We start from the raw sequence: 227,741 nt of genomic DNA, 5'->3' as shown, positions 1-227,741 counted from the left end.
CTGGGCCTGGTCGGTACGCTGACGACCTCTTACAACTCGCCCTATAACGTCGCGCGGCGCCTGGCCTCACTCGACCTGATCAGCAAAGGCCGCGCCGGCTGGAACGTGGTCACCAGCGGCGACGCCGGTACCGCCGGCAACTACAGCCGCGACGAACATTATGACTACGACACCCGCTATGGCCGGGCGGCCGAACACGTCCAGGTCGTGCAGGGCCTGTGGAACTCCTATGAGGAAGATGCCTTCGTGCGTGACCGCGCCACCGGCCGGTTTCTTGACCCCGCCAAACTCCACAGCCTGAATCACAAGGGCGAGCACTTTTCCGTGGTCGGGCCGCTGAATATCCAGCGCTCACCCCAGGGCCAACCGGTGATCTTCCAGGCTGGCGATTCGGAACAAGGCCGCGACCTCGGTGCGGCCACGGCCGATGTGATCTTTACCCATGCGGCCAGCATCGAGCAGGGCCAGGCTTTTTATCGGGATATCAAGGGCAGGGCGCTGCAACATGGCCGTGACCCGGAGCAATTGCTGGTGATGCCCGGCGCCGAGATTTATGTAGGCGATACCGATGAACAGGCGCGTGAAATCGAGCGGCACTACCATCAGGCCGACCACAGTTTCGAGCTGGCGCTGAAGGAGTTCGGACGCAATTTCGGCTGGCATGATTTCAGCCAGTACGACCTTGATGCGCCGTTCCCGCAGGAGAGCCTGGAGGCGGCACGCAGCAGCTTTTTTACCGCGGCCAAACGCATTGCCGATCAGGCACGGGAGAAAGGTTTTACATTGCGCCAGGCGGTGGAGTTTGGGCGGCAACTGCGCCCGGGAGCGTTTGTCGGATCGGCGGATACCGTCGCTCGGAAAATGGCTGACTGGCTTGAAGCCCGCGCGGTGGATGGTTTCAATATCTACATCGGCCATCCGGAGCAGTTCAAGCGCTTCACGCACGAGGTCATCCCGTTGTTGCAGGAGCGCGGCGTGTATCGCACGGCTTATGAAGGTACGACCTTGCGGGAAAGCCTGGGATTGAAGATTCCACGGTTTGCGCGCAACGGCGGCGGTTGACTCAAAACAACTGTCCAGATGAATAAATTGGTGGGCCGGGGATTTTTTTAGACATACTGAGGGTTCAAGCCACTCATTTGTCCCGAGACTTTCCTGATGCCATCCCATCCTGCGCAAGGGCCTTTCAATCAGGACGACCGGTATCGACTGCTCGTCGACGCAGTGGTCGACTATGCCATCTATATGCTTGATACGAACGGCTTGATTCGCAGTTGGAACTCCGGGGCGAGAAAGATCAAGCAGTACGAACAGAGTGAAGTGCTGGGCAGGCATTTTTCGCTGTTCTACACCCCGGAAGACCTGGCCTCGGACTTGCCGGGCCGGGCACTCAAGAGCGCCGAGCAGTCAGGGCGCTTCGAGGGCGAAGGTTGGCGCATCCGCAAGGATGGGACTCGTCTCTGGGCACTGGTGATCATCGACCCGATACGCGCCGACGACGGCACGTTGATTGGCTTCGCCAAGGTCACACGGGACCTGACCGAGCGTAAGGCTGCGGAACAGGCGCTGCGCCAGAGCGAGCAGCAATTCAGCCTGCTGGTGCAAGGCGTCACCGACTACGCGCTGTATATGCTGGACCCCAACGGCGTGATCACCACCTGGAACGCCGGCGCCCAGCGCATCAAGGGTTATCAGCCGGCAGAAGTCATCGGCAGGCATTACTCCATGTTCTTCCAGCGTGAGGACGTAGACCACAATGTCCCGCAGCGCGCCCTTGAAACGGTGGTCAGGGAAGGTCGTTACGAAGGGCAGGGCTGGCGCCTGCGCAAGGACGGCACGGGATTCCTCGCCCATGTGGTTATCGACCCGATCAAGAATGAACTGGGTGAGCTGGTGGGGTTTGCGAAGATCACCCGGGACGTTACCGAAAGCGTGCAGGCTCAACAGGAGATCAAGGAAACCCGAGAGGCGTTATTCCAATCCCAGAAAATGGAGTCCCTGGGCCAGCTCACCGGCGGCATCGCCCATGATTTCAACAACCTCCTGATGGTGATTCTGGGGAGTCTTGAACTCGCCAAGAAGCGTGTCCCGCAGGACTCGAGAACCTGCGCCTTACTGAATAATGCAATCGCGGGCGCCCAGCGGGGCGCAACGCTGACTCAGCGCATGCTGGCCTTTGCCCGTCGCCAGGAGCTTGACCCTCAGCCTGTGGATGTGGGCGATCTGATCCGCAACATGTCAGACCTGCTGTCCCGCATGTTGGGCGCAGGCATCAACGTCGACACACAGTTCCCATTGATCCTGCGGCCGGTATTGGTCGACATGAGCCAACTGGAAATGGCTGTGATGAACCTGGTGATCAACGCTCGGGACGCAATGGAAGGTCGGGGCAGGATCCTGATTTCAGCGCGGGAGGATGCGTTTCCCGACGGGGCGAATGACTCGCAAAGACTGATTTGCATCTCTGTCATCGACACCGGCCCCGGGATGAGTGACGCGACCTTGCAACGGGCCATGGAGCCGTTCTTCACCACCAAGGGAGCGGGAAAAGGCACCGGGCTTGGGCTTTCGATGGTGCATGGCCTGGCGGCACAGTCACAGGGCCACTTTGTGCTGAAGAGCCGGGTAGGAGAGGGCACAACCGCAGAGCTCTGGTTACCGGTGGCGGTGACCGACACCACACAGTCTGCGGCGCTGGCATCAACTGCAGATACACCCGATGCAGCCCATCAGCAAAGCCTCGAGATTCTGCTGGTAGATGACGACCCGCTGGTGCTGATCAGCACCGGGGCGATGCTTGAAGACCTGGGCCATCATGTTGTGTCGGCAGGAGACGGGCATGCCGCGTTGGCGTTCCTGGCGCAAGGCGCGTGCTTTGACCTGGTCGTGACAGACATGGCAATGCCGGACATGACCGGGATCGAGCTTGCCGGCAACATCGAGTCGTTGTATCCCAACCTTCCCATCATTCTTTCCTCAGGCTTTGCGGAAATCTCCCTGGACCTCAAGACCACATTGACGCGCTTACCCAAGCCATTCGATCAATCTGCACTGGCCAGGGTGATCGCCGAAACCATGCGCAGCCGGACCGACAAGCCGTGTTGAGTCAGGCGGCTGGCCGTCCGTTGTTTGTTTCCATGGATGGCCCCAAGGGTACTGGCAAAACCACATTGCTGGAGGCCGTAACAAAAGCGCTTAGGGCTGACAACAGAATGGTGATCCGGCTTTGTGAGAGAAAAAGCGATCCCTTCAGAAGTGAAACAATGACCCTCGTTAACAGACTCGCCAGGCATCCCGGCCTGGATCTGGAGTGGGAGGTTTGTGAACGCTTCGCTGATAGCCGCGCGTGGATTTCCCGGCACGTGCTGGCTAGACAGCCTCCAGGCAGCATCGTCCTGATCGACCGCTGGTACCCGTCTGATGCCGCGTTTCGCCGGGAAGTCCCGCTGGCAGAAATCCTGCAGTTGAACATTGATCGAAACGTGCAAGTGCCGGACCTGCATATCGGGGTCGTCACTGACCCTGATATCTCATGGGCACGGGCCGCGGCACGCCGGCGTGGGCTGAGCAGTACCGTGATCCACACGCTGGCAGAACATGTCGCCTGTACCCGGGCGTTCGAGCGAGCGGTTGCGGATCACGGCTGGGTGTTATGCCGGAATGAAGGAACCATTGAGGGCGCGACACGGCAGGTGGTTGCCGAAATTTATAACGTCCTTGAGTCCTTCCAGTGTGATTGACCCGAGCCCTGTTCAGGCACTTGCCCCGTTGAACATGCTGACCAGGCTATAGGGTGCATCGTCACCAAACAGCAACTCATGCAGTTCATTCCCTTCGGCAGCCATTTGCGCGCTGCGCGGGAACATGGCCTGTTCGTATTCGCCCAGGGCGGCTTCGACGTCATCAGGGTATGAGGCGATGGCCTTGCCGAGTTCGGCACCATCGTACATGGCCAGGTTGGCACCTTCGCCATTCGGGGGCCGCAAGGTGTGCGGCATCACCGATCAGCGTTACGCCCGGCACCCGCTCCCAGCGGTGCTCAACCGGCAGCATAAAGAGCGGGCGCCATACCAGTTCGGTGTCGCTGTCGGTGATCAATGCCGTGAGGGCAGGGGACCAGCCTGCGAATTCCTGCGCGATCCGTGCCGCCGCCGTTGGCGTGTCGGTGAAATCGATGGCGGCAAACCAGCTTTGGGATTCGGTGAGCACTACGTAGGTGTGCAGCGTGGCGCCCGTCTCACGGTGCGCCTGGATCCCTTTTCCCGGTTGAAGTGCGAACATCGCACCGCCACCTACCGCCCTGGAGGTGGCCGGGTGCCGGGCGTCGCTGTCATACAGGTAGGTTTCGATCAACGAGCGGCCCATGTACTCGGGGGCAGCGTCGCTGAGCAGCGGCCGGACCTTTGACCAGGCTCCGTCCGCGCCAACCAGCAGGTGGGTGGCAACGCAAGTGCCGTCGGCGAAGGTCACTTCGTGGCGACCCTCGCCGAGGGCGCGCACGCTCTTGACCTTGTGGCCCCAACGCACAGTACCGGCGGGCAGTGAATCGAGGAGCATCTTGCGCAGTTCGCCACGCATGACCTCGGGACGGCCGCCTGTGCCGTCGTCGGGTTGATCCAACAGAGTGGCACCCTGCCAATCAAGCACCCGAGTCGCCTCGCGACCTTTCAGGATAAGCGCGCGGAACTCGTCCGTCAGGCCCGCTGCCTGCAAGGCCAGTTGGCCGTTGTAGTCGTGGATATCGAGCATCCCGCCTTGGGCACGTGCGGTTGCCGACGGCTCTGCTTCATAGACGGTGGCGGCAATACCGTGGACGTACAGCACGCGAGCCAGGATGAGACCGCCCAGGCCAGCACCGATGATTGTGACGGGGGTGTGCATAGGGTACCTGTTGAATGTGAGAAATCTTCCGGACTGTTTTTACGCTATTTTGTGGAAAAAATGGCCTGGTTCAAGGGGTTTACTTTCCGCAGGCGATTGAATATAAAGTTTGCTTCGGCGCACAACCGTTGTTGCGCCCCATGATGTTGACAGGAGGAAGCTATGTCACCGTTAAACGTGATGAAGTTCTAAACGATCAAACCGTCACCCCCTCGCTTGAAAACCTCGAAACACGCTGGTCTCAGCGTTGGCAGCTCGAAGGCACGTATGCCTTTGACCACAGCGCCCAACGCGACGCTGTATTCTCCATCGACACGCCGCCACCGACAGCCTCAGGTTCGTTGCACGTTGGCCATGTCTTCAGCTACACCCACACCGATATCATCGCCCGGTTCCAGCGGATGCGCGGCAAGGCTGTGTTCTACCCCATGGGTTGGGACGACAATGGCTTGCCGACGGAACGCAGGGTCGAAAATTTCTACGGCGTACGTTGCGACGCGTTGGCCGCTTACCAGCCTGGCTTCAAACCCTCCGAGTCAATTCCATTAAAACGGGCTGACTTTGCCGTCATCAGTCGGCGCAACTTTATCGAGTTGTGCCATGAGCTGACGGCCATCGATGAGCAAGCGTTCCGTGCACTGTTCGTGCAACTGGGCTTGTCCGTTGATTGGAGTCTTTCATACGCCACCATTGATGAACGCTCCCAACGAGCCAGTCAGCGCGCGTTACTGCGTAACTACCAGCGTGGCGAACTTTATAGCCAGGAGGCTCCGTGTCTCTGGGATGTGACGTTCCAGACGGCCGTAGCCCAGGCAGAGCTTGAGGAGCGCGAGGTTGCGGGTGCGTATCACGAACTCGGCTTCGACGCGTCTGATGGTGCCGAACTGAAGATTGCTACGACTCGACCTGAGTTGCTGATGGCATGCGTGGCGCTGGTGGCTCACCCGGACGACGCTCGTTATCAGGCGAGGTTCGGGCAGACCGTGCGTGCGCCGATTTTTGACCTGGACGTTCCGCTGCTGGCCCACCCTTTGGGTGACCCCGGCAAGGGTACCGGGTTGGCGATGGTCTGCACCTTTGGCGATCTAACCGATGTGATTTGGTGGCGGGAGTTGCAGCTGCCCACACGGTCAGTCCTGGGAAAGGACGGGCGCCTGTTACTTGAGACGCCCTCCTGGTTGACGACTCCGCGCAGCCAACAGGCCTACGCAGGCCTGGCCGGCCGTACCCTGTCCCAGGTTCGTACGCAGCTCGTTTCGATGTTGCGTGACTGCGGCGCCATGCGAGATGAACCACGACCGATTAACCACGCGGTAAAGTTCTTCGAGAAAGGCGACCGGCCTTTGGAAATTCTCGCGACGCGGCAATGGTACTTGCGCAATGGCGGACGCGACGCGAACCTGAGGGACGTGTTGCTCGACGCTGGCCAGGCGTTGGACTGGCATCCGCCGCACATGCTCAGGCGTTACGAGCATTGGGTAGGGGGGTTGAATGGAGACTGGCTAATCAGTCGCCAACGTACGTTCGGCGTGCCGATTCCGTTCTGGTATCGCCTGGACGCACAAGGCGAAGCCGAGCATGGCGCTCCGATTATCGCCAGTGAGGCAAGCCTGCCTGTTGATCCGGGCCTGGATACACCGCCTGGGTATCGACCCGAGCAGCGTGGTCAACCCAACGGGTTTATCGGTGAACAAGACATCATGGACACCTGGGCCACCAGTTCCCTGACGCCTCAGATTGCCGGCGGCTGGGGAGAGGACGATGGGTTGTTTGCCAAAATATACCCGATGGACCTCAGGCCCCAAGGTCACGACATAATCCGAACCTGGCTGTTCTCGACACTGGTACGCAGCCATTTTGAACACGGTTGCGCGCCATGGCGCAACGTCGCGCTTTCCGGGTGGATCCTTGATCCTGATCGCAAGAAAATGTCCAAGTCCAAGGGGAATGTGGTCACCCCTCAAGCCTTGCTCGACCAGTATGGAAGTGACGGCGTGCGCTATTGGGCTGCCTCGGCGCGGCTCGGCAGTGACACAGCCTTTGAAGAGCAGCAGATGAAAATCGGCCGCCGCCTGGCCGTCAAGCTGTTCAATCTTTCGAGGTTGGTTCAAGGCTTTGCGAAGGATGACACCGGGGATATCGACCAACCGCTGGATCAAGCCATGCTTGAACGTTTGGGTGGCGTAGTCCAGGACGCTACCGTCGCGCTGGAGGCCTATGACTACAGCGGGGCGTTGTCGCGTATCGAAGGATTCTTCTGGTGGTTTTGCGATGACTACGTCGAATTGGTCAAGCGTCGTGCCTATCGACCCGACGGCTACTCGGCGCGTAATGCATTGGCACATGCGCTGAGCGTGCAGCAGCGACTGTTTGCGCCATTTCTGCCCTTTGTGTGTGAGGAGGTCTGGCAATCCTGGAAGTGCGGCTCAGTGCACAAGGCGCCCTGGCCGCAAGGGGGCGCTTGCCCTGACGCGGCTGTTGAACAGTTATTGATGAGCCTGAGCAGCGTGCTGTCTGCGATTCGCAAAGCAAAGTCTGACGCCAGCCAATCCATGAAGGCTCCGGTAGCACGTGTTGAGCTGGTCGACAGCGCCGCGCAGCTTGAACTGATAAAAGGCGTCAGCCAAGACCTGATAGAGGCGGGGCAGGTCGAGGCCTTGGTGTTTATAGAGGGCGCGGAGCGGCAGGTCGATGTCTGGCTGACGTAACGTGGAGTGGTGCCGACCGCCTCAGTGACACCCACTGGGGCGGGCCGGACCATGCAAGCCTGTTATGCCACCCCACCTTTCAGAATTGTGCGCCGGCCATAAGCACATACTTGACGTGTACGTACTCCTCGATCCCGTAGTAACTGCCTTCGCGACCGTAACCGGACTGCTTGATACCGCCAAAGGGAATCGACACGGTACCCACGGATCCCGAGTTCAGAATCACCATGCCCGCCTCCAACTGGCGGGAAAGGCGCAATGAGCGCCCCAATGCGCTGGTGTAGGCATAGGCGACCAGGCCGAACTCAGTCTGGTTGGCGCGAGCAATCACTTCCTCCTCATCCTTGAATGAATAAATGGCGAAGACCGGGCCGAAGATCTCGCTGGTGGCCAGCGGCGAATCATCCTGCAAGCCGGTCAGCACAGTCGGCTCATAAAACAGACCGCCCTTGGCGTGAGGCTTGCCGCCCATCAGGACTTTTGCTCCGGCGGCCTTGGCTTGCTCCACCAGCGATACAACTTTGTCAAAACCCGTCTGATTGACCAACGGCCCCACCACAAAGTCTTCACGCATGCCCTGGTCAACATCGATCCTGGCTACGCTTTCCTTCAGGCGCTTCACGAAGTCTTCAAAAATAGTGTTCTGCACGAAGATGCGGTTAGGCGAGATACACACCTGCCCGGAATTGCGCAGCTTTGCACCCACCAGGCCTTTGATGGCTTCCTCGATATTTGCGTCCTGGAACACGATGAAGGGTGCATTGCCACCCAGCTCCAGGGTCATTTTTTTTACCGTCGCCGCACATTGTGAAGCCAGGAGTTTGCCTACACCGGTCGAACCGGTGAACGAGATTTTGCGAATGCGCGGATCGCCAGTCAGGATCAGGCCGATCTCCTTGGGATCACCGACGATGACCTCGAATACACCTTCAGGAATTCCCGCCTTGCGGGCATGTTCCAGCAACTTGAAGGCAGTAAGCGGCGTGTCTTCTGCGGGCTTGATCACCATGGTGCAACCTGCGGCCAGCGCGGTCGCCACTTTGCGGGTAATCATCATGAAGGGGAAGTTCCAGGGGGTGATCGCGGCGACCGGCCCGATAGCTTCCTTGGTGACAACCACATTGGCATTTTTATCGTGGGTAGGAATAGTGTCCCCGTAGACGCGCTTGGCTTCTTCGGCGTACCACTCGATGAACCCCAACCCGTAGTCGATTTCGCCTCGGGCTTCAGAAAGGCACTTGCCGTTCTCCCGACACATCAGTTCGGCGAAGGCTTCCTTATCATCCTTAACGCTGTCGTGCCAGCGCCGCAGAATATCGCTGCGCTCCCTGGCCAGTTTCGATGACCATTCCGGGAACGCTGCACAGGTACGATCTACAGCAGCCTTTACTTGTGCTGCGTTGCTTTTGGCCACGCGGCCGACTTCGCTGCCATCGGCCGGGTTGTAGACGACTAACATGGGCTTATCTCCAATAGTTGAGTATTCATCAGCGCAGAAGCTGAGCGCCCAAGGTAAGGCGCGGCAGACATGGCGCGAATACCGGTTCATCTCCTTTGCTTGCCTAATCCAATAACTGCCGGGCGATGTCACGAGGGGTGTGCCTGGACGAAGCAAGCACAGAGAGGAATGAGCAAGACCCTGATGCTTTCAGGCGTTTTCATCGGGCGATGCCTTGCCTAACGTGGCAGGCTCAACCAGGAGCGCGCCATGAAATCAACCCAACAAGCGCTGAACGCATTTGACGCCATCGTATTGTCTGTCTGCTGCGGACTGTCGGTTGCCACCGCGTACTACAACCAGGCAATGCTGCCCTTGATCGGTGCCAGCTTTACGGTGTCGCCTGCGCACACCGGCCAGGTCGCGACCGCCACACAACTTGGCTACGCGCTGGGCCTGTTGCTGTTTGTACCGCTGGGCGACCGCGTGCAACGCCGCAACCTGATCATGGCTTTGCTGGCAGGCAACATCGTCAGTTTGCTTTGGTGTGCCAGCACCGGAAGTTACAGCACGCTGTTAGTGAGCAGCGTTGCGATCGGGGTATCGGCCATCAGTGCACAAATCATTATCCCGGGCACGATGACGTGGGTGGATGCGCAGCATCGGGGCAGGGTGCTTGGCCTTATGGTCAGCGGATTGTCGGCTGGCGGGTTGCTTGCACGTACGGTCAGTGGTGCGTTGGGGCACTGGTTGGGTTGGCGAGGAATGTTCACTGCAGCGGCAGGCATGGATGTGTTGGTGCTGCTGGCGATTGCCTCGCGTATGCCGCGCAGCGAGGTTGTCATTAGCTTGCCCTACGGCGCGCTCCTGGGTTCGTTGGGAGGGCTGCTCCGGCGCTATCCGTCACTGTGGCGTTCTGCGCTGTGCGGTGGCTTGTTGTTTGGCGCACTCAATGTGTTCTGGGGTTCGATGGCAGGCTTGCTGGCGCGGCCACCGTATGGATTCAGCACCCTGCAGTCAGGATTGATAGGGCTGTCGGCCGTGGTTGGCATTGTCAGTGCTTCGACCCTGGGGCGCTGGACGCGACAGCATAGCTTGCGCCTGTCCTGCCTTGGGGCCACGCTGGTGCTGGCGGCGTTCTTGGCATTGGTGTTTGCCGCAGACGCCAAATTGATACCGCTGGTGGTACTCGCTGCCACCTGTATCGACCTGGGCAATCGTGCCAACCAGTTGGCCCATCAAACCCAGGTACTGGCCTTGCAACCGGATGCCGTCAGCCGCCTGAATACGGTATTTATGATGATTTACTTTATTGGCGGTGCCTTGGGTTCATCGTTGGGCGCTGCTGCCGCGGGGCGCTATGGCTGGCCAGGGATGGCGGCGGCCGGGGCCTTGCTGTCCATTGCGGCAGGTGTCGGCAGCGCCGCTTTTTCCAGAACTCGCCAGGGCAGCAAAGCCATTCCTCGCCAAGCAAATAGGAATAGGCAAGCCTCATAGATGATCCGGCATAGGTCGCCAGCGGTGGCTTGGCTACCATTAGCACTCAGTAACCGAGAGGAATTTCCATGAGCACTCGCAAAACCCTGTTCATCACCGGCATCAGCAGCGGCTTTGGCAAGGCCCTCGCGACCGAGGCACTGGCTGCAGGCCACCGTGTCATTGGTACCGTTCGAAACGAAGCCGCGCTGCAAACGTTCGAGGCATTATCAGCGGAGCGTGCTCATGGCGTGATCCTGGATGTCACCGACTTTGAGCGGATCGACAGCGTCGTTGCCGAGATCGAGACCCGCTACGGCCCGGTGGATGTCCTGGTGAACAACGCAGGTTACGGCCATGAGGGCATTTTCGAAGAGTCGCCGCTGGAAGAAATGCGTCGTCAGTTCGACGTCAACGTGTTCGGCGCCGTTGCCGTGACCAAGGCGTTCGTGCCGTACTTCCGCCAGCGCCGCAGCGGGCACATCATCAACATCACGTCCATGGGCGGCACCATCACGATGCCGGGTATCGCCTACTACTGCGCCAGCAAGTTCGCGCTGGAAGGCATCTCCGACACCCTGAGCAAAGAACTCAAGCCATTCAACATTTTTGTCACCGCCGTGGCGCCAGGCTCATTTCGCACCGATTGGGCCGGCCGCTCGATGCAGCGTACGCCCCGCAGCATCGCCGACTACGATGCCAGCTTTGATCCGGTACGCCAGGCGCGCGAAGCGAAAAGCGGCCACCAACTGGGGGACCCGCAAAAAGCTGCGCAAGCCATGCTGCAGTTGATCGCCAGCGACAACCCACCGGCCCACCTGCTGCTCGGCAGCGATGCCATAGGCTTTGTGCGCGAAAAGCTGACGCAATCCCTGCGAGACATCGACCAATGGGAAGCACTGACACGCTCTACGGATGGTCACGCTTCGTGAAACCGCAAGAGGGGCCTATGAATCATTTTGCAGCGCGAACCCGGCGCATGGTCCAACTGATGGAGCAGTTGGCCCCCGTGGAGGGCTACAACCTGAGCGCACTGGAAGACATACGCTTCCTGCGCTCCAATCGCCCGCTGACCCGCACGCCAGTGCTCTACGAGCCTGGCATCGTCATCCTGTGCCAGGGGCGCAAGCTCGGCTATCTGGGCGACGAGGTCTACCTTTACGACGCCCAGCACTACCTGGTGGTGTCTGTGCCAGTGCCTTTCACCATGGAAACTGACGCCAGCGAAGAGGAACCGATGCTGGCGGTATACATGCGCCTGGATTTCAAACTCGCTGGCGAACTGATCCTGGAAATTGACGAAAAATCCGGTCCGACTCACGAACGTCCCAAAGGCATGTATTCCTCGCCGATGGACGAGATGTTGCGCGAGTCCACACTGCGCTTTCTCGAAGCGATGAGCCATCCGGTCGATGGCCCGATCCTCGGCCCCTCGCTGGTGCGCGAGATTTACTACCGGATCATCGCAGGTGAACAAGGAGGGTCCATGCGGGCGGCCCTTGGCAAGCAAGGCCATTTCGCAAAGGTGACCCGCGCCATTCGCAAGATACACAGCTGTTACCAGGAGCGGCTGGACGTCGAGTGCCTGGCCCAGGAGGCAAGTATGAGCGTACCCAGCTTTCATCTGCACTTTCGAACAGTCACCGACTCCTCACCCATGCAGTACCTGAAATCGACGCGTCTGCACCAGGCAAGGTTGTTGATGCTCCGCGACGACATGTCGGCCTCATCTGCGGCTTTTAACGTGGGCTATGAAAGCGCATCGCAGTTCAGCCGAGAGTTCAAGCGCTACTTCGGCCGCACACCCCATGCTGAAGTCGAATGGATGAAAGCAACCTATTCGCTGCCAGCGCCGGTGCAGCCTTCTGTCTATGTGTCTTCGCACTGACCTGACAGCCAGGGCGCTGCCCCGTATCTGATTTTTCTGCATATGCCAATTTGACAGGCTGCTGTTATTTTTTATTCTTTCCTAACCTATGCTCCCCTCATGCAAAGTCCGCCTCCAGCGATGGCTTTCCATTGCTCATCAACCGCCAGGCTGAATGGCCTTTATTCGCATGGAGCATGCAATGGGTGTGAATCAGAACCCACATTTCGGTCTGATTGGGCAGATGTTCAAAAGTGACTACAGTTGGCTTTGCACGCGGGTAAGCCGGGCGATGGGTTGCGCCCATGGGGCTCAGGACATTGCATCGGAGACCTTCCTGCGGGTACTGGCATTGCCCGACCCTTCGCAAATCCGCGAGCCGCGGGCGTTGCTGACCACCATCGCGCGGCGCCTGATGTATGAGGGCTGGCGTCGCCAGGACCTGGAACGTGCCTACCTGGAAGCATTGGCCCAGGCGCCGATGATGGTGCACCCGTCGCCCGAGGAGCGTTTGCTGTTGATCGAGACGCTGCTGGAAGTCGACCGCTTGCTCGACGGTTTGTCGGCCAAGGCCAAGGCGGCGTTTTTGTATCACCAGCTGGACGGTTTGACCTATGCGCAGATCGCCGAGCGCCTGCAGGTCTCGGTCAGCCGGGTTCAGCAGTACATGGCCGATGCGTTCAAGCGCTGCTACCTGGCGATGACACAGCCATGAGCCACAGCGCGCCGGATGAGGCGATCATCGACGAGGCAGCACAGTGGATGGCGTTGCTGCAATCCGGGCACGCCAGTGCTCAGGAGCACCAGGCGTTCCGTCGCTGGAGTGAGGGCGACCCACGGCGTGCCGAAATCTTCAACATGATGGGCGGCGTTCCGGCCGTGCTGAACAATGACGAACTGCGCCGCATGCCCCGCGACAGCCTGTTGCACACCCTCAACGCACCGTCGGGCCGCCGGCGCTTCTTGCGCAATACCCTGGCGCTGGTTGGCGTTGTGTCGTTTGGAAGTCTGATCACGCGGCTGTCCGACAGCTGGTTGCCGTTGGGCGCCTTGCGCACCGGTACGGGCGAGCGCCTGAACCTCACGCTGGAGGATGGCAGTGCATTGATCCTGGATGCGCGCAGCAAGGTGCTGACGCATTTCGATGCTCGGCAACGGCTGTTGCAGTTGCTCGACGGCAAGCTGCTGGTCGACGTTTTCAAGGACAGTCTCAGACCGTTTATCGTCGAGACCGAACACGGCCGCATGCGCGCGTTGGGTACGCGGTTTCTGGTACAGCAGGGCGAGGATCGAACCCAAATCACGATGCTGCATTCCCAAGTGGAAATCACCACGCGCGACGGCGCTGTGCAGGTGATCAGTGCCGGCCAGAAAGCCACGTTCAATGCCCACGGCATCCTCGACCTGGAAACCGCCAGCGGCGGCGAGGCCTCGTGGACCCAAGGCTTGCTGGAAGTGCGTGACCGCTCATTGGGTGAAGTGGTGCAAGCCCTGCGTGACTACCGGCGCGGCATCATCCGCGTCAGCCCAGAGGCGGCGAGCCTGAGGCTGAGCGGGATTTTCCCGCTGGACGACAGCCAGGGCGCCCTGCAATTGCTGGCCAAATCCTTGCCGGTGCAGATCGATTATCACAGCCCTTATTGGGTCAGTATCGAGCGTCGATAAAAATAATTTTCCCAGCCCTATAAAACCCCCGCCACTGTTGCACAACCCAATACAGGCCAGGGTGTATCTGCCTGGCAGTGTTGTTTCGGGCCGTTATAAACCCATGCTTTTTTAGCCTAACGGCTGCCTATAAAAAACCCCGATCTGTTGTTCAACCCATCAACGGCATATCAATGATGGGAACCTCAACCATGCAACTCAAACCTCTCAGTCGCGCATCTCTGGCGGCACTGTCTCTGACGATTGGCCTGACTTTGGCGGGACATGGCACGGCGGTGCTGGCACAGCCGCTGTCTGCGATATCGACCGCCCAGACTTTTGATTTTGATATCGCCAGCGGCCCCCTCGACCAAGCGCTGTTGACCCTGTCACGCAGCAGCGGGCAGATCATTTCCTTCCAGCAAGACCTTGTGCAAGGCCTGACCAGCGCGCCGGTGCGGGGCACCTTCACCACCGAGCAAGCGCTGCGACAGGCACTGCGCGGTGCAGCCCTCGACGCCGTGCCCAGTGGCGACGGCGGTTGGACCCTGCGCCGGGCGGCCAAGCCACCTGCAGCGGCGGTCAAGGCTGCGCCCACGGCGGCGAAAGTCCCGGGCGATGTAGCGTTGGAAAAGGTCGTGGTCACGGGGTCACGCATTGCCCGTGCCCAGGTTGAAGGGCCGTCGCCGGTCACGGTCATCACCGCTGACGAAGTCACCCGCAGGGGCTACAAAAACGTCTACGACGCCATCGCTTCGCAAACCCAGAACACCGGCATGACCCAGGGCGAAGACTACGGCAACACCTTCCAGCCGGCCGCCAGTGCCCTCAACCTGCGAGGGCTGGGGCCGAACCACACGCTGGTGCTGATCAACGGCAGGCGCGTGGCCGACTACCCCACGGCGTACGACGGCGCGGTCAACTTCACCAACCTTGCGAACATCCCGGCGGTGATGATCGAGCGTATCGAGATCCTCAGCAGCGGCGCCTCGGCGGTGTATGGCTCCGACGCGATTGCCGGGGTGGTGAACATCATCCTCAAAGACAAGATCAGCGGCGTGGACGTCAATCTGCGTGGTGGCGCCGCCGAGCGTGGCGGCGGCGACAACCAGCGCCTGCAGATCAGCGGCGGCGAGACCTGGGGCGATTTTGACGGGGTATTCGGCCTGGAGCTGACCCAGCGCCAACCGATCTGGGCCAACCAGCGCGGCTTTATGAGCGACGGCCCGGCCAAGGATGTGGGCTACCGCCGTAACCTCGACAGCGGCGCCTACCTCGGCCCCGGCTGCGGTGCCTACGGCGGTATCTACAACGGCAAGCTCGGTGGCAGCAGCACCCGCTGCACCACCAACCAGTACTACAACGACTACTGGACCTTGCAGGCGCAAAAGGAAAACTATGACGGCTACACGCGCGGCACCTGGCACTTCAGCGACACCGGCAAAGTGTTCGCCGACTTGATGTTTGGCTTTGATCACACGCAGAACAACACGCGCGGCCCAAGCTTCACCTCGCCGGACTTTATCAACCGCAACACCGGTAACCTGGAGCGCTGGTCACGCAACTTTTCCAGCGAGGAAATCGGTGGCAAGACCAGCAACAACAGCAAATGGCGCGAAGTGTCCTGGACCGGCACCCTGGGCCTGGAAGACAAGTTCACCAACAGTGATTGGGGTTATCAGATTGCGGCGAACCGCTCCGAGTACACCAGCGACCGCACCACCCGCTACACGCCTTTGAGCGGCATCCGCGATTACTACCTCGGGCCGCAACTGGGCACGCAGGACGGGCACCCGGTCTTCGCGCCAGACCCTTCGCGGCTGGACCAGCCGCTGACTCCGGAGCAGTGGGATCAGTTTCGCGGCAACCTGGTGCAGAAGAGTAAATCGGTTTCCCAAACCTTCAGCGCCAACATCAACGGCGACCTGTTCGAGCTGCCCGCCGGGCCGGTGGGCTTTGCCGGTGTGACCGAAGTGGGGCGGCAATCCTACAGCGTCGATGTCGACGACCAACTCAATGACGGCACGTTTTACAACACCACGCCGGCCTCCAATTCAGGCGGTTCGCGTGACCGCTACGCCGCGGGTGGCGAGCTGAGCATTCCCGTCACCGACACCTTGCTCGCCTCGGCGGCCGGGCGCTGGGACCAATACAAATTCAGTGGCCGCACCGAGCAACAAAAAACCTACAACCTGGGGCTGGAATGGCGCCCGGTGACCAGCCTGCTGTTTCGTGGTAGCTACGGCACCAGCTTTCGCGCACCCGACCTCAACTACCTCTACCAGGCCGCGACCAATGGCTACACGCCTGACCAGATCGACTATTACGGTTGCAGCAAGGGCGTAGAAGGGGCGTGTGACCGAGGCCGCGTGGATTACACCCAGACCGGTAATTCGGACCTCGCCTCCGAGCGTGGCAAGTCCTGGACGTATGGCTTTGTCTGGTCGCCTTCGCATCAGTTTGATTTCTCCGCCGATTTCTGGCGCGTCGAAATCAAGGACCTGTTGACCACCGTCGACATCAACCGCTTGCTGCAACAGGAAAACCAGTGCCGCAACGGCCAGCTTGATGCGACCACTTGCGCCGACGTCCTGGCACGCATCCAGCGCAATGCCAGCACGGCGGCAGTGGACCCGAACGTGCTGCAACGGGTGCAGGTCAATGCGATCAACGCCGCCAGCGAGCGGGTCAGCGGCCTGGACCTCAAGAGTAATATTCGCTGGGGCGCAGGCCCGTACGGCGCGTTCAGTTCGGCGATTGGCTACAGCCTGGTGCTGTCCCACTACCTCAAGGAATCGGACGATGCGCAAACCCAGAACCTGCGCTCCAGCACCGATAACCACGACTGGCGCAGCAAGGTCAACGCGAGCCTGACCTGGGACTACCAGCACCTCACCACCACGCTGACCGGCATTCGCTACGGCAGCGTGACCAATGGCGCCGGCGATGGGCGCCTGTCGCCCTGGACCACCTTCAACGCCAGCGCCCGTTACCAGGTGAACGAGCAGGCGAGTGTCGGCCTGACCGTCAACAACCTGCTCAATCAGGTCAAGCACGATGACTCCGCCGGCTGGCCGTATTACCCCAGCGGCAACTACGACCCCTATGGCCGCCAGGTCTGGCTGGACGTGAGTTACCACTTCGGTAAGTAGCGCATAAGCACATGCGCTAACGGTCTAACCGGTGCTCTATAAAAACCCTGGCGTCGACGCACAACCCTGCATAAGTGAGCCTTCAGTGTTTTTGGAAAAGGAGTTGAGTTTGTGAGCCTGTTTCGCTTCATGGTGTGGGCACTGCTGGCGGGGCTTTGGGCGCCGTCACTGCTCGCTCAACCGACGCACGCTTTGACGGTATACGGCGAAGCGCCCAAGTACCCGGCCAACTTCAAACACCTGGATTACGTCAACCCGAACGCGCCCAAGGGCGGCAGTTTTCGTCGTTCGTCCATGGAAGGCGGGGCGTTTGATCACCTGATCCCGTATGTCGACAAAGGCACCGGCATCACCCAGATCCAGGGTTGGCTCTACAGCCCGTTGGCGTACCGTTCGCAGGATGAGCCGTACACCGTGTACGGGTTGGTCGCGCAAGGCATGGAGCTGGCAGATGACCATTCATGGTTGCGTTTCTACCTCAATCCCAAGGCGCGGTTTGCCGATGGCACGCCCATCACCGCGCAGGACGTGGCCTACACCTTCAAGCTGTTCACCACCGAAGGCAGCCTGGCGTATCGCCAAAGCTTTGCCGATGTGGACCAGGTGCTGGTGGAATCGCCGACCCAAGTGCGGTTCACCTTCAAAAGCGCCGACAATCGCACCTTGCCCCTGGACCTCGCTTCACTGCCGGTGCTGCCGGAACATTGGTGGCAGGGGCGCAATTTCGCCAACGGCGGCGGCTTTGAACCGCCGGTGGGCAGCGGCCCGTACCGTATCAGCAGCGTGGACAACGGCCGCAGTGTCACCTTCGAACGGGTCAAGGACTGGTGGGGGCGAGACCTGCCGGTGACGCAGGGGCAGTACAACTTCGACACCCTGCGGCTTGAGTTTTTTGCCGACGGCGACGTGTCGCGCCAGATCCTGCAAGCCCAGGGTTACGACTTCAATCGCGAATTTTCCGCCACCAGTTATTCGGTGGGCTACGACGGCGAGGCTTTGCGCGACGGTCGTCTGCAACGTGAACAACTGGCACCGAATGCCGTGCAGGGCACCCAGGGTTTTGTGTTCAACCTGCAAAAACCGCAGTTCCAGGACCGCCGCGTGCGCGAGGCGCTGAGCCTGTTGTGGGATTTCGACTGGAGCAACCGGCAGATGATGCACAGCCTGTACCTGCGTCAGCGCAGCTTCTTTTCCCGCAGCGCATTGGCGGCCACCCAGCTGCCGGATGCCCAGGAGCTGGCCATTCTGGAACCCTGGCGCGGGCAAGTGCCGGAGGAGGTGTTCACCCAGGTCTACCAGCCGCCGCGCACCGATGGCAGCGGGCGCATTCGGCCGCAACAGGCGCAAGCGCTGAAGTTACTGGCCGAGGCGGGCTGGACGCCGCGCGGCGACCAGTTGGTTAACGCCGAGGGCACGCCGTTGCAGTTCACCTTCCTGAATGCCCAGAAAGGCTTCGAGCGTTTGCTGCTGCCCTACAAACGCAACCTGGCGCAGATCGGCATCGGCTTCACGATCCGCATGATCGACTCGGCCCAATACGCCAACCGAGTGCGCGCACGGGACTACGACATGATCGTCAACGGCTACCCGGTCAGCCCATCGCCGGGCCGCGAGCTGACCAACTACTTCGGTTCCGAGAGTGCCGATGACCCTGGCTCCAACAATTACATGGCACTGCGCAACCCGGCGGTGGACGCCTTGATCGATGGCCTTGTCCGCGCCAACGACCGCCCGACCATGGTGCGCTACGCCCATGCCCTCGACCGCGTGTTGCAGTGGGGCTTCTACTGGATTCCCAACTATTACCCGCCGGGCTCGTCCTCGCTGTGGTGGAACCGTTTTGGTCGGCCCCGCACAGCGCCGCTCAATGACGTGGGCATCGACACCTGGTGGGAAGTGAGCCCGACACCGCTGACCACCGCACAGATGCGTCAACTGACTGAGGCTTCCCAACATGCTGGCCTATAGCGCGCGCCGTTTATTGCTGATCGTACCAACGCTGGTGTGCATCCTGTTGGTCAACTTTTTTATCGTGCAAGCCGCCCCGGGTGGCCCGGTTGAGCAAGCCATCGCGCGCTTGCAAGGCATCGGCAGCCAGGCGTCGGTGGCCGGCACACGGGTGGAAACCGGCAGCACTGAATCGCGCACAACTCGTGGCCTGGACCCGGCGCTGGTGGCCGATATCGAGCGCCAATACGGCTTCGACAAGCCCCTTGGCGCACGCCTTTGGTTGATGCTCAGCAGCTACGCGCGGCTGGATTTTGGCGATAGCTTCTTCCGCGGCGCCAAGGTCACCGACCTGATCCTGCAAAAACTGCCGGTGACTTTGTCCCTGGGCTTCTGGGCCACGCTGATCAGTTACCTGGTGTCGATCCCGCTGGGCATCCGCAAGGCCGTGCGCCATGGCAGCCGCTTCGATGTGTGGAGCAGTGCGGCGGTCATTATCGGCCACGCCATGCCGGCGTTTCTGTTCGCCTTGCTGCTGATCGTGGTATTCGGCGGCGGTAGCCTGTTGAACTGGTTTCCGGTGCGCGGCCTGGTCTCGGAGAACTTTGCCAGCCTGTCATGGGCGGGCAAGGTCGTGGACTACTTCTGGCACCTTGTCTTGCCGGTATCGGCGCTGGTGATTGGCGGCTTTGCCACACTGACCATCCTCACCAAAAACAGCTTCCTCGACGAGATCAGCCGCCAGTACGTAGTGACCGCGCGGGCCAAGGGTTTCAGCGAAAAACAGGTGCTGTACAAACACGTGTTTCGCAACGCCATGCTGCTGATCGTGGTTGGCCTGCCCCAGGCGCTCACCGCGATGTTGTTCGGCGGCTCGTTGCTGATTGAAGTGATTTTCTCCCTCGACGGCCTCGGTCGCCTGAGCTACGAAGCGGCAGTGGCACGGGACTATCCCGTGGTCTTCGGCACGCTGTTTATCTTTACCCTGGTCGGGTTGGTCATCAAGTTGCTGGGCGACCTGTGCTACCGCCTGCTGGACCCCCGGCTGGATTTTTCCGCGAGGTCGCACTGATGCCGGTTTTTACTCCGATCACCCGTCGCCGCTGGCTGCACTTCAAGCGCAATCGCCGCGGCTGGTGGTCGCTGTGGATGTTCCTGGCGCTGTTCGCCGTATGCCTGGGTGCCGAACTGCTGGCCAACGACAAGCCACTGGTGATGGCGTACCAGGGTTCACTGTATTTCCCGGCCTTCGAGCGCTACACCGAGCAGGATTTCGGCGGCACGTTGCCGTTTCAGCCGGATTACCGTGACCCTTACGTGCATGAACTGATTGAAGGGCAGGGCGGCTGGATGCTGTTTGCGCCCATTCCGTTCAGCTACGACACGGTCAACTACGACCTCACGACCCCTTCGCCGGCGCCGCCCAGCGCGAGCAACTGGCTGGGCACCGATGATCAAGCCCGGGATGTATTGGCGCGGGTGATTTTCGGCACCCGGGTATCGCTGTTATTTGCCTTGGCACTGACCGTGGTAAGCACTTTGATCGGGGTCGCCGCCGGCGCGCTGCAAGGCTATTACGCCGGTTGGGTCGACCTGTTGGGGCAGCGCCTGATCGAGATCTGGTCGGGGCTACCGGTCCTGTACTTGCTGATCATCTTGTCCGGGTTTGTCGAACCGGGTTTCTGGTGGCTGCTGGGGATCATGGCGCTGTTTTCCTGGCTGACCCTGGTGGATGTGGTGCGCGCCGAGTTCCTGCGCGGGCGCAACCTGGAGTACGTGAAGGCCGCGCGAGCCCTGGGTGTGGGCGATGTTCAGGTGATGTTGCGGCACATTCTGCCCAACGCGCTGACTGCCACCTTGACCTACTTGCCGTTCATTTTGACCGGGGCCATTTCGACCCTCACCGCCCTGGATTTTCTTGGTTTTGGCATGCCCACGGGCAGTGCGTCCCTGGGTGAATTGATCGGCCAGGGGAAAAACAACCTGCAAGCCCCGTGGCTGGCGCTGACCGCGTTTTTTGCGTTGGCGTTGATCCTGTCCCTGTTGGTGTTTATCGGCGAAGCCTGCCGCGACGCCTTCGACCCCCGATCCTGATAAGCGAGCTGTGCCGTGACTGACGCGTTGATTGAAATTCGTAACCTGAAAGTGGCGTTCGACGGGCACAAAGCGGTGCGTGGCATCGACCTGGATATTCACCCGGGCGAGTGCCTGGCGCTGGTGGGCGAGTCGGGCTCCGGCAAATCGGTGACCGCCCACTCGATCCTGCAATTGCTGCCGCCCCACACCACGCGTACCCAGGGCAGTATTCGCTACCAGGGCGAAGAGCTGCTCGGCGCGCGGCCGGAGCGTTTAAGGCAGATTCGCGGCGATCGCATCGCGATGATCTTTCAGGAGCCGATGACCTCGCTCAACCCGCTGTACAGCGTCGAACGGCAGCTGTCCGAAACCCTGCTGCTGCACAAAGGCCTGGGCGGTGCGGCGGCGCGTGAGCGCGTGTTGGAGTTGCTCGAACTGGTGGGCATCCAGCAGCCGCGCCAGCGCCTTGCGGCGTACCCGCATCAGCTCTCCGGGGGGCAGCGCCAGCGGGTGATGATCGCCATGGCCCTGGCTTGCGAACCGCTGCTGTTGATCGCCGACGAGCCCACCACGGCCCTGGACGTGACCGTGCAGCGACGCATTCTTGCGCTGCTAAAAGACCTGCAGCAACGCCTGGGCATGGCGCTGCTGTTGATCAGCCACGACCTCAACGTGGTGCGCAGCATCGCCCAGCGCGTGGCGGTGATGCGCGCCGGCCAGATCGTCGAACAGGCCGACTGCCAGGCACTGTTTGCCGCGCCGCAGCACGCCTACAGCCGGCAGTTGCTCGAAGCCGAGCCAGAGGGCAGGGCGGTGGTGCGTGAGACGGCGGACAACCTGCTGGAAGTGGACAACCTCAAGGTCTGGTTCCCGCAAGGCGGCCTGCTGCGGCGCAAACCTCCGATCAAGGCGGTGGACGGCATCGACCTGCGCCTGCAACGTGGCAAAACCTTGGGCATTGTTGGCGAATCCGGCTCGGGCAAATCCACCCTAGGCCAGGCGATCCTGCGGTTGATCGACGCCCAAGGCAGCATTCGCTTCCAGGGCCAGGCCCTCGACGCACTCAAAGGCAAGGCCCTGCGTCCGTGGCGGCGCAAACTACAGGTGGTGTTTCAAGACCCGTTCGGCAGCCTCAGTCCGCGCATGAGCGTGCAGCAAATCATCGAAGAAGGCCTGCGCGTACACACGGACCTCAATGCTTGCGCGCGCGAAGCTCAAGTGATTGCCGTGTTGCGCGACGTCGGACTCGACCCCGATACGCGCCATCGCTTCCCCCACGAATTCTCCGGCGGCCAGCGCCAACGCATCGCGATCGCCCGCGCACTGGTGATCAAGCCGGATTTGATATTGCTCGACGAACCCACCTCAGCCCTCGACCGCACCGTGCAAAAGCAGGTGGTGAGCTTGCTGCGCAGGTTGCAGGAGGAGCATGGGCTGACGTACTTGTTCATTAGCCACGACCTGGCGGTGGTGAGGGCGTTGGCTCACGACTTGATCGTGGTGAAGGATGGCGTGGTGGTGGAGGCGGGGAGTACCGAGCAGTTGTTCGACGCACCGGAGCATGCCTATACGCGGGATTTGCTGGTAGCGTCGTCGTTGAGGAATCGCGAGTAGTACAGCCTAGTGGGCGCTGATCTCACGCTTTACCGTCTGCTGTGCTTCTGCCAACAACCAGTCCCGGAACGTCGTCAGTTTGGGCAGGCTGGCGCACTCTGGCCGATAAATGACGTAGTAGGCCAGCTCCGATGGAACACTGATCTCTGGGAACAGCCTCACCAGGCGTCCGCTTGCCAGATCGTCGTGCGCCATGACGCTGCGGGCTAGCGCAACACCATGCCCCTCAACCGCAGCTTGCAACACGGCGGCAGAATTGTTGATTTGCATGCCTCGCAGGGAGAGGGTGTCCTTCGATCCGGCTTTCTGCATCCAGGTTTCCCAGCTCGGAAAGCCGGTATGGCTATCCATCGAAAGGTCGTGAATCAACGTCTCCTGTGCCAGGTCACTGGTTTTTTGCAAACGCGAATGCTCGCGCAACAGTTGTGGCGAGCACACCGGATACACCTCTTCGTCCATCAGCTTCTCGGCGGTCAGCCCCGGCCAACGCCCCGTGCCATAACGCACGCCGATATCGATCCGCTGGGCGACGAAATCCACCGGTTTAAGGTTGGTATCCAGACGCACGTCTGTTTCGGGGCACACCGCCTGAAAGCGGTCGATGCGAGGCAACAGCCATTTGGCGGCAAAAGCCGGGCTGACGGCCACGGTCAGTACGCCGCTGATCGAGCCTTCGCTAAGTCGTTCCATCCCCAACGCCAGCCTGTCGAAACCTGCCCGGATGTCTGGCAATGCACGCTCAGCCGCCTCAGTAGGTACAAGCCGTGCCCGACCGCTGCTACCGCGCACAAACAGCGGGCTACCCAGCCAGTCTTCCAGCGTACGGACCAACTGACCGACAGCGGCGGGTGTGACATTGAGTTCGACCGCCGCCGAAGAAAAGCTCTGATGGCGGGCGCTGGCCTCGAAAGCACGCAGGGCGTTGAGATGGACGGGCGATTTCATATCGATAAAGTTTTTCTTTCTGGGGCTGACACTTTATCTCGTTTGTCTGCGGGCCGGAAGAGGAGAAAAATCGCCTCCATGCCGACTGTTGATCTGTTTGATGGGTGAGCGCATAGGCATGCGAGTGCCATTGGAAACAATAGTTTTTCTTCCATTCAAGTCCTGCCTGGCGGCGGGCGCACAGAGAGATTTTCAAGATGAGCAATCAATTCAAGGGCAAGAAGCTGTTGGTCGTCGGTGGCACCAGTGGCATGGGCCTGCAGACGGCGCGCACCGTACTGGCCGAGGGCGGCAGCGTGGTTATCGTGGGCAACCGCCCGGAGAAAACCGAAGCAGCCCGCCAGGAATTGGCTGAACTGGGCCAGGTATGGGCGCTGACCGCCGACCTGTCCGACGACGCCGCCGTCGCTTCGCTGATCAAAACCCTGGACGAACAGCATTCGGATATCGACCTGCTGGTCAACGCCGCTGGCGTGTTCTTCCCCAAGCCATTCCTGGAGCATTCGGAAGCCGATTACGCCCAGTACATGTCGATCAACAAAGCGACCTTCTTCATCACGCAAAACGTTGCCGCCAACCTGGTCGCCAAGAACCGCCCGGGCGCGATCGTGAACATTGGTTCGATGTGGGGCAAGCAGGCGATCGCGGCCACACCGTCGTCGGCCTACTCGATGGCCAAGGCGGGCCTGCACTCGCTGACCCAGCACCTGGCGATGGAACTGGGCAGCAAGAACATCCGTGTCAACGCGGTGTCGCCTGCCGTGGTGCAGACCCCTATCTACGAAGGCTTCATTCCAAAAGCCGAAGTGCACAGTGCGCTGCAAGGCTTCAACAGCTTCCACCCGATTGGCCGTGTGGGCACGCCTCAGGATGTCGCCGAAGTGGTCGCTTTCCTGCTGTCGGACAAGGCGGGCTGGGTTACTGGCGCCGTCTGGGACGTCGATGGCGGTGTCATGGCTGGCCGTAACTGACCTGCGCCGCTGACGCACTGAGTTCTTTGCCAGGCGTGCCCCCACACCTGGCTTCAATCTGTTTTTGGAGAAAGACCATGATGCAAGACTGGAATGGCTACCGCGACGCCCTGATGGAGCGCGTGGGCGACTACGCCAAACAAAACCCCGACGTAATGCGCGGCCTGATGATGATCGACAATTCGGCGGTCAAGACGGGGCATCTGGAACCGAAGATCCACGAGCTGATCGCATTGGCGGTGGCTGTGACCACGCGCTGCGACGGGTGTATTTCCGTTCACACCAAGAAGGCGGTGGAGCACGGTGCCACGCTTGAAGAAATCACCGAAGCCCTCGGTGTGGCGATTGCCCTGAACGCGGGTGCTGCGCTGACGTACTCGGCACGCGTCGTCGAGGCCTATCAACAGCTGCCCAGTCAGTAAGCCCTATCAATAGGCACCGACCACCCACGGACGGGTTGGCCGGTGTCTTTGTCCCCGCTTGGATAACCCTCATGCTGATCAATGCCGATTTCACTCGCCGCGCCATCGTGGCGTCCCAGCAGTGTCAATGGGTGGCTTCGCCCCAGGATGGCGTCGAGCGCGTGATGCTGGATCGCGTGGGCGCGGAACAAGCCCGTGCCACCAGCCTTGTGCGGTATGCCCCTGACTCCCGTTTCCCTCGCCACCCCCATCCCGGGGGAGAGGAGATTCTCGTGTTGTCGGGGACCTTCTCCGACGGAAGTGGGGACTACCCGGCGGGTTGGTATTTGCGCAATCCCCCCGGGTCCAGCCATCAACCCTCCAGCGCCGGGGGCGCCGTCATTTTCGTCAAGCTTCAGCAGATGCAGGGACGCGAGCAGCGCCATGTGCGCATTGATACCCGTGACCCTGCCGCGTGGCGTCGGGAGGGCCGGCGCGAGGTTTGCACGCTGTTCCGTGATGAAACGGAGCAGGTCTGTCTGCAACGTCTGGCACCGCATGACGCGATTTTCGAGACGCTGCCTGATGGCGCTGAACTGCTGGTGCTGGCGGGCAACGTGACGCTGGATGGAAAGGCATACGAGTGCGGCAGTTGGGTGCGCCTGCCTGCTGGTGAGTCTGCGAACCTCTACGCTGGCGACCAAGGCGCCACCCTGTACCTCAAAACGGGCCACCTGGCCGATGTGGCGGCAGAGGAATGAGCATGTACACGGTACGCATTGCTATCGTTGGCGCCGGTTTGAGCGGCCTGTACGCCGCCTACCTGCTGGAACGCCAGGGCATCACCGATTATGTGTTGCTGGAGGGGAGGGAAGTCCTCGGCGGTCGTATTGCGTCCATCGACGCCACCGGCCAGGCCGTTACCCACATTGCAGCGAACATCGACGGCATCGACCGCTTCGACCTGGGCCCTACCTGGTTCTGGCCTGGCTACCAATACGAGCTTGGCCGGCTGGTGGAGGCCTTGGGCCTGGAGCGGTTTGAGCAGTTCGAGGAGGGCGACATGATGGTGGAGCGCTCACCCGAGGAGCCTGCTGTGCGCATGCGTGGCTACGTGAACTCGCCCGCGTCCATGCGCCTGGCCGGTGGCATGGGGCGCTTGACCGAAGCCCTGCGAGATAAGCTCGCCCCGGCAAACATCATCACCGGCCACACGGTGCGCCGACTTCGCAAACACCACGGTTGTATCGAGCTTGAGAGCGAAAACGCCGCAGGCCATGTCAGTGCCTGGCAGGCCGAGCATGTCTTGCTGGCGCTGCCGCCTCGACTGGTCGAAAGCACCATCGCATTCGAACCGGCCTTGCCTGCATCGCTGGCCCTGCAGTGGCGTGAAACGGCGACGTGGATGGCACCTCAAGCCAAGTACGTCGCCATCTATGACACACCGTTCTGGCGGGAGCAGGGGTTGTCCGGTGAAGGCCGCAGTGCACGTGGGCCACTGGGTGAAATCCATGACGCCTCCATGCCGGGTGGCAGCGCAGCGCTGTTTGGCTTCCTGGGCGTGCCGGCGCGTGTACGCAGCACGGTCTCCGACGAGGTATTGCGCACGCACTGCCGTGCGCAACTGGTCCGGATGTTTGGCCCTCTGGCGGCGACGCCCAAGGCCGAAGCCATCAAGGACTGGGCGCAAGACCCGCTTACGGCCACTGCAGTCGATGTAAATGCCGCGGCCCAGCATGCCCGGGCGCCCTCGGCCAAGGCAACTTCGGGACCCTGGCAGGGATGCCTGACAGGCATCGCCAGCGAGTGGTCGCCGCAGTTTTCCGGCTATTTGGCCGGGGCCGTCGAGGCCGCCGGCCTGGGCGTGAAGGCGTTGACTGAACATGCCAGTGCGGCTGCGTTGAATCCATCGAAGCGTTGACCTGAGATCGCAAGGCAAGACGGCACTCGTTGTTGTTTCGGCCTGACACCTTTCCGTTTTTTATCTTTTCAGGAGCCGAGGGCTATGAACGCTACATACCGTGCCATGCAAGTCACCCGACCGGGTTTTCTGGAGCTGGTTAACCGTCCAACAACTGCCCCTGGTAGTGGGCAGGTGCTGATTGCCGTGGAGGCCTGCGGCATCTGTGGTGCCGATATTGGCGACATCGAAGGGGCAGACCCTGCACTGCAGCCGCCGCGTGTGCCGGGTCATGAAGTGGTCGGCCGCATCGCCGCGCTGGGCGAGCACGTTCCATCGCTCTGGAAAGTCGGCCAGCATGTGGGCGTGGGCCGCCTGGGCGGGCCTTGCGGCGAATGTGTACCGTGCCGCCAGGGGCACTTTCAGCTGTGCCAACACCAGCCCTTTGTCGGCGCTACTTGCGACGGTGGTTATGCCGAAATGATGCTGGCGCGAGCCTCCGGGTTGGTATCGATTCCTGACGAACTCCTTGCCGAGGAAGCCGCGCCGTTGCTTTGCGCCGGCATCGCCACGTTCAATGCGTTGAAGAAGTGCGGCGCGCAAGCGGGCGATACGGTTGCCATCTTTGGTATTGGCGGCCTGGGGCATATGGCCCTGCAGTATGCGCGCCGGATGGGGTTTCGCGTGGTTGCCATCGGGCGCGGCACTGATATCGCCGACGACGCATGGAACCTGGGAGCCCATGCCTACATCGACACCCATGAAGAAGACGCGGCGACGAAGCTCAAGGAAATGGGCGGCGCTCAGGCCATCGTGAGTACTATCAGCGCCCCTGCTACCGTATCGGCGCTCATGGCCGGGCTCGCACCACAAGGCCGTCTTGTTCTGCTTGGAGCGGGCAAAGATCCGTTGCCGGTGTCGACCGGCCACCTGGTCGTGGGTGAGCGCAGCCTGCTGGGTTCGATCACCGGCTCGCCCTACGAAAACGAAAGGACCCTGGATTTCAGCGTGCTGGCTGGCGTACGCCCGAGGATCGAAGTGATGCCCTTCGAACAGGCCAATGAAGCCTACCAACGGATGAAGTCCGGCGACGTCAAATTCCGCATGGTATTGAGCATCGCAGGTGAGCACGCCGCTGCGCGCATCGACCCGTGATGACGACCTTGCGATGGGTACTCGACACCCATTAAGAACCATGACCTCAACACTGCCCCAACAGACTGCCGATGCCGACGGCTGAAGAGCTTGGAGGAGGGCGTCCGCTCGGAATTGGCCATGCACCTCTGCAGGCATTAGCAATGCCTCGGCCAATCTGGGACTGCAATTCGACGGGGCGCTGATCCTGCTCAAGCAAATCCCGGGCGCTATACGTGATTTAACATAATATACATTATGCGCAATCATATGATCCGTTATCAGGGTCAGTGCCAGCCAGATTTCAACCAGTGCACCACGCTCCTCATCGACCAAACCCAGCCTTTCTCGATTTGGTCGATGAGCCTGGATCACACCTGAGCGAAACCGCCATCCACGAACATCTCGCTGCCCGTCATGAAGCTGCTCTCATCCGATGCCAGGAACAATGCCGCATTCGCCACTTCATCTGGCTGCCCCATACGACCCAGCGGTACACGCGTAACCATCGAATCGACAATCGCATCCTTCTGGCCGGTACCTGATAGCGCTCTGTCCAAACCCGGTGTCGTTGTCGGCCCAGGTGATAGCACGTTCACGCGAATACCTGTGCCTTGCAGATCCAGCGCCCAGCTTCTTGCGAAGTTTCGCAGTGCGCCTTTCGACGCGCTGTATACGCTGAACGCTGCGGTGCCCATCGAGGCCGTCGTCGAACCTGTCAGCACAATCGAGCCACCGGCGCTCATCAATGGCAACGCGTTCTGTACGGTGAACAACGTGCCTTTCACGTTCACGCCAAAGGTGCGATCAAACGATTCCTCCGTGATCGCACCGATGGGCTCCAGATCCCCAAGGCCCGCATTGGCGAACAACACATCAACACGACCTTTGTCAGCCTTGATCTGCGCGAATACCCGCTCAAGATCACGAAGGTTTGAAATGTCGCCCTGGATCGCGATCGCGTCATGCCCGATCAGGACCAAGGCTTTGTCCAGTTCATCCTGGCGGCGTCCCACGATAACGACCTGTGCACCTTCGGCCGCAAAGCGTATGGCGCTGGCCAAGCCGATCCCGCTGTTGCCACCGGTGACGATGGCGATTTTCCCGTTGAGCCTGTTCATGAGTGTTTCCCTCAAATGTTGAGGCCCAAGCGTAGATCTGCGCTATTGTTTTGAATAGTATGCACCTTTTGGTAAGTACCCAGCCTGAGGGCAAAAACATGTCAAACAGCACCTTTAACTGCGGGCTCGACGCCGCCCTGGCGGTGATTGGCGGGAAATGGAAACCGTTGGTCCTGTATCACCTGGCCCATGAAGTTCACCGTTATGGCGAACTGCGGCGCGCCGTTGGCGGCGTGACGGACAAGGTGCTGATCCAGCAATTGAAGGAGCTGGAACGCGATGAGATCATCGCGCGCATCGACTACAAGGAGATACCGCCAAAGGTCGAATACTCCCTGACTCCCTTCGGACGCTCGCTGGCCCAGGTATTGGGGCCGCTTTGCCAATGGGGCACCGACCATATGCTGGCGGTTGAACGCATTAGTGAGCGCCGAACGACCGCCCTCGCCCAGCCTTAAATTCGCGAAATATCCAACTCGACTAAATGGATATTTAGTTGAGTTAAATCAATATCTTACGTCTATCTCCCGTATCCATTGCCTATTCACGACACCCTGCCGTTGGTGACTATGTAGCGAGTCTGTAAACACCGGCTTGTATGCGCCGAGGGCGATCACTAAGCTGGCCCCTCTTTTTTACCGCCGCCCGGAACCACCATGTCTCGAAGTATCGCCCACCTCGCCCTGCTGCTGGGGTTGATCACCGCCGTCGGCCCGTTTGCCATCGACAGCTACCTGCCGGCGTTGCCGACACTCGGCGCCAGCCTGCATGCCTCGCCTGCCGCGGTGCAGATGAGCCTGACGGTGTTCTTCATGATCATCGGTGTGTGCCAGCTGTTCTACGGCCCGATCAGCGATGTGTTCGGGCGCAAGCCGCCGATCTATGCCGGCCTGGCGATTTTCATCGTGGCCAGCATTGGTTGCGCCCTCGCCCCCTCCATCGAGGTGCTGATCGGCTTCCGGGCGTTGCAGGCCTTTGGCGCCTGCGCCGGGATGGTGATTCCGCGGGCGATTGTGCGTGACTTGTACACCGGCCATGAAGCCGCGCGCCTGATGGCGTTGCTGATGCTGGTGGTGAGCATTTCACCGATTCTCGCACCGCTGGCCGGCAGCGTGATCATTGCCGTGTGGAGCTGGCGCGAAGTGTTTTGGGTACTGGGTGTGGCCGCAGTGCTGTGCCTGATCATGACCGCCGTGCAATTGCCGGAAACCCACCCCGCCGAACGCCGCCTGGGCAAGACCCTGGGCAATGCGTTCGGCAGCTACGGCGCGTTGCTGCGTGATCCGGTGTTTACCGGGTTGTCGGTAGTGGGCGGCTTTGGCCTTGCGACGTTCTTCGTGTTCATCGGCAGCGCGCCATTCGTTTACATCGAGTACTACGGGCTCACGCCAACGCAATTCAGCCTGTGCTTTGCCCTCAACGCGGCGTCGTTTTTTGCCCTGAGCCAGTTGACCGCGCGCTTGAGTGCACGCTTCGGCCTCGCGCCGTTGATTCGCTGGTCGGTGGCGGGCGTGGCAACGGTCATGGCCTTGCTGGCGCTCACCACGCTGTGGGTCAATAGCCTGCCGTTGATGATGGCGCTGCTGTTTATCGGCTTCGGTTTTCTCGGGCTGCTGTTGCCGGCGGCCGGGGTATTGTCCCTGGAAGACCATGGCGCAGTGGCCGGTTCTGCATCAGCGTTGCTGGGCGCGATCCAGATGATCACCGCCGCCGTGTGCATGGCGGTGGTGGGTGTGTTTGCCGACCACACCCCGGCACCGATGTTGATCGGCATCGCCCTGAGCGCAGTGGCGGCGATGCTGACTGCGTGGTGGACCCTCAACCGATTGCCACCGCACCTGGCCCGCGCGGGGTCATAGCGACGCCGGGTAGGTCGTCGCCAGCCTTCGACCGAATGGCTCACGCCTGTTCCTGGGGTTGCCACACCCGGCAGTCGGGCCCCTGCTCTACCCCGCTGTCCGGGACTTTCGCACTTTTGCGTACGATCAACCGCCCCCTTACGACTTCCTGAATGGCAGGCGTATCGGGGTTTTCCAATTGCGCGCAGATGATCCCAACCGCACGACTCACCATATCGCTCACCGGTTGAACGTAGGTGGTCAACGAAAACACTGGCCAGGCGGCCAGGCCGATGTCATCGAACCCGACAATCGAGATCTCTTTGCCCGGTGTGAGCCCGAACTCCTCGCGTGCGACATTGATGGCGCCCAGGGCCATGATGTCATTCGCACAAAAAATCCCGTCAGGCGGACTGGCACTCGACAGCAGCCGGCGTACGGCCTCCATCGCGCCTTCAAAGGTGTAGTCACCCACGGCGCGTTGCGGTACCGGATGCCCCAGACGTTGCAGTGCGTCGACAAAGGCGATTTCCCGGTCACGACTGGTCGAGGAGCTTTCCTTGCCGGCGATATAAGCCAGCTCGCGATGCCCGCCAGCCACCAGGAACTGCGCAATTTCCATGCTGCCCTGGGCGTTGTCGCTGGTCACGCTGGAGATACTGGTGCTGTCATTTCGACGGTTGACCAGCACCACTGGCAACCCGGTTTGCTTGCACTCCTCGGCAAACCGCGAAGACAGGCTCGCCGACACCAGCACCAGCGCCTCCACGCGGTAGCCCAGTATCTCTTCCAGCACCGGGTCAGAGTCTTCGTGGTTGGCCGTGGAGAACAACAGTACTCGATAGCCAAGCTCTTCGAACGCCGCCGACAAGGCTTCCAGCACTGCAGAATAAAACGGGTTTTCCATACTTGGCGCGACCACGCCAATCAGGTTGGAGCGCCGCTTGATCAACGAACGCGCCCACTGGTTCGGACGGTAGCCCAATGCTGCCGCCGCCGCCTCCACCTTTTGCCGGGTTTTCGGCGAAACACTGGCGCCTTTGGTGAACGTTCGCGAGACCGCAGACTGCGAGACACCGGCCAACCGGGCCACATCATGGGCAGTGATCGGGTGTCTGGAAGGGTCGTTGGAGTCTGCCATTGAGTCTGCATCCACATTTCAAATGCCGATCATACCTGCCATTTAAAGCAAGGTGTGTCGCCCGTCCCATGCTCGCCCGTCTCGCGCAAATTTCTCGGTCTTTTTTCGCCCTCCCCCTTTTCATCTCGTCCGGGAATGGCTTAGCATCGGCTCAATTGCATACGTATGCAATATCTAAAACAACAACGCTAGGAATTCATCCCATGGCAATTTGGCTCAAAAAAGGCGCAGAAGCGTCCGTCATCAAATCAGCAGCGCGTGAGGTGCGTGACACCGTCGAAAAGACCCTGGCAGACATCGAAGAACGGGGTGATGACGCGATTCGTGAGCTGTCGATCCGCTTCGACAATCTGGACCGGGATGACTACCGGCTCTCCAGCGCCGAGATCGATGCCTGCATGGCGCAGTTGACCAAGCGCGACATCACCGACATCGAATTCGCCCAGACCCAGGTGCGCAATTTCGCCCAGCACCAGCGCAACAGCATGCGTGACCTGGAAGTCGAAACCCTGCCGGGCGTAGTGCTCGGCCACAAACACATTCCGGTTAACGCGGCGGGCTGCTATGTACCCGGTGGCAAGTATCCGTTGTTGGCCTCCGCGCACATGTCGGTGATCACCGCCAAGGTCGCCGGGGTTCCACGCATCATCACTTGCGCCCCGCCGTTCCATGGCAAGCCGGCACCGGCGATTGTCGCCGCACAGCACATGGCGGGTGCCGACGAGATCTACTGCCTGGGCGGCATCCAGGCTATCGGCGCCATGGCCCTGGGCACCCAGTCGATTGCTGCGGTGGACATGCTGGTGGGGCCGGGCAACGCGTTTGTGGCGGAAGCCAAGCGTCAATTGTTCGGCCGCGTCGGTATCGACCTGTTCGCCGGTCCGACCGAGACCCTGGTAATCGCCGATGAAACCGTGGACGGTGAAATCTGCGCCACGGACCTGCTCGGTCAAGCCGAACACGGCCCGGATTCCCCGGCGATCCTGCTCACCACGTCGGAAAAACTCGCCCGCGAGACGATGGCTGAAATCGAGCGTTTGCTGACGATCCTGCCGACCGCCGGGATTGCGCGCCAGGCCTGGGAAAGCTTCGGCGAAGTGATCGTCGCTGAAGACGAACAGGAGATGCTCGCCATTGCCAATGACCTGGCGTTCGAACACGTACAAGTCATGACCCGTGACCCGGACTTCTTCCTGGACAACATGCGCAACTACGGCGCCCTCTTCCTCGGCCCTCGCACCAACGTCTCCTACGGCGACAAGGTGATTGGTACCAACCACACCCTGCCCACCAAAAAAGCCGCGCGTTACACCGGTGGGCTATGGGTCGGCAAGTTCATCAAGACCTGCACCTACCAGAAAGTGATGACCGACGAAGCCTCCTCCCTCATCGGCGAATACTGCTCACGCCTGTGTGCCCTCGAAGGGTTCTCCGGGCATGGCGAACAGGCCAACATCCGCGTGCGTCGCTACGGCCACAAGCACGTCCCTTACGCCGGTATCGCAGAATAAAAACAGCTTGGCTACAACGGGTCGCGCCACGTGCTCGGCCCGACAACAACAAAAATCATAGCCATCGCGCAGCCCAACACTGGCCCTCTGCGCCAAAGGCCCAGCCTCGAAGGACATCCCATGAGTGTCATCATCGCCTTGCTGGCGTTGTTCGCGTTAATGCTCGCTGCATATCGGGGATACAGCGTCATTATCTTCGCGCCTCTCGCCGCACTCGCTGCCGTTCTACTGACTGACCCCGGCGCCGTTGCGCCGGCGTTCACTGATATTTTCATGGACAAGATGGTCGGCTTTATCAAACTGTACTTTCCGGTGTTTTTGCTCGGCGCCGTGTTTGGCAAGTTGATTGAGTTGTCCGGCTTTTCCCGCTCCATTGTCAAAGCCGTGATCCAGGTGCTCGGCAGCAGCCAGGCCATGCTGGTGATTGTGCTGGTCTGTGCGCTGCTCACTTACGGCGGTGTTTCGCTGTTCGTGGTGGTGTTTGCGGTGTATCCGTTTGCCGCGGAAATGTTCCGCCAAAGCAACATTCCCAAGCGCCTGATGCCCGCAACGATCGCCCTGGGTGCCTTCACCTTCACCATGGATGCGTTGCCTGGTTCGCCGCAGATCCAGAACATCATTCCCACCACGTTTTTCGGTACCACGTCCTGGGCGGCGCCCTGGCTGGGAGTCCTGGGTTCGTTGTTCGTACTGATCGGCGGCATGCTGTACCTGGAGCGCCAGCGACGCAAAGCCCGGCGCGCGGGCGAGGGTTATGGCACCGACCTGCGCAATGAGCCCGAAACGCCCCAGGACATCGCCCTGCCCCACCCGTTAGTGGCGTTGCTGCCGTTGCTGTTGGTAGGCGTAATGAACCTGGCCTTCACCCACTGGATTCCACAGTGGTACGGCAGCATTTATGAAATTGACCTGCCCGGACTGAAGGCACCGATCCAGACCCAGGTATCGAAGATGATCGCCATCTGGTCGGTCCAGGCGGCCTTGCTGGTAGGCATCGTCACGGTCTTTGCATTCGCCTGGCGCACCCTCGTCAGCAAACTCGCCGAAGGCAGCCGCACCGCCGTTGGCGGGGCCATGCTCGCTACGCTCAATACCGCCTCGGAATATGGGTTTGGCGCAGTGATTGCGGCGTTGCCTGGCTTCGTTGCAGTGGTTGAAGCGCTCAAGGTGATCCCCAATCCGCTGATCAACCAGGCCATCACCATTAACTTGCTGGCGGGTATTACCGGGTCGTCATCGGGTGGCATGAGCATTGCCCTGGCGGCGATGTCGGACACCTTCATCGCCTCCGCCAACGCCGCGCATATCCCGCTGGAAGTCATGCACCGTGTGGCCGCCATGGCTGCAGGGGGCATGGACACCCTGCCCCACAACGGCGCGGTCATCACCTTGCTGGCGGTCACCGGCCTGACTCACCGCCAGGCCTATAAAGACATTTTCGGCATGACGATCTTCAAGGTACTGGCGGCGTTTTTCGTGATTGGCGTGTACTACCTCACCGGGCTTGTCTGATCCGGACCGTGTGACGGGAAGTTATACCGCCGCGTTGTTTTAGTCCGACGGAGCCCCGGCCTGGGGCTCCATCTGTGCCAAATAAGCCCACGGGTAAATCCCCCGCTGGTGCCCATCGCTGAAAATCAACTGCACGCCATACCCCTGGGGATGGACCTCCAGCACCCGGACACGGTCCGACACCAGCGGCGGCGTGCCTCTCAACCGAAAGGCCCGGCACTGCGAGCACGGGCATTCACGGCGCAGGCGAGCGTGGTCGATCCATTGCACGCCGTCGCGCCATTCCAGCCTCAAGCGCCCATCATCATCGCGGCCAATGCCGTTCGGTGCACTGTTCATTGCAGTTGTGCCAGGGCAATGCGCACCGCCTTGCGTACTTCCGGGTCGCCATCGTCGGCCGCGTCACGCAGCGGGCCAAGGGCCTGTCGGTCGCCCAACTCGCCCAGCGCCAGGGCGGCTTCCTTGCGCAGGTTGCTGATGCTGTGGCCCAACGTCAGGAGCAGCGCCGGCAACGCCGGTGCATACCGCAGGCGCCCAAGGCTGCGGGTGGCGCGCAGGCGGACTTGCCAGTAGTCATCGGCCAGCGCCGTGATCAAGGCGTCTCCCGCGCGGGTGCTACCGACTTTGCCCAAGGTGGTCGCGGCCTCTTCCCGTACTTGCCAGGTGGCGTCCTGCAACGCTTCATACAGCGCCGGCAGTACCCGCTCATCACTGGCCAGGCCGAGGGCGCCGGTGGCGGCACGCCGGACCTCGGTGTCCGGATCGCTGCTGGCCAACCTCGCCAGGGCCTCCAATGCCGGCAGGTGCTTGAGCCAGCCGAGTACACCGACCGCTTCGCGGCGCACCCCCGCATCGGTATCGTTCAGCGCCAGCATTGCCGACGGCGCCGCCGCTTCAAGGCGCAACTCGCGCAGGGCACGGAAGATTGCCGTGCGCACGCTGACGTCGGCGTGGGTGGCCCATGGCAATAACAGCCGGCCCGCCTGCGTCGTCTTGAGTACGCTCAAGCTCTGGGCGGCGGCATCACGTACCGACGCTTCAGTGTCGGTCAGCGCCTGGCACAGCGCCTCGACCACTGCGTCTTCTTCCCACGCCTCCAGCAGGCTGGCAGCCTGGGCGCGCACGTCGGTGGCCGGGTCGTGGCGCAGGCTGTCCACCAACCACACCAGGCCGTCGGGGTCTTCCAGGTCAGCCAGGTCAATCAGGGCGATCCGGCGCATGCCGGCATCCGGCGCTTGCAGCCGGGGGCGCAGGGCTTGGATGTCGGGGTTTTCGGTTTCATAGGTCATATGGCAAATCGCGGTCTTGGGTGATCGTTGGGTAGCCCGAGCGGGTTCAGCCGTGGTAACTGGCGACCATCTTCGTGGTGCAGCAGTTCCAGGCAATGGCGCTTGAGGTGGGTAAATTCCGGCGAGGTCATCAGTTCGGTGCTGCGCGGCCTTGGAAAAGTCAGCTGGAAATCCTCGATGATGCGCCCGGGGCGCGGGCTCATCACCAGGATGCGGTCGGCCAGGAACAGCGCTTCGTCGATGTCATGGGTGACAAACACCACGGTGGTGCGGATGCGCGTCCAGATGTCCAGCAGCAAGGCCTGCATCTTCATGCGGGTCAGGGCATCCAGCGCGCCGAACGGCTCATCCATCAACAGCAGGCCGGGACGATTGATCAACACCCGGGCAATTTCCACCCGCTGCTGCATGCCACCCGACAGCTGGTTGGGCCAGCGCTCGGCAAAACCTTCCAGGCCCACCAGGTGAAGGATCTCATCGGCGGCGGCCAGGCGCTCGGCCTTGCCTACGCCGCGCATCTTCAGGCCGAAGGCAACGTTTTCGCGCACCGAACGCCAGGGGAACAGCGTGTGTTGCTGAAACACCATGCCCCGTTGCTGGGACGGCCCGGCAACCGACTGGCCATCCATTTCCAGCGTGCCCTGGCTTGGCGTGAGATGCCCGGCCAGTGCGCCGAGCAAGGTCGACTTGCCACACCCGGACGGGCCGAGGATGCACACGAACTGCCCCGGCTCGATCCTGCAATCCAGGGCTTTCACCGCCTCGAATGCCTGCTGCTGTTCGCCCAATACAATGGACAAGCCGCGTATGTCGACACGGCCTTCAAGATGACTCATCAGGCTTTACCTCGTGGTCGATGCCAGGGAGTGAACAGTGCGCCGAGACGCTTGACCAAAAGGCTGCTGCCCATGCCCAGCACGCCGATCAACAGCATGCCAACGACAATGTCGGCATAGTTCTGGATGGTGTAGGACTCCCAGGTGTAATAGCCGATACCGTACTGGCCGGAGATCATTTCCGCTGTCACCAGGCAGAACCACGAAGTGCCCATGCCAATCGCCAGGCCGGTGATGATGCTCGGCGCGGCGCCCGGCAAAATCACCTCCAGCAGGATCGCCCGGCGCCCTGCCCCCAGGCTGCGCGCCGAGGCGATCAGCCGAGGATCGACGCCTTCCACGCCATGCACCGTATTGAGCAGCACCGGAAACAGCGCGCCGGTGAAGGTGATGAAGATCATCGACAGCTCCGACGACGGGAACATCAGGATCGCCAGCGGGATCCAGGCCACCGCCGGGATCGGCCGGATCACCTCCAGCGGCGGCAACAGCAGGTCTTCCGCCCACGTCCAGCGGCCAATCGCGATGCCCAGGCCGATCCCCACCAGCGCGGCCGCCAGGTAGCCTTCGAACACCCGGGTGGGGGGGGGGGGGGGGGGGGGGGGGGGGGGGGGGGGGGGGGGGGGGGGGGGGGGGGGGGGGGGGGGGGGGGGGGGGGGGGGGGGGGGGGGGGGGGGGGGGGGGGGGGGGGGGGGGGGGGGGGGGGGGGGGGGGGGGGGGGGGGGGGGGGGTGGGGGGGGGGGGGGGGGGGGGGGGGGGGGGGGGGGGGGGGGGGGGGGGGGGGGGGGGGGGGGGGGGGGGGGTGGGGGGGGGGGGGTGGGGGGGGGGGGGGGGGTGGGGGGGGGGGGGGTGGGGGGGGGGGGGGGGGGGGGGGGGGGGGGGGGGGGGGGGGGGGGGGGGGGGGGGGGGGGGGGGGGGGGGGGGGGGGGTGGGGGGGGGGGGGGGGGGGGGGGGGGGGGGGGGGGGGGGGGGGGGGGGGGGGGGGGGGGGGGGGGGGGGGGGGGGGGGGGGGGGGGGGGGGGGGGGGGGGGGGGGGGGGGGGGGGGGGGGGGGGGGGGGGGGGGGGGGGGGGAGGGGGGGGGGGGGGGGGGGGGGGGGGGGGGGGGGGGGGGGGGGGGGGGGGGGGGGGGGGGGGGGTGGGGGGGGGGGGGGGGGGGGGGGGGGGGGGGGGGGGGGGGGGGGGGGGGGGGGGGGTGGGGGGGGGGGGGGGGGGGGGGGGGGGGGGGGGGGGGGGGGGGGTGGGGGGGGGGGGGGGGGGGGTGGGGGGGGGGGGGGGGGGGGGGGGGGGGGGGGGGGGGGGGGGGGGGGGGGGGGGGGGGAGGGGGGGGGGGGGGGGGGGGGGGAGGGGGGTGGGGGGGGGGGGGGGGTGGGGGGGGGGGGGGGGGGGGGGGGGGGGGGGGGGGGGGGGGGGGTGTGGGGGGGGGGGGGGGGGGGGGGGGGGGGGGGGGGGGGGGGGGGGGGGGGGGGGGGGGGGGGGAGGGGGGGGGGGGGGGGGGGGGGGGGGGGGGAGGGTGGGGGGGGGGGGGGAGGGGGGGGGGGGGGGGGGGGGGGGGGGGGGGGGGGGGGGAGGGGGGGGGGGGGAGGGGGGTGTGGGGGGGGGGGGGGGGGGGGGGGGGGGGGGGGGGGGGGGGGGGGGGGGGTCAGGCTTGCGCTCAAGTGCCGCACAAGCTTGCCCGAGTCCGCCAGCCCCAGGGCAGCCTGCACCACGGAGCCCGGCGTGGGCACATTGGCAAACGTCACCAGCCACAGGTTCCAGTGCTGGCTGGCCGCCAACTGCCAGAACAGCAGGCACAACAGCAAGGAAGCGGCCTTGGGCAGCCAGCGCCATGGGGTGCTTGTCATGAACACGCTCCCTCAGCGACCGGCAACGGCCTGCGCGCCGGCGTCGGTGAAATTGAACACCTTGCCGCCCTGGGCCTGGGCAAATTGCTGCGCCTGGCCCTTGAGCAGGAATGCACTGAGTTGGCCGTGCTGGTTGGTGGCAAACCAGGCCTGGCTCGCCAGCAGCTTGATGCCGCTGTCTTCGGCCTGGGCATACACGGCGCGCACCGCCTTGCCTTGTTTGTTCAGGCTGTCCAGCGCGGTGAACGCCGCCTCGGCCGACGCGTAATCGCGCACCTTGGGCTCACCCTTGACCCAGATTTGCGCGACGTGTTTCCAGTCGGTGATCGGCGCGCCGCTCAGGGCGTCGTTGGCCTTCAGCGGCGCCTGGGCGTAGTTGCCCAATTGCGCCGCATAGTCCAGGCCCGAGGCCTTGAACGCGGCACGGATGTACTGGTCATCGATAAAGGTATTGAGGTCCAGGCCACGGTCGGCCTTTTTCAGCAGCTTGAGGGTGTCGATCGCGGTGCCCACGGCCTGGCGGTATTCGGGTTTCCAGCTCAAGTCACGGGTCTGCACGCCCAGCGGGCCATGGAACAGGTAGTTGACCTCGGCTTCGACGCCGGTGACTTTTTCGATCAGCTCGCTGTACTTCTCCGGCTCTGCGGCCAGCAACTGATTGGCCTCGATACTCGCGCGCAGGTAGGCGACGACCACTTCCGGGTACTGTTTGGCATAACTTTCGTCCACCAGCGCGCCGTGGAACGTCGGGGTGTTGGATTGCGAGCCGTCGTAGATCTTGCGGGCGAAACCACGGTTGGGGAACAGTTCGCCGAACGGCACAAAGTCGGCATGGGCGTCGATCTTGTTGGCCTGCAACGCCGAGCCTGCCACTTCGGGCGCCTGGGCAATGATGTTGACGTCCTTGAGCGGGTCCCAGCCCTGGGCCGCAACAGCACGCAGCAACATGCCATGGGCCGTGGAGGCGAACGGCACGGAAATCGTCTTGCCTTTGAGGTCGGCCAGGGACTGGGCGCTGGAAGCGACCGGCACCACAATGCCGTTGCCACTGCCCTTGATGTTGCCCGACAACACGCTGATAAACAGGCTGTGCTTGCCCGCCGCCTCGAACGCTACGCCGTTGAAGGCACCGGGGAAGTCGGCCATTGCGCCAAAGTCCAGTTTGCCGGCGACCATTTCATTGGTCAGCGGCGCGCCACTGGTGAAGTTTTTCCACTGCACGTCGTAGGTAGCGTCCTTGTACTTGCCGTCGTGCGGCAGGTATTTGTCCAGCAGCCCCAGCTCGCGGATCAGCAAGCCGCCCGCGGCACAGTTGATGGTGGTGTCCTGGGTGCCGATGGCCACCCGGATCGTTTGTGCCTGGGCCGACAGGCTCAAGGAAGCCAGCACCAGGCCGGCCAGGGTTGCGCGCAATAACATTGGGTAGTTCCCCTCGAATCATGGTTGAAGGAATCGTCTCCGCCACGGTCTGGCGCGGTGGGAAACGAGGGGGTGTGGCTAGGGCTGCGTCCGGGGTTGGCGGATGGCGTTTGCGGCAGGTCTCAGCGCAACAGGTACGGAATCTCGACCTTGACTGCGCCGGTGGGGCAATCTTTTTCACAGGGCATGCAGTACCAGCATTCATCGAACGCCATGTACGCCTTCTGCGTTGCCGGGTTGATCGCCAACAGGTCCATCGGGCACACGTCGACGCAGACCGTGCAGCCTTTTTCGGCGATGCACTTGTCCTCGTCCACCGTTACCGGGGCGTTGGAGCGGAAGAATATTTCCTGGGGCTGATAGGCCATTTCACGGTGTCCTGTGGTGAGCGAGCTTGGGGGCACATTCAGGCGGCATCAGCCCCTACGCGCAGGCGGTCGTAAGCCTGCATCTCTTCGGCATCCAGCGGGATCACATAGGGCTCGACGGGTTTCTTGAAGCTGACCATCTGCCCGTCGTCGCCCTTTTTCAGGTGGCAATGGCAGAACCAGTCGGCGTCGTTGCGTTGCGGGTGATCGACCCGGTAGTGGTACAGGCCCCAGCGGCTTTCGGCGCGGTACAGCGAGGCGCGGGCAGCCATTTCGGCGCAGTCACGGATCACGCTGGTTTCCATGGCGCGCATCAATTCATGGGGGTTGTGCGCCTTCATCTGGTCCAGGTCGCGCTCGATATCGGCGAAGCGTTGCAAGCCGATTTCCATCTTGCGGGTGACCTTGGGCGGCTGCAGGTAATCGTTGACGAAGCGCCGCAGCTTGTACTCGACCTGGGCCGGCGGCAGACCGGTTTCGCGGTCCAGTGGCGCATAGACCCGAGCCTGCTCGGCGGCCACTTGCCGGGCATCCACCGCGCTGAATTCGCGCCCGGCCACAAAGCTTGCCGCGTTGGTGCCCGCAAACCAGCCATAGGTGAACGCGCCGAGCATGTAGTTATGTGGCACCGCCGCCATGTCGCCCGCTGAATACAGGCCCTTGACCGAGGTTTCCGCGCGCTCGTTGACCCACACGCCCGACGCCGAATGCCCGCTGCAAAAGCCGATCTCGGAGATATGCATCTCGACCATCTGGCTGCGGTAGTCGGTGCCCCGGTTGGCGTGGAACTGGCCACGGCTGGGGCGCTCGTTGCTGTGCAGGATCTGCTCGATGTTCTGGATGGTTTCCTCCGCCAGGTGATCGAGCTTGAGGAACACCGGGCCGTTGCCGCTTTCCAGTTCCTGGTGGAACTCCCACATCATCTGCCCGCTCCAGTAGTCGCACTCGATGAAGCGTTCACCCTTGTTGTTGGCGGTGTAGCCGCCCAAGGGGCCGGTGACATAGGCGCACGCCGGGCCGTTGTAATCCTTGATCAGCGGGTTGATCTGGAAGCACTCCAGGTTCGCCAGTTCGGCTCCGGCGTGGTAGGCCATGGCGTAGCCGTCGCCGGCATTGGTCGGGTTTTCATAGGTGCCCATCAGGTAGCCCGAGGACGGCAAGCCCAGGCGGCCGGCCGCGCCGCAGCAGAGGATCACCGCCTTGGCCTTGATCACCTGGAAGTCCGCAGTGCGGCAGTCAAAACCCATCACGCCATTCACCGCGCCTTCGCTGTCGGTCAGCAAGCGGGTGCACACCAGGCGGTTGGTGATACTGACCCGGGCGCGCTTGAGCTGGCGATACAGCACCTTCTTGATGTCGTGCCCTTCAGGCATCGGCAACACGTAGGCGCCCATGTGATGGACTTTTTTCACCGCGTAATCGCCGGTTTCGTCCTTCTCGAACTTCACGCCCCAGCGGTCCAACTGCTCGATGGTTTCAAAACTGTGGGTCGCGTAGGCGTACACCGCCGCCTGATTGACGATGCCGTCGTTGGCAATCGTGATTTCCTTGGTGTACTGCTCCGGCGTGGAGTGGCCGGGAATGATCGCGTTGTTGAGGCCGTCCATGCCCATGCTGATGGCACCGCTGCGCTTGACGTTGGCCTTGTCGATCAGCAATACGCGCAGATCGCGGTTGGCCTCCTTGGCCTTGATCGCCGCCATGGGGCCGGCTGTACCGCCGCCGATCACCACGATGTCGTATTCCAGTTCCAGGGTTTGGCGGCTCACGGGCGGCTACCTCGCTGACGGTCGATGCGCAGGCGATACTGAAACGCGTCGCCACGGTAATACAGGTGTTCGAAGTCCACGGGCTGACCGTCTGCGGTGTGGGTCAGGCGTTCGATGCGCATGATCGGCGAGCCGGCCTCGACGTTCAGCGCCTGGGTCAGCTCGCTGTCGGCGAGTACCGCGTCTATTGCCACGTCGGCGTGACCCAGTTGCAAGCCGCAGTCGTTCTCCAGGATCAGGAAGATGTCGCGGGTCACCAGGTCGGCGTTTTCCAGGCGTTCGCCCAGGGCCTGGCTGAGGTAGGTGATTTCCAGCGACACCGGTTCGCGGTTGATCAGCCGTACCCGCTTGATCTGCGCGACAGTGCTGCCCTCCTCCACGCCCAGGCGCTCGGCCACCAGCTTGTCGGCGGGCACGAAGCGGTAGCTGCGCAGGCGGTTGATCACTTCATAGCCGCGCTCGGTCATGGACTCGCCCAACCCCTGCAGGGTGCTGACGTTCTGATAAGCCTTGGGTTTGGAAACAAAGGTGCCTTTGCCGTGGATCTTGTAGATCAGGCCTTCCTTTTGCAGATCACCCAGGGCCTGGCGCACGGTGATGCGGCTGACTTTGAAGCGCGTGCCCAGTTCGCTCTCGGAAGGCATCTGGGTGTTCGGTGCGTACTCACCATCAAGGATGCGGCTGCGCAGCAGGTCCCGCAGTTGGGCATGCAGCGGAACGCTGGACAGAGGGGATAAGGCGACGGTTGATTCGTTCATCAGGACCACTTGTCATAACGAGTTATGACGTGATCATAAGGAGTCTTATGAAAAGCCTGGAAATACCGTTTTGGAATAAGGTTATGGACAGGCGAAAACCCGCTGCACCTGCGAGGCGCAGCGGATCCGTCGGTTTTATAGCGCAGTGTCTGACGCTGATGAACAATCAGAAGTTATAGCTGACCCGGGTATAGAGGATGCGGCCAAACGGGTCGGCGTATTTCGGGTCGTACCCGCTCTGGAACGCATAGGTCTGGTTGCTGAACGGCGGCGCGCGGTCAAACAGGTTTTTCGCGCCCAGCGTGACGGCCAGGGACTTGCTCCAGTTGTAGGTACCCGCCAGGTCCCAGACGTTGTAGGAGCCTACGGAGTCGTGGGTGTCGGGGTCCGAGTCGTGATAGCCACTGGTGTAGCGGTTGGTCAGGCTGACGCCCAGCGGTCCGCGGGCCCAGGTGCCGGTCAGGCTATGGCGCCAGCGTGCAACGGCGCCCGCGGTGGAGAACTCGCCGCCACGAAAATCACCGAGTTTGTCGATGTAGTCGCCCTTGAGCTCCTGCTGGTATTTGTATTCGTTGACGTAGGTGCCTTGCAGGCCGATGCCGAAGTCACCGATGGCGGTGCTCGGGAAGCGGTAGTCGAAACTCACATCCACGCCGTTGGTCTTGGTCTTACCCAGGTTGGCAAGGCCGGTAACGATGTGATCGATGGAGCCATCCGCCTTGCGAATCAGGCGGTCGCCGTAGGCATCCGGGTCATCGAATACCGACGACTCAGGAAATTCGGCAATCTGGTTGGCGATGGTGATCCACCAGAAATCCAGGCCGGCACTGAGGCGCTCGATCGGTTGGAACACGAAACCAAAGGTCACGTTACGTGCGGTTTCCGGGCTCAAGCTGCCGTTGCCCCCGCTTTGCCGGCGGAACTGCTGGGCGCAGTCGCGGTTGCCGATCCCGCCATTGGCCGGGGTGCCGCCCGGGCACAGGCGCGGGTCGTTGTAGTTGGCCACGGTGTAGCTGGTGTAGGTCGGGTTGTACAACTCGTACAGCGACGGCGCACGGAAGCCTTCACTGTAGGCACCGCGCACCACCAGTTCCTTGAACGGCTGGAAGCGGAACGAGTATTTCGGGTTGGTGGTGCTGCCAAAGTCGCTGTATTTGTCATGACGCACGGCGGCAGACAGTTCCAGGCTTTCGAGCACCGGCACGTTGACCTCGGCGTACTCGGCCGACACGCTGCGATTGCCGCGCACCGCGCCATTGGGGTCTACGCCCAGACTCTGCACGGTCTCGGCAAACTGGGCGAAATCCTGGTGGAAATCCTCCTTGCGATATTCACCGCCCAGCGCCAGGCCCGTCGGCCCCGCACCGAACCAGTCGCCGATTTCACGGCTTACGCGCCCGTCGATACTCTTCACTCGGCCCACGGCAGTGGCGTAATCGCCATCCACGCGGCTGGAGGCGAGCAACGCCCTGCCCGCTTCACTCTGGGGCCCGAACGGGTTGATCACACCGTTGGCAATCCCCTGGCTGATGGTCTGGTCGTTTACATAGCCGTCAAGAATGGTTTGCACCACTTTGTTCTGGTTGTAGGACGCGCCGACGTTGTAGTCCCAGTTCGCTACATTACCTTCGAAACTCAGCAGCAGCCGCTGGCTCGTGTTGTCATCTTCGTGCTTGCGCGCGCCGGCATCGGTTTCACGCCAGTTCACGTCTACCGGTTGTGTCGGGTCCAGGGCGAAACCCGTGGGGCCCGGGGTGATACCGTTGCCCGGATAGAAAGGCGTACCCGGATTGACCTGGGCGCCCATCAGGGTGCCTGGGCCAATCTGCGTACGGTTTTCGTTGCGCGCCCAGAAGTATTCGAGGCTGACGGTATGGTCATCGGCCAGCTTGCCGGTGGCTTTGGCAAAGGCCGAGGTTTTTTCGGTTTCCGGCACCAGGTCCAGGTAACTCCACAGGCTTTGGCGGCAGATGCCATTGCGTGACAGCAGCCCGGGGGAATTGCAACCGGAGCCGGCCAGCGGGTTGGTCGCGTTGCTGCCCTGGCTCCAGTTGGCCGGCGCGGCGGTGCCGGAGGTGAAATCCAGGCCGCGACCGGGCTGGTAGTTGTAGGTGAAGTCACGGTCCTTGGCCGCCAGGCGCGTCTGCTTGTCGTAGCTGACCACGCCGAACACGTTGAAGCGGTCCTCTTCAAGGTCGCCGAAACCGTAGCTGCCACTGAAGTTATGGCTGTCGCCGCCGCCGGAGCGTGTGGGCGAATCGTAGTTGGTGGAAAGTTGCCCACCGGTGAGGCTGGTCTTGGTAATGAAGTTGATCACCCCGCCAATCGCATCGGTGCCGTACAGCGCCGAGGCGCCATCGCGCAGGACTTCCACGCGGTCGATGGCGGCGAACGGGATGGTGTTCAAGTCCACCCCGGAACCGTTGGTGGTGTTGACGGCGTTGTTGCTCAGGCGCCGGCCATTGAGCAGCACCAGGGTTTTGTTCGCGCCAATCCCGCGCAAGTCGGCATACGCCGCACCGCCGCTGCTGGAACCCACCGAACGCCCGGAGCCAACGGCAGACTGGTTGGCCGAAATGCGGTTGATCAACTCCTCGGTGGTGCTCACACCCTGCTCGCGCAATTGCTCGACCCGCAGGATGGTCACCGGCACTGCCGTTTCCGCGTCCACCCGGCGAATCGCCGAGCCGGTCACCGTGACTTTTTCCAGGCGGTAATCAGTACTTTTGCCCTCGGCCGGTGCGACGCTGGTGGACGTCACGGGTGCTGGATGCACCGTCAGCCCCTGTTCGCTGTCGCTCACTTGCAGGCCGCTGCCCTGCAACGCCTTGTCCACCGCTTGCAGGCTACCCAAATCGCCGCGGATGGCGGCACTGCGCTTGCCCTGCACCCACTGTTGATTGAACGAAATCATCACCCCGGTCTGCCGGGAGATATCCAGCAGCACCGTATCAAGCGGGCCGCCAGCGATATCGAAGGTGAACACCTGGCCGGCCGCTTCCTGGGCCATCACCGATGTCGTGCACACGCCCATCGCCAGCGCCGCCGCCAGCGTCAGCCTTGGTAGTTGTTGTTTGAATAAAAACATCGAGGAACTCCCTGTTGTATGTGTCTACAGGGATGAGCAACGGCAGACGGATATTTATAGGGCTGCGTTTAGGCGAAGATGCTATGAGTTTATAACCGGTTATAAGAGGCTTGCTGCATCGATTTGGCTGATGTCTTCTATTGGCCCGCAAGCGTTCATCCCCGCGCCACGCGCTTTGTAGAATGAACCCCACAGTCAAGCCACCACCTTCGTGGTGTCGGAGGTTCTCATGCGTTATCTGCTTATCGCCGTGCTGGGCCTGTTCAGCACACTTGCCTTCGCCCAGGGCGAAACCCCGGCACCCACTGTGAGTGCCAACGCCCCCGCCAGCGAGGCGTACGACTATTCCCAGGACCTGGACATCGCCAAGGTGGTGCGCGTCAGTACCGAATCCTCCACCGAGTGCGGGCCGGTCAAGGGTCACATGGTCTACATCGACAGCCACGGGGTGCGTCATGAACTGGACTACATGCGCCTGGGCGATGCCTGCCAGCACGGTTGAGCGCAAACCATTCGTCGGGCTCGGCCGGCATCGATTACAACTATCCGGCAGCTGAAAATCACTAATCCATAGAACCCGTTGTGATCTATGGAGATTGAGATGACTGACTACCCACGCCCACCTTTCGCCAGCCAGGCCCAATCCGTTCCCGGTTCGCAGAAGAAGATGGACCCCTATCCCGACTGCGGCGAGAAGAGCTACACCGGCTCCGGCCGCCTGGCCAACAAGATCGCCCTGATCACCGGCGCCGACAGCGGTATCGGCCGCGCCGTGGCGATTGCCTTTGCCCGCGAAGGTGCCGATGTGGCTATCGCCTACCTGGACGAACACGAGGACGCGAAGGAAACCGCACGCTGGGTGGAAGAAGCCGGCCGCCAATGCCTGTTGCTGCCCGGCGACCTCGCGCAAAAAGCCAACTGCCAGGCGATTGTCGACCAGACCGTCGAGCAGTTCGGGCGGATCGACGTGCTGGTCAATAACGCCGCATTCCAGATGACTCACGAGACCCTCGAAGAAATACCCGACGAGGAATGGGTCAAGACCTTCGATATCAACATCACCGCGATGTTTCGCATCTGCAAGGCGGCGCTGCCGCATATGAAGGCCGGCGGGTCGATCATCAATACCAGCTCGGTGAATTCCGATATGCCCAAGCCAACGTTGCTGGCATACGCCGCCACCAAGGGCGCGATTGCGAACTTTACCGGTGGCCTGGCGCAACTGCTGGGCAGCAAGGGCATCCGCGTGAACAGCGTGGCGCCGGGGCCGATCTGGACGCCGTTGATTGTCTCGACGATGCCGGACGAAGACGTGAACAGCTTCGGCAGCGAGACACCGCTGGGCCGCCCCGGCCAGCCGGCTGAAGTGGCGCCGATCTATGTGTTGCTGGCGTCGGATGAGGCGAGTTACATCTCGGGCTCGCGGTATGCGGTGACGGGCGGCAAGCCGATTCTCTAGGGTCGAATGCAAATCCAGTGTGGGAGCGGGCTTGCTCGCGAAGGCGGAGTGTCAGGCAATGCATCTGTGACTGATCCAACGTCTTCGCGAGCAAGCCCGCTCCCACATTTGGGACTCGGTCAGCCCGGAGATCGTGTCGGGTCAGCCTTGCGCGGATAGGTTCTTTCCTCCTGAATCCGCCCATCCATGCTGTGAATCCTCAGCGACGCCGTCTTGTCGCTGAGAAACTCTTTCGCCAACTCAACGATCGCCTCCTTGGTCTCTGCCGTTTTCGACGGCCGTGCCGAGCCCTGCTTGGTCAACGCCCAACCGGTGCCGGTCTTGTTGATGTTGTAGGTATCCATGGTCTGCTCCTTCGACTGAATAAACACGGCACGCGGCAAAACCCGCGCCCTACTATTGCGAGCGCGGCTGCCGGGCAGAGTTCAAGGCAGTTGGCGGGCCAGGTTACGGGCGGCCCTACAGGTCAAACCGATCCACGGCCCTGCGCCGCTCATTGTCGTCGCGCACATCGTAGGTGGCGGTGGTCTGGATATTGGTGTGGTGCGCCAGCTTCTGGGCGATCGACAGGTCGTACTCTTCAATGACCCGCGTGATAAACGAACGGCGGAAATCATGGGGCATGATTTTCACGCCGACCTGTTCCCCACGCTGGCGGGCGATGTAGTAAATCGCGTGTTTGGTGATGCGCTCGCGGGTGATATGGCTGCCCCGGCGAATCCGGTTGAACAGGAAACCATCGTCCTGCTCACCCGGTTTCAACTGGCTGCGGCGAAACGCCAGCCACGCCTCCAGCTTGGCAAAGGCCCAGGCCGGTGCGTACTTGATCAATTGCTTGTTGCCCTTGCCGGTAACCTGCAGGCTGCGCTCGTCAAAGTTGACCTGGCCCAGCTCGATGTTCACCGATTCCGACTTGCGCATGCCCGAGCCATACAGGATCCCGATCACCGCCGCATCCCGCAGGCCCTGCGGGCGCGGATCGGCGGCGCAGACTTCCATCAACTCACGAATCAGCGTACGCCGCAGGTTGCGCCCCTGGCTCAGGCGGGTGCCGGCCATGGCCTTGACCGAACGCATCTTCAGCAGGTGGTCCTGGCTGATCAGGCTCATGCGCCAGGCTTCGTTCATCACCCCGCGCACGGCGTTGACGTACAGCGATGAGGTGTTCGGCGCATACCCGTCTTCCCGCAGCACCGCCACCAGGGCCATGACGTGTTCGGGCTGCAGCAGGTGCCAGTCGATGTCTTCGAGGTTGATGTCTTCAAAGCCCAGGCGGTCGGCAGCGTCCTGCAGCACGTAGCGCATGGTCAGCTGGCTGGAGGGCGCCAGGCGGGTGAGATAGAGGGTCAGCGGGTTGCGGGTAGACTCAGTCAAGGTAGATCAGCCTTTGGATTAAATATGTCGACTAACCATCTGTTTAATCGACATATTTAGTGAATTGGCGAGCGCCGAGTCTAGCGCAGGTCAATCCCCGGGGCTATTCCTGATCGTCTTCCGCCGGGGCTGGCGTCTGCTGCTGGCTCCAGTCGGTGTCCTGCTTCTGCATCAAGGCAAACCAGTGCTGGCGCATGAACTCCAGGTACGGTTTGGGCGCCTTGGCAAAATCTTCTTCGTCGCCGTAACAGCCAGGAAGCGGCAGCTCGGTACCCTGCTCCTTGTACTGGCTGACCAGCGCCTGTTGGGCGGCGATGCTGCAATCCTTGGGCAACGGCATGCCCTGCAGGGCGCCGGCGTCTTCATCCCACCAGCTGGCGCCATAGCGGTCGATGCCGCGCAGGCGGTACTTCTGCGACTTGCCGATGTGCATGATCAGCTTGAAATCATTGGGACTGACGTCACTGGTGCAGGTGCGGCTATACCCCACGGTGACCTGGCTGATGCCATCGCCCAGCAGGTCGGTGACCCGGGTGGCGTCGCTGTTGAAGTGCGCGCCGGCATCGAACTCGCAATGCTGCACGTCGTCGTAGAGCATCCACAGGCGCTTGGGCCGGTCACCGTCGAGCAGGTACTGGGCGGCGTAGACAAAGGCCGACTGCGCACCGTCGTCGTCGCGTTCGCTGACTTGCTCTGCGAGTACCAACAGGTTCTTGCCCTGTTTGTCGCTCCAGACGAAGGCGCCGACCTGTTTACCCCGCACTTCTACGCCATCGGGCACCTGGTCGATGGACGTCAGTGCCACGCCGTCATCGGCCCGCACACTCGTGGCCCAGGCCACCGTCATCAACAACACCATCAACATTGGCCGTAAACGCTGCACGCTATTCATCCGACTGCCCTGGCAAGAGATGGCTTACTTTACCGGCACTTGCGCGGCATTGCAGAGAAGATTCTTCAGGAACCAGCCCGCGCGCGGAAAAAGCCTACCGGCCCTTCTCCCCTCATCGGCACGGCGTTGTCCGTACTTCTGCTGTTTACCTGAACCCTAGCTGTCTACCTGCCAAAAAAACGACTTTTTCATCTGCGTTTCATATTCGTTGAACATTTTTGCGCTTAATCTTGGCGGAACGACTTGAGAACGAACCGTACTTTGCAGGTTAACTCGTTGATTCCGCTTTACCTTTGAGCATTTTGGTCTTTACTCACGAAAGCCATGGAAGACCCACTGTGACCTGTCAGGACTGTCGAATGAATGCCACAAATCAACGCTATTTTTGATCGGATGCCCGGCATCCGAGGCTGACGATAACTGCTGTCTTTACGCTCCAAGTTGCTCTAACCCCCGAGGTAATGAATCTTTGAAACCCTATCCAATTCATTGCGTGTCGATCGTTATCCCGGTCTACAACGAACAAGAAAGCCTGCCTGAACTGCTGCGCCGCACCATGGCCGCCTGCAAACAACTGGCTTACGAATACGAAATCATCCTGGTGGACGACGGCAGCCGCGACAACTCCGCGCAATTGCTGGAAGACGCCGCCGCCCTCGAAGGCAGCAACGTGGTGGCGGTGATCCTCAACCGCAACTACGGCCAGCACGCCGCAATCATGGCCGGCTTCGAGCATTGCCGGGGCGACGTGGTGATCACCCTGGACGCCGACCTGCAAAACCCGCCGGAAGAAATCCCGCGTTTGGTCGAACAGGCCGCCCTGGGCTACGACGTGGTTGCCACCGTGCGCAACAACCGCCAGGACTCGGCCTTTCGCCGCTGGCCGTCGCGCCTGATCAACCTCGCCGTGCAACGCTCCACCGGCGTGGCCATGAGCGACTACGGCTGCATGCTGCGTGCTTATCGCCGCACCATCGTCGACGCCATGCTGGCCTGCCGCGAGCGCAGCACCTTTATCCCGATCCTGGCCAACAGTTTTGCGCGCCACACCACGGAAATCCTGGTGCATCACGCCGAGCGTGAACACGGCGAATCCAAATACAGCCCGATGCGCCTGATCAGCCTGATGTTCGACCTGCTGACCTGCATGACCACCACGCCATTGCGCCTGTTGAGCATCGTCGGTTTCAGCCTGGCGGCCCTGGGTATGCTCTTCGCCTTTGCACTGATCGTGCTGCGTATCGCTTTCGGTTCCGGTTGGGCCGGCGACGGCATGTTCGTGCTGTTCGCCGTATTGTTTGTGTTCACCGGTGGCCAGTTCATCGGCATGGGCCTTCTGGGTGAATACCTGGGCCGCATGTACAGCGATGTGCGGGCCCGCCCACGGTTCTTTATCGAAAAAGTGCTGCGCAACCAACCGGCAGCACCGGCCGAGACCTTTACGGTCGACGGCCTGACGTCCTCCCACACCTCTACTTCTCCTTCCGATCAGGTTTCGTCATGAATTCAAACGCTGTTGTCTTCGCTTACCACGATATTGGCTGTGCTGGCATTGAAGCCCTGCTCAATGCGGGTTACGAAATTGCTGCCGTGTTCACCCATGCCGATGATCCCAAGGAAAACAATTTCTACGGTTCCGTCGCCCAGCTGTGCGCCCGCAATGGCATCCCGGTGCACGCCCCGGAAGACGCCAACCACCCGCTGTGGATCGAGCGCATCGCCAAGCTGAACCCGGACTACATCTTCTCGTTCTACTACCGCAACCTGCTGAGCGAAGCCCTGCTGGCCACCGCCAAGAAAGGCGCGTTCAACCTGCACGGCTCCCTGCTGCCTAAATACCGTGGCCGCGCACCGGCCAACTGGGTGCTGGTGAACGGCGAAACCGAAACCGGCGTGACCCTGCACCGCATGGTCAAGCGTGCCGATGCCGGCGCGATCCTGGCCCAGCAGAAAGTCGTGATCGAGCGCACCGACACCGGCCTGACCCTGCACGCCAAACTGCGTGACGCCGCCACCAACCTGCTGCGCGATGCCCTGCCGCAACTGGCTCAAGGCAAGCTGACCGAAACCGCCCAGGACGAAAGCAAGGCCACCTACTTCGGTCGTCGCACCGCCGCAGACGGCAAACTGGATTGGAAAAAACCGGCTGAAGAGCTGTTCAACCTGGTTCGTGCCGTTACCCAACCATACCCGGGTGCCTTCTGCGCCGTGGGCGAGCACAAGCTGATCGTCTGGAACGCCGAAGTCGTCAAGGGCAACGAAGGCCTGGCGCCAGGCCGCGTGATCAGCGTCAACCCGCTGCGCATCGCCTGCGGTGAAGACTCCCTGGTGGTCAAGTCCGGCCAGCGCAACGAGAACGGCCTGTACCTGGCCGGCCCATCCCTGGCTGATGAACTGGGCCTGGTGGACGGTTCCGTACTGCGCGGCGCCGAGTCCGGCCGCAAGCCCCGTCGTACCCGCGTGCTGATCCTGGGCGTGAACGGTTTCATCGGTAACCACCTGTCCGAGCGCCTGCTGCGTGACGACCGCTACGAAATCTACGGCCTGGACATCGGCTCCGACGCCATCGAGCGCCTGCGCAGCCACCCGAATTTCCACTATGTGGAAGGCGACATCAGCATCCACTCCGAGTGGATCGAGTACCACATCAAGAAGTGCGACGTGGTCCTGCCGCTGGTGGCCATCGCCACCCCGATCGAATACACCCGCAACCCGCTGCGCGTATTTGAACTGGACTTCGAAGAGAACCTGAAACTGGTTCGCTACTGCGTGAAGTACAACAAGCGCGTGATCTTCCCGTCGACCTCCGAAGTGTATGGCATGTGCCAGGACCAGTACTTCGACGAAGACACCTCCAACCTGGTGGTGGGCCCGGTCAACAAGCAGCGCTGGATCTACTCGGTCTCCAAGCAACTGCTGGACCGCGTGATCTGGGCCTACGGCGACAAGGGCCTGAAGTTCACCCTGTTCCGTCCATTCAACTGGATGGGCCCGCGCCTCGACCGCCTGGATTCGGCCCGTATCGGCAGCTCCCGCGCCATCACCCAGTTGATCCTGAACCTGGTGGAAGGCACGCCGATCCGTCTGTTCGACGGTGGCGAGCAGAAGCGTTGCTTCACTGACATCGCCGACGGTATCGAAGCCCTGGCGCGCATCATTGATAACGACAACGACAACTGCAACGGCCAGATCATCAACATCGGCAACCCGGACAACGAAGCCAGCATCCGTCAGTTGGGCGAAGAACTGCTGCGTCAGTTCGAAGCTCACCCGCTGCGCAGCAACTTCCCTCCGTTTGCCGGTTTCCGCGACGTGGAAAGCAAGGCGTTCTACGGCACCGGTTACCAGGACGTGGCGCACCGCAAGCCAAGCATCGACAACGCCAAGCGCCTGCTGAACTGGGAGCCTACCGTGGAGATGAGCGAAACCATCGGCAACACCCTGGATTTCTTCCTGCGTGAAGCCATGCTCGAAATCGCGGACAAGCGTTGATGCAAGCGGGTCTACGCATCGACGTCGACACCTACCGAGGCACCCGCGAAGGGGTGCCAAGGTTGTTGGAGTCGCTTGATGAAGCCGGGGTCAAGGCGACCTTCTTCTTCAGCGTCGGGCCGGACAACATGGGGCGCCACTTGTGGCGCCTGATCCGCCCGCAGTTCCTGTGGAAGATGCTGCGCTCCAACGCTGCCGGTTTGTACGGCTGGGACATTTTGCTGGCCGGCACCGCGTGGCCGGGCAAACCCATCGGTCGCGACCTGGGGCACCTGATGCGCCAGGCCAAGGCCGCCGGGCATGAAGTCGGGCTGCACGCCTGGGATCATCACGGCTGGCAAGCCAACACCGGGCGCTGGAGCGATGCACAGCTGATCGAGCAGATTCGCCGTGGCGTCGACACCTTGAGCGACATCCTCGGTGAACCCATCGACTGCTCAGCCGCCGCGGGCTGGCGTGCCGATGAGCGCGTGGTGCAAGCCAAGCAACAGTTCAATTTCCGTTACAACAGCGATTGCCGTGGTACCAGCCTGTTCCGGCCGACCCTGGCGGATGGCAGTGCCGGCACACCACAAATTCCGGTGGACATGCCGACCTTCGACGAAGTCGTGGGCCCGGTGGTGGCCGCCAAGGATTTCAATAGCTACATCCTCGACCGCTTCAAGCCGTCGAAGCTCAACGTCTATACGATCCACGCAGAAGTAGAAGGGATTCTGATGGCCAATGATTTTCGCCAGTTGCTCGCCCAGGCAGGGCAGCGCGGCATCGCGTTCAAACCGTTGGGCGACCTGTTACCCGCCGACCTCACCACCCTGCCCCAGCAACAGCTGGTGCGTGGTGCGTTGAGCGGCCGTGAAGGCTGGCTCGGAGTGCAAAAGGCATGATCCGGCGCTGGGCCCTGCCCCTGCTCCTGCTGGCCTTCGGGGTGTTCTACCTGATCCCGTTGGCCACCCACGGCCTGTGGATCCCCGACGAAACCCGCTATGCGCAGATCAGCCAGGAAATGCTGCTGACCGGCAAATGGGCCTCGCCACACTTCATGGGGATTCGCTACTTCGAGAAACCGGCGGCCGGGTACTGGATGATCGCGCTGGGCCAGGCGATTTTCGGGCAGAACCTGTTCGGCGTGCGTTTTGCCTCGGCCTTGAGCACCGGCTTGAGCATCCTGCTGGTGTATTTCGTGGCCCGGCGTTTGTGGAACGACCCGCGCAAGAACCTGGTCAGCGCCGTGCTGTACATGAGTTTTGTGAGCGTCGCGTTCCTGGCGGGCTATGCGAACCTCGACCCGCAGTTCACCTTCTGGGTCAACCTGACCGGGGCGGCGCTGTGGTTCTGCTTCGACAGCACCACCACCCGCGGCCGGCTGTGGTCGTGGGCCTTGCTCGGGTTCGCCTGCGGCATGGGGTTCATGACCAAGGGTTTCCTTGCCTGGTTGCTGCCGGTGCTGATCGCCCTGCCCTACGTGCTCTGGCAAAAACGCATTCGTGAACTGCTCACCTATGGCCTGGTGGCCGTGGTGGTGGCGATTGTCGTGAGCCTGCCCTGGGCGCTGATGGTCCATGCCCAGGAACCGGACTACTGGAATTTCTTCTTCTGGCACGAGCACATCCAGCGCTTTGCCGGCGACGACGCCCAGCACTCCGAGCCCTTCTGGTATTACCTGCCGCTGATGGTTGCGTTCACCCTGCCGTGGATGGCGTTGCTGCCGTCCACCGTGAAGCAGGCATGGCTGGAAAAACGCAACAGCAAGGTCGCCTTCCTGCTGCTGTGGCTGCTGATGCCGCTGGCGTTCTTCAGCCTGGCCAAGGGCAAGCTGCCGTCGTACATCATGCCCTGCCTGCTGCCACTGGCGCTGCTGATGGGGCATACCCTCGCCGACAAACTGGCCCAGGCCCGTGGCCGCGTGCTGCGCATCAACGGCTGGGTGAATCTGGTCATTGGCGTATTGGCGTTGCTGGCCCTGACCTGGTTCCAGCTGAAAAAACCGGTGTACGAGCACGGCCAGGAAACACTCAGCCTGGTGCTGGTGTTCATCTTCCTGTTCGGCTGGATCATCGCCAACCTGCTGCAAGCCGCCCGCCCGTTGCACATGTGGGCCGCACCGGTGATCGGCAGCTGGTTGCTGGTGGCGCTGGTGCCGGCCGCGTTGCCGCACTCGGTGGTTTATAACAAGACCCCCGACCAGTTCATCATCGACCACCTCCAGGAGCTGCAGCCGACCACTGCGTTGCTGAGCAACGACCTCGGCGCCGCATCGGCCTTGTCATGGCGCCTGCAGCGTCCTGAAGTGATGCTCTACAACACCGTTGGCGAAGTGAAATACGGCATCGCCTTCCCGGACACCGCTTACCGCAAGATCGATGCCGCCAGCGTCCAGCAATGGATGAGCGAGGCGCGCAAGCAAGGCTCGGTGGGCGTGGTGATGCGGGTCAAGGGTGACGACGAACGCCAGGAAGTGGACCTGCTGCCCAAAGACGGCAAGCGTTACGAGCAGGGCAATATCGTGATTCTGATCTTCCCGCAGAGCGCGCCATGACCACTCTGTTGCTGTTGTTAGGTGCCTGCCTGCTGACCTGCATGGGCCAGGTGTCCCAGAAGTTTGCCGTGGAAGGCTGGCGTGACCAGCCCGACGGTTGGGCCCTGAAGCTGCGCTCGCCGTGGCTGTGGTCGGCGCTGGTGTGCCTGGGCCTGGGTTTGCTGGTGTGGCTGCTGGTGCTGCAACGCCTGGAAGTCGGCATCGCCTACCCGATGCTGAGCCTCAATTTTGTATTGGTCACCCTGGTGGCGCGCTTTGTGTTCCATGAACACATCGATGGTCGCCACTGGTTCGGCGTGCTGCTGGTGATTGCCGGTGTGGTGCTGCTGGGGCGCCAGGTATGAGTCGCGCTCGCGGTTTTGCCCTGGCCCTGGGCAGCGTGGCACTGGTCAGCGGTGCCCAGTTGGGCATGCGCTGGAGCATGACGCGCCTGCCACTGCCTGCTGAATGGCTGACAGCACTCGACACGGGTGCCATCGACCTCGGCGCGCTGGGCGTGGTGATCCTGGCGATCATCGCCTATGCCCTGTCGATGCTCTGCTGGCTTGGCGCACTGAAAGACCTGCCGCTGGGCCGTGCCTACTCGCTGCTCAGCATCAGCTACGCATTGGTCTACCTGCTGGCCGCCAGCCTGCCGGTGTTTAACGAACATTTTTCGCTTTCAAAAACTGCGGGAGTGGCCTTGGTCATCCTCGGAGTCCTGACTATCAACTCTCGTCGTGCTAGCACCACAAGTCCCAGGAATGCCCCATGAAAATCAGTGTATTTGGTAGTGGTTACGTCGGTCTGGTGCAGGCCACCGTATTGGCCGAAGTCGGTCACGATGTCATCTGCATGGACGTTGACGAGAACAAGGTCAAGCTGCTGCAACAGGGCCACGTGAGCATCTTCGAGCCGGGGCTGGCGGCCATGGTCAAGGAAAACCTCGAAGGCGGACGCCTGACGTTTACCTATGATGAAAAACTCGCCGTCGAACATGGCGAAGTGCTGTTCATCGCCGTGGGCACCCCCTCCGATGAAGACGGCTCGGCCGACCTGAAATACGTGCTGTCCGTGGGCGATGCAGTGGCTCGCCACCGTATCGACCCGGTGATCCTCGTGGAAAAATCCACCGTACCCGTAGGCACCGGCGACACCTTGCGTGCGCACATGGAAAAAGCCCTGCGCATTGCCGGCCGCCACCTGGAGTTCGATATCGTCTCCAACCCGGAATTCCTCAAGGAAGGCTCGGCCGTTGCCGACTGCCGCCGCCCGGACCGGATCGTCATCGGCTGCGAACGTGAAGAAGTGCGCGAGGTGATGCGTGAGCTGTATGCACCGTTCAACCGCAACCACGACCGCATCATCTTCATGGACCTGCGCAGCGCCGAACTGACCAAGTACGCCGCCAACTGCATGCTGGCCACCAAGATCAGCTTTATCAACCAGATCGCCGAACTGGCCGAACACCTGGGCGCCGACATCGAAGCCGTGCGCCTGGGCATTGGTGCCGACTCGCGTATCGGCTACCACTTCATCTACCCGGGCTGTGGTTATGGCGGCTCGTGTTTCCCCAAGGACATGCGCGCCCTGATCCACAGCGCCAAGGCCGCCAACTGCTCCAGCGACCTGCTGGAGGCCGTGGAAGCCATCAACCAGCGCCAGAAGAGCAAGCTGTTCGAACGCGCCAATGCATTCTTCAAGGGCGACCTGCGTGGCAAGACCTTCGCCTTGTGGGGCCTGGCGTTCAAGCCCAACACCGACGACATGCGCGATGCGCCAAGCCGGGTGCTGATGGAAGCCTTGTGGGCCGCCGGCGCCAATGTACGTGCGTTTGACCCGGAAGCCATGCAGGAAACCCAGCGCATCTACGGCGACGACCCGCGCCTGATGCTGATGGGCACCCCGGAATCCACCCTGAGTGGCTCTGACGCCTTGATCATCTGCACCGAATGGCAACAGTTCAAGGCACCGGACTTCGACCTGATCCAGCAACGCCTGAAAACCCCGGTGATCTTCGACGGCCGCAACCTGTACGACGGCGAACGCCTGGCACGCAAAGGCATCCAGTACTTCCCGATGGGCCGCGGCGATTCCTGCAACTTGCCGATCCCCCAGCAAAACTGGGCGCCTCAGGCCGAGGAAGCCTGAGACGTGGACAAAGCTCATCGGCCCCTGCTCAGCCCGACGATCCGCCGACACTCATGGATCCTGGGGCTGCTGGCCCTGATCCTGTTTGTCGCGGGCAACTGGAACCAGGCAATCATCGGCTTTGACTCGCGCTTCGTGCTGTTCGCCCAGGAGATGCTGCGCCACGGGCCGGGGTTCTTCCCGACCACGTACGGGCAACCTTATGCCGATTACCTGGCCACCTCGACGCTGCTGACCTGGCTGCTGTCGGTGCCCCTGGGGCAGGTCACCAGCCTGACGGCCTGGCTGCCCACGGCCATCGCTTCGGCGCTGATCGTGGTGCTGCTCTACCGGCTGACCGCGCCCTACTCCCGGCGCTGGGCACTGCTGAGCATCGCGGTGATGCTGCTCAGCAGTACCTTCATCAGCGAAACCCGCGCGGTGTCCCTCGACCAGATGCTGGCGGCAGTGGCCCTGACAGTCTTCTACCTGGGTTACGCCCACGACCACTTCGGCGCCGGCAAGCGCCTGCACTGGCTGTTTGCGCTGCTGATCGTGGGGTTCGCGATCCGTGGGCCGATCGGCCTGGTGATCCCCACCGGCATGCTGTGCAGCTATTACCTGATCAACCGGCAATGGCGCCAGCTCTTCAGTTTCGGCCTGCTGGCGTTGGCGTTACTGGCGGCGTGCGTGGGCCTGCTGTTGCTGCTGGCCAAGCTCAGTGGCGGTGAAACGTTCATGCAGGACGTGATCCGCATGCAGTTCCTGGGTCGCATGGACGGCACCGAAGGCTCCGGCAGCGCGCTGTATTACTTCAGCAGTTCGCTGGGCAACTACGCGCCGGCGTATCCGTTGGCAATACTCGCGCTGATTGCGATTGTCGCCGGTGGCCGCGAGGACAAGGGCCCGGCGCTGAAACTGGTGCTGTACTGCCTCGCCGCCGGCTTGATCGTGATGATCGGCTTGTCGGTGCCCCAGGCGAAAAAAGCGCGCTATGTGCTGCCGATGCTGCCCCTGGCAGCAATCATCGCCGCGTATCCGTTCCAGGTGTCGCGAGGCAGACTGTTCGCCGGGCTGCGCTGGCTGATGCTGGGGTTGTGGACGGTCATTCCGGGGCTGCTGATCGCAGGCTTGTTCGTGGCGCGTCACCGCTTCCCCGAGCAGATTGGCAGCCTCAATCCGGTGTTCGGGATCCTGATCGCGCTCCAGGTACTGGTACTGGGCTTGCTGTTCAACCGGCGGCTTCGCTACGTGGGCCCGGCCTTCGCCGCGGTGTTGGCGGTGTGGCTGGCGTATATCGTGATGGTCGAGCCGCTGGAGCGCCGGTTGTATGACACGCGCACCTTTACCCTCCAGGCCCATGCGCTGACCCAGCAACAACCGGCGCCGCTGGTACTGCACGCACTGGGCAAGGACGCAAAAGCCATCAAGTTCATGGTCAACCTCGATTGCGACCGGGTGCCGTTGTTTACCCAGTTGCCTGCCGACCTGGCGCCGATCCAGGCTCCTGCATGGCTGATCATGAGCCAGTCGGACTATGAAGCGTTGAGCGACCCGCGTTTTCGTTCACTGCAGCCGGTACTGACCGGCCAGTTCGACAAGAACCCTTACGTACTGCTGCATTTGATCAAACCCGCACAACCTTGATACAGGGCGCGGGATAAGCGGAACCAACCGCTTATCCCGCGCCAGTACATTCAGTAGTTATAAATCCAAGTGTATGTAAGAAACTTCTTTGCCCATTCAACTTCGAAACTTTTAGCGTAGCAACTATCGAGAAACATCCTACGCATCTATACGCTGCTACCGATAAGACGCCCTCTTCCCGCCCCTAGCCCTCGACTGTAGACTCGCCTGCCAAGCGAGTTAATTATTTAATACCTTTTAACTATTTTCAGAAGTTCCAAAGGTGCGGTGTAAGGCATTCCTGTTACTTTCGAAAGAAACTCGACGAACGTAGCAGCAAGCCATCAATCAAGACATGCCCCGCTTAAACGAACAGTCGAAATAACAATAAAGACCTTTTAAACAGCATTCAGCGCTGCCGTTTATTTCATTTAGAGGAATGTTTTGTGTCCGACCGTCGATTGCCCGAGCCTTCAACCTCTGACGCTGTCGCGCCTTTGTCCCGCGACAGAGTCAATGCGGGTTACATCCCGCTGCCAAAACTGGATCGGCTGATGGAACTGCGTGATGCACTGGTGGTGCTCAAGGGGCCATTGGCCAACAATCCATCGCTGCGGGAAAATGTACAAAACCTGCTGATCAACGAGGAAACCGATGACCGTGTGCTGGGCAAGATCAGCAACCCCATGCCACCGCCAACCCGCCTGATACCGTTTGGCTGACACGTTTTACTGCAAAAATACTGCACTTGACCTGCATTAATATGCATTGGCAGCAGTCTTCATCGATTGGCACACTGCGCAGGTTCCTCCCCCAAATGCAGGAACTTCTTTAAAGGGCTTTTCCGGGAAACCAGGCAAGCCTTTTTTTTCGCCCGCTTTTCACGGATCGTCTGTCAATGCTCGCTCGCTGGTTACCCGCTGCCATCAATACCCGCCCTGCCGAATGGAGTCGTGCCGCCATCGGCATGGCCCTGGGCACACTGTTCAGCGTCTGGGTGTGCGCCCAGGTGTTCGGCACCGAGGTGGCCCTGCACCTGATAGGCCCGCTGGGAGCCTCGGCGGTGCTGCTGTTTGCCGTATCCTCCGGCGCGCTGGCCCAGCCCTGGTCGATCATCGGCAGCTACCTGTGTGCCGGGATTGTTGCGCTGCTGGTGGCCCGGGTATTGGGCCGAACGCTGGGCAGCGCATGCCTGGCTGCCGGGATGACCGTGATCCTGATCTGCTGGCTGCGCTGCCTGCATCCACCGGCGGGCGGCCTGGCCATGAGCCTGGTGCTGGCTGACCCCGCCTCGATTGCCATGGGCTGGCACGAACTTGCCGCAGTCATGCTGGGAGCCACGGCCTTGTTGGCCTGCGCGCTGGCCTACAACAACGCCACGCGCACGCGTTACCCCAAGGGCACCCGCGAACCGGCTGCGCCGATCTTTATGCCAATCGCCACCGAAAACCCCGGGATCAGCGCCGAGGACCTCAAGCAGGCCCTCGCCGAGCGCGAGCAGTTCCTGGACGTTACCCCGCAGGAACTGGAAGAGCTGATCCAGGCCAGCGAGCGGTATGCCCGGCGGCGCACCATCGGCGCGGTTTTCCAGCACCAGGGCCAGCCTCCTCCATAAGGCAAAAATGCAAAAACGACCTGCATGATTTCGACTTGTACTGGGCAAATTTGCACTGGTACGATCGCGAGATGGTTCGCCCGCGAACATCTTGATAAAGAACAATAAAAGCAGGGAGTTAGAGATGACTGCTCAGGTTTCATCCGAGGCAAGCAGCGCCGGGATTGTGCAAGACGAGGTCCTGGCGCACGTACGCAACCATATTGGCCACCTGACCCTCAATCGCCCCGCAGGCCTTAACGCCCTCACCCTGGACATGGTCCGCAGCCTCAGCCGGCATTTGCAGGCGTGGGCGGAGGATCCCCAGGTGCATGCCGTGGTGTTGCGCGGTGCCGGTGAAAAAGCCTTCTGCGCCGGCGGCGACATTCGCTCGCTGTACGACAGCTTCAAGAGCGGCGACACCCTCCACGAAGACTTCTTCGTCGAGGAATACGCCCTCGACCTCGCCATTCACAACTATCGCAAACCGGTCCTGGCACTGATGGACGGCTTCGTCCTTGGCGGTGGCATGGGCCTGGTGCAAGGCGCCGACCTGCGGGTGGTCACCGACCGCAGCCGCCTGGCAATGCCCGAGGTGGCCATCGGGTATTTCCCTGACGTGGGCGGCAGCTATTTCCTGCCGCGCATTCCCGGGGAACTGGGGATCTACCTCGGGGTGACCGGCGTGCAGATTCGTGCCGCCGACGCCCTGTATTGCGGCCTGGCGGACTGGTACCTCGACAGCGCCCGGCTCGCCGACCTCGACCAGCGCCTGGACCGCCTGGAATGGCACGATTCTCCCCTCAAGGACCTGCAAGGCCTGCTGGCCAGCCTCGCGGTGCAACAATTGCCCGACGCCCCCCTGGCGGCGCTACGCCCAGCCATCGATCACTTCTTTGCCTTGCCGGACGTGCCGAGCATCGTCGAGCAATTGCAGCAAGTCACCGTCGCCGACAGCCATGACTGGGCATTGACCACCGCCAGCCTGATGCAGACGCGCTCCCCCCTGGCCATGGCCGTGACCCTGCAGATGCTGCGTCGCGGGCGCCACCTGCCGCTGGAGCAATGCTTTGCCCTGGAACTGCACCTGGACCGCCAATGGTTTGCCCGTGGCGACCTGATCGAAGGCGTCCGCGCCCTGCTGATCGACAAGGACAAAACCCCTCGCTGGAACCCTCCAACCCTGCAGGCGTTGGAGGCTGATCATGTCGAAAGCTTCTTCCGCGACTTCGACAAGAACGGGAACTAAGTCATGCAAGATATTGAATTTACAGAAGAACAAGTGATGATCCGCGACATGGCGCGGGACTTTGCCCGTGGCGAAATCGCCCCCCACGCCCAGGCTTGGGAAAAGGCCGGCTGGATCGACGATGCTTTGGTCGCCAAGATGGGCGAGTTGGGTTTGCTGGGCATGGTGGTGCCCGAAGAATGGGGCGGCACCTACGTCGACTACGTGGCCTACGCCCTGGCAGTGGAAGAGATTTCCGCTGGCGACGGCGCTACCGGCGCACTGATGAGTATCCATAATTCAGTGGGTTGCGGGCCAATCCTAAACTACGGCTCACAAGCACAAAAGGAAACCTGGTTGGCGGAACTGGCCAGCGGCCAGGCCATCGGTTGCTTCTGCCTTACCGAACCCCAGGCCGGTTCCGAAGCGCACAACCTGCGCACCCGCGCCGAACTGCGGGACGGCCAGTGGGTGATCAACGGCGCCAAGCAGTTTGTCAGCAACGGCAAGCGCGCCAAGCTGGCGATCGTGTTTGCAGTGACCGACCCGGACCTGGGCAAGAAAGGCATCTCGGCGTTCCTGGTGCCGACCAACACCCCGGGGTTCGTGGTGGACCGTACCGAACACAAGATGGGCATTCGTGCCTCGGACACCTGTGCCGTCACCCTCAACCAGTGCACCGTGCCGGAAGCCAACCTGCTGGGTGAACGCGGCAAGGGCCTGGCCATCGCCCTGTCCAACCTCGAAGGCGGACGCATCGGGATTGCCGCCCAGGCGCTGGGTATTGCGCGTGCCGCCTTTGAGGCCGCGCTGGCCTATGCCCGTGACCGGGTGCAGTTCGACAAGGCGATCATCGAGCACCAGAGCGTGGCCAACTTGCTGGCCGACATGCAAACCCGCCTGAATGCGGCGCGCCTGCTGATCCTGCATGCCGCCCGATTGCGCAGTGCGGGCAAGCCATGCCTGTCGGAGGCCTCCCAGGCCAAGCTGTTTGCCTCGGAAATGGCCGAGAAGGTGTGCTCTTCAGCCATGCAGATTCATGGGGGTTATGGCTATCTGGAGGACTACCCGGTGGAGCGTTACTACCGGGATGCGCGGATTACCCAGATTTACGAGGGCACCAGCGAGATTCAGCGGATGGTGATTGCCAGAGAATTGAAAAACTACCAGCTGTAACAGGTATTTCGCATAACCCATGTGGGAGCGGGCTTGCTCGCGAAGGCGGTGGATCAGTCGATACATCGGGTGACTGTAATACCGCCTTCGCGAGCAAGCCCGCTCCCACATTTTTTGATCTTCAGCGTTTCAGGACAGTGTTTACTTGTCCTTGAACTCCGGCGCACGCTTGGCCACAAACGCCGCCATGCCTTCCTTCTGATCCAGCGTGGCAAACGCCGCGTGGAACACCCGGCGCTCAAAGCGCACGCCTTCGGACAGGCTCACTTCAAACGCGCGGTTGACGCTTTCCTTGACCATCATGCTGATGGGCACCGACTTGCCGGCGATCAGGGTCGCGACCTTCAGTGCTTCGTCCAACAGCTCATCCGCCGGCACTATGCGCGCGACGATCCCGCAGCGCTCGGCTTCCACCGCATCGATAAAGCGCCCGGTCAGGCACATTTCCATGGCCTTGGCCTTGCCCACGGCGCGGGTCAGGCGCTGGGTGCCGCCCATGCCCGGCAGCACGCCGAGGTTGATTTCCGGCTGGCCAAACTTGGCGTTGTCACCCGCCAGGATGAAGTCGCACATCAAGGCCAGTTCACAGCCGCCACCCAGGGCAAACCCGTTGACCGCCGCAATGATCGGCTTGCGGCGGTTGGCCACGCGATCGCTGTCGCTGAACAGGTCGTCGAGGTAGATCTGCGGATAGGTCAGCTCGGCCATTTCCTTGATGTCGGCACCGGCGGCAAAGGCTTTTTTCGAGCCGGTTAGCACGATGCAGCCGATTTCCGGGTTGGCTTCCAGGCTGTCCAGCGCCTGGTTCAGCTCGCTGACCAGTTGCGCGTTCAGGGCGTTCAGCGCTTGCGGGCGATTGAGGGTGATCAGCCCGACCCGGCCCTGCACGTCCAGCAAAATGCTTTCGTAACTCATAGAGACTCCTCAGAGATTGCGTGAAATGACCATGCGTTGAATATCGCTGGTGCCTTCGTAAATCTGGCAGACCCGCACATCGCGGTAGATCCGCTCCAGGGGAAAGTCGCTCAGGTAACCGTAACCGCCGAGGGTTTGCAAGGCTGCCGAGCAGACCTTTTCGGCCATTTCCGAAGCAAACAGCTTGGCCATGGACGCTTCCACCAGCGCCGGCTTGCCGCTGTCACGCAGGGCGGCGGCGTAATGCACCATCTGCCGCGCCACGGCGATTTGCGTCGCCATGTCCGCCAGGCGGAAGGCCACGGCCTGGTGCTCGATGATCGGCTTGCCAAAGCTTTCCCGCTCGCGGGCGTAGTCCCGGGCCGCCTCAAACGCCGCCCGTGCCATGCCTACCGCTTGCGAAGCAATGCCGACACGCCCGCCTTCGAGGTTGGCCAGGGCGATCCGGTAGCCTTCGCCCTCCTCGCCCAAACGATTGGCCACCGGCACCTGCACATCCTCAAACAGGATCTGGCAGGTGTCGGAAGCATGCTGGCCCAGCTTCTCCTCGACCCGCGCAACGCTGTAGCCCGGCGCGTCGGTGGGCACGATAAAGGCGCTGATGCCGCGTTTGCCGGCAGCCGGATCGGTGACTGCAAACACAATCACGATCCCGGCGTTTTGCCCGGAGGTGATGAACTGCTTGCAGCCATTCAAGACGTAGTGATCGCCCTCCAGCCGGGCACGGGTTTTCAGGCCGCTGGCGTCGGAACCGGCCTGGGGCTCGGTCAAGGCAAACGCACCGAGCATCGCGCCACTGGCCAGGGGCTTGAGGAACTGCTCGCGCTGTTGATCATTGCCGAACTTGAGGATCGGCACGCAGCCCACGGAGTTGTGCACGCTCATGATGGTCGAGCAGGCGCCGTCACCGGCAGCGATCTCTTCCAGGGCCATGGCGTAGGCCAGGTAGCCGGTATCACAGCCGCCCCATTGCTCCGGGACCAGCATGCCGAAAAAGCCCAGCTCGGCCATTTCACCAATGGCTTCCTTGGGAAAGCGATGCTCGCGGTCCCACTCGGCAGCGAACGGTTTAAGGCGTTCCTGGGCAAATTGCCGGGCGGCTTCGCTGATTTGCAGTTGTTCGTCATTCGGCAGCATAGGTGTTCCTTAGTACAGGCATTCAACGGCCATGGCCGTGGCTTCACCGCCGCCGATGCAGATAGCTGCAACGCCACGCTTGAGGCCTTTCTGGCGCAGGGCCGAAAGCAGGGTCACCAGGATCCGCGCGCCGGACGCGCCAATCGGATGGCCCAGGGCACAGGCACCGCCGTGGATGTTGACCTTGCTGTGGGGAATCTCCAGCTTGCTCATGGTCACCAGGCTGACCACGGCAAAGGCTTCGTTGATTTCAAACAGGTCGACTTCGTCGAGGTTCCAGCCGGTCTTGCTCATCAGCTTGCGGATCGCCCCCACCGGCGCTACCGGGAACAGGCCAGGCTCATCGGCAAACGCCGCGTGGCCATGGATCACCGCCAGAGGCTTGAGCCCGCGCTTGTGCGCTTCGGACTGGCGCATCAGCAGCAGCGCCGCCGCACCGTCGGAAATCGAACTGGAGTTGGCTGCCGTCACCGTACCGCCTTCACGGAAGGCCGGCTTCAGGGTGGCGATCTTGTCCAGCTTGGCTTTCGGCGGCTGTTCGTCGTGGATGATGGTTTTCTGTTCCTTGCCCACGGTGACCTGCACCGGGACGATTTCGGCGATGAAGTTGCCGTCGGTGATCGCCTGTTGCGCACGGGTCAGGGACGCAATCGCGAACGCGTCCTGGGCCTCGCGGGAAAAGCCGTTGTGCTCGGCGCAGTCCTCGGCAAAGGTGCCCATCAGGCGGCCCTTGTCGTAGGCGTCTTCAAGGCCGTCGAGGAACATGTGGTCGAGCACCCGGCCGTGGCCCATGCGATAGCCGCTGCGGGCACGGTCCAGCAGGTACGGCGCGTTGGACATGCTTTCCATGCCACCGGCGATGACCACCTCCACGCTGCCTGCCAGCAACGCGTCATGGGCGAGGATCGTGGCTTCCATGCCCGAGCCGCACATCTTGTTGAGGGTGGTGCAGCGCGTGGACTTGTCCAGGCCAGCACCCAGCGCCGCCTGGCGTGCCGGCGCCTGGCCGAGGCCGGCGGGCAGCACGCAACCGAACAGCACTTCATCCACGGCATCGGAAGCGATACCGGCGCGTTCGACCGCTGCACGAATCGCCGCAGCGCCCAGTTGCGGAGCGGTGAGGCCTTTGAGATCGCCCTGGAACCCGCCCATCGGGGTGCGTACCGCGCTGACAATAACGATTGGATCAGTCATGAAAATCTCCTTATTTGGCTGCCATGCGCAAGGCACCGTCGAGACGGATCACCTCGCCGTTGAGCATGCTGTTTTCAATGATATGCCGCACCAGCGCGGCGTACTCGCCTGGCTTGCCCAGACGCGGCGGGAATGGCACGCCGGCGGCGAGGGATTCGCGCACTTGCGGCGTCATGCCCGCCATCATCGGTGTTTCAAAAATGCCGGGGGCAATGGTCATCACCCGAATCCCGTAGCGCGCCAGCTCACGGGCGGCAGGCAGAGTCAGGCTGGCGATCGCGCCCTTGGAGGCGGCATACGCCGCCTGGCCGATCTGGCCGTCAAACGCCGCCACCGAAGCGGTGTTGATGATCACACCGCGCTCGCCATCGGCATTGGCCTCGGTTTCAGCGATAGCCGCCGCCGCCAGGCGCAGCAGGTTGAAACTGCCGATCAGGTTGACGTTGATCACCTGGGCGAAGTTGGCCAGAACGTGGGGGCCATTCTTGCCAAGGATTTTCTCGCCGCGAACCACACCGGCGCAGTTGACCAATCCGTGCAAACCACCAAAGGCCGCAACCGTGGCCTGCACCGCCGCTTCGGCGGCGGCTTCCTGGCTGATATCCGCGACCACGCTGCGGGCTTGCTCGCCGAGCTTTTGCGCCTGGGCCGCGACGGCGTCAGCGTTCAAATCCACCAGCATTACCTTGGCACCGGCTGCTACGAGCATCTCGGCCGTTGCCGCGCCGAGGCCTGAAGCGCCACCGCTGACCAGAAAAACCTTGTTCTCAATCTGCATCATTGTTTCCTTGAAGAATGGGTCACGCCGTGGCCGCCTGGGCCTTGGCAATTTCCTGATTACGCAAAATGAAGCGTTGCAGCTTGCCGCTCGGGGTCTTGGGCAGCTCGCTGACAAATTCGATTTCCCGCGGGTACGAGTGAGCGGCCAGGCGCTTGCGCACGTGCTGGCGCAGCTCTTCGGCCAGGGCCGGCTCGGCGCGGTACTGTTCGCTGAGCACCACAAACGCCTTGACGATCTCGGTGCGTTCCGGACATGGCTTGCCCACTACGGCGGCCTCCACCACGGCCGGATGCTCGATCAAGGCGCTCTCTACGTCGAACGGCCCCACGCGATAGCCGGAAGTGGTAATCACATCGTCGCTGCGCCCGACAAAGCTGATGCTGCCGTCGGGGTTCAGCTCCACGGTGTCGCCGCTGAGGTAGTACTTGCCGACGAAGGCTTTGGTCTTGACCCCGTCGTAGCCGGCGAACCAGCACATCGGCGATTGTTCACGGTCGATGGCGAGGATGCCCGGTTGGCCGGCTGGCAACTCCTGATAGTTGTCGTCCAACACCACGATGCGGTGGCCTGGCGAGGCAAAGCCGGCAGAGCCCACGTGCACCGGGTGTTCCAGGCCGTGGTGGTTGCACAGCACCATGCCCAATTCGGTCTGGCCGTAGTGGTCGTGGATGGTCACGCCGAGGTTATCGGCGAACCAGCGGATCACTTCCGGGTTCAAGGGCTCGCCGGCGCTGCTGACAATGCGCAGCTTGCCCTTGATCGACTGGGCGAACTGCTCGCCGCCGGCGATCAGCAGGCGATAGGCCGTGGGCGATCCGGTGAGGTTGGTGATCCCGTATTTGTTGATGACGCGGCAGGTGCTTTCGAGGGTGAACGGGCCGTCGTAGAAGGTGATTGGATGGCCCATGGACAAGGGGCCGGTCACGCCGAAATAGATGCCGTAGGCCCAGCCCGGGTCGGCGACGTTCCAGAATGCGTCTTCAGGGCGCAGGTCGACGGCGTCGCGGGTGTAGCTCTGGAATGCCACGATTGCCTTGAGCGGTACTGCCAGGGATTTCGACGGGCCGGTGGTGCCGGAGGTGAACATCAGCAGGAACGGGTCGTCGGCGCCCAGCAATACGGGCTCGCAGAGGTTGGAATAGTTGGGCAGTTCGGCCCAGAAGCTGAAATCACCGCGCACGATGCCTTCGCCATTGGGGCCGGCGACGGTGACGATGGTTGGGCAGTCGGCCACTTCATTGAGTTTGGGGCGGTTTACCGCGTCGGTCACCACCAGCGCGGCGCCGGAGCTGTTGAGGCGGTGTTCGATGGCTTTGGGGCCGAAGGCGGTGAACAGCGGCTGATAGACCGCGCCGATGCGCCAGGTGGCGAGTACCACTATCAGTAACTCGGCGGTGCGTGGCAGGAGGCCTGCTACCTTGTCGCCGCGCTTTACGCCTTGGGCCAGGAGGAAGTTGGCGAAGCGGGCGGCCTGGTCTTGCAGTTGGGTGAAGGTGGATGTGGCGCTGCGGCCGTCCTTGCCCTCCCAGAACAGTGCGATGCGGCCAGGTAATGCGTGGCGGTCGCAGCATTCGACGCAGGCGTTGAGGGCCTGCAGGTTGCCCGACAAGGCAGCGTCGACGGTGTGTTGGTAGTTGAACTGGGTGGTGGCAGCCGAGTAATCACGCATCGCTTCAAATCCCTGTGTGTTTTTTATTTTCAGGATGGGTACGTAGACCGGTGAAATAGTCGCTCTAGAGCGGTGGGGGGGCAATGGTCAAAGCTTTCAACTTGATTGACTGGTTTGGCCAATGGGGGGCGCTGTTTGGTGTGTGTATATCCGTTTTTTGGGTGATAGCTTGTATTGGTTCCGCTCTTACAGCGGCTCACTTTTGAACAGCGCAAAAGTAAGCAAAACGCTCTTGCCCCACCACTCGGCACCTCGCTTAGGCTCGGTGTGCCCTCACTCCGGCTTTGGACCGTGGGCCGCCGTCATGGGCCATCCTTGGCCCAGGACGGCTAACCCGGCGTCCTGCCGGGTTACCCACGCTCCAAAGCCTGCGTTCGGCCAGCGTGGTTTAACGGGGCGCCTAAGATCAAGATCAAGATCAAGATCAAGATCAAAAGCAAGAGCACAGCGGCCTACCGGCCGGCTTGAGTGTTGAAGAGCAAAATCAAAAGCTAAAGCGGGCACGGTCCAAATGTGGGAGCGGGCTTGCTCGCGAAGGTCGTTAACGATGACGCTGGCATTCTGGATGAACGCGGCGCCCTCAGGTTTTTCGCGAGCAAGCCCGCTCCCACAGAAAAGCAGATCTGCTTTCGCTCTGGTCACCGAAAAAACGGATATGTACCCAATCCCGATAGACCCCACCAATCACCCAGTCAGCCCAAGCAATTGGACGCAACGCAAACATGCTTCTAACCTGACAGCCTGCGCCACCCAAGAAGCCCGCCCATGATCGTCCGTCCCAAACCCAACCTGCTCGGCATCCTGTTCTCTCTCAAGGGCTCGATCGCCAAACGCATTGCGCTGCGCAGCCTGCTGGTCACCCTCCTGGCCTCAGTCATCGTGCTGGTAGAAACCCTGCACCCGGCCTACTTTTCCAAGGTCAACGCCACACCCTTCACACTGCTGGGGCTGTCACTGTCCATCTTCATGAGCTTTCGCAACAACGCCTGCTACGACCGCTGGTGGGAAGGCCGCAAACAACTGGGCCAGATGATCATCGAGATCCGCTCACTGATCCGCGAAACCCAGGTCCTCAACCCTGCCGAACGCAAACACGTCCTGCGCAGCCTGTGCGGTTTCGCCCATGGCCTGATCGCCCGCCTGCGCCTGGAAGACGAAAGCCAGGCGATCAAACCGTGGGCCAACCCAGAACCCGGCCACCCGAACCTGCCCGACAGCATCCTGCAAGACCTCGGCGCCCGCTGCTCGAACCTCGCCGAACAGGGCCACATCAGCGACTGGCGCTACACCCAACTGGAAACCCGGCTGTACGGCCTGAGCCAGGTCCAGGCCTCCTGTGAGCGGATCAAACACACCCCGCTGCCCTTCCCCTACACCTTGCTGCTGCACCGCACCATCTACCTGTTCTGTATCCTGCTGCCCTTCGCCATGGCCGAGCCGCTGGGCTGGCTGACCCCGGTGTTCACCGCCATCGTCAGCTACACCTTCTTCGGCCTGGACGAAATCGGCGACGACCTCGAAGACCCGTTCGGCTTCGACGAAAACGACCTGCCCTGCAACGCCATCGTGCGCACCCTGGAGCGCGAGATTCTCGCCGCCCTCGGCGAAACCACGCTGCCGCCGGCCCTTGAGCCGATTGAGTTCGTGCTGACGTGATGCGGGTTTGACACTCGCGATAACCTGACCGAAGCTGATGGCTTTGCACTAGCTGCCCAGCTTTCGGACGCCTGCATGTCAAAGTCACGCCGTTACTCCATCGTCGGCCTGTGCGCCCTGTTGTTTATTGTGCTGATCACCTGGTATTTCACCCGCACCACGCCGGTGGTGGTGCCCCCGGCCATCGCCCATGGTTACGCCAAGGCCTTGAAACAGGCGCACAACGGTGAACCCGGCGCTGCCCGGGTGCTGTATCAACAGTTGGGCCGCCCGGACCTCTCCGATGTGCGCCGCGCCGCCCTGCATGCCGAACTGCCCAACTACCCCAGCCCCCAGGCCCTCAAGCTGGCGGACAAGGACCTGGCCAACGACGCGCCAATGGTGCGCGAGGCGGCGATTCACAGCATTGTCGGCCTGGTGCCCAGCGGCCAGCGCACGCTGTTGCTCGGGCCACTGCTGGATGACCCGGAGCAAAGCGTCAGGTTTGCCGCGGCCAATGCCTTGCTCGGGCTGTCCCCGGATACCCTGGGCCTGTACTTCGGCCCGTTGCAGCAAGTGCTCGACGAATACGTAAAGCTGCTCAAGGGCCAACCCGAAAGCCCCGAAGGCTGGATCCAGCTGGCACGCCTGTACATTCACAGCGCGCTGCTGCCCGACGCACAAAGCGCCCTGGAGCAGGCGATGCGCCTGCAACCGGACAACCTGCAAGCCGTGGTCGCGCAAATTGAACTGCTGGACAAGCAGGGCAAGGTCGACGAGTCCCGCCAACTCCTGGCCAAACAGTTGCAGGCCCACCCCGATTCGGCCTACCTGCAACATGCCCTGGGCATGTGGCTGCTGCACCATGGCGAGCGCGCCTTTGCCCTGCTCAGCCTGTCCCGGGCGGTGGAGCTTGAACCGAACAATCAGGATTACCGCTACGACCTGGCCACCACCCTGCACGCCCAGCAGGAACTGGAGGCCGCCCAGCGCCAGCTGGAAGAAATCATCCAGCGCAACCCGGCCAATCGCAAAGCCAGGGTGCTGCTGGTCAATTACTGGAAGGAAACAGGCCAGTTGCAGAATGTGCAGGTGCTGCTGGCACAGCTTGAACAGCAGAATCCGGACGACCCGGCGCTGCAACAGGGCCTGTAAAAGCGGTATTTGATACAAAACGTTGAACCGCCACACGGCGCCAAGGTCAAGTAAATATGGCGCGCCCCAGACGGCGCTGCCGACTACTTATTTGTGACCCGAGGGCACTTCTTGTCTACATCCAAAGAGCTGTTCACAGCAAAGGCGGCCACCGGTATTGAAGGTCTGGACGACATTCTTGCCGGAGGGCTTTCCCGTAGCCATTTGTTCCTGCTGGAAGGTGAACCCGGCACCGGTAAAACCACCGTGGCCCTGCATTTCCTCCAGGCCGGCGCAAAAAACGGCGAACGATCGCTGTACATCACCCTGTCGGAAACCGAGCGCGAGTTGCGCCAGGGTGCCAAGTCCCATGGTTGGGACCTGGACGAACACATTCACATCTTTGAACTGACCCCCCCCGAAAGCCTGCTCAACGCCGAGCACCAGCAGAGCCTCCTGTATTCTTCGGACCTTGAGCTGGGCGAAGCCACCCGGCAGATTTTCGAAGTGGTGGAACGGGTCAAGCCTACCCGCGTCGTGATCGACAGCCTTTCGGAAATCCGCCTGCTGGCGCAAAGCTCCCTGCGCTATCGCCGGCAGATCCTGGCGATCAAGCACTACTTCGTGCGCTACGACGCCACCGTGCTGCTGCTGGACGACCTGACCACCGAGTCCCTCGACAAGACCGTACACAGCGTGGCCCACGGTGTGATTCGCCTGGAAGAACTGACCCCCAACTACGGCGCCGAGCGCCGCCGCGTGCGGATCGTGAAGTACCGTGGCCAGAAGTACCGTGGCGGTTTTCACGACTTCACCATCATGGAAGACGGCGTACATGTGTTCCCGCGCCTGGTGGCAGCCGAGCACCGTGGCGGCTACAACCGCCAGACCCTCACCAGCGGCATCCGCGAGATGGACGCCCTGTTGGGTGGCGGGATCGAGACCGGTTCCAGCACCTTGATCCTGGGCCCGGCCGGTACCGGCAAATCGCTGATCTCGATGATCTTTGCCGCGGCAGCCGTCTCCCGGGGCGAAAAAGCCGCGCTGTTCATTTTTGACGAAGAGCTGGGCCTGCTGTTCGAGCGCATGAAGAACATGGGCATCGACCTGGAGGCCCTGCAAGCCACCGGCAACCTGCTGATCGAACAGGTCGACGCCGCCGAGTTGTCCCCCGGCGAGTTCTCCCATCGGGTGCGCCGCTGTGTGGACGAACGCGGGATCAAAACCGTGGTGATCGACAGCGTCAACGGCTATCAGGCCGCGATGCCGGAAGAGAACGCGTTGATCCTGCACATGCACGAACTGCTGCTGTACCTCAACCGCCGTGGCGCCGCGACCTTCATGACCGTCGCCCAGCACGGGCTGGTGGGCGACATGCAGGCGCCGGTGGACATTACCTATCTGGCCGACACCGTGATCCTGCTGCGTTACTTCGAAGCGCTGGGCAAGGTGCGGCGTGCGATTTCGATCATCAAGAAACGCACCGGCAGCCACGAATCGACCATTCGCGAATACCGCATCGGCAGTCGTGGCATGACCATCGGCGAACCGCTTGATGCGTTCCAGGGTGTATTGCGCGGCGTACCGACCTACATGGGCACCGACAACCCGCTGCTCAAGGATGAAAGTTCATGAGTGGCCTGCCGGCCATTTTCGAACGGGCGATCATTCTGGCGCCCCTGGGTCGCGACAGCTCCCTGGCGTTGATGATGCTCAATGAGGCCGGTTTCAACGGCATCATCGCCAGCCATTTGCAGATGCTCTGCGAGGAGCTGGAGCACGGTGCCGGCTTGCTGGTCATTGCTGCCGAAGCCCTGCGCGGTATCGACCTGGAACCGCTGCTCACGTACCTGCATCAACAACCGGCGTGGTCAGACCTGCCGATTGTGCTGATGACGCACCACGGCGGCAGCGAACAGAATGGCTCGTCGCACCTGAGCACCTTGCTGGGCAACGTGACGTTCCTGGAGCGTCCGTTCCACCCGATCACCCTGATCAGCCTCGTGACCACGGCGCTGCGTGGACGTCGTCGGCAATACGAGGCCCGCGACCGGCTGATCGACCTGAGCCAGAGCGAACAGCGCCTGCAAAGCACCCTGGAAACCCTTGAGCAACAGGTGGAAGAACGCACGGCGCAGTTGCGCAATAACGAAGAAGCGTTGCGCCAGTCGCAGAAAATGGAAGCCGTCGGCCAATTGACCGGCGGCATCGCCCATGACTTCAACAACATGCTGACCGGCATCATCGGCAGCCTGGAACTGCTGCGCAGGCGCGTGGCTCGGGGCCGCACCGAAGACCTCGACAGCCTGATCGACCTGGGTGTCACGTCGGCCAACCGCGCAGCAGCCCTGACCCACCGCCTGCTGGCCTTCTCCCGCCGCCAGTCGCTGGATTCGAAACCGGTGCAGATCAATCAGCTGGTGAGCTCCATGGGTGAGCTGCTGCAACGCAGCCTGAATGAAAGCATTGCCCTGGATATCCGCCTGACCGAGCAACTCTGGACCGCCGAAGCCGACCCCAACCAGCTGGAAAGCGCCCTGCTCAACCTCGCCATCAATGCCCGGGATGCGATGCCCGACGGCGGCAAACTGGTGGTGGAAACCACCAACCGCCACCTCGACAGCGTGTTTACCGCAGCCTACGGCACACTGACTCCGGGCGACTATGTGGAATTGAGCGTCAGCGACACCGGCTGCGGCATGCCGGAGAGCGTGATCAGCCGCGCGTTCGACCCGTTCTTCACCACCAAGCCGATCGGCCAGGGCACCGGGCTGGGGCTGTCGATGATCTATGGGTTTGCGCGCCAGTCCCATGGGCATGTGACGATTCACAGCGTGGTGGGCCAAGGCACTACCGTCAGCCTGTTCCTGCCACGGTTTGTCGGCGAGGTAGTGGCTGATGAACAGGTCAATCCGGCGCTGCTGCCGTTCGCCAATGCCGGCGAGACCGTGCTGATCGTCGAGGACGACCCGGCCGTGCGGGTGCTGGTCAGCGCCGTGCTGAGTGAACTGGGCTATGCCTTCGTCGAAGCCGGTGATGCCGACAGTGCCATGCGGATCATCGAGTCCAGCCAGCGCATTGACCTGCTGATCAGCGACGTTGGCCTGCCCGGCATGAACGGCCGGCAACTGGCGGAGATCGGCCGGCAGGTGCGGCCCGAGTTGAAGGTGTTGTTTATTACCGGCTATGCAGAGCATGCGGCTGTACGGGGCGGTTTTCTGGACCCGGGCATGCAGATGATCACCAAGCCGTTCACCTTTGATCTGTTGACGGCAAAGGTGAGGGAGATGATCAAGGCTTGAAGAGGGAGTGTGTTCCCTCTTCTCAAGACGTTAAGCCAACAGCCGCTGGATATGTTCCTGCAACGTATCCAGGTCAAACGGTTTGGCCAGGATCGGCGCATTGCGCGTGATCGGGCTGTTGCAGTCGAGAATCTCCTGCGGGTAACCGCTGATGAAGATCACTTTCAATTCCGGGCGCAGCTTGATCGCAGGCTCCGCGATCTGCACCCCGGAAATGCCGCCAGGCAGGCGGTAGTCGGTCACCATCAGGTCCAGGTGCGGCTTGGTGGCCAGGATTTCAAACGCCTGCTCACCGTCAATCGCCTTCAACACCCGATACCCCAGGCCCGCCAGGTACTCGCCCAACACAAACATAATCGATTCGTCATCTTCGACGATCAGTACAACATCTTGTGCATCTTCACTCATGGGAAGCCTTTGTCCGGTCAATTGCTGCTGATACGACCATGGGGTCACGCAGAGGTTGCGTCGGATTTGCGATTGATTTCATGCCCCAGCCTCCAGGGGCAGGCAGACGCGGAACAACGCGCCCTCGCCTATCCGGCTTTCCACTTCAATGGTCCCGCCGTGGGCCGCGATAATCTGCTCGGAGATAAACAACCCCAGGCCCAGGCCCGCCACGGCATGGTTGGCCGACACGCGCTCGAACTGCTGGAAAATACGTTTCTGGTTGTCTTCGCTGATGCCGATCCCGTGGTCACGTACTTCTACCCGCGCTTCGCCATGCTCGGCGTACACCCGCACTTCCACCGGGCTCTTGGCCCCGTAGCGCAAGGCGTTGGTCAACAGGTTGGACACCACCTGTTCGATACGGAATTCATCCCAGTTGCCTACCACCGGCCCTTCCTGGACCCAGGCCACCGAAGACTCCGCCGCCGCCACCTGCGGCGCAAAATTTTCCAGCAGGTTGTGCACCAGTTGCGTGAGGTCAAAGCGACCGGGGCGGATCGACAGCTTGCCCGTGCGAATGCGCGACACGTCGAGCATGTCTTCGATCAGGCGAATCAGGCTCTGGATCTGCCGCTCATCGCGGTCGACCATGGCGTGCATCTTGTCCAGGGTAAACGCCGCGGCGTTGTCCCGGGCAAGGTGCATCTTGCGCAGCTGGGTTTCCAGGATCAGCCCGTTGAGGGGCGTGCGCACTTCGTGGGCGACGATCGACATGAAGTCATCGCGCATGCGCACGGCCTGCTCCAGTTCGGCCTGGGTGGCCTGCAAGCGCGTGAGCAAGGCTTCCTGCTCGCGCCGGCTTTGCTCCAGGGCTTCAACCTGCTGCTTCATCGCCTTGCTCTGGCGGTACAGGTCAACGAATACGTTGACCTTGCTCTTGACCGCGTGGATATCCAGCGGCTTGTGCAGGAAATCCACGGCGCCGCTTTCGTAGCCCTTGAACGCATAGTTGAGCTCACGGCCGGCAGCACTGACAAACACGATGGGAATGTTCTTGGTCTTTTCGGTGCCGCGCATCAGCTCGGCCAGCTCGAAGCCGTTCATGCCCGGCATCTGCACGTCGAGAATGGCCATGGCGAACTCGTGCTCCAGCAGCAACGACAAGGCCTCGTCGGCGCTCAATGCCTTATAGACCTGGCGGTCCTCGCGCTTGATCAGCGCTTCAAGGGCCAGCAGGTTTTCCGGCAGATCGTCGACGATCAGCAGTTTGGCCTGGACAGTACTTAACATGGGGAGGATTCCAGGGAAGCCAGCAAGGTGCCGATGCGGCTCAAGGTGAGGATATGGTCAGGTTCATGCAGCGCCAGGGCGGCCCGGGGCATCACGGCGACGCGGGCCTCCAAAGGGTCCTGCACCACCGTGGTACCGCCGCTCTGCTTGACGTGGGCCAGGCCCCGGGCGCCGTCCTGGTTGGCCCCCGTCAGCAAAATCGCCAGCAACCCCTTGCCGTAGACATCGGCGGCTGAATCAAACAGGTAGTCGATTGCCGGGCGGGAATGGTGCACGCGGTCCTCCTGGCTCAGTGACAGGCTGCGGTCGTGCTCCACCGACAGGTGATAACCGGGGCCGGCAAAATACAGGGTGCCAGGCTGGATCACTTCCTTGTCGCGGGCCTCCACCACCTTCATCGATACGCGTCGGTCAAACACTTCCGCCAACTGGCTGCGGCGCTCGTCCGGCAAATGCAGCACGGTAATGATCGGCAGGCCGAAGCTCGCCGGCAGCTCGCCAAAAATGCTCAGCAATGCCTCGACACCGCCCGCGGAAGCGCCGATCACAATGGCCTCGATCCCGGATACCGGGCTGGCAGTAGCTTCATTCATAATTTTCGGTAGATCCGTTCTTGCTTGACCAGGGGTTCGAACTGTTTGCTGTAGGCGGAAAAATCCAGGGTTTCCTTGCTGCCCAGCACCAGGAAGCCGCGATGACACAGCGACTCATGGAACAGTCCAAACGCCCGATCCTGCAACTTTTTATTGAAGTAAATCAATACGTTGCGACAGGAAATTAATTGAGTTTCGGAGAATACGCTGTCGGTCGCCAGGCTGTGATCGGCAAACGTCACGTTCTCCCGCAGGGTCTTGTCGAAGATCGCATGATCGTAAGCCGCCGTGTAGTAATCGGCAAACGAACGCTGGCCACCGGCCTGTTGGTAGTTGTGGGTATAGGCGCGGATGTTCTCGAGGGAAAAGATCCCCTGCTTGGCTTTTTCCAGGGACCGGGGATTGATGTCGGTGGCGTAGATGATGGTGCGTTCCAGCAGGCCTTCCTCACGCAACAGGATGGCCATGGAATACACCTCCTCCCCGGTACTGCAGCCCGCGATCCAGATCTTGATCGACGGGTAGGTCTTGAGCAGCGGCACCACTTCCTTGCGAATCGCCAGGAAGTGCGAGGGGTCGCGAAACATTTCGCTGACCGGAATCGTCAGGAACTGCAGCAACTGCATGAACGCCGTCGGGTCATGCAGCACCCGTTCCTGCAAGGCCGAGATGGTGGCGCAGTCGAACTGACGCAACGCATGGGCCACGCGGCGTTTGACCGAAGCGCCGGAGTAGTCGCGAAAGTCGTAGCTGTACTTGAGGTAAATCGCCTCAATCAACAAGCGCAGTTCGATGTCAGTGCTTCGTTCCAATTAAATCCGTTCCATCTTGGGTAGCCACACGCGAATCAATGAAAACAACCGGTCCAGGTCGATGGGCTTGGCCAGGTAATCGTTGGAGCCTGCCGCCAGGCAGCGCTCCTGATCGTCCTTCATGGCCTTGGCCGTCACCGCGATGATCGGCAGCTTGCGCCAGCGCGGGTCCTGGCGGATCAAGGCGGTGGCCTCGTACCCGTCCATCTCCGGCATCATCACGTCCATCAGTACCAGGTCGATGTCATCGACTTCATTGAGTTTCTCGATCGCCTCGCGGCCATTACGGCCGATCACGACAATCGCGCCCTTGTGCTCCAGGGCACTGGTCAGGGCGAAGATATTGCGTACATCATCATCCACCAGCAGGATCTTGCGGCCCTCGAACACCTTGTCGCGGCTGCGGGCAGTCCTGAGCATTGTCTGGCGTTCATGGGACAACTGCGATTCGACTTTGTGCAGAAAGAGTGTCACCTCGTCCAGCAGGCGCTCGGGGGAACGCGCGCCCTTGATGATGATCGAGCGCGAATACTTGCGCAGTTCGGCCTCTTCATCGCGGGTCAGGTTGCGCCCGGTGTAGACGATCACCGGCGGGAACGAGCAGATGTCCTCGATGGACATGCGCTTGAGCAGCTCGTTGCCGAGCATGTCCGGCAGCTTGAGATCGATGATCATGCAGTCGTAGATGTGGGTGCGCAGCAGGTCCAGGGCCTCCTGGGCGAAGCCTACGGCGGTGATCTCGATATCATCGTCGCCGATCAGGCGGGCAATGCTGTCTCGCTGAAGGTCATCGTCTTCCACCAGCAGCACACGCTTGACCTTCTGCGTCAGCTTGGCTTCCAGGCGGGCGAACACATCCTTGAGCTCTTCGCGGGTGGTCGGCTTGACTGCATAGCCCACGGCGCCCATGTGCATGGCGGCTTCGACGCGGTCCTCCACGGAAATCACGTGCACCGGGATATGGCGGGTCCCGGCATGTTCCTTGAGACGTTGCAGCACGGTCAGGCCGGAATGGTCCGGCAGGCGCATGTCCAGCAGGATCGCGTCGGGAATGTACTGTTCCGCCAGGGCGTAGCCTTCGTCTGCGCCATGGGCCACCAGGCAGTGGTAACCCAGTTCATGGGCGAGGTCGAAGAGGATGCGAGCAAAGTTGGGCTCATCTTCCACCACCAGGATGCAACGCGTGGCGAACGGAGCCTTGTCGCGGTCATCGATAAAGCGCGGGATCTGCGCTTCGTGGGCGATCGGCATCGGCGACACCTTGATCGGCGCCGGTGCAGGCACAGGGACTACCGCGCGCGGCTGTTCCAGCGCCGGGGTGTCTTCGTCACGCTCTACATAGTGCTCGGGCACCACCAGGGTAAAGATACTGCCCTGGCCAGGTTCGCTGGTGACGCTGATATAGCCGCCCAGCAGGTTCGCCAGGTCCCGGGAAATCGACAGGCCCAGGCCGGTGCCGCCGTAACGACGGTTGGTGGTGCCATCGGCCTGGCGGAAGGCCTCGAAGATGCTTTCCTGCTGGTCCGGGGCGATGCCAATCCCCGAGTCGCGTACGGTAAAGGCGATGCCCTCCCCCGGTGCCCGGGATACCGACAGGCTGACCTCACCTTTCTCGGTGAACTTGATGGCGTTGGACAGCAGGTTCTTCAGAATCTGCTCCAGGCGCTGGCGGTCGGTGAACAGCATGTGTGGCGAGCCTTCCTGCACCTCCACCTGGAACCCGAGCTTGCGGTCGGCCGCCAGCGGCTCGAACATGCCGCGCAGCCCATCCACCAGGCGCGCAACGCTGGTGTTCTCCGGGCGCATTTCCAGCTTACCGGCTTCGACCTTGGAGATATCGAGGATGTCATTGATCAGGTTGAGCAAGTCGTTACCGGCCGAGTAGATCGACTCGGCGAACTTGACCTGTTCGGCGCTGAGGTTTTCCTGGGGGTTCTCCGCCAGCAACTTGGCCAGGATCAACGAGCTGTTCAGCGGCGTGCGCAGCTCGTGGGACATGTTGGCGAGGAATTCGGACTTGTACTTGCTGGAGCGCTGCAACTCGTCGGCACGCTCTTCCAGCTCGATCTGTACGCGGTTGAGCTGGACGTTCTTCTGGTCCATGGCATCGCGCTGCTCGGCCAGGGTCTGGGTCTGTTCGGCCAATTGTTCGTTGGTCTGCTCCAGCTCCGCCTGTTGGGTTTCCAGGTGGGCCTGGGACTCCTTGAGGATGCGCGACTGTTCTTCCAGCTCTTCGTTGGCCGTCTTGAGCTCTTCCTGCTGCACTTGCAGCTCTTCATTGAGCTGCTGGGTTTCGGCCAGCACTTCCTGCAGGCGCTGGCGATAACGCGCGGCTTCGATGGAGGTGCCGATGTTGTCGGCAATCAACTCCAGCAGTTCGACATCACGGTCATCGAGTGCACGCAGGAAACCCAGTTCGATCACCCCGTTGACCCGGCCATCATCGCTGGTCGGTACCACCAGCACGCTGCGGGTCGCACCTTCGCCGAGGCCGGAACTGACCTTGAAGTAATCCACCGGCACATCGTCCAGGCGAATCAGGCGGTCCTGCCGGGCCGATTGGCCGACGATGCCTTCGTCGTTGTAGATCGACTGTTCCTGCTGCTCCTGCTCGCGGGAGAAGCCATAGGTAGCCACGCGTGTGAGGCCGCCGTGCTCTTCACGCACGTACAACGCCGCCACCGCCGAGCCCATGTACTGGGCAAAGAACTGCAAAATGTTGCGCCCCAGCAGGTTCAGCGTCAGTTGGCCAAGGACCTGCTCGGCCAGCTCGGTCTGGCCGTTGCGCAACCAGGCTTGCTGCTCGAGGCGCTTGGCGATCCTCTGCTGCGACATCAGGTTTTCGCTGTAACTTTTTGAAAGTTCTAGAAGATTCTTTCGGCCGACATACGCCAGGAAGCCACTCAGGCCGAGCACAAACACCAGGTACAAGGTGACGCTGATGATCGTGGTGCGGGTAACGTCTTCATTGCGGGTGATGCGGAACTGTTGCTCCATCGCCACCGCCCGGTCGTACTCCTTGCGAATCTCGTCCGTCAGGCTCTTGCCACGCCCGGCTTTCACGGCGGTGCGGTAATCGCCGTTTTGCCGCTGCATGTCAATCATCGACTGGGCGTAGGTGTTCCACGCCTGTTGCAACGATTCCAGACGCTTGAGCCGGTCCACCTGCTCCGGATTGTCCGCCACCAGTGCCTGCAAGTTGCGCAAGTCGGAAATGATCCGCGGCTTGGCCACTTCGTACGGGTCGAGGAAATGCTCGTCACCGGTAATCAGGAAGCCGCGCATGCCGGTTTCCAGGTCCACGGTCAGTTTCGAGGTTTCGTTGAGATTGTTGATTACCCGGTCGGTGTGTTCGACCCACTGGATCACCGACAACAGGTAGGTGATCAGAACGACGAAAAACACCGCGCTGAGCACGCCAACGCCCAACGGCAGTGCCACGTTGCGGCCCAGCAATTTACGGAAGCTTTTCTCATCGACAGACGACGCGGGAGTCATGGGCATGCCTTGGCCAATACGGAAAAACGAGGAGTTTGCCCCAAAGTTGCGCCTGAGCGCTATTTTTCTGCTACCCGTAGCGACATGGATTACATAACCCATTGATAAATAGACGAATGGATGTGTTTTTAACACTCGGCAATTGACTTTCCTTCTTACATGGGAACCGAAGTGAGCCTGGAACGTTGTGTGTGGGCCGCCCCACCCAAAGGGGTGCCGTGGGGAACAGGGAACCTCCTCGGAAAAGGCGCGTATCTCCTAATAAAACAGGTACCCACCGATGCAAAATGTCAGCCACCTCTCCGTGCAACAGCCTGCGCCCCAATTCTCTTCCTCCCCTGCTTCCGGGGCATCGTCCCTGAGCCCCCAGCCAGCCACGCCCCCTGCCGTTGCAGCAGCGCCAGCATCAGCCGCCAGCCGCTCCGATGTGCTGAAACAGCCCATGGCCGACCGGCAGAACTGGCAGAACCTGCTGGACGCCATCAACCTCGCAGCCCCGGCCCTGCAAGACTACGACACCGCCCCCTATGTACAGTCCGTCCTGAAGCTCACACAAATGGCCATTCATCCGGACTCGTCCCATCACAACACCCTGGACATGGGGACCAGGGTCAACCAAAGCCTGGAGGCATTCCTGAATGCCAACGGGGTGCCTCTGCCAACCTCCAAGGCCGAGTTGCTTAAGCTGAAACTGGAAGCGACCGTCAGGATCGCCGCCCACCCTTTCGGTGACCTGGGCGGTGCCTTGTCCTGGCCCGCACCGCTGGACCAGACCCAGCAAACTCAGTTGCGCCTGCTTGCGATGAACCACGCCCACCACCTCGGCGATCAGCCGCAAGTCACGCAGACAAAGAGCGTCCTGGACTTTCTCGCGTACCAGAATCCCATTCCTGTGGCCGCCTTGAACGACCCGGCGAAGATCCTCGAGTTTCTTTTAAGCTCGCCCGAAGGCCAACTGATGGGCCAGGCCCTGCAGCGCGGGCTCAATGGTATCGAGACCAAGAACAGCCATTACGACTACCTGCTGGCCGCCATCAGTGCACAGATGGATCCCGAGTCAATCCAGGCGCCTCAACGGAACAAACTGGCCGGTTTCGACGTGGCCAGTGAAGAACATTGGGGCAAGCCGGCCTCTACCATCGTCAACGGGCTGAGCGCACACCTGTCGAGCGAGGGCAGAACGAGCCCCGAGATGGCCCAGGCGGGTGCTTACGTATTGCTGGCAAGAACAGCCCCGGAGTTCCTGATCAAAGACATCCCGGCCAGCGTGACCTATGGCAGCCCGGCCTGGGTCAACCTGGCGGTTGCGGCGGCGTCGATTGAAGCGCAGTCGCCGGGCTCGGTACCGAACATGACTTTCGCCCAAGTGATGCTCAAGGCCGAAAGCGCTGCACTCGCCGAGCCCGCCGTGACCCAAAGCGCACAGAGGGCAGCGCTGATTGATTGGGCAGTGGCCAACGGCGTTATCAGCCAACAACCCAACGATGCCTACAGCCCCGACCAGCTGGAAGCGATACGCGTCGAGTTCACTCAGCAGGTGGATGAACGCATGAAGGCCTCCACCCTGCTGGAGACCGATATCCCGAGCCGCAAGGCCATTGCACTGGCCCAGCTCAAAGAGCGATTTGGCGAAGATGTGCCGTTTGAAAAAAAGGCCCTGACGGTGAAGGACACCCGCCAACAACAGTTTGGCGTACCGCTCTACGACCCAAACCGCGCACCTGCGGGCCTGCATTCGTTGCTGGACATCGCCATGAGTGGCTTGGGCGATTACACCTGGGAATCCAAGGATCCAGACATCACCCAGGCACTGGAAGGCCAGTCGCTCAAGTTCGACGTAAACGCGACATTTCAAAAGCAGTTTGAAGCGTCGATCAAGTCGCTGAACGACGGGGTTGCCACCACCGTAAAGCACCTGATCGCCAGCCTGCCGCTGGAAGATCGAAAAAACATCGAGCAGGGCAACCTCACTTTTTACCAGCCCTCTGTTTATCAATTGGGCCCAAACCTGGTCACCTCGCTTTTCAAACCGATTAAAAATGAGCTGCTGATACAGGTAGAGGGTGGCACGGAACCTGTTACCTATAGGCTGGACATAAAAAACGGCAGCATCAAAAAAGTAACGCCCCAGGATTTCTCTGCGAGTACCTGGGAACTGGCGATCGAGGAAAACAGAATAAAAAAATTCGACGCTTCAGAGGCCACTGAGCCCGAGCGCTCAGCCAGTACAGACACGAACCCACTGCCTCCCAACAGCTTTGCCACCGCCCGTACCCAGTACATCGCGGAGGCATTTGTCGAAAACCTCGACCTGGGCAACGAGGATGTCGTCAAGCAAGCCAAAGGCGCCACGACCTACGACAAGCAAATGGAAACCGAGCTGAAGGTGACCCATTTCTTCCTCGACCTCATTCCCTTCAAGTCAGCGATTGCCAACTTTACCAAGGGTAATTACCTGGAGGGGGCGATTGACCTCCAGCTGGACCTGCTGGGTTTTGTCAGCCTGGGTTCGTCCAAAGCGGCACAGGCGGGCACAAAAGCCCTCAGTGCAGGCGCCAAGGCGCTGAATGTTGCCAAAAAGATCGGTGTCGCCACCATCGGCGCCTTGAACCCGGTGGGCGGCTTGGGCGATTTGCTTCTGGGAGGCGCAGGACTGATTAACCGGGGCGGCAAGTTTGTAGTCGAAAAAAGCATTAACGGGCTAAACAAACTCAAGGGGGCAGCCGGCAGCCATGACCTGTTGAAAGCCGCCAGCAAGGAGCATGGCGTCGCGGCAATCGGCACCATCAAGCTGGCGGATCAAACCGTCGAAGCCTCCGCTGTATTGAACAAGGGCGAATGGTACGCGTACGACGCCCTCAAGAAACAACCCTATGGCCCACCGTTGAAGGGGTTCACGCCACAGACCGTGTCGATCCAGGACAACGTTGAAAGCTTCTGGGAGTACTTTGTCGGAGGGCCGGCCACCAAGGCGCAAAACACACCCTCCAAGCAATTATCCAACTCATTCAAGGCTACGCAGGAACACGCCAGAACAACGAGCCACGATGCGTATATGCGTGGCTATAACAACGGGGTAGTGGATGACATCCCGGGCTACTCGGGCTCCATGGATATCGCAGAGCTCATGGAACTGGCACTTAAGCCGAATCGAAGCCCCGAAGAAATCGGCGCCCTGGCACAGTCAATAGGCAAAAAGCGATCAGAAGTCGGCCTTAAAAACTATGAGTTCTACAAAGCCGAAATTGAGCGCATCCCCGGCATCAAGCTCCGGGGCATGCCCCAGAATTTCTATTTGAGCCAGGTGGACACGGTGACCGGAGGCGAATGTGGCGTGTTAGCCAACGCAATGGCCTACGCCGTGTCCGTTGGAAAACAGGACGAGTACATCGACAAGCTTTTCATTGCGGCGGCGACCAAGGAAACCAACCCAAAATCGGCGAGGTTCATCAAGGACATGAGCGAAGCCCAGGATCACTTCAGAAAGCGACCGCACTCGGCCGAAGTCGTCACGCAAAAGTCCTATCAGGCCATCATCGATGACCTGGCCAACGCGACGACGTCCAAGACACTCATCATCGCCACGCCCGTCCACGCGATGACAGCGGGAGTGATCGTGGAAGGCGGCACGCGAAAATGGTTCTATTTCGACCCCAATTTCGGATTGGTCAATTTTCCGACCGAGGACGCCATGAAGAAAGGAATGAAGGAATCGCTGGCCAACAGTAAGGCGCAGCTTATCCCGGGAGCGTTTGGGACGCCGACAAACCCGGAATATACGGTCAGCACATTCAAGGCTAGCGAGAACCAGAGCCGGGTGCATGGGTTGGTGTACGGATCCCTTTAACCGATAAAACCGGCAGCTTGAGACCATGGCCGGGGCTTGCTGGTTGTTCCAGCAAGCCCCTGGCAAGTGAGTGGCGGTGATACGCGACATTTGTAGCCGTTACCGGCACAATGTTTTGCTTATCTGGGGAACTTGCCGGGACCGACAATACTCAGGATGAAAACGGTCTTCCCATTGCCCAAGACCTGCCCCTTCCACTGTTCGGGAACCTCCACTATGTCAGCCGCCCCCTCCACCATCCTTGTAGTCGAAGACGACGCCATCGTGCGCATGTTGATCGTCGATGTCCTCGAAGAGCTGGAGTACCAAGTGCTTGAAGCGGCCGATGCCGAAGAAGCCTTGAAAATAGTTCAAGACACCGACCAGACCATCGACCTGATGATGACCGACGTCGGCCTGCCGGACATGGACGGCAAGCAACTGGCCCTCAAGGCCCGTGAAATACGCCCCGCCCTGCCCATCCTGTTCGCCAGCGGTTATGCCGAAAATATCGATTCGCCAGCCGACATGCAGGTGATCGGCAAGCCGTTCTCGATTGATCAGTTGCGTGACAAGGTCAAATCCATACTGCCCGTCTGCTGAAGCCCCCTATTCCCCAATGCCGTTACACAGGGACGGCATTCCAATGCAGTCTGCGCCCAGCGGACGCCTCCGTGATCGCGACCACAGCAAACAACTAATTCTTTCGATTGACTAGCGAGTGCGAAATTTACTGCTAGCGTCAAACGACATGTCCTACACGTAATAGTGAATAAGGACAGCCCCCTAGCCTTCGCAAACGCGCTATCGGGAACATCACCAGGGAATTGGGGAGTGGTCATGCTCAAGTCATCGTATTTTCCAGCAGTTGTGCTGGTGGCTTCGGTGTTGCCTGTGATTTCGGCCCAGGCCGACAACGCCGACACCGCCAACAAGAGTAACAACCCGCTGAACCTCGCGCCGGGAGCGAACCTGCAGGATTACTACACGCCCAGGCTGTTCGACAGCAACGCCCACACCAATGACACGCTGCTGCGCGGCACATTGCCGATTGCGCCATCGGATTTCATCGGTGTCCCTCAGTTACTACGTGCCACCCTGCCCATCAGTACGCGCCCCGACCCCCATAGTGGCTACACCACCGGGATCGGCGACCTGAACCTGTTCGATATCTTCCTGCTCAAGACCGATGGCGTGCAGTTGGGCATCGGCCCGCAAATCACCGCACCTACCGCCGAGCACGATGAATTGGGCACCGGCAAGTGGCAGGCCGGACTGGCGGCGGTGGCCATCGACGCCTCGCCCCGCGGCTTGCTCGGCGCACTGGTGCAATACCAAAGCTCGTTTGCCGGGGACAGTGACCGCGCCCATGTCGAAAGCGCGACCTTCCAGCCGTTCATCATTCACAACCTGCCCAAGGGCTGGTACCTGCGCTCTACCGGCACCTGGACGTTCGACCTGAAAAACGACACCCATTACATCCCTATCGGGTTCGGTGCCGGCAAAGCCTGGAAATCCGGCAGCAACATCCTCAACGCCTACCTCGAACCGCAATGGACCGTGGCCCGCAAAGGCGATGGCCTGCCGCAGTTCACCCTGTTTGCCGGGATCAACGTCACGTTCGGGAAATAAGGATATTTTATGCGTGTTCTGATTCGTAGTGCCGGGTTCTGCCTGTTAACCCTGACCGCCGCTGTACAGGCACAGACCCTGGACACCCGCATCGGCCCGATCACCATGGAAGGTGAACTGCCGGCCCACAGCGAAATCGCCAAACTGTATGGCGAGCTGGATTTCCAGCAGGCTACCCAAAGTTTTCTCTGGGCCCTGCCGCTGGTGTCCTACGCCCAATGGCAGGACGAATTCAGCACCAAGCTTGGCGCACGCAGCGGCGATTTGATGGTACTGACCACCTACGAAGACAAGCTCGGCGTGATCACGGCCAACGCCACCACACCGTATATCCTCGGCTTCGTCGACCTCAACGAGACCGGCCCGCTGGTGATCGAACTGCCGCCAGGCCCCACGGCCGGCGGGATTGGCGACTTCTGGCAACGGGCGATCATCGACATGGGCCAGACCGGCCCCGACCTGGGCAAGGGCGGCAAGTACCTGGTGTTGCCACCCGGCCAGGAGCCACCCGCAGATGCCGGCAAGTATTACCTGGCCAAATCGGAAACCATGAACGTGCTGGTGGGTTTTCGCGTACTCGACCCCGACCCGGCCAAGGGCAAGGCGCTGGTTGAGCAATTCAGGATGTACCCCTACGCCCAGCGCGCCAACCCGGCGAAAACCCGCTTACTGTCTCCCGGCGGCAAGCCCTGGTCCGGCACCCAGCCGCGCGGCATGGCCTACTGGGAACGGCTGCACGGGATTATCCAGAAAGAGCCCGTCAACGAGCGTGACCGCTTCTATATGGCCATGTTGTCCAGCCTGGGCATCGAAAAGGACAAGCCGTTCAACCCCAACGACCGCCAACGCCAGGCCCTGGAGCAAGGCGCACAAATGGGCGAGTTGATTGCCAAGGCCAATGCCTTCGCCAAACGCTTCCCCCAGGCCCAGTACTGGAAAGACCGGCAGTGGGACACCGTGCTCAATATCGCCGAACCGTCCCAGCGCGTTACCTACTATGACCAGCTCTGGGAACGCAGCGCCTGGTTCTATGAAGCGGTCACCAACACCAAAGGCATGGTTTCCAAGACCCCCGGCCTGGGCCAGACGTACCTCGGCGCCTATACCGACAACAAGGGCCAATGGCTCGACGGCGGCAAGGCCTACACCCTGCATGTCGGCGCCAACCCGCCGGCCAAACAGTTCTGGTCGATGACCGTGTATGACATCGACAGCCGCTGCCTGATCGACAACCCACAGCGTAAAGCGGACCTGTCTTCACGCCAGGATTTGAAGAAAAATGCCGACGGATCGATAGATCTTTACTTCGGACCGCACGCGCCAAAAGACTTCGAGAGCAACTGGGTGCAAACTCTGCCCGGCAAACACTGGTTCAGCTATTTCCGACTGTACGCGCCGACTGAAGCCTACTTCGATAAAAGCTGGAAACTCGACGATATCCGACTGATTCAGTAAGGACGCAACAACATGATTCGAAAACCGACGCGCCTGCTGTTGGCGAGCCTCTCGATTCTCATGAGCACCGGCGCCTGGGCCGATTTCACCGCTACGCCGAGTGAAGCCAGGGCCATCGCCAAGGAAGCCTACCTTTATGGCTTCCCCGTGGTGGAGATGTACAAGACCCTCTACACCCAGGCCGTCGACAAGACCGGGCCGAACTACAAGGCGCCGTTCAACCATATCGGCAACACCGCGCAGGTGTTCACGCCCAAGGACACTGCGTTCGTTACACCGAATTCGGACACGCCCTACTCCTTCGTCTGGCTCGACCTGCGCGCCGAGCCGGTGGTGCTGAGCCTGCCGAAGATCGAGGACAACCGCTACTACTCGGTGCAGTTGATCGACCTCTACACTCAGAACTTCGGCTACCTGGGCACCCGCAGCACCGGCAACAACGGTGGCCACTACATGATCGCCGGCCCCGGCTGGAAAGGTCAGCAGCCCACCAATATCGACCGCGTCGTGTACAGCGAAAGCAACATCGCCTACGCGCTGTACCGCACGCAATTGTTCGATGACAAGGACCTGGCCAAGGTCAAGCAGATCCAGGGCGGCTACAAGGTCCAGACCCTCAGCAACTATGTGAACCAGCCGAAACCGACCAAGCCGCCGAAAATCGCCTGGCCCAAGCCCACCCCGAACATGAGCGACAGCGTGCACCTGTTCCGCTACCTGAACTTCATGCTGGGCTATGCGGCGCCTCAGGACAGCGAGAAAGACGTGCTGGCGCGTTTTGCCAGGATCGGCGTCGAAGCCGGCAAGCCGTTTGACCTCAAGGCCCTCACCGTCGAGCAACGCAAGGCCCTGGAAGACGGCATAGCCGACGGCAAGGCCGAGTTTGCGGCGTTCAAAAAAGACAAGGTCGATACGCACCAGGTTACCAGCGGTGACCTGTTCGGCAGCCGCGATCACCTGCAGAACAATTACCTGTACCGCTACGCCGGCGCCAACATGGGCATCTTCGGCAACTCCACCGACGAAGCCGCCTACCTGAGCTACTTCGTCGACAGTGAGGGCAAACCGGCCAACGGCGCACGCCACAGCTACACCCTGCATTTCGACAAGGGCCAGTTGCCACCCTCCGATGCGTTCTGGTCGCTGACCATGTACGACGCCAAGACCAAGCTGCTGGTGCCGAACCTGAAGAAACGCTACCTGCTCAACTCGCGGATGCTGCCCAACTTCAAGCTCGATGCCGATGGCGGCCTGACGCTGCTGGTGGCCCACCACGAGCCACCGAAAGCCGAACAAAGCAACTGGCTGCCAGCACCGCCCGGCCCGTTCTACGCGGTATTGCGCATTTACCTGCCCAAGCCTGAAGTGGGTAACGGCCAATGGAAGCTGCCACCGCTCACACCGATCAAATAGCGCCTGGTCACGTAGTACCGTTGCACCCTGACATCAGGCATTTACAAGGAGTAGAGCCATGGTTTCACGTAGTCAATTGAGTGCGTTTACCGCCGCCACGCTGGCACTGATGCCAGGGATAGGGTTTGCCGACAATGCCAGGGATTGGCAGAACACCCCGACGGATCTGAACATGGTGTTCGGCTACTACAACCGGGTCGACACCAACACCCCGATCGACACGACATTGCCCATCAACGGCCTGTCGTTGAACGCCGACCTCTACCTGTTCCGCTACGCCCGTTCATTCGGCATCGACGGGCGCAACAGCGCCATCCAGTTTATCCAGCCGTACGCCGACGTTTCGGCGTCGTTCGACAACGCCCAGTTTTTCAGTGGGACCAAGCGCAACGGTGGCATGGGCGACACGCAGATTGTGTTCGCCCATAACATCTTCGGTGGCCCGGCACTGACCGCCGAGGAGTTCGCCAGTTGGAAGCCCGAGACGTTCCTCACCGGTGCGCTGTGGATGACCATGCCCACCGGCGACTACGATAAAGACCGCATCATCAACATCGGCTCCAACCGCTGGGTGTTCAAGCCCGAACTGGGCTTCGGCACCCCGATTGGCCCGACCTGGCTGGAAATCAACACCTACGTGTCGCTGTTTGGCGACAACAAGGATTACCACGGCGACAGCAAGCTGGAACAAAAGCCGCTGTATGCCATCGAGGGTCACTACAGCTACACCATCAACCGCGCACTCTGGGTGTCGCTGGACGCCACCTACAACCGCGGCGGCGAAAGCAGGATCGACGGCGACTGGCAAGACAACAAACAGGAAAACGGCCTGCTGGGCGCCAGCCTGGGTTTTATGTTGTCACCCCAGTTTGGCGGCCTGATCGCCTATAACGACACGGTCTCCGAGCGCACCGGTTCACCCGATGTGAACACCTGGACCTTCCGCCTGCAGTACGTCTGGTGAGAGCCACCTTCACGGAATGAACGGAGTGCGCCATGTCCCGTATTCATCTCGCGCGTCTATTGCTGGCAGGCTTGCTGCTCACCCCTCACACCGTTTTGGCCGACGAGCTGGAACCCAAGGCCCTCACCGCCCTGGAGCAGATGGGTGGCTACCTGCGCAGCCTGCAGCAGTTTCGCATCGACGCCCACAGCCACACCGACCAGGTGCTGGAGAACGGCCAGACCATCGAGTTCAGCCACCAGACCCGCCTTGCAGCGATGCAGCCGGACAAGCTGCAAGTCTCGGTGGAAAGCGACGGTGAGCGCCGCAGCCTGTTCTACAACGGCCAGCGCTTCACCCTGTACGACAGCCGCAGCGGTTACTTCGCCAACCAGGCGGCACCGGCGAATATCGGCGGGTTGCTCGACCAGCTGAGTGAACGTTATGGCATCGAGCTGCCCCTGGCCGACCTGTTCCGCTGGCATCCCGGCACCGCCAAGGAGGTGGGCATCAGCAACGCCGTACTGATCGGCAGTGAAACCATCGACGGCCAGACCTGCACCCACTACGCCTATCGCCAGCCGGACATCGACTGGCAATTGTGGATTCGCCAGGGCGCGCAACCGCTGCCCTGCCGATTGGTGATCAGCCGCCGCGACACCGCCGAACACCCTCGGCACAGCGTCAACTACCTGTGGCAGCTCAACAGCCCGCCCAAGCCTGCCGACTTTGAGTTCACCCCGCCGGCCGGCGCCCGCGCGGTGCCCCTGCAACAGTTGGAGCCTCAGGGAGAACAGCCATGAAAAGCATGGCGGCGGTGCTGACCGCGACTTTGCTGCTGACGCTGTTCGATCCGCTGGCGGCCCAGGCCTGGCAACTGCGCGGCGGTGGTGGCGCACGCACGTTTGTGGTGCCCCATGGCGGCGGTGGCGGTTATCGCCCGCCCATGCCGGCGCCGCGCCCGATGCCTGTACCACGGCCGATGCCACCGCACCCGGAGCCCCATCCGCAACCCCATCCACAACCAGGACCTCATCCTGAGCCGGGGCCGCATCCGGGGCCCGGGCCACAACCGGGGCCACATCCTTACCCGATGCCACCGCCTCCTCCGCCCCCACCGCCGCCCCCTCATGGCGATGACTGGTACCACCCATGGGCCACCGCCGCGGTGGTCGGCGCGACCACGGCGACCCTCCTCGCCATCGGTACGCGCGTCACCACGGTGCCGGTGGATTGCGTCTCGGTGGTCGCCAATGGCGTGGCCTACCAGCACTGCGGGCCCACGTGGTACCAGCCGCAATACGTCGGCAGCTCCGTGCAGTACATCGTGGTCGCCGCGCCCTGGTGACCCATCGTTTCAAGGATGATTGTGATGACGACGCTCAACGATTTAACCGCCCTGCAAGCCAGCATCGGCGAAAGCGTGCTGGGTCAGGACCAGGTCATCCGGCAGATCCTCATCGGTCTGCTGGCCAATGGTCACTTGCTGCTGGAGAGCCTGCCGGGGCTGGCCAAGACCCGCACGGTCAAGGCCCTGGCCCGGCACCTGGATGCGAAGATGAGTCGCATCCAGTTCACCCCCGACCTGCTGCCCTCGGACATCACCGGCGCCGAGGTGCTGCACCAGGTGGATGGCCAGAACCAGATCCGTTTCCAGCCAGGCCCGTTGTTCGGCAACCTGATCCTCGCCGATGAAATCAACCGCGCCCCAGCCAAGGTCCAGGCGGCCTTGCTCGAAGCCATGGAAGAACGCCAGATCACCGTAGCCGGCGCCAGCCATCCGCTGCCCGAGCTGTTTATCGTGGTCGCCACCCAAAACCCCATCGAACAGGAAGGCACCTACCCATTGCCGGAAGCGCAGATGGACCGGTTCCTGATGAAAGTCCTGCTGGATTACCCCAGCGCCGACAACGAAAGCCAGGTGCTGCGCCTGCTGCGTGAAGAAGAACAGCATCCCGCCACAGCGGCGACCCGGGGCTTCATCCTCGCCCCCGAAGTGATCTTCGCTGCCCGCAAGGAGGTCAGCGCGATCCAGGTGTCCCCCGCCATCGACCGCTACTTGATCGACCTGGTCAACGCCACCCGCCATCCCGCCGACTACGACGCCGACCTGGCGCGCTGGATCAGCCTCGGCGCCAGCCCCCGTGGCGGCATTGGCCTGGACCGCGCTGCCCGTGCCGACGCCTGGCTGCACGGCCAGGCCTTCGTCACCCCGGACAACGTGCGCACGGTGGCGCACCCGGTGCTGCGTCACCGCCTGCAATTGAGCTACGACGCGGTGGCCGATGGCGTCACGGCCGACCAGGTGCTGGAGCGCCTGCTGGATAAAGTGGCGATCCCGGCATGAACGCCGACGGCCTGGTCTACGTGTCCCTGGGGCAGTTGATGGCCCTGCAGTTCCAGACCCGTGGCCTGAGTTTCGTCGCGCGCCAGCCCCAGGGCAGCATCCTCGCCGGCAACCATGCCTCGCGGCTGCGCGGGCGCGGCTTGAACTTCGATGAACTGCGTCGCTACCAGCCCGGCGATGATCTGCGTCACCTGGACTGGCGCGCCTCCCTGCGTACCGGCAAACCGGTGATCCGCACCTTTACCGAGGAGCGCGACCGCCCAGCGCTCATCGTGGTCGACCAGCGCATGTCGATGTTCTTCGGTTCGGTGCGCAGCTTCAAATCGGCCGTCGCCGCCGAATTGGGCGCGCTGGCGGCATGGATGGTGTTCAACGCCGGTGACCGGGTGGGCGGGCTGGTGTTCAACGATGAGCACATCGACAGTGTGGCGCCGTTGCGCAGCCGCAAGCGCGTCGAAGCCTTGTGCAGCCGCATCGTCCAGCAGAACGCCGCGTTGAGCGCCGGCAACCCGGACCATGAAGCCGACGGCCAGCTCGACAAGGTGCTGCAACGGTGCCTGGCGCTGGCCGGGCATGACCACCTGATCTGCATCGTCAGCGACTTCGCCGGGGCCGGTGACCGCACTCTGCAATTGATGCGGCAGCTGTCGGCCCACAACGATGTGATCGCCCTGCAAGTCTATGACCCGCTGGCGTTGAACGTGCCGGATAGCGGTCACCTGATGGTCACCCAGGGCCAGTTGCAGGTGGAACTCGCCGTACAGAAACGCCAGGTGCGCCAACCCCTGGGGGACTTTCTTGGCGGGCGCCTAAGGGACGTCGCCAGCCTGCTGCGCCGCAGCCAGGTGCCGCTGTTGATGATCAGCACGGCGCTGCCTGCAGTTGACCAACTGCGCGATGAGCTGGGCCGGCGCAATGGAGCGCGGCGATGAACGCCAATGTGCCGAGCATCGAACAACTCAAGGAGCTGGGCCTGCCGGCGCCGGTCAGCTACTGGCCGCAGACGTGGGGCTGGTGGGTGCTGCTCGGTTTGCTGGCGATTGCCCTGCTGGTGCTGGGCGTCCGCGCCTGGTTGCGCTGGCGCCGCAATACCTATCGCCGCGAAGCCCTGGCGCGCCTCAACGTGATCGAAGACCTGCGCGAATTGCCGGAACTGCTCAAGCGCGTGGCCCTGTCGATGCCCCTTGCGCCCGAAGAACACCAGCGCGTGCCAACCTTGAGCGGGGCCGACTGGCAGGCGTTCCTGCTGCGCCATGGCGGTACGCCGCTGCCGGAGGATTTCAGCCTTCAACTGGCGAGCCTGGCGTATGGGGCAGCCGATATGTCCAGCGCGCAACGTGAACAGTTGTTGGCCCGGTGCAAAGCCTGGGTGGAGCATCACCATGTGGCAGCTTGATTACCCCTGGCTGTTGCTCCTGCTGCCGTTGCCGTGGCTGGCCTACCGTTACCTGCCGGAATACCGCGAAGCCCGCAGCGCCGTGCGCGTGCCGTTTTTTGCCAGCCTCAGCCGGGCCGTGGGCCAGACGCCCGCCGCCAGCGGCATCCGCAGCAATCGCCTGCAATTGCTGCTCAACCTGCTGGTGTGGGCGCTGCTGGTGTTGGCCATTGCCCGCCCGGTGTGGATCGAAAAACCCATCGAACGCCAACAGCCGGTGCGTGACCTGATGCTGGCCATCGACATCTCGCAGTCCATGGAGACCCAGGACTTCACCGACGCCAATGGCCAGAAGATCAACCGCCTGGCCGCCGTCAAACAGGTGGTGCAGGGCTTTATCCAGCGCCGCAAGGACGACCGTATCGGCCTGATCCTGTTTGGCAGCGGTGCCTATCCCCAGGCGCCGTTGACCCTCGATCACGCCAGCCTGTCGCTGCTGCTGGATGACAGCGGCATCGGCATGGCCGGGCCCAATACCGCGATTGGCGATGCCATCGGCCTGAGCCTGAAACTGCTGGACCAGGCCCATGAGCAAGAGAAGGTGCTGATCCTGCTCACCGACGGCAACGACACCAGCAGCGCGATCCCGCCCGATCACGCGGCCTCGATGGCGGCGGCCAAGGGCGTGGTGATTCACACCATCGGCATTGGCGACCCGGGCGCCTCGGGCGAATCCAAGGTCAACATGAGCGCCCTGCAACAGATTGCCGAGGCCACCGGCGGGCGCTATTTGCGCGCCGAAAACCGCGACACCCTGGACCAGGTCTACGCCACCCTCGACCAGATCACCCCGCATCAGGTGAACACCCTGAGCCACCAGCCCAAGCGTGATCTGTTCTGGATCCCACTCGCGGCAGCCATCGCCGTGCTGGCGCTGTATCACCTGATCGCCGCTTTGTGGCCGCATCTGGGACTGCGCCATCGGGAGGTCCGCGATGGCGTTCAACCTCAGTGACCTCCACTTCCTGCGCCCGGGCTGGCTGCTGCTGGCGTTGCTCGGCCTGTTGCTGCCGCTGCTGTGGCGCCGCAGCAAGGACCTGCAACGACGCTTGCGGGGCAATATCGCGCCGCACCTGTTGCCACATTTGCTGTTGACGCCGACTGATCGCCATCGCCTGCGGCCGGTGCATCTGGTCAGCGCGCTGCTGATTTTCGGCGCACTGGCCAGTGCCGGCCCCACCTGGGAACAGGACCGCCCCGACTTCCTGGAAAACCGCGCGCCGCTGATCATCGCCCTGGACCTGTCACCGTCGATGGACACCGCCGACGTGCCGCCTACCCGGCTGCAAGCTGCCCAGCACAAGTTGCAGGACCTGGTGCAGCGCCGCCAGGGCGCGCGTACTGCGTTAATGGTGTATGCCGGAAGCGCGCATCTGGTATTGCCGCCGACGGACGACCCGGCATTGCTCGACAGCTTTATCCAGGCCCTGGCCACCGACCTGATCAGCAAGCCCGGACGGGATGTGGCCGGAGTGATCGACCAGTCCAAGCGTTTGCTCGCGGCGGAAAACGCCCCCGGCAGCCTGTTGCTGATCACCGACGGCGCCGACCTCGCGCAGCTGCCGCAGCTCAAACAACACCTCGCGGACAGCCCGTTGCAGGTGCTGGTATTGGCGGTCGGCGTGAACTTCGATGCCGACGCCTTGAAGCAACTGGCCGCGGCCACCGACGCGCCGCTGGGCAGCCTGACCCTCAACGATGACGACCTCGACTGGGTAGAACTGCATGCCCAGCAGCACTTCCAGAACGCCGATGAACAACAGCGCAACCTGCAATGGAAAGATGCCGGCTACTGGCTGTGCTGGCCGCTGCTGCTGTTGGCGTTGTTCAGCGTGCGCCGGGGCTGGAGCCTGAACTGGCTGGCGGTGCTGGTGCTGGGGGCGTTCCTGCAACCTGCGCCCGCCGAGGCCAATGCCCTGACCGACGCGTTCTTCACCCGCGACCAGCAAGGCCGCTGGGCCTTCGAACACCATCACTACCCCGCCGCTGCCGCGCTGTTTGTCGACCCCTACTGGAAGGGCGTCGCCGCCTACAATGCCGCCGACTACGACCTGGCCCTGGCGACCTTCGCCCAACTCGACACCGCACAGGCCGCGTTCTACCGGGGCAATATCCACGTGCGCCGCTTCAAGTTCGACGACGCGATCACCGCCTACCAGCAAGCCTTGCAGCAGCAACCGCAGTTCCCCGAAGCCAGCGCCAACCTGGCGCTGGCGTTGGCCCTGAAGAAAGACACCGAGAACGCCTCGGACAACGCCCCCGAGGTCAAGCCTGATGCGGTCAAGTTCGACAAGGCCGCCGGCAAGGGCAAGAGCAAGACTATCCAGACCGAACAGGCGAGCAACGACGCGCTGTGGCTGCAGAACCTGACAACTTCCCCGGCGAACTTCCTGCGGCGCAAGTTCAGCCTGCAGGACCAGGGAGCCCAGCCATGAACCGGCTCTGCTGGCTGTTGCTGCTGATCGCTGGCCCGTTGTGGGCGGCCGAACCGCAATTGAAGGTGCAGGCGCAACTGGTGCCTGGCAACAACGTGGTGGTGGGCGAACAAGTGCAATTGCAGGTCGATGTATTGACCGACACCTGGTTCACCGCCGCCGCCAGCCTGCCGCTGCTGCAGTTGCCCGGCGCGCGGGTGCAGGCGCCGGACAGTGAATCCGAACACGTCAACCAGGTGATCGAGGGCAAGACCTTCTACGGCATGCGCTACCGCTATCGCATCACCCCGTCCGTGGCCCAGACGTTCAACATCCCGGCCCTGACGGTGCAGGCCCAGCCCGGCCAGGCCAGCGCACCGTTGAATGCGCAAACGGCGGCGCTGTCATTCCAGGCGACCCAGCCGCCGGGGTTCGAACCCGGGGAAACTGTGCTGGTGGCCGATGGTTTGCGCCTGACCCAGGCGGTCACCACTACACCGCTCAAGGTCGGCGACACCCTCACCCGCACCCTCACCCTGCAAGCCGACAACACCCCCGGCCTGTCACTGCCGCCACCTGACCAGGCCCAGGTAAAAGGCTTGCGTCGCTACCCGCAGTCGCCGGTCATCGGCAACCTGGATGATGGCCGCGGCAACATCACCGGCGGCCAACGCATCGACCGGCAGGTGTACCGCGTCGAACAGCCCGGTCACTACGAACTGCCGGCGATCAGCGTGAAATGGTGGGACAGCCGCAACCATCGCCTGCAACTCACGCGGGTGCCCGAGATCAGCATCGAGGCGCAAGCCGCAAGTGCCTACACCCCGACGTTTTCCATCGCCGAGGACCTCAAGCAACTCGGCCAGCACAGCTGGCAACTGTCACGGCACGGCATGGCCTGGAGCGCTGCCTTGGTGGTGCTGGTACTGGCCGCGTACCTCGTGCATGGCCTATGGCCACGAGTCCCACCCCTGTGGCGACGTGGCTGCGAGGCGTTGCGCTGGCGCTTTCGTCGACTACGCTTGCTACCACTGAACCCCCGTCGCGAAAAGGATTTCCCATGACGTCCCTGCGTTGCGTCTTGCCCCTTCTGCTGCTGATAAGCCTGCCTGCGCTGGCGGCCGATCCGCTGCCCTCGTGGAGCGAAGGCGCGAACAAACAACACATCATCGAATTCGTCCAGGCCGTGACCACCGAAGGCTCCATGGACTATGTAAAACCCGCCGAACGCATCGCCGTATTCGATAACGACGGCACCCTGTGGACCGAACAGCCGGCCTACTTCGAAGTACTGTTTGCCTTCGACGAAATCAAGCGCCTGGCCCCCCGGCATCCCGAGTGGAAAACCACCCAGCCATTCAAGGCCGTGCTCGACAACGATCACCAGGCCCTGGCCCAAAGCGGCATGGAAGGCCTGCTGAAAATCATCGGCGCGACCCATACCGGGATCACCACCGACGCCTTTATCGACAACGCCAAGACCTGGCTCGCCCAGGCCCGTCACCCGAAAACCGGCAAACCCTACACCGAGATGATCTACCAGCCGATGCTGGAGATGCTCGACTACCTGCGCAGCCAGCAATTCAAGACCTACATCGTTTCCGGCGGGGATACTGCCTTCATGCGTGCCTTCGCCGAAGTGGTCTACGGCGTGCCGCCGGAACAGGTGATCGGCTCCAACTTCGTCACCGCGTTCCAGATCAAGGATGGCGCCCCGCAGGTCCTGCGCACCGCCAAGCTCGCCCACAACGATGACGGCCCGGGCAAGCCGGAAAGCATCGACTCGATCATTGGCCGCCGGCCGATCCTGGCCTTCGGCAACTCCGACGGCGACCTGCAAATGCTCCAGTGGACAGCCGCCGGCCAGGGCAAACGCTTCATGGGCCTGGTGCACCACACCGACGCCACGCGCGAGTGGGCCTATGACCGCAACTCTCACGTCGGGCGCCTGGACAAGGCGCTGGATGAAGCCAGGACAAAAGGCTGGACCGTGGTGGACATGGCAACCGAGTGGAAGCGCATCTACCCGTTCGAGCCGGCTGTGCAACAGCAGGTGCAATAAGAAAAGACGTCGCGAAGGACTGTAATAAACGTTGGTCGCAGGCAATGCGACTCAAGCCGAGAAAGGAGCAAGTCATATGACTCGCCTACGCAAGTGGCTGCCGAAACTCGCCCTGGTGGCGGTATCGGTGATGGGGGTCTCGGCATCAGCCTGGGCCGCCGACAAGCCGAATATCCTGGTGATATTCGGCGATGACATTGGGCAAACCAACATCAGCGCCTATTCCATGGGCGTAGTGGGTTACAAAACCCCGAATATCGACCGCATCGCCAAGGAAGGCATGCTGTTCACCGACTACTACGCGGAGAACAGCTGCACCGCCGGGCGCTCATCCTTTATCACAGGCCAGACGCCGTTGCGCACTGGCTTGTCCAAGGTGGGCATTCCCGGTGCGCCGGTGGGCCTGCAAAAACGCGATATCACCATTGCCCAGGCGCTCAAGGGGCTGGGCTACTCCACCGGGCAATTCGGCAAGAACCACTTGGGCGACCGGGATGAATACCTGCCCACCAACCACGGTTTCGATGAGTTCTTCGGCAACCTGTACCACCTCAACGCCGAAGAAGAGCCAGAGCGCCCGTACTGGCCCAAGGACGATGCCGACTTCGTCAAGGCCAACACCCCGCGCGGGGTGATCCACAGTTTTGCCGACGGCAAGATCGAAGACACCGGCGCCCTGACCACCAAACGCATGGAGACCATCGACGACGAAACCACGGCCGCCGCCCAGGCGTTCATCAAGAAACAGGCCGAAGCCAACAAGCCGTTCTTCGTGTGGATGAACACCACGCGCATGCACGTGTTCACCCACGTGCGTGACTCGATGAAGGGCCAGAGCGGCATGCCCGGCAACGAGTACGCCGACGGCATGCTGGAGCATGACGGCGATGTGGGCAAACTCCTGCAAACACTCGACGACCTGAAGATCGCCGACAACACCATTGTGGTCTACACCACCGACAACGGGCCGAACCAGTTCTCGTGGCCGGATGCGGCAACCACGCCGTTCCGCAACGAGAAAGACTCCAACTGGGAAGGCGCCTACCGGGTGCCGGCGATCATCCGCTGGCCGGGCAAGATCAAGCCTGGTGAAGTTTCCAACGAAATGGTCTCGGGCATGGACTGGTTCCCTACCCTGCTGGCCGCCGCAGGCGATGCGGACGTCAAGGACAAACTGCTCAAGGGCTGGGCTCCGACGGCGGGCGGTACCAACTTCAAGGTGCACCTGGACGGCTACAACCAACTGCCCTACCTGACCGGCCAGCAACCCAAAGGCGCGCGTAACGAGTTCTTCTATTTCAACGATGACGGTGCACTGGTGGCAGTGCGGTTCGACAACTGGAAGGTGGTGTTTGCCGAACAGCGCCAGCCGGGCGGTTTCCGGGTGTGGAGCGAGCCGTTCGTGCAACTGCGGGTGCCGAAAATCTTCAACCTGAGGATGGACCCGTATGAGCGCGCGGATGTGGTGTCTGACCAGTATTACGACTGGAGCACCAAAAACATCTACCTGGGTGCGGTGGCGGTGACCAAATCGGCGAAGTTCCTCGAGACGTTCATCGAGTACCCGCCGAGCCAGAAACCGGCCAGCTTCAGCATCGACCAGATCCGCGAAGCCGTGGACAAGAAGATTGCGGAAAAAATGAAGGCTAACCCGGCGCAATAGCCGTCGGCGCCGCGCTTATGGGCGGCGCCCAACCCGTGGCGAGGGAGCTTGCTCCCGCTGGGCTGCGCAGCAGCCCCCATCCAGACAGCGCGGTTTTTCAGGTAAGTCGCGGTGTCTGGCTTTGGGGGCGCTTCGCACCCCAGCGGGAGCAAGCTCCCTCGCCACACTTTGATCGGTATTTCCATAAGGCTATCTGCAATGTCGTCACGCACCGCCAGCAAACCTGCCGCACTGGGTCACACCTCAACCACGCTGATTCCCGCCTTGCTGCTGTTCATCTCAGGCATGGCTGCCCTCGTGTACCAGGTGCTGTGGATCAAGCAACTGTCACTGGTCGTGGGGGTGGAGGTGTACGCCATCACCACCGGCATCAGCGCATTTTTTGCCGGGCTGGCATTGGGTGGCTTGCTGTTCGGACGCTGGGCCGATCGCCTGTCACGCCCGCTGCTGCTGTACGCAATCCTCGAAATTCTCGTCGCCGTGCTCGGCGTGGCTGCCACCGTGGCCCTGAGCATGGCCGCCAGCCCGTTTGCCTGGCTGGAACAACAGGTCGGCCTGCTGGCCTGGGTCCTGCCATTTTTGCTGGTGGGCATCCCGGCCCTGCTGATGGGCGGCACCTTGCCGGTACTGGTGCGCTCGCTGGACATCGACCCCAAGGCCCTGGGCCAGGCCGGTGGCCGCTTGTATGCGGCCAACACCGCCGGGGCAATTGCCGGCACCTTGCTCAGCGCCTTCGTGCTGATCGCCACGTTCGGCGTGCGCGGCAGTGCCCTGGTGGCCGCGATGCTCAATCTGCTGGCCGCCGTCGGCGCGCTGTTGTATGTGCGGCATCACACGCCTGCGCCGACCAGCCACACCCGCAGCGCGCAACCGGCGCGCCTGGCCCTGGTGCTGTACGCCGTCGCCGGTGGCGTGGCCCTGGGTTACGAGGTGGTGTGGTCGCAGTCCATCGTGCAGTTCATGAGCACCCGCACCTATGCGTTTGCCGTGGTACTCGCCACGTATCTGGCCGGGCTGTTTATCGGCAGCCAGTTGATGGCGCGGCGGGTCGAGCGGGTCCGCGACCCATGGGGCATCTTCGGCCTGCTGATCGCCGGTGCCGGGTTGGTGGCCTTGCTGGAGATCGCCCTGCTGGGCCGCTGGCTGGTGCTGCTGCAAACCCAGGCCGAAGCCCTGGTGCTGAGCCTGGGCGGCGCCGAACTGCCGGGCATGAGCGCACGCTTTGCGGTGGCAGCGCTGTGCATCGTGTTTGTGCCAACCCTGTTGCTCGGCGCAGCCTTTCCCCTGGCCCTGCGCTTGAGCGTGGGCAGCGAGCACGTGGGCCGGGATGTGGGTGCGGTGGTGGCGTTCAATACCCTCGGCGGGATTGTCGGGGTGATGTTGTGCGGTTTTGTGCTGATTCCCTGGCTTGGGCTGGTGCGTACCCTGGGCTTGCTCGCGGTGATCGCGGGTGCCGTGGGCTATATGGCCGTGCGTCGTGGCCACGGGGTGAAAAAAGGCCGGCGCCAGGCGGTAGTCGCTCTCGGTTTGCTGTCTCTGGCCTTAGCTTTACTGACGCCCGTGGATCGCCTGGCCAAGCTGCTGCCCGGGGCACGCAATGCGAGCCTGGCGTTTTACCAGGAAGGTCGCGGCGCCACGGTCGCCGTGGTCACCCAGGGCCAGGGCGCCCGCAGCTTTCAGCGCCTGTACATCCAGGGCGTGTCCAACACCGGCGACGCCATGCCGTCCCTGCGCTATATGCGGATCCAGGCACTGCTGCCGCTGCTGATCCATAACGGCGAGCCCCGCTCGGCGCTGGTGATTGGCTTTGGCACCGGGATTACCGCCGGGGCCTTGCTGCGTTATCCCGGGCTCGAGCACCGGGTAGTCGCCGAGTTGCTGCCATCGGTGATCCAGGCGGCGCCGCTGTTCAAGGGCAATTTCAACGCTGCCAGTGATCCGGGAGTGGACGTGCGTCTGCGGGACGGTCGCCAGGAACTGCTGCGCAACCCGCAGGCGTACGACCTGATCACCCTCGAACCACCGCCACCGTCGGCGGCTGGCGTGGTCAACCTGTATTCCCGCGACTTCTACCAATTGGCTGCCCGGCGCCTGGAGAAAAACGGCCTGCTGGCCCAATGGCTGCCCCTGCCGACGCAAAACATCGAGGACTCACAGTCCCTGGTGCGCAGCTTCCTCGACGTGTTTCCGTACGCGACGCTGTGGACCAGCGAATTCCACGAAATGCTGCTGGTGGGCTCCATGGAGCCCATCGAACTGGACGCCACGCGGATTCGCCAGCGCTTTGAGCAACCGACCGTCAGCCGCGCCCTGAGTGATGTAGGCATAGATTCCGCGGCAACCCTGCTCGCCACCTGGGTCACCGATCGCCAGGGCCTGGAGCGTTTTGCGGGCACTGCGCTGCCGGTCACCGATGACCAGCCGCGTATCGAATACGCACCGTGGGTACGCAGCAAAGAGATCGCCCGGGTGCTCCCGGCGCTGCTGGATCTGCGGGTGCCTGCGCCATTGCTGAATGCGGACCCGGCGTTCACCCGTACCCTGGCCGGCGAACAGCAGCGCCTGATGCAGTTCTATCGCGCCAGCCTGCATGCCTATGACGGCGATCGCACCGCCTGGGGCGGGGATATCCAGGCGGTGTTGCAACAAGACAGCGCCAACCCTTATTACCGCTGGTTCATCGGCCAGTAGTCGGGGGCTCATGCGGCCCGGGGCGCGAACCCCGGGCCCGGCACATCAGCGTTTCAGCTTCAGATACGACTGGTGCAGGTCCGACGCCCAACCGTCGATCACGCTTTTCACGTCATCGGCCTTCATCACCTGGGAGTCGTTCGACAACGGCTTGCCGGTGCCTTTACGCACGACCTGGGCGATTACCTTGCCGCTGTCGCCATCGAGGAATTGGGCCTCGGTGCCCAGGGTGGTTTCCTGGTCACGAATCCCGGTACCGGTGCTGACCGCAGCGGCCACCAGCGCGACAGGAATGTACTCATACGGCTTGAGGCTTTCGGTCTTGCTGCTGACGGCCGTGATGGCCGCCCGTACTACAATCACGCCCGGGCCAGGCCCGTTGGCCAGTGGCAGGGACTTTTCCAGCTCGCGCTTCAGCGCCTGGTTGTAGTAGGTGTTGATGCCCTGCAAGGTGCTTTCAGGAATCCTGGTGGTGGCTTGTGGCTTGGGGTAGAACTGCGTGGGCTCGATATACACGCCGGTATAACGGCTCAGGTTCAGGTTGGGGTCCACCCAGCGCATCACGTCAGCGCCCGAGGGGGACTTGGCTTCCTTCAGGCTGCTGTAGTCGGAGAGAAACCCGGAATACTCGTCCGGCTGCGTCACCTTGCTGGAACACCCCATCACCCCGATCGAGGCAATGCACACCGTGCCGATCATTAGTCCTAGCTTCATCGTCGAACTCCCTGGCTGTCATCGAAGGAACGTTGAGCTGTAGGTATAGCCAACTCTGGGAAAATAACCCGGCAGACAACACAGGTTGTGGGGTATTTCACAGCGACTATTTGACAGGCAAGCGCCCAACGTCAAAGCTGCACAGAGCTTAAGCGCGCCACCAGAGCGTCAATGCATCGGACATCGGAAGTCGTAATGCCCAAGCCTGACAATAAAGCCGTACCTCGCCGTGATTCCCCCAGTCGTTACCTGTATCCCGTACTGATCGCCCTGCTGCTGTTGGCCATGGCCGGAATCTGGTTTTTCCTCCAGGCCGGCACGCCCCGGCTACCGGTGGCGGCGCCTGCCCCCGTGGTCAAGCCGGTGGTCGTTCTGCCGCCTGCAAAAATGGTCGATGAGCAGCAGTGCCAGGGTTGTCACCAGGCACAGGTCAAGGACTGGCAAGGCTCGCACCACCAGCTGGCGATGCAGGTCGCCACCGCCGAGACGGTACCGGCCGACTTCAACGATGTGTCCTTCAGCAGCGAGGGTGAGACCACCCGGTTCTCGCGCCGGGGCGATGAGTTCTGGGTCAACACGCCCGGCGCCGACGGCAAGGCGGCGGATTTCAAGGTCGCCTATACCTTCGGCATCGCGCCATTGCAGCAGTATTTGATCGAGGTTGGCGAGGGGCGCTTGCAGGCCCTGGGCGTGGCGTGGGATACGCAAAAGAACCGCTGGTTTCACCTCTACCCCGGCCAGGGCGTGAACTTCAAGAACCCGCTGCATTGGAGCAAGCCCAGCCAGAACGCCAACTTCATGTGCGTGGAGTGCCACACCACCGGCTACAAGCGCAATTTCGATGCCGCCAAAAACAGCTTCGACAGCCAGTGGAACAGCCTGGGCGTCGGCTGCCAGGCGTGCCATGGCCCGGCGTCGAACCATGTGGAGTGGGCGGCGAAAAAAGGCGATCTGCTGCACGCGGGCTTTGCCGTGGACTTGAAAGACAAGGACGCCACCGTCGAGATCGAAACCTGCGCCCGCTGCCACGCCCGCCGCGCGCCACTGGGGGACGGCTATACCGTCGGCAAACGCCTGATGGACGATTACCTGCCCAGCGTGCTGACCCGCGAGCTGTATGCGCTGGACGGCAAGATCAAGGATGAAGTGTTCGAACACGGCTCGTTCGCCCAAAGCAAAATGGCCGACAAGGGCGTGCGCTGCAGTGACTGCCACAACCCCCACAGCGCCGAACTGAAAGCACCGGGCAATGGCCTGTGCCTGCAATGCCACAACACTGCGGGCAAAACCGCCGTGGCCACGGTGGATGGTCGCGGGTTGCAGGCCAAGAACTACGACTCCCCCGAACACACCCGCCACGCGGCCGGCGAGCCCGGTTCGTTCTGCGTCGATTGCCACATGCCCGGCAAGTTCTACATGGGCAATGACTTCCGGCACGACCACAGTTTCAGCATTCCCCGGCCCGGGGATAAGGTCAGCGAACAGTTCAAGCTCTGGAGTGCCAGCGAGCCCGAGCATGCACCGCGTTACGCCGAAAGTATGCTGCTGATCCGTGGTGGCCAGCCAGGCGCGGCGCAAGCGCTGTATGACCAGTTGGCACGCAACAACGTGCCGGCAATCCAGCGCGCGACGCTGCTGGCTGAACTGCCGAACTACCCGAGTGAACAGGCGTTGAAACTGGCGACCAGGGACCTTGGCAACCCGGCGCCGCAAGTACGTGAGAGCGCGGTGCGGGCGATCAGTGCATTCCTGCCGCCGCCTGAGCGGGTAGCGTTGTATGGGCCGTTGCTGCGGGACCCGGTGCTGGCGGTGCGGATCATTGCCGCCCGTGACCTGCTGAGCGCCTCGGGCCAGGGCCTTGGGCCGGACTGGGACAAGGCGATCGCCGAATACGAAAATGTACAGTTGAGCTTGCTGGAGCGGGCCGAAGCCAATCTCAACCTGGCGATGCTGTACCAGGCCAGCGGTCGCGGCGACAAGGTAGAAGCGCAGCTGCGCACCGCGTTGCTGCGGGACCCGGATTTCTTCCCGGCGCTGGTGACCCTGGCGCAATGGCTGGAGGCCAACGGTCGCGCCGAGGAGGCACGGACGCTGGTGGCGGACAACCTCAAGCAGCACCCCGATGCGGGACTGTTGCAGCACACCCAGGGGTTGATGCTGATTCGCGCCGGGAATTCGGCCAAAGCCATGCCGCACCTGCGTGAAGCGGCGCGACTGGAGCCCGCAAATCCGCAGTACAACTATGTACTGGCGGTGGCGCTGCATGACAGCGGGCACGTGGAGCAGGCCTGTGAACAGCTGGAAAAGCTGCTGGCATTGCAGCCGTATAACCGCAATGCGCGGCTGTCGTTGATCCAGTACTACCTGGAAAACGGAAAAGAGCCCAAGGCGCAGGTGGTGATGCAGTCGTGGAAGAAGCTCAACCCAGGAGATCCGGCGTTGAAATAAACCGGCCTGGCGCGGCAGCCGATTAACAGTCTTTGACAGTTTCCCGACAAAGCTCACAAAGACTCATCGACGGCCCGCCCCTAGCATTCGAGCATCCAAACCACCCCTCGGGTGCTCATCATGTTTCGCACATTGCGCAGTATTCCGCTGCTGGGTTGCCTGCTGGGCAGCCTCGGCTGCCACGGCCAGCCGCCGGCCCCGCCGCCCGTTCCCAAGGGCGACTACAGCGCAATCATCCGCTACCTGCAAAAACGCATTCCCAGCGAAATGGCCAGGCAAAACATACCCGGCCTGTCCATCGCCCTGGTCAACGGCCAGGAACTGATCTGGGCCCAGGGCTTTGGCCTGGCCGACAAGGCCCTGGGCAAACCCGTCACCCCCAACACCGCGTTCCGCGCCGGCGCCCTCTCCAAACTGCTGACCGCCACCGCCGCCCTGCAACTGGTGGAGCAACAGCGCCTGGCCCTCGACGCCCCGATCCAGGACACGCTGCGGGAGTTCTACGTACGCTCGCGCTTTCATTCCGACCAGGCTGCCGCCGACCGCGACATCACCCTGCGCCGCCTGCTCAGCCACCAGTCCGGCCTGCCCAGCGAACACCTGCGGGACGTGCGCAACACCTTCGCCATGGGCCAGATGCCAATGCGTATTTCAGGGGTTTGGCTGAGCACGCCACCGGGGACCCAGGTGGCCTATTCCAACCTCGGCTACGCCCTGGTCGGCGCCGCCATCGAACGCAGCAGTCGGCAGGATTTCGAAACCCGACTGCAAAGCAGCCTGCTCAAGCCCCTGGAGATGAACCAGTCGAGCTTCGTCGGCACCGGCGCGCAACCGGGCTTTCGCGCCCGGGGTTATGCAGACGGCACCGTCAGCGCCGACGCCCAGGTGCGCGACCTTGCGGCCGGTGGCTTGTGGAGCAGCCCCAAGGACCTCAGCCACTACGTGCGCATGCTCTTCGCCCGGGGCCTCTATAAAGACAGACAGGTACTGGGCAGCCAGTCGATTGACGAGATGTTCAGCCAGCAAAACACCGGCAACGCCCTGGACTTCGACTGCCAGATGGGCCTGGGGTGGTTTCTCGCCCCTTGCGGCGATGAGCCGGTGGGCCCCGGCATTCGCACCTTCCAGCACAGCGGTGGCGGAGATGATTTCGCGGCGCAACTGACGATGCTGCCGGACCAGCAACTGGCCGTGATCGTGATGGCCAACGACAGCAACGCCGAAGAGATGGTGGTGTCCCTGACCACCGACACCCTGCGCCTGATGCTCCAGGCCCAGACCGGCGACCCGGTGTGTGCCGACAACTGCCAGGCGCCCGCCCACGGCCTGAAAATCCGCCAGGTGCCCGCCGCGATCGACCGCAGGCGCCTGGCGGGTTTCTACGCCACGGCCTGGGGTGTCTTCCGTATCAAGGACGAAAACGGCCAGCTGTATGGCGAGTTGGCCGACACCCGTTTCGAACTGCTGCGCGACGGCCAGGGCTGGCTGCGGGCACAACAGAAATTCCTCGGCTTCTGGCTCAAGGACCTCGGCGAACTGGGCCGCGTGCAGCTGGATGTGGTAACGGTGCAAGGGCGCCAGATGCTCACCGCCCGCAGCCACGGCCAACGCGTCCCGGTGGGCGAACGCATCGAACCGACCCCGCTGAGCAATGCCTGGGCCGACACCATCGGTACCTATCAAGTGCTCAACACCCATGAGCCCGACGCGCCCCTGAGCGGCATCAGCGTGCGCCTGGAGAACGGCTTCCTGGTGATCCGCGGCCAACTGCACGACGAGCCGCTGACCGACTACATCCTGCTGCCCGTGGACAACGCCCACGCGGTGCTGGCCGGCAACGGCTATGGCCTGGGCGATACCGTGAGTCGCCAGGTCAACGGCCTGAGCGCCTCCGGCTACCACTTCAAACGTACCGATTCTCCCCACAACCCCTTGAGTCTCTGACCTCACATGAAGACCATCATGCGTTCAAAACACCTGTGCCTGTCCCTGACGTCGCTGTGCCTGCTGGCCAGCGCCGACACCCTGCTGGCCGACGACTGGGAATACACCCTCAAGGCCGGCGTGGCCAACCTGCCCCGCTACAGCGGCAGCGACGAGCGAGTCACCGCGCCGGTGCTGGGGGCGGCCATCGTCAGCCCGTGGGGGATTTTCCTCGACACCGACAAGGGCCTGGGCTGGGGTTATGACGGCGGCGGTGCGAGCTTCAGCGCCTACGTCGGCGCCAGCGGCTCACGCAAGGACGAAAGCAAGACCGGGCGCCCGGGCTCGAAGAAACTCAAGGGTATGGGCGAGATCAAGACTCGCCCCCAGGTGGGTGTCAGTGGCAGCTATAACCTGGGCGGGGTGATTCTCGGCGCAACCCTGGAGCATGCGCTTGAGGAAGATGATCACAAGGATTCCGGCAAGGCGTTCACCCACCTGGAGCTGAGCCTGGGCACCAACCTGTACGACGGCGACTACGGTTCGCTGGATGCCAGCCTCAGCAGCCATTTTGGCGACAGCAACTACCTGCAGACCTGGTACGGCGTCACCAGCGGCCAGGCCGCACAGAGTCGCTTCAAGGCCTACAAGGCCAGCGGCGGCAACATCAGCAACGGGATGAATCTGGTGTGGAGCTTGCCGATCAGCGAACACACACAGTTTTCGACGCTGCTGGATGTGCAGTACCTGGCAGACAAGGCCGGGCAAAGCCCGATTGTGGAGAGACGCTTGCAGACGTCGGTGATGGGGATGGTCGAGTACACGTTCTAACTTTGGTAACCCAATCAAAATGTGGGAGCGGGCTTGCCTGCGATACAGGCACCTCGGTCTTTCAGTCAGACCCGGGTGATGCTATCGCAGGCAAGCCAGCTCCCACATTTGATCTTCACAGCCTTCGAGATAGCTACTCGGCATACGCCCAGGTCATCCGGAACGATGCCCCGCCCCACTCCGAATCCAGCACTTCAACCTGCCCGCCATGCCATTGGCACACCCGCCGCACCAGCGCCAGGCCGAGGCCGAAGCCACCGGTGCGGCGGTCACGGCTGGCGTCCAGGCGCAGGAACGGCTCGAAAATCTTCCCTCGCCCCTCCACCGGCACACCGGGCCCGTCGTCATTGACCCGTACTTCATAGCCGGTGCCAAACTTCACCAGCGACACTTCCACGCGCCGGTCGGCATAGCGAATTGCATTGCGCAACAGGTTGATCACCGCCCGTGCCATAAAGCGCGGCTCGATACGGATGTAATCGACTTCACAGGTGCGCAGCAGCAACTGCACGCCTGCCGCCTCGGCCTCCAGGGCGACGCTGCCGATCACACTGTCGAGCCAGCTGTGGGCCTCGATGCTTTCCCGGGTGATCTGCGTGGCGCCGCGTTCCAGGCTGGCGTAGGTCAACAGTTCCGAGACCATTTCTTCCAGCTCGCCGAGGTCGGCATACATGTCGGCGATCAGTGCGCGGCTCTCCCGTGGATCGGCCTGTTGCTTGAGCTGGTCGAGCTCAAACGACAGCCGCGCAATCGGCGTACGCAGCTCGTGGGACACGGCGTTGGTCAACTCGCGCTGGTTGGCGATCAGGCTTTCAATGCGCTCGGCCATCTGGTTGAAGTGCCCCGCCAGCTCGCGCACGGTAGAACGGCGCGGCAGCAGGATGCGCGAGCCGAGATCGTTGTCACCGAAACGTTGCGCGGCCAGGCGGATATGCTCCAGGTCACGCCAATGGGGCCGAACCCAGAAGTACAGGACAATCGCCAGGCACAGGCCGAGAAAGCCATAGGCCCACATGTACAGCCACTTGGGCTCTTCCGGCAGTTTGATTTCCAGCAGTTGGTGGCCGCCGTCGATGTTGGAGATGAACTCCATGAAATCCCCACGCACCACCAACTCGCCACTGGCCAGCAGTTGCTGTTCACGCTCGGTGAGTTTCAGCCTGTCCCGCTGCACCAGCGCCAGGCGCAACCCATAGTGCGGTTGCAACTCGGCCAGGCGGGCGGCGCGCGCTTCCCCCGTCACCGGCCGCAATTGTTCCACCACCCCATACGCCGGGCCGCGCAGGGCTTCGCGGTTGTAGGTTTCGTTGGCTTCCGGCAACAGCTCATCGAAGGTGTAGTTCACCAGCCAGATCGCCCCGGCCAAGCCAATGGCCAGGATGATATACAGACGCAGAAACAGCCTTAACATCTAGACCTCCCAGGCGAACGGATTGAACAGGTAGCCCTTGCCCCAGATGGTCTTGATGCACACCGGTTCCCGGGGGTTGTCATTGAGCTTGCCGCGCAGCTTGCTGATGTACACGTCGACGCTGCGGTTGAGCCCGTCAAAGGCAATACCGCGCATGCGGTTGAGAATGTCATCGCGGGAGAGGATTTTCCCGGCGGCGCTGGCCAGCAACCACAGCAGTTCGAATTCCATGGTGGTCAGGTCGATCTTCTCCCCGCCCAGGCTCACCACCCGGCAACTGCGGTCGATGGCCAGGCGGCCGAACTCAAGGGCGCCGCGCACCGTGGGTTCCGGCGCCTGGCGACGTTGCAGGGCGCGCAGGCGAGCCAGCAGCACAGGCGGCTTGATCGGCTTGATCACATAATCATCGGCGCCGGACTCCAGACCGAGGATGTGGTCGAGGTCGTCTTCCTTGGCGGTGAGGATCACGATGGGCGTGTCGGACACGTTGCGAATTTCACGGCACACATGCAGGCCGCTCTGGCCGGGCAGCATCAGGTCGAGCACGACGATCTTCGGCTTGAACTCCAGGAACGCCGCCAGCGCCAGGTCGCCGCGGTGCACGGCCAGCACCTCGAAGCCATGCTGGGACAGGAAATGGGCGATCAGCCCTGCCAGCTTCTCATCGTCCTCCACGAGCAAGACCTTGCCGAGACCCAAGTTATCCATAAATTTCCAGTGCACGCGCGGATTGAAGTGTGCGCATTATAGGTGGCAAGCCGGCAGACTAAAGCAGCTGGCCATCACTGGCCGACGAAGCTTCATGCTTTTAAGAGTTTTTAACAGTTTCACCGCAGTCTTTAACTCGGTACCGTCCGCCAGATGCGCCCCACACGCTTTTCGGAAGTGTCGCTGATGACAACACCACAAACACAAGAGAATCATGGCCCTCTACCTACATAGCGGGAGAAAACCATGTTCGTTCGTCACAAATCAGACATTGAAAACACCGCGCACTTTGTCGAATGGGGCGCTGGCACCAGCCATCGGTTGCTGACGGAAAAGGACGGGATGGGTTATACCGTCTGCCACACCGTCGTGCGTGCCGGCACCGAGTCACTGCTGCAATACCGCAATCACCTGGAGGCTTGCTACTGCATCGCCGGTGAGGGTGAAGTCGAAGATATGGACGGTAACGTCTACCCGATCCGCCCCGGTGATATTTATGCGCTGGACCAACACGACTGCCATTATCTAAGAGGCGGAAAGGAGCAGGACCTGGTGCTGGTCAGCGTATTCAACCCGCCGCTCAAGGGCGACGAGCGCCACAATCTCACGGATAAATCCGGCTCCGGCTACTGACGACAATTTGACTCACGGACACGAGCACACCATGCGCAAGGATTACCTGGCTTTCTTCATTTCGTTGTTTCTGTCACGCCTGGCCGACCAGATTCTGTTGTTCATCGTGCCGCTGATCGTGTTCCAGACCACCAACAGTGTGTCCTGGGCGGGCCTGGCGTTTTTTGTCGAATCCTTGCCGCGGTACCTGTCGTTCCCGGTGTGCGGGGCGTTGTGCGACAAATATCCCGCCGTGCGCGTCCTGCATATCAGCCAGGTGTACCGGGCGCTGGCGTGTGTGGCGGCGGTGCTGCTGTATGGAATGTTCGACGGGATTTACTGGATTGTCATGCTTTCGGCGCTGTGCGGCGTGTTGACCACCCAGGGCATCATGGCCCGGGAAGTGCTGCTGCCGCATATCTTCAAGCATTACACCTACGCCAAGACCTTGTCCTACTCGCAGATTGCCGACCAGACCGGGCTGGTGCTGGGCCCACTGGTGGCTGCGCTGATGTTGGGCGTCTGGGCCTGGCACTGGGTCGTGCTGGCGGTTGCCGGGCTGTTCCTGCTGGCGGACCTGGCGATGCGCATCTGGCAACGCCACACCACGGTTAATCTTGAAACTTTCGAGCAGCACAACGACATCTGGCTGCAACCGTTGCGCGTTGCCTTCGGGCATATTCGCGACCTGCCGGAGCTGAAAAGGATTATCGCCCTGGCGGTGGGTGTGAACCTGATCATCGGCGTCACCCTCGCCACTTCCGCCGCGATGGTCATTGGCCAATACGCCGCCGGCAAGGACACCTACGCCGGATTGCAGGCGGCCGGCGCGCTGGTGACCATCGCCATCCTGTTTTTCCTGGCGCGCGCTTCCCTGCCGCTCAAGGTGCTGGGCGGTTTGTCGTATTCGATGATTGCCGTGGGAGCGTTGATCACGGCCATCAGCCCGAATGTGTGGGCTTATGCCGTGGGTTTCCTGCTGCTGACCGGTTTCGACAAGATGTTCAACGTGTACATCCGCAGTGTCCGACAACGGGTAATCCCGGCCCGGGACTTTGGCAAGACGGTGGGCGTGCTGACCTTGCTCAACAACCTCTCACAGCCGCTGGCCGGGTTGCTGATCGCACTGCTGGCGGCGCCGCTGGGGACACAGGCGGTGATCCTGATACTGGCCGGGATCACCGCGTTGCTCGGTGCAGCGGTTGCGTCAGGCTGGCACGCCGCTGTGAAAGCGGAACTCGACGTCCGGTGACTCGATCAGTTCCTGCTCGGCGGCGCGTACACGGTCGATGACCTGGGCGATGTCCTTGGCGTCGCCGTACTGGTAAGCCAGTTTCAGGTAACCCTGGAAATGCCGGGCCTCGCTTTTCAGCAGGCCGAAATAGAACTTGCCGAGTTCTTCGTCCAAATGCGGCACCAGTGCTTCGAAACGCTCGCAACTGCGGGCTTCGATAAACGCGCCGACCACCAGGGTATCCACCAGTTTGACCGGTTCATGGCTGCGCACCACCTTGCGCAAACCCGAAGCGTAGCGGCCGGCGGACAGCTGGCGCAGCTCGATCTTGCGCTTCTTCATCAGGCGCATGACTTGCTCATGGTGCACCAGTTCTTCCCGGGCCAGGCGTGACATCAGGTTGATCAGGTCGACGTGGGAATGGTACTTGGCGATCAGGCTCAAGGCGGTGCTGGCGGCCTTGAATTCGCAGTTCTTGTGGTCGATCAGCAGGGTTTCCTGGTCGGCCAACGCGGCCTGGACCCAGCCGTCAGGGGTGCGGCAACCGAGGAATTCGTGGATTTCTGGCAGGTTCATCGGGCTCACGGGCAAAGATTCACAAAAGGCCGGCGATTATACCGACCGCGCCGCAGACCGCCAGCTACCGGGCTTGATGTGCATCAACATGACGTGTGCCGGGCAGCAACTATAGTTGTTCCACGCCCACCCTTTTTTGGAGAACCCGACCATGCAAGCCATACGCAGCATCCTGGTGGTCATCGAGCCTGAGCATTCGGAAAGCCTGGCCCTCAAGCGCGCCAAGCTGATTGCCGGCGTCACCGGGGCACATTTGCATTTGTTGGTGTGTGACAAGAAGCACGAGCATTCGGCGATGTTGAGCCTGCTGAAGGCCGGTTTGCAGGAGGATGGCTACAGCGTCACCACCGAACAGGCGTGGAATGACAGCCTGCATGAAACCATCATCGACGTGCAGCAGGCAGAGGGGTGTGGGTTGGTGGTCAAGCAGCATTTCGCTGACAGCCCGCTGAAAAAGGCGCTGTTGACGCCTGCCGACTGGAAGTTGATGCGCTACTGCCCGACTCCGGTGCTGCTGGTGAAGACGTCCAGGCCTTGGGCTGGCGGGGTGATTTTGGCGGCCATCGATGTGGGCAATTCTGATGCCGAGCATCAGGCGTTGCATAACGCGATCATTGATCATGGGTTTGATATCGCGAGCCTGGCCAAGGCGCAGTTGCATGTGATCAGTGCGCATCCGTCGCCAATGCTGTCGGCGGCGGATCCGGTGTTTCAGCTCAAGGAGACGATCGAGGCACGCTATCGTGAGCAGTGCAAGGCGTTCCAGGCGGAGTTTGATATTGACGACACTCATCTGCATATCGAGGAAGGGCCGGCGGATGTGTTGATTCCTCACGCGGCGCACAAGTGGCAGGCGGCGGTGACCATCATTGGTACGGTGGCGCGCACCGGGATTTCCGGGGCGTTGATCGGGAATACGGCAGAGGTGGTGCTGGATGCGGTGGACAGTGATGTGTTGGTGCTTAAGCCGCAGGAGTTGATGGATCATCTGGAAGAGCTGGCTAATGGGTGATGCTTCTTTTTGGGGGCATATCCGTTTTTGGGGGATGGCTTGTATTGGTTCCGCTCTTACAGCGGGTCACTTTTGAAAGGAGCCCAAAAGTAACCAAAAGGCTCTTGCCCCACCACTCGGCACCTCGCCTAGGCTCGGTGTGCCCTCACTCCGGCTTTGGACCGTGGGCCGCCGTCATGGGCCATCCTTGGCCCAGGACGGCTAACCTGGCGTCCTGCCAGGTTACCCACGCTCCAAAGCCTGCGTTCGGCCAGCGTGGTTTAACGGGGCGCCTAAGATCAAAATCAAGATCAAAAGCAAGAGCACAGCGGCCTACCGGCCGGCTTGAGTGTTGAAGAGCAAAAGCAAAATCTAAAGCGGGCACGGTCTAAATGTGGGAGCGGGCTTGCTCGCGAAGGTCGTTAACGATAACGCGGGCATTCTGGATGAACGCGGCGCTCTCAGGTTTTTCGCGAGCAAGCCCGCTCCCACAGAAAAGCAGATCTGTTTTCGCTCTGGCTTTTGATCTGGCTTTTAACACTCAAGCCGGCCGGGAGGCCGCTGTGCTTTTGCTTTTGCTTTTGATTTTGATCTGACTGCCCCAATAAGCCCGAGGCCGAACGCAGGTATTGCGGAGCGGGTAAACCGGCAGGACGCCGGTTTAGCCGCGCCGGGCCATGGATGGCCCGTCGCGGCGGCCCGCTTCGCGGTGCCGGAGTGAGGGAACGCCGAGCCACAGCGAGGTGCCGACAGGCGGGGCAGAGCCCTTTGCTTACTTTGGGGCTTTTCCAAAGTGAGCCGCTGTAAGAGCGGAACCATAAGCCGCCGTTACCCAAATAACGGATATGTACTCAATCACCCCCCAAACGCATCCCTGAGAAACCCCGGAGCGATATACCGCTGATAATGCGCCTCGGACAAAATAAAAAACTCCCGATCAATCGCATCCCGCAACTCAGGCAACCCCCACTCCCGAAACTCCGGCATCAATACCATCCCATAAGCCTCAAGATTACTGATCACCCGAGCCCCCCGGGCAATCAACTGATAGGCCCAGCAGTACTCCGACTGATGCGGTACAAATCGAATCTTGCGCTGCTCCAGCTGCCCCCGCAGCATTTTCGGGTCAAACACCTCAAGCTTCCCGGCCATCACCTGCACCAACAACTGCTCCAGCCGCAGCCAAACCGCACGTTTTTCTTCCTCGTTATACCCGTTCCACTGAATCACCTCATGGTGAAACCGCTTGCACCCCCGGCACACAAGATCGCCGTAAACCGTGGAGCACAGGCCTACGCAGGGGGTCTTGATGGTTTGGTTAGACATGGTCGACAACGCACAAATCAGCGAAACAGTTGCACATGTTAGCCCTTTGTCTAAGGTTGATCACCCTGCAAACTTGGCGCGGCAACTTACGTTTAGAATTTTTTTGCCGTAGAATCATCCGGCCTTGTAAGGCGCCAATAATCCGTTGGAAGCTGTTTTCAAAGCGTCACGAGCACAGTCGTTCCTAAAGAACGGTGTTGGCGATGGTTATTTACCCGGTAAATAGCCAGCGCCAACCCTCATCAGCTCCGTTCTGCAGGCGTAAAACTTTGAAAGCAGCTTCTGTGAGGATTGCCGGCAGCGCTGGCTCTACGGCCCAAAAAGCCCCTGAGCGCATGCGTGCCGTGCATTTCTGGATGAGCGTCCCGTGGGACCACTGATGAGGGTAATAACTGTGCTTGAAGCCTACCGCAAACATATCGAAGAGCGTGCAGCCCTGGGTATCGTTCCCCAGCCGCTTAACGCCGAACAAACCGCAGGCCTGGTCGAGCTGCTGAAAAATCCCCCGGCTGGCGAAGAAGAATTCCTCGTTGACCTGATCACCAACCGCATTCCACCAGGCGTTGACGAAGCTGCCTACGTCAAGGCCGGTTTCCTGTCTGCCCTGGCCAAGGGCGAAGCCACTTCTCCCCTGATCGACAAGAAGCGCGCTGTTGAACTGCTCGGCACCATGCAAGGCGGCTACAACATCGTGACCCTGGTCGAGCTGCTGGACGACGCCACCCTGGCCCCCGTCGCAGCCGCCCAACTCAAGCACACCCTGCTGATGTTCGATGCTTTCCACGACGTCGCGGAAAAAGCCAGGAACGGCAACGAACACGCCAAAGCCGTGATCCAGTCCTGGGCCGACGGCGAGTGGTTCAAGAACCGCCCGACCCTGGCCGACAAGATCAGCCTGCGCGTATTCAAGGTCACCGGCGAAACCAACACCGACGACCTGTCCCCTGCCCCGGACGCCTGGTCCCGTCCTGACATCCCGCTGCACGCCCTGGCCATGCTGAAAATGGCCCGTGAAGGCATCGTGCCGGATGAACAAGGCAAGACCGGCCCGATGAAGCAGATCGAAGAAATGCGCGGCCAGGGCTTCCCGATCGCCTACGTCGGTGACGTGGTCGGTACCGGTTCGTCGCGTAAATCGGCCACCAACTCGGTACTGTGGTTCTTCGGCGACGACGTGCCTTACGTGCCAAACAAGCGCGCTGGCGGCTTCTGCTTCGGCAGCAAGATCGCTCCAATCTTCTACAACACCATGGAAGATGCCGGCGCACTGCCAATCGAGTTCGACGTTACCAACATGAACATGGGCGACGTGATCGACCTGTACCCGCATGCTGGCAAAGTCACCAAGCACAACAGCGATGAAGTCCTGACCACCTTCGAAATGAAGACTCCGGTCCTGTTGGATGAAGTCCGTGCCGGCGGTCGTATCCCGCTGATCATCGGCCGTGGCCTGACCGAAAAGGCACGTGCCGAACTGGGTCTGCCACCTTCGACCCTGTTCAAGCTGCCGGAAGCCCCGGCTGAAAGCGACAAGGGCTACACCCTGGCGCAGAAAATGGTCGGCAAGGCCTGCGGCGTGGCTGGCGTTCGTCCAGGCACCTACTGCGAACCGAAGATGACCACCGTCGGCTCCCAGGACACCACCGGTCCCATGACCCGTGACGAACTGAAAGACCTGGCGTGCCTGGGCTTCTCCACCGATCTGGTAATGCAGTCGTTCTGCCACACCGCGGCCTATCCAAAGCCGATCGACGTGACCACCCACCACACCCTGCCTGACTTCATCATGACCCGTGGCGGCGTATCGCTGCGTCCGGGCGACGGCATCATCCACAGCTGGCTGAACCGCATGCTGCTGCCGGACACCGTCGGTACCGGTGGTGACTCCCACACCCGTTTCCCGATGGGCATTTCGTTCCCGGCCGGTTCCGGCCTGGTAGCGTTCGCCGCCGCCACCGGCGTCATGCCGCTGGACATGCCGGAATCGATCCTGGTGCGTTTCAAAGGTGAAATGCAACCTGGTATCACCCTGCGTGACCTGGTTCACGCCATTCCTTACTACGCGATCCAGGCTGGCCTGCTGACCGTAGAGAAGAAAGGCAAGAAGAACGCTTTCTCCGGCCGTATCCTGGAAATCGAAGGCCTGGACAACCTGAGCATCGAACAAGCCTTCGAGCTGTCCGACGCCTCGGCTGAACGTTCGGCTGCCGGTTGCACCATCAAGCTGTCGAAAGAATCCATCACCGAGTACCTGAACTCCAACATCACCCTGCTGCGCTGGATGATCGGTGAAGGCTACGGCGATGCGCGCACCCTGGAACGTCGTGCCCAAGCGATGGAAGCCTGGGTTGCCAACCCTGAGCTGATGGTTGCCGATGCTGACGCCGAATACGCTGAAATCATCGAGATCGACCTGGCCGACATCAAGGAGCCTGTGCTCTGCGCGCCAAACGATCCGGACGACGCCCGTCTGCTGTCCAGCGTTGCTGGCGAGAAGATCGACGAAGTGTTCATCGGTTCGTGCATGACCAACATCGGTCACTTCCGCGCTGCCGGTAAACTGCTGGATCAGGTCAAGGGTCAGCTGCCAACCCGTCTGTGGCTGTCGCCGCCGACCAAGATGGACGCTCACCAACTGACCGAAGAAGGCTACTATGGCATCTACGGCAAGGCTGGCGCGCGCATGGAAATGCCGGGCTGCTCGCTGTGCATGGGTAACCAGGCACGTGTAGAGCCGAACTCGACCGTTGTATCGACGTCGACCCGTAACTTCCCGAACCGTCTGGGTGACGGCGCAAACGTCTACCTGGCTTCGGCCGAGCTGGCGTCGGTGGCTTCCATCCTGGGTCGCCTGCCGACCGTCGAGGAGTACATGGAATACGCCGCGAAGATCAACACCATGGCCAGCGACGTGTATCGCTACCTGAGTTTTGACCAGATCGCCGAGTTCCGTGAAATTGCTGCAAGCGCCAACATCCCTGTGGTTCAAGCCTAAGGTTTTGTTGCTGTAAACGAACGCCGCGTATCGTCAGATGCGCGGCGTTTTTTTATGCGCCTCGATTGAGGCCCAGACCTTGTCCTGCGCCTGGGTGCACGGCGTGCCTTCCGGGTGTGCCTGGATCGTGGCGATCACCGCGCGTAACTCTGCCTTGCTCTGGTCCATTCGGGCTTGAAGCTCTTCTATCTGCGCAATCCTGCGCTCAAGCCTCAAGACGATATCGGCGCGTTTCGCCTCGCTCGGCGAATCGTCGGGCATCAGCGCCTTCAACTCCTGCAAGCTGAAACCGGCGCGCTGAGCGCCCTGGATCAATTGCAGCGTCTGCAACGTCTGCATGGGATAACGGCGATAGCCATTACCTTGTCGCTCGACCTGGATCAGCCCCTGGGCTTCGTAAAAGCGAATCTTCGAGGCTGCCAAGCCGCTGCGTTCCGCCAGTTCACCAATATTCATCGCCAACCCCATTGACCTTAAAGTGACCTTTAAGCTTAGCCTGAGCGCTCCCAATGTGAGGAGTCAAGCATGTCGCCCTTTGAAGCGTTGCAATTGCCCAACGGCCAGCTCATCAGTAACCGCATCGCCAAGGCGGCGATGGAAGAGAACATGGCGGATGCGAACCAGGCGCCTTCCGAGGCCCTGATGCGCTTGTATCAAGCCTGGGCCGACGGCGAGCCCGGCCTGATCCTGACCGGCAACGTGATGATTGATCGCCACGCCATGACCGGCCCCGGCGGCGTGGTGCTGGAAGACGAACGTCACCTGGACAAGTTTCGCCAATGGGCCGCGATTGGCCGGGCCAAGGGCGCGCACTTCTGGGTGCAGCTCAACCACCCGGGCCGTCAGACCATGGCCAACCTCGGCCAGCAGGCCCTGGCACCTTCGGCGGTGGCCCTCGATCTCGGCGGCTTTTCGAAGATGTTCGCCCAACCCAAGGCCATGACCGAGGACGATATCCAGGACGTCATCTCGCGCTTCGCCACCAGCGCGCGTCTCGCCGAAAAAGCCGGTTTCAGCGGTGCGCAGATCCATGCGGCCCACGGCTACCTGCTCAGCCAGTTTCTCTCGCCCTTGAGCAACCAGCGCACAGACCGCTGGGGCGGCAGCGTTGAAAACCGCGCTCGGCTGTTGCTGGAGGTGATCAAAGCCGTGCGCGCCGCCGTGAGCGCGGATTTCTGCGTGGCGGTGAAACTCAATTCCGCCGACTTCCAGCGCGGTGGCTTCGACGCCGCCGACGCCCATGCCGTGGTCGAGCTGCTCAACCCGCTGGCCATCGACCTGCTGGAACTGTCCGGCGGCAGCTACGAAGCCCCGGCCATGCAAGGCGAGGCTCGCGACGGACGCACCCTGGCCCGCGAAGCCTATTTCATCGAGATGGCCAGCGACTTGGCGAAAGTCGCCAACATGCCGGTGATGGTCACCGGCGGCATCCGGCGCTTGCCGATCGTGCAGCAAGTCCTGGACAGCGGCATCGCCATGGCCGGGATCGCCACCGCGCTGACCCTGGAGCCGCACCTGATCAAGCAATGGCGCGCCGGCCGCGATCTCAACCCGCAATTGCCGCCGATCCGCTGGAAGCGCAAACCCCTGGCCAGCCTGGCGAGCATGGCAGTGGTGCGCTATCAGCTTCGCCGCCTGAGCCGTGGCCGCCAGCCGAAACCCGGGGTGACGCCGCTGCTGGCGTTGATAAAAGACCAACTGTTTATCGCCCGCCGCACTCGGCAATATCGCGCTGCGATGACCAATTCTTCACATTGAGCGGGGAGCATTCAGCGCCATGGAACTGTCCTTAACTGATCAGCAGCTTTTTACCCTCACTGACGATTGGAGTTCTTCATGGCGAAAATCACCCTGGCCCAGCAATTGGCGACCACCCTTGAACAGGCGGGCATCAAGCGCATCTGGGGCCTGACCGGCGACAGCCTCAACGGCCTGACCGACTCCCTGCGCACCATGGACAGCATCGAGTGGATGCATGTGCGCCACGAAGAAGTGGCCGCGTTTGCCGCCGGTGCCGAAGCCGCCGCCACCGGCGAGCTGACCGTATGCGCCGGCAGCTGCGGCCCCGGCAACCTGCACTTGATCAATGGCCTGTTCGATTGCCATCGCAACCACGTGCCGGTGCTGGCCATTGCCGCACAGATCCCCTCCTCCGAGATCGGCCTGAACTACTTCCAGGAAACCCATCCCCAGGAACTGTTCAAGGAGTGCAGCCACTTTATCGAGCTGGTGACCAACCCCGAGCAGATGCCTCACGTGCTGCACCGTGCCATGCGCTCGGCGATCCTCAACCGCGGCGTAGCGGTGGTGGTGATTCCGGGGGATGTGTCACTGTTGGAAGTAGAAGATAAATTCAAACCGTGGCCGGCCCTGCTGGCACCGCGCACGTTGCCGGCGGAACAGGACCTGCAACGCCTCACCGACATCCTCGAACACAGCGGCAAAGTCACCCTGCTGTGTGGCAGCGGCTGTGCCGGCGCCCACGATGAGGTGGTGGCCCTGGCCGACGCCCTCGGCGCGCCCGTGGTGCATGCCCTGCGCGGCAAGGAACATGTGGAGTGGGACAACCCGTTCGACGTCGGCATGACCGGCCTGATCGGCTTCAGCTCCGGCTACCACGCCATGCTCAACTGCGACACGCTGATCATGCTCGGCACCGACTTCCCGTATCGCCAGTTCTACCCGACCGACGCAAAAATTATCCAGGTCGACCGTAACCCGCAGGCACTGGGCCGACGTGCCACGCTGGACCTGGGCATTGCGGCTGACGTCAGCGAGACCATCCAGGCGCTGCTGCCGCGCCTGACCCGCAAGACGGACCGCAGCTTCCTCGAAACCTCGCTCAAGCATTATGAAAAAGCCCGCCAAGGGCTGGATGACCTGGCGGAACCGTCAAAGGCCGGCCGGCCAATTCACCCGCAATACGTTGCGCGCCTGCTCAGCGAACTGGCGGACGACGACGCAATCTTCACCGCCGACGTTGGCTCGCCGACAGTCTGGGCGGCGCGTTACTTGAAAATGAACGGCAAGCGCCGGTTGATCGGCTCGTTCAACCATGGCTCGATGGCCAACGCCATGCCCCAGGCCATCGGTGCGCAAGCCGCGTTTCCCGGGCGCCAGGTGATTTCGATGTCCGGTGACGGTGGGTTCACCATGCTGATGGGTGATTTCATCAGCCTGGCGCAGCTGAACCTGCCGGTGAAGCTGGTGGTGTTCAACAACTCTTCTTTGGGCTTCGTCGCCATGGAGATGAAAGCGGCGGGCTACCTGGATACCGGCACCGAGCTGAAAAACCCGGACTTTGCCGCCATGTCCAACGCCATGGGCATCCTCGGTATTCGCGTAGAGCAGTCCGAAGACCTGGAACCGGCCCTGCGCCGCGCACTGGCCCACGACGGCCCGGTGCTGGTGGACGTGGTCACCGCCACCCAGGAACTGGTGATGCCGCCGAGCATCAAGCTGGAGCAGGCCAAGGGCTTCAGCCTGTACATGCTCAAGGCGGTGATGAGTGGGCGCGGTGATGAGGTGATCGAGTTGGCGAAAACCAACTGGCTGCGTTAATAGCGCCGTAGTGGCCGACCACGCGGCCTGACCGCAGACAAAAAAGACCCCGCTTAAATAGCGGGGTCTTTTTTCGCACGGCTGATCAGCCGTGCTGTTTTTCCACCCACTTGCCATAGGCGTCGATAAACGCCTGCAAAAACGGCTTGGTCTTTTCCGAGACCTTGCCCGACTCATCGAACACGCTGCCCGCACCGCCCAGGTAGGCTTCCGGCTGCTGCATGCACGGCACATCGAGGAACACCAGCGACTGGCGCAAATGGTGATTGGCCCCAAAACCGCCGATGGCGCCGGGGGACACACTGATCACCGCACCCGGCTTGCCGCTGAAGACACTTTGGCCATAAGGGCGCGAACCAACGTCAATCGCATTCTTCAATACACCCGGCACGGAGCGGTTGTATTCGGGGGTCACAAACAACACCGCGTCGGATGAACGCACGTGTTGACGGAAAGTACTGTAGGCTGCCGGCGGTGCAGCACCGTCGATGTCCTCGTTGTAGAGCGGCAAATCGCCAATTTCGACAATGTTCAACTTGAGGTTGGCGGGCGCCAACTCGGCCAGTGCCAGGGCGACCTTGCGGTTGATCGACTCTTTTCTCAAGCTGCCGACCAGTACGGCAATCGTGTAGACCTTGCTCATTGGGGTTTCCCGATTTCTGACTTAAGGAGTTTGTAGTTATAGAGCCTGCGCGACGCTATCACCAGCGCGTTTTTGCAATCCCCAGGGACGTTTACACCGCAGATGGATTTGTAAGTAATGTCTGAAAAAGTCAACGAATAGTATTTTTTTTCAATAGGTAAACTACCCCGCTCTCCTACGGTCTACAGAACCGCAAATCGAGTGTTTATCTCCAGAGGTTCTAAACAGATGGCAGCAGTACTTGTCGGACAGTTCCATGCCAGAGACGCGGAAGGTCGCGTTTATTCGGTGCATGAGTTCCAGGAATCCAACCCGCCCCTCGACGGCCTGGCTGGCTCGGCGCCCACCACCACCTACAAGCTGGCCATTGGCGACCGCGTAGAAAAACTGGATGGCGATGAGTTCAGGCTGATTCAGTCGGGCACTATCATCACCCGCGAATCGGCAACGATCCACGCTTCATAAGACGTTATTCCCCATAGGCGATATCAACATTATCGCCGACGCCTCCCAGTGTCCGGTCCTTGCCGAACGAGAACAGATCAAAGTTGGTTTTGGCCTGGCTGGGAGGATAGTGATACTGATAGGCCACGCCCCAAGGGTCCGTCAGCATGTCCTGACCCTTGAGATAGGGGCCCCGCCACTTCCCTTCTCCCGCTGGCTGAACCGTCAACACCGCCAGCCCCTCGTCGTCGGTAGGATAACGCCCTACATCTTGATGAAAACGCTCGACTGCCTTGCCCAGCTCTTTCAACTGGACCTTGGCCGTGGCGATTTCTGACTGAGTCACGTCGCCGAAGATCCGCGGCCCCACCGCAACCGCCAACACACCGACCACCAGCACCACCACCAGCAGGTCCCACAACGAAAACCCGCGCGTGTCTGTTTTACCGAGCATCGATAAGGCTCCCCCGTGGATCCTCTGGTTGATACGCCCTTTGTATGACCTGCTGGTTGCAGGCGCCAAGGGACTTGATCGTGCAAGTCTAGTTGGCCCGCTGCCGTGGCGGGTCTTTTTTCCACGCCCGGGCCTGAGCCATTGAATCCACGTCGCGCTGAACATAGACTCCGGCCATGCGTTTACGTCATATCGAAGTCATTCAAGCGATTTTACAGACCGGACACCTCGGCACCGCCGCCGAATGGTTGCAACTGCCCGTGGCCGATGTGGACGCAACCCTCAAGGATGCCGAGCTGCAGTTGGGCTTCATGCTGTTCGCCAGTGTGCGCGGACGCTTGCAGGCCACCCGGGAAACCCTTGAGCTGCAGGCCGAAATCGCCCACCTCTATGCAGCCCTTGAGCCGGTGCAACGCCTGGCCAGCAGCCTGAAGCACCACCATGCCCCGCCCTTGCGCGCACTGTGCACCCCGCCGCTGGCCAATCAGCTGCTGCCCCAGGCGATCGCCGTGCTGCGCCGACGCTTTCAAGACACACCGTGCAACCTCTCCAGCCATTCCACCCGGGACATCGTCAAAAGCCTGCTGCTGCACGAAGCCGACCTCGGCCTGAGCCTGCACGACCCGGAACACCCGCAAATCCACAGCCAACCGCTGGCCCACGGCAAGTTGCAATTGCTCGCGCCCCATGGCTGGCTGAAGCCTCGGCAGAAGTACATTGCGCTACAGGAACTGGCCGGGCAGTCGATGATCGGCCTTGAAGGCCAGGACCCGCTGAGTCGCCTGCTGGACAGCAAACTGCAAGCCCTGCGCCCGCTGCCGGTGGTGCAAACGCGGGTGCAGACGTACCAGATGATGCGCAGCATGGTAGAAGCCGGGGAAGGCCTGGCGATTGTCGACCCGTTCACCGCCAGCGGCGCACGGGAAGCCGGGCTGGATGCGTGCCCGTTGTCACCGCCGATTGTGGTGACCTTGTATGCGTTGACCCTGAAGGGCAGCGAGCCATCGCCCGCCTTGAATGCGCTGCTGGAGATCGTCACCGAGAAGGCTGAAAACCTGCTGACAAGCACATTGCCGTGAATGTGGGAGCTGTCGGGCCTTGGCGAGGCTGCGAAGGCGGCGGCACTGTCGATAAAGAGGTTGCCTGACCTACCGCTATCGCGGCCTCGCTGCGGCTCGACGGCTCCCACAGGGGGTCGGGGGAAGTCTGGGAGTTGTGTGCTCGGTCGCAAGTACTTGGGTTGCGCAAATCGAATGTGGGAGCTGTCGAGCTTCAGCGAGGCTGCGAAGGCGGCGGCACTGTCGATAAAGAGGTTGCCTGACACACCGCTATCGCGGCCTCGCTGGGGCTCGACGGCTCCCACAGGGGGTCGGGGGAAGTCTGGGAGTTGTGTGCTCGGTCGCAAGCACTCGGGTTGCGCAAATCGAATGTAGGAGCTGTCGAGCTTCAGCGAGGCTAAGAAGACGGCGGCACAGTCGATAAAGAGGTTGCCTGACCTACCGCTATCGCGGCCTCGCTGGCGCTCGACGGCTCCCACAGGGGGGCGGGGGAAGTCTGGGAGCTGTGTGTTCGGTCGCAAGTACTTGGGTTGCGCAAATCGAATGTGGGAGCTGTCGAGCTTCAGCGAGGCTGCGAAGACGGCGGCACAGTCGATAAAGAGGTTGCCTGACACACCGCCATCGCGGCCTCGCTGGGGCTCGACGGCTCCCACAGGGGGGTCGGGGGAAGTCTGGGAGCTGTGTGTTCGGTCGCAAGTACTTGGGTTGCGCAAATCGAATGTGGGAGCTGTCGAGCTTCAGCGAGGCTAAGAAGACGGCGGCACAGTCGATAAAGAGGTTGCCTGACACACCGCCATCGCGGCCTCGCTGGGGCTCGACGGCTCCCACAGGGGGTCGGGGGAAGTCTGGGAGTTGAGTGCTCGGTCGCAAGTACTTGGGTTGCGCAAATCGAATGTGGGAGCTGTCGAGCTTTAGCGAGGCTGCGAAGGCGGCGGCACTGTCGATAAAGAGGTTGCCTGACACACCGCCATCGCGGCCTCGCTGGGGCTCGACGGCTCCCACAGGGGATCGGGGGAAGTCTGGGAGTTGTGTGCTCGGTCGCAGGTACTCGGCTTGTGCAAATCGAATGTGGGAGCTGTCGAGCTTCAGCGAGGCTGCGAAGGCGGCGGCACAGTCGATAAAAAGGTTGCCTGACACACCGCCATCGCGGCCTCGCTGGGGCTCGACGGCTCCCACAGTCGATCGGTGCAGCTCAGACTGCTTCCAATTCTGTCTTGAACAACCGATACCAGAAAATCGCCACTTCGCGCGTCTGCGGATCAATCCCGCGATAGCGCAGGTGGTCGATCCCGCCCATCACATACCCGCAGCGCTCATACAGCCGGCAGGCACCAAGGTTGTTGTTCTGGGTCTCCAGCATCATCCCCGGCAGGTTCTTCTTGCGGCTCCAGAACTGCGCCACGTCCAGCAACGCCTTGGCCACCCCGTGGCGCCGCGCGGGCAAGACCACCGCCAGCTCATCCACATGGGCAAAGCCGTTCCAGTTGGTGCTGACCACGATATGCCCCACGGGCCGGTCATCGAGGTAGGCCATGAACACCGCACTGTCGGCCGCGTCACGGAAGCTGGCGAACTCCTCTGGGTCGATGCCGTAGCATTTGCGGTATGGCACGATACGCTCCACCGCCCACTGGTCGACGCGCTTGCCCATTTCCGGCTTGCCGTAGGCGTTGACTTCAAAGCTGAAGTCGTTCCCCCACACGTAGGCGTCAAATCCTTCGTCAGCCACCCGGACACTGAGGCCCGGGTACTTCGGGTTCATTACAGCTTGCATAAACATCCTTAACCCTTGATGCAGTCGACGGTGTAACAACGACCATTGCCGTCATCTTCGTGTTGCAGTCCATGAACATCGGCAACAAAGCCGGGGAAACTGCTATCGAACGTCCTGGCAAACGCCAGGTAATCAATGATCGAGCGAGTCGATTCGGTAAAGCGCTCACCCGGCATGATCAACGGAATGCCCGGCGGGTAAGGCACCAGCATGACCGCTGCGACCCGACCTGGCAAAGCGTCGATGGACACCGCCTCGACTTCGCCCTTGACCAACAGGTCGTAGGCGTCGGCCGGTTTCATGGCGATTTCCGGCAGTACCGTGTACATCCGCTTTAGGTGCTTGGCCGTGGCGTTGCTGCGGTAACAGCTGTGCAACTGGTCGCACAGATCCTTCAAACCCAATCCCTGATACCGCGCCGGGCCCTGCTGAAACACCGATGGCAAACAGACAGCAAGGCTCACGTTGGCGTCATAACTGCGCTTGAATTCCAGCAGTTCGGTGAGCAGGGTACTCCACTTGCCTTTGGTGATGCCCATGGAAAACAGCACGAGGAACGAATACAGCCCGGTCTTTTCCACCACCAGCCCACGTTCCCAGAGGAATTTACTGACCACCGCAGCGGGAATTCCGCAATCGCTTAATGCCCCGCCGGCGTTCAGGCCAGGCATCACCAGGGTGACTTTTATCGGGTCCAGCAGCACGTAGTCTTCGGCGATATCGCCAAAGCCATGCCAGTCGGCCTGGGGTTGCAGCAGCCAGTCTGCGGTCACCACCCGGTCAATGCCCGCCACCAGCGGCGGCTGCCAGATGGAAAACCACCAGTCTTCAGCGGCGATGTGCTGGCGCAGGTTGGCCAGGGCACGGCGGAAGCTCAGGGCCTCGTCAAACATCTCTTGCAGCAACGACCGCCCCGCCGGCCCTTCCATCATTGCGGACGCCACATCCAGGGAGGCGATGATGCTGTACTGCGGCGAGGTGGAAATATGCATCATGAACGCTTCGTTGAAGCGGTCGCGGTCCAGCTTGCGCACGCCGCCATCCTGCACATGGATCATCGACGCCTGGCTGAACGCCGCCAGCAGCTTGTGCGTGGAGTGCGTGGTGAACACCAGCGGGCTGTCGGCCGTGCGCGAAGTGCCCATGCCATAGCGCCCGGCGAAGAACTCATGAAACGCCGCGTAGGCATACCACGCCTCGTCAAAGTGCAGCACCTCGACACTGTTGCCCAGTTGCTGCTTGATCAGCTCGGCGTTGTAGCACAGGCCGTCGTAGGTGGAATTGGTGACCACCGCCAGCTTGACCCTGGCCGGTCGGCCTCGGGTCAGCGGGCTGGCGTCGATCTTGGCGCGGATCGACTCGGGGCTGAACTCGCTCAGGGGAATCGGCCCGATGATCCCCAGCTCATTGCGCTCCGGGCACAGGTACAGCGGGATGGCGCCGGTCATGATGATCGAATGCAACACCGACTTGTGACAGTTGCGGTCCACCAGCACCAGGTCATCCCGGCCCACCATCGAGTGCCAGACGATCTTGTTGGCGGTGGAAGTGCCATTGATCACGAAGTAGGTGTGATCGGCGCCGAAGTTGCGCGCTGCCCGCGCCTCGGCTTCGGCCAACGGGCCGGTGTGGTCCAGCAGCGAGCCGAGCTCCGGCACCGACACCGACAAGTCCGAACGCAGGGTATTTTCCCCGAAGAACTGATGAAACGCCTGTCCCACCGGGCTCTTGCGATAGGCCACGCCGCCGCCGTGACCGGGGGTGTGCCAGGAATAATTGGAATCCGCCGTGTGCTGCACCAGGGCCTTGAAGAATGGCGGCAACAGGCCATCCAGGTAGGCGCGGGCCGCACGGGCCACTTGCCGGGCAAGAAACGGCACGGTGTCTTCAAACAGATAAAGAATGCCCCGCAACTGGTTCAGCTCGCTCATGGCATCGGCCGGGGCGTTTTCCAGGGTGACCTGCTCACCGAGGGCGAAGATCGGCAGGTTTGGCGCCCGCACCCGCGCCAGGCGGATCAGCTCCACCATGTTTTGCATCAGATGGGTATTTTCCCCGGCCCCCTCGGCGGCAATCAGCATGCAGGCCAGGCCGTGGTGGGTCGAAGCCACCAGGCGACCCTCGGCGTAGTCCACCGCCGAAAAGATACTGAAGCCCTCCTGCTCAAGCTCCCGGGCGATGCCCCGGACGCGGTCGCCGGCAACCGTGTCGGCCTTGATGTCGCGGTGTACGATCAGAACCGGGAACTTCAGGTCTTTGTACATGAGCGCTTGGCGTCCTGAGGGCTATGCCTTCAGGGTAGAAGCTCGGGGCCGATGTGGCGAATGAAGATGTTCAACCGGTGTTCATAAAGCGCCGTCGATGACCTCGCGCAACACCAGCGCCGCTTGCACCGCTTGCTGGCGAGTCGCCAGGTTGGTGAAGCCCATCAACAGACCTTGCTGACCACCGGGCTCGATACTCCAGCCCGACACGGCCTGTATCCCCAGCCCGGCACGTGCGGCGGCCACAGCGACGGCCTGATCGCAGACGTCCACCCGCAGCCGCGCCAGCAGGTTGATCCCGCCGGACTGCTCATCCACCTGCAAAAGCGCCCCGCAATGACTGGCCAGCGCCTCCACCAGAAAGCCGCGCCGCACGGTGTAGAGCTGGCGCATTTTTTTCAGGTGACGGGTGAAATGGCCCTGGTCGAGAAAGTCCGCCGTGGTGGCTTGCAACAATTCGGCGCTGCGGTTTTGCAGCACGCCGGCGCTGGCCTCAAAGGCCGGGAGCAGCGCCCGAGGCACCACCAGATAACCCAGGCGCAGCCCCGGGAAGAGCATCTTGCTGAAACTGCCGGAGTAGATCACCCGATCGGCCGTGTCCTGGCTCTTGAGCGCGGCCAGGGGCTGGCCCTTGTAGCGAAACTCACTGTCGTAGTCGTCTTCCACCACCCAGCCGCCGTGGGCCTGTGCCCAATCGAGCAAGCGATGGCGCCGCGCAGTACCGAGGGCCACCCCCAGCGGGCTCTGGTGGGCCGGGGTGACAATCGCCAGCCGGGCGCCGGGTGCACGCCGTATGCCCTCCTCCACATCAAGCCCGTCGTGGTCCACCGGCACCGGGACCAACTGCGCCCCCAGGTGCAGCAGCAGTTGCCGCGCATGCAGGTAGCCCGGGTCTTCGAACCAGCATGGCTGGCCGGCCATCTGCAGCGCATCACACACCAGCGCGAGGCACGCCGAGTAACCGGCACACACGAACACCTGCTCCGGCGAACATTCCACGCCCCGGTACAGCGCCAGGTATTGCGCGATCGCCACACGCAGCGAGCGGGCGCCACGCACATCGCCCATGGCCAGGCTGTTCACATCGACTCGGCGCACTTGCCGGGTGACCAGCCGCGCCCACAGCTTGCGCGGAAAGCTGTCGAGCGCCGGCAAGCCCAACTGCAACAAGCGCGGGGCCGACGCCGGCGCCACGGGTTCGGGTTCAACCGGCAACGACTTGATCGAGCGCTGCGGCAGCGCCTCGGCCACCACTGTTCCCGCCTGGCCCCGCGCCAGGAAGAACCCTTCGCTCACCAGCAACTGGTAGGCCGTCTCCACCGTGCCCCGGGCCACCTTCAGTTCCTGGGCCAGGCTGCGCACCGACGGCACCCGCTCACCGGGGCGCAGTTGGCCCTGGTCGATGGCCTGGCGAAAGCGCCGGTAGATCTCCTGGTATTTGGGCAGTGACGACATGGTTATCCGGCTCACAGTGAATCAGCCCTGAAGTCTGATCTTGTCCCAACCCGCTTGTCCATTCTTGGCCCTATTGAGCCGGCGACCCGGCCGCCACACTGACGGCATCACTTCACGAAACAAGGAGCACCCCATGCAACACCGTCTCGACTACGCCCTGGCGGCGCCCGTCGGCTACAAGGCCCTTGGCTCGGTGCACAGCTACATCCACGGCTGCGACCTGGAGAAGGAATTGATTGACCTGGTGTACCTGCGGGTCTCGCAACTCAACGGCTGCGCCTACTGCCTGGACTCACATTCGCGCGACCTGCTCAAACAGGGCGTGAGCCTGGAAAAGCTGATGCTGCTGGCCGCCTGGCGCGAAGCGTTGCCGTTGTTCAGCCCGCGTGAACGCGCCGCGTTAGCTTGGGCCGAGTCGGTCACCCAGGTCGCACAAACCGAGGTGCCGGACGAACACTATGCCGAGGCCAAGGCCCTCTTCGATGACAAGGAAATTGCCGACCTGACCCTGGCTATCGCCCTGATGAACGCCCTGAACCGCGTCGCCATCAGCTTTCGCAAAGTCCCTGCCGCCGTAAAAGCGCACATGGAGCACGGCAACCATGAATGACTCTGTTGAGTTTGTGCACATCGAAAGCGACGCCGACTGCCTGGCCTGCTTTGCCGTTATGCAGCAACTGCGGCCAAAGCTCGAAGACCCGCACGCCTTCGTCCAGCAGATCCAGCGCCAGCGCGAAACCGGCTACCGCCTGCTGGCCGCCCGGGAAAACGGCCAGGTGCTGGGCCTGGCCGGTTATCGCCTGACGGAAAACCTGCTGTATGGGCGCTTTATCTACGTCGATGACCTGGTGGTGGACGCCTCCCTGCAACGCCGACGCCTGGGTGCGCGCCTGCTGGACGAGGTACGCCAGCACACCCGCCGCCTGGGCTATCGCTACCTGGTGCTGGACACCGGCATGCACATGGCCCTGGCCCAACGCTTCTATTTTCGCCAGGGCCTGCTGCCACTGGGGATGCACTTTTCACAGGACCTCGACCAATGACCCGCGCCCTGCTACTGAGCTTCAGCCCCCACGGCAAGGCCGCCCAGACCTTCCGCCTGGCCCGCGCCCTGCTCCGCGAACAGGCGCCGCAAGCCGAAGTGACCGAACGCGACTACGGCGGCCAGGCCTTGCCGGCGCTGACCCGGGAATACGCCAACGCCCTGACCACGCCCGGCGGCCTGAGCGGCCCGGCAACCGAGCGCTCCGAGCAACTGATTGTCGAGCTGGAAGCCTGTGACCTGTTGATCATCTGCACCCCCGTGCACAATTTCACGGTGCCGGCGGCCCTCAAGTGCTGGATCGACCATGTGGTGCGCATCCACCGCAGTTTCACGGTGAATCCGCAGTTTGAGAAAGTTGGCCTGCTCAAGGACCGGCGCACCTTTGTGCTGGTCAGCTCCGGCAGTTCGCGAAAAAACCGCGAGCCCGACTTCCTCACGCCCTACCTGCAGGCGATCCTTGGAACCGTGGGCATTCACGCGGTGGATTTCGTCTATCTGGGGGCCATGGTGCGTGGCGCAGCCGCCGTGCAGCGCAGCCTGGAACAGGCCCACACGCAGTTGGCCGAGGCATTTGACCGGCAAGCGGGCGCCCGGGCGGCAATCAGCGCTGGCGCGTAAAATTAATGGCGCTAGAATCAGCGCCATTTCTACGCCCGCCTCCCTGATACGAGCCACCCATGAGCTTTGATTTCGACACGATCCACTCCCGCCTCGGCACCGGCAGCACCAAGTGGAGTCGTTACCCGCAAGACGTTCTGCCGATGTGGATTGCCGACATGGACATCGCTGCCCCACCGGCCGTGCTTCAAGCGTTGCACGAGCGACTGGGTCAGCAGATCCTCGGCTACAGCGTGGCCTGCGATGGCGTGCGCGAGGCGATCGTCGCCGACCTGTGGGCCAAGTACGCCTGGCGCGTACAGCCGGATGAGTTGCTGTTCCTGCCGGGGGTCGAGCCTGGTTTCAACATGGCGCTGCACGCATTTGTGCAGCCCGGCCAACCGGTGGTGTTGCAAACCCCCAACTATCGCCCGATCCGCCTGGCGCCCGGCCACTGGAACCTGCCGAAGATCGAAGTGCCGTTTGAGCTGAGCGCCGAAGGCGCGTACCTCACGCCGTTGCCGGCAATGCGTGAAGCCCTCACCGGCGCCGGGGCGCTGCTGTTGAGCAACCCGCACAACCCGATGGGCAAGGTCTTCCCCCGTGAGGAACTGCTGGCCGTGGCCAGCGCCTGCCTGGACCAGGGTGCGCTGATCGTCTCCGATGAGATCCACGCCGAGCTGTGCTTTGACGGCCGCCGGCATATTCCCACCGCCAGCCTCAGCCCCGAGATTGCCCAACGCACCATCACCCTGATGTCGGCGAGCAAGGCGTATAACGTCGCCGGGTTGAAGACCTGCTTCGCGGTGATCCAGAATCCCGAGATCCGCGAGCGCTTCAACCAAGCCCGCTGCGGCATGGTCGACAGCGTCAGCCCCCTGGGCCTGGAAGCCACGCGTGCGGCCTACAGCGACTGCGGCGACTGGCTGCAGGCGCTGGTGGCCTACCTGCAAGCCAACCGCGATTACCTGCTGAACGCCGTGCAAACCCGCCTGCCCGGCGTGGTCATGCATGCGCCTCAAGGCACCTACCTGGCCTGGCTGGATTGCAGCGCCCTGGGCCTGGACGACCCGCAACGGTTCTTCCTCGAACAGGCCAGGGTCGGCTTGAGCGCCGGGATTGAATTCGGCGATGACAGCCAGCAATTCGTGCGCCTGAACTTCGGCTGCCCACGGGCCATGCTGGAAGAAGGCATCGCCCGTCTGGAACGCAGCCTGCGTCACCGTTAAGGCGCAATTCACAACTTTTCGCAACGACCGCCGAACCCCTGCTGTTACTGTTTTTGCCGATTCGCCCCACCGGTAACAGCAGGAGTTCCATGGCATGACGACCCAGCCGCTCAACCGCTCGACCGACCCCAAAGCCCTTCCTCTCACACCGCCCAAGTCCGGCGCGGCGTTCCACGTGCTGCTCAAGAACAGCGCCAACAACAAGAAGGTGGAGGCCGGCGACAAAACCGCGCAAGGGCTCGCTGCCAGCAAGGAACAAGGCTATGAACTGGCCGCCAAGGACGCCGCACCGCCCACCACCCTGGGGGACTACAAGGCCATCGGCCCGGCGGACGAAGTCGGCCCCGGCCTGATCCGCTATGAAACCCAGGACGGCAAGAAAGTCATCGTCAGCGAAAAAGACAGCCCCGAGCTGTTCAAGCAAGTCAGCGCCGACTTCAAGGCACTCTCCGGCGTCAACGCCAGCGAAGCTGCCGGCTACCAACGCCTGGGCGGCGACGCCACGGCCCCGGAAAAGCTCGGCGACTACAAATCCCTCGGCCCGCCCGACGAAACCGGCCCCGGCGTGATCCGCTACGAGACCCAGGACGGCAACAAATTCGTTATCAGCCAGCGCGACAACCCGGAGGCCTTCCAGAAAGCCAAGGAAGCCTATGAAAGCTTCACCGGCCTGGGCAGCAGCGAAGACGCCGGCTACAAGCGCGCCAGCGACAACGAAGTGTGGCCGCCCTACGCCGGCACCACCGTCGGCCCCAAGGATGAAGTCGGCCCCGGCCTGATCCGCTTTGAAAGCAATGGCCAGAAAATGGTCGTGGCCCGCGACGACAACCCCAAGCTGTTCGACTACCTGGCAGGCCTGCACGAGGTCTACACCAACCCCGACAAAAAGGCCGCCGTAGAGTCCGCGCTCAACGACGGCTCGACCCTGGCAGACGCCAATACCAAGGCGCCGGAGCTGAACGACTACAAGGGCTTCGGCTGGATCGAAGGCCAGCAAGGCAATGTGCTGACCTATGAAACCCACGACGGCACCAAGGTCGTCGTATCGGCCGACGTCAGCCCGGAACTGTTCAAGAGCGTGGCCACCGCCCAGGACACCTGGAGCAAGATCCACTCCAGTGAAGACGCCGGCTACAAGCTGGCCGGGCCGAATGACTTCCTGAAGAACACCGAGATCACCTTCGGTTCCCCCGACGAGCTGGGGGATGGCCTGATCCGCTATGAAACCAGCGAAGGCAAGGTCATCGTCTCCAAGGAGCTCAGCCCGCAGCTCTACGACGAAGTGGTGGCGAAATGGGAAGCCTGGAGCGCCGGCACCGTCGACGAGACCCGCGCCAAGTACAACCTGCCGAGCAACGATGAGCTCGACGTGCTCAACCTCGACACCGGCGTGCATGCCGACAAGGACGACGACAAATCGCCGACCCAGAGCGTCAGCGAACTGGCCACCACCGAACTGATCGACACCTACCGCGCCGGCGTCAAGGACGGCTCGATTCCCAAGGACGACCCACGGGCCAAACTGGTCCGCGCCCTGGAAGCCCAGGCCGCCTACCAGAACGGCCATGGCATCACCGGCTACGAAGAATCCAAGCGCCCGTTCAATACCACTTGGCGCGAGTTCGATGACAAGCAGACCGAGCTCACTTCCGCCGACATGCACGACATCATCGACGGCAAGGCAGTGCAGGAGCAGATCGGCGAGTTGTTCAAGGACCCGACGGTGCAGGCCGACTACAAGACCAAGATGGACGACGCCATCAGTCACCTGCCCAACAAGGACGAGATCAAGCAGAAGCTTCTCGACCTGACCAGCAACCCCGACTATGTGCTGTACCTCAAGGACCTGCAAAAACAGGGCAAGAGCCACGAAGCCCAGCAGGACCTGAGCAACACCCTGACCTCGCTGTCGCTGTTCGATCCGGAAGCCGCCACCAAGGCCGCGCAGAATATCCAGGCCGACGGCCTCACCACCGACCTCAACGAGATTCTCTCGGACCCGAGCAAGATCTCCGACGACAACAAGGAACTGGCCACCAAGGACCTGTTCGGCCTGCTCAAGGGCGTGCTCAAGGGCAACCTGCTGGACCTGCCGCGCCGCAGCCAGGAAGTGCTGGAGAAATTCCTCAACGAGGGCCTGGAGGGCAAGGAGAAATCCTCGGCCGTGACCAAGGCCCTGGAAGAACTCGGCGACGTCTACAAGAACAGCGGCACCATCAGCGAAGCCGACGTGAAAACCGCCCTGAGCAAACCGTACATCCCGGTGGCGGATCGCGGCATGCTCGGCGAAGTGTTCAACACCCTCAACAGCAAAGGCATCCTCGGTTCGATGGGCGCCGGCGTCAGCCTGTTCTCGGGGATTTACCAACTGGTGGGCAAAGGCGGCAAGCTCGGCGAAACCCCGGCCCAACGCATGACCATCGCCAAGGACTTCCTGAGTTTTGCCGGCGGCGCGAGCCACTTCGTCAAGCTCGGCGACAAGATCGGCGAAGCCCTGGGCAAGGGCGGCCTGGTGGACTTCCTCGGCCTGGACAAGACCCTGCCGGAAATCTGGGGCAAGGAAGGTGCGGCCGGCAAAGTCATCGACTTCAGCAAGCCCACCGAAATCGACTCAAAGGTCAGCAAGGAAATCGCTGCGGCCCTGGACGCGGTTCCCGACAGCCAGTACGACGGCGTGGCCAAGCTGTTTGGCGAGGGCGACAAGGCGGTAACCGAAGCTACCGAAGGCCTCGCCACTCACCTGGATGACGGCCTCAAGGCAGCCGGTGCGGCCAAGCTTGGCGCCTCCCAATCGGCGAAGATCGCCGGTTCCGTGATCAAGGTGTTGGGCCCGGCGACGGACATTGCCGGTGGTTTTGCCGACATTGTGCTCGGCGCCCTGGCGATCAAAAGCGGCGTGGACAGCAAAGACCCGTTGGCTCAGGCCGCAGGTGGCTTGCAAGTGGCGGGCGGTGCGTTCGGCGCGTCGGCCGGGGTATTGGGTGCGGCGGCGCTGTTTGGCGCGGGCACGGCGGCGGCGCTGACCGGGCCGCTGTTCCTGGTGGGCGTGGTGTTGGCGGTGGTGGGCGGGATCATCGGTTACTTCGTCGACCACAACAAAAAACAGAAGGCCACCGAGAAGGAAAACGACTGGTACCGCGACCTGGCCGGCGACGGCTTGTTGCAGGACAACTGGGCGGACAAGGTCGAATACGCCCACTACGAGATCCACCACTACCACGGCCGCGACACGCCGACCGATGACAGCCTGTTCCGCTTCCAGCAATCGGAGTGGGAGCATTTCGACTCCACACCACAAAGCGGCGGCTCGTCGAGCAACCGGCTGGATGGGGATTTGCACAAGGACTACAAGGACCCTAGTGAAACGCCCAAGGCACTGCCGGATGCTTCGGATGAGAAGCCTGGGTCCCGGCCATCGGGAGGCGGGCCTCGACTCAACTAAGCCTCCAACGGCTGTATGCAAAACAAAATGTGGGAGCGGGCTTGCTCGCGAAAGCGGTGGATCAGTCATTGTAGATGTCGACTGTCACACCGCATTCGCGAGCAAGCCCGCTCCCACATTTGGATTGGGTTCACAACTGGATTGCAGTCACAGCTTGGCGATCGACACTTCAGTCGACTTCACAAAGGCAATCACTTCACTGCCCACCTTCAATTCCAGGTCACGCACCGAGCGTGTGGTAATCACCGACGTCACGATCCCCGACGCGGTTTGCACGTCGATCTCTGACACCACTTCGCCGATCAGGATTTCCTTGATCACGCCTTTGAACTGGTTGCGCACGTTGATCGCTTTAATGGTCATGTCGGCTTTCCTTTGGTCTGTTGGGTCAATCCGCACGAATGCGCAGGCACTCAAAGTGCCCTATTCGTGAAACCAACAAAAGGAATATATAACTCTTTATTTATTCCATAAAAACATATGCAAGCTGTTGCACAGCCAACAGTGATTCAACAAAGTGCCCGCCTCCCCACTCCCAACCACTCCCCACGTAGCAGCTGTCGAGCCCAAGCGAGGCTGCGTCAGCGGTCTGTCTGACACACCGCGAACGCAGCCTCGCTTAGGCTCGACAACTGCTACGCCAGGGTGCTGCCCTGCCCTGCAAAGACGCTGGCACAGAGACTGCATATTCCTATAACGCATGATGGAACATGCCATATGAATTTTCTGAATATAAGAATAGCCTTCTCTTTTCCCGCCTTGTCCGGAGCTGTTCCATGAAACCCTTCTTCAATACCCTGTTGGGCGCCTGCGCCCTCGCCCTAAGCCTGCAACCCCTGGCCCATGCAGCGGAAACCGACCCTGCGCAAGTCAACCTGGACTACGCCTACTACTCCCCGGTGAGCCTGGTGCTCAAGCACTTCGGCTGGCTTGAAGAAGCGCTGCCGCAAACCAAGGTCGGCTGGGTGTTGAGCCAGGGCAGCAACCGTTCCCTGGAATACCTCAACAGCGGCGGCGTCGACTTCGCCTCGTCCGCCAGCCTGTCGGCGGTGCTCAGCCGGGCCAATGGCAGCCCGATCAAGTCGGTGTATGTGTACAGCCGCGCCGAGTGGACTGCACTGGTGGTGCGCAAGGACTCAACGTTCAAGAGCGTCAGCGACCTCAAGGGCAAGAAAATCGCCGCCACCAAAGGCACCGACCCGTACCTGTTCACCCTGCGCAGCCTGCAGAAAGCCGGCCTGAGCAAGGACGACGTGGAGTTGGTGCACCTGCAGCACCCCGACGGCCGTACCGCCCTGGAGAAAGGTGATGTGGATGCCTGGGCCGGTCTCGACCCGCACATGGCCGCCAGCGAAATCCAGGCGGGTTCGCGCCTGCTGTACCGCAACAAGGACTTCAACAGCTACGGCGTGGTCAGCGTGACCGACAAATACGCCAAGGAGCATCCACAGACCATCGCCAAGGTGCTCGGTGCCTATGAAAAAGCCCGCAACTGGGCGGTGAAACACCCCGACGAATTCGCCAAGCTGCTGGCCGACGAATCCGGCCTGCCCCTGGACGTGGCCAAGCTGCAATTGTCGCGTACCGACTTGAGCAGCCCATTGCTCACTGCCCAGGACGTGGTGTCGTCCAAGGCGGCCGCGCCGATCCTGGTCTCGGAAGAACTGGTGCGCCGTGGGGTGAATGTGGATCAGGTGATCGACCAGTTGATCGACCCAAGCTTTGGCCAGGCTTTGCCTCGTCCATAAGGGGAGCGTCATGAGCAGCAAAAGCGAAACCCTGCCCGTCGCACTCGCGCCAACGCTCACCGTGCAGCGCAGCGCCTGGCCGCGGCGGCTCAAGGGCCTGGCGTTGCCGGTGTTGATCCTGGTGATCCTTGAAGTGGTGGTGCGCATCGGCTGGCTGCCGTCCTACCAGATGCCGGCGCCCAGCGAGATCGCCGTGACCCTCACCGACCTCGCCGAAGGCGCGCTGTGGAAACACATCAGCGCCAGCCTGTTACGGGTGCTGCTGGGGTTCACCATCGGCGCCGGCCTGGCCCTGGTGTTTGCCGCCTGGGTCGGCTTGAGCCGCGAGGCCGAGGCGTACCTGGAACCAACCTTCGCCGGCCTGCGCTCGATCCCGAGCCTGGCCTGGGTGCCGCTGTTGCTGCTGTGGCTGGGCATTGATGAGACCTCGAAGATCGTGCTGATTGCCATCGGCGCGTTCTTCCCGGTGTACCTCAATGGCGTCGCGGCCATTCGCGACATCGACCGCAAGCTGGTGGAAGTCGGGCAGATGTATGGCTTCAGCCGCACGCGCCTGGTGCGTCGCATCCTGTTGCCTGCCGCCCTGCCCGGCCTGTTCACCGGCTTGCGCAGCGGCCTGAGCCTGGCGTGGATGTTCCTGGTGGCGGCCGAGTTGATCGCCGCGACCAAGGGCCTGGGTTACCTGCTCAGCGATGGCCGGGAAACCTCACGGCCTGACATTGTGCTGGCGGCGATCATCGTGCTGGCGCTGCTGGGCAAGATCAGCGACGGCCTGTTGGCGGCCCTGGAAAAACGCTGCCTGGCCTGGCGCGATACCTTCAACGGCCAAGGCCCGGAGAATTGAGCATGAGTGAAGCGCTACTGGACATTCGCGTCGAGCGGAAAAACTTCGGCGCGACGACGGTGCTGACCAACGTCCATTTGGCCTTGCAGCCGCGGGAAGCCGTCAGTTTGCTGGGCCCCAGTGGCTGCGGCAAAAGCACCTTGCTGCGGATCGTCGCCGGGCTGGAAAAGGACTATCAGGGGGAACTGTTGCAAGGTGGTGGTGAGGTCGCGTTTGTGTTCCAGGAGCCACGGCTGATGCCGTGGCTGACGGTGGAGCAAAACATTGGTTTCAGCGATGACGATGGCTATGACAAGGCCTGGGTCGCGCAGTTGATCGATGAGGTGGGGCTTACGGGTTTTGGCCAGGCGTTGCCCAAGGCGTTGTCTGGCGGGATGGCGCAACGGGTGGCGATTGCTCGCGGGCTGTATTCACGGCCGCAGGTGCTGTTGCTTGACGAACCGTTCAGCGCGGTGGATGCGTTTACCCGCATGAAGCTGCAGGACCTGCTGCTGCAATTGGCCGAGCACCACGGGATCGCCCTGCTGCTGGTGACTCACGATGTGGACGAGGCGCTGTACCTGAGTGACCGGGTGTTGGTGATGGATAACCGGCCGAGCAGTATTCGCCAGGAGCTGGCGGTGGAGCTGGTGCATCCGCGGGATCGGCGGGATCCGCTGTTGGCGCGGCTCAAGGCACTGGCGTTGACTGAGCTGCAGCGGGCGCATGTGATCTGAAAGGCACGTGTTGAGTCCGCCCAAAATCAAAAGCTGAAGCGGCCACGGTTCAAATGTGGGAGCGGGCTTGCTCGCGAAGGTCGTTAACGATGACGCGGGCATCCTGATTCAACGCGGCGCTCTCAGGTTCTTCGCGAGCAAGCCCGCTCCCACAAGGATCGCATCAAGCAGCCGATTTACGCGGCGTCAACGTCACCCAATACTGCGTACGGGACTGCACTTGCAGCGGCATCGTCGACGCCAGCAACGCAAGAATTCGATTGGTATCAGCCAACTGAAAACTCCCAGTGACCCGCAGCGCTTCAAGGCTCGGGTCCCAGCGCAGCACACCCGGCCGATACCGCTCCAGCTCCCGCAAAAAATCACCCAACAGCTGGTTCTGCGCAGTCAGCACACCGTCGCGCCAACCCAATTGCAACGCATCAAACCCCACCGCAGCGCCCATCCCCGACGCCTGCAACCGTGCCTGCTGCCCCCCCTGCAATGTCGCCACTTGCCCACGCAGGTCCTGCACCTGCACCGCGCCCTTCAACACCGACACCAAACACCCGGAAGACAACTGCCGCACACACACTTCAGCCTGGCTGACGATCACCTGGCCATAACGCGTCTGCACCGTTAGCGCACCAGCCCCCGGCACCGTCAACGCCATCTCCCCTTCCACCAGCGTCACACGGCGCCGGGCCGTATCCACGTCCACCGCGCTCGCGGTATTCAGTTGCAGGCTGCTGCCATCCAACAGCGGCACTCGCTTGCGTTCGCCAGTAGCGGTGTGCAGGTCGGCGCGCCACACGTCGATAGGCAATTGCCGGCTGAGCAACCACGCGGTTGGCAACAACGCGGCGACGCCCAAGGCACGCTTGAGTACTGCACGCCGTCCCGGTTGCGGACGATCAAGGCTGGCCATGGCCAACGCTGGCGGCAAGTCGGTAAACCGTTGGCGCAGCGATTGGGCTTTTTGCCAGATCTGCTCATGCTGGGGATGGCTGTCACGCCACTGCTGCAGGCGGGCGTGATCACGTTCGGTGGCGCTGCCGGATTCCAGCAACGCCAGCCATTGCGCCGCCGCCCGGGCGAGATCCGGCGCAGTACGGCTCACAGTTCCACCAGCAGGCAATGCTCGTAAGCCTGGGCCATGTAGCGCTTGACCGTACGCTCGGACACCTTGAGCCGCTCGGCAATCTCCCGATAGGCGAGTCCTTCCAGCTGGCTCCAAAGAAACGCGCGGCGCACCACCGCCGGCAAACCGTCGAGCAATTCATCCAGGGCTTGCAGGGTTTCCAGCAGCAACCAGCGTTGCTCCGGCGACGGCACGCAAGCCTCCGGCAACTGCATCAACGCATTGAGATACGCCTGTTCCAGACTGCGCCGCTGGTGAAAATTCACCAGCAAGCGCTTGCCCACCGTTACCAGATAGGCCCGGGGCTCCTGCAATTGCGCAATCGGCTGCGCGCTGGCCAGCACCCGCAGGAACGTGTCCTGGCTCAGGTCGGCCGCATCCCAGGCGTTGCCCAAGCGGCGCCGCAGCCAGCTTTCGAGCCAGCTGCGGTGGTCGCGGTACAACGTGTGAAGGCTGGGTTCAGCGAGGTGCGTCGGCACTACAGCATCATTCATGGCAAGTAACCTGCGCGGCGCGAGTCAGTCTCAAATGAGATTCATTCTATTTAATAACCCGCCGGCGTACCACGTTCTTTTGCACACGATGTTTAAAGCATTGCGGCCTTTTGCCTGAGCATGTCGATAAACACCCCCAACTCGCGGCTCACCGGGTCGCCCTTGCGCAGCAGCATCCCGAACGGTGCCAGTTGCACCTCCAGCACCACCGGCAAGGCCACCACGAGGCCCATTTTCAAATAATCCCGCAGGGCGCTTTCCGAGAGCACCATGATCGCGTCGGTGAGTTGAATCAGTTGCTGCATGGAATACACCGAACTGCACTCGATAATGTCCGCCGGCTGCGGCAAGGCCAGGTGTTGCAATGCTTCATCAAAACCAATGCGCGCCGGGCTGGTTTGCGGTTGCAGAATCCACGGCCAGTCACTGACCAGTTCCGCCAGCGGCAGATGCTCGCGCTGGGCCAGGGGGTGGCCGGCGTGCACCACCACCAGCATGCGTTCGTTGCCCAGGGGCTCAAAGGTGTAATGCTCACTGTCGGTGGCGGCGTTGCGCCGGGCGATGGCCAGGTCGATGCGGCCTTGCTCCAGCAACTGGATCACCTGGTCGCTGGTATCGCCCATGATGCGAATGCGCATCTGCGGGTTGAGGGTTTTGATCTGCGCAATGGAGTCCATCACAAGGTCCGGCGCCGCGCCCATGATGGTGCCGATCGACAAATACCCGTAGCCGCCCTGCTGGCGCATCATCAGTTCCTCGGCGCAGCGGTCGAGGCCACTCAGCGCCGACTCGGCAAAGCGGATCAATTCCTTGCCCAGTGCCGTCGGGCGCATGCCCCGGGGCAGGCGCTCGAACAGGTCACAGGCAAACATATCCTCGATCTCGCGCAACATGCGCGTCGCCGCTGGCTGCGACATGTTCAGGCTTTGGGACGCACGGTGCAGGTTCTGGCTGGAACTCAAGGCCACCAGCATATGCAGATGCTTGTAGCGCAGGCGGTTGAACAGGCTGCGGGAGATTGCGGGACTACTCATTTTTTTCCTTGTTATCGATACCCTGAGGTTATCAGTTGTAAGCGAGATTCGATTTGTAGCGTATAGATGGAGCGCCGTACAGTCCTTCCCATAAGAACAAAACAACTGGACTGAACAATGAAGACCCTGCCTGCGTCCTTGCTCGCCAAGATTTCCTGGCGGCTGCTGCCCTTTCTGCTGTTGATGTACATCATGGCCTTCCTCGACCGCGCCAACGTCGGGTTCGCCAAGCAAGCCTTCCAGGCCGACACCGGCCTCAGTGATGCCGCCTTCGCCTTTGGCGCCGGGGTGTTTTTTGTCGGCTATGCGCTGCTGGAAGTGCCGAGCAACCTGATCATGCATCGCGTCGGTGCCCGCCTGTGGATGTGCCGGATCATGGTCAGTTGGGGCCTGGTGTCCGCCGCCATGATGTTTGCCCATAACGAAACCAGCTTCTACCTGTTGCGCTTCCTGCTGGGCGTGGCCGAAGCCGGATTCTTCCCCGGGGTGATTCTCTACCTCACCTACTGGTTCCCCTCTGCCGTGCGCGGCAAGGCCATGGGTTTCTTCTACTTTGGCGCGCCCCTGGCCTTCATCTTCGGCAGCCCGCTCTCGGGCCTGTTGTTGGAGCTGGACGGGTTCTCTGGGCTGCACGGCTGGCAATGGCTGTTCGCGGTGGAAGGCCTGATGGCCACCGCGGTTGGCATCTGGGCCTACTGGTACCTGGACAACCGCCCCGCCGATGCCAAATGGCTGAGCGTTGCAGAGCGCCGCCAGATCCAGGACCTGCTCGACCGCGAAGACCAGCACAAAACCTCCCACGGCCGTAGCCTGCTCACTGTGCTGTGCCAGCCCAGCGTGCTGTACCTGTGCCTGGTGTACCTACTGATCCAGGCCAGCGTTTACGGCGTGGTGTTCTACTTGCCAACCCAGGTCGGTGGGCTGCTGGGGACCAAGGTCGGCTTGATGGTGGGCCTGGTCTCGGCGATTCCCTGGGTCTGCGCGCTGTTCGCCGCGTGGTGGATTCCCGGCTACTCCGACCGCACCGGTGAACGCCGCAAAGCCGCGTCCCTGACCCTGTTGATGGCCGCCGCCGGGATCGCCTGCTCGGTGACCTTTGCCAACCCGCTGCTGGGCATGCTCGCCCTGTGCTTTGCCGCCTCGGGCTTTATCGCCGTGCAACCGGTGTTCTGGACCTTCCCGTCCAGCTACCTGGCCGGCAGCGCAGCGGCCGCCAGCATCGCCCTGATCAACTCCTTCGGCGCCCTCGGCGGTTTTATCGCCCCGGTGCTGAAGAACTGGGCAGAAACCGCCTTTCACTCCCCTGCGGCCGGCCTTTACCTGCTGTCCGCCACCACTGTAGTCGCAGCCTTGCTGGTACTCGGTATCCATTCCCCAGGCCATAAAGCGACGAACACGCCGGCCACTGTTTAATCAAGGAGTCACACCATGGGCAACATCACAATCAAGCACGTGCGCGCCTTTGTGCTGCGCGGCGGCGGCGCGGACTACCACGACCAGGCAGACGGCCACTGGATCGACGATCACATCAGCACCCCCATGAGCAAATACCCCGAGTACCGCCAGAGTCGCCGCAGTTTCGGGATCAACGTACTCGGCACGCTCGTGGTCGAAATCGAGGCCAGCGACGGCACCGTCGGGTTCGCCGTGACCACCGGTGGCGAGCCCGCCGCCTATATCGTCGAGAAGCACCTGGCGCGCTTCCTGGAAGGCGCCCGCGTCACCGATATCGAAAAAATCTGGGACCAGATGTACCAGTCCACCCTGTACTACGGCCGCAAGGGCCTGGTGATCAACACGATCTCCGGTGTCGACCTGGCGCTGTGGGACCTGCTCGGCAAAATCCGCCAGGAGCCGGTGCACCAGTTGCTCGGCGGCGCGGTGCGTGACGAATTGCAGTTCTACGCCACCGGCGCCCGCCCGGACCTCGCACAGAAGATGGGCTTTATCGGCGGCAAGATGCCCTTGCACTACAGCCCATCGGAAGGCGAAGAAGGCCTGCGCAAAAACCTCGAGGAACTGGCAACCATGCGCGAACGGGTCGGCCCGGACTTCTGGCTGATGCTCGACTGCTGGATGAGCCTGGACCTGAACTACGCCACCAAACTGGCAACCGGCGCCCATGAATACGGCCTGAAATGGATCGAAGAAGCGCTGTCGCCCGACGACTACTGGGGCTATGCCGCGCTGCGCAACAACGTGCCCAAAGGCATGTTGGTTACCACCGGCGAACACGAAGCCACCCGCTGGGGCTTTCGCATGCTGTTGGAGATGGGGTGCTGCGACATTATCCAGCCAGATGTGGGCTGGTGCGGCGGCCTCACCGAGCTGGTGAAAATTTCCGCCTTGGCCGATGCCCACAATGCGTTGGTGGTGCCCCACGGCTCGTCGGTCTACAGCTACCACTTTGTTGCGACCCGCCATAACAGCCCGTTCGCCGAGTTCCTGATGATGGCGCCCAAGGCCGATGAGGTGGTGCCGATGTTCCACCCGCAACTGCTCGGTGAACCCGTGCCGGTGAATGGCCGCATGCGCCTGTCGGTGCTCGACAAACCCGGGTTTGGCGTGGACCTCAATCCCGATTGCCAATTGCATCGCCCGTACAACCGCTGAGGACTCCTGCCATGAACATGCCCCACAACGCTTTCAAGGCCGCGCTGCGTAAAGACGCCGCGCAATACGGGATCTGGGCCGGCTTCGCCACCGCCTATGCCGCCGAGATCGTCGCCAGCACTGGTTACGACTGGATGCTGATTGACGGCGAACACGCCCCCAACACCGTACCCGGCGTGCTCAACCAGCTCCAGGCCGTGGCGCCCTACGCCACCGCCCCGGTGGTACGCGCGGTAAGCAGCGACGCCAACCTGATCAAGCAACTGCTGGACGTCGGCGCCCAGACGCTGATGATCCCGATGGTCGAAACCGCCGAGCAAGCCAAGGCCCTGGTGCGTGCGATGCGTTATCCGCCCCACGGTATTCGTGGCGTTGGTGGCGGCTTGACCCGCGCCACCCGCTGGGACGGCGTGTCGGATTACCTCAACACCGCCCATGAACAGCTGTGCCTGATCGTGCAGGTGGAGTCGCGCCTGGGCGTTGAAAACGTCGCGGCGATTGCGGCGGTGGAAGGCGTGGACGCGGTGTTTATCGGCCCCGCCGACCTGTCCATCGGCCTCGGTCACCCCGGCAATCCTGGGCACCCCGAGGTACAGGAGCGCATCCAGTACGCGGTCAATGCCACGCTGGCGGCCGGCAAGGCCTGCGGCATTCTCGCGCCCAACGAAGACGACGTCCGCCGCTATCAAGCCTGGGGCTGCCAGTTCATTGCGGTGGCCATCGACATCAGCCTGCTGCGCCAGGGTGCCATGTCGACCCTGGCCCGCTATCGCCCCGCCGCCGACGCCAAAGCACCGTCACGTACTTACTGAGGAGCCAAGCATGTCATCCGTACCGGTCTACCAGAACTTCATCAACGGCCGCTTTACCTCCAGCGATGCGCACCTGGATGTATTGAACCCGGCCACCGGCGCCCTGTTGTCGAAGGTCCCGGCGTCCACCTCCGAAGACATCGACCAAGCCCTGGCTGCCGCACGTCATGCGCAAAAAGACTGGGCGCGCAAACCGGCGATCGAACGTGCCGGGCACTTGCGCCGCATCGCCGCCAAGCTGCGGGAAAACGTCGCCCACCTGGCGCGCACCATCACCCTGGAGCAAGGCAAAGTCAGCGGCCTGGCGGAAGTGGAAGTCAACTTCACCGCCGACTACCTCGACTACATGGCCGAGTGGGCGCGCCGCATTGAAGGCGAGATCATCACCAGCGACCGCCCCAATGAAAATATCTTCCTGTTCCGCAAACCCCTGGGTGTGGTGGCCGGCATCCTGCCGTGGAACTTCCCGTTCTTTTTGATCGCCCGCAAGATGGCCCCGGCGTTGCTCACCGGCAACACCATCGTGATCAAACCCAGCGAAGAAACGCCGAACAACTGCTTCGAGTTCGCCAAACTGGTGGCCGAGACCGACCTGCCGGCCGGGGTATTCAATGTGGTCTGCGGCGATGGCCGCGTCGGTGGCGCCCTCACCGCCCATAAGGGCGTGGACATGATCAGCTTCACCGGCAGCGTCGCCACCGGCTCGCGGATCATGGCTGCCGCCGCCCCCCATATCACCAAGCTCAACCTCGAGCTGGGTGGCAAGGCACCTGCCATCGTCCTCGCCGATGCCGACCTGGACCTCGCGGTAAACGCCATTCGCGACTCGCGGATCATCAACAGCGGCCAGGTGTGCAACTGCGCCGAACGGGTGTACGTGGAGCGCAAGGTGGCCGACCAGTTCATCGAGCGCATCAGCGCCGCGATGGCCGCCACCCGCTACGGCGACCCCATCGCCCAGGCCGATGTGGAGATGGGCCCGCTGATCAACCGCCAAGGCCTGGACAGCGTCAATCGCAAGGTACGCACCGCCTTGAGCCAGGGTGCATCGCTGGTCACCGGTGGACAGATCGCCGACCTGGGCCAGGGCTTTCACTTCCAGCCGACGGTATTGGCCGGTTGCCACGCCGACATGGAAATCATGCGCGAAGAAATTTTTGGCCCGGTGCTGCCGATCCAGATTGTCGACGACCTGGATGAAGCCATCGCCATGGCCAACGACTGCGACTACGGCCTGACCTCCTCGATCTACACCCGCGACCTGGGCAAGGCGATGCAGGCGGTGCGCGAATTGTCGTTCGGCGAGACCTACGTCAACCGCGAGAACTTCGAGGCGATGCAAGGCTTTCATGCCGGCGTGCGTAAATCCGGGATCGGCGGCGCCGATGGCAAGCACGGCCTGTACGAGTACACCCACACCCATGCGGTGTACTTGCAGAGCTGAAGTGGTGCAACGGGCCTTGGCGCGGTAGCGTGCGGGCCCTTCCCCATCCATTGTTCCGAAGGATTGCACTATGCCCCTTACCCCTTACAGCGGGCCGATCATCGACAGCCATTTGCACCTGTTCGACCCGCGCCGCCCCCAGGGTATTCCCTGGCCCGAGCCGGGAAACGCGCTGTATGCCGCACATTTGCCGGCGGATTATTGGCCGCTGGCAGGCGAACATAACGTGATCGGCGCGATTGCCGTGGAAGCCAGCCCGTGGCGCGACGACAACCGCTGGTTGCTGGAGACCCTGCGCAGCGACCTGCGCATGCTCGGTTTCGTCGGCAACCTTGACCCGCTGCACGGCGACTTTGCGGCAGACCTCGATGCCTTGGCCCATGAACCGCTGTTCCTCGGTTTGCGCTACGGCAACCTGTGGGACCGCGATTTGCCAGACGACCAGAAGCGCCCCGGCTTTATCGAAGGCCTGCGCCGCCTCGCCGAATACGGGCGTGGCCTGGACAGCGCCAACCCCAATCCGCGCTTGATCAAAGGGCTGCTGCATTTGAGCGATGCCTTGCCCGAGCTGCGCATCATCGTCGATCACCTGCCCAATGCCAGCGTGCCCGCCGGCGAAGAATCCGCGTATCACGCCGACCTGATGCGCCTGGCAGAGCGGCCGAATGTATTTGCCAAACTGGCGGAAATCCCCCAGGTCGGCCCGCAGGGTCTGATCCTTGACCCGGCGTTCTACAACGACCGCCTGGCCGTGCTGTGGGAAGCCTTTGGCGAAGACCGTTGCTTCTTCGGCAGCGACTGGCCCAACAGCGATCACTTGGCCAGTTTCGCCACCACCCTGGGCCTGGTGAAAGCCTGCATGGCGGGCAAACCCGAGGACGTACAGGGCAAGTTCTTCCTGCACAACGCGGTGCGCATCTACAGTCCTACGCCACCCCACGGAGGCAAGTAATGCAGACCCGAGCCTTTCGCATGAACCTCAACCCCGGTCAGCACGCCGAGTACCGTCGACGCCACGATGAGATCTGGCCCGAACTGGCCCAGGCCCTGCGTGATGCCGGCGTGGTGGACTACCGGATCTTCCTCGACGAGGCCAGCAACGCCTTGTTCGCCGTGATGACCCACGAAGAGCGGCACGGGCTCGACGCACTGCCGGGCACCGCGCTGATGCAACGGTGGTGGCAGTACATGCAAGACATCATGCCCAGCCAGCCGGACGCCTCGCCCGTCAGCGTGGATTTAATCCCGATGTTCAGCCTTACCCCAGGCTGAAACAGCGCGCTACCACAACAATAAAAAAGGATTCGACTACGTGGAAATCATTCTCTTCGGTGTGATTCTGCACTTCATCGGCGGCTTCGCCTCCGGCAGCTTCTACATCCCCTACAAGAAAGTCCGCGGCTGGGCCTGGGAAAGCTACTGGATCACCGGCGGCCTGGTGTCATGGCTGATCGTGCCGCTGATTGCCGCGCAACTGACCGTGCCCGGCTGGGCCGACATCCTGCGCCAGGCCGACAGCAGCACCTTGCTCTGGACCTACCTGTTCGGCGTGCTCTGGGGCATCGGCGGGCTGACCTTCGGCCTGACCATGCGCTACCTCGGGCTGTCCCTGGGCATGTCGCTGGTACTGGGCCTGACCTCGGCCCTTGGCGCCTTGATGCCGGCGCTGTATCGCGACCTGTTCACCGACGCCACCGAAGGCACCCTGACCTCAATGCTCGCCTCCCAGGGCGGGCATTGGGTGCTGTGGGGCGTGGCGGTATCGCTGGTGGGCATCGCCGTGTGCGGCAAGGCCGGGCTGATCAAGGAACGAGAAGTGCCGGAAGCGGTGAAATTCGCCAGCATCAGCGAGTTCTCGGTGGCCAAGGGCATGCTGGTAGCGGTGATCTCCGGGGTGCTGAGCGCGTGCTTCAGCTACGGTATTTCAGCCGGGCGCCCACTGGCTGCCGCGGCTGTCGAGCATGGCGCCAACAGCCTGTTCCAGAACAACGTGACCTTCATGGTGATCATGTGGGGTGGCCTGACCACCAACGGCCTCTGGTGCCTGTGGCTGAACTGGCGCAACCGCACGTTCCACAACTACACCGACCGCAGCACTCCGCTGCTTGGCAACTACCTGTTGGTGGCGTGTGCCGGCACCCTGTGGTTCCTGCAGTTTTTCTTCTACGGCATGGGCGAAAGCCGCCTGCAGAACGACGCCAGTTCGTGGGTGTTGCACATGTCTTTCATCATCATCGTATCCAACTGCTGGGGCCTGTATTTCCGCGAATGGCAGGGCACCAGCGCCACCAACAAAGGCGTATTGGCCGCGGGTATCGCGGTGATTCTCGGTGCCATTGCCATGGTCGGTTACGGCAACTATCTCGGCTGAGGCCGCTTTTTTTCAGGAGTTCACTTATGTTACTTGCAGACAAAACCGTGATTATTACTGGCGCCTCCCGTGGAATCGGCCGCGCCGCCGCCAGGGAATGTGCACGCCAGGGTGCCCGTGTGGTCATCGGCCACAGTGGTAGCGGCCAAGGCACTGAAGCGGCGTTTTCGTTGATCGAGGAAATCAAGGCGTTCGGCGGCCAAGCGGTGGAGGTGGGCGGCGATGCGGCTGATCCGGACACCGGCGACAAACTGGTGGCCGGCGCGCTCAAGGCATTTGGCGGTGTGGATGTGTTCGTCAACAACGCCGGGATCTGTCCGTTCCACTCGTTTCTCGACATGCCGCGTGAGGTGTACCTGAAGACGGTCAACACCAACCTCAACGGCGCCTACTTCGCCGTGCAAGCGGCGGCAAACCAGATGAAAAACCAGGGCAAGGGCGGCGCGATCATCGCCGTCAGTTCCATCAGTGCGCTGGTGGGTGGCGGGATGCAGACGCACTACACGCCGACCAAGGCCGGGCTGCACTCGTTGATGCAGTCCTGTGCGATTGCGTTGGGGCCGTATGGTATTCGCTGCAACTCGGTGCTGCCGGGAACGATTGCCACCGATATCAACAAGGAAGACTTGGCCGACGAGGAGAAGCTGACGTACATGACTTCGCGCACGCCGTTGGGGCGCCTGGGTGAACCCGACGACGTCGCGGGGCCCATCGTGTTCCTAGCCTCGGACATGGCGCGGTATGTGACCGGAGCTTCGCTGTTGGTAGACGGGGGATTGTTTGTCAACTTGCAGTAGCGTTGGGAAGCGGGCCGCCGCGACGGGGCGTCCCTGCCCCGTGCTACCTGCGTTCGGCCAGCGTGGTTTAACGGGGCGCCTAAGATCAAGATCAAAAACAGATCAAGAGCACAGCGGCCTGAAAGCCGACTTGAGTGTTGAAGAGCAAAATCAAAATCTAAAGCGAGCACGGTCAAAAAATGTGGGAGCGGGCTTGCTCGCGAATGCGGTGTGTCCGTCACCCAATGCATCAACTGACAGACTGCATTCGCGAGCAAGCCCGCTCCCACATTTGGACCGTGTGCGCCCTTGATCTTGCTCTGGCTTCTACCACTCAAGCCGGCCTGTAGGCCGCTGTGCTCTTGCTTTTGATTTGGATCTGGCTCTGACTGCCCCAATAAGCCCGAGCCACAGCGAGGCGCCGACAGGCGGGGCAGAGCCCTGTGCTTACTTTGGGCTGGGCCGGCATTCCGGCTTTTCCAAAGCGAGTCGCTGTAAGAGCGAAACCATAAGCAGCCGTTACTCAACTAACGGATATGTACACCAAACCCCCCCTACCCCTCACAATCGAAAACCTCCCCACGCCTAACCACACTACCCGCCGCAAGCACCGCTCCCGGTGCCAACACACCATTGGCTCCAACCCGCGACTGATCCCCAAGCAGCGCGCCAAACTTGTCACAGCCGGTGCGCTGCAACTGCCCGTCAATGCGCACCTGCACTTCCTTGTCGTCACGCTCGTTCCGGTAGTTGGCCACGATACTGCCGGCTTCCAGGTTAACCCCGCGGCCCAATACCGAATCACCGACAAAGTTGAAATGCGCCAACTTGCTGCCGCTGAAGACAAAGGATGTCTTGAGCTCTGCACCCGGTCCGAAGATGCAATATTCATCCACCCAGCAACCGCCGCGAAGGTAGGCACCGGCAGCGATAAAACAGTGGGCGCCGATGATCAGCGGCGCTTTCAAAACAGCGCCCGCCTCCACGACCGCAGTACGGTGCACGGCAATCTCGTCATGAATCTCATAGTCGTCATCAGAAAGCCCCGCCAGCAATTTGCGAACGATTTCCGGCGCCTGGGTCACCAACTCCCACGGCGCAAGATCCACCCAGGGTGCCAGCGGCGAACGGGAAAAATCAGCGATGTAATCGGTCAGTCGAATCAACGTCGAGCCCTCTACAGATCAGAGAAGCCCGAAACGCTAGCATGAAATGCAACTTTACAGTTTGTATAGATATGGATATTTTATCCATCTAACGACATTCGAGAGGTCCCTCCCATGCCACCGTCTTCCTACCATGACGTAATCAAAGCCGCCGAGCGCCTGGAAGGCTTCGCCCACCGCACGCCGGTGTTCACCTCGCGTACCCTCGATGCCGAGACCGGCGCCCAGGTGTTTATCAAGTGCGAAAACCTGCAACGCACCGGCTCGTTCAAGTTTCGCGGCGCCTTCAATGCGCTGTCGCGTTTTGATGAGCAGCAGCGCAAGGCTGGCGTCGTGGCGTTTTCCTCGGGTAATCATGCGCAAGGCATCGCGCTGGCCGCGCGGTTGTTGCAGATGCCGGCAACCATCGTGATGCCCACCGACGCCCCCGCCGCGAAGGTCGCCGCTACCCGGGAATACGGTGCAAGCGTGGTGTTCTATGACCGCATCACCGAAGACCGCGAGCAGATCGGTCGCACACTCGCCGAGCAACACGGCATGACCCTGATCCCCTCCTTCGACCACCCGGACGTGCTGGCCGGCCAAGGCACTGCCGCGAAGGAGCTGCTGGAGTTAACCGGCCCGCTGGACGCGCTGTTTGTCGGCCTGGGTGGTGGCGGCATGCTCTCCGGCACCGCGCTGGCCACCCGTGCGCTGGCGCCCGATTGCCTCGTATACGGGGTCGAGCCCGAAGCCGGGAACGACGGCCAGCGCTCCTTCCAGAGCGGCAGCATCGTGCACATCGACACGCCCGTCACCATCGCCGACGGCGCCCAGACCCAGCATTTGGGTCAGCACACCTTCCCGATCATTCGCGAGCAAGTCACTGACATTTTCACTGTCTCGGACGCCGAATTGGTGGCCTCGATGAAGTTCTTCATGCAGCGCATGAAGATGGTCGTGGAGCCCACCGGCTGCCTTGGCCTCGCGGCCCTGCGAAACCTCAAGCATCAGTTCCGGGGCCAGCGCGTGGGCGTCATAGTGACCGGCGGCAACGTCGACCTCCAAACGTATGCGCAGTTGCTGAGCGCTCCAAAATGAACTTCATCCACACCCCCGCGGCCTCGGCGCCTGCCGGGCACTACTCCCAGGCCGTGAGCCACCAGGGCACGCTGTACATCTCCGGTCAATTGCCGGTGAGCCCTGACGGGCGTCATAACCTCGAGGCTTCGTTTGCCGAACAGGCTCAAGTGGCCCTGGACAATCTGTTGGCGATTTTGAAGGCCGCAGGCGGCTCACCCGCAGACCTGGTGAAAGTCACGGTGTACGTGGTGGGGGTAAAACACTGGCCTGAATTTGATGGCTTGTACGCCGCTGCGCTGGGAGGTCACCGCCCGGCCCGCGCGGTGGTGCCGGTGCCGGAACTGCACCACGGCTATCTGATTGAAATCGAAGCCGTGGCGCGCTCGGCATAGGTCATTTGGCGTAGGTGTAGACCGCCGCCCGCGAGACCCCAAGGTGTGAGGCAACCGTTTCCATGGCACGCCGGATGTCCATCACGCCGGCTTCTTTCAGCTCTTGCATCAGCAGCCGCCGGTCGGCGGCCTTGAGGGCACGTGGGGTGGTCGCCAGGCGTGCGGCGAACTGGTCGATGCGTGCACGAATGGCGTCGGCACCGGACGGGTCGAGAGACTCGGCGGGCCGGTCGCCGCTGACCGAGCCGAACTGTTCCAGCATGCCCTGCAAGCCACGGAACAACGAGAGGTCGACGTTCATGCACAAGGCCGCCACGTACTTGCCGGTGGAGTCCTTGATGCCGATGGAAGTGCTCTTGACCTGACGCCCGTCGGCGAACTGGTTCTGGTAGTTGGCGATCACCTGCGGGTACTCGGGATCGGCAATCCGCGCCAGGCCCAGCTCGGTGGCCGGGTCACCCGGCTGCCGCCCGGAGAGGTTGTTGTGGATGGCCATGATTGCGTGCTGGGGGTCGCGCAGGTCGTGCAGCACGACCTCGCAAAACGGGCTGAAGGTCTTGCTCAGGCCTTCGGCAATCTGTTCGAGCTGGCTGATCAAGGCCGCTTGTTCGGGAGTGTGTTTTTTCATTCAGACAACATATCCAGTACTGGATAGACCGTCAATTTACCTTTTGGAGTGTGCACGATGGAAACCCCGACAGCTTTGCTGGATGTGACCCGGATGCAGCGCAATATCCTGCGTATGCAGCAGCGTGCCGATGACTTGGGTGTGAGCTTGCGGCCCCATGTGAAGACCCATAAATGTGCCGAGGTGGTGGCGGCGCAAATCGCTGCCGGGGCCACGGGGATTACGGTTTCGACATTGAAGGAGGCCGAGTATTTTTTCGACCTCGGCATTCGGGACGTTCTGTATGCGGTGGCGATGGCGCCGCATAAATTGCCTCAGGCGTTGGCGTTGCGTCGTCAGGGGTGTGCGCTGACGCTGATCACCGACAGCCTTGCCGGGGCCCGGGCGATTGTCGAGTTTGGTGCGCTGCAGGGTGAGGTTTTTGCGGTGCTGATTGAGATTGACTGTGATGGGCACCGGTCCGGGGTGAAGCCTCAGGATCCGCTGTTGCTGGAGATCGCCAGGCTGCTGTATGGCGGCGGGATGCTTGCCGGGGTGTTGACTCATGCCGGGGAAAGTTACGGGCTGGATGCGCCTGAGGCGTTGCGGGCGATTGCCGAGCAGGAACGGGCGCGCTGTGTTGCAGCGGCCGAGGTGATTCGGGGGGCGGGGTTGCCTTGCTTGCAGGTGAGTGTGGGTTCGACGCCCACGGCGCTGTCGGCGGTGAGCCTGGAGGGTGTGACTGAGCTGCGGGCTGGGGTTTATGCGTTTTTTGATTTGGTGATGCATAACGTTGGGGTGTGCCGCATTGATGAGCTGGCGTTGAGTGTGCTGACTACGGTGATCGGGCATCAGGTGGAAAAGGGCTGGATCATTACCGACGCGGGGTGGATGGCGATGAGTCGGGATCGCGGGACGCAGTCGCAGAAGCGGGATTTTGGTTATGGGCAGGTGTGTACCGAGGGTGGTGAGGTGATTGAGGGGTTGCTGGTGGGCAGCGCGAATCAGGAGCATGGGGTGGCTTGGTTCGACGGGGTGGCGGTGGATGTGGTTGAGCGGTTTCCGCTGGGGACGCGGCTGAGGGTTTTGCCTAACCATGCGTGTGCTACGGGGACGCAGTTCGGCAGCTATGGCGCGCTGCTGGAGAATGGTGAGGTGCAGGTTTGGGAGCGGTTGCGGGGGTGGTAGATCGGGGGCATAGCCGTTATTTGGGTGATGGCCGATATTGGTTCCGCTCTTACAGCGGCCTGAAAGCCGGCTTGAGTGTTAAAAGCCAAATCAGAAGTTAAAGCAGGCACGGTCCACTGTAGGAGCTGGCTTGCCGGCGATGGCGTCAACTGGGTGTACCTGATGCACCGAGGTGTCTGCATCGCCGGCAAGCCAGCTCCTACAGAAAAGCGCTTGGCTTTTAACACTCAGGTCGGCTTTCAGGCCGCCGTGCTCTTGCTTTTGATCTTGATCTGACTGCCCCAATAAGCTCGAGGCCGAACGCAGGTATTGCGCGGCGGCGGCCCTCGCTGTAAGAGCGAAACCATAGGTAGCCGTTACCCAGATAACGGATATACACCCATACCAAAAGAGTATCAAACCATACCAACCCGATATTAGACGAAAGCAAAACCAGCAGAGGAAACTACCCGCAATTACAAAAATACCTAAAGAGTATAAAAAATGCCCACCCACTCCTCATGGATCGTACTGTCCATCACCGGCCTGTACATGCTCAGCCTGGCACTGATCAGCTACGGCGTCCGCCGCCACTCCCGCAGCGCCAACAACTACACCACCGGCGGCGGCCACTTCCCGGCGTTCCTGATCGGCTTCCTGATGCTCTCGGAATTTATCGGCACCGCAGTCAGCATCGGCACCGCCCAAACCGGTTTCAAGGTCGGCATCTCCGCCGCCTGGAACCTGTTCGCCCTGGCCCTGGGCTTCGTACTCTTCGCCTGGCTACTGGCGCGCAAATACAAGGACCTGGGCGACAACACCATCTCCGGCGTACTCGCGCGCAACTACGGCCAACGCACCCGCTTCGCCACGTCGATCATCACCATCTTTGCCCTGGAGATCGTCGCCGTCTCGATCTACGCCAGCGGCGGCGCCGTATTGGCCAGCGTGATGCAAGTAGACCGAACCCTGGCGATCGTGATCGTCGGCGTAGTCTCGGTGGCATACGTCAGCATCGGCGGCATGCGCTCAGTGATCTACACCAACTTCGTCCACGCCGCCCTGAAATACCTGGGCGTCGGCCTGGCCTTGTGGTTCGGCTTGAAGCAGGTGGGCGGCATCGGCCAGCTGCAAGCGCAATTGCCCGCCAGCATGTTTGACTGGACCGCCGTGGGTTGGGGCCAGATCATCGCCTGGATGATCGCCGGGATCGGTTCGATCTTCTCCACCCAATACGTAATCCAGGCGGTGAACACCGTCAGCCATGCAGGCAAGGCCCAGCGCGCCTGTTTCTACGTGGCGGTGCTGATGGTGCCGTTCGGCATCGGCGCAGCACTGATCGGTATGTGCAGCGCGGTGCTGTTCCCCCATGTCGACTCCCTGCAAGCCTTCCCCACCCTGATCGCCAGCATGGACCAACTGACGGCCGGGCTGGTGGTGGCAGGCCTTGCCGGCTCGCTGTTCGGCACCATTTCGGCGGTGAGCATGGGCTCGGCGACGTTGTTGCTGCGGGACTTCTACGAGCCATGGTTCAACCCGGAAAAAAGCGACGCCAAGTCCCTGCGCTTCGTGCGCCTGGCGACCATCGCTGTCGGCCTGTTGCCGATTGCCCTGGCACTGACCTCGGACAAGGTGCTGATGATCGCCTTCCTCGGCAAGGCATTACGCGCCTCCCTGGCCGTGCTGGTGTTGATGGTGTTCTACGCGCCGAAATTCGGCACGGCGGCCGGGGCATTCCTGAGCATCATTGCCTCGTTGCTCGCGACCGTGGGCTGGTTCCTCGCCGGTAATCCGTGGGGCATCGACAACGCCTACATCGCCCTGTTCACGCCGTTGATCATCATGGGCATCAGCCATGTGACGCGCCGCAGGACACCGGCCGACCCCCTGGTGGCAGCCACGAGCTGAGGTAGGATGGCAGCCTCACCCAAAAGGAACTTGTGAAATGCTGCCGATTCGCACCCCGTTGATCCTGCACCCCGGCTTGTCTACCGCTACCCGGCGGGTCTGGCTGAAGCTCGAGAACCTGCAACCCTGTGGCTCGTTCAAGTTGCGCGGCATGACCACGCTGTGCGCCTACGCGGCGAGCCAGGGCAAGACCACGGTGGTATGCCCCTCCGGCGGCAATGCCGGGCTGGCCACGGCCTTCGCGGCGCGCGGCCTGGGGTTACAGGCGCGGATCGTGGTGCCGACCACCACCCCCGAAGCCACCTGCACACGCATCCGCCAGGCCGGGGCCGAGGTGGTGGTGCACGGTGATCTGTGGGATCAATCCAATGAGCTGGCGCTGCAACTCTCCGAAGCACCCGAGGCGCTGTATGTGCCGGCCTTTGATCACCCGCTGTTGTGGGAAGGCCACAGCAGCATGATCGATGAGATTCTTGAGGACTGCCCTCAGGTGGGCGCCATCGTGACCTCGGTGGGCGGCGGTGGACTGCTCGCGGGCGTTCTGACGGGCCTGGAGCGTCATGGGCGGTTCGGCTGCAAGGTGATTGCGTGTGAAACGGCGGGCGCGGCTTCGTTTGCTGCTGCCGTAGAGGCTGGAAAGCCCGTGCGGCTGGCGAAGATCGATACCGTGGCCAAGTCGTTGGCCGCGACCCAGGTGGCGACGTGGCCGGTGCAGCATATCGGCAGGTTTGCCCATCAATGCGTGGTGTTGAGTGATGCCGACGCGATGATGGGCGTGGCGCGGTACGCCGATGATTTACGCCAGTTGGTGGAACCGGCATGTGGGGTTTCGTTGGCCGTGGCGTATCTGGAGCATGGGGCGATTGCCGGGGTTGAGGATGTGGTGGTGATTGTGTGTGGTGGGGTAAGCATCAGTGCCGAAACGGTTGCCCAGTGGCAAAACACGGTCTCTCTATGATCGTTCCCACGCTCCGCGTGGGAACGCCGCCCTGGACGCTCCGCGTCTGCTCTTGAAGTCGTGACGCGGAGCGTCACAGGATGCATTCCCACGCAGAGCGTGGGAACGATCAATTCAGGCATCCTGCAGGATCAGATCCGCGCCCTTCTCCGCCACCATCAACACCGCCGCATGGGTATTGCCCGAGGTCACGTTGGGGAAAATCGACGCATCGACAATCCGCAGTCCTTGCATCCCGTGCACCTTCAGGCGCTTGTCCACCACCGACACCAGCGGGTCCGAGCCCATGGCGCAAGAGCCACACAGGTGATAGATCGAGCCGCTGTTCTCGCGGAAGTACTGCAGCATCTGCTCATCGGTTTGCACCGCCGGCCCCGGCAATACCTCGGCCACAGTAACGCCCTTGAGCGCCGGAGCCTGCATGATCTTGCGCATCAGCCGGCTGCCCTGGATCACCTCGTCGATGTCCTTTTGGGTGCTCAGGTAGTTGGGGTCGATCAAGGCCGCGTCCCGTGGGTTTTTCGAGGCGATGCGGATCGTCCCGCGGCTGGTAGGCCGGCACGGGTTGAAGCACAGCAGGAAGCCTGAATACGGCTCGGGCTTGAGGCTGGCCTTGTTGTTTTTCGGGATCTGGTACGACAGCGGGTTGAAGTACAGCTGCAGATTGGGGTGCGCCTGCCCTTCGTTGCCGCGAAAGAACCCGCCGGCCTGGTTGACGCTCATGGCCAGCGCGCCCTTGCGGGTCAGCAGGTATTTGAGGCCAAGTTTGAACTGGCCAAACAGCGAACTGAGCTGGTCGTTCAGGGTCGGGATATTGGCCTTGTAGTAATAACTGGCGCAGAGGTGGTCCTGCAGGTTCTGCCCCACTGCAGGCAGGTCCTTGACCAACGGGATGTTGTGTTCGGCGAGCAATTGCTTGTCCGCCACACCCGACAGTTGCAGGATCTTCGGCGTATCCACCGCCCCGGCGCACAGGATCACCTCCTTGCGCGCGCTGAAGGTTCGGACCACGCCGTGCTGGGTCACGCTGATGCCGGTGGCGCGCTGCTGATCGTCGAACAGCACGCGGTCTACCAGCGCATGCAACTCCACGGTCAGGTTCGGCCTACCCAACGCCGGGTGCAGGTGCGCAAAGCTGCTGGAGCAGCGCTCACCGTTGCGGGTGTTGACGTCATAGAGGCCCGCACCTTCGAAGTTCGGCCCGTTGAAATCATCGCTCAGGCCATAGCCCAATTGCTCGCAGCCCTTGAGAAATACATCGCAGATGGCATGGGTCTGGCCCTTCATCGGGGTGATGCTGATGGGGCCGCTGCTGCCGTGGTATTCGGTGTCGCCCAGGGGGTGATTTTCCAGCTTGCGGAAGTACGGCAGCACGTCCTTGAAGCCCCAGCCGTCGTTGCCATTGGCCGCCCAGTCATCGAAATCATGGGCCTGGCCGCGCACGTAGATCATGGCGTTGATCGAGCCGGAACCGCCCTGCACCTTCCCCCGCGGGGCATAGATGGCACGGTCGGCCAGCTGTTTTTGCGGCTGGCTGTAGTACATCCAGTTGAAGGTCGGGTTGTAGTACATCTTGGCGAAACCGACCGGGATCTTGAACCACCAGGAGCTGTCCTTGCCGCCGGCTTCCAGCAGCAATACCGAATGCTCGCCCGAGGCGGAGAGTCGGTTGGCCAGGACGCAACCTGCGGCGCCGGCGCCGGCGATGATGTAGTCGTATGTCATTCACGGTTACCGCATAAGTCGTTTTTTTTAGCCCTTGGCGGGCGAAGTGTCTTTCACGTCAGCAGGCGTGGGCGCCATTTGCAGGTGCAGCCGCTCGCCGGTGTACGGCGTGTGCTTGCGCACCACGTCCATGTTCAGCTCCACCCCAAGTCCCGGCTCGGTGGACGGGATGATGTAGCCGTCCTCCCATTGCAGCGGCTTGGTCAGCACTTCGGCATGGAAGCCGCCCCAGGTCATGATGCTTTCCTGGATCAGGAAGTTCGGCGTGCACGTGGCCAACTGGAAACTCGCCGCTGCGCCGATCGGTCCGTTGTACAGGTGCGGGGCGATCTGCGCGTAGTAGGCCTCGGCCATGCTCGCGATTTTCTTGGCTTCCAGCAGGCCGCCGCAGCGGGCCACGTTCATTTGCAGGATCGATGCACCACCGGCCTGCAAGAGCTTGAAGAACTCGTACTTGGTGGTCAGGCGCTCGCCGGTGGCGATGGGAATGCTGGTCTTCGCCGCGACCTGGGCCATGGCCTCTTCCTGGCCTGGTGGCACCGGTTCTTCGAACCACAGCGGGTCGTATTTCTCCAGGCGCTTGGCCAGGCGAATCGCCGACGACGGCACCATCTGCCCGTGGGTGCCGAACAGCAGGTCGCACTTGTCGCCCACCGCCTCGCGAATCTTGCGGCAGAAGGTTTCGCAGCGTTCCAGCACTTCCAGGGAGATCTGGTGGCCGGAGTACGCGGTGTACGGGCCTGCCGGGTCGAACTTCACGGCGGTGAAGCCCTTGTTCATGTTCTCGATCGCGCATTCGGCGGCCAGGTCCGGGTCGTCGTAGTCGTACTCGCCCTTGCTGTTGACCGGGTACAGGTAGGTGTAGGAACGCAGGCGTTCGTTGACCTTGCCCCCCAGCAACTCATAGACCGGTTTGTTGGCGGCCTTGCCGATGATGTCCCAGCAGGCCATTTCCAGGCCGCTGACCACGCCCATCATGGTCAGGTCGGGGCGCTGGGTGAAGCCGCTGGAGTACGCCTGGCGGAAGAAGCGCTCGATATGGTGCGGGTCGTGGTTGAGCAGGTAGCGCTCGAACACGTCCTCGATGATCGGCAGCATGGCCTTGGGGCCGAAGGTGGCGGCGTAGATCTCGCCCACGCCTTCGATGCCGCAGTCGGTTTTCAGTTTGACGAACAGCCAATACATGCCGCCGATGTGCGGTGGCGGTACGGCGACAATATGGGTTTCAAGGGCGACGATTTTCATCTCAGGCACCTGTCTGGTTGAATTTTTTACGATTGATCCGGGCGCGCAAGGTCAGGGCCGCGAGGGTCCCGAGCACGCCGATGAAGGCGATGTAGCCGAAGTACAGGTTGTAGCCGACCTGCCCCGGGTATGTGTCGGTGAGGTAGCCATTGATCAGCGGGATAAAGGTGTCCGGCAGGTAACCCACCACCGAGACGATGCCGATGGCCAGGCCGGTGATGCGCAGCGGGATGTCGCAGCTGTCGAGGATCGCCCAGTACAGGCCGCGAATCGCGTAGGTCATCAGGCCGATAAAGATCACCGTGCCGATCAGCAAGCCGAGGCTGCCAATGGCCGGGAACACGATCAGGCCGACCATCGCCAGGGTCACCAGCAGCAACGCGACGATCAGCACCGAGATGTTCGAAAACTTGTCCCCCAGCCAGCCACCGCCGATCCCGCCGATGGGCCGCATCCACAGCTTGATGGTGGTGATGGTGCCGGCCATCACGGCGGTCATGCCGCTGCCTTGCAGGTAATCGGAGAAGCTGTAGGTGGCCCAGAACATGTGGTAACCGCAGAACACGATGGCGGTCACCAGCCACAGCTCGGGGATTTTCACCAGGGTGGTGAGGTCGGCGATCAGGTTGAACTTGCCCTTCTCCACCGCCGCAGTTTCGGCCATGGACTTGGGGTCCTTGAGCAGCACCAGCACACAACCAATGGCAATACACACGAACGAATACAGGTACACCACGTGCTTGAAGCCTTCGGCCGCAGTTTGGCTGCGGGTCTCGGTGGCGTAGGCGAACAGCCCCAGGGCCACGGTCGCCAGCAAGGCTTCCACCAGGCCACGGCCGCCGTCGAGGATGCCGAAGAAACGGCCCTGCTCACTGTGATGGGCGATCATCTTCACCCGCTTGAGCACCGAAGCCCAGAAGGTCAGGCCGGTGGTCAGGCCCCAGCAGCCGAAGATGATCATCAGGCCGGTCATCGACGGCACGGTGGAGTACCAGATACCCAGGGCCCCGGTGGCCACCAGCGAAAAGAAGATCAGGAAGCGTGGCGGCAGGCGATCGGCCAACCAGCCGCTCGGCAGGTAGCTGAGCAGGAAGATCGTACCGAGCATCGAGTACAGATAACCCAGCTGGCTGTGGTTGATCTGGAACACCTCAAGCATGGTGGTCTGGTAGACCTGGCGCAGGTAGAGGATCGGGTAGATCGCCCCGGCGGCCAGTACCAGCAACATCAATTGGAAGTAGCGACTGGCTTTGTCGCTTTTAGCCGCGGACACGGCATCGAAACCCTGGGCAACGGGTGCAGGCTTGGACATCTTGTAGACCTCGGACACCCACTGTGCAGGTGCCCCGATAATTGTTTTTATTGAGGTGAAGCCGGTGGTCGGTGAATCAGTACTTCATGACCACCAAACGGGTCTGGGTGAATTCAAGCATCCCGTGCTTGCCGTCATCGCCGCCCAGCCCTGAGCGTTTCCAGCCGGCGTGGAAACCCTGGTAAGGGTCGGCCGGGGTGCGATTGACGTACAACTCGCCGGCCTCGATGGCGTTGGCGACTTTCATGGCCGTGCGGTAGTTCTCGGTATAGAGCACCGACGACAGGCCGAACTGGTGATCGTTGGCCATAGCCAGCGCTTCGTCGATATCGCGGTACTTGAGCACCGGCAGCACCGGGCCGAAGATTTCTTCCTGGATGATTTCCATGTCCTGGCGGCAGGCGCTGAGCAGCGTCGGCGGGTAGAAATGGCCCGGGCCGTCGGGGAGTACGCCGCCTGTTTCCAGTACAGCACCGTCGGCGATGGCGCGCTCGACCATGGCGTGAATATTCTGCCGGGAGCTGGCGTTGACCAGTGGGCCCATCAGGCCCGCATCCGTGGCACGGTCACCGAATTTGACGGCGCCGATCTTGGCCTTGAGCAGGGCCAGGAATCGGTCATAGACGCTTTCCTGCACATACACCCGCTCGACGGCCGTGCACAGTTGGCCGCAGTGGGTGGTCTTGGAAGCGATGATGTCGCTGGCGGCTTTTTCCAGGTCGGCGTCGGCCTCGATGATCGCCGGGGTCTTGCCGCCCAGCTCCAGGGACGGCTTGGCGATGTTGGCCTTGCAGTAGTCGAGCACGATGCGCCCGGCGTTGACGCTGCCGGTCAGGGTGATCAGGCCCACGGCCTTGTGGGTGCACAGGGCGGCGGCGGTGGCGTGGTCCATGGTCAGGATGTTGATCACGCCGGCCGGCATGCCCGACTGCTCGACGGCACGGGCGATTTCAAAGGCGGACAACGGCGTGTTGTTGCTCGGGCGCACCACCACGGTGTTGCCGGCAATCAGCGCCGGGGCGATTTTGCGCAGCAGGGTATAGACCGGGTAGTTGAACGGAATCAGGCAAGCCACGACGCCAATCGGCTCGCGTTGCAGGAACAGGTTTTCGTCCGGGGTGTCGCTGGGGATGATTTCGCCTTCGATGCGGCGTGCCCATTCGGCGTGGTAGCGGGTGATCTGGGCGGCGTAGCGCGCCTCGTTGCTGGCGTCGTCGAGGCTTTTGCCGGATTCGCTGGCCAGCGCCCGGCCTATGCTTTCAGCGCAGGTTTCGAGGGCGGCGGCGAAAGCCCGCAGGTGTTCGGCGCGCTGGATGCTGGTGAGCTTGCCCCAGGTTTTCTGTGCGCTGGCGGCGGCATCGACGGCCGCAATGGCTTCATCAGGGGTGGCGGCGGACACCCGGCCTGCCTGGGCCTCGGTCGCGGGGTTGTAGACCGCGATTTGGGCGGTGCTGGCAGGTTCGGCGAAGTGGCCGTTGTAAAAGTTGCGCTCGATTTGCATATGGTTTTTTGCCCAATCGTTGTTGTTTTGCGAGTGACTTGCAGTTTTGTCATTGGGCGGGGGTTGGACAAACGATTTATTGACGGGGGTAACGTGCGAAAAATGCAGGTTAGTGGCTGATCCGTAGTAATGACCCGGGTCTGAGTCTGTATTGTTCTACCCATACTTCCTACAGTGCCGCCCACTTGGAACCGTGGGAGGACTAAGCATGCAACCACCATCAACCGCACAGGCCTACAACTACAAGGTCGTGCGTCAATTCGTCATTGCAACTATCGTCTGGGGCGTGGTCGGCATGGCCATGGGCGTGTGGATCGCCTCGCAACTGGTGTGGCCCGAGATGAACCTCGACCTGCCGTGGACCACCTTCGGGCGCCTGCGCCCGCTGCACACCAGCCTGGTGATTTTCGGCTTTGCCGGCAGCGCGCAATTCGCCGCCAGCTACTACGCAGTACAGCGCACCTGCCAGGTACGGCTGTACTCGGACAAGCTCGCTGCCTTTACCTTTTGGGGCTGGCAGTCGGTGATCGTGATCATGCTGGTCAGCCTGCCACTGGGTTACACCACCACCAAGGAATACGCCGAGATCGAGTTCAGCGGCGCGGTGTGGATGACCGTGGTGTGGGTGGCCTATGCGATCGTGTTTTTCACCACTGTGGTGCAGCGCAAGACCCAGCACATCTACGTCGGCAACTGGTTCTTCGGTGCGTTCATCGTGGTGATCGCCATGCTGCACGTGGTCAATCACCTGTCGATCCCGGTGGACTGGTTCAAGTCCTACCCGGTGTACTCCGGGGCCACCGACGCCATGGTGCAGTGGTGGTACGGGCACAACGCCGTGGGGTTCTTCCTGACCACCGGTTTCCTGGGGATGATGTACTACTTCGTGCCGAAGCAGGTCGGGCGACCGGTGTATTCCTATCGCCTGTCCATCGTGCACTTCTGGGCGCTGATCACCCTGTACATCTGGGCCGGTCCGCACCACCTGCACTACACCGCGCTGCCGGACTGGGCGCAGTCGCTGGGGATGGCGATGTCGCTGATCCTGCTGGCGCCGAGCTGGGGCGGGATGATCAACGGCATGATGACGCTTTCCGGGGCCTGGCATAAATTGCGCACCGACCCGATCCTGCGCTTCCTGGTGCTGTCGCTGGCGTTCTACGGGATGTCGACCTTTGAAGGGCCGATGATGGCGATCAAGACCGTCAACGCCCTCTCCCATTACACCGACTGGACCATCGGCCACGTCCACGCCGGCGCCCTGGGCTGGGTGGCGATGATCACGTTTGGCTCGCTGTACCACATGATCCCGAAAATCTTCGGGCGCGCGCAGATGCACAGTGTGGGGCTGATCAATATGCACTTCTGGCTGGCGACCATTGGCACGGTGCTGTACATCGCGTCGATGTGGGTCAACGGCATCACCCAGGGCCTGATGTGGCGGGCGGTGAACGATGACGGCACCCTCACCTACTCGTTTGTGGAAGCGTTACAGGCCAGCCATCCGGGATTTGTGGTGCGATTCGTCGGCGGGGTGTTCTTCCTCAGCAGCATGTTGCTGATGGCGTACAACACCTGGCGCACCGTGCGTGTGGCGGATTTGAAGGTGGCGCAGCTTGACGCGCAGATCGCCTGATGTGGGAGATAGCGCTGAACCTGGCGGCGGTGATCGGCCTGTATGGCGCGGTGGAGTATTGCCTGCGGGGCCAGTCGAAGGAGAGCCTGGATGAGGCCAGCCTGATGCCGTTCGCCGATGACCCGGAAGTGGCACGGCGGGTGGAGCGGGCCACGGGCAAGCGGGTCAACGCGGTGGCGCCTGAGGAAACAAAGCAGGACTGGGGCAATATAGAGATCTAATTGTGGGAGCGGGCTTGCTCGCGAATGCGGTGGTTCAGTCAACATATACAGCGACTGACACACCGCTTTCGCGAGCAAGCCCGCTCCCACACAAGCACCACATTGAGCGACTAGCCGCGTTCGCGGGGAATCAGGCTCTGCAACTGCAACGCCAGGAAGTTGGCATCGAAGCCGAACGTATCCGGGTCTTTCAAACCGTTGGTTTTCTTCCACAGCCAGTCGTTTTTCCCCGGGAGTAATACCAGGGAAATGCTGCCGTAGCGGGCGGCGGTCAAGCCCATCACCGACAGCGAAATCAAACCACCGGCGCCCATCACATCCGGCACGAACTCCACCGGTTTGCCGGCGATATGGATGGTCAGTTTCTCGGTCTTGAAGGTGGAGGTCTCCACCGGCACGCTGGGGCCGGAAGCCACGTACGCCTCGCGCTGCACTTCCAGCAAACCGACCGTCTTCACAGGCGCAAGCCACTGCTCGATCTGGCCGAACAACTCGCCGATCTTCTGCGCCCAATGGGCCGACTGCACTTCGAACTGCTGTTTCTTGTGGGCTTCGCTGTCGGCGTAATGACGCAGCATCTCGCCCAGTTGTTGTACATCGTCCATTGCCGTGTTCCTTGGGTGACCCATGTTGCGAGCCTTGATCATGGCAGATGCCGCACACCGGCGTATGACTAAAGCGCAGCGCGCGGGTAATGTGTGCCCTCGCCCGTCCAATTCAGGAGCATCGCATGCGCACCATCGGCCTTATCGGCGGCATGAGCTGGGAGTCCAGCGCCGAGTATTACCGCATCATCAACCAGAACGTGCGCGACCAGCTCGGGCCGCTGCGCTCGGCACAACTGTTGATGTACAGCGTCGACTTCGGCCCGGTGGAGCAGGCCCAGCACGCCGGGCGCTGGGACGATGCGGCGCTGATCCTCGAAGACGCCGCCCGCCGCCTGCAAGCCGGGGGCGCCGAGTGCATCGTGCTGTGTACCAACACCATGCACCTGGTAGCGCCGCGGATTGAGGCGGCGGTGTCGATACCGTTTCTGCATATTGCAGACGCTGCCGGCGCGGCGGCCGTGGAAGCTGGCACCCTGACCGTTGGCCTGCTGGGTACCGCGTTTACCATGGAGCAGGAGTTTCTCAAGTCACGCCTGGCGGCGCAGGGGCTGACCGTGCTGGTGCCGGACGCTGAAGAGCGCCAGGCCGTGCACCGGATCATTTACGAAGAGTTGTGCGTCGGGGTGATCAGCGACGCATCACGCGAGGTGTACCAGCGGGTGATCGAGTCTTTGGCCGCCCGTGGCGCCCAGGCCATCATCCTCGGCTGTACGGAAATCAGCCTGTTGATCAAGCCGCAGCACAGCGACCTGCCCTTGCTGGACACCACCGAGCTGCATGCGCAGGCTGCGGTGGCGTTTGCGTTGCAGGACGACTAGGCCGGCTTGCGGATGCGCGCCATGGTCAGCGTGTCGACGAATGCGCCGTCACGCACGGCGTAGTCGCGCAGCAGGCCTTCGGTCTCGAAGCCGAACTTGTGGTACAGCCGGTGGGCGGCTTCGTTGTCGGCATACACCGTGAGTTCCACCCGGTGCAGGTTCATCCAGTTATCCGCCACCTCCAGCGCCGCGCCCAGCAGCCGGGAGCCCACGCCCTTGCCCTGCCAGGCGGTGGCGACGCCCATGCCGAATGAACCGACGTGGCTTTGGCGCACGCGCAAATACTGTTCCAAACCCAGCTGGCCGATCACTTCACCGGCATGCAGCGCCACCAGCTGTAGCCGCCGCTCGTTGTCCTGCACCAGGCGTTTGCGCCAGGCCTCGACTGACTGGAAAGGCATTTGCAGCACCTGACGGCAGACAGCCGGGTCGTTGTAGAGCGCAGCGACGCCTTCAAGGTGGGCCTCGGTGAAGCGCGTGATAACGATCTTGGGTTCAGGTGTGTGCATGGTGTTTCGTCCTTTGAAAAACACGTGGCCGACCAGTGTAGGCGGCAAAGCCTCAGAATGGCGAGCCCTGCACTGCACTCATCGGGAACGCGAAGCCACCAATTTCCAGACCCGCGCGATGTCCGAGGCGCGCTCGCGCAACAGGCGCGGTGCCTCGCTGCAGGCCTGCTCCAGGGTAGTCGGGCCGGACGGCAAGGCGAACGCGGCATCCACACCGTGGGCGTACATCTGCTCATAGCCATCACCCAGGGTGCCGGCGATCACGATCACCGGCACGTTGTGCTGCCTGGCGATTCGCGCCACTCCAAACGGGGTCTTGCCGCGCAGGGTCTGGGCGTCGAACCTGCCTTCGCCGGTGATCACCAGGTCGGCGCCACGCACGGCTTGCTCAAGCCCAACAAGCTCTGCGACCACTTCAACACCCGCGCGAAACTGCGCGCCAAGGAACGCCTTGGCGGCGAAACCCAAGCCACCGGCGGCGCCGCTGCCGGGTTCGTCACGTACATCCTTGGGCAATACCCTGGCGCAGTGATCGGCGAAATGGCCGAGGGCCGCATCCAGTTGTTCGACTTGCTGGGGATTGGCGCCCTTTTGCGGGCCAAAAATCGCCGAGGCCCCGTGAGGACCGCATAGAGGGTTGTTCACGTCGGCGGCGATTTCGAAGCGCACTTCGTTCAGGCGGGGATCCAGTTGTTCAAGGCTGATGCGCGACAGCTTGCCCAGCGCCAGGCCGCCAAGGGGCAGCGCTGCTCCCTCGGCATCAAACAACTGCACACCCAGGGCTTGCATCGCCCCGGCGCCGCCGTCGTTGGTGGCGCTGCCGCCAATGGCCAGGATGATGCGCTGGGCGCCGGCATCCAGGGCGGCGCGGATCAGTTCGCCGGTGCCGAAGGTGCTGCTGGAACACGCATCTCGCTGACCCGGTGGCACGAGTTGCAAGCCGCTGGCTTCGGCCATTTCGATGATTGCGGTGTGGCTCTCGGCCAACCAGCCCCAATGCGCGTCGACACTGCCGCCCAATGGCCCTTGCACACGGCTGGTGCGCAGCTCGCCCTGGCAGGCGGCGAGTACCGATTCCACCGTGCCCTCACCACCGTCCGCCATCGGGCACTTGATCAGCTCGGCGTCGGGCCACACGCTGGCCAACCCCTCGGCAATGGCATTCGCCACGCCTTCAGCACTCAGGCTGTCCTTGAACGAGTCGGGGGCGATGATGATTTTCATGGGCTTTCTCCGGTTTTTATAACGCCCATGCTGCCAGTTGGCACCGGCAATAACGCCGGTCCATTGCACAAGAGTGGCTGGGGTTTGTTGTTCATTTGGACAAAGCTTGCGGCAATAGCTGCACGCCGAGGTACAACGCGAGCATGCCGTCGAGGGTCAGCGGGTCGACGCCGCTCAGCTCGGCGATGCGTTCCATGCGGTAGCGCAGGCTGTTGCGGTGGATCCCCAGGGCATCGGCGCACGCCTGGCTTTGGCCGTCGTGGTCGCACCAGCTGCGCAGGGTCGCCAGCAACTGGCCGTTGCTGTCCTTGGCCAGTACCTTGCGCAGCGGGTTGAGCAATTCATCGAGGGCGTCGTCGTTGCGGTGGCGCCAGAGCATGACCGGCAGGCGGTAGCGATTGAGGGTCAGCAATCGCGATTCGGGCAGCACATCACGGCCATAAGCGAGCAGGTCGCCGACCCGCCGGTAACAACGGCGCAGGCCGGCCAGCCCGTCCGCTTGCCCGCCGACGGCGACCCGCAGGATGTTCCAGCCCAGGCCGTCGAGCTTTTCCAGCAGGCGCGGGTTATCGACTTGCACCGACGCCGGCCGGCACCACAGCAGGGAAAACTGCGCGGAGCTGACGCACCAGCTGTCGGGGTAGCGCGAGGTCAGCCAGGCGCTCAAGGCCTCGGCCGACTGGCCGCTGCCCAGCTCGAACAGGTACGGCGTGCGCGCCAGCTGCGGCTTGAGGCCCAATTGCTGGGCTTCATCCACCAGGCGCGGCGAATCGCCAGTCTCGGCCAGCAGCAGTGCCAGCAGATCATCGCAGCGCTGGCGCCGCCATTGCTGCTCGGCTTGCTGGTGACGCTGGCTGACCAGCATTTCGGCCGTCATCCGCACCAGTTCGGCATAGGTGCGCAGCAATTCCGGCTCACCGGTAATGCCCAGCACGCCGATCAGGCGCTGGTCGTGCAGCAGCGGCAGGTTGATCCCGGGTTGCACGCCCTTGAGGTGCTTGGCGGTCTGGCCGTCGATTTCCACCACCCGCCCGTTGGCCAGCACCAACTGCGCGCCTTCGTGGCGGGTGTTGATCCGCTCGGGTTCGCCGCTGCCCAGTATCAGGCCCTGGCTGTCCATGACGTTGACGTTATAGGGCAGGATCGCCATGGTGCGATTGACGATATCCTGCGCCAGGTCATGATCCAGCTCGAACATGGGGTTAAATTCCTGAAAAAAACCGGTTGTTCATAGGCACAGCGCAAACCATGCTTCACTGTGCGCGAGCACAAAGACAGCACCCCTTGAGGTGGCCGAGACTCGTTGGGCGATCAACGTTACCCTCGCATCGCGAAAAATCATAATAAAGAGAGACTGCCATGTCACAGAGCGCCGCTGTTACCCAGGCCACCGATGACGATAAAAACGCCGTATACAAGCGCATCACCCTGCGCCTGATCCCCTTCATTTTCATCTGCTACCTGTTCAACTACCTCGACCGCGTCAACGTCGGCTTTGCCAAGTTGCAGATGCTCGACGACCTGAAATTCAGCGAGACCGTGTACGGCCTCGGTGCCGGGATCTTCTTTATCGGCTACGTGCTGTGCGGCGTGCCGAGCAACCTGGCGTTGACCAAATTCGGTCCACGGCGCTGGATTGCGCTGATGATGATCGTCTGGGGCGCCCTGTCCACCTGCCTGTTGTTCGTTACCACACCGACGCACTTCTACGGCTTGCGCCTGCTGACCGGCGCCGCTGAAGCCGGGTTCTTCCCGGGCGTGGTGCTGTACCTCTCGCAGTGGTTCCCGACCTTCCGCCGTGGGCGGATCATGGCGCTGTTCATGTCGGCGATTCCGGTATCCGGCCTGCTCGGCAGCCCGTTCTCCGGCTGGATCCTCAACCACTTCGCCGCCGGCCAGGGCGGGCTTGCGGGCTGGCAGTGGATGTTCCTGCTGCAAGGCGTGCCGACGGTGATCCTCGGCGCCCTCGCCTACTTCCTGCTCAGCGACAGCTTTGCCAACGCCAAGTGGCTCACGCCCCATGAGCGCGCGGTGCTGGAAGCCGACCAGGCGACCGACCTGGCCAACAAACCGAAGACCACCAGCGACTCGCTGCTGGAAGTGTTCAAGAACCCGGCGATCTGGGCGTTCGGCCTGATCTACTTCTGCATCCAGAGCGGTGTGTACGCCATCAACTTCTGGCTGCCATCGATCATCAAGAACATGGGCTTCAGCGATAACCTGGTGATTGGCTGGCTGAGTGCGATCCCGTACCTGCTGGCGGCGGTGTTCATGCTGCTGGTGGGCCGCTCTGCCGACTTGCGCAAGGAGCGTCGCTGGCACCTGGTGGTGCCGATGCTGATGGGCGCGATCGGGCTGGTGATTGCGGTGAACTTTGCAACCACGCCGGCCATTGCGATCCTCGGCCTGACCATCGCCACCATGGGTGCCCTCACCGGCCTGCCGATGTTCTGGCCGGTGCCAACCGCGATGCTCAGCGCAGGTGCGGCAGCGGGCGGTCTGGCGTTGATCAACTCCATGGGCCAGATGGCGGGGTTCCTCAGCCCGTATATCGTCGGGTTTGTGAAAGATGCCACCGGGTCTACGGACCTGGCGCTGTACCTGCTGGCGGCGGTGATCGTCGCGGGCAGTGTGTTGGCGTTGCGCATGACGCGCACACTCAAGGCTTGAATCAGCGCTGACCGGTGCCGCGATATCGAGGGCGGCGCCGGTCATCTATCTGCTCATATAAAGGCGTGTTTTTATAGGCAAACAACTGCCTGACAGCCGTATTAACCTCTACGCCCATTCCAGGTAACAAATAGGCTACAACCTTTACCCAGCCTTTACTTTCGTACCCCATCATCCCGTCCGAAACCGCTGTCTGAAGCCTATGCCCGGGGATATTATCAAGACCGGTTCGGTGCATACGTAGAGGACTTATCATGATCAGTCGACTCTCAAAAATGAAAGTAGCCATGTTGCTCATTGCCACCCTCGCCATCGCAGGGCAAGCAGAAGCCCGTGGAGGATATGGCTATGGCTGGGGTCACGGTTATGGGTACGGGCATGGCGGTGGTTGGGGCTGGGGTGGCCCGGCTTTGCTGGGTGCGGTTGTCGGCGGTCTCGTAGTGGGTTCGGTGGTCGCCAACTCCCAGCCTCCGGTCTATGTGCAGCAGCAACCGGTTTACGTGCAACCGCAGCCGGTGTACATCCAACAGCCGCCGCCGGTCTATTACCAGGCGCCGCCTCCAGGCTATTACTACCCGCCACAACCGGTTCCGGTGCCACGTTATTAAGCACGGCCCTATTACTGATAATGCAGGTCCCGCCTGAAAGCGGGACCTTTTTATTCAGCTGCCTTTAGAGTAATCCGCCGCCGTCGACATCAATCACGCTACCGGTAATAAACCCGTTCTCCATCGCCAACACATACCCGGCAGCCACTTCTTCGGCCTGCCCCACGCGCCCCACCGGCAACGCCCCGCCCGCCTTGGCAAACATTGCCAGTCGCTGCTCATCGGACAACCCGGCATACGCCTCGGTGTCGATCACCCCCGGGCTGACCACATTGACCCGCCGTGGCGCCAGTTCCTTGGCCAGTTGCTTGCCCAGCGCTTCGGTCGCCGCATTGATGCCGGTCTTGATGAATTGCCCCGCAACCGTTTTGCGCCCCAACTGCCCCGACGTCAGGGTGATGCTGCCGCGCTCGGCGAGAAATGGCAGCGCCGACTGGATCGCCCGCAGCGAACCCCAGAGCTTCACGTTGAAGTTGTCTTGCGCCAGGTTCAGGTCGGTCTCGATCAACGCCTTGGCCTGCACCGCAGGCCCTGCGGTGTAGACCAGATGGTCAAACGGCCCCACGGTTTCGAACAAGCGCTGTAATGAGGCTGCGTCGGTCACGTCCACCTGCTCGCTACGCACCCCGTTCTCCACGGTTGAAGACAAGCGCCGCCCGGCCAGCACCACATGGGCACCGCGTGCCACGGCCTGCTTGGCCACCTCGGCACCAATGCCGCTGCTGCCGCCAATGACGATGATGGTTTTGCCGTTGAGGGGAGATGTCATGGGGAAATACCTGGCTGAGAAAATGAGCTTTCATCTTCCCAGCTTGGCAATCGTTGAAAAATCCCGGTAAAACGACAAGATCTTTAAAGAATTTTTACAAATGAGCTCAATCCTCGACCTTGAAGTGTTCGTACGCACCGCCGACACCGGCAGCCTGTCGGCAGCCGCCCGCAGCCTCAGCCTGACCCCGGCCGCAGCGAGCATTGCCCTCAAGCGCCTGGAAACCCGCCTGGGCATCCGGCTGCTGGCGCGTTCCACCCGCAGCATGCGCCTGACCGAAGAAGGCCGGCGCTACCTCGACAGTGTGCGCGTGGCCCTGGAGGCGCTGTCGGAAGGCGAACAGGCGGTCAAGCAGCAAGGCCAGAGCCTGAGCGGGTTACTGCAATTGGCCGCGCCCTCGGATTTCGGGCGCAATGTGCTGCTGGGCTGGCTGGATGAGTTCAAGCTCGAACACCCGAACGTGCGCCTTCAGTTGCTGCTCAACGACAGCAATGCCGACCTGTTCCGCGAAACCGTCGACATCGCCCTGCGTTTCGGCGTACCACGGGACTCCAGCCTGGTCGCGTTGCCGGTGGTGCCCGACCACACGCGGGTGGCGTGCGCCAGCCCCGACTACCTCGCGCGCCACGGTACGCCACGCCTCCCCCAGGACCTGGCACAACACAGCACGCTGCGCTATATGCGCCAGGGTCGGGCGAACAACACCTGGTACTTTCGCCAGGGTGAGGTGTTGCAGGAAGTCGAGGTCGGCGGCGACTACCTCAGTGATGACGGCGAGATCGTGCGGCGCTGGGCATTGGCCGGACACGGCATCGCCTATAAAGCGCGGCTGGATGTAGCGCGCGATATCAAGGCCGGGCGCCTGGTGCCGTTGCTCACCGATTGGCAAGGCGAACCGACCCCCTTCAATCTGATGTGTCCCCATCGGTTGCAGGTGTCGGAGCGGGTCAAGGTACTGCACCGCTTCCTGCAACTGCGCTGCGCCGAACTATTGCCGCAATAACCGTCGCGGGGCTTGTTCCAGAGCCTTGCTCTCTGGTATTGGATAGGGCCTGTCTCCCCCTTTTGAGGTGTTCACGATGATTTACCGCACACTGGGCCAGTCCGGGTTGAAGGTCAGCGCACTGACCCTGGGCAGCATGATGTTTGGCGAGCAGACCAACACCGAGGACTCGCTGCGCATCATCGACAAGGCCTGGGATCAAGGCATCAACTTTATCGACACCGCCGACGTCTACACCGGCGGGCGCTCCGAGGAAATCGTCGGCGAAGCCATCGCCCGCCAGCGCCAGGATTGGGTGCTGGCTTCGAAGGTCGGCATCGGCCCGGCGGATGGCCTGCCGAACCGCAGCGGCCTGAGTCGCAAGCGGATTTTCAATGCGCTGGAAGCCAGCCTGACGCGCCTCGACACCGATTACCTGGACATCTATTACCTGCACCGCGAAGACCACAACACGCCACTGGAAGTCACGATTTCAGCGATTGGCGACTTGATCCGCGAGGGCAAGATCCGCCACTGGGGCCTGTCCAACTACCGCGGCTGGCGGATCGCTGAAGTGATCCGCGTGGCCGAGCGCCTCGGGGTGGACAAACCGATCATCAGCCAGCCGCTGTACAACATCGTCAACCGTCAGGCCGAGGTGGAGCAGATCACCGCCGCCGCCGCATATGGCCTGGGCGTGGTGCCTTACAGCCCGCTGGCCCGTGGCGTGCTCAGCGGCAAATATGCGCCGGACGTAACGCCTGAAGCCGGCAGCCGTGCCGGGCGCCAGGACAAGCGCATCCTGGAAACCGAATGGCGCGTTGAATCCCTGCGCATCGCCCAGCAGATCCAGCAATACACCCAGGGCCGTGGCGTGGGGATTGTCGAGTTCGCGATTGCCTGGGTCCTGAACAACTCGGCGGTCAGTTCGACGATTGTCGGGCCGCGCACCGAGGCGCAGTGGGATGCCTACACCGGCGCGCTGGAGGTGAAGATCACGGCGGAGGACGAAGCGTTCATCGACTCGCTGGTCACGCCAGGGCATGCGTCGACGCCAGGGTTCAATGATGTGAGCCACTTTGTGTCGGGGCGAGTTGCCCGGCCATAAGTCCCTTTTATGGGGGGACCTGAGAAATCCTCCCATAAACCGCTCCAAAACAGAGCAAACATCTCACCTCAAAAGCACTATATTCCCTCCCTGAAATCCCCCCTTCTTTTGTATCAATCGGCTTTCGTGAGGACAGTGTGTCTAAAGGTGTTGTGTTATCGGTCTTGGCCTCGGTGTTGTTTGCCGTGATGTATTACTTCACGTCGCTGCTTACGCCCTTGAGCGGCCTGGAGATCTTCGGCTGGCGCATGTTGTTGACGGTGCCCTGCATGACCGTGTTCATGATTGTCAGCGGCGAGTGGCGACGGGTGTGGGAACTGGTTCGCCTGGTTGCGGCCAAACCCGCGCTGATCGGCGGGGTCGTGGTGTCTTCGGCCTTGCTGGGGGTGCAGTTGTGGCTGTTCATGTGGGCGCCGCTCAACGGTCGCAGCCTGGATGTATCGCTGGGCTATTTCCTGCTGCCATTGACGATGGTGCTGACCGGTCGGCTGGTGTATGGCGAACAATTGTCACGCCTGCAAAAGATTGCGGTGTTCTTCGCCGGTGCTGGTGTGCTGAACGAGTTGTATCAGGTGGGCGGATTCTCCTGGGCAACCCTGGTAGTGATTATCGGCTACCCGGTTTACTTCGTACTGCGCAAACGCCTGAAGACCGACCACCTCGGCGGGCTGTGGCTCGATATGGCGCTGATGTTGCCGGTGGCACTGTGGTTCGTGCAAAGCGGCGAACAGGGTTTTGCCGTGCTCGACGCCCACAAGGGCTTGTACGCCTTGATCCCGATGCTGGGCTTGATCAGTGCCTCGGCGCTGGTGTGCTACGTCGTCGCCAGCCGCTTGTTGGCCTTCAGCCTGTTCGGGCTGCTCAGCTATGTAGAACCGGTGCTGCTGCTTGGCGTGGCCTTGTTGTTGGGCGAAAGCATCAAGGCGGGGGAATGGCTGACGTATCTTCCGATCTGGCTCGCGGTGATGGTGCTGGTGTTTGAAGGCTTCAAGCATTTGGTGCGTCAGCAGAAGGCCTGACAGCGCTTTTTTTTGCTGCCATTTCGAGCATTACAGCCGTTTGCGACAACCCCCCTCGGATGGCCCCGTAATACGGAATCCTGCCTTGGATTTCGTCGCCTATTTGCGTCAGTGCGGCGTCCATTTGCGCCTTTTCAACGCCAAACAGCTTACCGAGCCGGTTGCCATGGTTGAGTTCAAGCAAGGTGCCGGTGACGGGGTTTTTGACGATTTTTTCGATGGACTGCGCCACATCCGCAGGCACGCCCAGTGCGATCAAGGCCGTCCCAATGCCTGAACCCGGGTTCTTCAGTTGGCGGATGAACTCGTCGAACAGCCCCCATAAATCGTTGGCCCCCACATTATCCAGGCTGACACTGACGACCGTTTTCAAGTATTGCTCTCGCGAAACAGGCGACAGCGGCTGGTCATTGTTCAGGCCGTTTTTCACAAAGTAGAAGTTGCCCTTGTTACCTCCTCCATGGAAGTTGCCGTAGGCATCGTACTGATAGAGTACGGTTTCTCCGTCCGGACGTGTGCCTGCGAAAGTCACCCGGCCATCACGGGTCTCAACTTTCAGGTAGGTCCCCGTCAGCCCGTTGACCGGTACCGGCGGCACGCTTGGGTGCTTGTCCAGGCGATTGAAGATATCGCCCTTTTCGTAGCCAAAAGGCCCGACCACGGCATTGATATCGCCTGCGGCGAAGCGCGTCATCGTGTCTTTTACCCGCTTTGTCTGATCGGCAGGCGCATTGCGGGAAAAATGCCCGGCAAATACATCCAACTTGTCAGGGTCGGTGGCGACCTCTTTGAGCCAGGCGTTCATTTCTCCAAGGTTATTGAATTCGAAGAACGAATTGCCCTCCACGTCAGGAATGTACAACAGGACATTCGTTCCGGTTTCAGAGGCGGGTACGCGTTTGACCACCAGAATGTCGCTCGACTGGATCCCGTCCACCGCGAACGTGCAGACCTGCGCACCGACGGTTGATGAGGTACCCGGGGCCAATACGGCATTGGCCAGTTCGACGCCTGCGGCGGTCAGCTCGCCTTGCGCACTGCTCCATTCCACGTTCGAGGAAAACGTCACGCGGGCGACAGTGGCAGGACTTAATGGGGAGGGAGCAGTTGGGGCCAAGGGACTGATGGCCGGTTCGTCGTTGACGGCTGCTGCCTGATTCAAACCTGGAGGTGGACTACCGGTGTGCGCAAGGACTGTCATACATGAACCTCAACTGGGCATATGACACTGAGTAACGCTGGCAGTGAATTCCGTTCCTGGCCGCTGGCAACCGCCTGTGTCCCGATGTTTCTGCCGGGCAACAAAAAGCCCGGCCAGGTGCAATCCCGGCCGGGCTTTTTTGTGTATCGCCCAGGCGATCAGTCAGCGGTCAACACACCACGACGCACTTGGTCGCGCTCGATGGATTCGAACAATGCCTTGAAGTTGCCTTCACCAAAGCCGTCGTCACCCTTACGCTGGATGAACTCGAAGAACACCGGGCCCATCAGGGTTTCCGAGAAGATCTGCAGCAGCAGGCGCTTGTCCCCCGCCACTGACGAGCCGTCCAGCAGGATGCCGCGTGCCTGCAGTTGATCCACCGGCTCGCCGTGGTTCGGCAGGCGGCCTTCGAGCATCTCATAATAGGTGTCTGGCGGCGCGGTCATGAAGCGCATGCCGATCTTCTTCAACGCATCCCAGGTCTTGACCAGGTCATCGGTGAGGAAGGCAACGTGCTGGATGCCCTCGCCGTTGAACTGCATCAGGAACTCTTCGATCTGCCCGGCACCCTTGGACGATTCTTCGTTCAGCGGGATGCGGATCATGCCGTCCGGGGCGCTCATGGCCTTGGAGGTCAGGCCGGTGTATTCGCCCTTGATGTCGAAATAGCGCGCCTCACGGAAATTGAACAGCTTCTCGTAGAAGTTCGCCCAGTAGGCCATGCGGCCGCGGTACACGTTGTGGGTCAAGTGGTCGATGACCTTGAGGCCCGCGCCCACCGGGTTGCGCTCGACACCTTCGAGGTACACGAAGTCGATGTCATAGATCGAGCTGCCTTCACCAAAGCGGTCGATCAGGTACAGCGGCGCGCCGCCAATGCCCTTGATCGCCGGCAGGTTCAGCTCCATCGGGCCGGTTTCGATATGGATAGGCTGGGCGCCCAGTTCCAGGGCCCGGTTGTAGGCCTGTTGCGAGTCCTTGACGCGAAACGCCATGCCGCACACCGACGGGCCATGCTCGGCCGCAAAGTAGGAGGCGATGCTGTTGGGTTCGTTGTTGAGGATCAGGTTGATCTCGCCCTGCCGGTACAGGTGTACGTTCTTGGAACGGTGGGTCGCGACCTTGGTGAAGCCCATGATCTCGAAGATCGGCTCCAGGGTGCCCGGGGTTGGCGATGCGAATTCGATGAACTCAAAGCCCATCAGGCCCATTGGGTTTTCGTACAGGTCTGCCATTTTCGGTGCCTCATCATCATTCTTGTAATTAACAAATGTTTATTTGCGAGCAAGGATGAGGTCAGTGGGTGGCGCACAGGAGATACCCCGCACGCTGCGGGCGAGGAAGTCACCAAAGATGAGGGGGGACCCGAGTAGCTTCATGGTTACATCAGTCTCTGACGGGCGAGGCTTGCGTTAGCGCAAGTCCTTATTCTTGTATGCGTAAATCGATTCTACACAGCGTAAACAGATTTGTCCGTACTCTTATCAAATCCCCATTGCCCTGGCCCGCGCAAGGGGTTTGTTGCACAGATAGATGCCCAGCAGGATGACCGCCCCACCCAGCAGCATCGGCACGGTCAGTTGCTCGCCAAGCAGCAATGCGCCGCAGATCACTGCCGTCAGCGGATTGAGGGCGATAAATACACCCGCACGGGTGGCGCCGATGCGGCGCAGGCCATCGTAGTAGCCGATGTAGGCCAGTGCCGAGCCCAGCACGCCCAGGTACAGCAAACTCATCAGTTGGGGCAGATCAATCCGGCCCAATGCGGCCACCGTTAGTCGACCCGTCACCAGCGTGGTGATCGTCAGCATCAGCGTGCCCAGCAGGATCGACCAGGTCACGGTTTGCAATGGCCCCAGGCGCTGGTTGAGACCCCGGGAAAACAGCGAGTACACGCCCCACCCCACCACGCAGCCGAAAATCAGCAAGTCGCCGACCCACGCATCTGCCGTGCCCTGCAGCAACTGCGGGTTTCGACTGACGATCACCAGCCCTGCGCCACCCAGGCACAGCGCGATCCCCACCAGCTTGAAGCAGCCCAGGCGTTCCTTGAACAGCAGCCACGAGGCCAGGCCAATCACTGCCGGGTTCAGCGCCACGATCAACGACGCCCGGGACGCATTGATGTAATGCAGGCCGTAGAAAAAACACAGGTTGTAGAAAAAGATCCCGAAAAAGCCCAGCACCATCAATTGCACCCATTGCGCGGTGGTCGGACGCACCAGGCGAATACGCGCGGCGCCCAGGAAGGCCAGCAGCGCCAGGCTGGCCAGTGCAAAGCGCACGGTCGCCGCCAACAGTGGGTCCAGGCCTGCCGCCAGATAGCGCCCGGCAACGAAGGTGCCGCCCCAGATCATGGTCACGGCCGCCAGCTTCAGATACGTCAGACGGTCAGGGCTCGGGTTCATCAGATTTCTACTCACAAGACACGGGATTGGCTTATTGTTTGGCTAATCCCCGATCATCGTAAAATGAGTAAATACTCATGACCCTTACCCAACTGGAAATCTTTTCCCTGGTGGCCGAACTGCAAGGTTTCACCAGCGCCGCCAATCGCCTGGGCATCAGCCAATCGGCGGTGTCCCATGCGATCAAATCCCTGGAGCAGGAACTGGGTGTGGAGTTGATCCGACGTCATCAGTCCCAGGTCGAACTCAGCGATATCGGCCAACAACTGCTGTTGCGCGCCCGGGCCATGCTCGGGTTGGCCAACACGCTGCAACAGGAAGCCGCCGATGCCCGCGGGATGAAGCGCGGCACGCTGCGCATCGGCTCGTTCGGGCCGACCTCATCGATTCGCCTGTTGCCCGCGATCCTGCAGCATTTTCGCGAGCAGCATCCGGGCATCGAGGTGCATGTCGACGAAGGCCCCGATCGCCAGGTGACGCAGTGGCTGGAAGAGCGGCGCGTCGACGTTGGGTTTGTGGTGCTGCCTGAAGAGCGCTTCGATACGTTCCCGTTGATTGAGGACCAACTGGTCGCGCTGCTGCCCTTGGGGCATCACTTGGGCACGCAGCCAAGTGTCAGCCTGAAAGCGCTGTGTGGTGAACCTTTTATCCTGACCCAGGCCGGTTCGGCCGAACTGGTCTCAAGGCTGTTCGTCGGTGCAGGGTTGCAGCCGGATGTGCGTTACCGCTGCTCACAGCTGCTCAGCACCCTGGACACCGTGCGCCGGGGCGACGGCGTGACCATTGTCGCCGAGTTGTCGCTGCCTGAATCCACGCAGGCGGATTACCTGATCAAACCGCTCAAGCCTGCCGTCAAACGCCAGGTGGGGCTGGCGGTACTGGACCGTCGGCAGTCCTCACCGGCAACCCTGGCATTTATTCAACTGGCCACACGGTTGAAGCTTTATTGAACATGCACAGACGCCTGCCGCCATCTATCATGGCCAATACCAATACGCTTTGTTGGAAGGCCACCGAGGTTGTCCCGACCGCATTTGAGCGTCCTATTGCCCTCTCCCGCTACAGGCTGCGCAAATGCCACTGACCGTCAAAGGCCCCCGAAAGGCCTCCACTCGCCATCTGATCACCCTGCTCAGTGGCGCGCTGCCCATTTTGCTGGGTGTGCTTATCCTGTATTGGCAAGCCGGGCGCACCCTCGAGCACAGCACCGCGCAAACCGCCCAGGAGGCCGTGCGCCAGTTTGACCTGATGCTCGACAACACCGCCCTCGCCGCCCAGGACCTGCTGCCACTGGCCGGCCATGAATGTGATAACCCGACTCAACTGAAGCTGCGGGAACAGGTCACCCGCCGGCCGTTCGTGCGCGCCACCACCTTGTCCTGGCAGCGCAACATCTATTGCAGCTCGTTGTTTGGTGGCAACTACCAGTCCCCGGTCAACCCTGAGGACTACGTCGGCGGCCGTCTCTGGCTGATGAAAGGCAACCCGGTGACACCCGACACCGCATTGCTGGTGTATCGCCTCACCGAGGGAGACCGGGGGGCCTTCGCCTCCATTGATGGCTACCACTTGACCAACGCGTTGCGCCTGATCAGCCGATATACCGACCTGGTGTTGCAGGTGGGGCCTAACTGGCTGGCGGCGGATGGCAAGGTGCACAGCACAGCGCTGCCGACATTTTCCGTCGCGCATCATCATCTCGACTCCACGCGGTATACCTACAGCGTGGAAGCCGGGATGCCGGAGGGTGAAACTTGGCGCTACATGCGGGCGCGGTATCCCGCGCTGTTCGTTCTGGTGGTGTTTTTCGGCGTGCTGGCAGGCATCCTCGCCCACTGGCTGCAAAAGCGCTCATCGGCACCGACCCTGGAACTGCAACGGGCCCTGGGCGCCAATGAATTTGTGCCCTATTACCAGCCAGTGGTGCGTGGCGACAACATCCGGCAGTGGGCCGGCTGTGAAGTGCTGATGCGCTGGAATCATCCCAGGGAAGGTCTGGTGCGCCCGGACCTGTTCATTCCCCTGGCCGAACATTCGGGCCTGATCGTACCGATGACCCGCGCCCTGATGCGCCAGACCGCCGCACAGTTGGCGCCCCACACCGCGCAGTTTGCCGACAATTTTCACGTGGGCATCAACATTACCGCTCGCCATTGTCACGACCTGGGGCTGGTGGAGGACTGCCGGGAGTTCCTCGCTGCCTTCCCGCCGGGCAAGGTGATCCTGGTCCTGGAGTTGACCGAGCGCGAGTTGATCGAACCCACGGATATCACCCGCCAGCTGTTCCAGGCGCTGCATGAAATGGGGGTAATGATCGCGATCGACGACTTTGGCACCGGCCACTCCAGCCTGGGTTATTTGCGCAACTTCAATGTCGATTACTTGAAGATAGATCAAAGCTTCGTGGCAATGATCGGTGTTGATGCACTCTCGAGGCATATACTCGACAGCATCATTGAACTGTCTGCCAAGCTGGACCTGGGCATCGTTGCCGAAGGCGTCGAAACACAAGAACAATGCGACTATCTGGCGGCCCAAGGCGTTGATTTCTTGCAAGGCTACCTGTTTGGCAAGCCTGTACCTTGCGACGAGTTCATTAGATTCCTGAACAGCCATTGAATAGCCAGCCACTTCAACGGAAATATTGTTATTTATACAAAAGACATGATTTACTCATGACTGATTAACTACTACAATTTTTCCTGCCTGTGCTGAATTGGCAGGAAGGCCACTTTCATTGAGTCGCCTTAAGGCTCTTGGCTTATCGCTTTGTTTGCAGTAGATATCAGCCAAATACACTATTGGAGTATAGATTTTGTCCAGACTCGCCGAATTTCGCGCAGCAGAAAAAGCCCTTCAAGAGCAGCTTGCCCAGCTGGAATCCCTGAAGAACGATGCTGGTTTGAAGAAAGAAATCGAATTCGAAGAAAAGCTGCAAGGGCTGATGAAGACCTACGGCAAAAGCCTGCGCGACATCATCTCCATCCTGGATCCTAACCCGGGCAAGTCCGGCGCTTCCGTCGCTGCCGCACCCAAACAGCGCCGTGCCCGCGTCGTCAAGGTTTACCACAACCCGCACACGGGTGAACTGATCGAAACCAAGGGCGGCAACCATCGCGGCCTGAAGGCGTGGAAAGAACAGTACGGCGCAGCCACAGTAGACTCCTGGCTTCGCGGCTAATGCTTTGCGGCTAGTACAAACGCACTAAGAAAAGCCCTGCACATGCAGGGCTTTTTTATTTACAGCCATCGATAGTGAAACAAATCAGGACGCTGGCACTTTCAAAAACGAACTTTAAAAAACATTTCACTTTGTTCAAATCGACTTATTTGTCGCGATGCCTACAACGCTCAAAGTTTAAGGCTGTCACGCACCGAACTGACTTCATCCTTGCTTGATTCGTAAGCGTCGGCCTGGCCTGCGTATGAAAAAACATAGGCCTTATCGGTATCGACAGCCCCCACCAACGTTTGCGACAGCACATGCCGACCGTTCTCGGTGATTACACAGGTAGTTTCCAATGCCTCAAGCCGGCTCAATGTTGTGGGGTGCATCTTGGTGCACACACTTTGATAACCACCCTGGGCAAAGTCCTTCTGGATGGATTTGCGCATTTCCAGCAGCACGCCTTGCAGGTTGACCGTATGCCCCGCTTCGATTGGCGTGCCCGTCAACTCCATGACCATCAAGGTCGCGCCATTCTCATCATTCTTTATGGCCCGCTGGCGGGACACCGCCGACGGTTGTGCCGGGGCCTGGTCGTCGGGCGCCACTTCCTCTACCTGCCAGCCGCTGGGCCAATGAATTTCCGGGTCAGCCGCCCATGCAGCGGTGCTGCCCAGCAACAGGCCCAGGGTACTCAACAACGGTGCGCGAAATCCGGTCATTACGAAAAACACTCAAGGTTCAAGCGACAAAGTTTGGGCCCCTGCACCCGCTGGCCGCAAGGGTTGCGTCACCTTTTTCATTTGGCGCAACCGGCAGGGCTGCGTATCATGGACCGGCTGCACGGATGCCAGCCGCAAGCCAAGGGATGCTCCAACCGGAGCCACGTTTGCCCCATTTTTCTCTGGAGGGCCCATGAGCCTGCACGAACTGAACACTTTCCCGGGCGTCACCGCCCAGCCTGACGCCGCCACCACGAACTTCGTATTCAACCACACCATGCTGCGGGTCAAGGACATCACCAAGTCGCTGGATTTCTACACCCGCGTACTGGGTTTTTCCCTGGTTGAAAAACGTGACTTCCCGGAAGCCGAATTCAGCCTGTACTTCCTGGCCCTGGTCGACAAGGCCCAGATCCCGGCCGACGCTGCCGCCCGCACCCAGTGGATGAAGTCGATCCCGGGCATCCTGGAACTGACCCACAACCACGGCACCGAAAACGACGCGGACTTTGCCTACCACAACGGCAACACCGACCCGCGTGGCTTTGGCCATATCTGCATCTCGGTGCCGGACATCGTTGCTGCCTGCGCGCGCTTTGAAGAACTGGGCTGCGACTTCCAGAAGCGCCTGAGTGACGGCCGCATGAAAAGCCTGGCCTTCGTGAAAGACCCGGATGCGTACTGGGTTGAAATCATTCAGCCAACGCCGCTGTAAGGTTCCGCCGGCAATAAAAAACCCCATGATCACTCATGGGGTTTTTCATTTCCGGGCCGGAATTTACGCCGGGGCGGAAGTGCGGATCAGGTGATCGAAAGCACTCAGGGAAGCCTTGGCGCCCTCGCCTACTGCAATCACGATCTGCTTGTACGGCACAGTCGTTACGTCGCCGGCGGCAAAAACGCCTGGCAGCGAAGTCTCACCACGTGCATCGACGATGATCTCGCCACGTGGAGTCAACTCCACAGTGCCTTTGAGCCAGTCGGTGTTGGGCAGCAAACCGATCTGTACAAAGATGCCTTCCAGGTCGATAGTCTTGAACTCGCCACTGTCGCGATCCTTGTAGGCCAGGCCGGTAACTTTCTGGCCATCCCCCTTGACCTCACTGGTCAGCGCGCTGGTAATCACGTCAACGTTCGGCAGGCTGTACAGCTTGCGCTGCAACACGGCGTCGGCGCGCAACTTGCTGTCAAACTCAAGCAAGGTCACGTGGCTGACGATACCGGCCAGGTCGATGGCTGCTTCAACGCCGGAGTTACCGCCGCCGATCACCGCCACGCGCTTGCCCTTGAACAGGGGGCCGTCGCAGTGCGGGCAGAAGCACACGCCCTTTGCCTTGTATTCCTGCTCGCCCGGTACACCCATTTCACGCCAGCGGGCACCGGTGGCCAGGATCACGGTCTTGGACTTGAGGGTCGCACCGCTTTCGAAACGGATTTCGTGCAGCTCACCGTTGTTTTTCGCCGGGATCAGCGCAGTAGCACGCTGCAGGTTCATGATGTCCACGTCGTACTGACGCACGTGGGCCTCCAGGGCGCTGGCGAGTTTCGGCCCTTCGGTTTCCTGTACCGAGATAAAGTTCTCGATCGACATGGTGTCCAGCACCTGCCCGCCGAAGCGCTCGGCTGCAACACCGGTACGGATGCCTTTACGTGCAGCGTAGATAGCCGCTGCCGAACCCGCTGGGCCACCGCCGACGACAAGTACGTCGAACGCATCTTTGGCGCTGATTTTCTCGGCGGCTTTTTCGATACCGCTGGTGTCGAGCTTGGCGAGGATTTCTTCCAGGCCCATGCGGCCCTGGCCGAAGTTCACACCATTCAAGTAAACGCTGGGCACGGCCATGATCTGACGATCATCGACTTCTGCCTGGAACAGCGCACCGTCGATGGCGACGTGGCGGATGTTCGGGTTCAGTACTGCCATCAGGTTCAGCGCCTGGACCACGTCCGGGCAGTTCTGGCACGACAGCGAGAAGTAAGTCTCGAAGCTGAACTCGCCTTTAAGGGCGCGAATCTGTTCAATCACTTCGACACTGGCCTTCGAGGGGTGGCCGCCGACTTGCAGCAGCGCCAACACCAGCGAGGTGAATTCATGGCCCATTGGGATGCCGGCGAAACGCAGGCTGATATCGGCACCCGGGCGGTTGATGGAGAACGATGGCTTGCGCGCATCATTGCCATCGCTTTTCAGGGTAATCAGCGTCGAAAGGCTGGCTACATCCTGCAAGAGGGCAAGCATTTCCTGGGATTTCGCACCGTCATCGAGGGAGGCGACGATCTCGATCGGCTGGGTGACCCGTTCCAGGTATGACTTCAACTGAGCTTTAAGATTGGCGTCCAACATACGGGCGATTTCCTATTAATTCGGTTTATTGCAGACAAAAAAACGCCCGAGCGAATCTCGCCCGGGCGTTTCGAGGGCGGATGCAGCTTACTTAGGTGCGGTAACCCGCCCTTGGCATTTCACAGACTTAGATCTTGCCGACCAGGTCGAGGGACGGAGCCAGGGTGGCCTCGCCTTCTTTCCACTTGGCTGGGCAGACTTCGCCCGGGTGAGCAGCAACGTACTGGGCCGCCTTGATTTTGCGCAGCAGCTCGGAAGCGTCACGGCCAACGCCGCCATCGTTCAGTTCAACGATTTTGATCTGGCCTTCAGGGTTGATCACGAAGGTGCCACGGTCTGCCAGGCCAGCTTCTTCGATCAGCACGTCGAAGTTGCGAGAGATGGTCAGGGTCGGGTCGCCGATCATGGTGTACTGGATTTTGCCAATGGCTGGCGAGGTGTCGTGCCAGGCAGCGTGGGCAAAGTGGGTGTCGGTGGAAACGCTGTAGATTTCGACGCCCAGTTTCTGGAATTCGGCGTAGTTGTCAGCCAGGTCTTCCAGTTCGGTTGGGCAGACGAAGGTGAAGTCGGCTGGGTAGAAGAAGACGACAGACCATTTGCCTTTCAGGTCAGCATCAGTCACGTCTACGAAGTTGCCGTTTTTGTAGGCGGTAGCTTTGAACGGTTTTACTTGGCTGTTGATGATAGGCATCGTTGACTCTCCGTCAGGTTTGTAGAAGGGCTTAGTAAGTTGATGAGGTGAATCCTACCCACTCTCCCGGCCGATGGCTCATTGGCAAACCTGATGCTGACGATTGGTTTTCACTATCAAGAGACTGTATTAATAGAAGAAACCTTGAATCACTCAAGGGATGCTCGGGTCATGCCGAGAAAGGGCGTCGCTTCAACATAGCGCATGGCCGATTTCATGTCTTTCCAGCCGACGTAAGTCATCAACGACTTCAAGTCCCAGCCACTGCGATGAGCCCAGGTAGCGAAGCCCCGGCGCAGGGAGTGGCTGGTGTACTGATCGGCCGCAATCCCGGCGCGCTCCAGCGCCTGGCGCAACAGCGGGATCACGCTGTTGGCGTGCAAGCCCTCCTCGCCCAGGTTGCCCCAGCGATCAATGCCGCGAAATACCGGGCCGCGCACCAGCGCTGAAGCGCTGAGCCATTCGCTATAGGCCTGCACCGGGCACAGCCGCAACAGCGCCGGCGTCTGGTAGGTGCGGCCGATATTTTCCCGATCACTTTTGCTGCGCGGTAGATACAGGGTGATGCCCGAACCGGGCACCGCCTGCACGTGCTCGATATTCAACCGGCATAACTCATCGCTGCGAAAGCCACGCCAGAAACCCAGCAGGATCAACGCTGCGTCACGCTTGGCCCGCAGCCATCGGGGATGGTCTTCTGCGCCTCGGGCGTCGTGGCCTTCCTGTTCGAGGAACTGGATGACCTGCTCCAGGTGCTGCAGCTGTAATGGCTCCGCCTGTTTTTCCTGAGCCGGGTGCAGGGCGCGAATGCCTTTCAGGACTTTGCGCACCACTGGCGCCTTGGTCGGATCAGGAAACCCCTGGCTGGTGTGCCACTGGGCCAGCGCCGATAAACGCAGCTTCAACGTGTTGACCGACAGCACGCCCGCATGCGCCACCAGATAGCGCGCCACGCTGTCGCTGGTCGCCGGCAGGAATCCACCCCAATTCACCTCGAAATGCTCGATTGCCGCTCGATAGCTGCGGCGGGTGTTATCGCGGGTGGCCGCATTCAGATAACGGTCCAGCTCACTCATGCCTGTACTGCCATTGGCTGTGGTCCATTTCAAAACCTGTATCACACGGGATAATACGCCAATATCCCATCTGATAAATCATCAATTTCGGCTTTAAAACAATCGTGATATAGTACGTATATACATACTACGTACCACAGTACCAAATCGACGGAGACTCCATGGCTCGCGGCGGCATCAATAAAGCAGTAGTTCAAACGGCACGCCTGGCAATCCTTGCCCGTGGCGAAAACCCGAGCATCGATGCAGTACGCATCGAGATGGGCAATACCGGCTCGAAAACCACGATTCATCGCTATCTGAAGGAGCTGGACGAAAGCGAAACCCGCCAGACCATCACCGAAGCGCCCATTGACGACGAACTGGGTGAACTGGTGGCGCGACTGGCCCAGCGCCTGAAGGAGAAGGCCCAGGAGCCTATCGACCTGGCCCTGGCGCAGTTCCAGCAGCAGAAAACCGCCCTGCTCGCCCAGGTTGAGGAGCTGGAAGCGGCCCACTCCCAGGTCAAGCAGCAGTTCGATATCCAGTCCGCCGCCCTGGCCGATGAAAGCGCGGCCTTGCAAAGCACTCGCTCCAGCCTGCAAACCGAGCAAACCCGCAACGCCGGGCTGAGCCAGGCGTGCAGCGATTACGAGTTGCGGATCAACGACAAGGACGAGCAGATTCGCTCACTGGAAGAGAAGCACCTGCATGCCCGGGACGCCCTGGAGCATTACCGCAATGCGATCAAGGACCAGCGTGAGCAGGAACAGCGTCGCCATGAAGGCCAGTTGCAGCAGGTCCAGGCAGAGCTGCGCCAGGCCCAGCAGAGCGCGATGGTGCGCCAGGATGAAATCACTCAGTTGCACCGCGATAACGAGCGCCTGCTGATCGAGCATCGGGTGACCGTGAAGGAATTGAGCGCACTGCAGGAACAGGCTCGCCAGGACCGTGAACAGCAGCGTCAATTGAGCGAGCAAGTGAGTGTGATCGACAGCGAGCGTACCCTGTTGCAGGAGCGCTTGCGGGTTGCCCAACTGGAGAATCAGGCGCGCCAGGAAGCGCTGGCCGAGCATCAGAAGGCCAACAAAACCCTGGAACTGGACCTGGTCAAGGCCCAGGCCAGTATTGATGCGCTGCGCCTGGCAGCCGTCGTCGCGACGGTGCCGGAAGCAACTACCGAGGGCTGATTACTGCGCCACTGGCGTGCGCATGGTGACGAACTCTTCCGCCGCCGTTGGGTGCACGCCGATGGTTTCATCAAAATGCTGCTTGGTCGCGCCCGCCTTGAGCGCGATCGCCAGGCCCTGCACGATCTCGCCAGCGTCAGGGCCGACCATGTGGCAACCCAGGACCTTGTCGGTCTCGGCGTCGACCACCAGCTTCATCAAGGTCTTTTCCTGGCAGTCGGTCAGGGTCAGTTTCATCGGCCGGAAGCGGCTTTCGAACACCTGCACCTTGTGCCCGTCTTCACGGGCCTGCTCTTCGCTGAGGCCCACGGTGCCGATATTCGGCAGGCTGAACACCGCCGTCGGGATCATCGCGTAGTCCACCGGACGATATTGCTCAGGCTTGAACAAGCGACGTGCCACGGCCATGCCTTCAGCCAGGGCCACTGGCGTCAGTTGCACGCGGCCGATCACATCACCAATCGCCAGGATCGACGGTTCGGCGGTCTGGTACAGCTCATCCACTTCGACAAAGCCGCGCTTGTCCAACTTGACGCCAGTGTTTTCCAGCCCCAGGTTATCGAGCATCGGGCGTCGGCCAGTGGCGTAGAACACGCAATCGGCTTCCAGCACGCGGCCATCTTTCAAAGTGGCCTTGAGGCTGCCATCGGCCTGTTTGTCGATACGCTCGATGTCGGCGTTGAACTGCAGGTCCAGGCCGCGCTTGGTCAGCTCTTCCTTCAAGTGCGTGCGCACCGAGCCGTCAAAACCGCGCAGGAACAGGTCGCCGCGATACAGCAGCGAAGTCTGTGCGCCCAGGCCATGGAAAATCCCGGCGAACTCGACGGCGATATAGCCACCGCCGACTACCAGCACACGCTTGGGCAGCTCCTTGAGGAAGAACGCCTCATTGGAGCCAATGGCGTGCTCGCGCCCCGGGATGTCCGGGATCTGCGGCCAGCCACCGGTGGCAACCAGAATGTGCTTGGCGGTGAAACGCTCGCCGTTGATTTCTACCTGGTGCGGGTCCACCAGCCGCGCATGCCCTTCGTGCAGGGTCACGCCGCTGTTGACCAGCAGGTTGCGGTAGATGCCATTGAGACGGTTGATTTCACGATCCTTGTTGGCGATCAGGGTCGCCCAATCGAAATTCGCTTCACCCAGGGACCAGCCAAAACCGCTGGCCTGCTCGAAGTCTTCGGCGAAATGCGCGCCGTACACCAACAGTTTCTTCGGTACGCAGCCCACATTCACGCAGGTACCGCCCAGGTAGCGGCTTTCAGCCACCGCCACTTTGGCGCCAAAACCCGCAGCGAATCGTGCAGCGCGCACACCGCCGGAACCGGCACCAATTACATAAAGGTCAAAATCGTAGGCCATTTCACTCTCCTCGGCAGGACAACAGCATACCTGCTGCCGCGCCAGAGGTCAGCGCCTTACCAGCGATACGTCGCGCTGGCCTGCAACGAACGGGTTGCGCCCCAGTAGCAAAGGAAACCGTTGCTGCAGTAGGCCAGGTATTCCTTGTTGAACAGGTTGCTGGCGTTGAGGGCCAGGCGCCAGTTCTGCACGTCATAGTGCGCCGCGGCATCAAACAGCGTGCGCGATGACACCTCCAGCGTGTTGTCGGCGCTGCCGTAGCTCGGCCCGAAGTAGCGCGCACCCGCCGCGAAACCGACGCCCTGCAGCGGGCCGTCGTGGAAGGTGTAGTCCGCCCACAGCGAGGCACTCTTGCCCGGGATGCCGGTCGGGTGTTCGCCCTGGTCGCCGTCATTGGATTTGAGGATGCGCTGGTCCATCCAGGTGTAAAAACCGATCAGGCTGAGGTTCGAGGTGACTTCGGCATGGGCTTCCAGCTCGACGCCGCGGGAGCGGATTTCGCCTTTCTGGGTGGCAAAATTGGGGTCGACATCGTCGGTGGTCAGGACGTTTTGCTGACGCAGGTCGAACACTGCCGCGCTGTACAGGCTGCGGGAGCCCACAGGCTGGTATTTAACGCCGGCTTCGTACTGCTTGCCGGTGGTCGGCACAAATGTCGCACCCAGCCGGTCAGTGCCCAGTTGCGGCTGGAACGATTCGCTGTAGCTGACATACGGCGCAACGCCGTTATCAAACACGTAGCTCAGGCCCGAACGCCAGGTGAGTTTCTCGTCGTGCTGGCGCGTGTTGCTCAGGTTGGCGCCGGTCAACGCGCTGTCCTGATTGTCGTAGGTACGCGCCCAGTCTTGCCGCACACCGATCAGCCAGCGCCAATGGTCGAAGCTGAGCTGGTCCTGCAGGTACACGCCAAACTGGCTCTGGGTGGTGTATTGGTTGATGGACACCGGCACCCTCGGCAAGGCGCTGAAGTCGGGGTTGTAGATATTGATCGCACTCGGGAAATACTGGCCGCCCCGGTTGATGGTCTGCAACAGCCGCTGGAAGTCCGCCCCCATCAGCACAGTGTGCTTGACCGGGCCGGTGCTGAAGTCGGACTGCAACTGGTTATCAAGGGCGAACTGGCCAAGGTGCTCATGATTGACGTTGGCCCACAGCGGCGCGGTGGCAAGGTTGGCGTCCAGCGGCCCGGTGAGGGAAGTCTGGTAGTAGTCGACGTCATCATGCATATAGCGCAGGTGCTGGCGAAAGCTCCAGGTGTCGTTGAACCGGTGGCTGAACGCGTAGCCCAGGGAAAACTGATTGCGCTTGAAGCGATCGCGGTCCGGGTCGCCCAGGTAATCATCGGGGCGCAAGCGCCCATTCGGGTTGTGCAGCGCGGTGCCATACGCGGGTACCGGGTTGAACAGCCCACCTTCCGGGTCGTATTGATAGTTGGCCAGCAGGGTCAGGCTGGTGTCGTCGTCGATGTTCCAGGTGATGGCCGGCGCGATGGCGATGCGCTGGTCCTTGATGTGATCGGTCTGGGTATCGGCCATGCGGCCCAGCCCGGTCAGCCGATAGGTCACATCGCCCTGCTCGTCCAGGCGCCCGCCAAAATCGAAGCCGGCCTGATAGCGGTTGTCATTGCCCACGCTCATTTGCAACACGTGCAGTGGCTCATCCGTCGGCCGCTTGCTCTGCATGTCCACCAGGCCGCCCGGCCCGCTCTGGCCGTACAGCACGGAAGCTGGCCCGCGCAGCACGTCGATGCGCTCCAGAAACCAAGGGTCGACCCGAGGCGTAGCGAACCAGGTCGTGCGATTGAGCTTGAGCCCGTCGAGGTAGGAGTCGGCATCGAAGCCGCGAATGCTCAACTGGTCAAACCGCAGGTCGTTATCCTGGGAGTAAACCCCTGGTGTGTAGCGCAATGCCTGGTCGACGGTTTGCGCCGCCTGGTCATCCATCTGCTGGCGGCTGACCACCGAGATCGATTGCGGCGTCTCCACGATCGGCGCGCCGGTTTTGGTGCCCACGGTGGTGTTGCGCGCCACATAGCCTGGCACCACGCCGTCTGCCGGCTCGGCCTCGGCGGCTGTCACCGCGGTGTCCTTCAACACGATGGGCGCGTCATCGGCCCACACAACAGGAGCAAGCGCCAACACCACCAGCGCCAGCCTGGAAAGGTAAAACGGAGGAGAAGACAACGCACCGGACATGACGATTCCTTGAAAAGTCTTTTTGTTAATCGTTCTTATTTAATATTGAATCGCGTTAAAGATCCGGTCATTCTTCTACGCGCACGGGTCAATTAATGACCGTTCCAACCTACATCTCAGGAATCATTCTTGATTGGACAACATCTGGCGTAAACGCTTTGGGGCGCCCGCTCGCAGCACCAGCGAGGAATTACGGGTTCGGGCCCATGACTATGTCGATGGCGCACGAGAGATTTGGCACAGCCATGAATATGGCCAACTGGTGCACGCCACCCAAGGCGTGATCCGGGTGTTGACCCGCATGGGCGCCTGGACCGTCCCGCCGGCATACGGCTTTTGGATTGCGCCGGGTGTCGACCATGAATTGCACATGGTCGGTGAGGTTGCGATGCGCGCACTGTACGTGGAAAGCGATCAATTACCCACGGCGTGGCAATCCTGCCGATTGATCAGGGTAGAGCCGCTGCTGCGGGAGCTGATTCTGGGCATGCTCGCACCCGACGCCCACACTGCCCTGCTCACGCCATTGCTGCTGCACCAGTTGATATCCGCGACTCAAACCGAAGGCTGCAGCCTGCCATTGCCCCGGGACAAACGCCTGCTCAGTGTGTGTGAAATGCTTCTGGAAGACCCGGCGAACCCGGCCACCCTGGAAGACTGGAGTGAATCCATCGGCGCCAGCGTGCGCACCCTGCGCCGGCGGTTTCGGGATGAAACCGGGCTGAGCTTCAACCAATGGCGCCAGCAGCTACGGATTGCCGAAGCCGTTTGCCAGTTAGCCCAGGGCCGACCATTGGGGGCTATTGCACGGGACATGGGCTATGCCAACGGCAATGCGTTTGGTGCAATGTTCAAGCGGGTACTGGGCGAAGCCCCCAGCCGCTATTTGGGCAAGGCATAAAAAAACCTGCGGTCTTTCGACTCGCAGGCTTTTTCAACGGGCTGGCAACGATGAATCAGTAAGCCTTGCCAGTCTTGTAGAAGTGCTCGTAGCAGAAGTTGGTCGCTTCGATGTAGCCTTCAGCGCCACCGCAGTCAAAACGACGACCCTTGAACTTGTAGGCAATCACGCAACCGTCTTTTGCCTGCTTCAGCAGGGCGTCGGTGATCTGGATCTCGCCACCCTTGCCTGGCTCGGTTTCTTCGATCAGCTTGAAGATGTCAGGGGTCAGGATGTAGCGGCCGATGATCGCCAGGTTCGACGGAGCATCTTCCGGCGCTGGCTTTTCAACCATGTCGCGTACGCGGATCAGGCCATCACCGATATCGTCGCCGGCAATCACGCCGTACTTGTTGGTTTCCTGAGGATCGACCTCTTGAACCGCGACGATGGTGCAACGGTACTTCTGGTACAGCTTGACCATCTGGGTCAGGACGCCGTCGCCTTCCAGGTTTACACACAGGTCATCGGCCAGTACCACGGCGAACGGTTCGTCACCGATCAGCGGACGACCGGTCAGGATCGCGTGACCCAGGCCTTTCATTTGGGTCTGGCGGGTGTAGGAGAACGAGCACTCGTCGAGCAGCTTACGGATGCCGACCAGGTATTTTTCCTTGTCGGTGCCCTTGATCTGGTTTTCCAGCTCGTAGCTGATGTCGAAGTGGTCTTCCAGGGCGCGTTTGCCACGGCCGGTCACGATCGAGATTTCGTTCAGGCCGGCATCCAGTGCTTCTTCCACGCCATACTGGATCAGTGGCTTGTTCACCACCGGCAGCATTTCTTTGGGCATGGCCTTGGTCGCTGGCAGGAAGCGAGTGCCGTAACCGGCTGCTGGGAACAAGCATTTCTTGATCATATGAGTCCTTACAAAGGGCTGTGCGTACGAAATTCGGCGCAGTCTAATCAGGCCGCAGTCACCTTACAATGGGTCCTGCTGGCGTTGCGATGTCAACATAGAGAAAAAATGTCGGCGTAAGTTCCGCCGGCATTCAATCAAGTACCTTCGCCGCTGTTAGAAATCGTCGGCTTGTGCCCGTCATTCAAAGGGCTCCAACCTTTTTAGCACGCTTTATGACGATCGGCACTGACCTGCAACAACTTGCGCCGCCCCACGCCGTTTGGCGCTATCATTACGCCCTTGAACCAGACAACGAGATTGATAGATGTCAGAACCAAAAGGCGTGAACGGCTACCTGATCACCAAGCGAGCGGACGGCTGGCACTTGATCAACTTCCATGGCGACAGCGTTGCCGGCGCATTCGCGACCGAAGCTCAAGCCTGTGCCGTGGCCGAAGTGTTTGTGGATGAAGCCGGCCACGCGTCGAGCAAGCGTCCGAAAACCAAGTAACACCGCGGTAACGCCAATCAAGCCTCGTTTGACGGGGCTTTTTTGTGTTTGTCTGTACGTTAATGGCGGTTCGCTATAATCTCGCCTGTAACGCCCCACGACAGTGTCAGCGCTCCCCTCCAACACCCTGATGACGACTCCTACATGAACAAGATCCTGGCACTGATTGCGGTACTGGCGCTTACCGGTGGCTGCACCACCACTTCCGACACGGTCCTGAAGAACGGCGAACAAGGACTGGCCATCGACTGCTCCGGCGAAGCCAACTCCTGGGCCAGCTGTTATGAAAAGGCTGATGCGTCCTGCGCGGGCACCGGCTACCGGATTGTCGGCACCGAAGGCACACCGGCCCTGAAAGAAAGCGACAAGACCCTGGGCAAGGATGTCGGCAACTACAAGACCCGCAGCGTGACGGTGGTCTGCAAATAACTACATGTGAATTTCGGCGAACTTGATGCCCAGGCCGCGAATGGTCTCGATCAAGTCGTCCAGGCGGGAGAAGGATTCGACTTCATCCTGGTCATCCACCAGGAAGTAGCTGCGACCGCCACTCTTCTTGAAGAACACGATCCACTCGCCCGTATCCGCGGGATTTTGAATCACATGGGTCGCAGAAATATGCCCCCCTGCATGCTGTTCCCTGACTTGCTCACGTTTCATGACTGAGTTTCCGAAAAGACAATGCCGCTGATTCAGCGGCATTTTTTATGGGTTATCGACAGTTTAACGGATGCCTTGCCCGATCAGTACGCCATCGACCGTCTGCCCGTAAAGATTGACGCCGTCATTGGCATGGAACTTCACCCGGGTTTTCTCCACGGAACCGTCCACGAGGCGCGGGTCCTGAGGACGCTCGTGACGGTTGACGTAGGCTGCCACGTCCCAGGCTTGCTGGTCGGTCAGGCTGCCGCCCTGGCCCAGGGGCATGTTGTGCTTGATGAAGGACGCTGCCGTATTGATTCGATGCATCCCGGCGCCCCAGTTGTAGGAGTCTTTACCCCAGAGCGGCGGCATCACGTAGTTGTCGCCCACTTTCTGGCCCTGGCCTTCGGCGCCATGGCACACCGCGCACTGGCCCTTGTAGACCTCTGCGCCCTGGGCCAGGTCGTAACCCTTGGCGGGTGCCGGCACGTCCGGGTAGCCACGGCCCGGCAGTTCGACGCCCAAGGGAGCCTTGCTCGCCAGCCAGTAGGCATACACCGACAGCGCGGTAATCTCCGGGCTGTCTGCAGCCGGTGGCGTGCCGCCATCCATGCTGAACTGGAAACAGCCCTGCAAACGCTCGGCGAAGGTGTTGACCTTGTCGTTCTTTTTTCGATACGCCGGGTACATCGGGTAGGCACCCCACAGCGGCGCCGAATTGGCCAGGCGACCCTGGTCCAGGTGGCAATTGCTGCAATTGAGGCCATTACCGACAAATTGCGGCGCCAGGCGCTTGGTGTCGACAAACAGCGCGTAGCCCTGTTTCACCAGCTTGCCGTAGGCGTTGTCCGGCAGCTCGCTTTCTTTGGGCGGCTGGAACTGCACGGCAGCCCCATGAGCGCCGGCTGGCTGCAACTGTGACTGGTCTTCCATGGCAATAGGGGCGGCATGGACGGGTACGCCGATCAGGCTTCCCAGCAGCGGAGCAAACAAGAAGCGCTTCATGGCTTGGCCTCCTGGCCGCTCAACGAGGCAAAATAGGTGGCCACGGCCTGCACTTCTTCAGCGCTGAGGGATTTGGCGATATGGCCCATCAGATCATTCGGATCGTTATGGCGCGTGCCGCTGCGCCAGGCGTTCAACTGCGCCGCGAGGTAGGCCGCAGATTGTCCGGCCAGGGGTGGAAACCCGTCGCCGACGCCCACGCCGGCCGGGCCATGACAGCTGACACAGGCCGGAATCTGGCGCTCCCACGCACCTTGCAGGGCAATCTTTTGCGCAGCGTCAGTAGGCATCTCGCTGCGGTGCACCGACACAGGTGCGGGCGCAGGCATTGCCGCCAGCTGCCGGGTTACAGCGCTGACTTCCTCTTCCGTCAGGGCGTTGGCCAGTGGCTGCATCACCGGGCTGTTCCGGGCGCCACTTTTAAAATCCTGCAGTTGCTTACGCAAATACCCCACCGATAAACCGGCCAAACGCGGAAAACCCGCGGCTGCCAGCCCCAGGCCATCAGCCCCGTGGCAGGCGACGCACGGCGCAGCTCCCGGCTGCGAGCCGCCCTGCATATAAACGTTTTTCCCCTCCAGCGCGTGGGCATTGCCCAACATCAGCAACAACGCGCTACCCATCAGAACTCGTTCCAGAGACATCATCACGACTCCATTTTTATAGTTATATGCTTAGGCGAATTAGGCATAAGCCTACAAATGGTAGGGCAATGGCCCGGTCGCGACAACACTCATCCGCGAGCAAAAGGACGGTGTACTGAACCTCGCGCACAAAAAAGCCCGACGCTGCGGCAGCAGGGTCGGGCTTCTTGATCGGATTCGAGGTGGGCGGCTACAGACTCAGCCGGAAATGCACGCTTCCCCCGCAGCCTTCACGTCACCTGGACGAATAGGCACATTGGACATGCTCTCGTAGAGCTTGATACTGCTCCCGCTGGAGCGCTCTTCAATTTCAAAAATGGCCGACGGGTCGGCAGAAAACTTCTGCGGTACGATAACTTGAACACCATCCTTGTGAGGCTCGATCTGCGAAGGCCTGCGGGTTTTAGACAATTTCTGGACAACGCACGCCGCGTATTCCTGTGGTTTTTTCCCGGAGATCACTGCCAGCGTTGGTGGGGTCTGCTTGATATCCGCCACCGAAGCACATCCACCCAACGCCAGGGCCAGAACCAACACACTCCACTTCATATAAAAACCTCCGATAAAGACCCTACGACAGCGAAGAAGGTATTTTTCTCCCGCCCACGTAGGATTTATCCCTGATAACTCGGTAAATAACTGTTTTAAATTGTCGAAGTCGTCGACGACGGTCCGATAATAAACGTGCTGGGGCTGATAAACTCCATCTTAACCTACGTATCGTTCTGATTTTTCAGAAAAAGCCCTTCTGGAGACACCTTATGAAATTCATCCACCAGCGTGAGCACCTCAATGAAGGAGATATTGTCGTCATTGAATGCTCGCAAACCTGCAACATCCGCCTGATGAGCGATGCCAACTTTCGCAGCTTCAAGAACGGCGGCCGCCATACTTACCACGGCGGCGCGTTCGACAAGTTCCCGGCAAAAATCACTGCGCCCAGCACCGGGTTCTGGAACATCACCCTGGACGTCGTGACCCGCCGCGCCATCAGCGTGACCAAAAAGCCGACCTTGTCCCACAAGATCCGCATTGTGCGCCGCACCAATTCGAAACTGAGCTGACAGGAATGCCCGTGACTACCACCAAATATGTGATCAAGTACAAACTCAACGGTGAGCGCCGCTTCGAGTTCGCCCAACTGCAAGCAGGCAGCGTGGAGGAAGCCAAGGAAGCCCTGGCGAAAATCCACGATGCCAGCGATGAGATTACTGACATCAATGTGAGCAAGGCGCTGTAATTCGAGCGCAAGCATCGGAGTGTTCTGACGCTGACGACTTTCTAGACTGGCAGCCCTAATGCGCTGCCACAGGAACTTGTCGATGCCTTCCACTCCACTGCATGAACGCCTGGCCAAGCTGGACTGGGCCGCCATCGAGCAAGCCCTTGATGAACAGGGTAACGCACTGATTCCGGCCCTGCTGGATCAGCAGGAATGCGCTGAACTGAGCGGCCACTACCCCCGACCCGAACTGTTTCGCTCCCATGTGATGATGGCCAGGCACGGCTTTGGCCGGGGCGAATACAAATATTTCCGCTACCCGCTGCCAGCGCCGATCCGCGCGCTGCGTGAACAGCTGTATGGGTTCCTGGCGCCCCAGGCCAATCGCTGGAACGAACAGATGAACCTGCCGATCACCTATCCGGTGCACCATGCCGACTTCATTGCCCGCTGCCACGCTGCCGGGCAGCAACGCCCTACCCCGTTATTGCTGCAATACGGCCCAGGCGACTACAACTGCCTGCATCAGGATCTGTACGGGGAACATGTGTTTCCCCTACAAGTTGCCATCCTGTTGTCGCAGCCGGGAGAGGACTTTCGTGGCGGGGAGTTGGTGCTGACGGAGCAGCGGCCAAGAATGCAATCCCGGGCCCAGGTCGTCCCTCTTAACCAGGGTGACGCGGTAATCTTCGCGGTCAATCAGCGACCCATGCCGAGTGTGAGGGGGGTTCATCGGGTGACCTTGCGCCATGGGGTCAGTGTTCTGCACAGTGGTACCCGGCATACCTTGGGAGTGATTTTTCACGATGCGCAGTAAGACCCTTCCCGGATCAACCGCCGATTTGTTCGCCGATGAGGCGCTGCAACAGCCCCCGGGGCGCGAGCAAATCGGTGAACAATCCTACGTCCTCAGGGGCTATGCCCTGCCCTGGCTCGAGCGTTTGCTACCGGAACTGCGACGGGTATTGGCTCAATCGCCCTTCCGGCAAATGGTCACGCCCGGTGGTTTTACCATGTCGGCGGCGTTAAGCAGTTGCGGTGACTTGGGCTGGACGACCGACTCCACCGGTTATCGCTACTCCCCGATTGACCCGAATAACCAACAACCCTGGCCAGCCCTGCCGGCCGCATTGCGCGAACTGGCCGTGATGGCCGCAGCAGATGCAGGTTTCGACGATTTCGAGCCGGATGCCTGCTTGATCAACCGCTATGTGCCAGGCGCGAAAATGTCCCTGCACCAGGACAAGAACGAGCGGCGCTATGCCGCCCCGGTGGTCTCGGTGTCATTGGGTTTACCGGCGATCTTCCTGTTCGGCGGCCATGAGCGCAGCGACAAGACGCAAAAAGTCTCGCTGTTCCATGGCGACGTAGTGGTATGGGGCGGCGTGGACCGCCTGCGCTTTCACGGCGTGATGCCGATCAAGCCCGGCACGCATCCGGTCATGGGGCCGCAGCGCATCAACCTGACGTTTCGCACGGCCGGATGAATTTGACCGCAAGCATCGGAGTGATGGGAATGCCCCACGGGACTAACCTGGCATTCTTCAACCAGGAGCCACCACCATGACCGCGCGCCACGCCACCGAACAAGACCCGCGCTGGGCCGCGATTGTCGCCCGTGACGCCAAGGCCGACTTGACCTTCGTCTATGGTGTGAAAACCACCGGTGTGTACTGCCGCCCCAGCAGTTCCGCGCGGCGGCCGCGCCCGGAGAACGTCGAGTTCTTCGACACCCCGCAACAGGCTGAAGCGGCGGGCTACCGGCCCAACAAGCGCGCGTCGGGGGACCAGACCCAGGTGGCCGCACGCCATGCGCAACTGGTGGCAGCGGCCTGTCGGCACATCGAACAGGCCGAAACCCTGCCGCCCCTTGAAGATCTGGCCGCCCTCGCCGGCTTGAGCCCGTTCCATTTTCATCGGGTGTTCAAGGCGGTGACCGGCCTGACGCCCAAGCGCTACGGCAGTGCTCATCGCTCGCGCAAGGTACGGGACGGCCTCAAGGACCAGCACTCGGTGACCGATGCGCTGTACGACGCCGGCTTCAATTCCAACAGCCGCTTTTATGAGGCTGCCGACCAATTGCTCGGCATGAAGCCCCGCGACTACAAAGCCGGCGGCACCAATACGGATATTCGCTTTGCCGTTGGCCAATGCTCATTGGGCGCCATTCTGGTGGCCCAGAGCAATCGCGGTGTGTGCGCGATCCTGCTGGGGGATGACCCGGACAAACTGGTGCGCGACCTGCAGGACCAGTTTCCCCGCGCCAATCTGCTGGGTGCCGATCACGACTTCGAACAATTGATCGCCCAGGTGGTGGGCTTTATCGAAGCGCCGGCCCTGGGCCTGGACTTGCCCCTGGACTTGCGCGGCACTGCGTTTCAGGAACGCGTGTGGCAAGCCTTGCGTGAAATCCCGGTGGGGTGCACCGCCAGCTACGCCGAGATCGCCCAGCGCATCGGCGCGCCGACCGCCTATCGCGCCGTGGCCCAGGCGTGTGGTGCCAACAGCCTGGCGGTGGCGATTCCCTGCCATCGCGTGGTGCGCGCCGACGGCAATCTGTCGGGCTACCGCTGGGGTGTCGAGCGCAAGCGGCAGTTGCTGGAGCGCGAAAGCCCGGCAGAATCCTGAGGACGTCTACACCAGTTTGCGCTTGCGAAACTCGGCCACCTTATGCCGATTGCCACACAGCGCCATGCTGCACCAGCGGCGCTTGTGGCCCTTGGTGCGGTCGTAGAACCACAGCACGCACTCGGGATGTTCGCAGGTGCGGACCAGGCCGAAATCCCCTTCCACCAGTAACGTCGCGGCGGCTTCGGCAATCGGCGCCAGGAACTGCTCGGCAGTCTGCACCTTGCGCTGGCGCTCCAGCCGCAACTCGCCAGGCGCCGGCCAAGCCAGTTGCGGGTGACTGACCGCCTTGCGCAGGAACGCATTCAGGGCGCCGGGATCGCCCTGCTGGCCGGCCTTGCGCTGTTCCAGTAACACGCGGATCACTTCCCGCAATCCCCGCGCCGCGCCCAGCAGTGCCCCCTCCTCAAATACCGGTACTGCGCCCTCCTCAGCCCAGCCAAGCCGCACCAGCCAGCGCTCGACATCGGCATCGCCTTGCCAGAATTCAAAGGGCACACCGTCGACATTCGCCCGGGTATTGAGCATGTCCAGCACGGGATGATCAGCCAGGACGTAGGGTTCCAACGGGGATGGGGTGATGGCGGGCATGGCAAATCCTCTTCAAGTCCGCGTCATCGTAACCGCTGATTTCGCTTTTGAATAGTTACTAAATTTGCTAATCAGTAACCCAATAAATTAATTTGACAGGTTACATTTTCAAGCGCAGCCTGCAAAATCAGTAACCCAAAAAACCAATTTAACCAGTTACAAAGAGGACTACGATCATGTCGATTTCAGCCCCGGTTGTTCGCTATCAGCACGTTGATGCCGATGGTGTGCGCATTTTCTACCGTGAAGCCGGCGACCCGTCCGCACCGGTATTGCTGCTGCTGCATGGCTTTCCCAGTTCGTCCCATATGTACCGTGACCTGATCCCGCTGCTTGCCACCCGTTACCGGATCATCGCCCCGGACTTGCCAGGCTTCGGCTTCACCGAAGTCCCCGCCGAACGCAATTACCACTACAGCTTCGATAACCTGGCGGTTACCGTCGGCCACTTCGTCGACGCCCTGAACCTCAGTCGCTATGCCCTCTATGTGTTCGACTATGGCGCACCGGTGGGCCTGCGCCTCGCCGTGGCCCACCCGGAACGGGTCAGCGCGCTGATATCGCAAAACGGCAATGCCTACCTGGAAGGTTTGGGTGACGCCTGGGATCCGATCCGGGCCTACTGGGCCGAGCCGAGCCAGGCCAATCGCGAGGTGATTCGCAACGCGGTCATCAGCCTGGAAGGCACGCGTTATCAGTACCTGCATGGCGTGTCGCAACCGGAGCTGGTGGCGCCGGAGTCCTATATGCTCGACGTGCTCCTGATGCAGCGTCCCGGCAATGACGAGATCCAGTTGGACCTGTTCCTCGACTACCGCAACAACCTGACGCTGTACCCGGCGTTCCAGGCGTTTTTCAAGGCCACGCAAGTGCCGGCGCTGGTGATCTGGGGCCAGAACGATCCCTTCTTCATCCCGCCGGGCGCCCATGCCTACAAAGGCGACAACCCCAACGCCGTGGTGGAATTACTCGACACCGGCCACTTCGCCCTGGAAACCCACGCCGCGCATATTGCCCAACGGATTCATGCAGTACTGGGTGACGCCATCAACTGATAACCGCCCATGAAACACTGGATTCGTCCAGTGAATAATACAGACTGGCCTGGTGCTGCCTGGCCCTGCTAAAACGACGGAACAGCATTCCACCGTTGGAGAAGCGTCCCATGAGCACCTGGCCAGACACCCGAATTCTTGACCTGCTGGGCATCGAGTTACCGATCATTCAGGCGCCCATGGCCAATGCAACGAGCACGGCCATGGTGATCGCGGCCAATCAGGCCGGCGCCCTCGGTTCAATGCCGGCGGCGGCGCTCAGCATCGAGCAACTGCGCGAAGCACTCACCACGATTCGCCAGGCCAGTTCGCGGCCGCTGAACGTAAATTTCTTCTGCCATCAGCCACCGACGCCGGATGCTCACCGCGACCTTCAGTGGAAGAACCTGCTGGAAACCTACTACCGCGAGCTGGGCGCCGATTTTGACGCGCCGACGCCCGTCTCCAACCGCGCACCGTTCAACAACGCCGCCTGTGAAGTGGTGGAAGAATTCCGCCCGGAAGTGGTGAGCTTTCATTTCGGCCTGCCGGAAAAATCCCTGCTGGACCGGGTCAAGGCCACCGGGGCGAAAGTGCTGTCGTCGGCTACCACCGTCGAAGAAGCCATCTGGCTGGAACAGCACGGCTGCGATGCAATCATCGCCATGGGCAACGAAGCCGGTGGCCATCGCGGGATGTTCCTCAGCGACGACCTGAACAGCCAGATCGGCACCATGGCCCTGGTGCCACAGGTCGTCGATGCCGTGCGCGTGCCGGTGATTGCGGCCGGCGGCATCGGGGATGCCCGGGGCATTGTCGCGGCCTTCGCCCTTGGCGCGTCAGCGGTGCAGATTGGCACCGCGTACCTGTTTACCCCCGAGGCCACCGTCTCGAAGTCACACCACCACGCCTTGCGCGTTGCCCAGGCCAGTGAAACCGCGCTGACCAACCTGTTCACCGGGCGCCCGGCGCGGGGCATCATCAACCGCGTAATGCGTGAGTTGGGCGCGATCAACCCCACGGCGCCGGCGTTCCCGCTGTCCGGCGGTGCGTTGATGCCGCTCAAGGCCAAGGACGAAGCCGGCTTCAGCAACTTGTGGTCGGGCCAGGCGCTGCGCCTCGGCAAAGACATCTCCAGCTATGACCTGACGCTCGAACTGGCCGCGCAAACCCTGGAAAAACTCGGCCGACGCTGAACCTGAACTCCCGGGACAACTTTGCGCTGTACCGGCAGTGGCCAACCGCTATATATTCCCATACATAGCGGTAGTCCCCTTCTGCCTATAACAAGCCGCAAACCCCAAGGAGCTTCTTGATGATGATTCGCGCCTCACGCCTGGCCCCCACGGCCCTCGCTACCCTGATCGCCGCGTTTGGCTTCTTCTCGGCGAATGCCGATGAAGTACAGGTGGCCGTGGCTGCCAACTTCACCGCACCGATCCAGGCGATTGCCGCCGACTTTGAAAAAGACACCGGCCATAAACTGGTCGCTGCTTACGGCGCTACCGGCCAGTTCTACACCCAGATCAAGAACGGCGCGCCGTTTGAAGTGTTCCTCAGCGCCGACGACACCACCCCGCAGAAGCTCGAAGCCGAGGGCGACACCGTCAAGGGCTCGCGCTTCACCTACGCGGTCGGCACCCTGGCGCTATGGTCGGCCAAGGAAGGCTACGTCGATGGCAAGGGCGAAGTGCTGAAGAAAAACCAGTTCCAGCACCTGTCCATCGCCAACCCGAAAGCCGCGCCTTATGGCCTGGCCGCCACCCAGGTGCTGGCGAAGGAAGGCCTGACCGAGAAGGTCAAGGACAAGCTCGTTGAAGGCCAGAACATCACCCAGGCCTATCAATTCGTCTCCACCGGCAACGCCGAACTGGGTTTTGTAGCGCTGTCGCAGATCTACAAAGACGGCAAAGTCACCAGCGGTTCGGCCTGGATCGTGCCGTCGTCGATGCATGACCCGATCAAGCAGGACGCGGTAATCCTCAACAAGGGCAAGGACAGCGCCGCCGCCAAGGCCCTGGTTGAATACCTGAAAGGTCCGAAAGCCGCCGCGGTGATCAAGTCCTACGGTTACGAGCTGTAAATGCCGCTGTCGAGTGCCGATTTTTCCGCGATCTGGTTGACCCTGAAACTGGCGTCGCTGACCACGGTCATCCTGCTGATCATCGGCACTCCGATAGCGCTGTGGCTGTCGCGCACCCGCTCGTGGTGGCGCGGCCCCATTGGCGCGGTGGTGGCCTTGCCGTTGGTGTTGCCACCCACGGTGATCGGCTTCTACCTGCTGCTGACCATGGGCCCCAACGGCTACTTCGGCCAGTTCACCCAATGGCTGGGCCTGGGCACCCTGACCTTCAGCTTCGCTGGGTTGGTGATTGGCTCGGTGATCTATTCGATGCCGTTCGTGGTGCAGCCGTTGCAAAACGCCTTCTCCGCCATCGGCACTCGCCCGCTGGAAGTGGCTGCGACCTTGCGGGCCAATCCCTGGGACACCTTTTTCACGGTGATCCTGCCCCTGGCGCGCCCGGGGTTTATCACCGCGTCGATTCTCGGTTTTGCCCACACCGTCGGCGAGTTCGGCGTGGTACTGATGATCGGCGGCAATATTCCCAACAAGACCCGGGTCGTCTCGGTGCAGATCTACGACCACGTCGAAGCCATGGAATATGCCCAGGCCCACTGGCTGGCCGGGTCCATGGTGGTGTTTTCTTTCCTGGTGTTGCTGGCGCTCTACTCCAGCCGTAAAACCAAGGCGGGCTGGTGCTGATGTCGATGATCGAGGTACGCCTGCAACTGAAGTATTCCGGGTTTGCCCTGGACGTCGACCTGCACCTGCCCGGTCGCGGGGTGACGGCGCTGTACGGCCATTCCGGCTCCGGCAAGACCACCTGCCTGCGTTGCATCGCCGGGCTGGAGCGGGCTGAAGAGGGTTTCGTGCAGATCAACGACGAGGTCTGGCAAGACAGCCGCAAAGGATTGTTCGTGCCACCCCACAAACGCGCCCTGGGCTACGTGTTTCAAGAAGCCAGCCTGTTCCCGCATTTGTCGGTACTGGCCAACCTGGAGTTCGGCCTCAAGCGCATCCCGCGCCAGCAACGCCGGGTGGAGATGAGCCACGCCACCGAACTATTGGGCATCGGCCACCTGCTGGAACGCCATCCGCAGCACCTTTCCGGCGGTGAGCGCCAGCGCATCGGCATCGCCCGCGCCCTGCTCACCAGCCCGAGCCTGTTGCTGATGGATGAACCGTTGGCCGCGCTGGACAGCAAACGCAAAAGCGAAATCCTGCCGTATCTCGAACGCCTGCATGACGAACTGGAGATTCCGGTGCTGTACGTCAGCCATGCCCAGGACGAAGTGGCGCGCCTGGCCGATCACATCGTGTTGCTCAGCGACGGCAAGGCCCTGGCCAGCGGCCCCATTGGCGAAACCCTGGCCCGGCTGGACCTGCCCATGGCCCTGGGCGACGACGCCGGCGTGGTGATCAACGGAACGGTCTGCGCCTACGACGAGCATTACCAGTTGCTCACCCTGCAATTGCCCGCGAGCCAATTGCAGATGCGCGTGGCCCATGCACCATTGGCGCTGGGCAAACAGTTGCGTTTCAAGATCCAGGCGCGGGACGTCAGCTTGAGCCTGCAGGCCGAGGAACACAGCAGCATCCTCAATCGCCTGCCGGTGACGGTGACCCAGGAAATCCCGGCGGACAACGCAGCCCACGTGCTGGTGAGCCTGGACGCCGCCGGCACGCCGCTGCTGGCGCGCATCACCCGTTACTCGCGGGACCAGTTGCAGCTGCATCCCGGCCAGACGCTGTGGGCGCAAATCAAGGCGGTGGCGGTACTGGCCTGACTGCCCGACAGCTGCTACGGGGGAGCAAACTTGTTGGCACGACCGCAAAACCCTGCGGTCAATCAGAAATACCTGCCAAGGAATTTGCGCCATGCCCGATCCTGCGTTGCTTGCCGACCTGCCCCGCGACCTGCATTACGTCGACGATACCCAGCCCGGGATCTCCCGCAAAAAGCTGCGGGGCAAATTCCAATACTTCAAGGCCGACGGCACACGCATAACCGATGCCGACGAAATCAAACGCATCAACGCACTGGCAGTGCCGCCAGCCTATACCGATGTGTGGATCTGCGCCGACCCGCGCGGCCATCTGCAGGCCACCGGGCGGGATGCCCGGGGGCGCAAGCAGTACCGCTACCACCCGCGCTGGCGCGAGGTGCGCGACACCGACAAGTATTCCCGGCTGCAACAGTTCGGCAGCGCGCTGCCCAAGTTGCGCAAACAGTTGGAAGCACAGATCGAGGCGCCCGGGTTCAATCGGGAAAAGGTCCTGGCCACGGTGGTGCTGCTGCTCGACGCCACCCTGATCCGCGTCGGCAATACCCAATATGCCCGCGACAACCGCTCCTACGGCCTGACCACCCTGCGCACCCGCCATGTGGACATCAAGGGCAGTGAGATCCTGTTCCAGTTTCGCGGCAAGAGCGGCATCGAGCACCAGATCAGCGTCAAGGACCGGCGCCTGGCCACGGTGATCAAGCGTTGCCTGGAGTTGCCGGGGCAGAACCTGTTCCAGTACCTGGACGAGAACGGCGAGCGCCATACCGTCAGTTCCACTGATGTGAATGCCTACCTGCACACCCTGACCGGCGCGGATTTTACCGCCAAGGACTACCGCACCTGGGCCGGCAGCGCCCTGGCGCTGGCAGTGCTGCGCGAGCTTGAGTGGCAGCCGGAATCCGACGCCAAGAAACATGTGGTGGAGATGGTCAAGAACGTTGCCAAGCAACTGGGCAACACCCCGGCGGTGTGCCGCAAGTGCTACATCCACCCGGCGGTGCTGGAGCATTTCAGCCTGGGCGAACTGGCGAAACTGCCCAAGCCCCGAGTGCGCAAAGGCTTGAAGGCCGAGGAAGTCGGGCTGGCGATGTTTCTGGAGCAACTGGCCGAACGCCTGTAAGTGCGCCAAGTCATTGCAGCGGAGCACGAAGCGCCCTACGGTAGTGGCCGGATAATCTCACCGAGGAACCCGGCCCCATGCTGCCTTCATCCCTGAAGCCCTACACCAACGCCGCCTTGCTGCATCGCCACAAATGGCGCGGGCGTGTCGGGTTGCTGCTGGTGGCCAGCCTTTCCGTGCTGGCGGGCATGACCGATGCGATTGGTTTCATGGCCAGCGGGGATTTTGTGTCGTTCATGAGCGGCAACACCACGCGCCTCGCCGTGGCGATCAGCGAAGGCGACCTGGGCCTTACCGGGCGCCTGACGTTGCTGGTGGCGACGTTTATCGCCGGGAATGCGCTGGGCGTGATGGTCAGCCGCGTCAGCCGGCGCCACGCCCTGCCCTTGTTGCTGTGCATCGCCACCCTGCTGTGCGGGGCTGCGGCCTGGCCGTTTGCCGATCAATTGCCGGCGTTGCTGGCAGCGATCATCGCCATGGGCATGTTGAATGCCGCCGTCGAAGAAGTGAACGGGTTGCCCGTGGGGCTTACCTATGTCACCGGGGCGCTGTCACGCTTTGGTCGCGGACTGGGCCGCTGGATGCTCGGTGAACGCCGCAACGGCTGGCGCGTGCAACTGATCCCGTGGGCCGGGATGTTTGTGGGTGCGGTGATCGGTGCGTTGCTGGAGCACCACATGGGGATTCGTGCGCTGCTGGTCAGCGGGGTGCTGTCGGCGCTGTTGGGGCTGGTGTCGCTGAAGATTCCGCGGCGCTGGCACCTGGGGTACATGCCCCGCTAGAAAACAGTTGCCCTCCCGACGCTCCGGCCTCGACATCCCTGTACCGGTAAAGAGCCGTCACGCCGGGTGAGCGGGAAAATACTAAAACAATGCCTGCGGGACTGTCCGCAGGGCATTTCTGAACTTTTCTAACGGAATGGATTACAGGCAGGTCGCCAGTGCCGCCAGGCGGCGTTTGGCCGGATAGTCATCCTGGGCCGCGTAATAGTTGACGGAGGCGCCGGCGCCGGCACTGCGCACGTCGACAAAATAGTCACCTGCCGTGGTGTAGATGGTGAAGCCACCAGCCTGTGCAGGCTCCATGAAACCACCGGCATCCACCCCGAACACCGCTTCATCCTGCCAGCCGAACTGGATACACTGGGCAACCACCAGCGGAGCCTTGTCCGAGGCCAGGGTTTTGTAGGGCGCGCCGGTACGCGCCTCTTTCATCTTCGAGCCCGCGCAACCGGCCAGCGATGCCAGGACCAAAGCGCCAATTACCACCATCCGCATACCGAAGCTTCCTTGGAAAAAACGCGACTGTACCATTAGCAGGCGACACCGAAGGATTATTGCGTCACCCTGCCGCCTACTTACGAACCCGCTTTTACCCGGAAACCCCATGACACCCAATGCCGAGCGCTACAACCCCTCCACCGACTACGCCGACAAGCTGATCAGCCGCATCGGCCAGACGCCTTCGTGGATCGCCAAACGCATCGGCGTGACCGACAAGCGCATCCGCTACATCCTTGACGGCGAGCGCACCGTGAAGGGCGAAAGCACCCCGATCCAGATGACCTACACCGAGCAGTTTGCCCTGGAATGCCTGGCGGCCGAGGCGAAAGCCAACAAGAAAGCCGCCGCCCCGGTTATCGAATAGCTGACAGATTCATGAACTTTGTTTCACTGTGAAGGAAGACCTCGCCGCCTATAGTCGGCAGGCTCATTTTTAAGAAGTCTCCCTTCCAGCCTGCCCTCCCGCAGGCTTTTTTTTGCCTTGGTTTTGCTCCCCCCCGTAGCAGGAGTTTGCTGGTCAGAGCAGCCAGCGGAACAGATAGAACAGCGCCATGCTCAGCAACACGGTGATCAGTACGCTGCGGGTCCAGAACATCAACGCCACGGCGCTGATTCCGGCCAGCAGGTAGGGGTTGCCCACACTCAGGTTGAGCTTGTGATCAGCCAGGAAAATGATCGGACCGCAGATGGCGGTGAGCATCCCCGGTACGGCAAACCCGAGAAACTCCCGCGCCCCGCGATTGAGGCGCACCGGCAGGCGCGGCTCGAGAAACAGGTAGCGGTTGAGAAACACGATCAAACCCATGCCAAAAATCATCACGAAGATCATTGTTGCCCTACTCCCAGCCGCTTGCAGGCATACCCTGCGCTCATCCCCAACACACCGGACACCACCACCGCCGATTCCCAGTGCAGGTAGCTCAGCCAAACCGAGCACAGCAACGACACGGCTACGCAGACGATGGTCGGCACGTCGCGCACTACCGGGGTGATCAGGGCGATAAAGGTCGCTGCGATCGAGAATTCCAGGCCCAGTTGATCCAGCCCGGGAATGCTTTTGCCGAGCACGATGCCGGCGAAGGTAAAGACGTTCCAGATGATATAGAACGTCAGGCCGACGCCCAGGGCGTACCAGCGATTGAAGGTCTGGCGGTCGTACTGGCTGACCAAGGCGAAGAATTCGTCGGTCAGCAAAAAGCCCAGGCTCATGCGCCACCGTGGTTTGAGCGGCGACAGCGTGGGACGCATGTGCATGCCGTAGATCAAATGCTGGGAGGTCAGCAGCAAGGTGGTCAGCAGGATCGAAATCAGGCTGGCGCCGCTCTTGACCATACCGATGGCCACCAATTGTGCGGCACCGGCAAACACGATGGTCGACAGCCCCTGGGCTTCCAGCGGCGTGAATTGGGCATCAATTGCAGTCGAACCGGCCAGCAATCCCCACGGCGCACACGCCAGGGACAATGGAATGATCGCAATCGCGCCACGGGAAAAGGCATTCAGAGGCAGAGCGTTAGGCATACACAACAAGCTCATCGACAGTCAGTCGACAAGCATGCCAGCGGTATCAGGGATTGTCTTGAACGATCGTGCTCAAGCCAGTTTGACCGACACCCGCTCCACCGCGTCCCGGGCTTCGCGCAGTTCGTGGGCGTCCTGGTTGAGCCGGTGGATGGTATTGAGCAGGCGCTGGCGCAGCACTTCATCGCTGAGCTTTTCGACGGCGCGCATCAGGTCAAACGCCGCGGTTTCGTTATTGTCCGCGACGGAATCCAGGGTCTTGCGCAGGTTGCGAGTGGCACGGGTCACACGTTTTCTTCCTTCATCACCAATGGGCAGGCACTTTAGGACATTTGTGTTTCAGTTTAATTTCAACCACTTGTCATCGATTGTCGGGCACTTGACGCAGGTCAATCGAAACAAGGTTTGACTAATATATATGGAAATCCGTATATTCGTATTTCCATATGTATCAAGGCACTGACCATGTCAGATCTTTTCTCCCCGCCCAACGTCTTCAAATGCCTGGCCGACGCCACCCGCGCCAGGCTGACGTTGTTGATCCTGCGTGAAGGCGAACTTTGCGTGTGCGAATTGATCCATGCTCTGGACGACAGCCAGCCGAAAATCTCCCGCCACCTGGCGCAACTGCGCAGTTGCGGGTTGCTGCTGGACCGTCGCCAGGGCCAGTGGATTTATTACCGCCTCAACCCGGCCTTGCCGGAGTGGGTGACGGCAGTGCTCGACACCACCCTGCAAGCCAACCAAGCCTGGTTAAAAACAGACGCCCAGCGTCTGGAAACCATGGGTGACCGACCACAACGGGCCAGCGCCTGCTGCTGATCCTGCGGAGAGCTTTTCATGCTTGTAGCCGTTGCTATCTTTCTGTTCACCATCATTTTGGTCATCTGGCAGCCCAAGGGCCTGGGCGTGGGCTGGAGCGCCACGATGGGTGCGATCCTGGCCCTGGCCTGTGGGGTTATCAGCCTGGCCGACATCCCGGTGGTGTGGCACATCATCTGGAACGCCACCGGGACCTTTGTCGCGCTGATCGTCATCAGCCTGCTGCTGGATGAGGCGGGCTTCTTTGCCTGGGCTGCCTTGCATGTGGCGCGCTGGGGCCGTGGGCGCGGTCGGCGACTGTTCGCGTACATGGTGCTGCTGGGCGCGCTGGTATCGGCTTTGTTCGCCAACGACGGCGCGGCGCTGATCCTCACGCCCATCGTGATGTCGATGCTGTTGGCGTTGCGCTTTTCCCCGGCGGCCACCCTGGCGTTCGTCATGGGCGCCGGGTTTATCGCCGACACCGCGAGCCTGCCGCTGGTAGTCTCCAACCTGGTGAACATCGTCTCCGCCGACTACTTCAAGATCGGCTTCAACGAATACGCCGCAGTGATGGTGCCGGTGAACCTGGTGAGCGTCGCCGCGACCCTCGCCGTATTGCTATGGTTTTTCCGCCGGGACATTCCGCAAACCTACGACCCGGCCGACCTCGACGACCCTGCCAGTGCGATCCACGACCGCGCCACCTTCCGCGCCGGCTGGTGGGTGCTGGGCATCCTGCTGGTGGGCTGCTTTGCCCTGGAACCGCTGGGCATTCCCATCAGCGCAATTTCTGCCGCCTGCGCCATATTACTGCTGGTGATCGCCGCCAAGGGCCACAAAATCTCCACCCGCAAGGTGCTGAAGGAAGCGCCCTGGCAGATCGTGATTTTCTCCCTGGGCATGTACCTGGTGGTCTACGGCCTGCGTAACGCCGGGCTGACCGACTACCTCGCGACCTGGCTCGACACCTTCGCAAGCTATGGCGTATGGGGCGCGGCCTTGGGCACCGGTGTACTCACCGCGCTGCTGTCTTCGGCGATGAACAACCTGCCAACCGTGCTGATCGGCGCGCTCTCCATCGAGGCCAGCCACGCCGTGGGCGTGGTCAAGGACGCGATGATCTACGCCAACGTGATCGGCAGCGACCTCGGCCCCAAAATCACCCCTATCGGCAGCCTGGCGACCTTGCTCTGGCTGCACATCCTGGCACGCAAAGGCATCACCATCACCTGGGGTTACTACTTCAAGGTCGGGATCGTGCTGACCCTGCCGGTACTGTTGATCACCCTCGCCGCCCTGGCCTTGCGCCTGAGTTTCTGACGGAGTTCGCTTGATGAAAGTCCTGTTCATGTGCACCGCCAACAGCTGCCGCAGCATTCTCTCGGAAGCCTTGTTCAACCATCTGGCGCCGGACGGTTTCCAGGCCATCAGCTCCGGGAGCTTCCCCAAGGGCCAGGTGCTGCCACGCAGCCTGACCACGCTGAAAGCCGCCGGCATCAGCACGGAAGGCTTGTACAGCAAGGGCAACGACGCCTTTGAAGGCAGCCCGCCAGACATCGTCGTCACCGTGTGCGACAAGGCTGCTGGAGAAGCTTGCCCGGTGTATTTCGGCCCGGCGCTCAAGGCGCATTGGGGATTGGAGGATCCGTCGGATGTTCAAGGCGATGAAGCCCAAGTCGACGCCGCGTTCCGCGCCACCCTGAAAATCATTGAACGACGCTGCCGGGCTTTTTTCGAGATTCCGTTCGCCAGCCTCAGTCCCATCGAAATCAAGGCCGAGCTTGATCGCATCGCCACGCCGTAACCGAAGAGCCGGGCGAGTAGTCGATCTGAAGCCCTTTTCCGGCGTATGCTCGCGGGCAACGGTCACAGCGAGCCCCCTCAATGAGTTCCATGCAGCACGCCTGGCTGGGCAACTACGAAGTCAGCAGCACCGCCTGCACCGGCCTGACATTTGCCCGCCACAGCCATGATGAATGCGTGATCGGCGTCAACCTGCTCGGCGAGGAACAGGTGTGGCTGGATCGTCGCACCTTCGAGGCCGGCCCCGGCAGCATCACCCTCTACAACCCGGGGCAGATTCAAGGCGGAGGCGCGGCCGAAGGGCAGCCGTGGCGGTTTGTCAGCTTGTATGCGACTGCCGAGCAATTGGCGGCTGATCTGGGTCTGGCGCACCTGGAGTTCGACCGTTCGCTGTGCTTCCAGCCGGCGTTGGCGATGAAACTCGCCGGGGCGATTGAAGGCGCGTTGAGTGTCGATCCGCTGGCCCGTGAGCTGAGTGAGGAAGCCCTGGTGGTGCTGCTCGGCGAAGTCGTCGGTTGCAGCGGCGTCCGCTTGCCGGGCAGCACTGCGGTGGGACGCGGGTTGGTGATCAAGGCCCAGGAATTGCTGGCTGAAAACTTGCACCAGGCGGTGGCACTCGAGACCCTTGGTGACGAGTTGGGCCTGTCGAAATTCCATCTGCTGCGGGCTTTTCAGAAAGAAACCGGGCTGAGTCCACGCCAGTGGGCGATGCAACTGCGTACCCGGCGCGCCAAGGGGCTGTTGCGCTCAGGCGTTGCGGCGTCGCAGGTTGCCCATGCCTTGGGGTTTGCTGACCAGAGCCATCTGAATCGGCATTTCCGGGCGGCCTACGGGATCACACCGGGGCGCTATCAACGCGTGCTCAAGGGCTGAAAAGCGCAATCTGGTTCAAGACGACTTACACACCCTTCCCTAAAATGCCGGCCATCACTTGAAGGAAGGCAGGCATGTTGACGATCTTTTTTTCGGCGCTGGTGTTTGGGTTTGTGTTTTGCCTGTCGCCGGGGGCGGTGCTGGCGGAGACGCTGCGCCGTGGGCTGTTGCAGGGGTTTGCCCCTGCGTTGTTGGTGCAGATCGGTTCGCTGGTGGGCGATGCAGTGTGGGCGGTGATCGGGCTTACGGGCATGGCGTTGTTGATCCAGCATGAGTCGGTGCGGGTGCCGCTGACGGCCGTTTGTGGGCTGTATCTGGCCTGGCTCGGGATTCGCAGCCTGATGGATGCCTGGCGCTTGCCAGAGGCCGGGCGTGCGCCGGCCAGGTCCGGGCAGAATGCGCTGGTGGTGGGGGCGGCGATTTCCCTGGCGAATCCGAAGAACATTGTCTATTGGGGGGCGCTGGGGAGTGCGTTATCGGGGATAGTCGGGGCGGCGCCTAGCCATGGGCAGACGTTGATGTTTTTTGCGGGGTTTATGCTGGCTTCGGTGTTGTCGTGCTTTTTGATTGCGGGGTTGGTCAACTTGCTGCGGCGGAATGCTTCGCCCATGTGGCAGAGGGTTAGCTATGGGGCTTGTGGGGTGGTGCTGCTGTATTTGGCGATTTTGGCGTTGCGGGGGATTTGAGGGGGCATATCCGTTATTTGGGTAACGGCGGCCTATGGTTCCGCTCTTACAGCGGCTCACTTTGGAAAAGCCGGAATGCCGGCCCAGCCCAAAGTAGGCAAAGGGCTCCGCAATACCTGCGTTCGGCCTCGGGCTTATTGGGGCAGTCAGATCAAGATCAAAAGCAAGAGCACGGCGGCCTGAAAGCCGACCTGAGTGTTAAAAGCAAAAGCAAAGACCAGAGCGAAAACAGATCTGCTTTTCTGTGGGAGCGGGCTTGCTCGCGAAAAACCTGAGAGCGCCGCGTTCATCCAGAATACCCACGTCATCGTTAACGACCTTCGCGAGCAAGCCCGCTCCCACATTTGAACCGTGCCCGCTTTAGCTTTTGATTTGGCTTTTGCTCTACAACACTCAAGCCGGCTTTCAGGCCGCTGTGCTCTTGCTGTTGATCTTGGGCGCCCCGTTAAACCACGCTGGCCGAACGCAGGCTTCGGAACCCCGCATAAGTTATCCGGCTATTGTTACTTCACCTACCTTCCACACACCGGCCACTTATCAATAAGCACACTTGATATTGCAACTTCCCCCAACCTTCTATCTGAACAAACTCTGAACCAGTAACAAATTAAGTCATTAACCGTTGACATCCGGCAACTGCCTGAGTAAATTCCCCGTGCCTGCAACTCAGGGCCATTTTTCAACCTCACAAAAGAAGCCAATGGACACAGTATCTAGTCGTTGTCCGATCACCGTGAATGCGGCGAATCGGGCGCCAAACCCAGAAAAAATGACGGGACTCGCCTTTCCGGCCGAGTAAGCTGCGCTAGAGCCTGACGCTCCAACGTAACTGCCTCACCGGATGCCAGTCCGGTCCCGAGGTGTGTTATGACCTTTCAACTGATTGTTTTACCTGATCTGCGTACGCTGGCTAACGCCCTGCGTGCCAAATTGTGCCGCGAGCCCGTAGGCTTTTCCCCTACCCGCAGCACCTTTGTGACCTCATCCCCCCGCGTGTGCCCGACTCCCCGGGCACACTGGCGTATCTGCCCCACCACCGGCCACCTGGTCCAGCAATGGGATCACGCCGACCCTCAAGACCCACAGAGACGGGACGTTTCCAGCCTGGTCGCGCAAGCGAGCCTGATGCTGAGCCTCTACGTGGACGCTCGCGCGGCATAAGCCAGCTGGAAACAGCAACTTCCTGATTATCCGTTACTTGATTAGCTGGAGTTCTCTATGGACGAAGCCAGTAGTAGCCCGCTGCGCGTTAGTTAACTAACGCGCTGTTAGCGGGTCTGTAGAAAGTTACCCAACACTTTATTTAAACCGATCGCGAAGTCAGCGACTCGGCATGCTTTCGCTCGCCTGTCATCAGGTAAGTACCGGGTATGTTTTGTCGAAAAATTGGCGACAGGAGTACACACAATGAGCGCAGTAAAAAACCCGAAACTGCACAAGAAAAACGGCACGGATACCGACACCAAGCTGTCGATGCGTGCCGCCCGCGAAGCCCAGAACGGCCTCTCGGCAACCCTCGCCAATGTCCGGGCAACCAAGGATGGCCTGACCGAACTGGATGCCTCTGCTCGCCTGCAACGTGAAGGCTACAACGAGGTGGCCCACGACAAGCCGCCTCACGCCATCGTGCAATTCCTCCAGGCCCTGAACAACCCGTTCATCTATGTGCTGCTGACCCTCGGCGCCATCAGTTTCTTCACTGACTACTGGCTGCCCCTGCAGGCCGGTGAAGAAGCCGACCTGACCAAGGTCATCATTATCATGACCATGGTTATGCTCAGCAGCCTGCTGCGCTTCTGGCAGGAGCATCGTTCGGCCAAGTCCGCCGAGGCCTTGAAGGCCATGGTGCGCACCACCGCCACGGTGTTGCGTCGCGAGCAAGTGGGCTCCAAGCCGACCCTGCGGGAAGTGCCGATGCGCGACCTGGTGGCCGGCGACATCGTGCAACTGTCTGCCGGCGATATGATCCCGGCCGACATCCGCCTGATCGAGTCCCGTGACCTGTTCATCAGCCAGGCCGTGCTGACCGGCGAAGCCTTGCCGGTAGAGAAGTACGACACCCTCGGGGATGTGACGCAAAAATCCGCCACGTCCACGGCGGCCGACCAGGGCAACCTGCTGGACCTGCCGAACATCTGTTTCATGGGCACCAACGTGGTCAGCGGCCGGGCGAAAGCCGTGGTGGTTGCCACCGGCCCGCGCACCTACTTTGGCTCGTTGGCCAAGGCGATTGTCGGCTCCCGGGTGCAAACCGCATTTGACCGCGGGGTGAACAGCGTCAGCTGGCTGTTGATCCGCTTCATGCTGGTAATGACGCCGATCGTGTTCTTCCTCAACGGCTTCTCCAAGGGTGACTGGAGCGACGCGTTGCTGTTCGCCCTGGCAGTGGCGGTAGGCCTCACCCCGGAAATGCTGCCGATGATCGTCAGCGCCAACCTGGCCAAGGGTGCAACCGCCATGGCCAAGCGCAAGGTGGTGGTCAAGCGCCTCAACGCGATCCAGAACTTCGGTTCGATGGACGTGCTGTGCACCGACAAGACCGGCACCCTGACCCAGGACAAGATCATCCTCGAGCACCACGTCAACGCCTTTGGCAACCGTGATGATTCAGTGCTGACCCTCGCCTGGCTCAACAGCCATCACCAGAGCGGCATGAAGAACCTGATGGACCAGGCGGTCGTACAGTTCTCCGAGCAGAATCCGAAGTTCCAGGTGCCGTTTGCCTATAGCAAGGTGGATGAGTTGCCGTTCGACTTTATTCGCCGTCGCCTGTCGATCGTGGTCAAGGACGCGCAAAACGATCACCTGCTGGTGTGCAAGGGTGCGGTCGAGGAGATGCTGAGCATTTCCACCCACGTGATGGAAGGCGACGTGGCCGTCGAGCTGGATGATCGGCGTCGCAACGAGTTGCTGGCGATTGCCCAGGACTACAACGAAGACGGCTTCCGCGTGCTGGTGCTGGCCACCCGCAACATTCCCCAGGCACTCGCCCGCAAGCAGTACACCACGGCCGATGAGCGCAACCTGGTGATCCGTGGTTTCCTGACCTTCCTTGATCCACCAAAGGAAACCGCTGGCCCGGCGATCGCTGCCCTGCGCGAAATTGGCGTGGCGGTCAAAGTGCTCACCGGCGACAACGCCATCGTCACCAGCAAGATCTGCCGCCAGGTCGGCCTGGAGCCAGGCGTACCGTTGCTGGGGACGGAAATCGAAGCGATGGACGACGCCACCCTCAAGCTGCGGGTCGAGGAGCGCACGGTGTTCGCCAAGCTGACGCCGCTGCAGAAGTCGCGGGTGCTCAAGACCTTGCAGTCCAACGGCCACACCGTGGGCTTCCTCGGCGACGGCATCAACGACGCTCCGGCCTTGCGGGATGCCGACGTGGGCATCTCGGTGGACAGCGCGACGGACATTGCCAAGGAATCCGCCGACATCATCCTGCTGGAAAAGAGCCTGATGGTGCTGGAAGAAGGCGTGCTGAAAGGTCGCGAAACCTTCGGCAATATCATGAAGTACCTGAACATGACCGCCAGTTCCAACTTCGGCAACGTGTTCTCGGTGCTGGTGGCCAGTGCGTTCATCCCGTTCCTGCCGATGCTGTCGATCCACCTGCTGCTGCAAAACCTGATGTACGACATCTCCCAGCTGGCCTTGCCGTGGGACAAGATGGACAAGGAATACCTGGCCAAGCCACGCAAGTGGGACGCGAAAAACATTGGCCGCTTCATGATCTGGATCGGGCCGACCTCGTCGATCTTCGACATGACCACCTTTGCCCTGATGTGGTACGTGTTCTCGGCCAACAGCGTGGAAATGCAGACCCTGTTCCAGTCTGGCTGGTTCATCGAGGGGCTGCTCTCGCAAACCCTGGTGGTGCACATGCTGCGCACCCGCAAGATCCCGTTCTTCCAGAGCAACGCCGCATGGCCGGTGATGATGATGACCTGCATCGTGATCGGGCTGGGCATCTACGTACCGTTCTCGCCGCTGGGCGCGATGGTTGGCCTGGAGCCGCTGCCACTGGCGTACTTCCCATGGCTGGTGGGCACCCTGGTCGCCTACTGCTGCGTGGCACAACTGATGAAAACCCTCTACATCCGCCGCTTCAAGCAGTGGTACTGATCAACCGCCCCTGAAAGCGCTGGCTATCGGTAGATAGCCAGTGCACGCGGAGACAGACAATGAACACACTTATGAGCTACCTCGACAACGCTGCTCGCGCGCTGCTGGTGTTCGGCCTCGCCCAGGCGGCCAAGGCGGTGATGGTGCTGGGCGTACGGCTGTACGCGCGCAACGTGCTCAGCGCCGTGGAAATGCGCTTCATGCTGGGTTTTTCCAGCACCTTGAACAGTACCTGCATCCGCTTGCTGCGCCCGCGTCGATAAATGGCAATACGCACTACAAGGAAACATCATCATGCGCGTCTTGATCTGTGCAGGTCGTCATTACGCCGATACAAAAATGTCCCGCCAGGTGCTGGACGCCTACCACCGCCTGCGCCCGGTGCAGGTGTTGATCCACGGTGGCAGCCAGTTCCTGGGCAGCGACGTGGAAGACTGGGCCCGGGAAACCGGAGTGGATGTGGTGCGTTACCCACCCAACTGGCAACGCCATGGCAAGCAGGCCGAACGCCATCGCAACCAGTTCATGCTCACCGACAGCCGGCCCGACGTGATCATCGCGCTGCCCGGTGGCGACGACACCTCGGAACTGGTGAGCCAGGCCAGGGCCAGTGGCATCCATGTGCTGACTGTAGACAGCTGAATCAACCCTTATTGGAGTATCCAGGCATGAACGAAGAACCCCGTTGTAGCGGTACCCCGTTGCACACTTTTTTCTATTTGAAACACGGCGCGTCCCTGCCAAGTCCGGTCGGGGCGCGCCACCGGGTGTTGATCGAGGTTCACCATGTACAAGAAACACACCCCTGACGGTTTCGCCAAATACCGCAACCGCACCACCCACGTTACCTTCCATCCCCTGCCCGCCTCCAAGCTTCGGGCAGTGCGGCGCAACCTGATTTTCGTCGGCGTGACCGCGGGCATCATGCTGGTGCTCAGCCTGATGTCGAATGCCCATGCGGCAGGCGGCTCCTACGTGGTCGACGACGGCGCAATCAACGCCCCGGGCGAATGCAATGTCGACGCCTGGTTCACCGCCAACCGGCACGCGGGCTCAACCCACAGTGAAACCCTGGTGCCGGCCTGCACCTCCGCTGCCATTCCTTGGTTGCAGTGGACTGCCGCCGTGTCCCGGGCCAACCATGATGGCGACGGCGAAACCCAAGTGAATCCGCAGCTCAAGGCGCAGTTGTGGGCCCGGGAAGACCTGGGCCTGGAACTGGCCGCGTCTGCCGGCGTGCATTACGCGCTGAACCGCCAGCACTCGTTTGATGGCGCGGACTTGAATGTGCCGTTTACCTGGCAGCCCATGGAGGCCCTGCGGCTTAACTTCAACGCCGGCTGGAGCCATGCCTATAACGACGGCGACCAGACCCATCGGCCGACCTGGGGCACCGGGTTTGAATACAGCCTGATGGACTCACTGACACTGATCGCCGAACGCTACGGCCAACAAGGCGGTGACCAGGCCTGGCAAGCCGGGCCGAGGGTGCATATCGGCAAGAATTTGGACGTGGACCTGGTGGTAGGACGCAGTTTGATCGGGGATCAGCATCAATGGCTCACGACGGGGGCCACACTGCGGTTCTAACCCGCAGACGATGATCCCAGTGGCGAGGGAGCTTGCTCCCGCTGGAGTGCGAAGCGCTCCCAAAGATTCCGGGGCCGCTACGCAGCCCAGCGGGAGCAAGCTCCCTCGCCACAGCAAGCTCCCTCGCCACCGGTTTGGTATGACCGTAATAGCGATTTAAACCTGCCCCTTGGCCTGCTGTTCCAGATGCACCTGCAACGCAGGATCAATCTTCAACTGCGCCGCCAGCTCATCCAGATAATTGCGCTCCGCGTCCCGCTGGTCATCCACCAGCAGCACACTGACCAGGTACACCTCCGACGCCACCGCCGGATCGCCGGCAAACTCGGCAAAATCCGCCGCATTCAGCGGCTTGGCCACCTCGGCATCCAGCCACGCCTGCAATTGCGGATCATCGGTGTGCTTGCCGATCTCGGCCGAGATCATCTGTTGCTCCCGCTCATCAATCTCGCCATCCGCCTTGGCTGCCGCGATCAATGCACGCAGCACGGCGTGGCTGTGTTCTTCGACCTGCGCGCCAGACAACTGGTCAACCGTCTGCAACGCCTGCTGCGGCGCCGACGCCTGTTGCCGCTGCCAGGCCTGATACGCCTGGAACGCCATCATCCCCAACGACGCCAGCGCCGCGTAGTTGGTGCCGCCGGTGCGCCCCTGAGGCGCCGCACGGGTTCCGCCGAGCATGCCGCCCAGGCCACCGAGCAAGCCACCAAGGCCGCCACCGCCGGAAGCCGAAGCAGCGCTGCCGCCCAGCAAACCGCCAAGCAAGCCGCCCAAACCACCGAGCCCGCCCTGAGACCCGGGTGCAGCGCCGCCCTGCTGGCTGGACGAGGCCTGGCCCGCCCGCAACAATTGTTCCAGTAGATCGCCGGTATTCATGGTGTCACCCTCCCAGGGCGCAGAGTTCCAGATCAACAACAATAGCTGCGCTGCGCGAGAACACCATGACCGCCCGGCAGGCTCGCATTATCATGGCGACGCGCCCCCCATCGAGGAACCTCACGTGACCCGTACCGAGCAGATTGCCTTGATGGCGACCTATAACCAGTGGATGAACCGCAAGGTGTATGAAGCGGCCCACGGCCTGAGCGACGAAGACTTGATTGCCGACCGTGGCGCGTTCTTCGGATCGATCCTTGGCACGCTGAACCACCTCGCCCTGGGTGATCGCGTCTGGCTCAAGCGTTTCGCCGAGCATCCGGCAGGCTTTGCCGCGCTGGTACCGTTAGACGCGTTGGGGTTGCCGCCACGCCTGAATCAACTGGCCTTCGCCGATATCCGTGAACTGTCGGCCCACCGCGCCTGGCTCGACCAGCTCATCATCGACTGGGTGCAGTCGATCAGTGAGTCGGACCTGGATCAGCCCCTGCAGTACCACAACATGGCGGGCACGCCCATGAACAAGAATTTTCATGCACTGCTCGTGCACTTCTTCAATCACCAGACCCACCACCGGGGCCAGGTGACAACGCTGCTGACCCAGGCCGGGCGCGACGTGGGCGACACCGACCTGCTGGCACTGATGGACTAGTTCAACCGCCGCTGTACTCGGCGTACGCCTGTATCAGCGCGGGGAAATTCTCCCTCTCCGGGAGCTGCGCAAAGCTGTGCTGCGCCGGGGTTGTCGCCCACGGCAGCTTTTCACTGGTCCAGGTTTCTATGAATGGCACATAACCGCTGGCGTCATCCAGCATGGTGGGGCGCAGGTTGATCAGATCTTCCACGCCATTGGGGCGGGAAAACATCCAACTCATGCAGTGGGGGCAGCAGTAGTGGCGGTCTACGCCATGCAACCCGCCGATCACCGGGTTGCCCTGGGTGATGGTGAATCCGTGGCTGGGGATCAGCGCGCTCAGCGAGAACGCGCTGGATGACATCTTCTGGCACCCGGTGCAGTGGCACGCCATGGTGATCAATGGTTTTTCGGTCACGGTAAAACGCACCCGGTCACAACGGCAGCCGCCTTCCTGGGACTCTTGATTGCTCATCTTCCACTCCAGTCACATTGTGTGTGTGACCGGAGGATAAACGAGCGGGTGCGTCGCGAACAGCAGTGCCAGCTTGCATTACCGAACGCATGGAGCAGCGAACTGTCATAAAAGACAGAGCGGTGAACATCAGCCAATGGCTGCCCCGCCCTGCCCGCGCGCATCAGCAGATTACCGATGCGACGCATCCCCCAAGAAGGAGACGCTTACATGGTCATTCACTTCAAGGTCGCCGGGCATCTTGCCTGCGGTCATCACGGCAACAACCTCCCTTCCAGCACCGAGCTGAATCGGGTCAAGTGCCGTACCTGCCGTAACACCGAAGTCTTCAAGGAAGCCCGCCGCACCCAACGCAACGCCGCTCGGCGTGCCGCGCGCAAGTCCAAAACCGCCCATGCCGCCGGTGACTGGCGCAGCGCCTGGACCCAGCGCCTGAGCGACCTGCCAGGCCGTCAGCGCCTGCCACGCGGGTTCCACGGCCAGCCATTCGTTTAAGTTACGCAGCCGGGGCACGACGGTAAGCGGCCAACAGCACGCCCATCGTCATCAACAACCCACCCGCCCCACGGTTGAAATGCTGCAAATGTGCGGGCCGCAGGCGACTGAGCAAGCGTGCCCCGCATAACGCGTAGAACATCATGATGCTGACATTGAGCACGCACAGCGCCAGCAACAGGCACGCGTACTGCGGCAGTTGCGCCTGGGTGCTGTCGACGAATTGCGGCAGGAATGCCGACATGAACAACAATGCCTTGGGGTTGGAAATCGCCACCAGGAAACTGCGGGTGAAAATACTCGCCGAGCGGGTGCCGCCGTCCTCACCCTCGTCTACCGATGGCAACGCCGCCTGGGGTGATCGCAACATCTGCCAGCCGATCCAGATGAGGTACGCCGAACCGATCCATTTCAGCGCCTGAAACAGCCCTTCGCTGGCCGCCAGCAGCAATCCCAGGCCACACGCCACCGCCGTCACCAGCAAAGCGTCGGCCAACACCGCCCCGGCCATGCCCCAGAACGCCGCCTGCAAACCATGGCGCGAACCATTTTGCAGGGCCAACAGAACCGTCGGGCCAGGTATCGCGATAATCGCGGCGCTCATCATGACGAACAGAAATAAGGTTGCCAGGGACATGACAGGTTCCTACGGGCTGATCAGCTGCGAATCATCCCAAAATATCCTCTGTGTGGCGAGGGAGCTTGCTCCCGTTGGGCTGCGTAGCGGCCCCAAAATCCTGGGAGCGCTTCGCACTCCAGCGGGAGCAAGCTCCCTCGCCACCGGTCATGTGTTGCTCAATTGGGTGCCAATAAAAAGCCCCGGATTGACCGAGGCTGTTGAGGGCTCATGCATCATTGGCGACCGGCCTCGACCGTGCCTTGTAACCCGGTAGCGCCGCGGCATACGCCAGCGCCTGTTCACGGGAACCGAAGGATGCCAGGCGATCAGCCTTGGTACAGACGTGCCACGGGCCGCTGTTGACCTGCACGATGTCATAACCGTTGAGATGCAGCTTGTTCAGCATGGGAGTGCTCATAGTCACCTCTCTCTCCAGAGATAATCCAGGTGTTTGCCCGGTCTACCATACACCCGCTGACGACGAGGCAGCCTACCGGACGTCGAGTCAGCGGTAGGCTGGCAACCCCCATCGCGCGAGGTCAAACGCCTCCAGGCTCAGCAGTCTTCCATCCGCATGCAGGAACTTCTCCTGCGGCATCGCCGGGTCCGGGATGGCCACGGCGTACATGCCGGCCGCCTTGGCCGCAGTGATACCGAATGGCGAATCCTCGAACACCAGGCATTCAGCGGGCGTCACTCCCAGTCGCTGGGCGGCCACCAGGAAGATATCCGGCGCCGGCTTGGCAGCGCCTACCTGAGGGTCATCGGCGGTGACGATGGCATCGAACAAGCAGAACCAGTCGCGGTGCAAGGTGGTTTTCAGTTCGAAGTAGTGCCGCGACGAACTGGTACCCACCGCAATCGGCACACCGTGGGCCGACAAATGCCGCACCAGCGCCTGGGCCCCGGCCATGGCCGCCGCCTGGGGGAACCGCGCATTCATCAATGGTGTGCGTTCCTGCAAGAACGTCTCGGGGCTCATCGGCAAGCCCACGGCCTGCACGATATAGCTGGCCAGTTCATAAGCCCCCAGGCCGATGGTGTTCTGCTTCATGCTCCAGTCAAAGGTGCGGCCGTAGCGGTCGGCAATCAGTTGGGTGACTTCGGTGTAGATGCCTTCGGTGTCGAGCAGCAGGCCGTCCATGTCGAAGATCACGGCCTTGATCGGCGCGGGTAGCGGTGCATTCATCACGGTGTCCTCAGGTGCGCCCGGCGTAATGGTCGATCAAGCGGTTGAGCAAAATCGCCAGCACGATGATCACCCCGGTGATCGCCATCTGGTAGAACGAGCCCAGCCCCAGCAGGTTGAAGATATTGCGCAACACCTGCAGCAGCATCACCGCCACCGCCGTGCCTACCACGCTGCCGCGCCCGCCGAACAGGCTGGTGCCCCCCAGCACCACGGCGGCAATTGCATCCAGTTCCAGGCCCTGGGCAGCGGTCGGTTGGCCGACGTGCAGGCGTGAGGTCATCAACAAGCCGGCGAATGCTGCCAGGCCGCCGCAGATGGCGAACACCGCAATCGTCACCGCCCGCACCGGCACGCCGGACAGCCGCGCAGCCTCCAGGTTGCCGCCGGTGGCCAGCACATACTCGCCAAACACCGTGTAGCGCAGCACCAGCCAGGCGATGACGGTGATCAGGATAAAGATCAGCCCCAGCACCGGAAACGCAATGCCAGCGCTGGGCCAGATGTCGATCATGGCCGAGCCGAACGAGGTGAAGCTGGCCGGCAATCCGCCAATCGGCGCACCGTCGGATGCCAGGAAGGTGGCCCCGCGCAGCGACACCAGCCCGGCCAGGGTGATGATAAAACTCGGCACCTTGCCAAACACCGTGAGGCTGCCCATCAAGGTGCCGATGGCCAGTCCCACCAGCAACGTGGCCGGCACCGCCAGCCAGCCGCTGACCTGCTGCTGCAGGAGCACCGCCACCAGGATGCCGCCGAAGGCACACAGGCTGCCCACCGACAGGTCGATATTGGCCGTAAGGATAACGAAGGTCATGCCGATGGCGATGATCCCGACAATCGCCCCCTGCTGGAACAGGTTGGCGATGTTGCCGAAGGTCAGGAAGTCGTCCGACAGGAACGTCGCCACCACCACCGCAAACAGGAAAATGAACACAAAGTTGTAGCGCATCACCCACTCCAGCACCGCACTGCGACGGCGGCTGGTGAGGGTGACGGGCTTATCGAAAACCGGGCTTGGGTTGCTTGCAATAGTCATGGTTCTACACTCGTTCTACCGATAAGGATGGCCTGGTCGATCTGGTCGCGACTGGCAGTCAAGGGGTCGAAACACAGCGCGTTGCGCCCCTCATGCATCACCCAGATGCGGTCGCAATTGACGTACAACTCGTCCAGCTCGCTGCTGGCGACCAGCACCGCCGCCCCTTCCTGCGCCAGGCTGCGGGCCAGGGCATACAGGTCGGCCTTGGCGCCGACATCCAGGCCACGACTGGGCTCGTCCAGCAGCAACAGGCGCGCGCCGTCGATCACCCACTTGGCCATGACCACCTTCTGTTGATTGCCGCCGGAGAGCTGGCGTACCGGTTGCTCAAGGTTGTCGAGCTTGGTCTGCAAGCGCTGCAGCACCGGGCCGGCGCGGTCCTTGGCCTGGCGATGGGAAAACCAGTTCAAGTGCCGGGTGTGCACCAGGCAGGCATTGCGGTAGATCGGCGCATCCAGCAGCAGGCCTTCGGTCTTGCGGTTTTCCGGCACCAACCCGACGCCCTGGCGGATCGCCTGGCGCGAGGTTTGCGGCTGATAAGGCTGGCCAAACAGTTCAACATCGCTGTCGTTGCGCCCCACGCCAAACAAGGCTTTGAGCAACGTGCTGCGCCCTGCCCCGTTAAGCCCGGCAAGCCCGACAATTTCGCCCTGACGCACTTCCAGCCCCTGCACGTCCAGGCCCTGCTCGCCTTGCAGCCGGCGAATATTCAACGCCAGGTTGTCCCGCGGCGCCTGACGCGGGCTGCGTTCCAGCAGGTCGCGGTGCTCGCCGACCACGGCGGCGATCAGCGCCTGGTCGTCGATCTGCGCCAGCTCGTGGGTTTGCAGGGTTCGCCCGGCACGCAGCACCGTGACCCGGTCGCCGATCTCGCGAATTTCATTCAAGCGGTGGCTGACATACAGCACCGCCACACCCGCCGCAGTGATCTCGCGAATCACCTGGAACACCCGCTTGAGTTCGGTCTCGTTCAGCGCCGCCGAAGGCTCATCCATCACCACCAGCCGGGCCTCACAGGTCAGTGCCCGGGCGATGGCCGCCAATTGCTGGTTGGCAATCGACAGGCTGCCCACCCGGTCGGAACTCGAG

At 61.7% G+C, this 227,741-nt stretch carries 210 protein-coding genes and 2 pseudogenes (2 of these 212 only partly in view); 131 read left to right on the top strand and 81 right to left on the bottom strand.

Going from position 1 to position 227,741, the window contains the following annotated elements; genetic code table 11:
- The 3 genes from QF039_RS11635 to QF039_RS11625 form a co-directional block, all read left to right on the top strand.
- A protein-coding gene (locus QF039_RS11635) for an LLM class flavin-dependent oxidoreductase (RefSeq protein WP_003217715.1) crosses the window boundary here: on the top strand, window positions 1-1,062 show its 3' portion. 270 nt of this gene lie to the left of the window's left edge; the window shows 1,062 of its 1,332 coding nt (coding positions 271-1,332); the start codon falls outside the window, past its left edge; it ends in the stop codon at window positions 1,060-1,062.
- A 96-nt stretch (window positions 1,063-1,158) separates the two neighbouring features.
- On the top strand, window positions 1,159-3,105 hold the full coding sequence (locus QF039_RS11630; RefSeq protein ID WP_307518203.1) for a PAS domain-containing sensor histidine kinase: 1,947 nt from the start codon (window positions 1,159-1,161) through the stop codon (window positions 3,103-3,105).
- Window positions 3,106-3,137: 32 nt separating this feature from the next.
- Complete coding sequence (locus tag QF039_RS11625; protein ID WP_307522955.1) at window positions 3,138-3,740, top strand: dTMP kinase; 603 nt, start codon at window positions 3,138-3,140, stop codon at window positions 3,738-3,740.
- Window positions 3,741-3,752: 12 nt separating this feature from the next.
- Here QF039_RS11625 and QF039_RS11620 read toward each other — a convergent pair whose 3' ends face one another.
- Window positions 3,753-3,950, bottom strand: a complete 198-nt coding sequence (locus QF039_RS11620; RefSeq protein WP_307518201.1) for a hypothetical protein — start codon at window positions 3,948-3,950, stop codon at window positions 3,753-3,755.
- Window positions 3,904-4,881, bottom strand: coding sequence for an NAD(P)/FAD-dependent oxidoreductase (locus QF039_RS11615; RefSeq protein WP_307518200.1), 978 nt, complete (start codon window positions 4,879-4,881; stop codon window positions 3,904-3,906). The genes QF039_RS11620 and QF039_RS11615 overlap by 47 nt, the downstream gene beginning before the upstream one ends.
- A gap of 140 nt (window positions 4,882-5,021) precedes the next feature.
- On the opposite strand from QF039_RS11615, the gene valS reads away from it, so the two are divergent.
- Window positions 5,022-7,589, top strand: coding sequence for a valine--tRNA ligase (gene valS, locus QF039_RS11610; RefSeq protein WP_307518198.1), 2,568 nt, complete (start codon window positions 5,022-5,024; stop codon window positions 7,587-7,589).
- Window positions 7,590-7,668: 79 nt separating this feature from the next.
- Here valS and QF039_RS11605 read toward each other — a convergent pair whose 3' ends face one another.
- Entirely contained in the window at window positions 7,669-9,138 is a 1,470-nt protein-coding gene (locus tag QF039_RS11605) for an NAD-dependent succinate-semialdehyde dehydrogenase (RefSeq protein WP_307518196.1), read from the bottom strand.
- Window positions 9,139-9,297: 159 nt separating this feature from the next.
- Between QF039_RS11605 and QF039_RS11600 the strand changes: the two genes are divergently transcribed.
- The 10 genes from QF039_RS11600 (at window position 9,298) to QF039_RS11555 (ending at window position 22,803) form a co-directional block, all read left to right on the top strand.
- Window positions 9,298-10,524 (top strand): MFS transporter, encoded by a 1,227-nt coding sequence (locus tag QF039_RS11600; RefSeq protein WP_177021095.1) that lies wholly within the window; start codon window positions 9,298-9,300, stop codon window positions 10,522-10,524.
- A gap of 68 nt (window positions 10,525-10,592) precedes the next feature.
- The gene (locus tag QF039_RS11595) at window positions 10,593-11,435 is read left to right on the top strand and encodes an oxidoreductase (protein WP_003217687.1); all 843 of its coding nucleotides are present in this window, start codon (window positions 10,593-10,595) and stop codon (window positions 11,433-11,435) included.
- Window positions 11,436-11,452: 17 nt separating this feature from the next.
- Window positions 11,453-12,391, top strand: a complete 939-nt coding sequence (locus QF039_RS11590; RefSeq protein WP_307518191.1) for an AraC family transcriptional regulator — start codon at window positions 11,453-11,455, stop codon at window positions 12,389-12,391.
- A 181-nt stretch (window positions 12,392-12,572) separates the two neighbouring features.
- Window positions 12,573-13,085: a sigma-70 family RNA polymerase sigma factor gene (locus tag QF039_RS11585; RefSeq protein WP_003217684.1), complete on the top strand. Its 513-nt coding sequence runs from the start codon at window positions 12,573-12,575 to the stop codon at window positions 13,083-13,085.
- Window positions 13,082-14,035, top strand: a complete 954-nt coding sequence (locus tag QF039_RS11580) for a FecR domain-containing protein (protein ID WP_307518182.1) — start codon at window positions 13,082-13,084, stop codon at window positions 14,033-14,035. Before QF039_RS11585 ends, QF039_RS11580 begins: the two co-directional genes overlap by 4 nt.
- A 191-nt stretch (window positions 14,036-14,226) precedes the next feature.
- Window positions 14,227-17,166 carry a TonB-dependent receptor gene (locus QF039_RS11575; RefSeq protein WP_307518180.1) on the top strand — a complete coding sequence of 980 codons (2,940 nt, stop codon included), beginning with the start codon at window positions 14,227-14,229 and terminating at the stop codon, window positions 17,164-17,166.
- Window positions 17,167-17,295: 129 nt separating this feature from the next.
- Window positions 17,296-19,134, top strand: a complete 1,839-nt coding sequence (locus tag QF039_RS11570) for an extracellular solute-binding protein (RefSeq protein WP_307522953.1) — start codon at window positions 17,296-17,298, stop codon at window positions 19,132-19,134.
- Complete coding sequence (locus QF039_RS11565) at window positions 19,121-20,185, top strand: microcin C ABC transporter permease YejB (RefSeq protein ID WP_003217676.1); 1,065 nt, start codon at window positions 19,121-19,123, stop codon at window positions 20,183-20,185. Before QF039_RS11570 ends, QF039_RS11565 begins: the two co-directional genes overlap by 14 nt.
- Window positions 20,185-21,207: an ABC transporter permease gene (locus QF039_RS11560; protein WP_173883025.1), complete on the top strand. Its 1,023-nt coding sequence runs from the start codon at window positions 20,185-20,187 to the stop codon at window positions 21,205-21,207. The genes QF039_RS11565 and QF039_RS11560 overlap by 1 nt, the downstream gene beginning before the upstream one ends.
- Before the next feature lie 15 nt (window positions 21,208-21,222).
- Window positions 21,223-22,803: an ABC transporter ATP-binding protein gene (locus tag QF039_RS11555; RefSeq protein WP_008433389.1), complete on the top strand. Its 1,581-nt coding sequence runs from the start codon at window positions 21,223-21,225 to the stop codon at window positions 22,801-22,803.
- A 6-nt stretch (window positions 22,804-22,809) separates the two neighbouring features.
- Here QF039_RS11555 and gcvA read toward each other — a convergent pair whose 3' ends face one another.
- Window positions 22,810-23,748 carry a transcriptional regulator GcvA gene (gene gcvA / locus QF039_RS11550; protein WP_307518176.1) on the bottom strand — a complete coding sequence of 313 codons (939 nt, stop codon included), beginning with the start codon at window positions 23,746-23,748 and terminating at the stop codon, window positions 22,810-22,812.
- Window positions 23,749-23,945: 197 nt separating this feature from the next.
- On the opposite strand from gcvA, the gene QF039_RS11545 reads away from it, so the two are divergent.
- The 5 genes from QF039_RS11545 to QF039_RS11525 all read left to right on the top strand — a co-directional run bounded on the left by QF039_RS11545 (window position 23,946) and on the right by QF039_RS11525 (window position 28,175).
- Window positions 23,946-24,719 (top strand): SDR family NAD(P)-dependent oxidoreductase, encoded by a 774-nt coding sequence (locus tag QF039_RS11545; RefSeq protein WP_307518175.1) that lies wholly within the window; start codon window positions 23,946-23,948, stop codon window positions 24,717-24,719.
- Between the two features lie 80 nt (window positions 24,720-24,799).
- Window positions 24,800-25,141 (top strand): carboxymuconolactone decarboxylase family protein, encoded by a 342-nt coding sequence (locus QF039_RS11540; protein WP_218172331.1) that lies wholly within the window; start codon window positions 24,800-24,802, stop codon window positions 25,139-25,141.
- 71 nt (window positions 25,142-25,212) lie between these two features.
- A complete protein-coding gene (locus tag QF039_RS11535) occupies window positions 25,213-25,881 on the top strand; it encodes a cupin domain-containing protein (protein WP_177042040.1) in 669 nt (222 codons plus the stop codon).
- Window positions 25,882-25,883: 2 nt separating this feature from the next.
- A complete protein-coding gene (locus QF039_RS11530; protein ID WP_307518172.1) occupies window positions 25,884-27,041 on the top strand; it encodes an FAD-dependent oxidoreductase in 1,158 nt (385 codons plus the stop codon).
- 84 nt (window positions 27,042-27,125) lie between these two features.
- Window positions 27,126-28,175, top strand: a complete 1,050-nt coding sequence (locus tag QF039_RS11525; protein ID WP_307518170.1) for an alcohol dehydrogenase — start codon at window positions 27,126-27,128, stop codon at window positions 28,173-28,175.
- A 350-nt stretch (window positions 28,176-28,525) separates the two neighbouring features.
- Here the strand turns inward: QF039_RS11525 and QF039_RS11520 are convergent, their stop codons facing one another.
- On the bottom strand, window positions 28,526-29,275 hold the full coding sequence (locus QF039_RS11520; protein ID WP_102369069.1) for an SDR family NAD(P)-dependent oxidoreductase: 750 nt from the start codon (window positions 29,273-29,275) through the stop codon (window positions 28,526-28,528).
- A 98-nt stretch (window positions 29,276-29,373) separates the two neighbouring features.
- On the opposite strand from QF039_RS11520, the gene QF039_RS11515 reads away from it, so the two are divergent.
- Together QF039_RS11515 and QF039_RS11510 are read left to right on the top strand one after the other, a co-directional pair.
- On the top strand, window positions 29,374-29,733 hold the full coding sequence (locus tag QF039_RS11515; protein ID WP_307518167.1) for a helix-turn-helix domain-containing protein: 360 nt from the start codon (window positions 29,374-29,376) through the stop codon (window positions 29,731-29,733).
- A gap of 198 nt (window positions 29,734-29,931) precedes the next feature.
- Window positions 29,932-31,134: a multidrug effflux MFS transporter gene (locus QF039_RS11510; protein ID WP_003217667.1), complete on the top strand. Its 1,203-nt coding sequence runs from the start codon at window positions 29,932-29,934 to the stop codon at window positions 31,132-31,134.
- Window positions 31,135-31,174: 40 nt separating this feature from the next.
- On the opposite strand, the gene QF039_RS11505 is transcribed toward QF039_RS11510, so the two are convergent.
- Complete coding sequence (locus QF039_RS11505; protein ID WP_102604341.1) at window positions 31,175-32,254, bottom strand: LacI family DNA-binding transcriptional regulator; 1,080 nt, start codon at window positions 32,252-32,254, stop codon at window positions 31,175-31,177.
- Between the two features lie 203 nt (window positions 32,255-32,457).
- Between QF039_RS11505 and hisD the strand changes: the two genes are divergently transcribed.
- Complete coding sequence (gene hisD, locus QF039_RS11500; RefSeq protein WP_003217662.1) at window positions 32,458-33,765, top strand: histidinol dehydrogenase; 1,308 nt, start codon at window positions 32,458-32,460, stop codon at window positions 33,763-33,765.
- Between the two features lie 120 nt (window positions 33,766-33,885).
- Window positions 33,886-35,277, top strand: coding sequence for a GntP family permease (locus tag QF039_RS11495; protein WP_003217660.1), 1,392 nt, complete (start codon window positions 33,886-33,888; stop codon window positions 35,275-35,277).
- 39 nt (window positions 35,278-35,316) lie between these two features.
- Here the strand turns inward: QF039_RS11495 and QF039_RS11490 are convergent, their stop codons facing one another.
- The 10 genes and pseudogenes from QF039_RS11490 to QF039_RS11445 form a co-directional block, all read right to left on the bottom strand.
- The gene (locus tag QF039_RS11490) at window positions 35,317-35,616 is read right to left on the bottom strand and encodes a DUF971 domain-containing protein (RefSeq protein WP_102604342.1); all 300 of its coding nucleotides are present in this window, start codon (window positions 35,614-35,616) and stop codon (window positions 35,317-35,319) included.
- Window positions 35,613-36,566, bottom strand: coding sequence for a HEAT repeat domain-containing protein (locus QF039_RS11485; protein WP_102604343.1), 954 nt, complete (start codon window positions 36,564-36,566; stop codon window positions 35,613-35,615). The genes QF039_RS11490 and QF039_RS11485 overlap by 4 nt, the downstream gene beginning before the upstream one ends.
- Window positions 36,563-37,402 carry an ABC transporter ATP-binding protein gene (locus tag QF039_RS11480; RefSeq protein WP_307518156.1) on the bottom strand — a complete coding sequence of 280 codons (840 nt, stop codon included), beginning with the start codon at window positions 37,400-37,402 and terminating at the stop codon, window positions 36,563-36,565. Before QF039_RS11480 ends, QF039_RS11485 begins: the two co-directional genes overlap by 4 nt.
- Window positions 37,402-37,980, bottom strand: a pseudogene (locus QF039_RS11475) (ABC transporter permease); the annotation flags it as partial. The pseudogene QF039_RS11475 and the gene QF039_RS11480, both read right to left, overlap by 1 nt.
- Window positions 37,981-39,043: 1,063 nt before the next feature.
- Window positions 39,044-39,244, bottom strand: a pseudogene (locus tag QF039_RS11470) (ABC transporter permease); the annotation flags it as partial.
- Window positions 39,245-39,256: 12 nt separating this feature from the next.
- The gene (locus QF039_RS11465) at window positions 39,257-40,663 is read right to left on the bottom strand and encodes an ABC transporter substrate-binding protein (protein WP_003217652.1); all 1,407 of its coding nucleotides are present in this window, start codon (window positions 40,661-40,663) and stop codon (window positions 39,257-39,259) included.
- A gap of 122 nt (window positions 40,664-40,785) precedes the next feature.
- Window positions 40,786-41,031: a ferredoxin family protein gene (locus QF039_RS11460; RefSeq protein WP_003217650.1), complete on the bottom strand. Its 246-nt coding sequence runs from the start codon at window positions 41,029-41,031 to the stop codon at window positions 40,786-40,788.
- A 38-nt stretch (window positions 41,032-41,069) separates the two neighbouring features.
- Complete coding sequence (locus QF039_RS11455; RefSeq protein ID WP_008433417.1) at window positions 41,070-42,800, bottom strand: fumarate reductase/succinate dehydrogenase flavoprotein subunit; 1,731 nt, start codon at window positions 42,798-42,800, stop codon at window positions 41,070-41,072.
- Complete coding sequence (locus QF039_RS11450) at window positions 42,797-43,558, bottom strand: GntR family transcriptional regulator (RefSeq protein WP_008433419.1); 762 nt, start codon at window positions 43,556-43,558, stop codon at window positions 42,797-42,799. Before QF039_RS11450 ends, QF039_RS11455 begins: the two co-directional genes overlap by 4 nt.
- A 166-nt stretch (window positions 43,559-43,724) precedes the next feature.
- The gene (locus QF039_RS11445) at window positions 43,725-46,646 is read right to left on the bottom strand and encodes a TonB-dependent receptor (protein ID WP_008433421.1); all 2,922 of its coding nucleotides are present in this window, start codon (window positions 46,644-46,646) and stop codon (window positions 43,725-43,727) included.
- A gap of 229 nt (window positions 46,647-46,875) precedes the next feature.
- Between QF039_RS11445 and QF039_RS11440 the strand changes: the two genes are divergently transcribed.
- Window positions 46,876-47,148 (top strand): DUF2790 domain-containing protein, encoded by a 273-nt coding sequence (locus tag QF039_RS11440; RefSeq protein ID WP_008433423.1) that lies wholly within the window; start codon window positions 46,876-46,878, stop codon window positions 47,146-47,148.
- Window positions 47,149-47,247: 99 nt separating this feature from the next.
- Entirely contained in the window at window positions 47,248-48,105 is an 858-nt protein-coding gene (locus tag QF039_RS11435; protein WP_307518147.1) for an SDR family oxidoreductase, read from the top strand.
- A gap of 119 nt (window positions 48,106-48,224) precedes the next feature.
- Here QF039_RS11435 and QF039_RS11430 read toward each other — a convergent pair whose 3' ends face one another.
- The 3 genes from QF039_RS11430 to QF039_RS11420 form a co-directional block, all read right to left on the bottom strand.
- A complete protein-coding gene (locus QF039_RS11430) occupies window positions 48,225-48,449 on the bottom strand; it encodes a DUF2188 domain-containing protein (RefSeq protein WP_003217639.1) in 225 nt (74 codons plus the stop codon).
- Window positions 48,450-48,564: 115 nt separating this feature from the next.
- Window positions 48,565-49,479, bottom strand: a complete 915-nt coding sequence (xerC, locus tag QF039_RS11425; RefSeq protein WP_087692998.1) for a tyrosine recombinase XerC — start codon at window positions 49,477-49,479, stop codon at window positions 48,565-48,567.
- A 103-nt stretch (window positions 49,480-49,582) separates the two neighbouring features.
- Window positions 49,583-50,371: a M949_RS01915 family surface polysaccharide biosynthesis protein gene (locus QF039_RS11420; RefSeq protein ID WP_023658829.1), complete on the bottom strand. Its 789-nt coding sequence runs from the start codon at window positions 50,369-50,371 to the stop codon at window positions 49,583-49,585.
- Between the two features lie 469 nt (window positions 50,372-50,840).
- Between QF039_RS11420 and arnC the strand changes: the two genes are divergently transcribed.
- From arnC to QF039_RS11360, 12 genes are all read left to right on the top strand, one after another.
- Window positions 50,841-51,875 carry an undecaprenyl-phosphate 4-deoxy-4-formamido-L-arabinose transferase gene (gene arnC / locus QF039_RS11415; protein ID WP_003217633.1) on the top strand — a complete coding sequence of 345 codons (1,035 nt, stop codon included), beginning with the start codon at window positions 50,841-50,843 and terminating at the stop codon, window positions 51,873-51,875.
- The gene (gene arnA / locus QF039_RS11410) at window positions 51,872-53,863 is read left to right on the top strand and encodes a bifunctional UDP-4-amino-4-deoxy-L-arabinose formyltransferase/UDP-glucuronic acid oxidase ArnA (RefSeq protein WP_307518140.1); all 1,992 of its coding nucleotides are present in this window, start codon (window positions 51,872-51,874) and stop codon (window positions 53,861-53,863) included. Before arnC ends, arnA begins: the two co-directional genes overlap by 4 nt.
- Window positions 53,863-54,747, top strand: coding sequence for a 4-deoxy-4-formamido-L-arabinose-phosphoundecaprenol deformylase (gene arnD, locus QF039_RS11405; RefSeq protein WP_023658828.1), 885 nt, complete (start codon window positions 53,863-53,865; stop codon window positions 54,745-54,747). Before arnA ends, arnD begins: the two co-directional genes overlap by 1 nt.
- The gene (gene arnT, locus QF039_RS11400) at window positions 54,744-56,399 is read left to right on the top strand and encodes a lipid IV(A) 4-amino-4-deoxy-L-arabinosyltransferase (protein ID WP_307518135.1); all 1,656 of its coding nucleotides are present in this window, start codon (window positions 54,744-54,746) and stop codon (window positions 56,397-56,399) included. Before arnD ends, arnT begins: the two co-directional genes overlap by 4 nt.
- Window positions 56,396-56,743 (top strand): 4-amino-4-deoxy-L-arabinose-phosphoundecaprenol flippase subunit ArnE, encoded by a 348-nt coding sequence (gene arnE, locus QF039_RS11395; RefSeq protein ID WP_003217625.1) that lies wholly within the window; start codon window positions 56,396-56,398, stop codon window positions 56,741-56,743. The genes arnT and arnE overlap by 4 nt, the downstream gene beginning before the upstream one ends.
- Window positions 56,740-57,153: a 4-amino-4-deoxy-L-arabinose-phosphoundecaprenol flippase subunit ArnF gene (arnF, locus tag QF039_RS11390; protein ID WP_003217623.1), complete on the top strand. Its 414-nt coding sequence runs from the start codon at window positions 56,740-56,742 to the stop codon at window positions 57,151-57,153. The genes arnE and arnF overlap by 4 nt, the downstream gene beginning before the upstream one ends.
- On the top strand, window positions 57,150-58,529 hold the full coding sequence (locus QF039_RS11385; protein ID WP_102369058.1) for a UDP-glucose/GDP-mannose dehydrogenase family protein: 1,380 nt from the start codon (window positions 57,150-57,152) through the stop codon (window positions 58,527-58,529). The genes arnF and QF039_RS11385 overlap by 4 nt, the downstream gene beginning before the upstream one ends.
- 3 nt (window positions 58,530-58,532) lie before the next feature.
- Window positions 58,533-60,155 (top strand): glycosyltransferase family 39 protein, encoded by a 1,623-nt coding sequence (locus QF039_RS11380; protein WP_301051154.1) that lies wholly within the window; start codon window positions 58,533-58,535, stop codon window positions 60,153-60,155.
- A gap of 521 nt (window positions 60,156-60,676) precedes the next feature.
- Entirely contained in the window at window positions 60,677-60,856 is a 180-nt protein-coding gene (locus tag QF039_RS11375) for a type VI secretion system contractile sheath small subunit (protein WP_256344058.1), read from the top strand.
- Window positions 60,857-61,032: 176 nt separating this feature from the next.
- On the top strand, window positions 61,033-61,749 hold the full coding sequence (locus tag QF039_RS11370; protein WP_102369056.1) for an HPP family protein: 717 nt from the start codon (window positions 61,033-61,035) through the stop codon (window positions 61,747-61,749).
- A gap of 124 nt (window positions 61,750-61,873) precedes the next feature.
- Window positions 61,874-62,977 carry an enoyl-CoA hydratase/isomerase family protein gene (locus tag QF039_RS11365; RefSeq protein WP_102604351.1) on the top strand — a complete coding sequence of 368 codons (1,104 nt, stop codon included), beginning with the start codon at window positions 61,874-61,876 and terminating at the stop codon, window positions 62,975-62,977.
- Between the two features lie 3 nt (window positions 62,978-62,980).
- Complete coding sequence (locus tag QF039_RS11360; protein ID WP_003217611.1) at window positions 62,981-64,132, top strand: acyl-CoA dehydrogenase family protein; 1,152 nt, start codon at window positions 62,981-62,983, stop codon at window positions 64,130-64,132.
- Between the two features lie 141 nt (window positions 64,133-64,273).
- Here QF039_RS11360 and QF039_RS11355 read toward each other — a convergent pair whose 3' ends face one another.
- The 5 genes from QF039_RS11355 to QF039_RS11335 are packed head-to-tail and all read right to left on the bottom strand — an operon-like array spanning window position 64,274 to window position 69,828.
- Window positions 64,274-65,047: an enoyl-CoA hydratase gene (locus tag QF039_RS11355; RefSeq protein ID WP_003217608.1), complete on the bottom strand. Its 774-nt coding sequence runs from the start codon at window positions 65,045-65,047 to the stop codon at window positions 64,274-64,276.
- Between the two features lie 9 nt (window positions 65,048-65,056).
- Window positions 65,057-66,184, bottom strand: a complete 1,128-nt coding sequence (locus QF039_RS11350) for an acyl-CoA dehydrogenase (protein ID WP_307518123.1) — start codon at window positions 66,182-66,184, stop codon at window positions 65,057-65,059.
- A 9-nt stretch (window positions 66,185-66,193) separates the two neighbouring features.
- Window positions 66,194-67,378, bottom strand: a complete 1,185-nt coding sequence (locus QF039_RS11345; protein ID WP_087693007.1) for an acetyl-CoA C-acyltransferase — start codon at window positions 67,376-67,378, stop codon at window positions 66,194-66,196.
- 10 nt (window positions 67,379-67,388) lie between these two features.
- The gene (locus tag QF039_RS11340) at window positions 67,389-68,156 is read right to left on the bottom strand and encodes an SDR family NAD(P)-dependent oxidoreductase (protein WP_307518120.1); all 768 of its coding nucleotides are present in this window, start codon (window positions 68,154-68,156) and stop codon (window positions 67,389-67,391) included.
- A gap of 22 nt (window positions 68,157-68,178) precedes the next feature.
- A complete protein-coding gene (locus QF039_RS11335; protein WP_307518118.1) occupies window positions 68,179-69,828 on the bottom strand; it encodes an AMP-binding protein in 1,650 nt (549 codons plus the stop codon).
- A gap of 765 nt (window positions 69,829-70,593) precedes the next feature.
- Here QF039_RS11335 and QF039_RS11330 point away from each other — a divergent pair.
- The 4 genes from QF039_RS11330 to QF039_RS11315 all read left to right on the top strand — a co-directional run bounded on the left by QF039_RS11330 (window position 70,594) and on the right by QF039_RS11315 (window position 75,899).
- The gene (locus QF039_RS11330; protein WP_087693011.1) at window positions 70,594-71,484 is read left to right on the top strand and encodes a bestrophin family protein; all 891 of its coding nucleotides are present in this window, start codon (window positions 70,594-70,596) and stop codon (window positions 71,482-71,484) included.
- 75 nt (window positions 71,485-71,559) lie between these two features.
- Entirely contained in the window at window positions 71,560-72,618 is a 1,059-nt protein-coding gene (locus QF039_RS11325) for a lipopolysaccharide assembly protein LapB (RefSeq protein WP_307518116.1), read from the top strand.
- A 111-nt stretch (window positions 72,619-72,729) separates the two neighbouring features.
- Window positions 72,730-74,232 carry an ATPase domain-containing protein gene (locus tag QF039_RS11320; protein WP_102369051.1) on the top strand — a complete coding sequence of 501 codons (1,503 nt, stop codon included), beginning with the start codon at window positions 72,730-72,732 and terminating at the stop codon, window positions 74,230-74,232.
- On the top strand, window positions 74,229-75,899 hold the full coding sequence (locus QF039_RS11315; protein ID WP_307518112.1) for a response regulator: 1,671 nt from the start codon (window positions 74,229-74,231) through the stop codon (window positions 75,897-75,899). The genes QF039_RS11320 and QF039_RS11315 overlap by 4 nt, the downstream gene beginning before the upstream one ends.
- 30 nt (window positions 75,900-75,929) lie before the next feature.
- On the opposite strand, the gene QF039_RS11310 is transcribed toward QF039_RS11315, so the two are convergent.
- The 5 genes from QF039_RS11310 to QF039_RS11290 form a co-directional block, all read right to left on the bottom strand.
- Window positions 75,930-76,307, bottom strand: coding sequence for a response regulator (locus tag QF039_RS11310; RefSeq protein ID WP_003217591.1), 378 nt, complete (start codon window positions 76,305-76,307; stop codon window positions 75,930-75,932).
- Between the two features lie 78 nt (window positions 76,308-76,385).
- Complete coding sequence (locus QF039_RS11305; protein ID WP_003217587.1) at window positions 76,386-77,579, bottom strand: hybrid sensor histidine kinase/response regulator; 1,194 nt, start codon at window positions 77,577-77,579, stop codon at window positions 76,386-76,388.
- Entirely contained in the window at window positions 77,573-78,172 is a 600-nt protein-coding gene (locus tag QF039_RS11300; protein WP_008431027.1) for a chemotaxis protein CheB, read from the bottom strand. Before QF039_RS11300 ends, QF039_RS11305 begins: the two co-directional genes overlap by 7 nt.
- Window positions 78,169-78,984 carry a protein-glutamate O-methyltransferase CheR gene (locus tag QF039_RS11295; RefSeq protein WP_003217583.1) on the bottom strand — a complete coding sequence of 272 codons (816 nt, stop codon included), beginning with the start codon at window positions 78,982-78,984 and terminating at the stop codon, window positions 78,169-78,171. The genes QF039_RS11300 and QF039_RS11295 overlap by 4 nt, the downstream gene beginning before the upstream one ends.
- Window positions 78,985-82,482 carry a response regulator gene (locus QF039_RS11290; RefSeq protein WP_307518109.1) on the bottom strand — a complete coding sequence of 1,166 codons (3,498 nt, stop codon included), beginning with the start codon at window positions 82,480-82,482 and terminating at the stop codon, window positions 78,985-78,987. It lies immediately after the preceding gene.
- A 280-nt stretch (window positions 82,483-82,762) separates the two neighbouring features.
- Between QF039_RS11290 and QF039_RS11285 the strand changes: the two genes are divergently transcribed.
- The 17 genes from QF039_RS11285 to QF039_RS11205 all read left to right on the top strand — a co-directional run bounded on the left by QF039_RS11285 (window position 82,763) and on the right by QF039_RS11205 (window position 104,363).
- Window positions 82,763-86,329: a hypothetical protein gene (locus QF039_RS11285; RefSeq protein WP_307518107.1), complete on the top strand. Its 3,567-nt coding sequence runs from the start codon at window positions 82,763-82,765 to the stop codon at window positions 86,327-86,329.
- A gap of 216 nt (window positions 86,330-86,545) precedes the next feature.
- A complete protein-coding gene (locus QF039_RS11280; protein ID WP_177042100.1) occupies window positions 86,546-86,911 on the top strand; it encodes a response regulator in 366 nt (121 codons plus the stop codon).
- A gap of 237 nt (window positions 86,912-87,148) precedes the next feature.
- Window positions 87,149-87,940: a hypothetical protein gene (locus QF039_RS11275; RefSeq protein WP_177067777.1), complete on the top strand. Its 792-nt coding sequence runs from the start codon at window positions 87,149-87,151 to the stop codon at window positions 87,938-87,940.
- 9 nt (window positions 87,941-87,949) lie between these two features.
- On the top strand, window positions 87,950-89,395 hold the full coding sequence (locus tag QF039_RS11270) for a DUF1254 domain-containing protein (protein ID WP_178903510.1): 1,446 nt from the start codon (window positions 87,950-87,952) through the stop codon (window positions 89,393-89,395).
- A 12-nt stretch (window positions 89,396-89,407) separates the two neighbouring features.
- Complete coding sequence (locus tag QF039_RS11265; RefSeq protein WP_177067779.1) at window positions 89,408-90,808, top strand: DUF1254 domain-containing protein; 1,401 nt, start codon at window positions 89,408-89,410, stop codon at window positions 90,806-90,808.
- Window positions 90,809-90,866: 58 nt separating this feature from the next.
- Window positions 90,867-91,772 carry a transporter gene (locus tag QF039_RS11260; RefSeq protein WP_177042108.1) on the top strand — a complete coding sequence of 302 codons (906 nt, stop codon included), beginning with the start codon at window positions 90,867-90,869 and terminating at the stop codon, window positions 91,770-91,772.
- 32 nt (window positions 91,773-91,804) lie between these two features.
- The gene (locus tag QF039_RS11255; protein ID WP_177042110.1) at window positions 91,805-92,554 is read left to right on the top strand and encodes a DUF2092 domain-containing protein; all 750 of its coding nucleotides are present in this window, start codon (window positions 91,805-91,807) and stop codon (window positions 92,552-92,554) included.
- Window positions 92,551-93,099: a hypothetical protein gene (locus QF039_RS11250; RefSeq protein ID WP_177067781.1), complete on the top strand. Its 549-nt coding sequence runs from the start codon at window positions 92,551-92,553 to the stop codon at window positions 93,097-93,099. The genes QF039_RS11255 and QF039_RS11250 overlap by 4 nt, the downstream gene beginning before the upstream one ends.
- Window positions 93,100-93,123: 24 nt before the next feature.
- Window positions 93,124-94,098, top strand: a complete 975-nt coding sequence (locus QF039_RS11245; RefSeq protein ID WP_307518097.1) for a MoxR family ATPase — start codon at window positions 93,124-93,126, stop codon at window positions 94,096-94,098.
- Window positions 94,095-95,030 carry a DUF58 domain-containing protein gene (locus QF039_RS11240; protein ID WP_177122995.1) on the top strand — a complete coding sequence of 312 codons (936 nt, stop codon included), beginning with the start codon at window positions 94,095-94,097 and terminating at the stop codon, window positions 95,028-95,030. The genes QF039_RS11245 and QF039_RS11240 overlap by 4 nt, the downstream gene beginning before the upstream one ends.
- A complete protein-coding gene (locus QF039_RS11235) occupies window positions 95,027-95,494 on the top strand; it encodes a DUF4381 domain-containing protein (protein ID WP_177042118.1) in 468 nt (155 codons plus the stop codon). The genes QF039_RS11240 and QF039_RS11235 overlap by 4 nt, the downstream gene beginning before the upstream one ends.
- Complete coding sequence (locus QF039_RS11230; RefSeq protein WP_307518093.1) at window positions 95,481-96,488, top strand: VWA domain-containing protein; 1,008 nt, start codon at window positions 95,481-95,483, stop codon at window positions 96,486-96,488. The genes QF039_RS11235 and QF039_RS11230 overlap by 14 nt, the downstream gene beginning before the upstream one ends.
- Window positions 96,469-97,968, top strand: a complete 1,500-nt coding sequence (locus tag QF039_RS11225; RefSeq protein WP_307518091.1) for a VWA domain-containing protein — start codon at window positions 96,469-96,471, stop codon at window positions 97,966-97,968. Before QF039_RS11230 ends, QF039_RS11225 begins: the two co-directional genes overlap by 20 nt.
- Window positions 97,965-99,011, top strand: coding sequence for a BatD family protein (locus QF039_RS11220; RefSeq protein ID WP_307518089.1), 1,047 nt, complete (start codon window positions 97,965-97,967; stop codon window positions 99,009-99,011). The genes QF039_RS11225 and QF039_RS11220 overlap by 4 nt, the downstream gene beginning before the upstream one ends.
- Window positions 99,008-100,009, top strand: coding sequence for an HAD family phosphatase (locus QF039_RS11215; RefSeq protein ID WP_307518087.1), 1,002 nt, complete (start codon window positions 99,008-99,010; stop codon window positions 100,007-100,009). The genes QF039_RS11220 and QF039_RS11215 overlap by 4 nt, the downstream gene beginning before the upstream one ends.
- A gap of 76 nt (window positions 100,010-100,085) precedes the next feature.
- A complete protein-coding gene (locus tag QF039_RS11210) occupies window positions 100,086-101,672 on the top strand; it encodes an arylsulfatase (RefSeq protein WP_177042128.1) in 1,587 nt (528 codons plus the stop codon).
- Between the two features lie 198 nt (window positions 101,673-101,870).
- Window positions 101,871-104,363 carry a fused MFS/spermidine synthase gene (locus tag QF039_RS11205; protein WP_307518084.1) on the top strand — a complete coding sequence of 831 codons (2,493 nt, stop codon included), beginning with the start codon at window positions 101,871-101,873 and terminating at the stop codon, window positions 104,361-104,363.
- A gap of 45 nt (window positions 104,364-104,408) precedes the next feature.
- Here QF039_RS11205 and QF039_RS11200 read toward each other — a convergent pair whose 3' ends face one another.
- Window positions 104,409-105,077, bottom strand: coding sequence for a DUF3313 domain-containing protein (locus QF039_RS11200; protein WP_177067789.1), 669 nt, complete (start codon window positions 105,075-105,077; stop codon window positions 104,409-104,411).
- Window positions 105,078-105,272: 195 nt separating this feature from the next.
- Between QF039_RS11200 and QF039_RS11195 the strand changes: the two genes are divergently transcribed.
- The 3 genes from QF039_RS11195 to QF039_RS11185 all read left to right on the top strand — a co-directional run bounded on the left by QF039_RS11195 (window position 105,273) and on the right by QF039_RS11185 (window position 110,279).
- Window positions 105,273-107,525, top strand: coding sequence for a tetratricopeptide repeat protein (locus tag QF039_RS11195; protein WP_307518081.1), 2,253 nt, complete (start codon window positions 105,273-105,275; stop codon window positions 107,523-107,525).
- Window positions 107,526-107,645: 120 nt separating this feature from the next.
- Window positions 107,646-109,469, top strand: a complete 1,824-nt coding sequence (locus QF039_RS11190; RefSeq protein WP_307518079.1) for a serine hydrolase — start codon at window positions 107,646-107,648, stop codon at window positions 109,467-109,469.
- 6 nt (window positions 109,470-109,475) lie between these two features.
- Window positions 109,476-110,279, top strand: a complete 804-nt coding sequence (locus QF039_RS11185) for a MipA/OmpV family protein (protein WP_373461982.1) — start codon at window positions 109,476-109,478, stop codon at window positions 110,277-110,279.
- Between the two features lie 133 nt (window positions 110,280-110,412).
- Here QF039_RS11185 and QF039_RS11180 read toward each other — a convergent pair whose 3' ends face one another.
- On the bottom strand, window positions 110,413-111,690 hold the full coding sequence (locus QF039_RS11180; protein WP_087693018.1) for an ATP-binding protein: 1,278 nt from the start codon (window positions 111,688-111,690) through the stop codon (window positions 110,413-110,415).
- Window positions 111,691-112,398 carry a winged helix-turn-helix domain-containing protein gene (locus QF039_RS11175; RefSeq protein WP_003217561.1) on the bottom strand — a complete coding sequence of 236 codons (708 nt, stop codon included), beginning with the start codon at window positions 112,396-112,398 and terminating at the stop codon, window positions 111,691-111,693.
- Window positions 112,399-112,644: 246 nt separating this feature from the next.
- On the opposite strand from QF039_RS11175, the gene QF039_RS11170 reads away from it, so the two are divergent.
- Complete coding sequence (locus tag QF039_RS11170; protein WP_003217559.1) at window positions 112,645-113,031, top strand: ectoine synthase; 387 nt, start codon at window positions 112,645-112,647, stop codon at window positions 113,029-113,031.
- Between the two features lie 31 nt (window positions 113,032-113,062).
- Window positions 113,063-114,262, top strand: coding sequence for an MFS transporter (locus QF039_RS11165; RefSeq protein ID WP_307518072.1), 1,200 nt, complete (start codon window positions 113,063-113,065; stop codon window positions 114,260-114,262).
- Here QF039_RS11165 and QF039_RS11160 read toward each other — a convergent pair.
- Window positions 114,218-114,820, bottom strand: a complete 603-nt coding sequence (locus tag QF039_RS11160) for a tRNA-(ms[2]io[6]A)-hydroxylase (protein WP_008431008.1) — start codon at window positions 114,818-114,820, stop codon at window positions 114,218-114,220. The genes QF039_RS11165 and QF039_RS11160 overlap by 45 nt on opposite strands.
- Before the next feature lie 151 nt (window positions 114,821-114,971).
- Between QF039_RS11160 and QF039_RS11155 the strand changes: the two genes are divergently transcribed.
- Window positions 114,972-115,832 (top strand): universal stress protein, encoded by an 861-nt coding sequence (locus QF039_RS11155; protein ID WP_003217553.1) that lies wholly within the window; start codon window positions 114,972-114,974, stop codon window positions 115,830-115,832.
- An 834-nt stretch (window positions 115,833-116,666) separates the two neighbouring features.
- Here QF039_RS11155 and QF039_RS11150 read toward each other — a convergent pair.
- Window positions 116,667-117,137 carry a DUF1289 domain-containing protein gene (locus QF039_RS11150; RefSeq protein WP_003209237.1) on the bottom strand — a complete coding sequence of 157 codons (471 nt, stop codon included), beginning with the start codon at window positions 117,135-117,137 and terminating at the stop codon, window positions 116,667-116,669.
- A gap of 394 nt (window positions 117,138-117,531) precedes the next feature.
- On the opposite strand from QF039_RS11150, the gene acnB reads away from it, so the two are divergent.
- On the top strand, window positions 117,532-120,132 hold the full coding sequence (gene acnB / locus QF039_RS11145) for a bifunctional aconitate hydratase 2/2-methylisocitrate dehydratase (protein WP_003209239.1): 2,601 nt from the start codon (window positions 117,532-117,534) through the stop codon (window positions 120,130-120,132).
- Window positions 120,133-120,165: 33 nt separating this feature from the next.
- Here the strand turns inward: acnB and QF039_RS11140 are convergent, their stop codons facing one another.
- Window positions 120,166-120,588: a MerR family transcriptional regulator gene (locus QF039_RS11140; protein WP_008431339.1), complete on the bottom strand. Its 423-nt coding sequence runs from the start codon at window positions 120,586-120,588 to the stop codon at window positions 120,166-120,168.
- Between the two features lie 69 nt (window positions 120,589-120,657).
- Between QF039_RS11140 and QF039_RS11135 the strand changes: the two genes are divergently transcribed.
- Both QF039_RS11135 and poxB read left to right on the top strand, forming a co-directional pair.
- On the top strand, window positions 120,658-121,890 hold the full coding sequence (locus tag QF039_RS11135; protein ID WP_134326609.1) for an NADH:flavin oxidoreductase/NADH oxidase family protein: 1,233 nt from the start codon (window positions 120,658-120,660) through the stop codon (window positions 121,888-121,890).
- 78 nt (window positions 121,891-121,968) lie between these two features.
- Window positions 121,969-123,693, top strand: coding sequence for a ubiquinone-dependent pyruvate dehydrogenase (gene poxB / locus QF039_RS11130; protein WP_008431335.1), 1,725 nt, complete (start codon window positions 121,969-121,971; stop codon window positions 123,691-123,693).
- 85 nt (window positions 123,694-123,778) lie between these two features.
- Here poxB and QF039_RS11125 read toward each other — a convergent pair whose 3' ends face one another.
- Window positions 123,779-124,336, bottom strand: coding sequence for an NADPH-dependent FMN reductase (locus tag QF039_RS11125; protein ID WP_008431334.1), 558 nt, complete (start codon window positions 124,334-124,336; stop codon window positions 123,779-123,781).
- 228 nt (window positions 124,337-124,564) lie between these two features.
- Between QF039_RS11125 and QF039_RS11120 the strand changes: the two genes are divergently transcribed.
- A complete protein-coding gene (locus QF039_RS11120; protein ID WP_003209248.1) occupies window positions 124,565-124,801 on the top strand; it encodes a hypothetical protein in 237 nt (78 codons plus the stop codon).
- Window positions 124,802-124,805: 4 nt separating this feature from the next.
- Here QF039_RS11120 and gspG read toward each other — a convergent pair whose 3' ends face one another.
- Window positions 124,806-125,234: a type II secretion system major pseudopilin GspG gene (gene gspG / locus QF039_RS11115; protein WP_307518059.1), complete on the bottom strand. Its 429-nt coding sequence runs from the start codon at window positions 125,232-125,234 to the stop codon at window positions 124,806-124,808.
- Window positions 125,235-125,410: 176 nt separating this feature from the next.
- On the opposite strand from gspG, the gene QF039_RS11110 reads away from it, so the two are divergent.
- The gene (locus QF039_RS11110) at window positions 125,411-126,313 is read left to right on the top strand and encodes a LysR substrate-binding domain-containing protein (RefSeq protein WP_008431332.1); all 903 of its coding nucleotides are present in this window, start codon (window positions 125,411-125,413) and stop codon (window positions 126,311-126,313) included.
- Between the two features lie 1,171 nt (window positions 126,314-127,484).
- Here the strand turns inward: QF039_RS11110 and QF039_RS11105 are convergent.
- The 3 genes from QF039_RS11105 to QF039_RS11095 all read right to left on the bottom strand — a co-directional run bounded on the left by QF039_RS11105 (window position 127,485) and on the right by QF039_RS11095 (window position 131,785).
- A complete protein-coding gene (locus QF039_RS11105) occupies window positions 127,485-128,054 on the bottom strand; it encodes a GNAT family N-acetyltransferase (RefSeq protein WP_003217028.1) in 570 nt (189 codons plus the stop codon).
- Between the two features lie 20 nt (window positions 128,055-128,074).
- Complete coding sequence (locus QF039_RS11100) at window positions 128,075-130,330, bottom strand: arginine/lysine/ornithine decarboxylase (RefSeq protein ID WP_307518055.1); 2,256 nt, start codon at window positions 130,328-130,330, stop codon at window positions 128,075-128,077.
- Window positions 130,331-130,411: 81 nt separating this feature from the next.
- Window positions 130,412-131,785, bottom strand: a complete 1,374-nt coding sequence (locus tag QF039_RS11095) for a PLP-dependent aminotransferase family protein (RefSeq protein WP_307518053.1) — start codon at window positions 131,783-131,785, stop codon at window positions 130,412-130,414.
- A 133-nt stretch (window positions 131,786-131,918) separates the two neighbouring features.
- On the opposite strand from QF039_RS11095, the gene QF039_RS11090 reads away from it, so the two are divergent.
- The 5 genes from QF039_RS11090 (at window position 131,919) to QF039_RS11070 (ending at window position 138,098) form a co-directional block, all read left to right on the top strand.
- On the top strand, window positions 131,919-132,395 hold the full coding sequence (locus tag QF039_RS11090) for a carboxymuconolactone decarboxylase family protein (RefSeq protein ID WP_177021461.1): 477 nt from the start codon (window positions 131,919-131,921) through the stop codon (window positions 132,393-132,395).
- Entirely contained in the window at window positions 132,388-132,828 is a 441-nt protein-coding gene (locus QF039_RS11085; RefSeq protein ID WP_087693842.1) for a GNAT family N-acetyltransferase, read from the top strand. Before QF039_RS11090 ends, QF039_RS11085 begins: the two co-directional genes overlap by 8 nt.
- Window positions 132,825-133,448 (top strand): FMN-dependent NADH-azoreductase, encoded by a 624-nt coding sequence (locus QF039_RS11080; protein ID WP_008431326.1) that lies wholly within the window; start codon window positions 132,825-132,827, stop codon window positions 133,446-133,448. Before QF039_RS11085 ends, QF039_RS11080 begins: the two co-directional genes overlap by 4 nt.
- A gap of 59 nt (window positions 133,449-133,507) precedes the next feature.
- A complete protein-coding gene (locus QF039_RS11075; RefSeq protein ID WP_307518048.1) occupies window positions 133,508-134,656 on the top strand; it encodes a MalY/PatB family protein in 1,149 nt (382 codons plus the stop codon).
- A gap of 94 nt (window positions 134,657-134,750) precedes the next feature.
- The gene (locus QF039_RS11070; protein ID WP_134326606.1) at window positions 134,751-138,098 is read left to right on the top strand and encodes a hypothetical protein; all 3,348 of its coding nucleotides are present in this window, start codon (window positions 134,751-134,753) and stop codon (window positions 138,096-138,098) included.
- Between the two features lie 147 nt (window positions 138,099-138,245).
- Here QF039_RS11070 and QF039_RS11065 read toward each other — a convergent pair whose 3' ends face one another.
- Window positions 138,246-138,461 (bottom strand): molybdopterin-binding protein, encoded by a 216-nt coding sequence (locus QF039_RS11065; protein WP_003217010.1) that lies wholly within the window; start codon window positions 138,459-138,461, stop codon window positions 138,246-138,248.
- A gap of 413 nt (window positions 138,462-138,874) precedes the next feature.
- On the opposite strand from QF039_RS11065, the gene QF039_RS11060 reads away from it, so the two are divergent.
- Genes QF039_RS11060 through QF039_RS11050 form a run of 3 tightly spaced genes read left to right on the top strand, consistent with a single transcriptional unit; the run spans window position 138,875 to window position 141,406 of the window.
- On the top strand, window positions 138,875-139,846 hold the full coding sequence (locus QF039_RS11060) for an aliphatic sulfonate ABC transporter substrate-binding protein (RefSeq protein ID WP_177123685.1): 972 nt from the start codon (window positions 138,875-138,877) through the stop codon (window positions 139,844-139,846).
- A 10-nt stretch (window positions 139,847-139,856) separates the two neighbouring features.
- Entirely contained in the window at window positions 139,857-140,690 is an 834-nt protein-coding gene (locus QF039_RS11055; RefSeq protein ID WP_087693846.1) for an ABC transporter permease, read from the top strand.
- A gap of 2 nt (window positions 140,691-140,692) precedes the next feature.
- Entirely contained in the window at window positions 140,693-141,406 is a 714-nt protein-coding gene (locus QF039_RS11050) for an ABC transporter ATP-binding protein (RefSeq protein ID WP_008431321.1), read from the top strand.
- 163 nt (window positions 141,407-141,569) lie between these two features.
- Here QF039_RS11050 and QF039_RS11045 read toward each other — a convergent pair whose 3' ends face one another.
- The 3 genes from QF039_RS11045 to QF039_RS11035 all read right to left on the bottom strand — a co-directional run bounded on the left by QF039_RS11045 (window position 141,570) and on the right by QF039_RS11035 (window position 144,054).
- Window positions 141,570-142,505: a FecR domain-containing protein gene (locus QF039_RS11045; RefSeq protein WP_177039970.1), complete on the bottom strand. Its 936-nt coding sequence runs from the start codon at window positions 142,503-142,505 to the stop codon at window positions 141,570-141,572.
- Window positions 142,502-143,020: a sigma-70 family RNA polymerase sigma factor gene (locus QF039_RS11040; RefSeq protein WP_003217001.1), complete on the bottom strand. Its 519-nt coding sequence runs from the start codon at window positions 143,018-143,020 to the stop codon at window positions 142,502-142,504. Before QF039_RS11040 ends, QF039_RS11045 begins: the two co-directional genes overlap by 4 nt.
- A 92-nt stretch (window positions 143,021-143,112) precedes the next feature.
- Window positions 143,113-144,054: a LysR family transcriptional regulator gene (locus tag QF039_RS11035; protein WP_307518036.1), complete on the bottom strand. Its 942-nt coding sequence runs from the start codon at window positions 144,052-144,054 to the stop codon at window positions 143,113-143,115.
- A gap of 117 nt (window positions 144,055-144,171) precedes the next feature.
- Between QF039_RS11035 and QF039_RS11030 the strand changes: the two genes are divergently transcribed.
- The 8 genes from QF039_RS11030 to QF039_RS10995 all read left to right on the top strand — a co-directional run bounded on the left by QF039_RS11030 (window position 144,172) and on the right by QF039_RS10995 (window position 152,091).
- The gene (locus tag QF039_RS11030; protein ID WP_177054208.1) at window positions 144,172-145,467 is read left to right on the top strand and encodes an MFS transporter; all 1,296 of its coding nucleotides are present in this window, start codon (window positions 144,172-144,174) and stop codon (window positions 145,465-145,467) included.
- 15 nt (window positions 145,468-145,482) lie between these two features.
- Window positions 145,483-146,667, top strand: coding sequence for an L-rhamnonate dehydratase (gene rhmD / locus QF039_RS11025; RefSeq protein WP_177019627.1), 1,185 nt, complete (start codon window positions 145,483-145,485; stop codon window positions 146,665-146,667).
- A gap of 11 nt (window positions 146,668-146,678) precedes the next feature.
- Window positions 146,679-147,479, top strand: a complete 801-nt coding sequence (locus QF039_RS11020; RefSeq protein WP_307518033.1) for an HpcH/HpaI aldolase/citrate lyase family protein — start codon at window positions 146,679-146,681, stop codon at window positions 147,477-147,479.
- Window positions 147,480-147,489: 10 nt separating this feature from the next.
- On the top strand, window positions 147,490-148,923 hold the full coding sequence (aldA, locus tag QF039_RS11015) for an aldehyde dehydrogenase (protein ID WP_178965456.1): 1,434 nt from the start codon (window positions 147,490-147,492) through the stop codon (window positions 148,921-148,923).
- Window positions 148,924-148,993: 70 nt separating this feature from the next.
- Window positions 148,994-149,875 carry an amidohydrolase gene (locus QF039_RS11010; RefSeq protein WP_087693854.1) on the top strand — a complete coding sequence of 294 codons (882 nt, stop codon included), beginning with the start codon at window positions 148,994-148,996 and terminating at the stop codon, window positions 149,873-149,875.
- A complete protein-coding gene (gene rhaM, locus QF039_RS11005; RefSeq protein WP_087693855.1) occupies window positions 149,875-150,195 on the top strand; it encodes an L-rhamnose mutarotase in 321 nt (106 codons plus the stop codon). Before QF039_RS11010 ends, rhaM begins: the two co-directional genes overlap by 1 nt.
- A 40-nt stretch (window positions 150,196-150,235) precedes the next feature.
- The gene (rhaT, locus tag QF039_RS11000) at window positions 150,236-151,294 is read left to right on the top strand and encodes an L-rhamnose/proton symporter RhaT (protein WP_102605252.1); all 1,059 of its coding nucleotides are present in this window, start codon (window positions 150,236-150,238) and stop codon (window positions 151,292-151,294) included.
- A gap of 26 nt (window positions 151,295-151,320) precedes the next feature.
- Complete coding sequence (locus tag QF039_RS10995) at window positions 151,321-152,091, top strand: SDR family NAD(P)-dependent oxidoreductase (protein ID WP_307518027.1); 771 nt, start codon at window positions 151,321-151,323, stop codon at window positions 152,089-152,091.
- Window positions 152,092-152,624: 533 nt separating this feature from the next.
- On the opposite strand, the gene QF039_RS10990 is transcribed toward QF039_RS10995, so the two are convergent.
- Window positions 152,625-153,236: an LpxA family transferase gene (locus QF039_RS10990; protein WP_087693858.1), complete on the bottom strand. Its 612-nt coding sequence runs from the start codon at window positions 153,234-153,236 to the stop codon at window positions 152,625-152,627.
- A gap of 114 nt (window positions 153,237-153,350) precedes the next feature.
- Here QF039_RS10990 and QF039_RS10985 point away from each other — a divergent pair, with 114 nt between their 5' ends.
- Both QF039_RS10985 and QF039_RS10980 read left to right on the top strand, forming a co-directional pair.
- Window positions 153,351-154,316 (top strand): threo-3-hydroxy-L-aspartate ammonia-lyase, encoded by a 966-nt coding sequence (locus QF039_RS10985; protein WP_177008509.1) that lies wholly within the window; start codon window positions 153,351-153,353, stop codon window positions 154,314-154,316.
- Window positions 154,313-154,690: a RidA family protein gene (locus QF039_RS10980; RefSeq protein WP_307518023.1), complete on the top strand. Its 378-nt coding sequence runs from the start codon at window positions 154,313-154,315 to the stop codon at window positions 154,688-154,690. Before QF039_RS10985 ends, QF039_RS10980 begins: the two co-directional genes overlap by 4 nt.
- Window position 154,691: 1 nt before the next feature.
- Here the strand turns inward: QF039_RS10980 and QF039_RS10975 are convergent, their stop codons facing one another.
- Entirely contained in the window at window positions 154,692-155,318 is a 627-nt protein-coding gene (locus QF039_RS10975; RefSeq protein ID WP_003212543.1) for a transcriptional regulator, read from the bottom strand.
- Between the two features lie 57 nt (window positions 155,319-155,375).
- Between QF039_RS10975 and QF039_RS10970 the strand changes: the two genes are divergently transcribed.
- The 3 genes from QF039_RS10970 (at window position 155,376) to QF039_RS10960 (ending at window position 159,330) form a co-directional block, all read left to right on the top strand.
- Window positions 155,376-156,485 (top strand): alanine racemase, encoded by a 1,110-nt coding sequence (locus tag QF039_RS10970; protein ID WP_307518020.1) that lies wholly within the window; start codon window positions 155,376-155,378, stop codon window positions 156,483-156,485.
- A 483-nt stretch (window positions 156,486-156,968) separates the two neighbouring features.
- Entirely contained in the window at window positions 156,969-158,372 is a 1,404-nt protein-coding gene (locus QF039_RS10965) for a sodium:solute symporter family protein (protein WP_177035528.1), read from the top strand.
- A gap of 37 nt (window positions 158,373-158,409) precedes the next feature.
- The gene (locus tag QF039_RS10960) at window positions 158,410-159,330 is read left to right on the top strand and encodes a pyridoxal-phosphate dependent enzyme (RefSeq protein WP_307518017.1); all 921 of its coding nucleotides are present in this window, start codon (window positions 158,410-158,412) and stop codon (window positions 159,328-159,330) included.
- Window positions 159,331-159,444: 114 nt separating this feature from the next.
- Here QF039_RS10960 and QF039_RS10955 read toward each other — a convergent pair whose 3' ends face one another.
- From QF039_RS10955 to aldA (QF039_RS10940), 4 genes are all read right to left on the bottom strand, one after another.
- Window positions 159,445-161,055 (bottom strand): GMC family oxidoreductase, encoded by a 1,611-nt coding sequence (locus tag QF039_RS10955; RefSeq protein WP_177039956.1) that lies wholly within the window; start codon window positions 161,053-161,055, stop codon window positions 159,445-159,447.
- A gap of 27 nt (window positions 161,056-161,082) precedes the next feature.
- The gene (locus QF039_RS10950) at window positions 161,083-162,300 is read right to left on the bottom strand and encodes a mandelate racemase/muconate lactonizing enzyme family protein (RefSeq protein ID WP_008432553.1); all 1,218 of its coding nucleotides are present in this window, start codon (window positions 162,298-162,300) and stop codon (window positions 161,083-161,085) included.
- Window position 162,301: 1 nt separating this feature from the next.
- Entirely contained in the window at window positions 162,302-163,612 is a 1,311-nt protein-coding gene (locus tag QF039_RS10945) for a nitrate/nitrite transporter (RefSeq protein ID WP_003212550.1), read from the bottom strand.
- A 76-nt stretch (window positions 163,613-163,688) separates the two neighbouring features.
- Window positions 163,689-165,113, bottom strand: a complete 1,425-nt coding sequence (aldA, locus tag QF039_RS10940) for an aldehyde dehydrogenase (RefSeq protein WP_307518013.1) — start codon at window positions 165,111-165,113, stop codon at window positions 163,689-163,691.
- A gap of 208 nt (window positions 165,114-165,321) precedes the next feature.
- Here aldA (QF039_RS10940) and ccoN point away from each other — a divergent pair, with 208 nt between their 5' ends.
- Both ccoN and QF039_RS10930 read left to right on the top strand, forming a co-directional pair.
- Window positions 165,322-166,749 carry a cytochrome-c oxidase, cbb3-type subunit I gene (ccoN, locus tag QF039_RS10935; protein WP_307518011.1) on the top strand — a complete coding sequence of 476 codons (1,428 nt, stop codon included), beginning with the start codon at window positions 165,322-165,324 and terminating at the stop codon, window positions 166,747-166,749.
- Complete coding sequence (locus QF039_RS10930) at window positions 166,749-166,970, top strand: cbb3-type cytochrome c oxidase subunit 3 (RefSeq protein WP_307518009.1); 222 nt, start codon at window positions 166,749-166,751, stop codon at window positions 166,968-166,970. The genes ccoN and QF039_RS10930 overlap by 1 nt, the downstream gene beginning before the upstream one ends.
- Window positions 166,971-167,080: 110 nt before the next feature.
- Here the strand turns inward: QF039_RS10930 and QF039_RS10925 are convergent, their stop codons facing one another.
- On the bottom strand, window positions 167,081-167,575 hold the full coding sequence (locus QF039_RS10925; RefSeq protein ID WP_003212554.1) for a hypothetical protein: 495 nt from the start codon (window positions 167,573-167,575) through the stop codon (window positions 167,081-167,083).
- A 125-nt stretch (window positions 167,576-167,700) separates the two neighbouring features.
- Here QF039_RS10925 and QF039_RS10920 point away from each other — a divergent pair, with 125 nt between their 5' ends.
- Window positions 167,701-168,396 (top strand): aspartate/glutamate racemase family protein, encoded by a 696-nt coding sequence (locus QF039_RS10920; RefSeq protein WP_177067360.1) that lies wholly within the window; start codon window positions 167,701-167,703, stop codon window positions 168,394-168,396.
- Here QF039_RS10920 and QF039_RS10915 read toward each other — a convergent pair.
- From QF039_RS10915 to QF039_RS10905, 3 genes are all read right to left on the bottom strand, one after another.
- Window positions 168,393-168,905, bottom strand: coding sequence for a GNAT family N-acetyltransferase (locus QF039_RS10915; protein WP_003212556.1), 513 nt, complete (start codon window positions 168,903-168,905; stop codon window positions 168,393-168,395). The two genes, QF039_RS10920 and QF039_RS10915, sit on opposite strands and share 4 nt — an antisense overlap.
- A 78-nt stretch (window positions 168,906-168,983) precedes the next feature.
- Window positions 168,984-170,129 carry a glycerate kinase gene (locus tag QF039_RS10910; protein WP_307518005.1) on the bottom strand — a complete coding sequence of 382 codons (1,146 nt, stop codon included), beginning with the start codon at window positions 170,127-170,129 and terminating at the stop codon, window positions 168,984-168,986.
- A gap of 91 nt (window positions 170,130-170,220) precedes the next feature.
- Window positions 170,221-171,327 carry a sugar diacid recognition domain-containing protein gene (locus tag QF039_RS10905; RefSeq protein ID WP_003212558.1) on the bottom strand — a complete coding sequence of 369 codons (1,107 nt, stop codon included), beginning with the start codon at window positions 171,325-171,327 and terminating at the stop codon, window positions 170,221-170,223.
- A gap of 161 nt (window positions 171,328-171,488) precedes the next feature.
- On the opposite strand from QF039_RS10905, the gene QF039_RS10900 reads away from it, so the two are divergent.
- Both QF039_RS10900 and QF039_RS10895 read left to right on the top strand, forming a co-directional pair.
- Window positions 171,489-172,799, top strand: a complete 1,311-nt coding sequence (locus tag QF039_RS10900; protein WP_003212559.1) for an MFS transporter — start codon at window positions 171,489-171,491, stop codon at window positions 172,797-172,799.
- 254 nt (window positions 172,800-173,053) lie between these two features.
- Window positions 173,054-173,407, top strand: coding sequence for a hypothetical protein (locus QF039_RS10895; protein ID WP_023658819.1), 354 nt, complete (start codon window positions 173,054-173,056; stop codon window positions 173,405-173,407).
- A 64-nt stretch (window positions 173,408-173,471) separates the two neighbouring features.
- On the opposite strand, the gene QF039_RS10890 is transcribed toward QF039_RS10895, so the two are convergent.
- Window positions 173,472-174,176, bottom strand: coding sequence for an SDR family oxidoreductase (locus tag QF039_RS10890; RefSeq protein ID WP_008432542.1), 705 nt, complete (start codon window positions 174,174-174,176; stop codon window positions 173,472-173,474).
- Window positions 174,177-174,276: 100 nt separating this feature from the next.
- Between QF039_RS10890 and QF039_RS10885 the strand changes: the two genes are divergently transcribed.
- The 3 genes from QF039_RS10885 (at window position 174,277) to rarD (ending at window position 177,285) form a co-directional block, all read left to right on the top strand.
- Window positions 174,277-175,179, top strand: a complete 903-nt coding sequence (locus QF039_RS10885) for a LysR family transcriptional regulator (RefSeq protein WP_008432540.1) — start codon at window positions 174,277-174,279, stop codon at window positions 175,177-175,179.
- 76 nt (window positions 175,180-175,255) lie between these two features.
- Window positions 175,256-176,266, top strand: coding sequence for an aldo/keto reductase (locus tag QF039_RS10880; RefSeq protein ID WP_307517998.1), 1,011 nt, complete (start codon window positions 175,256-175,258; stop codon window positions 176,264-176,266).
- A 137-nt stretch (window positions 176,267-176,403) separates the two neighbouring features.
- Window positions 176,404-177,285, top strand: a complete 882-nt coding sequence (rarD, locus tag QF039_RS10875) for an EamA family transporter RarD (RefSeq protein ID WP_023658818.1) — start codon at window positions 176,404-176,406, stop codon at window positions 177,283-177,285.
- Here rarD and QF039_RS10870 read toward each other — a convergent pair.
- The 3 genes from QF039_RS10870 to QF039_RS10860 form a co-directional block, all read right to left on the bottom strand.
- The gene (locus QF039_RS10870) at window positions 177,254-178,486 is read right to left on the bottom strand and encodes a dermonecrotic toxin domain-containing protein (RefSeq protein ID WP_307517994.1); all 1,233 of its coding nucleotides are present in this window, start codon (window positions 178,484-178,486) and stop codon (window positions 177,254-177,256) included. The two genes, rarD and QF039_RS10870, sit on opposite strands and share 32 nt — an antisense overlap.
- A gap of 158 nt (window positions 178,487-178,644) precedes the next feature.
- Window positions 178,645-179,721 carry a 4-hydroxyphenylpyruvate dioxygenase gene (hppD, locus tag QF039_RS10865; RefSeq protein ID WP_003212566.1) on the bottom strand — a complete coding sequence of 359 codons (1,077 nt, stop codon included), beginning with the start codon at window positions 179,719-179,721 and terminating at the stop codon, window positions 178,645-178,647.
- Window positions 179,722-179,970: 249 nt separating this feature from the next.
- Window positions 179,971-180,894: a DMT family transporter gene (locus QF039_RS10860; RefSeq protein WP_307517991.1), complete on the bottom strand. Its 924-nt coding sequence runs from the start codon at window positions 180,892-180,894 to the stop codon at window positions 179,971-179,973.
- A gap of 77 nt (window positions 180,895-180,971) precedes the next feature.
- On the opposite strand from QF039_RS10860, the gene QF039_RS10855 reads away from it, so the two are divergent.
- The 3 genes from QF039_RS10855 to QF039_RS10845 all read left to right on the top strand — a co-directional run bounded on the left by QF039_RS10855 (window position 180,972) and on the right by QF039_RS10845 (window position 184,075).
- Window positions 180,972-181,844 carry a LysR family transcriptional regulator gene (locus QF039_RS10855; protein ID WP_307517989.1) on the top strand — a complete coding sequence of 291 codons (873 nt, stop codon included), beginning with the start codon at window positions 180,972-180,974 and terminating at the stop codon, window positions 181,842-181,844.
- Window positions 181,845-181,968: 124 nt separating this feature from the next.
- Entirely contained in the window at window positions 181,969-183,513 is a 1,545-nt protein-coding gene (locus QF039_RS10850) for an EAL domain-containing protein (RefSeq protein WP_177027860.1), read from the top strand.
- Window positions 183,514-183,709: 196 nt separating this feature from the next.
- Entirely contained in the window at window positions 183,710-184,075 is a 366-nt protein-coding gene (locus QF039_RS10845) for a histone-like nucleoid-structuring protein, MvaT/MvaU family (RefSeq protein ID WP_003212570.1), read from the top strand.
- Window positions 184,076-184,245: 170 nt separating this feature from the next.
- Here QF039_RS10845 and QF039_RS10840 read toward each other — a convergent pair whose 3' ends face one another.
- Window positions 184,246-184,782: a DUF4946 domain-containing protein gene (locus QF039_RS10840; protein ID WP_008432526.1), complete on the bottom strand. Its 537-nt coding sequence runs from the start codon at window positions 184,780-184,782 to the stop codon at window positions 184,246-184,248.
- A 193-nt stretch (window positions 184,783-184,975) separates the two neighbouring features.
- On the opposite strand from QF039_RS10840, the gene gloA reads away from it, so the two are divergent.
- Window positions 184,976-185,497 carry a lactoylglutathione lyase gene (gene gloA, locus QF039_RS10835; RefSeq protein ID WP_008432524.1) on the top strand — a complete coding sequence of 174 codons (522 nt, stop codon included), beginning with the start codon at window positions 184,976-184,978 and terminating at the stop codon, window positions 185,495-185,497.
- 63 nt (window positions 185,498-185,560) lie between these two features.
- On the opposite strand, the gene ahpF is transcribed toward gloA, so the two are convergent.
- From ahpF to QF039_RS10820, 3 genes are all read right to left on the bottom strand, one after another.
- On the bottom strand, window positions 185,561-187,126 hold the full coding sequence (gene ahpF / locus QF039_RS10830) for an alkyl hydroperoxide reductase subunit F (protein WP_003212573.1): 1,566 nt from the start codon (window positions 187,124-187,126) through the stop codon (window positions 185,561-185,563).
- A 127-nt stretch (window positions 187,127-187,253) separates the two neighbouring features.
- Entirely contained in the window at window positions 187,254-187,817 is a 564-nt protein-coding gene (gene ahpC / locus QF039_RS10825; RefSeq protein WP_307517982.1) for an alkyl hydroperoxide reductase subunit C, read from the bottom strand.
- A 149-nt stretch (window positions 187,818-187,966) separates the two neighbouring features.
- The gene (locus QF039_RS10820; RefSeq protein ID WP_102369017.1) at window positions 187,967-188,893 is read right to left on the bottom strand and encodes a site-specific integrase; all 927 of its coding nucleotides are present in this window, start codon (window positions 188,891-188,893) and stop codon (window positions 187,967-187,969) included.
- A 161-nt stretch (window positions 188,894-189,054) separates the two neighbouring features.
- On the opposite strand from QF039_RS10820, the gene QF039_RS10815 reads away from it, so the two are divergent.
- A complete protein-coding gene (locus tag QF039_RS10815) occupies window positions 189,055-190,062 on the top strand; it encodes a DNA-binding protein (protein ID WP_307517979.1) in 1,008 nt (335 codons plus the stop codon).
- Here the strand turns inward: QF039_RS10815 and gorA are convergent, their stop codons facing one another.
- Both gorA and QF039_RS10805 read right to left on the bottom strand, forming a co-directional pair.
- Window positions 190,063-191,421, bottom strand: coding sequence for a glutathione-disulfide reductase (gene gorA, locus QF039_RS10810; protein WP_102369015.1), 1,359 nt, complete (start codon window positions 191,419-191,421; stop codon window positions 190,063-190,065). It lies immediately after the preceding gene.
- 56 nt (window positions 191,422-191,477) lie between these two features.
- A complete protein-coding gene (locus QF039_RS10805; RefSeq protein ID WP_307517977.1) occupies window positions 191,478-193,616 on the bottom strand; it encodes a TonB-dependent siderophore receptor in 2,139 nt (712 codons plus the stop codon).
- A 133-nt stretch (window positions 193,617-193,749) separates the two neighbouring features.
- On the opposite strand from QF039_RS10805, the gene QF039_RS10800 reads away from it, so the two are divergent.
- A complete protein-coding gene (locus QF039_RS10800) occupies window positions 193,750-194,517 on the top strand; it encodes a helix-turn-helix domain-containing protein (protein ID WP_177068955.1) in 768 nt (255 codons plus the stop codon).
- A 55-nt stretch (window positions 194,518-194,572) separates the two neighbouring features.
- On the opposite strand, the gene galU is transcribed toward QF039_RS10800, so the two are convergent.
- Complete coding sequence (gene galU, locus QF039_RS10795; protein ID WP_003212579.1) at window positions 194,573-195,412, bottom strand: UTP--glucose-1-phosphate uridylyltransferase GalU; 840 nt, start codon at window positions 195,410-195,412, stop codon at window positions 194,573-194,575.
- 307 nt (window positions 195,413-195,719) lie between these two features.
- On the opposite strand from galU, the gene QF039_RS10790 reads away from it, so the two are divergent.
- Window positions 195,720-195,905 carry a hypothetical protein gene (locus QF039_RS10790; RefSeq protein WP_003212580.1) on the top strand — a complete coding sequence of 62 codons (186 nt, stop codon included), beginning with the start codon at window positions 195,720-195,722 and terminating at the stop codon, window positions 195,903-195,905.
- Window positions 195,906-196,049: 144 nt separating this feature from the next.
- Window positions 196,050-196,334: a hypothetical protein gene (locus QF039_RS10785; protein ID WP_003212581.1), complete on the top strand. Its 285-nt coding sequence runs from the start codon at window positions 196,050-196,052 to the stop codon at window positions 196,332-196,334.
- Here QF039_RS10785 and QF039_RS10780 read toward each other — a convergent pair whose 3' ends face one another.
- From QF039_RS10780 to QF039_RS10765, 4 genes are all read right to left on the bottom strand, one after another.
- Complete coding sequence (locus QF039_RS10780; protein WP_003212582.1) at window positions 196,335-196,565, bottom strand: hypothetical protein; 231 nt, start codon at window positions 196,563-196,565, stop codon at window positions 196,335-196,337.
- 63 nt (window positions 196,566-196,628) lie between these two features.
- Window positions 196,629-197,552 carry a c-type cytochrome gene (locus QF039_RS10775; protein WP_307517973.1) on the bottom strand — a complete coding sequence of 308 codons (924 nt, stop codon included), beginning with the start codon at window positions 197,550-197,552 and terminating at the stop codon, window positions 196,629-196,631.
- Window positions 197,549-198,199 (bottom strand): c-type cytochrome, encoded by a 651-nt coding sequence (locus tag QF039_RS10770; protein WP_307517971.1) that lies wholly within the window; start codon window positions 198,197-198,199, stop codon window positions 197,549-197,551. Before QF039_RS10770 ends, QF039_RS10775 begins: the two co-directional genes overlap by 4 nt.
- A gap of 195 nt (window positions 198,200-198,394) precedes the next feature.
- Window positions 198,395-198,745 (bottom strand): hypothetical protein, encoded by a 351-nt coding sequence (locus QF039_RS10765; RefSeq protein WP_003212585.1) that lies wholly within the window; start codon window positions 198,743-198,745, stop codon window positions 198,395-198,397.
- Between the two features lie 212 nt (window positions 198,746-198,957).
- Here QF039_RS10765 and QF039_RS10760 point away from each other — a divergent pair, with 212 nt between their 5' ends.
- The 5 genes from QF039_RS10760 (at window position 198,958) to ada (ending at window position 202,046) form a co-directional block, all read left to right on the top strand.
- Complete coding sequence (locus QF039_RS10760; RefSeq protein ID WP_003212586.1) at window positions 198,958-199,260, top strand: DUF1883 domain-containing protein; 303 nt, start codon at window positions 198,958-198,960, stop codon at window positions 199,258-199,260.
- A gap of 11 nt (window positions 199,261-199,271) precedes the next feature.
- Complete coding sequence (locus QF039_RS10755; RefSeq protein WP_166742130.1) at window positions 199,272-199,436, top strand: hypothetical protein; 165 nt, start codon at window positions 199,272-199,274, stop codon at window positions 199,434-199,436.
- 82 nt (window positions 199,437-199,518) lie between these two features.
- The gene (locus tag QF039_RS10750) at window positions 199,519-200,235 is read left to right on the top strand and encodes a 2OG-Fe(II) oxygenase (protein WP_307517968.1); all 717 of its coding nucleotides are present in this window, start codon (window positions 199,519-199,521) and stop codon (window positions 200,233-200,235) included.
- Window positions 200,225-200,905: a DNA oxidative demethylase AlkB gene (alkB, locus tag QF039_RS10745; protein ID WP_134326567.1), complete on the top strand. Its 681-nt coding sequence runs from the start codon at window positions 200,225-200,227 to the stop codon at window positions 200,903-200,905. The genes QF039_RS10750 and alkB overlap by 11 nt, the downstream gene beginning before the upstream one ends.
- Before the next feature lie 76 nt (window positions 200,906-200,981).
- Window positions 200,982-202,046, top strand: a complete 1,065-nt coding sequence (gene ada, locus QF039_RS10740) for a bifunctional DNA-binding transcriptional regulator/O6-methylguanine-DNA methyltransferase Ada (protein WP_008432501.1) — start codon at window positions 200,982-200,984, stop codon at window positions 202,044-202,046.
- 6 nt (window positions 202,047-202,052) lie between these two features.
- Here ada and QF039_RS10735 read toward each other — a convergent pair whose 3' ends face one another.
- Entirely contained in the window at window positions 202,053-202,637 is a 585-nt protein-coding gene (locus tag QF039_RS10735; RefSeq protein ID WP_087693903.1) for an ABATE domain-containing protein, read from the bottom strand.
- Window positions 202,638-202,813: 176 nt separating this feature from the next.
- Here QF039_RS10735 and QF039_RS10730 point away from each other — a divergent pair, with 176 nt between their 5' ends.
- From QF039_RS10730 to QF039_RS10700, 7 genes are all read left to right on the top strand, one after another.
- Window positions 202,814-203,692, top strand: a complete 879-nt coding sequence (locus tag QF039_RS10730) for an alpha/beta fold hydrolase (RefSeq protein WP_087693904.1) — start codon at window positions 202,814-202,816, stop codon at window positions 203,690-203,692.
- Window positions 203,693-203,802: 110 nt separating this feature from the next.
- The gene (locus QF039_RS10725) at window positions 203,803-204,867 is read left to right on the top strand and encodes a nitronate monooxygenase family protein (protein ID WP_307517963.1); all 1,065 of its coding nucleotides are present in this window, start codon (window positions 203,803-203,805) and stop codon (window positions 204,865-204,867) included.
- A 119-nt stretch (window positions 204,868-204,986) separates the two neighbouring features.
- On the top strand, window positions 204,987-205,754 hold the full coding sequence (gene modA / locus QF039_RS10720; RefSeq protein WP_307517961.1) for a molybdate ABC transporter substrate-binding protein: 768 nt from the start codon (window positions 204,987-204,989) through the stop codon (window positions 205,752-205,754).
- Window positions 205,755-206,435: a molybdate ABC transporter permease subunit gene (gene modB, locus QF039_RS10715; protein ID WP_307517959.1), complete on the top strand. Its 681-nt coding sequence runs from the start codon at window positions 205,755-205,757 to the stop codon at window positions 206,433-206,435. It begins immediately after the preceding gene.
- Window positions 206,435-207,520, top strand: a complete 1,086-nt coding sequence (gene modC, locus QF039_RS10710) for a molybdenum ABC transporter ATP-binding protein (RefSeq protein WP_307517957.1) — start codon at window positions 206,435-206,437, stop codon at window positions 207,518-207,520. Before modB ends, modC begins: the two co-directional genes overlap by 1 nt.
- A 91-nt stretch (window positions 207,521-207,611) precedes the next feature.
- Window positions 207,612-208,640: a DNA topoisomerase IB gene (locus QF039_RS10705; RefSeq protein ID WP_008432490.1), complete on the top strand. Its 1,029-nt coding sequence runs from the start codon at window positions 207,612-207,614 to the stop codon at window positions 208,638-208,640.
- Between the two features lie 77 nt (window positions 208,641-208,717).
- Window positions 208,718-209,422 (top strand): YoaK family protein, encoded by a 705-nt coding sequence (locus QF039_RS10700; protein ID WP_003212598.1) that lies wholly within the window; start codon window positions 208,718-208,720, stop codon window positions 209,420-209,422.
- A gap of 141 nt (window positions 209,423-209,563) precedes the next feature.
- Here the strand turns inward: QF039_RS10700 and QF039_RS10695 are convergent, their stop codons facing one another.
- Entirely contained in the window at window positions 209,564-209,917 is a 354-nt protein-coding gene (locus QF039_RS10695) for a hypothetical protein (RefSeq protein WP_087693907.1), read from the bottom strand.
- Between the two features lie 109 nt (window positions 209,918-210,026).
- Between QF039_RS10695 and QF039_RS10690 the strand changes: the two genes are divergently transcribed.
- Window positions 210,027-210,287 carry a hypothetical protein gene (locus tag QF039_RS10690; RefSeq protein ID WP_003212600.1) on the top strand — a complete coding sequence of 87 codons (261 nt, stop codon included), beginning with the start codon at window positions 210,027-210,029 and terminating at the stop codon, window positions 210,285-210,287.
- A gap of 153 nt (window positions 210,288-210,440) precedes the next feature.
- On the opposite strand, the gene QF039_RS10685 is transcribed toward QF039_RS10690, so the two are convergent.
- The 3 genes from QF039_RS10685 to QF039_RS10675 form a co-directional block, all read right to left on the bottom strand.
- Window positions 210,441-210,752, bottom strand: coding sequence for an AzlD domain-containing protein (locus tag QF039_RS10685; RefSeq protein WP_008432487.1), 312 nt, complete (start codon window positions 210,750-210,752; stop codon window positions 210,441-210,443).
- Complete coding sequence (locus QF039_RS10680) at window positions 210,749-211,444, bottom strand: AzlC family ABC transporter permease (RefSeq protein ID WP_307517952.1); 696 nt, start codon at window positions 211,442-211,444, stop codon at window positions 210,749-210,751. The genes QF039_RS10685 and QF039_RS10680 overlap by 4 nt, the downstream gene beginning before the upstream one ends.
- Before the next feature lie 72 nt (window positions 211,445-211,516).
- Complete coding sequence (locus QF039_RS10675) at window positions 211,517-211,732, bottom strand: hypothetical protein (protein ID WP_003212603.1); 216 nt, start codon at window positions 211,730-211,732, stop codon at window positions 211,517-211,519.
- A 177-nt stretch (window positions 211,733-211,909) separates the two neighbouring features.
- On the opposite strand from QF039_RS10675, the gene QF039_RS10670 reads away from it, so the two are divergent.
- The 10 genes from QF039_RS10670 (at window position 211,910) to QF039_RS10625 (ending at window position 221,322) form a co-directional block, all read left to right on the top strand.
- Window positions 211,910-212,266 carry a metalloregulator ArsR/SmtB family transcription factor gene (locus QF039_RS10670; RefSeq protein WP_003212604.1) on the top strand — a complete coding sequence of 119 codons (357 nt, stop codon included), beginning with the start codon at window positions 211,910-211,912 and terminating at the stop codon, window positions 212,264-212,266.
- A gap of 18 nt (window positions 212,267-212,284) precedes the next feature.
- The gene (locus QF039_RS10665; RefSeq protein ID WP_003212605.1) at window positions 212,285-213,568 is read left to right on the top strand and encodes an arsenic transporter; all 1,284 of its coding nucleotides are present in this window, start codon (window positions 212,285-212,287) and stop codon (window positions 213,566-213,568) included.
- Window positions 213,569-213,581: 13 nt separating this feature from the next.
- Window positions 213,582-214,052: an arsenate reductase ArsC gene (locus QF039_RS10660; RefSeq protein ID WP_177035513.1), complete on the top strand. Its 471-nt coding sequence runs from the start codon at window positions 213,582-213,584 to the stop codon at window positions 214,050-214,052.
- An 80-nt stretch (window positions 214,053-214,132) separates the two neighbouring features.
- Window positions 214,133-214,924: an AraC family transcriptional regulator gene (locus tag QF039_RS10655; RefSeq protein ID WP_023658815.1), complete on the top strand. Its 792-nt coding sequence runs from the start codon at window positions 214,133-214,135 to the stop codon at window positions 214,922-214,924.
- A 74-nt stretch (window positions 214,925-214,998) separates the two neighbouring features.
- Window positions 214,999-215,610 (top strand): LysE family transporter, encoded by a 612-nt coding sequence (locus tag QF039_RS10650; RefSeq protein WP_102604923.1) that lies wholly within the window; start codon window positions 214,999-215,001, stop codon window positions 215,608-215,610.
- An 867-nt stretch (window positions 215,611-216,477) separates the two neighbouring features.
- The gene (locus QF039_RS10645) at window positions 216,478-216,771 is read left to right on the top strand and encodes a hypothetical protein (RefSeq protein ID WP_003219143.1); all 294 of its coding nucleotides are present in this window, start codon (window positions 216,478-216,480) and stop codon (window positions 216,769-216,771) included.
- Window positions 216,772-217,017: 246 nt separating this feature from the next.
- Entirely contained in the window at window positions 217,018-219,732 is a 2,715-nt protein-coding gene (mgtA, locus tag QF039_RS10640; RefSeq protein ID WP_023658814.1) for a magnesium-translocating P-type ATPase, read from the top strand.
- A gap of 59 nt (window positions 219,733-219,791) precedes the next feature.
- Window positions 219,792-219,995, top strand: a complete 204-nt coding sequence (locus QF039_RS10635) for a hypothetical protein (RefSeq protein ID WP_023658813.1) — start codon at window positions 219,792-219,794, stop codon at window positions 219,993-219,995.
- A gap of 31 nt (window positions 219,996-220,026) precedes the next feature.
- Entirely contained in the window at window positions 220,027-220,374 is a 348-nt protein-coding gene (locus tag QF039_RS10630; protein WP_003217865.1) for a DUF2493 domain-containing protein, read from the top strand.
- Between the two features lie 144 nt (window positions 220,375-220,518).
- Entirely contained in the window at window positions 220,519-221,322 is an 804-nt protein-coding gene (locus QF039_RS10625) for a hypothetical protein (RefSeq protein WP_307517938.1), read from the top strand.
- Window positions 221,323-221,478: 156 nt separating this feature from the next.
- Here the strand turns inward: QF039_RS10625 and QF039_RS10620 are convergent, their stop codons facing one another.
- Window positions 221,479-222,198, bottom strand: a complete 720-nt coding sequence (locus QF039_RS10620) for a tellurite resistance TerB family protein (RefSeq protein WP_087693913.1) — start codon at window positions 222,196-222,198, stop codon at window positions 221,479-221,481.
- A 124-nt stretch (window positions 222,199-222,322) separates the two neighbouring features.
- Between QF039_RS10620 and QF039_RS10615 the strand changes: the two genes are divergently transcribed.
- Window positions 222,323-222,850 (top strand): DinB family protein, encoded by a 528-nt coding sequence (locus QF039_RS10615; RefSeq protein ID WP_134326561.1) that lies wholly within the window; start codon window positions 222,323-222,325, stop codon window positions 222,848-222,850.
- Window position 222,851: 1 nt separating this feature from the next.
- Here the strand turns inward: QF039_RS10615 and QF039_RS10610 are convergent, their stop codons facing one another.
- Window positions 222,852-223,307, bottom strand: a complete 456-nt coding sequence (locus QF039_RS10610) for a GFA family protein (RefSeq protein WP_003207766.1) — start codon at window positions 223,305-223,307, stop codon at window positions 222,852-222,854.
- Window positions 223,308-223,517: 210 nt separating this feature from the next.
- On the opposite strand from QF039_RS10610, the gene QF039_RS10605 reads away from it, so the two are divergent.
- Window positions 223,518-223,802 carry a hypothetical protein gene (locus QF039_RS10605; protein ID WP_177023099.1) on the top strand — a complete coding sequence of 95 codons (285 nt, stop codon included), beginning with the start codon at window positions 223,518-223,520 and terminating at the stop codon, window positions 223,800-223,802.
- Between the two features lies 1 nt (window position 223,803).
- On the opposite strand, the gene QF039_RS10600 is transcribed toward QF039_RS10605, so the two are convergent.
- From QF039_RS10600 to QF039_RS10580, 5 genes are all read right to left on the bottom strand, one after another.
- Entirely contained in the window at window positions 223,804-224,439 is a 636-nt protein-coding gene (locus tag QF039_RS10600) for a LysE family translocator (protein ID WP_307517933.1), read from the bottom strand.
- A gap of 208 nt (window positions 224,440-224,647) precedes the next feature.
- On the bottom strand, window positions 224,648-224,839 hold the full coding sequence (locus QF039_RS10595) for a DUF2188 domain-containing protein (RefSeq protein WP_307517931.1): 192 nt from the start codon (window positions 224,837-224,839) through the stop codon (window positions 224,648-224,650).
- Between the two features lie 87 nt (window positions 224,840-224,926).
- Complete coding sequence (locus QF039_RS10590; RefSeq protein ID WP_008435051.1) at window positions 224,927-225,610, bottom strand: HAD-IA family hydrolase; 684 nt, start codon at window positions 225,608-225,610, stop codon at window positions 224,927-224,929.
- A gap of 10 nt (window positions 225,611-225,620) precedes the next feature.
- A complete protein-coding gene (locus QF039_RS10585; RefSeq protein WP_003207754.1) occupies window positions 225,621-226,649 on the bottom strand; it encodes an ABC transporter permease in 1,029 nt (342 codons plus the stop codon).
- Window positions 226,646-227,741: the 3' portion of a sugar ABC transporter ATP-binding protein gene (locus QF039_RS10580; RefSeq protein ID WP_003207752.1), read on the bottom strand. Its footprint extends 401 nt past the window's final position; the window shows 1,096 of its 1,497 coding nt (coding positions 402-1,497); its start codon lies off the right edge, out of view — the gene reads right to left on this strand; it ends in the stop codon at window positions 226,646-226,648. The genes QF039_RS10585 and QF039_RS10580 overlap by 4 nt, the downstream gene beginning before the upstream one ends.

Source organism: Pseudomonas sp. W2I6 (assembly GCF_030815935.1).
Lineage (GTDB): Bacteria > Pseudomonadota > Gammaproteobacteria > Pseudomonadales > Pseudomonadaceae > Aquipseudomonas.
This window is presented reverse-complemented; position numbering and strand designations above follow the sequence as displayed.

What these genes read in the sequence shown, in the direction of transcription:
- QF039_RS10680 (WP_307517952.1), bottom strand. Translation starts at nt 211,444, where the DNA reads ATGCCTAACGCTCTGCCTCTGAATGCCTTTTCCCGTGGCGCGATTGCG.
- QF039_RS10705 (WP_008432490.1), top strand. Translation starts at nt 207,612, where the DNA reads ATGCCCGATCCTGCGTTGCTTGCCGACCTGCCCCGCGACCTGCATTAC.
- QF039_RS11605 (WP_307518196.1), bottom strand. Translation starts at nt 9,138, where the DNA reads ATGAACCGGTATTCGCGCCATGTCTGCCGCGCCTTACCTTGGGCGCTC.
- rhaM (WP_087693855.1), top strand. Translation starts at nt 149,875, where the DNA reads ATGCAGACCCGAGCCTTTCGCATGAACCTCAACCCCGGTCAGCACGCC.
- QF039_RS11060 (WP_177123685.1), top strand. Translation starts at nt 138,875, where the DNA reads ATGAAACCCTTCTTCAATACCCTGTTGGGCGCCTGCGCCCTCGCCCTA.
- QF039_RS11240 (WP_177122995.1), top strand. Translation starts at nt 94,095, where the DNA reads ATGAACGCCGACGGCCTGGTCTACGTGTCCCTGGGGCAGTTGATGGCC.
- QF039_RS11540 (WP_218172331.1), top strand. Translation starts at nt 24,800, where the DNA reads ATGCAAGACTGGAATGGCTACCGCGACGCCCTGATGGAGCGCGTGGGC.
- QF039_RS11285 (WP_307518107.1), top strand. Translation starts at nt 82,763, where the DNA reads ATGCAAAATGTCAGCCACCTCTCCGTGCAACAGCCTGCGCCCCAATTC.
- QF039_RS11230 (WP_307518093.1), top strand. Translation starts at nt 95,481, where the DNA reads ATGTGGCAGCTTGATTACCCCTGGCTGTTGCTCCTGCTGCCGTTGCCG.
- QF039_RS11560 (WP_173883025.1), top strand. Translation starts at nt 20,185, where the DNA reads ATGCCGGTTTTTACTCCGATCACCCGTCGCCGCTGGCTGCACTTCAAG.
- QF039_RS11190 (WP_307518079.1), top strand. Translation starts at nt 107,646, where the DNA reads ATGTTTCGCACATTGCGCAGTATTCCGCTGCTGGGTTGCCTGCTGGGC.
- QF039_RS11510 (WP_003217667.1), top strand. Translation starts at nt 29,932, where the DNA reads ATGTCTCGAAGTATCGCCCACCTCGCCCTGCTGCTGGGGTTGATCACC.
- QF039_RS11275 (WP_177067777.1), top strand. Translation starts at nt 87,149, where the DNA reads ATGCTCAAGTCATCGTATTTTCCAGCAGTTGTGCTGGTGGCTTCGGTG.
- QF039_RS11220 (WP_307518089.1), top strand. Translation starts at nt 97,965, where the DNA reads ATGAACCGGCTCTGCTGGCTGTTGCTGCTGATCGCTGGCCCGTTGTGG.
- QF039_RS10585 (WP_003207754.1), bottom strand. Translation starts at nt 226,649, where the DNA reads ATGACTATTGCAAGCAACCCAAGCCCGGTTTTCGATAAGCCCGTCACC.
- QF039_RS11175 (WP_003217561.1), bottom strand. Translation starts at nt 112,398, where the DNA reads ATGGATAACTTGGGTCTCGGCAAGGTCTTGCTCGTGGAGGACGATGAG.
- QF039_RS10665 (WP_003212605.1), top strand. Translation starts at nt 212,285, where the DNA reads ATGCTTGTAGCCGTTGCTATCTTTCTGTTCACCATCATTTTGGTCATC.
- QF039_RS11165 (WP_307518072.1), top strand. Translation starts at nt 113,063, where the DNA reads ATGCGCAAGGATTACCTGGCTTTCTTCATTTCGTTGTTTCTGTCACGC.
- QF039_RS10645 (WP_003219143.1), top strand. Translation starts at nt 216,478, where the DNA reads ATGACCTTTCAACTGATTGTTTTACCTGATCTGCGTACGCTGGCTAAC.
- QF039_RS10965 (WP_177035528.1), top strand. Translation starts at nt 156,969, where the DNA reads ATGCCCACCCACTCCTCATGGATCGTACTGTCCATCACCGGCCTGTAC.
- ada (WP_008432501.1), top strand. Translation starts at nt 200,982, where the DNA reads ATGACCGCGCGCCACGCCACCGAACAAGACCCGCGCTGGGCCGCGATT.
- QF039_RS10975 (WP_003212543.1), bottom strand. Translation starts at nt 155,318, where the DNA reads ATGAAAAAACACACTCCCGAACAAGCGGCCTTGATCAGCCAGCTCGAA.
- QF039_RS11080 (WP_008431326.1), top strand. Translation starts at nt 132,825, where the DNA reads ATGACCCGCGCCCTGCTACTGAGCTTCAGCCCCCACGGCAAGGCCGCC.
- QF039_RS10905 (WP_003212558.1), bottom strand. Translation starts at nt 171,327, where the DNA reads ATGTTCGAGCTGGATCATGACCTGGCGCAGGATATCGTCAATCGCACC.
- QF039_RS11590 (WP_307518191.1), top strand. Translation starts at nt 11,453, where the DNA reads ATGAATCATTTTGCAGCGCGAACCCGGCGCATGGTCCAACTGATGGAG.
- QF039_RS11505 (WP_102604341.1), bottom strand. Translation starts at nt 32,254, where the DNA reads ATGGCAGACTCCAACGACCCTTCCAGACACCCGATCACTGCCCATGAT.
- QF039_RS11185 (WP_373461982.1), top strand. Translation starts at nt 109,476, where the DNA reads ATGAAGACCATCATGCGTTCAAAACACCTGTGCCTGTCCCTGACGTCG.
- QF039_RS11090 (WP_177021461.1), top strand. Translation starts at nt 131,919, where the DNA reads ATGCAACACCGTCTCGACTACGCCCTGGCGGCGCCCGTCGGCTACAAG.
- valS (WP_307518198.1), top strand. Translation starts at nt 5,022, where the DNA reads ATGATGTTGACAGGAGGAAGCTATGTCACCGTTAAACGTGATGAAGTT.
- QF039_RS11565 (WP_003217676.1), top strand. Translation starts at nt 19,121, where the DNA reads ATGCTGGCCTATAGCGCGCGCCGTTTATTGCTGATCGTACCAACGCTG.
- QF039_RS10765 (WP_003212585.1), bottom strand. Translation starts at nt 198,745, where the DNA reads ATGAAGTGGAGTGTGTTGGTTCTGGCCCTGGCGTTGGGTGGATGTGCT.
- QF039_RS10930 (WP_307518009.1), top strand. Translation starts at nt 166,749, where the DNA reads ATGTGGGAGATAGCGCTGAACCTGGCGGCGGTGATCGGCCTGTATGGC.
- QF039_RS11210 (WP_177042128.1), top strand. Translation starts at nt 100,086, where the DNA reads ATGACTCGCCTACGCAAGTGGCTGCCGAAACTCGCCCTGGTGGCGGTA.
- QF039_RS11365 (WP_102604351.1), top strand. Translation starts at nt 61,874, where the DNA reads ATGACTGCTCAGGTTTCATCCGAGGCAAGCAGCGCCGGGATTGTGCAA.
- QF039_RS10605 (WP_177023099.1), top strand. Translation starts at nt 223,518, where the DNA reads ATGGTCATTCACTTCAAGGTCGCCGGGCATCTTGCCTGCGGTCATCAC.
- QF039_RS11250 (WP_177067781.1), top strand. Translation starts at nt 92,551, where the DNA reads ATGAAAAGCATGGCGGCGGTGCTGACCGCGACTTTGCTGCTGACGCTG.
- QF039_RS11515 (WP_307518167.1), top strand. Translation starts at nt 29,374, where the DNA reads ATGTCAAACAGCACCTTTAACTGCGGGCTCGACGCCGCCCTGGCGGTG.
- QF039_RS11620 (WP_307518201.1), bottom strand. Translation starts at nt 3,950, where the DNA reads ATGTACGATGGTGCCGAACTCGGCAAGGCCATCGCCTCATACCCTGAT.
- QF039_RS10725 (WP_307517963.1), top strand. Translation starts at nt 203,803, where the DNA reads ATGAGCACCTGGCCAGACACCCGAATTCTTGACCTGCTGGGCATCGAG.
- QF039_RS10860 (WP_307517991.1), bottom strand. Translation starts at nt 180,894, where the DNA reads ATGAACCCGAGCCCTGACCGTCTGACGTATCTGAAGCTGGCGGCCGTG.
- QF039_RS10985 (WP_177008509.1), top strand. Translation starts at nt 153,351, where the DNA reads ATGCCACCGTCTTCCTACCATGACGTAATCAAAGCCGCCGAGCGCCTG.
- QF039_RS10805 (WP_307517977.1), bottom strand. Translation starts at nt 193,616, where the DNA reads ATGTCCGGTGCGTTGTCTTCTCCTCCGTTTTACCTTTCCAGGCTGGCG.
- QF039_RS11480 (WP_307518156.1), bottom strand. Translation starts at nt 37,402, where the DNA reads ATGAGTCATCTTGAAGGCCGTGTCGACATACGCGGCTTGTCCATTGTA.
- QF039_RS11095 (WP_307518053.1), bottom strand. Translation starts at nt 131,785, where the DNA reads ATGTCGTCACTGCCCAAATACCAGGAGATCTACCGGCGCTTTCGCCAG.
- QF039_RS11305 (WP_003217587.1), bottom strand. Translation starts at nt 77,579, where the DNA reads ATGTTAAGTACTGTCCAGGCCAAACTGCTGATCGTCGACGATCTGCCG.
- QF039_RS10685 (WP_008432487.1), bottom strand. Translation starts at nt 210,752, where the DNA reads ATGATCTTCGTGATGATTTTTGGCATGGGTTTGATCGTGTTTCTCAAC.
- ahpF (WP_003212573.1), bottom strand. Translation starts at nt 187,126, where the DNA reads ATGTTGGACGCCAATCTTAAAGCTCAGTTGAAGTCATACCTGGAACGG.
- QF039_RS10620 (WP_087693913.1), bottom strand. Translation starts at nt 222,198, where the DNA reads ATGAATACCGGCGATCTACTGGAACAATTGTTGCGGGCGGGCCAGGCC.
- QF039_RS10770 (WP_307517971.1), bottom strand. Translation starts at nt 198,199, where the DNA reads ATGATGTCTCTGGAACGAGTTCTGATGGGTAGCGCGTTGTTGCTGATG.
- QF039_RS11020 (WP_307518033.1), top strand. Translation starts at nt 146,679, where the DNA reads ATGAACATGCCCCACAACGCTTTCAAGGCCGCGCTGCGTAAAGACGCC.
- QF039_RS11010 (WP_087693854.1), top strand. Translation starts at nt 148,994, where the DNA reads ATGCCCCTTACCCCTTACAGCGGGCCGATCATCGACAGCCATTTGCAC.
- QF039_RS10600 (WP_307517933.1), bottom strand. Translation starts at nt 224,439, where the DNA reads ATGTCCCTGGCAACCTTATTTCTGTTCGTCATGATGAGCGCCGCGATT.
- alkB (WP_134326567.1), top strand. Translation starts at nt 200,225, where the DNA reads ATGCGCAGTAAGACCCTTCCCGGATCAACCGCCGATTTGTTCGCCGAT.
- QF039_RS10630 (WP_003217865.1), top strand. Translation starts at nt 220,027, where the DNA reads ATGCGCGTCTTGATCTGTGCAGGTCGTCATTACGCCGATACAAAAATG.
- QF039_RS11205 (WP_307518084.1), top strand. Translation starts at nt 101,871, where the DNA reads ATGTCGTCACGCACCGCCAGCAAACCTGCCGCACTGGGTCACACCTCA.
- gorA (WP_102369015.1), bottom strand. Translation starts at nt 191,421, where the DNA reads ATGGCCTACGATTTTGACCTTTATGTAATTGGTGCCGGTTCCGGCGGT.
- QF039_RS11070 (WP_134326606.1), top strand. Translation starts at nt 134,751, where the DNA reads ATGACGACCCAGCCGCTCAACCGCTCGACCGACCCCAAAGCCCTTCCT.
- QF039_RS11180 (WP_087693018.1), bottom strand. Translation starts at nt 111,690, where the DNA reads ATGTTAAGGCTGTTTCTGCGTCTGTATATCATCCTGGCCATTGGCTTG.
- QF039_RS11310 (WP_003217591.1), bottom strand. Translation starts at nt 76,307, where the DNA reads ATGAGTGAAGATGCACAAGATGTTGTACTGATCGTCGAAGATGACGAA.
- QF039_RS11340 (WP_307518120.1), bottom strand. Translation starts at nt 68,156, where the DNA reads ATGCAGATTGAGAACAAGGTTTTTCTGGTCAGCGGTGGCGCTTCAGGC.
- QF039_RS10760 (WP_003212586.1), top strand. Translation starts at nt 198,958, where the DNA reads ATGAAATTCATCCACCAGCGTGAGCACCTCAATGAAGGAGATATTGTC.
- QF039_RS11450 (WP_008433419.1), bottom strand. Translation starts at nt 43,558, where the DNA reads ATGAACGAATCAACCGTCGCCTTATCCCCTCTGTCCAGCGTTCCGCTG.
- QF039_RS10880 (WP_307517998.1), top strand. Translation starts at nt 175,256, where the DNA reads ATGATTTACCGCACACTGGGCCAGTCCGGGTTGAAGGTCAGCGCACTG.
- QF039_RS10885 (WP_008432540.1), top strand. Translation starts at nt 174,277, where the DNA reads ATGAGCTCAATCCTCGACCTTGAAGTGTTCGTACGCACCGCCGACACC.
- QF039_RS10895 (WP_023658819.1), top strand. Translation starts at nt 173,054, where the DNA reads ATGATCAGTCGACTCTCAAAAATGAAAGTAGCCATGTTGCTCATTGCC.
- QF039_RS10970 (WP_307518020.1), top strand. Translation starts at nt 155,376, where the DNA reads ATGGAAACCCCGACAGCTTTGCTGGATGTGACCCGGATGCAGCGCAAT.
- QF039_RS10610 (WP_003207766.1), bottom strand. Translation starts at nt 223,307, where the DNA reads ATGAGCAATCAAGAGTCCCAGGAAGGCGGCTGCCGTTGTGACCGGGTG.
- QF039_RS10840 (WP_008432526.1), bottom strand. Translation starts at nt 184,782, where the DNA reads ATGACCGGATTTCGCGCACCGTTGTTGAGTACCCTGGGCCTGTTGCTG.
- QF039_RS10945 (WP_003212550.1), bottom strand. Translation starts at nt 163,612, where the DNA reads ATGTCCAAGCCTGCACCCGTTGCCCAGGGTTTCGATGCCGTGTCCGCG.
- QF039_RS11135 (WP_134326609.1), top strand. Translation starts at nt 120,658, where the DNA reads ATGTCGCCCTTTGAAGCGTTGCAATTGCCCAACGGCCAGCTCATCAGT.
- QF039_RS11585 (WP_003217684.1), top strand. Translation starts at nt 12,573, where the DNA reads ATGGGTGTGAATCAGAACCCACATTTCGGTCTGATTGGGCAGATGTTC.
- QF039_RS11050 (WP_008431321.1), top strand. Translation starts at nt 140,693, where the DNA reads ATGAGTGAAGCGCTACTGGACATTCGCGTCGAGCGGAAAAACTTCGGC.
- QF039_RS10735 (WP_087693903.1), bottom strand. Translation starts at nt 202,637, where the DNA reads ATGCCCGCCATCACCCCATCCCCGTTGGAACCCTACGTCCTGGCTGAT.
- QF039_RS11110 (WP_008431332.1), top strand. Translation starts at nt 125,411, where the DNA reads ATGCGTTTACGTCATATCGAAGTCATTCAAGCGATTTTACAGACCGGA.
- QF039_RS11625 (WP_307522955.1), top strand. Translation starts at nt 3,138, where the DNA reads ATGGATGGCCCCAAGGGTACTGGCAAAACCACATTGCTGGAGGCCGTA.
- mgtA (WP_023658814.1), top strand. Translation starts at nt 217,018, where the DNA reads ATGAGCGCAGTAAAAAACCCGAAACTGCACAAGAAAAACGGCACGGAT.
- QF039_RS11485 (WP_102604343.1), bottom strand. Translation starts at nt 36,566, where the DNA reads ATGACCTATGAAACCGAAAACCCCGACATCCAAGCCCTGCGCCCCCGG.
- QF039_RS11155 (WP_003217553.1), top strand. Translation starts at nt 114,972, where the DNA reads ATGCAAGCCATACGCAGCATCCTGGTGGTCATCGAGCCTGAGCATTCG.
- QF039_RS11575 (WP_307518180.1), top strand. Translation starts at nt 14,227, where the DNA reads ATGCAACTCAAACCTCTCAGTCGCGCATCTCTGGCGGCACTGTCTCTG.
- QF039_RS10775 (WP_307517973.1), bottom strand. Translation starts at nt 197,552, where the DNA reads ATGAAGCGCTTCTTGTTTGCTCCGCTGCTGGGAAGCCTGATCGGCGTA.
- QF039_RS11235 (WP_177042118.1), top strand. Translation starts at nt 95,027, where the DNA reads ATGAACGCCAATGTGCCGAGCATCGAACAACTCAAGGAGCTGGGCCTG.
- hisD (WP_003217662.1), top strand. Translation starts at nt 32,458, where the DNA reads ATGGCAATTTGGCTCAAAAAAGGCGCAGAAGCGTCCGTCATCAAATCA.
- QF039_RS10955 (WP_177039956.1), bottom strand. Translation starts at nt 161,055, where the DNA reads ATGACATACGACTACATCATCGCCGGCGCCGGCGCCGCAGGTTGCGTC.
- QF039_RS10900 (WP_003212559.1), top strand. Translation starts at nt 171,489, where the DNA reads ATGTCACAGAGCGCCGCTGTTACCCAGGCCACCGATGACGATAAAAAC.
- QF039_RS10850 (WP_177027860.1), top strand. Translation starts at nt 181,969, where the DNA reads ATGCCACTGACCGTCAAAGGCCCCCGAAAGGCCTCCACTCGCCATCTG.
- QF039_RS11120 (WP_003209248.1), top strand. Translation starts at nt 124,565, where the DNA reads ATGGCAGCAGTACTTGTCGGACAGTTCCATGCCAGAGACGCGGAAGGT.
- QF039_RS11085 (WP_087693842.1), top strand. Translation starts at nt 132,388, where the DNA reads ATGAATGACTCTGTTGAGTTTGTGCACATCGAAAGCGACGCCGACTGC.
- QF039_RS10660 (WP_177035513.1), top strand. Translation starts at nt 213,582, where the DNA reads ATGAAAGTCCTGTTCATGTGCACCGCCAACAGCTGCCGCAGCATTCTC.
- QF039_RS10790 (WP_003212580.1), top strand. Translation starts at nt 195,720, where the DNA reads ATGTCAGAACCAAAAGGCGTGAACGGCTACCTGATCACCAAGCGAGCG.
- QF039_RS10695 (WP_087693907.1), bottom strand. Translation starts at nt 209,917, where the DNA reads ATGCGGATGGTGGTAATTGGCGCTTTGGTCCTGGCATCGCTGGCCGGT.
- QF039_RS11315 (WP_307518112.1), top strand. Translation starts at nt 74,229, where the DNA reads ATGAGTGGCCTGCCGGCCATTTTCGAACGGGCGATCATTCTGGCGCCC.
- QF039_RS11075 (WP_307518048.1), top strand. Translation starts at nt 133,508, where the DNA reads ATGAGCTTTGATTTCGACACGATCCACTCCCGCCTCGGCACCGGCAGC.
- QF039_RS11225 (WP_307518091.1), top strand. Translation starts at nt 96,469, where the DNA reads ATGGCGTTCAACCTCAGTGACCTCCACTTCCTGCGCCCGGGCTGGCTG.
- QF039_RS11435 (WP_307518147.1), top strand. Translation starts at nt 47,248, where the DNA reads ATGACTGACTACCCACGCCCACCTTTCGCCAGCCAGGCCCAATCCGTT.
- QF039_RS10785 (WP_003212581.1), top strand. Translation starts at nt 196,050, where the DNA reads ATGAACAAGATCCTGGCACTGATTGCGGTACTGGCGCTTACCGGTGGC.
- QF039_RS11065 (WP_003217010.1), bottom strand. Translation starts at nt 138,461, where the DNA reads ATGACCATTAAAGCGATCAACGTGCGCAACCAGTTCAAAGGCGTGATC.
- QF039_RS11105 (WP_003217028.1), bottom strand. Translation starts at nt 128,054, where the DNA reads ATGAACCCGAAGTACCCGGGCCTCAGTGTCCGGGTGGCTGACGAAGGA.
- QF039_RS10650 (WP_102604923.1), top strand. Translation starts at nt 214,999, where the DNA reads ATGTTGACGATCTTTTTTTCGGCGCTGGTGTTTGGGTTTGTGTTTTGC.
- QF039_RS10690 (WP_003212600.1), top strand. Translation starts at nt 210,027, where the DNA reads ATGACACCCAATGCCGAGCGCTACAACCCCTCCACCGACTACGCCGAC.
- gloA (WP_008432524.1), top strand. Translation starts at nt 184,976, where the DNA reads ATGAGCCTGCACGAACTGAACACTTTCCCGGGCGTCACCGCCCAGCCT.
- QF039_RS11495 (WP_003217660.1), top strand. Translation starts at nt 33,886, where the DNA reads ATGAGTGTCATCATCGCCTTGCTGGCGTTGTTCGCGTTAATGCTCGCT.
- QF039_RS10925 (WP_003212554.1), bottom strand. Translation starts at nt 167,575, where the DNA reads ATGGACGATGTACAACAACTGGGCGAGATGCTGCGTCATTACGCCGAC.
- QF039_RS11200 (WP_177067789.1), bottom strand. Translation starts at nt 105,077, where the DNA reads ATGAAGCTAGGACTAATGATCGGCACGGTGTGCATTGCCTCGATCGGG.
- QF039_RS11100 (WP_307518055.1), bottom strand. Translation starts at nt 130,330, where the DNA reads ATGTACAAAGACCTGAAGTTCCCGGTTCTGATCGTACACCGCGACATC.
- QF039_RS10950 (WP_008432553.1), bottom strand. Translation starts at nt 162,300, where the DNA reads ATGAAAATCGTCGCCCTTGAAACCCATATTGTCGCCGTACCGCCACCG.
- QF039_RS11535 (WP_177042040.1), top strand. Translation starts at nt 25,213, where the DNA reads ATGCTGATCAATGCCGATTTCACTCGCCGCGCCATCGTGGCGTCCCAG.
- QF039_RS11630 (WP_307518203.1), top strand. Translation starts at nt 1,159, where the DNA reads ATGCCATCCCATCCTGCGCAAGGGCCTTTCAATCAGGACGACCGGTAT.
- QF039_RS10750 (WP_307517968.1), top strand. Translation starts at nt 199,519, where the DNA reads ATGCCTTCCACTCCACTGCATGAACGCCTGGCCAAGCTGGACTGGGCC.
- QF039_RS10855 (WP_307517989.1), top strand. Translation starts at nt 180,972, where the DNA reads ATGACCCTTACCCAACTGGAAATCTTTTCCCTGGTGGCCGAACTGCAA.
- QF039_RS11600 (WP_177021095.1), top strand. Translation starts at nt 9,298, where the DNA reads ATGAAATCAACCCAACAAGCGCTGAACGCATTTGACGCCATCGTATTG.
- QF039_RS11215 (WP_307518087.1), top strand. Translation starts at nt 99,008, where the DNA reads ATGACGTCCCTGCGTTGCGTCTTGCCCCTTCTGCTGCTGATAAGCCTG.
- QF039_RS11035 (WP_307518036.1), bottom strand. Translation starts at nt 144,054, where the DNA reads ATGAGTAGTCCCGCAATCTCCCGCAGCCTGTTCAACCGCCTGCGCTAC.
- QF039_RS10625 (WP_307517938.1), top strand. Translation starts at nt 220,519, where the DNA reads ATGTACAAGAAACACACCCCTGACGGTTTCGCCAAATACCGCAACCGC.
- QF039_RS11445 (WP_008433421.1), bottom strand. Translation starts at nt 46,646, where the DNA reads ATGTTTTTATTCAAACAACAACTACCAAGGCTGACGCTGGCGGCGGCG.
- QF039_RS11040 (WP_003217001.1), bottom strand. Translation starts at nt 143,020, where the DNA reads ATGAATGATGCTGTAGTGCCGACGCACCTCGCTGAACCCAGCCTTCAC.
- QF039_RS10780 (WP_003212582.1), bottom strand. Translation starts at nt 196,565, where the DNA reads ATGAAACGTGAGCAAGTCAGGGAACAGCATGCAGGGGGGCATATTTCT.
- QF039_RS11170 (WP_003217559.1), top strand. Translation starts at nt 112,645, where the DNA reads ATGTTCGTTCGTCACAAATCAGACATTGAAAACACCGCGCACTTTGTC.
- QF039_RS10995 (WP_307518027.1), top strand. Translation starts at nt 151,321, where the DNA reads ATGTTACTTGCAGACAAAACCGTGATTATTACTGGCGCCTCCCGTGGA.
- QF039_RS11325 (WP_307518116.1), top strand. Translation starts at nt 71,560, where the DNA reads ATGTCAAAGTCACGCCGTTACTCCATCGTCGGCCTGTGCGCCCTGTTG.
- QF039_RS11260 (WP_177042108.1), top strand. Translation starts at nt 90,867, where the DNA reads ATGGTTTCACGTAGTCAATTGAGTGCGTTTACCGCCGCCACGCTGGCA.
- hppD (WP_003212566.1), bottom strand. Translation starts at nt 179,721, where the DNA reads ATGGCAGACCTGTACGAAAACCCAATGGGCCTGATGGGCTTTGAGTTC.
- QF039_RS11580 (WP_307518182.1), top strand. Translation starts at nt 13,082, where the DNA reads ATGAGCCACAGCGCGCCGGATGAGGCGATCATCGACGAGGCAGCACAG.
- QF039_RS11330 (WP_087693011.1), top strand. Translation starts at nt 70,594, where the DNA reads ATGATCGTCCGTCCCAAACCCAACCTGCTCGGCATCCTGTTCTCTCTC.
- QF039_RS11420 (WP_023658829.1), bottom strand. Translation starts at nt 50,371, where the DNA reads ATGAATAGCGTGCAGCGTTTACGGCCAATGTTGATGGTGTTGTTGATG.
- QF039_RS11140 (WP_008431339.1), bottom strand. Translation starts at nt 120,588, where the DNA reads ATGAATATTGGTGAACTGGCGGAACGCAGCGGCTTGGCAGCCTCGAAG.
- QF039_RS11350 (WP_307518123.1), bottom strand. Translation starts at nt 66,184, where the DNA reads ATGCTGCCGAATGACGAACAACTGCAAATCAGCGAAGCCGCCCGGCAA.
- QF039_RS10915 (WP_003212556.1), bottom strand. Translation starts at nt 168,905, where the DNA reads ATGCACACACCTGAACCCAAGATCGTTATCACGCGCTTCACCGAGGCC.
- QF039_RS10655 (WP_023658815.1), top strand. Translation starts at nt 214,133, where the DNA reads ATGAGTTCCATGCAGCACGCCTGGCTGGGCAACTACGAAGTCAGCAGC.
- QF039_RS10870 (WP_307517994.1), bottom strand. Translation starts at nt 178,486, where the DNA reads ATGACAGTCCTTGCGCACACCGGTAGTCCACCTCCAGGTTTGAATCAG.
- QF039_RS11570 (WP_307522953.1), top strand. Translation starts at nt 17,296, where the DNA reads ATGGTGTGGGCACTGCTGGCGGGGCTTTGGGCGCCGTCACTGCTCGCT.
- QF039_RS11530 (WP_307518172.1), top strand. Translation starts at nt 25,884, where the DNA reads ATGTACACGGTACGCATTGCTATCGTTGGCGCCGGTTTGAGCGGCCTG.
- QF039_RS11030 (WP_177054208.1), top strand. Translation starts at nt 144,172, where the DNA reads ATGAAGACCCTGCCTGCGTCCTTGCTCGCCAAGATTTCCTGGCGGCTG.
- QF039_RS11385 (WP_102369058.1), top strand. Translation starts at nt 57,150, where the DNA reads ATGAAAATCAGTGTATTTGGTAGTGGTTACGTCGGTCTGGTGCAGGCC.
- QF039_RS11335 (WP_307518118.1), bottom strand. Translation starts at nt 69,828, where the DNA reads ATGCGTGATTACTCGGCTGCCACCACCCAGTTCAACTACCAACACACC.
- modA (WP_307517961.1), top strand. Translation starts at nt 204,987, where the DNA reads ATGATGATTCGCGCCTCACGCCTGGCCCCCACGGCCCTCGCTACCCTG.
- arnE (WP_003217625.1), top strand. Translation starts at nt 56,396, where the DNA reads ATGACCACTCTGTTGCTGTTGTTAGGTGCCTGCCTGCTGACCTGCATG.
- arnD (WP_023658828.1), top strand. Translation starts at nt 53,863, where the DNA reads ATGCAAGCGGGTCTACGCATCGACGTCGACACCTACCGAGGCACCCGC.
- QF039_RS11615 (WP_307518200.1), bottom strand. Translation starts at nt 4,881, where the DNA reads ATGCACACCCCCGTCACAATCATCGGTGCTGGCCTGGGCGGTCTCATC.
- arnA (WP_307518140.1), top strand. Translation starts at nt 51,872, where the DNA reads ATGAATTCAAACGCTGTTGTCTTCGCTTACCACGATATTGGCTGTGCT.
- QF039_RS11595 (WP_003217687.1), top strand. Translation starts at nt 10,593, where the DNA reads ATGAGCACTCGCAAAACCCTGTTCATCACCGGCATCAGCAGCGGCTTT.
- QF039_RS11520 (WP_102369069.1), bottom strand. Translation starts at nt 29,275, where the DNA reads ATGAACAGGCTCAACGGGAAAATCGCCATCGTCACCGGTGGCAACAGC.
- arnT (WP_307518135.1), top strand. Translation starts at nt 54,744, where the DNA reads ATGATCCGGCGCTGGGCCCTGCCCCTGCTCCTGCTGGCCTTCGGGGTG.
- QF039_RS11265 (WP_177067779.1), top strand. Translation starts at nt 89,408, where the DNA reads ATGATTCGAAAACCGACGCGCCTGCTGTTGGCGAGCCTCTCGATTCTC.
- gcvA (WP_307518176.1), bottom strand. Translation starts at nt 23,748, where the DNA reads ATGAAATCGCCCGTCCATCTCAACGCCCTGCGTGCTTTCGAGGCCAGC.
- QF039_RS10815 (WP_307517979.1), top strand. Translation starts at nt 189,055, where the DNA reads ATGGCTCGCGGCGGCATCAATAAAGCAGTAGTTCAAACGGCACGCCTG.
- QF039_RS10730 (WP_087693904.1), top strand. Translation starts at nt 202,814, where the DNA reads ATGTCGATTTCAGCCCCGGTTGTTCGCTATCAGCACGTTGATGCCGAT.
- QF039_RS11245 (WP_307518097.1), top strand. Translation starts at nt 93,124, where the DNA reads ATGACGACGCTCAACGATTTAACCGCCCTGCAAGCCAGCATCGGCGAA.
- QF039_RS10960 (WP_307518017.1), top strand. Translation starts at nt 158,410, where the DNA reads ATGCTGCCGATTCGCACCCCGTTGATCCTGCACCCCGGCTTGTCTACC.
- QF039_RS10820 (WP_102369017.1), bottom strand. Translation starts at nt 188,893, where the DNA reads ATGAGTGAGCTGGACCGTTATCTGAATGCGGCCACCCGCGATAACACC.
- modC (WP_307517957.1), top strand. Translation starts at nt 206,435, where the DNA reads ATGTCGATGATCGAGGTACGCCTGCAACTGAAGTATTCCGGGTTTGCC.
- gspG (WP_307518059.1), bottom strand. Translation starts at nt 125,234, where the DNA reads ATGCTCGGTAAAACAGACACGCGCGGGTTTTCGTTGTGGGACCTGCTG.
- QF039_RS11270 (WP_178903510.1), top strand. Translation starts at nt 87,950, where the DNA reads ATGCGTGTTCTGATTCGTAGTGCCGGGTTCTGCCTGTTAACCCTGACC.
- QF039_RS10890 (WP_008432542.1), bottom strand. Translation starts at nt 174,176, where the DNA reads ATGACATCTCCCCTCAACGGCAAAACCATCATCGTCATTGGCGGCAGC.
- QF039_RS11300 (WP_008431027.1), bottom strand. Translation starts at nt 78,172, where the DNA reads ATGAATGAAGCTACTGCCAGCCCGGTATCCGGGATCGAGGCCATTGTG.
- aldA (WP_178965456.1), top strand. Translation starts at nt 147,490, where the DNA reads ATGTCATCCGTACCGGTCTACCAGAACTTCATCAACGGCCGCTTTACC.
- QF039_RS11545 (WP_307518175.1), top strand. Translation starts at nt 23,946, where the DNA reads ATGAGCAATCAATTCAAGGGCAAGAAGCTGTTGGTCGTCGGTGGCACC.
- QF039_RS10670 (WP_003212604.1), top strand. Translation starts at nt 211,910, where the DNA reads ATGTCAGATCTTTTCTCCCCGCCCAACGTCTTCAAATGCCTGGCCGAC.
- QF039_RS11055 (WP_087693846.1), top strand. Translation starts at nt 139,857, where the DNA reads ATGAGCAGCAAAAGCGAAACCCTGCCCGTCGCACTCGCGCCAACGCTC.
- QF039_RS10700 (WP_003212598.1), top strand. Translation starts at nt 208,718, where the DNA reads ATGCTGCCTTCATCCCTGAAGCCCTACACCAACGCCGCCTTGCTGCAT.
- QF039_RS11360 (WP_003217611.1), top strand. Translation starts at nt 62,981, where the DNA reads ATGCAAGATATTGAATTTACAGAAGAACAAGTGATGATCCGCGACATG.
- QF039_RS11465 (WP_003217652.1), bottom strand. Translation starts at nt 40,663, where the DNA reads ATGTTATTGCGCGCAACCCTGGCCGGCCTGGTGCTGGCTTCCTTGAGC.
- ccoN (WP_307518011.1), top strand. Translation starts at nt 165,322, where the DNA reads ATGCAACCACCATCAACCGCACAGGCCTACAACTACAAGGTCGTGCGT.
- QF039_RS11255 (WP_177042110.1), top strand. Translation starts at nt 91,805, where the DNA reads ATGTCCCGTATTCATCTCGCGCGTCTATTGCTGGCAGGCTTGCTGCTC.
- modB (WP_307517959.1), top strand. Translation starts at nt 205,755, where the DNA reads ATGCCGCTGTCGAGTGCCGATTTTTCCGCGATCTGGTTGACCCTGAAA.
- QF039_RS11125 (WP_008431334.1), bottom strand. Translation starts at nt 124,336, where the DNA reads ATGAGCAAGGTCTACACGATTGCCGTACTGGTCGGCAGCTTGAGAAAA.
- arnF (WP_003217623.1), top strand. Translation starts at nt 56,740, where the DNA reads ATGAGTCGCGCTCGCGGTTTTGCCCTGGCCCTGGGCAGCGTGGCACTG.
- QF039_RS11195 (WP_307518081.1), top strand. Translation starts at nt 105,273, where the DNA reads ATGCCCAAGCCTGACAATAAAGCCGTACCTCGCCGTGATTCCCCCAGT.
- QF039_RS10595 (WP_307517931.1), bottom strand. Translation starts at nt 224,839, where the DNA reads ATGAGCACTCCCATGCTGAACAAGCTGCATCTCAACGGTTATGACATC.
- QF039_RS11290 (WP_307518109.1), bottom strand. Translation starts at nt 82,482, where the DNA reads ATGACTCCCGCGTCGTCTGTCGATGAGAAAAGCTTCCGTAAATTGCTG.
- QF039_RS11460 (WP_003217650.1), bottom strand. Translation starts at nt 41,031, where the DNA reads ATGGCCTATCAGCCCCAGGAAATATTCTTCCGCTCCAACGCCCCGGTA.
- rhmD (WP_177019627.1), top strand. Translation starts at nt 145,483, where the DNA reads ATGGGCAACATCACAATCAAGCACGTGCGCGCCTTTGTGCTGCGCGGC.
- QF039_RS11160 (WP_008431008.1), bottom strand. Translation starts at nt 114,820, where the DNA reads ATGAACCTGCCAGAAATCCACGAATTCCTCGGTTGCCGCACCCCTGAC.
- poxB (WP_008431335.1), top strand. Translation starts at nt 121,969, where the DNA reads ATGGCGAAAATCACCCTGGCCCAGCAATTGGCGACCACCCTTGAACAG.
- QF039_RS11525 (WP_307518170.1), top strand. Translation starts at nt 27,126, where the DNA reads ATGAACGCTACATACCGTGCCATGCAAGTCACCCGACCGGGTTTTCTG.
- QF039_RS11345 (WP_087693007.1), bottom strand. Translation starts at nt 67,378, where the DNA reads ATGACTGATCCAATCGTTATTGTCAGCGCGGTACGCACCCCGATGGGC.
- ahpC (WP_307517982.1), bottom strand. Translation starts at nt 187,817, where the DNA reads ATGCCTATCATCAACAGCCAAGTAAAACCGTTCAAAGCTACCGCCTAC.
- QF039_RS11150 (WP_003209237.1), bottom strand. Translation starts at nt 117,137, where the DNA reads ATGTCTAACCAAACCATCAAGACCCCCTGCGTAGGCCTGTGCTCCACG.
- QF039_RS11440 (WP_008433423.1), top strand. Translation starts at nt 46,876, where the DNA reads ATGCGTTATCTGCTTATCGCCGTGCTGGGCCTGTTCAGCACACTTGCC.
- QF039_RS11370 (WP_102369056.1), top strand. Translation starts at nt 61,033, where the DNA reads ATGCTCGCTCGCTGGTTACCCGCTGCCATCAATACCCGCCCTGCCGAA.
- QF039_RS11490 (WP_102604342.1), bottom strand. Translation starts at nt 35,616, where the DNA reads ATGAACAGTGCACCGAACGGCATTGGCCGCGATGATGATGGGCGCTTG.
- QF039_RS10980 (WP_307518023.1), top strand. Translation starts at nt 154,313, where the DNA reads ATGAACTTCATCCACACCCCCGCGGCCTCGGCGCCTGCCGGGCACTAC.
- QF039_RS10920 (WP_177067360.1), top strand. Translation starts at nt 167,701, where the DNA reads ATGCGCACCATCGGCCTTATCGGCGGCATGAGCTGGGAGTCCAGCGCC.
- QF039_RS11430 (WP_003217639.1), bottom strand. Translation starts at nt 48,449, where the DNA reads ATGGATACCTACAACATCAACAAGACCGGCACCGGTTGGGCGTTGACC.
- QF039_RS10910 (WP_307518005.1), bottom strand. Translation starts at nt 170,129, where the DNA reads ATGAAAATCATCATCGCCCCCGACTCGTTCAAGGACAGCCTGAGTGCT.
- QF039_RS11280 (WP_177042100.1), top strand. Translation starts at nt 86,546, where the DNA reads ATGTCAGCCGCCCCCTCCACCATCCTTGTAGTCGAAGACGACGCCATC.
- galU (WP_003212579.1), bottom strand. Translation starts at nt 195,412, where the DNA reads ATGATCAAGAAATGCTTGTTCCCAGCAGCCGGTTACGGCACTCGCTTC.
- aldA (WP_307518013.1), bottom strand. Translation starts at nt 165,113, where the DNA reads ATGCAAATCGAGCGCAACTTTTACAACGGCCACTTCGCCGAACCTGCC.
- QF039_RS10635 (WP_023658813.1), top strand. Translation starts at nt 219,792, where the DNA reads ATGAACACACTTATGAGCTACCTCGACAACGCTGCTCGCGCGCTGCTG.
- QF039_RS11355 (WP_003217608.1), bottom strand. Translation starts at nt 65,047, where the DNA reads ATGAGTTACGAAAGCATTTTGCTGGACGTGCAGGGCCGGGTCGGGCTG.
- QF039_RS10590 (WP_008435051.1), bottom strand. Translation starts at nt 225,610, where the DNA reads ATGAATGCACCGCTACCCGCGCCGATCAAGGCCGTGATCTTCGACATG.